The following is a 221,687-nucleotide window of genomic DNA, read 5'->3' as shown; positions in this document are numbered from 1 at the left end:
CCACCGTGGCCGACGCCTTCCATGAACTCTGGTTCCTGGAGCGGGCGTGCCAGATCCAGGTGAACGCGCTCGCGGGTGGCATGCCGATTCGCACACCGCCCGTCGAGGTGCAGGCCTTGACGGCCGAGCAGTTCGAAAGCGGGGAGTCCGCCGAGATCGTGCAGTTGACCTGGCAGGCGGCGCGCCGGCTCATCGAGGCCCAGGCGGGCCAGTACCAGGCCTGAAGAAACGAACCCATCCACAAAAAGGAAATCGCAGCAATGAAGCACTCCTCCCTTGTCCACGCGCTTCGGGCGTGCACGCTATGCGCAGGCATCGGCCTGGCGCTGTCGGGACCGCCGGCCGCCCTGGCGCAGATCGCAGCAACGCCTCTGTCGGAAAAGATCAAGGCCACGCGCACCCTCGTCGTCGGCATCGAGTCGACCTATCCGCCGATGGCTTACAAGGATCCCCAGTCCAACAAGCGCATCGGCGTGAATGTCGAGCTGGTGGAAATCATCGCCAAGGAACTGGGCGTCTCGGTGCAATGGGAGGAGATGAGTTTCGAACAGCTCTCGCCCTCGCTGGCGACCGGCCGCATCCACATGATCGGCACGGCGTTCACGGACCTGCCTTCGCGGCGCGAGAAACTCACATTCGTCGACTACCTCGCCACCGGCGCGCAGCCTTTCACGACCAGCGGCAAGAAGGATTCGCTCAAGGCCGCCGGCGATCTTTGCGGCAAGACCGTGGGCGTGCCGCGGACCACCAGCTACTACCCGGTGACCATCGCCTGGAGCGACAAGAACTGCGTCGGCGCGGGCAAGGCCGCCTCCACGGTCAACGGAACCGCCGGCGCCACGGCGACGCGTCTCGACCTCAAGCAGGGCCGGCTGGACGCGGCGGTTCTCGGCCCGGAGTACGTCTCCTATCTGATGAATGAGGAGCCCGGCGTCTACGCCCTGGTCGGCGAGCCCCTGAACAAGACGCTGTTCGGCTTTGCCTTCGACAAGAACGAGCCTGCCCTGCGGGACGCGGTCGCGACAGCCGTGACTGCTGCCATCAAGAACGGGAGCTACAAGCAGGTGCTGCAGAAGTACGGCATCGGGCGGCAGGCGCTCGCGGAAGTCACGATCGACGCGGGCAATTGATGGTATTGCAGCAGGAGCGGAGATGCGTGCGGTAGTTCTTGATCGCACCGGCGAGCCGGAAGTCCTGTCGCTTGCCGGGCTTGCGGATCCTCGTCCGGGCGCAGGGGAGGTCGTCATCGATGTCCATGCGACGGCGTTGAACTTCGCCGACCTGCTGCAGCGGCGCGGAAGCTACGGCACGCCGACGACCTTGCCGGCAGTTCTGGGCATCGAGTGCTCCGGAACGATTCTCGAGATCGGCCCGGACGTGGCGGATTGGGCGGTCGGAGACCGCGTGTGCGCGCTGGTTGCAGGCGGGGCCTACGCAGAGCGTGTCTGCGCGCCGGCAACCCAGCTGCTGCCCGTCCCGCCGATCGTGGATCTCGTGGATGCGGCGGCATTGCCCGAAGCGGCCTGCACGGTGTGGTCCAACCTGCTCGACATTTCCGGGCTCTGCGCCGCAGAGGTTCTTCTGGTTCATGGCGGGGCGGGAGGCATCGGCACCTTCGCCATTCAAACGGCGCGGGCCTTGAATGCACGCGTGTTCGCCACAGCGGGGAGCGCCGACAAGCTCGAGCGCTGCGTGGCGCTCGGCGCCGAGCGCGCCATCTCGTACCGAACGGAGGACTTCGTCGCCGTGGTGAAGAAGGAAACCGGCGGCCGGGGCGCGGATGTGATCCTCGACAACATGGGCGCCTCGTACCTGCCGAGGAACATAGACGCCCTCGCGCCCGATGGCCGCATCGCCATGATCGGCTTGCAAAGCGGCCGGGATGGACAGATACCGCTCGGCAAGATGATGGGCAAGCGCGGCTCTCTTTTCACCACCTCCTTGCGCGACCGGCCGCTGGCGGCCAAGGCACGGATCGTCTCAGGCGTCCGGCGCGCGCTGTGGCCTCATGTCGCGGCAGGCCGGATCTCTCCCGTCATCGACCGCATGTTTCCCCTGGACCGCATGAGCGATGCCCATCGATACATGGAAGAAGGCCGGCATGTCGGGAAGATCGTCGTGCGCATGAAGGATTGAGCTACTTGTCCAGCCCCGCCAGGCATACATACTTGATCTCGAGGAACTCGTCGAGCCCGTACTTCGAGCCTTCGCGTCCGAGCCCCGACTGCTTGACGCCGCCGAAGGGCGCCTCGGCGGTGGAGATCAGGCCGGTGTTCACGCCCACGATGCCGGCCTCCAGCTGCTCGGCCACGCGCATGATGCGGCCGACGTCGCGGCTGTAGAAGTACGAGGCCAGGCCGAACTCGGTGTCGTTGGCCGCGGCGATCGCATCGGCCTCGGTGTCGAAGGCGAAGATCGGCGCCAGCGGGCCGAAGCTTTCTTCGTGCGCCACCAGCATCCCGGGCGTCGCGCCGCCGATCACGGTGGGCTGGTAGAAGTTGCCGCCGAGTGCGTGGCGTTTTCCGCCGGCCAGGACCTTGCCGCCCTTCTTCACCGCATCGGCCACATGCTCCTCGATCTTGGCCACCGCCTTGTCGTCGATCAGCGGGCCCTGCGTCACGCCGGGCTCGGTGCCGGCGCCGACCTTCAGCGCATGGACCTTGACCACCAGCTTCTCGGTGAAGGCCTCGAGCACGCCGCGCTGCACGTAGATGCGGTTGGCGCAGACGCAGGTCTGGCCGGTGTTGCGGTACTTGGAGACCATCGCGCCTTCGACCGCCGCATCGATGTCGGCATCGTCGAAGACGATGAAGGGCGCGTTGCCGCCGAGCTCGAGCGAGAGCTTCTTGATGGTGTCGGCCGACTGCTTCATCAGCGTGCGGCCGACTTCGGTGGAGCCGGTGAAAGTGAGCTTGCGCACGATAGGGCTTCTCGTCATCTCGCCGCCGATCTGGGAGGCGGAGCCGGTGAGCACCGACAGCAGCCCCTTGGGCAAGCCGGCGCGGTCGGCGAGCTCGGCGAAGGCCAGGGCCGAGAACGGCGTCTGCGTCGCGGGCTTGACCACCATCGAGCAGCCCGCGGCCAGCGCCGGGCCGGCCTTGCGCGTGAGCATGGCGGCCGGGAAGTTCCAGGGCGTGATGGCGGCCGTCACGCCGACCGGCTGCTTCAACGCGAGGATGCGGCGATCGGCCTGCGGGGCGGGGATCGTGTCGCCGTAGACGCGGCGCGCTTCTTCGGCGAACCATTCGATGAAGGAGGCCGCGTAGGCGATCTCGCCCTTGCTCTCGGCCAGCGGCTTGCCCTGCTCGGTGGTCATGATGAGCGCCAGGTCGTCGACGTTGGCCAGCATCAGGTCGTTGAGCTTGCGCAGGATGGCCGAGCGTTCCTTGGCCGGGCGCCGGGCCCAGTTGCGCTGGGCCGTTTCCGCGGCGGCGATCGCGCGCACGGTTTCGGCGGTGCCGCACTTCGGCACGGTGCCGATCTGCTCGCCGTTGGCGGGGTTGGTGACGGGGATGGTTTCGCGGCTGTCCGCGTCCGCCCATTCGCCGGCGACGAAAACCTGCTGGCGCAGCAGGGTCGGATCCTTCAGTTTCAGCATGCCTGTGCTCCTTGTCTCGGGTTCCAGGGACCACGATAACCACGGCGGCTGCCTGTAAACAGGTGGACGGCGGTATCCCTTAAGGGCAATCCGGTATTCGTCCGGCCATCCGCACCCGATAAGATCGCGGCCCTTGAACTCGGATTGAACACGGAATGACCATGAAAAAACTGCTAGCCTTCACGGCCATTGCCGCCGCGGTCGTCGGCGTCAACGCCCAGGATTTCCCGGGCAGCAAGCCCATCAGCATCGTGGTGCCCTTCTCCGCCGGTGGCCCGACCGACCGCGTCGCGCGCGACCTGGCCGAGGCGCTGCGCAAGCCCCTGGGCGGCGTCAGCATCGTGGTCGACAACGTGCCCGGCGCCGGCAGCTCGATCGGTGCCGCCAAGGTGGCGCGCGCCAATCCGGACGGCTACACGCTGCTTTTGAACCACATCGGCATGGCGACCGTCCCGACCCTGGTGCGCAACGTGCCCTTCAAGGTGGAGAGCGACTTCGAATACCTGGGCATCGTCAACGACGTGCCGATGACGCTGATCGCCAAGCCCAGCATGAAGGCGAACAACTACAAGGAGCTCACCGCCTGGATTGCGGAGAACAAGGGCAAGATCAACCTCGGCAACGCGGGCGTGGGCTCGGCGTCGCACCTGTGCGGCCTGCTCTTCCAGAGCGCGACCAAGACCGAAATGACGCCGGTGCCCTACAAGGGCACGGCGCCCGCGATCACCGACCTGATCGGCGGCCAGATCGACCTCTTGTGCGACCAGACCACCAACACCTCGCCGCAGATCGAAGCCAAGAAGGTCAAGGCCTACGCCGTGACCACCTCGAAGCGCCTGACGACGCCGCTGCTCAAGGACCTGCCGACGCTGCAGGAATCGGGGCTGAAGGACTTCCAGATCACGATCTGGCACGGCCTCTACGCGCCCAAGGGCACGCCGGCCGCGGTGACCAAGAAGCTCAACGATGCGCTCAAGGTCGCGCTGAAGGATCCGGACTTCATCAAGAAGCAGGAAGGCCTGGGCGCCGTGGTGACCGCCGACAGCCGCGTCGAGCCGGGCGAGCACAAGAAGTTCGTCGCCGCCGAAATCGCCAAGTGGAGCCCGATCATCAAGGCTGCCGGCGTCTACGCCGACTGAAATTGATTCCCTCGCACGGCGCGCTCGCGCCGTGCCTTCGAATCCGGATGGAGCGGCCGCAGGTACTCGTGCAAGGCGAGTGCTGCCGCTCCAACCGCCGGCGCCCATTCCCCATGGCGCGCCCCGCGCACCACCGGTGGCGGCATGCCGGCACTCTCGGCATAGCGCCGCACCACCTCGATCGCCCCGTCCAGCAGTTGCGGATTCGCCTGGCATGACTGGCCGCCAACCACGATCGCGCGCGGCTCGAAGGTGACCCAGAGGTTCTGGAGCAGCACGCCCAGGAAGGCCGCGCCGCGCCGCGCGGCGTCGGCGCCCCTGCCCAGCACGCGCGAGCCGAGGAAGGCCTCGGCGCAGCCGCGCCGGCCGCAGGAGCACAGCGGCCCCTCCACCTGCAGGATGGTGTGGCCGATCTCGCCCGCCATGCCGTGCGCGCCGGTGAAGAGGCGGTCGTTGAGCACCACGCCGGCGCCCACACCCACATCGCAGCTCACGAAGACCAGCGGGTCCTCGCCCTCGCCGCACGCGAACTCGTACTCGCCCAGCGCCGCCGCGTCGGCATCGTTCTGCAGCTGGACCGGCACATCCGCGATGCCCTCCTGCGCCAGCGCCTCGACCAGGCCCGGCAGCAAGCTGACCTCCCGCCACCCGAGGTTGGGGGCGAAGCGCACCTGGCCGGTCGCGTCGTCCACCGCGCCGGGCACGCCGACGCCGATGCCCGAGGGCTGAAGCCCCGCGGCGCCCAGGTGCCGGTGTGCGGCGGCCACCATGCGCGCGACCTGCCGGCATACCGCGCGCGGCGCATGCTCGTGCAAGGGCCAGGCTTCCGAATGGAGCAGTTCGCCCAGAAGCGAGACGCACACCACACGCAAGGTCTCGACCGCGATCTCGACACCGACCAAAGCCCGCACGCCGGCGTGGATCTGCAGGGGGATCGAGGGCCGCCCCAGTCCGTCGGCGACGGCCGCGCCAGCCTCGCGCAGCCAGCCATCCTCGAGCAGCTCGCGCACGAGCAGGCTCACAGTGGACTTGGTGAGCCCGCTCTCGGCCGCCAGCCGCGCACGCGACAGCCCTGGCTTGGCGCGCAGGAGGCGCAGCAGCACGCTGCGGTTGATGCGCCTGACCAGCTGCTGGTCGACTATCGTGGTCATCAAGTAACCTTCGTGCTTCGCACTGCGGTGCGAGCTTGCTTGGGGCGGCCCGGCGCGGCGCTCATCCGGCGTGTTCGGCCTGCACCTTGCCTTCTGGCCGCTTACCCGCAATGATCATTCCCAGCACCTCGTCCTCGGTCACGTCGGCCGTGCGGTAGGTGCCGACCAGGCGGCCGTTCTTCATCACGGCCAGCCTGTCGCTCAAGCCGAACACATCGGGCATGTCGTGGGTGATCAGGAAGATGCCCACGCCGTCGGCCTTGAGCTGCTTCACCAGCCTGCCGACCATCGCAGTTTCTTCCGGGCCCAGCGCGGCGCAGGGTTCGTCCATGATCAGGATGCGGGCGTTGAAGTACAGGGCCCGCGAGATCGCGACCACCTGCCGCTGGCCGCCCGACAGGCGCCGCACCGGCACGCGGATGTTGGTGAAGTTCTTGTTCAGGCGCTGGAACACCTTGCGCGCCTGGTTCTCCATGAAGTGGTCGTCCAGCGTGCGCCAGGGCGTGAGCTTCTCGCGGCCGAGGAAGAGGTTGGAGACCGAGTCGAGGTTGTCGGCCAGCGCGAGCGTCTGGTAGATGGTCTCGATGCCCTGCGCCTGGGCCTCCGAAGGCGTGCGGATGTGGACCTGCTCGCCTGCGATCAGCGTTTCGCCCGAGTCGACCGGGTAGGCGCCGGCGAGCATCTTCATCAGCGTGGACTTGCCGGCGCCGTTGTGGCCCAGGAGCGCGACCACCTCGCCGGCATAGAGGTTGACGCTGACGCCGTCCACCGCTTTAACGCCGCCGAAGGCCTTGTGGATGTCGCGCAACTCGACCAGGGGTTGTGTCGCGGCGCTCATCAACGCTCTCCAAAGTATTTGCGGTAGAGCACGTCGAAGACGACCGCGACGATCAGCACCTGCCCGATGATCACCATGCGCTTGCCGATCTGCACGTCCAGCAGCAGCATGCCGCTGTCGAGCGACTGCATGATCAGCGCGCCCAGCACCGAGCCGAAGATCGAGCCGCTGCCGCCGGCGAGCGCAGCGCCACCGATGACGGCCGCCGCGATCACGTAGAGCTCCATGCCGCTGCCGAGCGAATTGGTGCCGGCGTTGAGCCGCGCGATGGAGACGATCGCGGCCACCGTCACCAGCACCGCGAGCAGGGCGAACAGCAGCATCGTCACGCGCTTGACCGGGATGCCGACCAGCGCGGCCGCGTCCGGGTTGCCGCCCATCGCGAACACGTAGCGCCCGAAGCGCGTGCGATGCACGATGAAGGACAGCACGACCGCGACCACGGCCCAGATCAGCACCGGGATCGGGATGCCCTGCGGCTCGGTCTTCGACGAGATCTGGTAGCTGTTCATCGTTGCGGCGAAGGCGAACACGACGGCCACCGGCACGGCCGTGAGCAGCAGGTCCAGCCACAGCGGCTCGACGGGCATCTCGTGGCGCTGGCGCGCGCGCCGCTGCTGCAGCTTGCGCGCGAACAGCACCACGCCCACGACCGCAGCCAGCACCCAGGTGGCCGTGGTGCCGATGCCGCCGTCGTAGCCGCCGCCCAGGCGCTGGAAGAACTCGTCGTTGACCGGCTGCGTCTTGCCGTCGGCCACCAGGAAGGCGGCGCCGCGGAAGGACATGAGGCCGCCCAAGGTGACCACGAAGGAAGGCACGCCCAGCATCGCGGTGAGCCCGCCCTGGTAGAGCGAGACCAGGAGCGCGACCGCCAGGCCCGCGAGGCAGGCCGCCGGCCAGGACCAGCCCGACGTGTACTGCAGGTAGGCGACCAGCACGCCGACGAAGCCCATCACCGAGCCGACCGAGAGATCGATGTGGCGCGCGACGATGACCAGCACCATCACGGTCGCGACGATGCCCACCACGGCGGTCTGCTGCGCGATGTTGTAGAGGTTCTCGGGCGACAGGAAGACGCCGCCCGAGAGCACGTGGAAGACGATGGCCATCACCACCAGCAGCACGCTCATCAGGAGCAGGCGCAGGTCGATGCCGCTCCTGCGCCACAGCCCCGGGGACTGACTCATAGCCCTATTTGCAGGCGGCCGGGGCTTTGTCGCCAGACACGCCCTTGCAGAGCTCGGCCTTCTTGATCCAGCCTTCCTTGACCACCACGTCGAGGTTGTCGCGCGTGATCGGCACCGGCGTGAGGAGGCGCGACGAGATCGCGACCTTCTTCTCGCCGCCGCTCCAGTTGGCGGCCTTCTCCGGCGTCTTGCCCTGGGTCAGGGCGATCGCGGCGGAGGCGGCCTCGCGACCGAGCTCGCGCGAGTCCTTCCACACCGTCACGGTCTGGGTGCCGAGCGCGACGCGGTTGAGCGCCGCGAAGTCGGCGTCCTGGCCCGATACCGGAATGCCGCGAATGCCCTTGGCCGTGAGCGCCGCCACCGCGCCGCCGGCGGTGCCGTCGTTGGCCGCCACCACCGCATCGACCTTGTTGCTGACCTTGGTGAGGATCTGCTCCATGTTCTTCTGCGCGACTTCGGGCTTCCAGCCATCGGTGTATTCGTCGCCGACGATCTTGATGTCGCCCTTCTTCACGGCCTCGGCGACGATCTCCTGCTGGCCGGCGCGCAGGAAGTTGGCGTTGGGATCGGTGGGCGAGCCCTTGATGAACACGTAGTTGCCCTTGGGCTGCACCTTGTAGACGGCGCGCGCCTGCATGCGGCCGACCTCGACGTTGTCGAAGGTGATGTAGAAGACGCCGGGCGCTTCGATCAGCCGGTCGTAGGCCACCACCGGCACCTTCTGCCGGGTGGCCTTGTTGACCGCCGGCAGGATGGCGTCCTTGTCCATCGCGAGCACGATCAGCGCCTTGGCGCCCTTGGACATCAGGCCTTCGATGTCGCCGAGCTGCTTCTCGGGCGAACCGCCGGCGTCGGCGCTGATGTACTTGGCGCCCAGCTTCTCCAACTGCGCCTTGATCGCGGCCTCGTCGGTCTTCCAGCGCTCCTCCTGGAAATTGGACCAGCTCACGCCGACCACCGTTTGCGCAGAGGCGCCGAAAGCGGACAGGGCGAGAGCCAGGGCGGTCAGGGTGCGGTCGAGCTTCATGTGCAGGGTCTCCGAATTAGTTCGAGGGACGAACTATGTCCACCGCGCCGGACGGCGGCCATCCGGGGAATCCCTGCGGGCAAATGGACTACCGGCCTTGTCCTACTTGGGCCGGATCGCGTCCGCCGTGCCCTGGATGAAGGCCTTGATCTTCTCCACGTCTTCGGCGCTCAGCTTGCCGCTGAAGTCGGGCATGCCGCGCTCGACGGCCGGGCCCTTGTAGACGAACTTGTCGAGGTTCTCGATGTAGCTCGGGTTCATGTAGCCCAGGTTGGGGATGTTGCCGCCGCGGTCCACGCCCGGCACGCCGTGGCAGAAGACGCAGTTGCTCACGTAGAGCAGCGTGCCGTCGGGCACCTTGGCCGGGTCGTACTTCACGCCCTGCAGCAGCTTGTCCATGCGGTACTGCACGAACTCCGGCTTGGGCGCATTACCGCCGACCACGAAGGTGTAGACCGTGCCCGGCCCCTGGCGCTCGGTGGCGCGCGCGGCCAGGCCGTAGACCCCGCCCCAGCCGACCGCGATCGAGACGTACTGCTTGCCGTCGACCATGTAGGTGGCGGGCGCCGCGACCACGCCGGTGCCGGTGGCGGTCTCCCACAGCTTCTCGCCGGTCTTGGCGTTGTAGGCCGCGAAGCGCCCGTCGGCCGTGCCCTGGAACACCAGGTTGCCGGCCGTGGTCAGCGTGCCGCCGTTCCAGGGCGAGACATGCTCGACGCCCCAGGCTTCCTTCTGCGCCACCGGGTCCCACGCGACGAGGCGGCCCATGGGCTTGCTCTTGGGCGGCTCGGCATTGATGAACATGGCGGTGTTCCAGCCGAGCGCTGCATGCGGCCGGGCCGGCATGTTCTCGTTGAACTTCCAGGCCTTGTCGTCCATCAGGCTCAGCGGGATGTTCTGCGCCGGCAGGTAGACCAGGCCGGTCTGCGGATTGAAGGACATGGAATGCCAGTTGTGCGCGCCGAAGGGGCCGGGGATGCTGTCGCCGGGCTTCTCGTTCTGGCGCGCGGCGGCCACCTCGATCGGCCGGCCTTTCTTGTCGTAGCCGGTGGCCCAGTTCACCTCGACGAAATTCTTGGCCGAGATGAACTTGCCGTTGCTGCGGTCGATGACGAAGAAGAAGCCGTTCTTCGGCGCATGCAGGATCACCTTGCGCGGCTTGCCGTCGATCTTCAGGTCGGCCAGGATCATCGGTTGGGTCGAGGTGTAGTCCCAGTTGTCGCCTGGCGTCTGCTGGTAGTGCCAGACGTATTTGCCGGTGTCGGGGTTGAGCGCGACGATCGAGGCCAGGTAGAGGTTGTCGCCGCCCTTGGGGCTGCGCTTGCTGCGCGCCCATGGCGAGCCGTTGCCGGTGCCCACGTACATGAGGTTGAGCTCGGGGTCGAAGGCGAGCGTGTCCCAGGCGGTGCCGCCGCCGCCCGCCTCCCAGTATTTGGCCGAAGGGTCCCAGGTCTTGGCGGCCTTGGCCATCGAGGCGTCCTCGAAGGGCTTGGACGGGTCGCCCGGCACGGTGAACCAGCGCCACTTCTGCTCGCCGGTGGCCGCGTCGTAGGCCGTGATGTAGCCGCGCACGCCGTACTCGGCGCCGCCGTTGCCGATGACCACCTTGCCCTTGAAGACGCGCGGCGCGCCGGTGATGGTGTAGGACTTCGAACGGTCGACGATGGTGTCCTTCTCCCAGACCGGCTGGCCGGTGGCGGCATCGAGCGCGATCAGGCGCCCGTCGTAGGCCCCCACGAACACCTTGCCCTGGTAGAGCGCGACGCCGCGGTTGACCACGTCGCAGCAGCCCTTGAAGCCCTTGGACTTGTCCACCTTCGGATCGAAGCTCCAGATCTTCTTGCCGGTGCGCACGTCGATGGCGTGCACCACGCTCCAGGAGGCGCTGACGTACATGATGCCGTCGACCACCAGCGGCGTGGCCTCCACGCCGCGCGTGGATTCGAGGTTGTAGGACCAGGCGAGGCCGAGCTCCTTCACGTTGCCGGCGTTGATCTGGTCGAGCTTGCTGAAGCGCGTTTCCGCGTAGTCGAGGCCATGGCTGGGCCAGTCGGCCGTCTTCGCGGCGTTGCTGCGGATGAAGTTGCCGTCCACGCGCTGCGTGACGGCCTTGATGTGCTCGGCGGAGCCCTTGGTCTGGGCCGAGGCGGGTGCTGCGGCCAGGCACAGCAGCGCGCCGAGCGCGAGCGCGGCGTGGGTCTTGTTCATCGTGCGTCTCCGGTCGTTGTGTATCGAAGAATGGTGCGCGCGCACGCTTTGTTCACCCTCGGGATTTCCCTAGACCTCGACTGTTCCATTGCGGAACAAATTCAGCCTCCTCGATCACAGGAGACGGCCATGCCCCTGTCCCCCTTCGCCAATACGCGCGCCGAGCGCGTGGCGCTGGCCCGGCAGCAGTTCTTCGAGGAAGGCGTGCGCCCTTCCGGCCTGGTCGGCGAGGCGGTGCTCCAGTCGTGGATGCGCTGCACGCGCTCCCATGCGAACACGCGCCGCGTCATCGCCTTCGACGCCGTCACGCCGAGCCGCCTGCACGGCACGCTGGGCCGCAACCGCGAGCTGCTCGAGGCCGCGCGCCACGAGCTGGCGAGCATGGAGAGCTCGCTCGCCGGCACCGACTGCCGCGTGCTGCTGACCGATGCGCAGGGCGTGATCATGCACGTCACGCACCATCCGGCCGCGGCGCAGCAGCCGATCCTGCAGAAGACCGCTCGCCTGGGCGTCAACATCGCCGAGAGCGTGGTCGGCACCACGGCGCCGGGCATCGTGGCAACCACCGGCCAGGCCTGCACGGTGCAGGGCGCCGAGCACTACTTCGAGTACCTGCGCGAGATGCAGTGCGCGGCGGCACCGATCCGCGACGTGCACGGCCGGCTGGCCGCGGTGCTCGACATCTCGGTCGAGGCGCGGCGCTTCGGCTTCGATGCCGCGTCGATGGTCGCGCTCTACGCGACGACGATCGAGAACCGCCTGCTGCAGGCGCAGTCGCAGGACCGGCTGGTGCTGCGCTTCCAGGCCAGCCCGGCGCTGCTGGGCACGCCGCTCGAGGCCTTGGCCGGCATCGCGCCCGATGGCACCGTGGCCTGGCTCAACACGGCCGGCATGCGGCTGATCGGCCGGCTGCCAGAGTCTGGGGCCTGCGATGCCGAGCAGCTGTTCGGCCTCGACCTCGAGGGCCTGCTGCACATGACCCGCCACGAGGCCGCGCAGCCGGTGCGGCTCGCAAGCGGGCTCGGCGTCTGGCTGCAGGCCCGGCTGCAGGCGCACGACGGGGTCGATTTCCGGCATGCGGTGAACGTGCCGGCCGAAGCGCCCAACGACTCGACGTCACTCGACGAGGTACAGCCGGTCGCGCCGACCCAGCCGCCCGCCAGCGACGGCACGCTGCGCGGCCACAGCCGCAAGCTGATCGAGGAGACCCTGGCTACGCACTACGGCAACATCTCGCATGCCGCGCGCCAACTGCGGGTGTCGCGCGGCACGCTCTATCGCCGTCTCAAGAGCTGGCAGCAGAACGCGCCTGAATGAAGGTCGGCCTCGCGGCCGGGTTAGCCCGCTCACGCGCATTGGTCACGCCCGATACGATTTTCGGCAAAGCGCAGATGTGTGCTGCGCTGGAGCCGATATGGATTTGTCGATTCCCGAGCCCGCGCGGCGCGCGCTCTACCGCACGATGCTGCGCATCCGCGCCTTCGAGAATGCCGCCGAGGCGGCCAGCCAGGGTGGCGTGAGCGCCTACGGCCAGGAAGCCGCCGGCGTCGCCAAGGTTCGCGGCCCGCTGCATCTGTCGACCGGCCAGGAGGCGGTGCCAGCCGGCGTCTGCGCCCATCTGCTCCCCGCCGACTACCTGACCTCGACTCACCGCGGCCACGGCCACACGCTGGCCAAGGGCGCCGACCTCGTGCGCATGATGTGCGAGCTGTTCGGCAAGGCCAGCGGCTTCAACGGCGGCAAGGGCGGCTCGATGCACATCGCCGACTTCTCGGTCGGCATGCTGGGCGCCAACGGCGTGGTCGCGGCCGGGCTGCCGATCGCGGTCGGCGCGGCGCATGCCCAGAAGCTGCAGAAGAAGGATGCGATCACGGTCTGCTTCTTCGGCGACGGCGCGATCAACCGCGGCCCCTTTCTCGAGTCGCTGAACTGGGCGCGCGTGTACCGGCTGCCGGTGCTCTTCGTCTGCGAGGACAACCGCTGGAGCGCAACCACCGCCAGCGGCCCGATGACCGCCGGCGAAGGCGCCTCCGCGCGCGCCGAGGCGATGGACATCGCCGCCACCCGGGTCGACGGCAACGACGTGTTCGCGGTGCATGCGGCCGCGGGCAGGCTGGTCGCCGAGGTGCGCGCCGGCGGCGGGCCGCGGCTGCTGCACGCGCTCACCTACCGCGTGAAGGGCCATGTGTCGGTCGACCTCGCCGCCTACCGCGACCCGGCCGAGCTGGCTGCGGCGCTGGAGACCGACCCGGTCGCGCGGGCGCGCGGCCGCCTGATCGCCGACGGCATGGACGCCGCTCTGCTCGATGCGATCGAGGACGAGGCGGAGGCAGAAGTCGCCGCCGCACTCGCCGCCGCCGATGCCGCGCCCTGGCCCGAGCCCGGCGCCGCCTTCACCGATGTGCAGACCACCGGAGCGGGCCAATGGACATGACGAGCGACATCGCGGGCGGCCGCGCCGCCGGCAGCACTGTGCACGAACTCAGCTATGCCGAAGCGGCCGCGCTCGCGGTACAGCGCGAAATGGAAGCTGATTCGCGCGTGGTCGTGCTCGGCGAGGACGTCGGCCGCGGCGGCATCTTCGGCCAGTACAAGGGGCTGCAGCAGCGCTTCGGCGCCGAGCGCGTGATCGACACGCCGATCTCCGAGGCCGCGATCATGGGCGCTGGCGTCGGCATGGCGCTGGCAGGACTCAGGCCGGTGGTCGAGATGCGCGTGGTCGACTTCGCGCTGTGCGGCATGGACGAGCTGGTGAACCAGGCCGCCAAGAACCGCTTCATGTTCGGCGGCCAGGGCCGTGTGCCGATGGTCGCGCGCATGCCGGGCGGCATCTGGGATGCCTCGGCGGCGCAGCATTCGCAGTCGCTCGAAGCCTGGTTCGCGCACCTGCCGGGCGTGGTGGTGGTGTGCCCTTCGACGCCGCAGGACAACCATTCGCTGCTGCGCGCCGCGATGCAGTGCGGCGACCCGGTGGTCTACATCGAGCACAAGAACCTGTGGGCCTCGCGCGGCGAGGTCGACGAAACGCGGGTGGTGCCGCTCGGCAAGGCGGCGCAGCTGCGCCGCGGCAACGCGCTCACGCTGGTGAGCTGGAGCCGGCAGATGCAGGCGTGTGGCGCCGCCTGCGACACGCTGGCGGCCGAAGGCATCGAGGTCGATCTGCTCGACCTGCGCACGCTGTGGCCCTGGGACCGCGAGTCGGTGCTCTCCTCCTGCGAACGCACGGGCCGCCTGCTGGTCGTGCACGAGGCGGTGCAGGCCGCCGGCTTCGGCGCCGAGATCGCGGCCAGTGCGGCGGAGGCCACCGGCTGCCGGGTCGCACGCCTGGGCGCGCCGCGCATCCCGGTCGGCTATTCGCCGGTGCTCGAAGCGCAATCGCGCGTCGGCGCCGAGCGGATCGTTCAAACTGCCAGGGCCTTGTGCGGATGAACACCGAGGCTGGCTTCGAGGACTCGGTCTTCTTCAAGCTGGTCCGGGTCGTCAACCTGACGGCGCGGCCTTTCCAGCAGCGGGTCGGGCGCCAGCACGCGCTCACGCTCAACGAGTGGCGCACGATGGCGGTGCTGGGCACGCAGCCCGGCCTGACGGCCACGCAGCTTTGCGAGCTCACCGGCCTCGACAAGATGGCGGTGAGCCGCGCGCTGGCGGGGCTGAAGCGCCACAAGCGCCTGCACCGCCACGAAGACCCGACCGACCTGCGCCGCAGCCGCCTCCACCTGAGCAGCGCCGGCAAGGCGCTGTTCGAGACGGTCCGCGTGCAGGCGTGGGAACGCGAGGCCGAGCTGTTCGCGTGCGTCGGCGCCGAAGATCTGAAGCACCTGAGTGCCACCCTCGACCGGCTGATCGCGTCGGTGGCCGGCCCGGACGCTCAGGCTGCAAACCCACCGTCGATGTTGAGGCCCGCGCCGGTCACGAAGGCCGCTTCCGGGCTCGAGAGGTAGGCCACCATGCCCGCGATCTCTTCGCCGCGGCCGTGCCGCGGAATGGCCATGAAACCATGCATGGCCGAGGCCATCGGGCCGTCCTTGGGGTTCATGTCGGTATCGACCGGGCCGGGCTGCACGTTGTTGATCGTGATGCCGCGCGGGCCGAGGTCGCGCGCGAAGCCTTGCACGAGCCCGGTGAGTGCGGACTTGCTCATCGCATAGACGCCGCCGCCAGGGAAGGGCATGCGCTCGGCGTTGGTGCTGCCGATGTTGATGATGCGGCCGCCCTCGCCCATGTGGCGCAGCGCCGCCTGGATGGCGACGAAGACGGCGCGCACGTTGACGTTCAGCGTGAGGTCGAAGTCTTCCAGCGAGATCTGGTCGGCGGCGCCCAGCTTGAGAACGCCGGCGTTGTTGACCAGGATGTCGAGCCGGCCGAAGGTGCGCGCGCTTTCGTCGATCGCCGTGCGCAGCGCATCGGCATCGGCGCTGTCGACGCGCAGCGCGATCGCGCGCCCGCCCGCGGCTTCGATGCTGCCGGCAAGTTCCTTGGCCGCAGCCTCGTTGCTGGCATAGCTGAAGGCGACGGCGGCGCCGTCCTTGGCGAGACGCCGCACGATGGCGGCGCCGATGCCTCGCGAGCCGCCGGTGACGAAGGCCGTCTTGCCGGCCAGAACGGGCTTGGAAGAAGTGCTTGGGGACATGGTGCGCTTTCGAAGTGGTTGTGGAATGCCTGAGTTTGGGGATTGCATTGCATTGCCGGTAGCCATAAAACTGCCCTAGCAATCTCAACCCGTGGTTGAAAATGCACCCATGCAGCCGCTGAGCCATCTCGAATCCTTCGTCCGCAGCGCCGAGGCCGGCAGCTTCTCCGCCGGCGCCCGACAACTCGGCCTGACGCCTGCCGCGGTGAGCAAGAACGTCGCGCGCCTCGAAGCGGGTCTGGGCGTGCGCCTGTTCCAGCGCAGCACACGCAAGCTGACCCTGACCGAGAGCGGCGAGCGGCTGCTGCTGCAGATCGGCGGTGCGCTCGGCACGCTGGCCGACGCCATGGCAGGCGCCGCCGAAGCCGGGGGCCAGCCGGCCGGCACGCTCAAGGTCAGCATGGGCCAGGCCTTCGGGCGCACGTACGTGGTGCCGCTGGTCGGCGAGTTCCTGGCGCGCTACCCGGCGGTCGTGCCCGACTGGCATTTCGACAACCGGCAGGTCGACCTGGTCGGCGAGGGCTTCGACGCCGCGATCGGCGGCGGCATCGAGCTGACGCCCGGCGTGGTGGCGCGCGAGCTCGCGCGCATCCACATCGTGGCGGTCGCGGCGCCCGCGTACATGGCCGGCAAGCCGGTGCCGGAGCACCCGTCCGACCTGGCCGCCTTCGACGCCATCATGCGGCGCTCCTCACCCACCGGGCGGGTGCGGGCCTGGACGCTGCGCAACGCGGCCGGCGACGAAGGCGCGGCGGATGCAAAGCCGCGCCTGGTCTTCAGCGACCCCGAGGCGATCGCCCACGCCGCGATGATGGGCCTGGGCATCGCGTTGCTGCCGATGGCTTTCGCGCTGCACGGCTTGCAAAGCGGCGAGCTGGTGCGCGTGCTGCCGGGCTGGTATGCCGACTCGGGGCCGATCTCGCTCTACTACCCGAGCAAGAAGCTGCTGCCGGCGAAGACGCGCGTGTTCGTCGACTTCGTGGTCGAGAAGTTTCGCGAGCAGCGCTTCGCGGCCCACATGCAGGGGATCTGAGCACACGGGGTTTCACCCGCGACGAACGAGGCGCTTCGCCTGTCAAACTCGGTGCCATGCATCAACAGGAAACACGCATGACCCTCTCGTTCCAATCCCGCCGCCGCTCTGCACTGGCCCTGGGCGCGATTGCCGCCCTGGTGCTGGCTGCCGGGCCCGCGGCGGCCCAAGGCAGCTGGCCGACCAAGCCGGTGCGCATCGTGGTGCCCTTCGCGCCCGGCGGTACCACCGACCTCCTTGCGCGCGCCGTGGCGCCGGAGCTCTCCAAGGCCTTCGGCCAGCCGTTCATCGTCGACAACCGCGCAGGCGCCGGCGGCAACGTGGGCGCCGAGATCGTGGCCAAGGCGCCGAACGACGGCTACACGCTGCTGATGGGCACGGTGGGCACGCACGGCATCAACCGCGCGCTGTACCCCAAGCTGCCCTACGACCCGATCAAGGACTTCGCGCCGATCACGCTGGTGGCCGCGGTGCCCAACGTGATGGAGATGAATGCCGACAAGGCGCGCGCGCTCAACATCAACAGCGTGGCCGACTTCGTGAAGTACGCGAAGGCGAATCCCGGCAAGCTCAACATGGCTTCGAGCGGCAGCGGCACCTCGATCCACCTGGCGGGCGAGCTCTTCAAGACCATGACCGGCAGCTTCATGACGCACATCCCCTATCGCGGATCGGGCCCGGCGCTGCTGGACCTGGTGGGCGGCAACGCCGACGTGATGTTCGACAACCTGCCCTCGTCGATGCAGCAGATCAAGGGCGGCAAGCTCAAGGCGCTGGCCGTGACCAGCTCGAAGCGCTCGCCGGCCTTGCCCGACGTGCCGACGGTCGAAGAGGCCGGCGGCCCCATGCTCAAGGGCTACGAAGCCAGCTCATGGTTCGGCCTGCTGGCCCCGGCCGGCACCCCGCCCGAGATCGTGAACCGCATTCAGCAGGAAGTGGCCAAGTCGCTCGGCACCGCGGCGATCAAGGAAAAGATGCTGGCCCAGGGCGCGATCCCGAGCGGCAACTCGCCGGCCGAGTTCGCCAAGATGATCGACAGCGAACACGCCAAGTGGGCGAAGGTGGTCAAGGCCTCCGGGGCCAAGGTGGACTAAGCCCCTGGCGTTCCTGATCCATTGGTGCGCGCAGCGCGCCGGACCGTGGGCCGCCGCGGAACCGGCTTCGCCGGGCCGCAGGCGGCGCCCCCGGAGAGGGGGTTGGCCCTTCGACAGGCTCCCTTCGACAGGCTCAGGACAGGCTCTACGCGAAGCGAGCAAGCCTGGGGGGTGATCACACCTCCCACATCACGTCCTTGCGGTCGGCCAGCGACGCCTTGAGCATGTGCAGCAAGGGCACGGCGCGCTGGTGCAGCGTGATGTGCTGCTTCTCGGCCGCCTCGTCATGGCCCTCGACGGCGAAATCGTCGTTGTTGTGGGCGTTGTGGGCTTCACGCGCCATGGCCGCCTCCAGCGCCGCGATGGCGGCCGGCATCTGCTCCACCGTCACGATGCCCTTGCGCTCCGGCGCCTTGCCGATGATGTCGAACAACTGACGCGCGTGGGTTTCGAGCATCACGAAGGGGGGGCTGGCCCGCGATTTGAATCGATACAGCATGGTGCCTCGCTCGGTTATTTGTAGATGTAGTCGCGGACAAAAGGGTACACCGATTGCGCGCCGCGCAGCGCGCCGCCCTCGACCTTTCCGTCGGGCCGGGTGGCGAGCATCTGGTGCAGCGAAATCCAGCCCTGCTCGAAGCACATCGCCGAACCGGCCAGATACAGGCGATAGGCACGCAGGATGCGCTCGGCATTGCCGCCCTGGTGGCCGCCGGCGCGCTGCAGGACCTCGCGCGCCTCGTCGAGCCGGGACTCGAGCGCATCCGACCAGGCCCAGAGCGTGCGCGCATAGTGCGGCCGCAGGTTTTCGGTGTCGACCATCTCCAGGCCCGCGGACACCGTCTCGCGCAGCACGTGCGTGACGTGCAGCAGTTCGCCGCCCGGGAAGATGTATTTCTCGATGAAATCGCCCATGCCGGCTCCGAGCTGCTTGTAGTCGAGCTGGCCCGAAGTGATGCCATGGTTCATGACCAGGCCGCCCGGCTTGAGCAATGAATGGATCTTGCGAAAGTAAGTCGGCATGTTGACGCTGCCGACGTGTTCGAACATGCCGACCGACGAGATCTTGTCGAAGGGCTTGTCGCTGTCGAGTTTTCGGTAGTCAAGCAGTTCGACTCGTACGCGGCCCTGCAGGCCCTTCTCCTCGATCATGCGCGTCACGTGCGCATGCTGGTTCTTCGACAGCGTGATGCCGGTCGCATCGACGCCGTAGTGCTCGGCCGCCCACAGCAGGAGCGCACCCCAGCCCGAGCCGATGTCGAGGAAGCGCTCACCCGGCTGCAGCATGAGCTTGCGGCAGATGTGGTCGAGCTTGGCCTCCTGGGCCTGCGCCAGCGTCATCCCGGCGTCTCGGAAATAGGCGCACGAATAGACGCGCCGCGGGTCGAGCCACAGCGCGTAGAAGTCGTCCGACACGTCGTAGTGGAACTCGATCTGCGCCGCATCCTTGCCCAGCGAGTGCGAGCCGCGCGACTTGGTGCGCCGCTGCAGCCGGCTCCACCAGTTGGTGTTGGTTTCCGCCGGATTGCCGGGCAGCAGGCTGACCGCGACATCGATCAGGTCGCGCATCTTCCCTTCGATCTGGACCCGTCCCTCGACGTAGGCCTCGCCGATGGCACCGATCTGCCGAGCGGTGAGCTTGGCGAGCGCCGACCATTCGGAGAAGGCGAGCGTGACGCGTGAGCCTGGCTTTGCGACCTTCCGCCCATCGGGCAATTGCAGCGTGATGGGAACCGGCAGCGTGGAAAGCTGGGACTCGATCTTCGGCAACAGGCTTGACATGGCTGATTTTTGCCAGCAGCGGCGAACTTCGTCAACCGACCTCGGCGAAAACCCTTGCCGGGTTGACAACAGATTGTTTAGGCCTAAACTATTGATCCATGAATAGCTTCGCAACAGATCTGCAGCACGTGCTGTGCATCGGCGGCGGTCCCGCCGGCCTCTACTTCGCGCTCCTGATGAAGGCCCGGCGGCCGGCGCTCGAGGTCACGGTGATCGAACGCAACCGCCCCTTCGACACCTTCGGCTGGGGCGTGGTGCTGAGCGACCAGACGCTCGCCAACCTCGCGGCCGCCGATCCCGAAACGGCCGCGCTGATCGGCCGTGAGTTCCATCACTGGGACGACATTCAGGTGTTCTTCAAGGGACGCCAGGTGCGCTCGGGCGGCCACGGCTTCTGCGGCATCGGCCGCAAGCGCCTCTTGAACATCCTGCAGGAGCGCTGCCTGGCGCTCGGCGTCAAGCTGGTGTTCGAGACCGACGCCACGGATGACCAGGCCCTGGCCGCGCAGTACGGCGCCGACCTGGTGATCGCCAGCGACGGCCTCAACAGCCGCATTCGCCAGCGCTATGCGGACGTCTTCGAGCCCGACATCGATCTGCGCCAGTGCCGCTTCGTCTGGCTCGGCACGCACCAGACCTTCGATGCCTTCACCTTCGCCTTCGAGAAGACCGAGCACGGCTGGTTCCAGGCCCACGCCTACCAGTTCGACGACAAGACCTCGACCTTCATCGTCGAAACGCCCGAAGCGGTGTGGCAGGCCCATGGCCTCGACAAGATGGAGCAGCCCGAAGCGATCGCCTTCTGCGAAAAGCTCTTCGCCAAATACCTCGGCGGTCACGAGCTGATCAGCAACGCCACACATCTGCGCGGCTCGGCCAACTGGATCCGCTTTCCGCGCGTGGTCTGCAAGCACTGGACGCACCGCGTCGAGGTGAATGGCAAGAGCGTGCCGGTGGTGCTGATGGGCGACGCGGCGCACACGGCGCACTTCTCGATCGGCTCGGGTACCAAGCTCGCTCTCGAGGATGCGATCGACCTCAGCGATGAGTTCGCGCGCGGCGGCAGCGTCGACCATGTGCTCGAAGCCTATGAGGCGCGGCGCAGCGTCGAGGTGCTCAAGATCCAGAACGCGGCGCGCAATTCGACCGAATGGTTCGAGAACGTGCACCGCTACACCGGCATGGAGATCGAGCAGTTCGCCTACTCGCTCATGACGCGCTCGCAGCGCATCAGCCACGAGAACCTGCGCCTGCGCGACACGCAATGGCTGGGCGGCTACGAGGCGTGGCTCGCGGGCGGCAAGCCGCTGCCTCCGATGCTGATGCCGCTCACGGTGCGCGGCCTCACGCTCAAGAACCGCATTCTGGTTTCGCCCATGGCGACCTACAGCGCGGTCGACGGCGTGCCGCAGGATTTCCTGCTCGTGCACCTCGGCGCGCGCGCGCTCGGCGGCGCCGCGATGGTGTTCGTCGAGATGACCAGCCCGACGCCCGAGGGCCGCATCACGCCCGGCTGCACGGGTCTCTACAACGATGCGCAGTCGGCCGCCTTCAAGCGCATCGTCGACTTCGTGCACACGCAGACCACGGCGAAGATCGGCATGCAGCTGGGCCACAGCGGGCCGAAGGGCTCGACCCAGCTGGGCTGGGAAGAGATCGACGAACCGCTGCCGCAAGACAACTGGCCGCTGATCGCCGCCAGCGAGCTGGCCTACGGCGAACAGAACCAATTGCCCGCCGCCATGACGCGAGCAGAGATGAACACTTTGCGCGACCAGTTCGTCGCCTCGACGCGTCGCGCGGCCGAAGCCGGCTTCGACTGGCTCGAGCTGCACTGCGCGCACGGCTACCTGCTGGCTTCCTTCATCAGCCCGCTGACCAACCTGCGCACCGACGAGTACGGCGGCAGCCTCGAGAACCGCTGCCGCTATCCGCTGGAAGTGTTCCGCGCGATGCGCGCGGCCTGGCCCACCGAACGGCCAATGAGCGTGCGCATCTCGGCCCATGACTGGGCGCCCGGCGGCAATACCGATGCCGACGCGGTGGTGGTGGCGCGGCTCTTCAAGGAAGCGGGCTGCGACTTCATCGACGTCTCTTCGGGCCAGACCACGCGCACGGCGAAACCGGTGTACGGACGCATGTACCAGACGCCTTTTGCGGACCGCATCCGCAACGAGGTCGGCATCTCGACCATTGCGGTCGGCGCCATCACCGAAGCCGACCAGGCCAACAGCATCATCGCCGCGGGCCGCGCCGACCTGTGCGCGATCGCACGGCCGCACCTGGCCGACCCGGCGTGGACCCTGCACGAAACGGCCAAGCTGCAAAGCCGCGACGTCGACTGGCCCAAGCAATACCTGAGCGGGCGCGACCAGATGTACCGCGAGATCGCCAAGCAGCAACAGCTGGCCGCCGCGGCGGCTGCGACGGCTGTGCCGCGCAACAGCGAGGAGGATCAATAGCATGGACCTCGAAGCAAGAGCCCACAGCGAGCACCCCGACGAGCTGCGCCTCTGGCTGCGGTTGCTGACATGCACCCAGCTTATCGAGAAGCAGGTGCGCAACGAGCTGCGCGAGCAGTTCGCCACCACCCTGCCCCGCTTCGACCTGATGTCGCAACTCGAACGCTCGCCGGACGGGCTGAAGATGAACGAGCTGTCGCGCCGCATGATGGTGACCGGCGGCAACGTCACCGGCATCACCGACCAGCTGGTGGCCGAGGGGCTGGTCGAGCGCGTCGACGTCGAGGGCGATCGCCGCGCCTGGCGCGTGCGCCTCACCACGCGTGGCCGCAAGCTCTTCAACGAGATGGCGCAACAGCACGAGGCATGGATCGTCGATGCCTTCGCGGGCCTGAACGCGAAGGAGGTCACGCAGCTCCACAAGCTGCTCGGCAAAGTCAAGCAGCATTCACATCAACAATTGGCGGAGGCCCTATGAAGCACTACATCGGCGCAAGCAGTCCCATGCGCGCGCAATTCGAGCCGAAGGCCGACTACGAGGCCGAGCATTTCAGCTGGTCCTTCGAGGACGGCATCGGCACGGTCACGCTGAACCGGCCGGAGCGCAAGAATCCGCTGACTTTCGACTCCTACGCCGAGCTGCGCGACCTGTTTCGCGCGCTGAATTTCGCGACCGACGTCAAGGCAATCGTCGTGACGGGCGCGGGCGGCAACTTCTGTTCAGGCGGCGACGTGCACGAGATCATCGGGCCGCTCACGCAGATGCACATGCCCGAACTGCTCGAGTTCACGCGCATGACGGGCGACCTGGTGAAGGCGATCCGCCATTGCCCGCAACCCATCGTCGGCGCGATCGACGGGGTCTGTGCCGGCGCCGGCGCGATGATCGCGCTGGCCTGCGACCTGCGATACGGCACGCCCGCAGCGCGCACCGCATTCCTCTTCACGCGCGTCGGACTGGCCGGCGCCGACATGGGTGCCTGCGCGCTGCTGCCGCGCGTGATCGGACAGGGCCGCGCCTCGGAGCTGCTCTTCACCGGCCGCGCGATGACGGCGCAGGAAGGCCACGCCTGGGGCTTCTTCAACGCGCTGCACGAGAGCAGCGCGCTGCTCGGCGCCGCCACCGCCGTGGCGCGCGAGCTCGCCGAAGGCCCGAGCTTCGCGCACGGCATGACCAAGACCATGCTGTCGCAGGAATGGGCGATGACCATCGACCAGGCGATCGAGGCCGAGGCGCAGGCGCAGGCGATCTGCATGCAGACCGAGGACTTCAGGCGCGCCTTCGAAGCCTTTGCGGCCAAGCGCAAGCCGGTGTTCGGCGGAGACTGACGCAATGGCTGCTTCGCCCGTACCTCCTTCCACGGCGCACCTGGCGCTGCCCTTCTTCGACGATGCGCATCGGGCGCTGGCGCGCGATCTGCTGCCCTGGGCAGCCGCCCAGTCGGTGGACGAGCGCGACGATCGCGCCGCTTGCCGCGACTGGGTGAAGCGGCTCGGCCAGGGCGGCTGGCTGCGCTATTGCGTGCCGGCTTCTTCGGGCGGCGCGCTGGAACGCCTCGATTCGCGCGCGCTGGTGCTGCTGCGCGAAACGCTGGCCTTCCATTCGCCGCTGGCCGATTTCGCCTTTGCGATGCAGGGCCTCGGCAGCGGCGCCATCACGCTGGCCGGCAGCGCCTCACAGCAGCGCGACTACCTCGGCGCCGTGGCGCGCGGCGACAAGATCGCGGCCTTTGCGCTCAGCGAACCCGAGGCGGGCTCGGACGTCGGCGCGATGGCGATGCAGGCTGTCGCCATCTCGGACGGCTGGCGGCTCACGGGCGAGAAGACCTGGATCAGCAATGGCGGGATCGCGGACTTCTACTGCGTGTTCGCGAAAACCGATCCGGCCGCCGGCTCGCGCGGCATCACGGCCTTCGTCGTCGATGCGAAGACGGCCGGACTCGACACCTCGGCACACATCGAAGTGATGGCGCCGCACCCGCTTGCCACGCTGCGCTTCGACGGCTGCGTCGTGCCGCGCGAGGCCCAGCTCGGCGAGCTGCATGGCGGCTTCAAGCTCGCGATGCGCACGCTCGACATCTTTCGCGCCTCGGTCGCCGGCGCTGCGCTCGGCATGGCGCGGCGCGCGCTGGCCGAAGCGGTCCACCATGCGAGCCGCCGGCGCATGTTCGGCCAGACGCTGGCCGACTTCCAGCTCACGCAGGCCAAGCTCGGCGAGATGGCGGCGCTGATCGACAGCGCGGCGCTGCTCACCTACCGCGCCGCCTGGATGCGAGACGACAGCGAAGCCCGTGGCGGGCCCGCCGTCGGCGACCTCACGGCCGCGGCGGCGATGGCCAAGATGTGCGCGACCGAGAACGCGAGCCGCGTGATCGACATGGCGCTGCAGATGCACGGCGGCCTCGGTGTGAAGGTGGGCACCAAGGTCGAGAGCCTCTACCGCGACATCCGTTCGCTGCGCATCTACGAGGGTGCGACCGAGGTGCAGCAACTGATCATCGGCAAGTCCGTCTTGCGGAGCCAGGCATGAGTGCGCAGACCGATCGCTTCGTTCACGACCGTCTGCCGCCGGCGGAGCAACTGCCCATGTTCCGGTACGACCGGCCCGAATTGCAGTTGCCCGACCAACTCAACCTGGTCGAGGTCCTGTTCGACAAGGCCAGCGCCAATGGCCTGGTGGACAAGCCGATGCTGCGCTCGCCGGCCCGCACGCTGAGCTACGCCGAGGCCGCGACCGAGGTCGACCGCATCGCGCAGGTGCTGGTGGAAGACCTGGGCCTGGTGCCCGGCAACCGCGTGCTGTTGCGCGGAGGCAATTCGATCGCGATGGCGCTGGCCTGGCTGGCCGTGGTCAAGGCCGGCCTGATCGCGGTCGCCACCATGCCGCTGCTGCGCGCGAAAGAGCTGGGCGACATCATCGAGAAATCGCGGCCGGTGGTCGCGCTGTGCGATGGCAAGTTGCTCGACGAGCTGCGGATCGCCCAGCAGGCGCATCCGGTGCTGCAGACCCTCGTGGCCTTCAACCAGCCGGATGCAGCCGATTCGCTGAGCGCGCGCGCTGCCGCCAAGAGCGGCGTGTTCAAGGCCTGCCCTACAGCCGCCGACGACATTGCGCTGCTGGCCTTCACCTCCGGCACCACCGGCAAGCCGAAGGCGCCCGTGACCACCCATCGCGACGTGCTCGCGATGTGCGAGACCTGGCCGCGTCACGTGCTGCAGGCGCGCAGCGACGACATCGTGCTGGGCTCGCCGCCGCTGGCCTTCACCTTCGGCCTGGGCGGCTTGCTGGTCTTCCCGATGTGGGCCGGCGCATCCGTGTATTTCCACGATGGCCCCTACACGCCGGAGACGATGGTCAAGGCGATCCGCGAGGTCGGCGCCACCATCTGCTACACGGCCCCCACCTTCTACAGGCAGATGGCGCCTTTCGCCAAGGCTTCCGGCGTGCCGAGCCTGCGCATCAGCGTGAGCGCGGGCGAGGCCCTGCCCGACGCGACCCGCCAGCTGTGGAAGGACGCCACGGGCATCGAGATGCTGGACGGCATCGGCGGCACCGAGGTGTTCCACATCTACATTTCGGCCGCCGGCGACCAGGTTCGGCGCGGCGCGGTCGGCAAGGTCGTGCCGGGATTCACCGCCAAGGTGGTGGACGACGAGGGCAATGAAGTGCCGCGCGGCACCGTCGGCCGGCTGGCGCTCATCGGGCCGGTAGGATGCCGCTACCTCGACGATCCGCGGCAGGCCGACTATGTGAAGAAGGGCTGGAACTATCCCGGCGACGCCTTCGTGCAGGACGAGGACGGCTACTTCTTCTACCAGTCGCGCGCCGACGACATGATCATCACCGCCGGCTACAACGTCGGCGGGCCGGAGGTCGAAGACGCGCTGCTGAAGCATCCAGCGGTCGCCGAATGCGGCGTGGTCGGCAAGCCCGACGAGGAACGCGGAATGATCGTCAAGGCCTTCTGCGTGCTCAAGCCCGGCCAGACCGGCGATGCTGCCCTGGTCAAGGCGCTGCAGGACCACGTCAAGGCCACCATCGCGCCCTTCAAATACCCACGGGAGATCGAGTTCGTCGCTGCGCTGCCGCGCACCGAGACCGGCAAGCTCCAACGATTCAAACTGAGGCAAATCACACCATGATCAAACTTTTGCAACCGCCCGGCTGGGCACCCCCGAAGGGCTATGCGAACGGCGTTGCCGCGCGCGGCACGATGGTGTTCGTCGGCGGCCAGGTCGGCTGGAATGCGCAGCAGCAGTTCGTGTCGGACGATTTCATCGAGCAGACAGGACAGGCCCTGCGCAACATCGCCGACATCCTGCGCGAAGCCGGCGCCGGCCCCGAGCACATGGTGCGCATGACCTGGTACGTGACCGACCGCGACGAATACAACCGGCGCCTGGGCGAGCTCGGGCCGGTTTATCGCGAAACGATGGGCCGGAACTTCCCGGCGATGACTTGCGTGCAGGTCGCAGCGCTGGTGGAGTCGCGCGCCAAGGTGGAGATCGAGGTCACGGCGGTGCTGCCCGACTGAGCCCAGCGGCTATCGCGCCCGCAGCCTCAGAGTACTTCCTCGTGGGTCGCTGCCTCGGCGCCCGGATCCGAGAGGATGAGCGCCGCGCGATAGGCAGCGCGCCCCGCAATCTTGGTTTCCGCGGCCAGCTTTTTCCACAGCTGTTCGCGCTCGACCGGCGACAGGGCTGCGGGCTGATCGATCAATGAATGCGCAATCGCCAGCAGCGAAATAGCCGAAGTCAGGCAAAAACTGAGCGCCGACGTCGTGGGACGGCTGCGGTAATTCGCCTGTTCGCCGCGACGAATCTGGTCTTCCTCGCTCGGACTGAGAGAAAGAAGATCGGTCGTCGGGTGAAATGGAACGGCAGGCTCGTCATTGAAAATATAGTCGACCGCCTGCTCGACAGCGCCCATTGCGTTTTCAATCAGATTCCGCGAAATCGAAGGGTCGATCATGAAAGTCCCTTATTTGCGCAATTCACAGACTTCTCGTCCTTCAACTGTTCTCGAATCGGCCAGATGTTACACATGTCACGCGCACGCATCCGTGATCTTTGTCACACGGCGTGGGCGTTTTAGACTCGTTTCACGGTGAAAAGAGTAATTTTGTACTAACAGAAAACTGGAAGCGAAACGCCCTTGGGACAGATCCCAAAATCGATGGCGCGCAGTCTTTTCTTTAGCAGCCGGAAAGCAAAACGCCCACTCGAAGTGGGCGTTTTGCTTTTTCAGCAACAACCTTTTGGGTTGCCGGAAATTTGGTTGCGCGAGCAAGATTTGAACTTGCGACCTTTGGGTTATGAGCCCAACGAGCTACCAGGCTGCTCCATCGCGCGGCAAGATGGAATTATAGCTTATTCTTCGCCGGCCTGCTCGTCGGCAGGGGCTTCCGTCACTTCGGGACGATCGACCAGTTCGACCAGCGCCATCGGCGCGTTGTCGCCCACGCGGAAACCCATTTTCAGGATGCGCGTGTAGCCACCCGGACGTGCCTGGTAGCGCGGGCCGAGTTCGCCGAACAGCTTGACCACGCTGTCGCGGTCGCGCAGGCGATCGAAAGCCAGGCGCTTGTTGGCGACCGTCGGCTTCTTGGCCAGGGTGATCATCGGCTCGATGACGCGGCGCAGTTCCTTGGCCTTGGGGACCGTGGTCTTGATGACCTCATGCTCGATGAGCGAGTTCATCATGTTCTGCAGCATCGCGAGGCGGTGCGAGCTGGTGCGGTTGAGTTTGCGGAGTCCGTGTCCGTGACGCATGGTGCTTTTCCTTTACTTTATAAAAACAGGCAGCCGTGTCAGGTACTGCCCGGTGCAACACACAGGTGTGGTGATTCTTAACGCTTATCGAGGCCGGCCGGTGGCCAGCTTTCGAGCTTCATGCCCAAGGTCAGGCCGCGCGAGGCGAGCACTTCCTTGATTTCGTTGAGCGACTTGCGACCCAGGTTCGGGGTCTTGAGCAGCTCGTTCTCGGTGCGCTGGATCAGGTCACCGATGTAGTAGATGTTTTCGGCCTTCAGGCAGTTGGCCGAACGCACCGTGAGTTCGAGCTCGTCGACCGGGCGCAGCAGGATCGGATCGAACTGCTGGGCGCTGCGCGGCGCGGGTGCATCGAACGCAGCGAGTTCGCCGCCTTCGAGCTGCGCGAACACGGCCAGTTGCTCGACCAGGATCTTGGCCGAGGCGCGAACCGCGTCTTCGGCGGTGATCGCGCCGTTGGTCTCGATCTCGACCAGGAGCTTGTCGAGGTCGGTACGCTGCTCGACGCGGGCGCTTTCGACCGTGTAGCTCACGCGCTTGACCGGCGAGAACGAGGCGTCGAGCACGATACGACCGATCGACTTGGTCGGCTCGTCCGCGTAGCGGCGCATCGTGCCGGGCACATAGCCGCGGCCCTTCTCGACCTTGATCTGCATGTCGAGCTTGCCGCCCTGCGACAGGTGGGCGATCACGTGGTCGGGGTTGATGATCTCGACGTCGTGCGGCGTCTGGATATCCGACGCGGTCACCGCGCCTTCGCCGTCCTTGCGCAGGCTCAGCGTGACTTCATCGCGGTTGTGGAGCTTGAACACCACGCCCTTGAGGTTCAGCAGGATGTTGACGACGTCTTCCTGCACGCCGTCGATCGACGAGTACTCATGCAGCACGCCGGCGATCGTCACTTCGGTGGCGGAGTAACCGACCATCGACGACAGCAGCACGCGGCGCAGCGCGTTGCCGAGCGTGTGGCCGTAGCCGCGCTCGAAGGGCTCGAGCGTGACCTTGGCCTTGTTGGCGGCAAGTTGCTCGACCTGGATGGTCTTGGGTTTCAGCAGGGTGGTTTGCATGCAGAACTTCCTCTCAATACCCCCGGCTCGTTACACCGGTAAGGCTGGTGAAGTGCCCGGCCGCGGTGTCCGCGGCAGGGAACAAAAAATCAAAGTCCGGGCCGCCGGATGGCGGCACGTTTTCGCCTGTTACCTCGAATACAGTTCGACGATCAGCGATTCGTTGATGTCGGCCGCGAATTCGTCGCGATCGGGCACCTTCTTGAAGGTGCCTTCGCCCTTGTCGGCATTCACTTCGACCCAGGCCGGAATGCCGACCTGCTGGGCGAGCTGCAGCGCTTCGGCGATGCGGGTCTGCTTCTTCGACTTGTCGCGCACGGCAATCACGTCGCCGGTCTTGACCAGGTACGACGGGATGTTGACCGACTGGCCGTTCACCGTGATCGCCTTGTGCGAGACCAGCTGGCGCGCTTCGGCGCGCGTGGAGCCGAAGCCCATGCGGTAGACCACGTTGTCCAGGCGCGATTCGAGGATGAACAGCAGGTTGGCGCCGGTGTTGCCACGGCGGCGATCGGCTTCCTCGAAGTAGCGGCGGAACTGCTTCTCGAGCACGCCGTACATGCGCTTGACCTTCTGCTTCTCGCGCAGCTGCAGACCGAAGTCGGAGGTGCGCTGACCAGAAGTGCGGCCATGCTGGCCGGGCTTGGAGTCGAACTTGGCCTTGTCCTGGATCGAACGGCGGGCGCTCTTCAGGAACAGGTCGGTGCCTTCGCGGCGGGAAAGTTTGGCCTTGGGGCCGAGGTAGCGTGCCACTTGATCTTCCTTTGTGTCATCTGCCGCAGAGGCTGTCTGCGGGAGCCATCAGCGGCGTGCCGATGGCGGTGGGCTTGTTGAAAAAACAAAACGCGCAGCCGGCTCGAAAGCTGACTGCGCCGGGCGTCCTCGCCTTAGATGCGACGGCGCTTTTGCGGGCGGCAGCCGTTGTGCGGAACCGGCGTCACATCGGCGATCGAGTTGATGCGGATGCCGAGCGCGGCGAGCGCGCGCACCGACGATTCGCGTCCCGGGCCCGGGCCCTTGATCTCGACGTCGAGGTTCTTGATGCCTTGTTCCACCGCAGCGCGACCGGCGACTTCCGAAGCGACCTGCGCAGCGAACGGCGTCGACTTGCGCGAGCCCTTGAAGCCCTGGCCACCCGACGACGCCCACGACAGAGCGTTGCCCTGGCGATCGGTGATCGTGATGATCGTGTTGTTGAACGAGGCGTGCACGTGCGCGACGCCGTCCGCCACGTTCTTGCGGACCTTCTTGCGAACGCGTTGCGCTGCGTTGTTGGCAGGAGCTTTAGCCATGCTGATCTATCCTTATTTCTTCAGGGACTGCGCGGCCTTGCGCGGACCCTTGCGGGTGCGGGCGTTGGTGCGCGTGCGCTGGCCGCGCATCGGCAGGCCGCGACGGTGACGGAAGCCGCGGTAGCAGCCGATGTCCATCAAGCGCTTGATGTTCATCGTCGTTTCGCGACGCAGGTCACCTTCGATGGTGAAGAGCGCGATCTGGTCGCGGATCTTCTCGAGATCGGCGTCGGTCAGATCCTTGATCTTCTTCGAATATTCGATGCCGCTCGCTTCGCAGATCTTGCGGGCGCGGGTGCGACCGATGCCGAAGATGGCGGTCAGGCCGATCTCAGCGTGCTTGTGCGGCGGAATGTTGATGCCAGCAATACGTGCCATGTGCGTCCTCTAATACTCTTTCAATCAACCCTGGCGCTGCTTGTGGCGCGGGTCGGTACAGATCACGCGCACCACACCCTTGCGGCGGATGATCTTGCAATTACGGCAAATGGTTTTGACCGAAGCCGAAACTCTCATTTCATTCTCCTAAAACTCTGTCCAACCCGGCGACTCATTTCGCCCGAAACACAATGCGCGCCCGGCTCAAGTCATAGGGCGTCAACTCGACGGTGACCTTGTCACCTGGAAGGATGCGGATGTAGTGCATCCGCATCCTTCCGGAAATATGCCCCAGCACGATGTGTCCATTTTCCAGCTTCACCCGGAAGGTCGCATTCGGCAGGTTCTCCTGAACCTCGCCTTGCATCTGGATGACATCGTCCTTCGACATCTCAATCGCCTAGGAAGTCTTGAAATTGGCTTTCTTTAGTAGCGATTCGTACTGCTGCGACATCATGTAGTTCTGCACTTGGGCCATGAAGTCCATCGTGACAACCACGATGATCAGCAGAGAGGTGCCGCCAAAATAGAACGGCACGTTGTATTTCAGGATCAGGAACTCGGGCAGCAGGCAGACGAAGGTGATGTACACCGCGCCGGCCAGCGTCAGACGAACCAGGATCTTGTCGATATAGCGCGCGGTCTGGTCACCTGGGCGAATGCCTGGAATGAACGCACCGCTCTTCTTCAGGTTGTCGGCCGTCTCGCGGCTGTTGAACACGAGCGCCGTGTAGAAGAAGCAGAAGAACACGATCGCGGTGGCATAGAGCAGCACGTAGATCGGCTGCCCCGGCGTCAGCGCGCTCGCGATGTCCTTGATCCAGCGCATGCTCTCGCCGGTGCTGAACCAGCCCACGACCGTGGTCGGCAGCAGGATGATCGACGACGCGAAGATCGGCGGGATCACGCCGGCCATGTTCAGCTTCAGCGGCAGGTGCGAGGACTGACCGCCGTAGACCTTGTTGCCGACCTGGCGCCGCGCGTAGTTCACGAGGATCTTGCGCTGACCGCGTTCGACGAACACGACGAAGTAGGTCACCAGGATGACCACCGCGACGATGAACAGCGCGACGATCACGTTCATGGCGCCGGTGCGCACCAGTTCGAGCAATCCGCCGATCGCGCTCGGCAGGCCGGCCGCGATGCCCGCAAAGATCAGGATCGAAATCCCGTTGCCGAGGCCGCGCTCGGTGATCTGCTCGCCGAGCCACATCAGGAACATCGAGCCGGCCGTGAGGCTGACCATCGCCGTGATGCGGAAGCCGAAGCCGGGCGAAATCACGAGGCCTGCCGACGATTCCAGCGCGACCGCGATGCTGAAGGACTGGAACAGCGCCAGGCCCAGCGTACCGTAGCGCGTGTACTGGGTGATCTTGCGCCGGCCGGCTTCGCCTTCCTTCTTCAATTGCTCGAAGGTCGGCACCACGTAGGTCATCAACTGCATGATGATCGACGCGGAGATGTACGGCATGATGCCCAGCGCGAACACGGTGAAGCGCGACAGCGCCCCGCCCGAGAACATGTTGAACAGGCTCAGGATGCCGCCCTGCTGGCCCTGGAACAGCTGCGCGAGTTGGTCCGGGTTGATGCCCGGCACCGGAATGTGAGCTCCGATGCGATAGACCACGAGCGCGAGCAGCAAAAAGACGAGCCGGCGACGCAGGTCGCCGAACTTGCCTGTTTTTGCGAGCGTTGCCGCGTTGGTTGCCACGAAGACTTCTTTCAGTCCGATCAGGCCACGCTGCCGCCGGCTGCTTCGATCGCAGCCTTGGCGCCGGCGCTCGCACCGATGCCGGTCAGCTTGACGGCCTTGGTGAGTTCACCCGACTTGATGACCTTGACGACCTTGGCGATCTGACCGACCAGGCCGGCTTGCTTGAGCGCCAGCACGTCGACTTCGGCCAGGCCGAGCTTCTCGAGCGAGGTCAGCGTTACTTCGGCGTTGTACTTGAGCAGCTGCGACTTGAAGCCGCGCTTGGGCAGGCGACGCTGCAGCGGCATCTGGCCGCCTTCGAAGCCGACCTTGTGGAAACCGCCCGCACGCGACTTCTGACCCTTGTGACCGCGACCCGCGGTCTTGCCCAGGCCGGAGCCGATGCCGCGGCCGACACGGCGCTTGGCGTGCTTGGAGCCGTCAGCCGGCTTGATGCCATTGAGTTCCATATACGTCTCTCTCAGCGACTCTGTTTAGAGCACTTTGACCAGATAACTGATCTTGTTGATCATGCCGCGCACCGCGGGCGTGTCCTGCAGCTCGCTCACGCTGTTGAGCTTGCGCAGGCCGAGGCCACGCACGGTGGCGCGATGCGATTCCTTGGTGCCGATCGGGCTCTTGACCAATTGCACCTTGAGGGTTTGTTGTTGCGTCGTCATGTCGATACTCCCGTTCAGGCGAAGAGTTGTTCGACGGTCAGGCCGCGCTTGGCAGCGACTTCGGACGCCGTCGTCGAATTCTTCAGGCCGTCCAGCGTGGCACGGACCATGTTGTAGGGATTCGAGGAACCATGGCTCTTGGCCACGATGTCGGTGATGCCCATGACTTCGAACACGGCGCGCATCGGGCCGCCGGCGATGATGCCGGTACCCTTCGGGGCCGGGATCATGACCACCGAGGCAGCGCCCCAATGGCCCGTCACGCGGTGATGCAGCGTGCCGTTCTTGATCGAGATCTTCGCGAGGTTGCGACGCGCTTCTTCCATCGCCTTCTGCACGGCGGCCGGCACTTCCTTCGACTTGCCCTTGCCCATGCCGACGCGGCCGTCGCCGTCACCCACCACGGTGAGTGCCGCGAAACCGAGGATACGACCGCCCTTCACCACCTTGGTGACGCGGTTGATCGCGATCATCTTCTCGCGCAGACCGTCTTCGGGGCCTTCGCTCTGCGTTCTTGCCTGAATCTTTGCCATTTTGAATCTCGTGTCCGGTTAGAACTGCAGGCCGGCTTCGCGAGCCGCATCGGCCAGCGCCTTGACGCGGCCGTGGTAGGCGAAACCTGCGCGGTCGAAAGCGACCTTCTCGATGCCGGCGGCCTTCGCCTTTTCAGCGATGCGCTTGCCGACCACGGTGGCCGCAGCGGCGTTGCCGCCCTTGCCGGAACCACCCAGCGAGGTACGCACTTCGGCTTCGGCCGTCGATGCAGTGGCAATCACCTTGGTGCCGTCGTCGGAGATGACGGTGGCGTAGATGTGCAGATTGGTGCGGTTCACCGTCAGGCGCGCCACGCCTTGCGTCGCAATGCGGATGCGGGTCTGGCGCGAACGGCGAAGACGCTGTGCTTTTTTGGTCAACATCATTTTGCTGCCCCTTACTTCTTCTTGGTCTCTTTGATCACGATCTTCTCGTCCGCATAGCGGATGCCCTTGCCCTTGTAAGGCTCGGGCGGACGAATCGCGCGGATCTCAGCGGCCACTTGGCCGACGCGTTGGCGGTCGGCGCCCTTGATCACGATTTCGGTCGGCGTCGCCGTCGCCACCGTGATGCCTTGCGGCATGTCGATGTTGACCGGATGCGAGTAACCGACTTGCAGGTTCAGCTTGGCGCCCTGCGCCTGGGCCTTGTAGCCCACGCCGATCAGGCTCAGCTTCTTCTCGAAGCCCTTGGTCACACCGACCACCATGTTGTTCACCAGCTGGCGAACCGTGCCGCTCATCGCGTTGGCTTCACGCGATTCGTTGGCGGGTTCGAAGCTCAGCTTGCCGTCCTTGCTGACGACATTGACCAGCGCGTTCAACGCCAGGTTGAGCGTGCCGCCCGTGCCCTTGACGCTGATCTGGTCTTCCTTGATCGACACATCCACGCCTGCGGGGATGGCGACCGGCATTTTTCCTACTCGGGACATTTCAGTTTCTCCTCGATGTCTCGTTTAGGCGACGTAGCACAGCACTTCGCCACCGACACCGGTAGCGCGGGCCTTGCGGTCGGTCATCACGCCCTTGGGGGTCGTGACGATGGCAACGCCGAGGCCGTTCTGGACTTGCGGAATCGCGGCGCTGGCCTTGTAGACGCGCAGGCCGGGACGGCTCACGCGCTCGATGCGCTCGATGACCGGGCGGCCAGCGTAGTACTTCAGTGCAATTTCGAGTTCGGTCTTGCCGGCTTCGGTCTTGACCTGGAAGCCGTCGATGTAGCCCTCGTCCTTCAGCACCTGTGCGATCGCGATCTTCACCTTGGAAGACGGGACCGACACGGTGGGCTTCGCCACCATCTGCGCGTTGCGGATACGCGTCAGCAGGTCGGCAATGGGATCACTCATGCTCATATTGTTTGCTCCTGCCTGGCTTACCAGCTGGCCTTGGTGACACCGGGGATGTCACCAGCGAAAGCCAGTTCACGGATCTTGGCGCGGGCCAGACCGAATTGGCGGAAGGTGCCGCGCGGGCGGCCGGTGATTTCGCAGCGGTTGCGCTGGCGCGTCGGGTTGGCGTTGCGCGGGAGCTTCTGCAGGCCCAGGCGGGCGGCTGCGCGCTCTTCGTCGCTCTTCTTCGCGTCGTTGGCGATCGCCTTCAGTTCCGCGTGCTTGGCGGCGTACTTTGCGACCAGTTTGTCGCGCTTGAGTTCGCGCTCGATCAAAGCTACTTTAGCCACAAATCACCTCAGTTCTTGAACGGGAAACGGAAGCCCGCGAGAAGCGCCTTGGCCTCTTCGTCGGTCTTGGCCGTCGTCGTGATGCTGATATTGAGACCGCGCAGGGCATCGACCTTGTCGTATTCGATCTCGGGGAAAATGATCTGCTCTTTCACGCCGATGTTGTAGTTGCCGCGGCCGTCGAACGCACGGCCGGAAATGCCGCGGAAGTCGCGCACGCGCGGCAGGGCCACGGTCACGAAACGGTCCAGGAACTCATACATCTGCACGCCGCGCAGCGTGACCATGCAGCCGATCGGCTGGTTCTCGCGAATCTTGAAGCCGGCGATCGCCTTCTTCGACTTGGTCACGACCGGCTTCTGGCCGGCGATCTTGGTCAGGTCGGCGACGGCGTTGTCGAGGACCTTCTTGTCGGCGACCGCTTCGCCCACACCCATGTTGAGCGTGATCTTGGTCAGACGCGGAACCTGCATCGGCGACTTGTAGCCGAACTTTTCGGTCAGGTCTTTCGCGACTTTTTCGCGATAGTGTTGTTGGAGACGTGCCATGTAAGTACCCCTTAGGCGGTCTTGATTTCGTCGCCGCTGGACTTGAAGACGCGCACGCGCTTGCCGTCCGTGACCTTGATGCCCACGCGATCGGCCTTGCCGGTCGCGGCATTGAAGATCGCCACGTTGGATTGGTGAATCGGCATGGCCTTCTCGACGATGCCACCGGTCGTGCCCTTGAGCGGGTTCGGCTTGGTGTGCTTCTTGACCAGATTGATGCCGTCGACGATCAGGTGCGAGTCGTCCTTGCGCAGCGACACCGTGCCGCGCTTGCCCTTGTCGCGCCCGGCCAACACGATGACCTGGTCGCCTTTGCGAATCTTGTTCATGGCGTTGTTGTCCTTACAGAACTTCGGGGGCCAGCGACACGATCTTCATGAACTTCTCGGTGCGCAGTTCGCGCGTGACCGGTCCGAAGATGCGGGTGCCGATGGGCTCCAGCTTGGCGTTGAGCAGAACGGCGGCATTGCCGTCGAACTTGACGAGCGAACCGTCGCTGCGACGGATGCCCTTGGCGGTACGGACCACCACTGCGCTGTAGATCTCGCCCTTCTTGACGCGACCACGCGGAGCGGCTTCCTTGATGCTGACCTTGATGACGTCGCCCACGCTGGCATAACGCCGCTTGGAGCCGCCGAGCACCTTGATACACAGGACGGATTTCGCGCCCGTGTTGTCGGCCACATCGAGCCGGGATTCAGTTTGGATCATGTCTAGTAGTTCCCAACTTGTACCGCTCATCTCCCCAGGATTTCCCTGCGAAGGCTCTGCGGTCAGTCTTGGGCCCGTCGTCCGCGCATCAAAACCACTTTGATGCGCCTCCGTTGGGCAGAAGCTTCGCCTTTTGAAAAGCGAAGCCCGCGATTGTTGCACGGCCTACGAGTACTGTCAACCGGCCAATCCGTGACGCCGCACAACACTCAGCGATTATTTTTAGATGTGAGCGCGCGCTTTCAAAAACTGCCTGCTTCTGCATTGCCGGGCACTGGCGAGCGGCGACAATTTCGGTCCGGCCGCTGCCGCGAGAGCGCTGGGCCATCGTTGAGTGTCACGGAACAAGTCATGAACATCGCAGTCACCTTCCTGCCCCGCCGGGAACCGACCCCTTTGCCGCCGATCGGATTCATCGGCGGCGGCAACATGGCCAGCGCCATCATCGGCGGGCTCATCAAGCGGGACGTCCCTGCAGAGACCTTCGAAGTGGTCGAACCTTTTGCCGAAGCCCGCGCACGGCTCCTGCACGACTTCGGCATCACCGCCCAACCCGAGGCCGGTGCCGCTCTCGCGCGTTGCGCCGTCGTGGTCTGGGCCGTCAAGCCGCAGAGCTTTGCGGAGGCCGCGCGACCGGTCCGCGCTCTGGCGAGCGAGGCGCTGCATCTCAGCGTCGCGGCGGGCATCCCCTCCGACAGCATCGCGCGCTGGCTGGCCACGGAGCGCGTGGTGCGTGCCATGCCCAATACGCCGGCCCTGGTCGGCCAGGGCATGACCGGCCTGTTCGCGCGCCCGGCGGTCGATGCCGCCGGCCGCAAGCTGGCCGAGCAGGTGCTGGATGCCACCGGCGACCTGCTGTGGGTCGATGCCGAAGGCGCGCTCGATGCCGTGACCGCGGTCTCGGGCTCGGGCCCCGCTTATGTCTTCTATTTCATCGAGGCCATGACCGAGGCCGGCGTCGAGCTGGGCCTCTCGCCCGAGCAGGCGCATCGCCTCGCCGTGGGCACCTTCAGCGGCGCATCGGCCCTGGCCGGCAATGCGAGCGAGCCGCCCGCGGTGCTGCGCGAGCGCGTGACCTCCAAGGGCGGCACCACCTATGCAGCGATCAGCTCGCTCGAGAGCGCGGACGTCAAGGCGAAGTTCAAGGCCGCGATCCGCGCCGCACACCAGCGCGCCGGCGAACTCGCCAAGGAATTCGGCCGCGATTGAGGCAGCGCGGCTTCAGCGCAGCGCGTAGCCGGCCACGACACCGGCAAACACGGTGAAGCCCAGCCAGTGGTTGAGCCGGAAGGCCTTGAAGCAGCCGTCACGCGTGCGGTCGCGAATCAGCCGCCAATGCCACAGCGCCTGCGCCGCCGCGATGCCGATGGCGGCGAAGAAGGCGGGGCCCAGGGCCTCGCTCGCGCCGGCCGCGGCCCACACCGCCAGAAAGATCGCGTAGCTCGCCATCACGGCCGCAACATCGAAGCGGCCGAAGGTGATGGCCGAGGTCTTCATGCCGATCTTCAGGTCGTCGTCGCGATCAACCATCGCGTACTCGGTGTCGTAGGCCAGCACCCAGAACAGGTTGCCCGCCAGCAGCCACCACGCGAAAGCCGGCACGCTGGAATGCACGGCCGCGAAGGCCATCGGGATGCCGAAGCTGAATGCGATGCCCAGCACCGCCTGCGGAATCGACACGAAGCGCTTGGCATACGGATAGATCAGGGTCACAGCCAAGGCCGCGAACGACCACAGCACGGTGACGCGGTTGGTCGTGAGCACCAGCGCAAAGGCGGCCAGCGCGAGCACCGCCCCCACGGCGAGCGCCTCCTTGACCGAGATGGCTCCGCTGGTGACGGGCCGCTGGGCGGTGCGCTTGACATGGCGGTCGAAATCGCGATCGGCCACGTCGTTGACGCAGCAGCCGGCGCTGCGCATGAGGATGGTGCCCAGCACGAACACGGTGAGCAGGTGCCAGCCCGGCCAGCCTCCGGCGGCAAACCACAGGGCGCCGAGCGACGGCCACAGCAGCAGCAGCCAACCGGCGGGACGATTCCAGCGGATCAGGTCCAGGTAGAGCGAGAGGCGGCCGCGCGGCGCGGCAGCAGTGGATGCGGACATGGGCCGATTTTGCGTCACGCCAAATAGACGCCCTCGTTTGCCACACTAGAATCCGGCGGTTCGCGCGACGCGATCACCCTTTGCATCGAGCCCGGCCCAGCGCCAGGACCGCGCAAAAGGCACCCAACCCAGACATTTCCAGGCAGGGCACATCCGGTTTAGTCATCGCTTCGATGGCGAGCCGCGTGGCGCTTCGCGATCCGGTTCTTGCCCTGAAGGAAATCCATGTCTCTACGCCCACGCGCGCTGCGCCCACGCCTGCGCCATCTGCCCCTGACCGCTGCCGCGCTCGCCTTGCTGCATTGCACGGCGCAGGCCCAGAACAACACGCTGAAGGAAATCACGGTCAGCACGGAGCAGGACGCCGGGTACGCCCCGGCCGCCAGCAGCACCGCCACCAAGGGCAGCGCACCGCTGCGCGACATACCGCAAGCCGTCAACGTGCTGCCGGCGCAATTGCTGCGCGATCAAGGCGTCACCTCGATGCAGGATGCGTTGCGCAATGCGCCGGGCGTCTCCTTCAGCAGCGGCGACGGCCAGCGCGACCAGGTGGTCATCCGCGGCTTCACCGCCATCGCCGACTGGTTCGTGGATGGTGTGCGCGACGACGCGCTGTACTTCCGCGACCTGTCGGATACCGAGCGCATCGAGGTGCTCAAGGGGCCGGCCGCAGTGCTCTACGGCCGCGGGTCGTCGGGCGGCCTGATCAACCGCGTCACGAAGAAGCCGGTATTCGGAGAGTCCTTCGGCGAGGTGTCGCTCGGCCTGGGAAGCCACGACTTCAAGCGCGCGACCGCGGACCTCAACACGCCCATCGGCGAGAACATGGCGTTCCGACTCAACGTCGCCCGCGAGAAGTCGGGCAGCTACCGCGACCAGCAATTCATCGACCGCTACAGCATCGCGCCCTCGCTCGCGATGAAGTTCAGCCCGCAGACCGACCTGCTGCTGCAATACACCAACGCCCACGACCAGCGGCTGACGGATTTCGGCATCCCGGCGCTCAACGGCCGGCCGGTCGGCGTGCCGATCGGCACCTACTACGGCTCCGCCCTGGCCAAGCGCGACGACACGAGCACCTCCAAGGTCCAGTCTTTCACCGCCACGCTGAACCATCGTTTCAGCGATGAACTGAACCTGCGCAACACGACGCGCTACTCCAGCTACCACCTGGATCGCTACAACACGCTGCCCAGCGGCACCACCGACCCCGTGCGCCTGACCGTGGGCCGCACCCGCGGCTTCGTCGATCGGGACGAGAGCGGCTGGTTCAACCAGACCGACTTGACGTGGCGCAACGACATCGGCGGCTTCAAGCAGGAATGGCTCGTCGGCACGGAGTTCGGCGTGCAGGACAAGCGCGCCTATTCCGTGTCCTCGGCCGTCGGTTTTCAGCGCGTCAGCATCTTCAATCCTGTCGCTGTTCCGCCACCCATCCCGCTCGCCAATTATCTGGCGACGAGCGCGATTCCCAGCAACTCCACCTTCAAAACCTCTGCGCTGTACGCGCAGAACCAGATCACGCTGGCGCCGCAATGGAAGGCGCTGGTCGGCGGGCGCTACGACGTGTTCGACCAGGAGACCTCGTTCGAGCGCAGTCTCCCGCCCCTGACGCGCACCGACAAGAAGTTCAGCCCGCGCGCCGGCCTGGTGTGGCAGCCCGGCGAGGCGCAGTCCTACTACCTGTCGTACAGCCGCTCCTTCCAGCCCTCGGCGGAAACCTTCGCGCTCTCGGCCAGCAACGCGGACAACGCACCCGAGATCACGGTCAACAAGGAGATCGGCGCCAAGCTGGACTTCCTGGACGGTGCGCTCAGCTTCACGGCCGCGGCCTTCAACCTGGAGCGCTCGGGCATCAAGAACAGCGATCCGGCCAATCCGGCGCGGCAGATCAACGTGGGCACGCAGCGCACCAACGGACTGGAACTCACGCTCGCCGGCAAGCTGCCGGGGCGCTGGGACGTGAGCGCGGGCTATGCCTACCTGGACGGGCGGATGGTCAAGTCGGTGGCCACCGTCAGTTCACTGCAACTGCCGGTCGGTGCACCCATCCCGGTCCAGGGCAAGGTCGCACCGCTCACGCCGCGGCACTCGGCCTTCGTCTGGCTCATGAAGGACCTGGGCCATGGCTTCAGCGCGGGCGGCGGCCTGAACTACGTGGTCGCGCGCTACGCCTCCCTGACCAACCTGGTGACCCTGCCAGGCTACATGACGGCCGACCTGGCGGGCAGCTACAAGACGGATCGCTACGAGTTGGCGCTGAACCTGAAGAACATCTTCGACAAGAAGCACTACATCTCGGCCCACGGCAGCGTCGACAACCTGATCATTCCGGGTCCGCCGCGCGAACTGCAGCTGACCCTGCGCGCCAAGTTCTGATCGGGGCGGATCAGTCCTCGAGCAGCGAACGCAGCATCCAGGCCGTCTGGTCGTGCACCGTGCAGCGCGCGGTGAGCATGTCGGCGGTCGGGTCGTCGCCGGCCTCCTCGGCCACCGGGATGAACTCGCGCGCGATGCGCGAAACGGTCTCGTGGCCCTTGACCAGGATGCGCACCATCTCCATCGCCTTCGGCGGATCTTTCGGCACGTCGGGCACGGTCGCGATCTTGCTGAACTCGGCATACGAGCCCGGCGCGTAATGACCCAGGGCGCGGATGCGCTCGGCAATGACGTCGGTCGAACCCCAGAGCTCCGTGTACTGCGCCATGAACATCGCATGCAGCGAGTTGAAGTGCGGGCCGGTCACGTTCCAGTGGAAATTGTGCGTGGTGAGGTAGAGCGTGTAGGTGTCGGCCAGCACGCGGCTCAGGCCTTCGGCGATGGCGGCGCGGTCCTGACGCTCGATGCCGATGTTGATGATCGGCGCATTGCGGCTGCCCGACTCCAGGGCCACCACGGCGCCGCCCTTCTTGGGCACTTTGCCGGCGGAGGCCGAGGGTGCAGCGGAGATCGGGGACTTGGATTTCTTCACGACTTTGGCCATGGCGCGAGTTCTTTCTTCAAGGTTGGATTGGCGGTCAGAAACTTTAGAAGCCAAGGGCGGGCTTCACAACAGCCAAACTCTATCGCAGCGATTGCCCTCGGCCGGGGTCGAACGCGCAGGCCGATGACGGCAAGTCCTACGAGAGTCGTTTGACGCCCGGCAGCTCGCAGGCGTAGATCGCGTTGCGCAGCGCCGCGATGGCCTCGTAGCGCGTGAAGCTGCGGCGCCAGGCCAGCACCACGCGGCGCGTCGGCTCGCCGCCCTGCTCGTCGCGCACGGGGAGGTAACGCACGATCTGCTCGGGCTCCTTGCCGCGGCCTTTGGCCTTGGACTTGAGCGCACCGTTCGGCACCGACAGGCGCGGCACCAGCGTCACGCCCATGCCGGCCGCCACCATGTGCTTGATGGTTTCGAGCGACGAGCCCTCGAAGCTCTTGCGGATGCCCTCGGCATTGCTTGAGAAGCGCGCGAACTCGGGGCAGACCTCGAGCACGTGGTCGCGAAAACAGTGGCCGGTGCCGAGCAGCAGCATGGTCTCCTTCTTGAGCTCGTCGGAGCTCACGGATTCGCGCTCCGCCAGCGGATGATGGACGGGCACGGCCGCCATGAAGGGCTCGTCGTAGAGCGCTGCCATCGCCAGGCCGGTGTCGGGAAAGGGCTCGGCCATGATCGCGCAGTCGATCTCGCCGGCGCGCAGCATCTCGAGCAGCTTGACGGTGAAGTTCTCCTGCAGCACCAGCGGCATCTGGGGGGTGCGCGCGATGTTCTGGCGCACCAGGTCGGGCAGCAGGTAGGGGCCGATGGTGTAGATCACGCCCAGGTTGAGCGGCCCCGACAGCGGGTCCTTGCCGCGCTTGGCAATCTCCTTGATGCTCGCGGCCTGGTCGAGCACGCTCTGGGCCTGCTGCACGATCTGCTCGCCCAGCGGCGTGACCGTGACCTCGCCCGCGCTGCGCTCGAAAAGCTTGACCTCGAGTTCGTCTTCCAGCTTCTTGATCGCGACCGACAAGGTGGGCTGCGACACGTAGCAGGCCTCGGCCGCCTTGCCGAAATGCCGCTCACGCGCGACTGCAACGATGTATTTGAGTTCGGTGAGAGTCATAGCCTGCGTCAATTATGCGCAGACGCTGCGACCTCTGCCGAATTCAGGCTTTGAGGTACTCCGCCTTGCTGCCGAGCCAGCGGTCGACGTGCTTGATTGCGAGTTCCGGATGGCGGTCGAGCATGCGCGGCGCCAGCGCCCGCGCCCAATCGAGCAGCAACACATCGGTGCTCAGGTCGGCAAAGCGCAGGAGCGGCGCGCCCGACTGCCGCGCGCCGAGGAATTCGCCGGGCCCGCGGATCTCGAGGTCGCGCCGTGCGATCTCGAAGCCGTCGCTGGTTTCGGCCATCGCCTTGAGCCGCGCGCGCGCCGCCTCGCCGACCCGGCCGCCTTCGTTCGGCGCATAGAGCAGCACGCAGGCCGAAGCGGCCGCGCCACGTCCGACACGCCCGCGCAGCTGATGCAGCTGCGAAAGCCCGAAGCGCTCGGCATGCTCGATCACCATCAGCGAGGCATTGGGCACGTCGACGCCGACCTCGATCACCGTGGTGCTGACCAGCACCTGGAGCCGGTTGGCCGTGAAGCTCTCCATCACCGCCTGCTTCTCGGCTGTCGGCATGCGCGAGTGCAGCAGCCCCACGCTGACCTGCGCGCCGAGTGCGGCGGCCAGCTCGTCACGCGTTTCGGTCGCGTTGCGCAAATCGACCGCCTCGCTTTCTTCGATCAGCGGGCAGACCCAGTAGACCTGCCGCCCTTGCGCAAGCTGGGCGCGGATGCGATCGATGACCTCGTCGCGGCGGTGATCGGCCACCAGCTTGGTCACGATCGGCGTGCGGCCCGGCGGCAGCTCGTCGAGCGTGGAGACGTCGAGGTCGGCGTAGTAGCTCATCGCGAGCGTGCGCGGGATTGGGGTGGCACTCATCATCAGCAGGTGTGGTTCGAGGTCGCCGACGGCCTTGCCGCGCAGGGCCAGGCGCTGCGCAACGCCGAAGCGGTGCTGCTCGTCGATGATCGCCAGCGCGAGCTTGTCGAAGCGCACCTTCTCCGAGATCACCGCATGCGTGCCGATCACGAGCGCGGCCTCGCCGTTCTCGACCGCGGCCGACATCGCGTCGCGCTCCTTCTTCTTCTGGCTGCCGGTGAGCCAGGCGACACGCAGGCCGCGCTCGGCCAGCAAGGGGTCGAGCCAGCCGACCAGCTTGCCGAAGTGCTGCGCCGCGAGGATCTCGGTGGGCGCCATCAGTGCGCACTGGTAGCCGGCATCGATGCAGCGCGCGGCGGCCAGCGCCGCCACCACGGTCTTGCCGGAGCCTACGTCGCCCTGCAGCAGGCGGTGCATCGGGACGTCGCGAGCGAGGTCGTGCGTGATCTCCTCGCCGACCCGATGCTGTGCGCCGGTCAATGCAAAGGGCAGCGTGGCCAGCAGTTCCTTGTACAGCGAGTCACCGGAAGCCGCCGCCGAAAGCACCGGCGCGCGCTGCGCCGCGCGGGCCCGGCGCGCCTGCAGTTGCGAGAGCTGCTGCGCCAGCAGTTCGTCGGCCTTGAGCCGCTGCCAGGCGGGGTGGCTGTGGTCTTCCAGCGTGGCCATCGCCACGTCGGGCGCCGGGTAGTGGAGAAAGCTCAACGCCCGGCGCAGTTCCCATGCGCCCGACGGCGCGAGCGCCGGCGGAATGGTCTCGTCGAGCACCGCCCGCGCCAAGCCGGAGCGCACTTCGCGCCGCAGCATCGGCTGGGCCAGCCCCGCGATCGTCGAGTACACCGGCGTCAACGCCTGCGGCAGCTCGGTGCCCGCGGCCTTGACCGTCGGATGCATCATCTGCCGCCCGACGAAACCGCCGCGCACCTCACCGCGCACCCGCACCCGCGCGCCGACCGCGAGCTGCTTCTGCTGCGAGGGATAGAAGTTGAAGAAGCGCAGCTGGCAGGTGTCGCTGCCGTCGTCCACCGTCACGATCAGCTGACGGCGCGGCCTGAACACGACTTCGCAATCCCTCACCACGGCCTCGATCTGGGCCGTGTCGCCGTCGCGCGTGTCGGCCAGCCGCACGATGCGCGTCTCGTCCTCGTAGCGCATCGGCAGGTACAGCGCGAAATCGATGTCGCGCAGGAGCCCGAGCTTGCGCAGCGCGCGCTGCACCGGGCTCAGGCCCGCGCCGGGCGCTGGCGCCGGTGCTGCTGCGGGCTTTTCCGGTGGAGACGACTTGGCGGCGGCGGGCATGGGACAATTCTGCCCGGCTCTTCGCCGCCTCTTCCTCCGCCTCCTTGGCACGGGCCCGTCCGGCCCTCAAGCACCATGCGCGCCTTCACGCTTTCCGATTTCGATTTCGACCTGCCGCCCGAACTGGTGGCCCAGCATCCCGCCGCCGAGCGCAGCGCCTCGAGACTGCTCGACGGCACGGTCGATCCACCCATCGGCCGCATCTTCAAGGACCTGCCCTCGCAGTTGCGCGCCGGCGATCTGCTGGTCTTCAACGACACGCGCGTCGTCAAGGCGCGCCTCTTCGGCGAAAAACCCACCGGCGGCAAGCTCGAGCTGCTGGTGGAGCGCGTGCTGCAAGGCAACGAAGTCGTCGCGCACATGAAGGTCAGCAAGAAGCCGCCGGCCGGCACCGCGCTGGCGATGGCCGGCGAGTTCCGGGCGACGCTGCTCGGCCGCTGGCCCGACGAGAACGGCGCGCTGTTCCGCTTCCGCTTCGACAGCGCCGCCGGTGAAGACCCCTATGCGCTAATGGCCCGCTGCGGCCACGTGCCCTTGCCGCCGTACATCGAACACGCCGACTCGCAGGACGACGAGCGCCGCTACCAGACCGTGTTCGCACGCGTGCCGGGTGCGGTCGCCGCGCCGACCGCGGCGCTGCACTTCGACGAGGCGCTGCTGGCCGAGCTCGAGGCGCGCGGCGTGCAGCGCGCCAACGTCACGCTGCACGTCGGCGCCGGCACCTTTCAGCCGGTGAAGACCGAGAACATCGCCGATCACGCGATGCATGCAGAGCGCTACGAGGTGCCCGAGACGACGCAACGCGCCGTCGCCGAAACCAGGGCGCGCGGCGGCCGCATCGTCGCGGTCGGAACCACCACCGTGCGCACGCTCGAATCGTGGGCCAAGAGCGGCGAAGCGGCGGGCGACACGCGCATCTTCATCACGCCGGGCTTCGCCTTCGAACACGTCGACCTGCTGGTCACCAACTTCCACCTGCCCAAGAGCACGCTCATGATGCTGGTGAGCGCCTTCGCGGGCTACGAGCGCGTGATGGCGCTCTATGCCCACGCGATCCGCGAGCGCTACCGCTTCTTCAGCTACGGCGACGCGATGCTTCTTTCGAGACAACCATGCTGAACTTCGAACTCCTCGCCACCGACCCCGCGAGCCATGCGCGCCGCGGCACGCTCTCGCTGAACCACGGCGTGGTGCAAACGCCGATCTTCATGCCCGTGGGCACCTACGGCACCGTCAAGGGCGTGATGCCGCGCAGCCTCGAGGAGATGGGCGCCCAAATCATCCTCGGCAACACCTTCCATCTCTGGATGCGTCCCGGCCTGGACGTGATGGCGAGCTTCGGCGGCCTCCACCAGTTCGAGAAATGGGACAAGCCCATCCTCACCGACTCGGGCGGCTTCCAGGTCTGGTCGCTGGGTGCGATGCGCAAGATCAGTGAGGAGGGCGTGAAGTTCGCGTCGCCGGTCAACGGCGACAAACTCTTCCTCACGCCGGAGGTCTCGATGCAGATCCAGACCATTCTCAACAGCGACATCGTCATGCAGTTCGACGAGTGCACTCCCTACGACACCCAAGGCCACCTCACGACCGAGGCCGAGGCGCGCAGTTCTATGGAGCTCAGCCTGCGCTGGGCGCGCCGCTGCCAGGCGGAGTTCGCGCGGCTCGAGAACCCCAACGCGCTCTTCGGCATCGTGCAGGGCGGCATGTACGAGAACCTGCGCGAAGAGTCGCTGGCCCAGCTCGTCGAGATGGACTTTCCCGGCTACGCGATCGGCGGCGTGAGCGTCGGCGAACCCAAGGACGAGATGTTGCGCATCATGGCGCACACGCCGCACCGGCTGCCGGCGCACAAGCCGCGCTACCTGATGGGCGTGGGCACGCCGGAGGACCTGGTCGAGGGCGTGGCACAGGGCGTCGACATGTTCGACTGCGTGATGCCGACGCGCAATGCGCGCAACGGCACGCTGTTCACGCGCTTCGGCGACCTCAAGATGCGCAATGCGCGCCACAAGAGCGACCCGCAGCCGATCGATGCGAGCTGCAGCTGCCATGCCTGCGCCGGCGCATCAGGCGTGTCGTGGAACGAAGGCGGCCGCGACGGCTTCAGCCGCGCCTACCTGCACCATCTCGACCGCTGCGGCGAGATGCTGGGCCCGATGCTCACGACCATCCACAACCTGCACTACTACCTAAACCTGATGCGCGAGATCCGCGCGGCGCTCGATGCCGGCGCCTACACGCAGTTCCGCGCGCAGTTCAAGGCCGACCGGGCCCGCGGCGTCTAGGAAGCGCCTACTTGGCGCCAGGCACCTTGATGGGCAGCGGCGTCGTGTAGGGCTCGATGCGCAGCAGCTCGTTCTTGAACAGCGCGACCTGCCGCAGCGGCGCCTGCACCAGCGCGCCGCCCGCATCCTTTTGCGACGCGTACTGCCACACCGTCAAGGGACTCTTGTCCGCCAGCAGCGCCGCGAAGCGCTGCACTTCCGGCGTGCTGCTGGCGCCGAGCTGAGCCGCCTCGATGCCGACCACGATGTCGTCGCGCGGCGAAACCACCTTGAAGAGACGGACGGTCGCCGGCTCCTGCGCATGGGTCACGAGGCTCGCCGCCGACAGCAAGGCAGCAGCGACCGACGCGACGTAAAGACCTGCGGCGGCATGGCGGCGAATGAGGTTCCTGAACATGATCGTGCTCTGAATCAAAGGCGTCGAGCGTAGCCAGAACCCGCTCGCGCGAGAACACGCCGGAAGCCATACGCCGCACGCGGGAGTGCCCGCGTCAGCGCTGCGGCAGCAGCGACCAGCGCCCTGAAAGCGAGGCCCCGGGCGCGAGGACAGTGCCGCCCACTTCGCCGAGCCCATGGCGGTCCCACAGGTTGAAAGCATCGGTGCACTGGCTCACCGGCTCGGCGCAGAAATGATCCGCGCCGCTCGGGCAGTACAGGACGAAGAAGTCGAGCGGCGCCTCGGCCGCCATCGCCAGCGCGCACGAAGCCGTCGGCCATTCGATGCGGGCCTCACGCAGCCATCCTGTGAAGTTGTTGTCCAGATCGAGCTCGGCCAGATCCACGCCTTCGCGCAGCCGGGCCACCTCTTGCGTCGGCTCGAGCGCGACCGGCATCACCTCCGCATCGCCACGCCACATGGCGCCGGTGTTCGCCGACAGGCGTGTGCCCGCGTGATGGATGAAGTAGGGGTGATGGCCGATGCCGGCCGGCATCGGGGCGCTGTCGCGGTTGATCAGCGTGATGGTGCAACGCAGCCCCGTCGCATCGAGTTCGAACAGCTGCGAGGCTTCGAAGCGCCAGGGCCACTGGGCATCGGCCTCGACGCTCAGCACGAGCTCCGCGCGGGTTGGCGAGGCCTCTGCCACCTGCCATGGCCGTTGCCAACCGATGCCGTGAAGCGGATGCCGGCCCGAGGGCCCCGCAGGATGGCCCGGCGCAATGGCGATGTCGCGCCCGCCGACATGCGCGCGGCCGTCGCGAAGGCGATTGCACCAGGGCAGGAGCGGAAAACTCGCCATGGCCAGGAGATGACGTGCGGCCAGCGCATCGGCCGTGGCCGGCCGCAACCAGTCGAAGCGCCGGCCGTCGCGCTCATCGTAGAGGGCTGCGATCGCGCCGCCGACCTCCGGCGCCAGCACCAGATGCAATGCGCCCGCCGCAAGATGCACCAGTTCGTCGTTGTCGTTCATGGGAGTGCGTGCCTTCGATCGTTGATGCGAACGCGGCATTCTCGGCCACCCGGGTGACACGCACCATCGTTGGCGTGGAGAATCGCAACTGGCACTTCGTTCCTGCACGGATCCTCCTCATGACGGCATCGCCCCCCTCCGCCCGCTATCCATCGCTCGCCGGCCGCAGCGTGTTCATCTCCGGCGGCGCCACCGGCATCGGCGAAAGCCTGGTGCGCGCCTTCCATGCGCAGGGCGCGCATGTGGGCTTCTGCGACATCGATGCGGCTGCGGGCTGCGCGCTTGCCGCCCGGTTGCAGGGCGAAAACGAGGTGCTGTTCCACGAGTGCGACGTAACCGACGTCGCAGCGCTTGGCGCAGCCATCGCCGCGGTGCGCGCGCGCTTCGGGCCGATCCGCGTGCTGCTCAACAATGCGGCCAACGACCGCCGCCACGAGATGGCCGACGTCACGAGCGAAGACTTCGATCGGCTGGTTGCGATCAACTTCAAGCACCAGTTCTTCGCCGCGCAGGCCGTGGCCGAGGACATGCGCGCGCAGGGCGGCGGGTCGATCATCAACTTCGGCTCGATCAGCTGGATGATCAAGGGCGCCGGCTACCCGGTCTACCAGGCCTGCAAGGCGGCCGCGCGCGGCCTCACGCGTTCGCTGGCGCGCGACCTCGGCAAGGCCAACATCCGCGTGAACTCGATCGTGCCGGGCTGGGTGATGACCGAGCGCCAGTTGAAGCTCTGGGTCAAGCCCGAATCCGAGGCCCAGATCGATGCCGCCCAGTGCCTGCCGGGCCGCGTGATGGCCGAGGACATCGCCAGCATGGCGCTCTTTCTCGCGGCCGACGATTCGAAGATGTGCACCGCGCAGGACTACGTGGTGGACGCAGGCTGGACCTGAGGCGGAATACCCGGCGCCGCCGCGGCAGCCGCACCGGTCCCGCAGGCGTGGCAGAAGCGCGAGAACGCGCTCTTGCGCGCTTCGCAGACGCCGCAGTGATCGAACAGGCCGATGCCGCAATGCGGGCAGAAATCGATCTCGGTGTTCTTCAGGTCCACCGGCCGTTCGCAGCCCGGGCACACACTCTTGGCGAGCCGCGCCAGCGCGGTGTCGTAGCTCAGCTCGTTGCGGCGCACCGTGTCGGGCTGCGCCTCGGCCAGCTTCTGGCGCGCGAGATAGCGGTTGAGCGCGATGATGGCGTAGCGCCCCACGAGCACGGTCACCACGATGCCGACCACGTAGCGCACATAGCCGCCATAGCTCGGCAGATAGGGCACGAGCTCGACGAAGAAGGCGAAGAGCGCGAAGTAGATGAAGCCCCACACGAAAGGCCAGTAGGTGCTCTTGCGCTTCTTCACGAAGAGCCAGCCGGCGATCAAGAGCAGCGGCAAGGTGAGCGCGAGCCGGTAGCCGAACACGCGCAGTTCGACGCGACGGTTTTCCGCCTCGAGCTTCTTGCGCGCTTCGTCTTCCAGCGGCGCGAGTTTCTGCTGCGCGCTCTGGCGCGCCTGCCGCGCATCGAGCGCGATCTGGCGCTGCGCGCCCACGGCCCTCTGGGCGTCGTCTTCCCTGGCCTTCAGCGTATCGAGCGCCTTGGTGCGCGCGATCAACTCGGTGTCCTGGTCGGGCTGCGCAGTGGCGCGCCGCGTCGCGAGCCAGTTGCCGAAGGTCTCGCGCGCCGCCCGGCTGGTCTGCTGGGCGGTCAGGAGCGCGAGCTCCGCCTGCTCGCGCTCGCGTGTCGACTCCTGCTCGGTGCGCTGCGCGTTGCGGATCGTGGCGCGAAGCGGCTCGGCCGCCGCCTTGTCGATGAAATCGTCGAGGGTCAGCGTGCGCTCGACCTGCGGCAGATCGCCGACGATCGTGCTGCCCAGCCCGACCAGAAAGCTCGCGAACACCAGCGCCACCACCCAGAGGCCGCGGCGAAACCACTTTTCGGACAAACGCAAGGACTTGCTCATCTCAATAGCTCCTGTTTCGATTCAAAGGTATCGCTGCCACAGCGCATTGCTCAGCCGTCCTTGAGGGTCTACCGCGCGCTTCACGGCCCGGAACGCATCAGCCTGAGGATAGGCGGCAGCAAATTGCGCCCGGGTCGCATGCAGCTGATAGGGCAGGTAATAGGTTCCGCCGCACTTCAGCGCAGCGTCGATCATGTCGCGGGTCCAGCGGCCGGCATCTTCCAAGGCTTGGGAGTCGGTGCGCTGCTTGTAGTACACGACGAATGAAAACACTTCCTCGCGTGCCCAAGCCAACATCGACACCTCGTCGGTCGGCGAATGCCGGATCGACACATTGAGCACTTTCGCCTGGTGCTTTCGGATGATCCGTGCCATCTCGGTTGCAAAGACGAGAAAGTGCTGCGTCGGAATGAAGTACTCCTGAAGCACGTAGGTGGATGCTCGCCGGCTGGCTGGCTCCAGCGAACGAAGGTCCAGGCTCGCCTCGTAGTTCAGCCAGACCACCTCCGGTCTATCGAGCAACGCAGGGCGGATGTATTTGCGCTGCAGCGCATCGCCGTTCGGCAGCTCGGTCACTGCCCAGACCATGCCCTGTTCCAGCCGATAGCTCCGATGGCGCGGAACCAGTCGTGCGGCCACCGTCAGTGGCTTGTCCGAGCGACGCCAGCTCACGGCCGATGCCTCGTCGAAAAAGGGCGGGACCAAGTCAGCGTTGTGCAGGAGGAATCCGTTTGCGGCCCGCACTTCCCGCTCGAACCAGGCCGGATAGTCCCGCAGCGCCAGTGCCTCGACCGTGCGTTCGATCCGCACGTTGTCGTCCAGTGCAAGCTCGACCTCCGTGATCACGCCGACGGCGCCGTAGCCGCCGATGGCCGCGCGAAAAAGCTCCGGGTGCTTCTGACGATCGACCTCGACGATCTCGCCATCGGCCAGCACCAGCTGCAGCGCTCGCACAGAGTGCCCGATCGGCCCATGGCCCACATACCGGCCATGAGCGTTCACCGACACGGAGCCGCCGACGGTGAAGTTGGCATAGCTCTGCATGGTCTGCACCGAGAGTTGATGTGCGTCGATGTGATCCTGCAGGTCGCGCCAGCGCATGCCGGCCTCCACACGCACCGTCTTCGTGTCGGGGCGCAGCCAGACCAGCCGATTCATTTCACGCATGTCGATGTGCAGGCCACCTGCGACTGCAACCTGGCCGCCCATGGAATAGCGTCCGCCGCCTACAGCGATCAGGCCGGGCCACTCGAGAAGCGCGTTGCGAACTGCTTCGCGCGAGCGCGGAGTCACCACACGTTCGACTTTCACCGTGTAGAGCCGCGTCACGTTCTCGACGGGGTGCAGCGTTCCGCTATGGACCTCCGTGGGCGAGACCAGCAGCAGGCCGGCCCCCATCAGTGCGGCGGCGAGCAGGGTGCGGCGCGATACTAGGATGCCGCTTGCCGGGCTCATAGGCGCAGCACCACCGGCGCGGCGCCGAGCCCCGCCCGCGGCAGCCAGGCGAACACCGAATCGACCGTCACCGTTTCGATCCGATCGGAGAAGCGCTTCTCGTTGGGATGGTCGTCGAAGGCCACGTTGGCCGAACCCACGCGTCCGCCGAGTCGCGTGAGCGGCCCGAGCTTCAGCACGCCGGGCTCGTAGCCCTTGAACTGCAGCCAGGCCTGCGCCTGCTCGCGGGTGCGGATGGTGCCGGGCTCCATCGCCGCAGCCAGCGTCTCGATCGCCCATTGGTTCGACTGCTGGTACTTGTGACCCCAGGCGTAGCTCACGATGCTGTAGGGCGCGGCGTGCAGCCGCGTGATGCGAGCGGGCGATTCGTTGAGCGCCGCCAGCACCTGCGCCTGCACGGCCGGCGCCGGGATCACCCAGGCGGCTTCATGGCGCCAGAGGTCATCGAGGAAGAATTCGCCCAGCCCTTGGCGATAGATGGCTGCCACCGCCGTGCCGCACTGGTTGAGCTTGTGGACCACGCGCCACGTTCCCGCCTCTGTCTTGTAGGCCAGGCCCAGATGCGAGTAGCGCAGGCCGTACTTGCTCAGGTCTTGCCCCGCACGCGCCAGCAGCACGACCCGCGCACCGCTTGCATCGAGCCTTTGTGCCGTGCGCTCGGCGAGCTGCATACCCTTCATGACCGCCGCCGCGCCGGGCTTCTGCTGTTCACAGGAACGACCGGCGTGCGCGTTGAGCGGAAACAGGAAGAGCCCCGCCAGCACCACGGCCGCCGCCGCCGCAAACACCTGAAGAATGGCCCGGAGCATTCGGCGCGGGCGGGAAACCTGGGCCCGGTACTCGATCTCGTAGGGGCCGAAGTTGGTGGGCGCGCGCCTCATGACAGCCTCTCGTTGTAGAGCAGCGCGCGGCCGACCGCATTGGGCACGAAGGCCAGCACCTCGCCGGCCGCCGACAGCACGATGCCCGAGCCGATCACGCTGACCGTGACCATCGTGCCGACAACGACCGAGGCACCGTGGGCCGCGCGGCCCAGTACCTTGACGCTGGCCCGGGCGCCATCGGAGGCACGTTCGAGCAGGTAGACGGTACCGTCGACCGATGCCTCTACCGCCACCACCGTAAGCACCGAGCCGCCCACCGACAGCGCCGCGGGCAAGGCCACCGCGGCACTCGCCGCGCTGCCGGCCACCGAGGCGACGCCGACGACCGAGGCCAGCGGCAGCATCGAGAGCGCTGCCGAGGCTTCGCTCTGTGCATGAGCGTGAAGCGGGGCGGCAACACCCGCCATCGCGGCGCAAGCCGCCATCAGAACCGTGACGAAGGACTTCTTCATGATGTGCTTTCGAAAGATGAGGTGTATGGAGTGCTTCATTCGCCCTGGCCGGCTTCGGCGCGGGCTTCGCGGCGGCCTTGGAGGCGCGCCTCGGCGAGATCGGTTTCATGGCGGTCGCGCAGGGTCTTGGCGAGCGTGAAGGCCGAGCTGATCAGGAACAGCCAGCTCACGCCGAGAAAGGCCTTGTAGGTCTCGCTGATCTCCATCCGCAGCAGGCCCCAGCCGGTCAGGCCCATCGCGGTGAAGAAGCCGCCCCAGACGACCAGCTTCCACATCGGCGTGTCGCCGGCACCGGGCGTCGTGCCGCGCTGGTTGTCACGCACGAACTTCGCCAGCACGAAGGCGGCCGAGAGGCAGAACACGTAGCCCATCACCATGAACGCGCGGTCCAGCGCCTGCCCCGGCAGCCAGCCGAGCCCGGTCGCGCAGAGGAACACGGCCATCCCGAAGGAGATCCAGACCTGGACTTGCCAGGCACGGGTGTCGCGTTCGATGGAAACGGTGGAAGAGAAGGGTTGCATGAATGCCTCGCGGCGTAGTGAAGGTGCGCGAATGATGGTTCGCACTTCCTCGGCGAGGCGCAAATTACTGCACCAGTGGCGCCTTGCGGCGCCTCCGGTATCTCTAGTCGATACCTTGGCGCACCCGACGGCGCAGCAGGTCGTCGCGCGTGAAGGGCCGCTCGGTACCGGCCAGCCGCACCGCGATCACCCCGAGCGCGTCGTGCGTGGGCGCGGTAGTGCCGGGGCGCAGGAAGAGCATCGGCGAGACCATGCTGATCAGCAGCAGGATCCAATGAAGCCGCGGCGGCGGCCGGTGCTGTTGCTGCCACAGGAAGAACGCGCTGACGGCCGCGCCCAGCGCGAATCCGGCGGCCACCTCCGACTTGGAATGGGCATAGATCGCCAGCCTCGACAGCCCGATGAGCGCAGCGAAGACCCAGCCGAGCGTGGCGGCGGAGACGCGCACGCGCGGTTCCCAATGCGCTGCGGTCAGCCAGAAGGCGACCGGCCAGACGCTGGCCGAGAGCATGGTGTGCCCGCTGATGCCGGTGAAGTTGAGCATGGCGCTGCCGATGCCCCAGCCCATGAAGGCGATCTTCGAAGCGGCCACCATGGCGCCGGCGGAGCCGAACAGCGCGAGCCAGCGCCATGCGATCGGCCGTGTGACCGTCCGCACGCCCAGCCACACGGCAATCCAGGCCGCGACAGGCAGCAGGAAGCCGCTGTCACCGAACCAGGTGATCGAATACCAGAAGCCGTCAGGCAGGAACAGCATCAGCTCGGCTGGCTTTCCAGCAGCCCGCTCACGCGCCGCTGCAAAGCCTCGGGCTGCACCTCGGCGTGCCGCATCGCACTGCCGACATGGAGCCCCACCCGGCTGAAAAAGCCGCGTCGGAACGGACGCACCATGGCCACGTTCTCACCGTCGCGCACCTCGACGCGGCTGAAGTAGGAGCCCCAGAGATTGGTCAGCGCCATCGGGATCACCGGCGGATCGATGCCCTCGGCACGCGCGGCCTCGAGGATCTTCATCACCCCGCCCTTGAAGGGCTGCAGGCTGCCGTCGCGCGTGATCGCGCCCTCGGGGAAGATGGCGAGCAGATCGCCCTCGCGCAGCACCTGTACCGCGCGCGCGAAGGCTTCTTCATAGGCTGCCGGGTCTTCCTTCTGCGGCGCGATCGGAATGGCCTTGGCCAACCGGAACAGCCAGCCGAGCACCGGCACGCGGAAGATGCGGTGGTCCATGATGAAGCGGATCGGCCGCGGGCTCGCGGCCATCAGCAGCACCGCATCGATGAAGCTCACGTGGTTGCAGACCAGCACGGCAGCGCCCTCGGCCGGAATGTGCTCCTCGCCCTTGACGTCGAAGCGGTAGACGATGCGCGACAGCACCCAGGCCACGAAGCGCAGCAGGTACTCCGGCACCAGCATGAAGATGTAGAAGGCCACCACCGCATTGGCGATGCCGGTAAACAAGAAGATCTGCGGGATCGTGAAGCCGGCCTTGAGCAGCGCGCCGGCGATGACCGCGCTGCCGATCATGAACAGGGCATTGAGGATGTTGTTGGCCGCGATGATCCGAGCCCGGTGCGTGGGCTGGCTGCGCAGCTGGATCAGCGCGTACATCGGCACGCTGTAGAGCCCCGCGAAGAGCGACAGCAGGCCGAGGTCGGCCATCACGCGCCAATGGACGGACTGGGCCATGAAGGCACCGAGCCCCATCTCCGCCGCGGGCGGCAGCGCGCGCGAGGCGAAGTAGAGATCGATGGCGAACACGCTCATGCCGATCGCGCCCAGCGGCACCAGGCCGATCTCCACCTGGCGGCGGCTCAGGGTTTCGCACAGCAGCGAGCCGATGCCGATGCCGACCGAGAACACCACCAGCAGCAGGGAGGCGACCTGCTCGTTGCCGTGCAGTACCTCCTTCGCGAAGCTCGGGAACTGGCTCAGGAACACGGCGCCGAAGAACCACATCCACGAGATGCCCAGGAGCGAACGGAACACGACCAGGTTGCCGTGCGCCAGCTTGAGATTGCGCCAGGTTTCGCTGAACGGATTCCAGTTGATCACGAGGCCCGGATCGGTGGCCGGCGCGGGTGGAATCGCCTGCGCCACCGCGCGCCCCGCGAGCGCCAACAGCACGCAAGCCACCGCCACCGTGGTGTGGCCGACCTGCGGCAATGCCACGAGAAGGCCCCCGGCCACCTGTCCCAGCAGGATGGCGACGAAGGTCCCCATCTCGACCATGCCGTTGCCGCCGGTGAGCTCCCGCGCATCAAGCACCTGCGGCAGGTAGGCGAACTTGACCGGACCGAACAGCGTGGAATGCAGCCCCATCAGGAACACGCAGCCCAGCAGGACCACGGCGTCCGCACGCATGAAGCCCCACGCCGCCACCGCCATGATCGCGATCTCGAGATTCTTGACGAAGCGGATCATCTTCGTCTTGTCGTACTTGTCGGTGAGCTGCCCCGCGGTCGCCGAGAACAGCAGGAAGGGCAGGATGAAGAGTGCGCCGATGGCCAATCCCGCCATGGCCGGCGGCATCCAGCCCAGCTGCAGCTGGTAGGTCACCATCACGGTGAATGCGAACTTGAAGAGGTTGTCGTTCGCCGCGCCAGCGAACTGGGTCCAGAAGAACGGGCCGAACCTCCGCTGCCCGAGCAAGGCGAATTGATTGGCGTGCGCATGCGCTTCGGGCGCGATGGCAATGGAGGCGTCGACCGGTGCTGTCATGCGAATTCCCTGGCGGGTTCCTCAGGCCGTCACCGCGGCCGCGCCCGGATTGTGCCGCAGCGTCTGCCGCCCCATGGACTGCAACGCATGCAGCACCGGCAGCGCCGCCAGCGCCGCGACCAGGTGCTTGAGGCTGTGGCCCGACATCAGATGATGCGTCGCTTCGTAAATGGCATGGTCCGACAGCTCGAGCAACTTGGCCAGCGCGTAGAAGAAGATCACCCAGCCGAGCCTGAGGCCGATGGCGCCGTCCAGGGGCTTGGCAAGTGCCAGCGCGAGCACCAGCGCCATGCCGCCGAACTGGACCAGCGCCCACGGCAGCACGTTGCCGCTCACCTGGTGGACGGCCACCGCCAGCAGCCCGCCGGTCAGCGTGAACCAGGCGGCCGGCCAGCCGGCGCGGGCGCTGACTCGCTCGCAGACGGCACAGCCGATCAGGCCGGCGAAGGCCACCGCCATGCCGGCGCGGTCCGCCGCCAGCCGCAGGCCGTCGGGCTGCAGGTGGTAAAAGGCCGAGCCGGCGGCGATGAGGATCAGGCCCGCGAAGAACATCCAGGCGCAGTCGAGCGTGTTGACCGGCGGCTGGGCCGTGGCCTGGGGCAGCGTCGCGGCGTCCTGCGCCTCCTCGTGCGCCCGTTCCAGCCAGCGCAGCCAGCGCAGCCCCCAGACGCCGATCACCGCGAAAGGCAGGTTGCTCAGCACGTCCATCGCATAGGGCACGCCGTGCCAACCGCGGTCGTCGGCGAAAGGCGCGCCGCCCAGGCCGGGCGCCGGCAGGGCCGGGCCGGCGATCGCAAGCAGCAGGAGCAGGACGAAGAGGGACAAGAGGCCAAGTTCGCGGCGGGTCAGAGAAGGCAGAGGCATGGCGGGCTCCGGGTGATGTGTGTGCGGCGGAATGTAGGTTGTCAACCGCTCCGGGAGCATCGAGAATCGATACGGAGTACTTTTTCACGACCTCAGGTATCAAATCCCAATACTCCCGCCATGAGCACCACCGTCGACCTTGTGCAGGCTCTCAAGAACGAGCTCAAAACCGCCCGCATGACCTATGCGGATCTCGCCAAGTCGCTCGACATGGCCGAATCCAGCGTCAAGCGCATGCTCGCCAAGGGCGACATGCCGCTCACGCGGGTCGATGCGATCTGCCGTGCACTCAAGATCGACTTCGCCGAACTCGCCCGCCGCGTGGCCGATGCGCAGCCGCTGCTCAAGGAATTGACGCTCGAGCAGGAAAAGGCCGTGGTCAAGGACAAGAAGCTGCTGCTCCTGGCCATCTGCGTCCTGAGCCAGTGGACGCTGGAGCAGATCGTGACCGCCTACCGGATCAGCGAGGCCGAATGCATCGGTTACCTCGCGCAACTCGACCGCATCGGCATCATCGAGCTCCGGCCGCTGAACCGCTACCGCCTGAAACTCGCCAAGACCTTCCGCTGGCGCCCGCACGGGCCGGTGATGGACTTCTTCCGCGAGAACGTGGTGCTCGACTACTACCGAGGCGGCTTCGACGGGCCGGCCGAAGGCCTGCTGCTGGTTCACGGCTCGATCAGCCGCTCGCTGGCGCCGGCCTTTCTGGACCGGCTGCAGCGCGTGGCCCAGGATTTCGCCCAGCAACACCAGACCGACCAGAAGCTCTCGCCCAAGGAGCGCGAGGGCTACACGCTGCTGCTGGGCATGCGCAATTGGGAGTTCGAGCTGTTCACCCGCCTGCGCCGCGCGTGACGGCCAGGAAACCGGTTTCTAAGCTAAGATTCTTACCGCAGAAAAACGGATGCATCGACATCCCACCGTTGGCGCAAACTCCCATGAACGCTCAGGTGAACCTCGCATCGGTTCGAATCACTGCTCATTTAGTCAATTGCCGTCTGGAGAGTCATCACGCCAGGTGATGCGCCGAAGGAGCAAGTCCGTTGCAGGTCGCAGCGGATGAATCTCTCAGGTACCAAGGACAGGGGGAGCGGCATCTGAACCCCGGGTTACGGCAGCTCCGCACAGTGAGCGCCCAATCCCGCCGTTCATGCCATCCCAAAAGGATCTGGACATGCGCGTGGTTGTACTCGGCGCCGGCTTGCTCGGCGTGACATCGGCCTATTACCTTCAACAGCTGGGCCACGAAGTGACGGTGGTCGACAGGCATGCCACGCCGGCCGCCAAGGCGCGCGGGCGCGTCGACACGGTCGTCACGGCCGCGGCCGCGGCCGCGGCCGACCAGCTTCTTCGGCAATCCGCCGCTCGCCGTGCCGCCCGCGCGAAATGGGTGGGGCTGTACGTGCGCCTGCGGCGACGCTTCGCGAAGCTGCTCGATCGCGCCATCGGCGAGGCGCCGAAATCCAAGCCGATCGAACACCTCGTCCGGCTGGGCGCCTACAGCCGCGACATCGTGCGTTCGTTGCGCGACGAAGCCGGCGTGCCCCCGGGCCAGCGCAACCCGGGCCTGCTGAGCATCTACACTGATGCCGACGCCTTCAACGCCCGGCTGGCGCGCGCCTCTCATTGGAAAGATCTGGGATGCGAGGAGCGCCTGGTCTCGGCCGAAGAGGCGCTGCGCATCGAGCCGGCCCTGCAGGCCCTGCGCGGCGAGCTCGCCGGCGCAGCCTATTCGCTCGACGATCCGGCGGCGCGCGACCCGGCCCAGTTCGCGGCCAGCATGGTGTTCCTGTGCCGCGCGGCCGGCGTGCGCTTCCTGACCCAGCACACGGTGATCTCCCTGGAGGAGCGCGCAGGCCGCATCGACCATGTCGAGCTGCTCGATGCCGACGGCCAGCCCGTCGTCCTGCGCGGCCAGGCCTATGTGCTGGCGCTCGGCATCTCCAGCGCGATGCACGCCGAAAAGCTGAAGATCGCCATGCCTTTTCGCTTCCTGCGCGAATACATCGTCACGATCCCTCTCAAGGACGCGACCCGCGCACCGCGCGTCGCGCTGCGCGACCGGCAGGGCAAGCTGGGCATCCGGCGCATCGAAACGCCGGGCAGCGACTGCCTGCGGGTCTCCGCCACGGTACGCGCCAGCTTCGACGAAGAGAGCGAGCCCGATTCGGACCGCGTCGACGCCATCCTGCGCCGCATCGAAACGCTGCTGCCCGGCGCGGCCGACACGGCGCATGCCTCCCTCGAGACGGTCGTGCATGCCGTCAGCCGGGACGGGCTGCCGATGATCGGCAAGACCCGCCTGTTCAACCTGTTCCTCAATGTCGCGCCGGGCGCGCGCGGCTGGATCAACGCCTGCGGCGCCGGCAAGTCGATTGCCCGGATCGTGAGCGGCCTCAGGCCCGAGCTCGAGTTCGCCTTCAGAAATCCGTAGCCGCGCGCGTCCTCGCCGCCTTACAATTGCTGCACTGCAGGAGAGCGGGCCGCGGGAAGCGGCTCCACCGAAGGCGCAAACTCCCATAAACGCTCAGGTCGGCTCACGCGATGAGCCTGTACTGCATCAACTGTCAAAGCCGTCTGGAGAGCCATCACGCCATGTGATGCACCGAAGGAGCAAACCTGCTGCGGGCGCAGCGGGTGAATCTCTCAGGTACCGAGGACAGGGGGAGCGGCAACTTGGACGCATGGTCCGGTTGCTTTCTTTTTCGAGCTTCCGTTTCCGTTGCGTTCAAGCGCTGCAACCTCAAAGGTTCTCGAAATGCGCGTGATCGTTCTCGGCGCCGGCCTGCTCGGCGTGACCTCGGCTTACTACCTCCAGCAACTCGGCCACGAAGTGACCGTGATCGACCGGCAGGCCACACCGGCTGCCGAAACCAGCTTCGCCAACGGCGGCCAGATCTCGGTCAGCCATGCCGAACCCTGGGCCAACCCGAGCGCGCCGCTCAAGGTGCTGCAATGGCTCGGCAAGGAAGATGCACCGCTCCTCTTTCGCATCCGCGCCGACATGCGCCAGTGGCTCTGGGGCCTGCAGTTCCTGCGCGAATGCACGCCGGCGCGCACGCGCCACAACATCGAGCAGATCGTGCGCCTGGGCACCTACAGCCGCGACACGCTGCAGCAGCTGCGCCGCGACACCGGTCTCAGCTACGACCAGCGCACCCAGGGCATCCTGCACTTCTATACGACACAGAAGGAATTCGACGGCGCACTGAAGCCGGCCGAGCAGATGCGCGCACTGGGCTGCGAGCGCCAGGTGATCTCGGCCGACGAGGCGGTGAAGATCGAGCCCGCGCTAGCTCACATCCGGCCCCAGTTGGCCGGCGCCACCTACACGGCCGAAGACGAATCTGGCGATGCCAACCGCTTCGCGCGCGAACTGGTCGCACTGGCCTCTGCGGCCGGCGTGAACTTCCTCATGAGCCACACCGTGACCGCGCTGCGCGAAGCAGGCGGCAGCATCGACCACGTGGAAGCGACAGACAACGAAGGCCGCTTCCAGCGCATCCGCGGCGACGCCTTCGTGCTGGCGATGGGCTCGCTGAGCCCGCTCTACGCGACGCCGCTGGGCATCCGGCTGCCGATCTACCCGGCCAAGGGCTACTCGGTCACGCTGCCGGTGAAGGATGCCTCGAAGGCGCACCAGGTCTCTTTGACCGACGACGAGTACAAGCTGGTGTTCTCGCGCTACACCTCGGCCACCGGCGACCGCCTGCGCATCGCCGGCACGGCCGAACTCAACGGCTACGACCGCGACCTGAACCGCGTGCGCTGCGAGGCCATCGTGCGGCGCGTCGAAGAGCTGTTCCCTGGCGCCGGCGACAGCACGCAAGCCCAGTTCTGGACCGGACTGCGGCCGGCGACGCCCAGCAACGTGCCGCTGATCGGCAAAACGAAGCTGCCGAACCTGTTCCTCAACACCGGCCACGGCACGCTGGGCTGGACCCACGCCTGCGGCTCGGGCAAATCGATCGCGCGCATCGTGAGCGGCCTCAAGCCCGAGGTCGACTTCGCTTTCGCCACCTCCTAGGTCTCAGTCTCAGTCGCGCAGCAACTCCTGCATCAGCTCGCGCAGGATCGGCAGCGCCGGCGCCTCGGTGCGCCGGCGCAAGGTCACGAGGCCGAAACGCGCGACGCCATTCAGCTCGGGTTTCATCTTCAGCTCGACCAGGTCTGGCGCCGCCGCGCGAATGGCCAGCAGCACGGCGTCGCTCCGGCGCACCACCTCCACCAGGCTCGGGACTTCCTCGCACTGCAGCGTCACGCAGAGTGCCGGGTGCGCCTCGGGTCCATAGGCTTCGACCAAGGTGCGCGCCACCTCGTCGCTCAGCGGCGTGGAGGCTACGGGATAGCGCTGAACCGCCTCGAAGCTCACCGCGCTGCGAAGCCGCGCGAGCGGATGGCCGCGGCGGCACATGAAGACGCCGCGCATTTCGTGCAGTGCGCTCAGCTCCAGGTCGGCCGCGGGCTTCAGCGAACGCGCATCGACAACCAGCGCATCGAGCGTGCGCGCGCGCAGCGCCTGCGCCAGCAGATCGGTGCCGCCGCGCGACACGACCACGCGCATCTTCGGATGGCGGGTCGCCATGCGCATCAGAAAAGGCGTCATCAGCATCGCGCCGGGACCCGAGCCCATGCCGATGCGGATCACGCCGCCCTGCCCCTCGCGCATTAGCCGGCCGCTGTCGCGCAACTCGTCGGCCTCGAACACCAGCTGGCGCGCGCGGTTCAGCACTTCGCGCCCGAAAGCGGTGAGTTCGTTGCGGCGTCCGACCCGGTCGAACAGCGGCATACCCAGTTCGTCCTCGAGCGCGCGGATGCTGCGGCTCAACGCCGGCTGGGTCAGGTGCTGGGCCTGTGCGGCCTTGCTGAAGGAGCCGCTCTTTGCGAGCGAGATCAGATGCCTTAGTTGAACCAGCGTCATCGTGGGTGCCCGACAAAGTAGTGCATCGAAGTCATGCTAATGCAGACAACAATGCATTGGACGTTCGGATTGAAGACTCCTACGATTCGCTCGCATCCACCGGAGCCCCGATGAAACCGTTGTCCCGACCTTCGCGCACCCTACTTCTTGCCGGCCTCATGTTCGCCGCAAGCACGGCCTTCGCGCAGACCTATCCAACGAAGCCCGTCAGCCTGATGGTTCCCTACCCGGCCGGCGGACCCTCCGACGCGGCCGCGCGCATCTTCACCGTGCCGCTGGGCAAGGAACTGGGCCAACAGGTCGTGGTGGAGAACCTCGGTGGCGTCAGCGGCGCGATGGCTGCGCAGAAGGTGCTGGCGGCGCCCGCCGACGGCTACTACATCTTCCAGGGCTCGCCGAACGAGGTGATCCTCTCGCCGCTGGCCAATGCGGCCGTCAAGCTCAAGGCCGAGGACTTCCGCCTCGTGCATCCGGTGACCGACGCCGTGATGGTCTTCGTCGCGCGCAAGGACCTGCCGGCCAACACCGTCGACGAGCTGATCGCGCTGGCGCGCAAGTCCGGCGACGCGCCGCTGAGCTACGGCAGCGTGGGCGTCGGATCGCTCTATCACCTGATCCTCGAGAGCGTGCAGCAGCAGGCCGGCATCAAGCTCATGCATGCGCCGTACAAGGGCAACGCACCGCTCCTGCAGGACATCGGCGGCGGCCAGGTGGACTTCGCGGTGCTGGTCTACAGCGCGGCCATGGGCGCGCTGGCCGAGCAGGGCCGGCTCAAGGTGATCGGCCAGCTCGGCGCGCAGCGCTCCGAGCTGCTCAAGAACGTGCCGGCCGTGAGCGAAGGCAAGGAGCTGAAGAACTTCTCCTACAAGATCTGGAGCGGCTTCATGGTGCCGAAGAACACGCCGGAAGAAGTGGTGCAGCGCCTGCACAAGGCGATCGGCGCGACCCTGAAGGACCCGGCCGTGCGCGCCCAGCTCGCGGCCCAGACGCAGGTGGCTTCGGCGCCGATGTCGCTGGCCGAATCGGCGAAGTTCTTCGAGGCCGAAACGGCGCGCTACCGCAGCATCGCCAAGTCGATCAACCTGCAGCCGCAGTAAGCTGGCCTCATGAGCACACTCCTCGAACAATTGCACGCGCAGGCCGGCGAATTCATCGGCCTCAGGCGCGACATCCACCACCATCCCGAACTGGCCTTCGACGAGCACCGCACCTCGGCGCTGGTCGCCGCGAAGCTGGAGAGCTGGGGCTACGCGGTCGAGCGCGGCCTCGGCGGCACCGGCGTGGTGGGCCGGCTGGTGCGCGGCAAGGGCAAGCGCCGGCTCGGCCTTCGCGCCGACATGGATGCGCTGCCGATCGACGAAGCCACCGGCCTCGCCTACGCGAGCAGCCACGCCGGCGTGATGCATGCCTGCGGCCACGACGGCCACACGGCCATGCTGCTGGCCGCCGCACACCATCTCGCCGAACGCGGCCGCTTCGACGGCACGCTGAACCTGATCTTCCAGCCGGCCGAGGAAGGCGGCGGCGGCGCGTTGCGGATGATGGAGGACGGCCTGTTCGACAAGTACCCGTGCGACGCGATCTTCGCGATGCACAACATGCCGGGCCTGCCGCAAGGCCGGCTGGCGCTGCGCGAAGGCCCGGCGATGGCCTCGTCGGACTACGCCACCGTCACGCTCGCCGGCATCGGCGGCCATGGCGCGATGCCGCACCGCACCGCCGACCCTATCGTCGCCGCGGCCAGCATCGTGATGGCGCTGCAGACCGTGGTGTCGCGCAACATCGACCCGCTGCAGATGGCCGTGGTCACGGTGGGCGCCATCCATGCCGGAAAGGCCAACAACGTGATCCCGCAGAGCGCCGTGCTGGAGATCAGCGTGCGCGCGCTCGACCGCGAGGTGCGCGGCAGGCTCGAAGAGCGCATCAAGGCGCTCGTCGCGGCACAGGCAGAGAGCTTCGGCGTCAAGGCGCAGATCGACTGGCGGCCCGGCTATGCGGTGCTGGTCAACGCGCCCGAGGAAACCGCCTTCGCGCGCGAAGTGGCGCTCGAACTGCTCGGCCCGGAGCGCGTCACGCTGCAGGCGCCGGCGCTGCCCGGCAGCGAGGACTTCGCCTTCATGCTCGAGCGCGTGCCCGGCAGTTATCTGCTGATCGGCAATGGCGAGGGCGACAGCCACGGCGCCTGCATGGTGCACAACCCCGGCTACGACTTCAACGACGACAACGTCGCCATCGGCTCCGCGTACTGGGTGCTTCTGACCGAACGCTTCCTGCGGGATTGAACTCACCCCCAGGCTCCCCCACTTCGTGTGGTCCGCCAACCCCCTCTCCGGGGGCAACACCAGCGGCCCGGCAAAGCCGGTTCCGCGGTGTTCCCCGCCGGACTCTCGCGCTTTCGCGCACGCAGGGCAGTGAGTTTTCAGTCGTCCGCGGTGAACACGGTCAGCACGCCGGTGTAGCCGTAGAGGTGATGGCGTGCGATCTCCCCGGCGGCGAAGAAGCCGACCAGCGGCACGTCGCCGAGCGCATGGCGCACGATCTGCAGCTCGGCCCCGGGCGCACCGAAATGCGGGCCGCCGCGGCCCGAGCAGCTCACGTACACGGCGCCGGCGATGCGGCGCGCCGGATGGGGCGCGGCCTCGGCTTCGCCGGCCGCGACGGCGCGTGCGGTCGCGAGCGTCTGCTCCTGGGGTTCGAGTTCTTCGCGGACCTCGGCGCACACGCGCATCAGGTCGGCGCGCGCGGCCTGCGCATTGCGGCGGCAGAAGGTCATGCGCATGCCGGCTTCGGCCGTGTCGGCGATCGCGACGCCGCGACGCGTGGGGTCGAGGCCGATGATGTGGCGCACCAGCACGTCGGCGCCGAGGTCGCCGGTGCGACGGATGCTGTCGCTGCCGGCATCGACCAGGCCGACCAGCGTGGCGCGCACGGCATCGATCGCCTCCTGCGGCGCCTCCAGCGAAACGCCGAGCTCGGCCAGCAGCACGTCGAGCGCCGGCTCGCCGTCGAGCCGCAGCAGCAGGTTGCCGTCGGCTTCGGTGATCACGCGCTCGCGCGACACAGGCTGGCAGCCCTGGGTAACCCTGGACACCACACGCACGCCCTCGCCGAACACCACGCCCGAAAGCCCGCCCGAGAACACGCCGCCCGCGGCGCCGTGGCCGCGGATATTGCCGTTGCCGCCGATGGCGAACTGCAGCGATCCGGCGCGGCCCGAGGAGAGGCCGCCGAACAGGTAGCCGGTGTCGGTGCGGCCCGCCATCTCGGCGATCAGCTCGGCGAGTTCGGGCGTGGCCGGGTCGGCATGCACGAGCGCCGTGTGCGCCGCGAAGCCGCTCATCTCGGTGCTGGCGAGCGGCGCCACGCCCGAGAACACGCGGTATTGGTCGCTCGGGAGCTGGCACAGCATCACGCTGAGTGCCGGCTCGTCGAAGTACTCGGCGTTGTTGGCCGAGACGCCGATGCCCACGGTGCCCGACCAGTCGGTGATCTCGGGCAACTCGGCGCCGAGGTGGTCGAGGATCTCCTGCGCATCCTCGGCGTAGTGGTCGGTGATGTAGAGCAGGCCCAGCGTGGGCGAACGTGCGTAGTCGGGCAACGCCATCTGCGCCCGCAATTGGGCCAGCACGAGCCCGGCCGCCATGCGCCATTGCGGATGGGTGGCGTGACCGGAGGGAAACAGCTTCATGGACTCGGCTCTCTGGCGTGATTCGGTGTGGGGATCAGCGTCCGCGCGCTCGCTTGCGCGCCGGCGCCGTGGATTTCTTGGCCGCGCCGGGCGCAGCCGGCGCCTTCTTCGTGGCGGCCGCGGCCGTCTTGCGTGCCGGCTTCTTGCCCGATGCGGTGCCCATCGCATTGCCGACCGCATCGGCCAGCGGCTTGGCCATGTCCGGCATTTTCAGCTGGGACGCGTCCTGCAGGGCCGAACTGGCGATCTGCTGGAACTGCTGCGTGAGCGCGCCCCACCATTGCAGCGGGTCGACCACGCCGGCGGATGCGTCCGACGATGCGACGGCAGTCGCCGATGTCTTGCCGCGCCCGTTGCCCCGGGCTGCCGCGACCGGCGTCTCGATGTCTTCGGGTTCGTCTTCCGGCTCGTCCTCCGGTTCCGGCACAGGCGGCGGAGCCGGCGGTGCAGCGCGCGGCGCCGGCGCCGGCGCCGGCGCGGCGACAGGTGCCGTCGCTTGCCGCGTGAACGCGTTGGCCAGATCCTCCATGCGCACATTCATGCCGCGCAGCGTCGAGAGCGTCATCTTCTGCACCTCGAGCGCCTGGATGGTGGCCTTGAGCGCGTGACCGTTCTGCTCCAGCCAGTACTGCACGGTCTTGAGTTCCTGGATGCGCTTGTCGACCTCTTCGACGCTCAAGGTCGGCGCCACCCAGCTCGACAGGCTCGGCATGCCGGGCACCGTGCTCGCGCTCCCCGCAGCACCGCTCGCAAGGCTCTGGAGGAAGTCGAAGCCCGGGACGAACTGGCTGAAGGCGAAAGGCTTGCTCGCGTCGCTCATGGGGAGGTCTCCTGGAGAGTGATTCTTGTCCGGGCAGCTTACTCCAAGGGGATGCGCTTTTGTCGCCGCGGCAGGCGCTAAAGCTAGTGCTTGTGGTTGTGCGCCGGCGCCGCCGCGCCATCGGCCGGCGCGCCCACCAGCAGCTTGAGTTCCAACGTGCTCGTTTTGCCCTTCGCGTCCTCGAAGTGCAGCGTGACCGGCACGCTGGCACCCTTGGCCAGCGGCTGCTTGAGGTCCATCAGCATCAGGTGGTAGCCACCAGGCTTGAGCTCGACGGTCTTGCCGGCCGGCAGATCGAGGCCCGGCACGGCGCGCATGCGCATCGTGTCGCCCTCCATCTTCATTTCGTGTACTTCCGCTACACCGGCCGCGGGCGTCGAGACGCCGACCAGCCGCGCGCCGGCCGGCGCGGTGAGCTTCATGAAAGCGCCGGTCCCGCTCTGGCCGGGCACCGACTGGCGCACCCAGGCGTCGCGCACCTGGACGGCGGCGGGTGTTTGCGAAAAAGCACCGGCGGCACCCGTCAAGGCGGCGCAGAGCGCGAGGGTTCTGATGGCGATCGAGAGGTTCATGGGGACGGTCCTTGGGAGTGTGAGTCAAAGTCAAAGGTCGAACTTGAGTTCGGCCACGAAGGTGCGTTGCGGGTAGGGGTGGAAAGCCCAGTACTTGTTGTTGTTGAGGTTGTCGATGCCGAAGGCTGCGCTCCACTGCCTGTCGATCCGATAGCGCACGCGCACGTCGGCGACGAAGTACTTGCTGAAGCCCATGTAGGCGGAACCGTTCGGATCGCTGTTGTCGAGCGAACCGTACTGCCTGCCGCTGTAGCGCGCGCCGATGGAGTATGACCAGCGGGCGTCGGGCCGGTAGGTGGCGAGCAGCGTGGCGCGGGTGCGCGGCACGCGCGGCTGCGCTTTGCCCACGCTGGCGGGAAAGCCGCGGTTGGCGGTGATCTCGGAATCGGCCAGCGTCAGGCTGGCGGAGAGCTCCAGCCCCTGGATGCCGACGTCGACGCCCTGGAAGGCGAGCTCCAGTCCGCGGGTGCGGATCGCATCGACGTTCTGCACCGTGGTGACGCCCGGGCGCAGCTGCTGGCTGTAGAGCGCGTCCTTCGTCCGTTCGAAAAACAGCGTGGTGCGCAGCAGGCCGTCGATGCCCCAGCGCTTGAGATCGCGTTCCGCGCTCAGCTCGGTCGTGACCGAACGCTCGGGCCGCAGCGTCGGGTCGCTGTTGAGGATGGTGTTGCCCTCGATCGAGCCTTGATAGAGCTCGCTCACCGTGGGCATGCGCACCGCGCGGCCGGTCGATGCCTTGAAGAGCCACTCGGGCGAGGCCTGCCAGGCGATCGCGGCCTTGGGCGAGTTGTAGCTGTCGGTACGGGTCGGAAAGGCTCGCACGGCCGTCGCGTTGGCGAGCGTGCCGCCGTCGGCTTGCCAGCGCTCGTGGCGCAGGCCGAGCGTGGTCTTCCAGTTCCGGGCGAAGCGCCACGTGTCCTGCGCGTAGAGCGACTGCAGCTCGGTGTTGCCGGTGAAGGCCGAGAAGCGGCTCGTGGCCCCGCCCTCGATCCAGTCGGGCGTATTGCTCACCAGCGTGCGCAGCTTGTAGCGCTCCTGCTGGAATCCGAAGTCGAGCACATGGGCGCCGATGCCCTCTGCGGACCCGCTCGGACGCCAGGTGCCGGCGGCCTTGAGGGTGTTCCAGCCGGTGCCGTCCATGTCGGTGATACGCCCCGCGCCGCCGTAGAAGGCAGCGGGCAGCGCCGCAGTCGGCGTGCGCGCGATGTCGCTCGCGTAGTCGAACAGGCTGGCCGCGACCTCCCAGTCGAACTGCCCCAGCGTGTTGCTCTTGACCGAGAGGCCATGCATGGTGTGCCGCAGATCGGTCTGGGTCGGGGCGAAGGCGGCGCTGGGCGTGTCGAGGTTGTAGACGCGGCCGGCGATGTTGACACGGCCCGAATAGACCGGCTGGCCGAAGCGGTCGCGCAACCAACTGTCGACCGTACCGCTCGTGCTGTTGTTCCAGGTGCCCAGCGTGTAGGTGGCGCGCAGCGTGGGCGAGAAATCGTAAGCCAGCTTGATCTTGGCCTGCTCCTGGGTCGTGTCGTAGATCGTCGTGCCGCCGAGCAGCCACCAGGGCTGGTTCAAAGGGTTGAGCCCCGGTACCGCGCCGGTGACCGGCGTGCCGGCACTGCCCACCGTGCCCGCGCTCAGCAGACGGTTGGCGAACACCAGCGCCTGGCCCTTGCTTTGCGTGCGGCTCAGGCCGAGCCACCACGACCAGTCGCCGCTGCGGCTGCCGAGCGAGAGATCGACCTGGTTGCCGGCGGGCGAGGAATGGCTGCCGTAGAGATCGAAGTTCGAGCGGAAACCCGTGAGCTTGGCATGCGCCTCGAACTGCGTCGGCATGCGCGTCACGTAATCGACCACAGCGCCGGCCGAGTTGCCCGAGTAGGCGACCGAGAACGGGCCGTAGAGCACATCGACGCGCTCGATCTCCTCCGGCGAGACCATGCCCCAGCGCGGCGCGAAGGTGGCGCCGTTGCCCAGCAGGTTCGACAAGGGGATGCCGTCGGCAAACACCAGCGAGCGGGCGCTGTTGCCGGTGCCCGAGGCACGCGTCGCGAGCACCGCGTGGTTGAAGTCGCCGATGTAGCGCTTGCGCACCAACAGGCTCGGGAGGTACTTGAGCGCGTCCTCGCTGTCGGTGGCGTTCACCGTCTCGCCGATCTGCTCGCGCGTCACGCCTTCGATGGTGGTGGGAATCTGCGTCGGCAGCGAACTCGGCCGGCCACCGGTCACGGTGACGATGCCGAGGGAACGAATCAGGCCTTCAGGCGGCGATGCCGCGTCTTGCGCCATGGCCGGCGCGGCCCAGGGAACGGCCACGGCGAACGCCAGGGCCAGGGATTTCTCTCTCACGGATTCTCTCCAGAACTTCAGGCCAGGTCGGCCGGCAGCCGGCACCCCGCGGGTGCTGCGCTGCGACGAATGAAAAGTTCAGGAGAAGGAAGGCGGCCCGCGCGCGGGCAGCGGCGCGGCGGTGGCCGCGGCGATGCGTGCGGCCGGAATGGGCTGGACCGCATGGGCCAGCGGGAGAGGACTCGGCAGCGCAACCGCTGCTGCGGGTGGCGGCGCGCCGGTCAACACGCACAGCGGGCAGTCCATGTGGCTCATGCCCAGCTCCTGCGCGCCGTCGTCGGTCTGCACGACCATCTTGACGGCGCCGGCACTGGAACAGACCAGCTCCACCGCCTGCGGATTCACGATCGGCGAGGCGACCGCCACGCCCAGCGACAGCGCGAACCACAGCAGCACGAAGCGGCCGAGGTGGCGGGCGTGGCGCAGGCAGGACATGAGGCGGCGATTATCGGCCAGTCCTGCGCTCAAGGGCCGGGCACTACCGCCGTCACGCGAAAGCCGCGCGCCGCCAGCAGCGCCGGCAGGCCCGTCGGTCCGACCATGTGCAATGCGCCGACCGCGCCGAACACGCGCTGGCCCCGCGCATGCAGGCGCGCGATGCCCTCGGCCAAGCCGGGGTTGCGATCGTCGAGCAGGCGCTTGAGCGCGCGCCGATCGGCGGGCGTGCGCATGCAATCGCACCATTGCGTGTAGCTGTCGAGCCGGGCCCAGTCGTTGCGCGCCCAGGCCTGCGCCAGCTCGCCCGCCAGCGCGCCGGTCCGGCCCGATTCGAGTTCGTCGAGGGCCTGGTCGATCTGCTCGCCCTCCTCCGCCTCGGAATCGCCGCCGAGCATCTTCAACTGGTCCGCTGCGGTCTCGAGCGCGACGATGGGCTTGCCGCGGGCGCGCGCCAGGCCGGCGAGAAAGGCCTCGCTGCCGTAGTCGCCATACAGCCCCTCGGAGCGCGCCGCGAGCATCGACAGCGTCGTGACCTGCAGGATCGGCCGCAGCCGGGCCAGCGCGCCCTGGGGCAGGCAGGCGGCGGCAGCTTGCCGGTCCAGGCGGCGCTGCCGTTCCGGCGTGAGCACGCGCGCGCTGACCGCCTGGTCAGCTGGCGCGCTGAACACGGCCAGCGTCGCCGGATCGAGCAAATCGAGTTCGAGCGCCAGCGTGTCGCTCTGCATCAGCGCGCGCAGCACGTGCGGCCCCGGCACCATCCACTCGGCCTTGCCCAGGTGCATGGTGCCGTAGAGCCAGGAGCTGCGGCCGTCCTTCTCGATGCGCCACAAGAGGCCGCGGTCGATCGCCTGCTGCATCGCGCGCCGCATGGCCTCGGCTGACAGGTCGGGCATGGCGGCCGGCGGCGGGCAGAAGGGCTTGGCGCTGCCTTCGTCGGCCGCAAAGGCGGGCGCGGCGCCGGCGCACAGGAACGCGAAGCCGAGGGCACACAGCGGACGATGCCAGCGCAGGCGGGAAAGCCAGCCGGTCATCAGGCAACCTCCGCGCTGCGCGCTGCGGTATTCGCCTGGGGAGCGGCCCGGCGGCTCATGCCAGCGCCGCCGCGAAATCGGCGACCAGATCGCTCTCGCGCTCGAGCCCGACCGAGACGCGGATCAGCCCCTCCGCAATGCCCATCTCGGCCCGCCTCGCGAGACCGGCCTCCCAGAAGATGGTCGGCGCCACCGGAATGATCAGCGTGCGCGTATCGCCCATGCCGGTCGCCTTGATCGGGATCTGGAGCCGGTTGATGACGGGTATGCAGGCCTGCGGATCCTGCAGCTCGAAGGACAGCAGCCAGGCGCCCGAAGCGAAATGTGCGCGCGCCAATGCATGCTGCGGATGCGATTCGAGCATCGGGTAGTGCACGCGCGCCACCGCCGGATGGCTCTCCAGGAAGCGGGCCAGCGACAGGGCCGTCGCGCTGCTCTGCGCGACGCGCAGGGCCAGGGTTTCGGCGCCGACGGCGATGCGATGGGCATGGTCCGAGCTCAACGAGCCGCCCAGGTCGCGCAGCCCCTTCTTGCGCAATTGCACCAAGCCCCACTGCTTCGCATCGCCCTGGCGATAGCCGGCAAAGATGTTGGGGAAGCCGCTCCAGTCGAAGAGGCCGGTGTCGGTCACCGCACCGCCAAGCGCATTGCCGTGGCCGGCGATGGTCTTGGTCAGCGAGTTGAGCGACAGGCTCGCGCCCACCGTCTTCGGCCGGAACAGGGCCGGCGAGGTGATGGTGTTGTCCACCACGTAGACGAGGCCGCGTTCGGCGCAGAGCCGGCCGATGCCCGCCAGGTCGGGCACCTGCGTGCCGGGGTTGGCGATGGTCTCGACGAACACCATGCGGGTCGCGGGCGTGAGCGCATCGGCCACCGCTGCCGCCGACGACGCGTCGACCAGGCCCACTTGAATGCCCAGCCCCTGGAGCGTGCCCAGCACGCTGTGGGTGTTGCCGAACAGATGACGACTCGCGACCAGGTGGTCGCCTGCGCGCAGCAGCGTCAGGAACACGGCCGAGACCGCGGCCATGCCGGTCGCGAAACAGACGGTGCCCACGCCCTCCTCGAGCGCCGTGAGCTTGGCCTCCAGCGCCGCGGTGGTCGGCGTGCCCTGGCGCGCGTAGTTGAAGCGGTTCTTCAGCGTGCCCTGGAACACGCCGATCAGGTCTTCGACGCGCTCGTAGCCGTACTGCACCGACGGGTGCACCGCCATGTGCACGCCGCCCTGCTCGACGCCGAAATGACGGTCGGCGTGCAGCAGCCGAGTGGTGGGATCAGGGGCGGGAGAGGCGGCGGGCGAGGTCATCGGAGTTGTATCCATGGGTGTCAAAGCGAAGCAGCGCGGCTATGCTTGTTACATGCGCAGCATATTTCACCTTGCCTTCCATGTCCGCGATCTCGATGAGGCGCGGCGCTTCTACGGCGGCCTGCTCGGCTGTGCCGAAGGCCGCAGCACCGACACCTGGGTCGACTTCGACTTCTTCGGCCACCAGATCTCGCTGCACCTCGGCGAGCCCTTCGCCACCTCGCGCACCGGCCACGTCGGCGAGGTGATGGTGCCGATGCCGCACTTCGGCATCGTGCTCGAGCTGCCCGCGTGGCGCGCGCTGGCCGAGCGCCTGCAGGCGGCCGGCACCGACTTCGTGCTGAAACCGCAGGTCCGCTTCGAAGGCCAGCCGGGCGAGCAATGGACGATGTTCTTCTGCGACCCCTTCGGCAACCCGATCGAGGCAAAGGGATTCCGATCGCTGGACACCGTCTACGACGCATGACCTGAACTTCATCCGCTTCGCCATGGTCACTTCTCTGCGCATTGCCGGACTCGTTGCCGTATTCGCCGCCCTCTTCCATCCCGCTGCGCACGCGGTGCAGGACTGCGAGCTCAACGGCCAGAGCGTGAATCCGGCCAACGGCAACACCACCGCAGGCAAGACCGGCCTCATGCGCTGCAAGGACCGCGACAGCGGCGAGCTGATGCGCGAGCAGCAGATCCAGAACGGCGTCTTCATGGGCCTGGTGCGCTACTACGACAAGGGCAAGCTCGTGAAGGAGCACAGCGTCGACGCCAACGGCAACATGCAGGGCCGCGCACGCGAGTTCTCGCCCACAGGCCGCGTGCTGCGCGAGGCGATCTACGAGAACGGCCATGAAACCGGCCTGACGCGCAGCTTCCATCCGGGCGGCCAGGTGCGCCGCATCGCCTTCTATGCCGAGCCGGGCGAACGTGCCTCGGCCGAGTTCACCGAGCGCGGCCAGTTGTCGGCACTGCGCTGCGGCGACAAGCCGATGTTGGCGCCGGCGGTCGACGATGCACGGCTGTGCGGCTTCGTGAACGGGCCCTCGCAGGTGGAGCTGTTCGACAGCAAGGGCACGCTGCGTTCGCGGCTGGCCTATGCGGCCGGCAAGCGGGTGCGCAGCGAGGAGCTCTACGACAACGGCAAGCCTTCGGTGCAGGACGAGATCAGCGGCAACCAGCGCACCGAACGGCGCTGGTCTTCGGATGGCATCAAGCGCCGCGAAGTGGTCTTCCTGCTGGTCGAACGCGGCGCGATCAGGCAGCGCGAGCAGGAGTTCTCGGAAAAGGGCACGCTGGTGCGCGACCAGCGCTGGAACGCGGCCGGCGAGCCGCAAAGCGACGAGAGCTACTACCTCAACGGACAGCCGCGCAGCAAGGCCCGCTACGGCACGGCCGGCGATGCGCGCCAGCTGGAGATCACCGAGTTCCACGACAACGGCCAGCGCGCCGCGCTCGGGCGCTACCTGCTCATCGACCGGTTCCGCCGCATCGCCGTCGGCACGCACCAGCGCTTCAGCGACAAGGGCACGTTGATGGCCGAATCGATCTACGACGACAAGGGCCGCGTCACGCGCGAACGGACCTGGGATGCCGACGGCAAGCCGGAGCGCGACGACGAGGTGTTCGAGGACGGGTCGCGCAAGGCCTTCGCGAAGTAGCGCTCACCCCCCAGGCTCCCCCACTTCGTGTGGTCCGCCAACCCCCTCGCCGGGGGCAACACCAGCGGCCCGGCAAAGCCGGTTCCGCGGTGTTCCCCGAACAGGCCTGGCTTCGCCGGCCGCGAGGGGGTCATCGCTGCAGACCTAGCCACCGAGCTGCTGGTGAAGTCTTCAATCCAGCTTGATCCCCGCCGACTTGATGATCGGCCCCCAGCGCTTCGACTCGGCGCGCGACAGCGCAGCGAATTGCTGAGGCGTCCCCGGCATCGCCTCCATCCCGAAATCGCTGAAGCGCTTCTGCACTGCCGGCACGCCGAAGGCGCGGTTCAAGTCGGCGTTGAGCTTGGCGACCACGGGCGCCGGCAAGCCGGCCGGGCCCAGAATCCCCTGGAACGCGAATACCTCGCTGTTGGGCACGCCCACTTCGGCCAGCGTCGGCACCTCCGGCAGCAGCTTCGAGCGCGCGCCCGAACCGATGGCCAGCACGCGCACCTTGTTGCCCTGCATGATCGGAAGGCCCGAGGCCAGGTCGAGGAACATGCACGGCACCTGGCCGCCCATCACGTCGGCCATCGCCGGCGCCGCGCCGCGGTAGGGAATGTGCGTGATGAAGGTCCCGGTGCGGTTCTTGAACATCTCCATCGCCAGGTGGTGCGGCGAGCCGTTGCCGGGCGAGGCGTAGTTGACCTTGCCGGGGTTGGCCCTCACGTAGGCCAGGAAGGCCTTGAAGTCCTTGGCCGGGAAGTCCGGATGGACCACCAGCGCGAGCGGGAACCTGCCGATGGCGCCGATGTAGCTGAAGTCCTTTTCGGGGCTGAAGGGCAGCTTGCTGAACAGGTATTCGTTGAAGGCCAGCACCGCGTTGTCGGCCGACATGATGGTGTAGCCGTCGGGCTTGGCCTTGGCGACCAGGTCGGCGCCGATGTTGGTCGAGGCGCCGGGGCGGTTGTCGATGACGATCTGCTGGCCCAGCGTCTGCCGCATGGCTTCGGCCAGGGTGCGCGCGATCACGTCGGTGCCGCCGCCGGCCGGATAGGGCACCACCCACTTGACGAGCTGCTCGGGGTAGTTCTGCGCGCGCGCCCACGGTGCGGCAGCGGCAGCCGCGCTGGCGGCAAGGGTGGTGAGCAGGGTTCTGCGATCCATTGGAAAAGTCTCCTGGGTTTTAGTGAGTTGGCGTGAAAGGGTCAGCTCGCGCGCTCGTCGGCCGGCGCGGCAGACAGCGAGGGTGTGGGCAGTCGGTCCAGCGCATGCGCCAGCGCGGCCCGGCAGCGCGCTTCGTCGCCGACCTGCTCGAACAGCAGCAGCGCGAGCCGGGCAAGGAACAGCGATTCTCGTTCCACGCCCGCCTCGCTGATGGCGCGCGCGCAGTCGGCGTAGAGACGGTCGCGCGCTTCGGGGCTCAGTGCAGCAGTCATGCGGCCTCCTTTGTTGCCAATGCGGACGCACGCGCCAGGGCCTGCGAGAGCGCGCCCGGCGGCACGCGGCGCCAGCGCGCGGCGACGTGGCCGTCGGGGCGCAGCAGATAGACGGCGCCGTCCTGCGCGCCCAGGGCCGCGAACACCGCGGCATCGGCGGCGCCCGGCGGCAGCTTGCGCAGCACCGCCTTCAGCGGCCCGGCCTGCGCGGCCGCGAGTTCGGCTTCGAGCGCGGCGTCTTTTTTGCGATCGATGTTGAGCACGAGCACGGTGAACATCGGACCCAGCCAGTCGGTAAGATGCAGCTCGGCCGACAGCTGCTGCTCGGGCATCGCTTCGCCCGGCTTGGGTCCGGCCGAGAGTTCGTCGCTCGCGCTGGACAGCGCCGAGGCCTCGTATTGCACCGCCTGCGTCTGCCGCGGATTGATCAGGTTCGCGATCTCGCGGTGCGCGCCCGAGAGCGAAAGCGCGGCTTCGCGCAGCAGGTCGAAGCCGCGCGACGGCGGCGACATGAATTCGGTGCTGCGCATCGCGCTTTCGGCATTGATGTGGAAGGCCGCGATGCGCTCCTGCGAGTAGCTGTCGAGCAGCGCGGCATCGGACACGCCGCGCGCCACCAGCGCCAGCTTCCATGCGAGGTTGTCGGCATCGTCGAAGCCCGAATTGAGGCCACGCACGCCGAAGATCGGCATTGCGTGCGCGGCATTGCCGGCGAAGAGCACGCGCCCGTGGCGGTAGCTGTCGAGAGTCATCGCGCCGGCGCGGTAGACCGAGGTCCAGACCGTCTTCCAGGGCAGGTGGCCTTCGCCGATGGCTTCCAGATGGCGCTGCACGAATTCCTGCACCGCAGCGGGCTGCAGCGCCTCCTCGGTGCTCTGGCCGGCGCGCAGCTGGTAGTCGATGCGCCAGATGTCGTCGGGCTGGCGATGCATCAGCACGGTCGAACCCGGGTTCCAGGGCGGATCGAACCAGGCGCGGCGCTCGGTGGGGTGCGTGCTGTGCAGCTCGATGTCGATGATCACGTAGCGGCCCTCGTAGGCCGTGCCCTCGAGATTGAGGCCCAGCGACTTGCGCACGAAGCTCTGGCCGCCGTCGCAGCCGACCAGCCACCGGGCCTGCAGCGCGTAGCTGCCGAGCGCGTTGTGCGCCTGCAGCCGCAGACCTTCATCATCCTGCGCGAAGCCGGCGAGCTCGGTGCCCCAGCGGATGTCGATCGTTCCGGGCGATGCTTCGTTGCGGCGATGGATCGCGTCCAGCAGGTACTGCTCGATGTAGTACTGCTCGAGGTTGATCATCGGCGGCAGCTTCTGGCGCTCGTCGTGCGGCATCTCGAAGCGGAACACCTCGTCGGTCTTGTAGAAGCTACGCCCGCCGGTCCAGGGCAGGCCCTTGGCCAGGAAGGCCGGCAGCGCGCCGAGGCGTTCGATGATCTCCAGGCTGCGGCGCGAGACGCAGGCCGCGCGGCTGCCGACGCAGACCGTGTCGTCGGCTTCCAGGATCACGCTCTTCATGCCGTGGTTGGCCAGGCCCAGCGCGAGCGACATGCCGATCGGGCCGCCGCCGGCGATCACGACCGGATGGCGGCCCGGTTCGACGCCGTCCTCGAGCGCCGGCAACCGCGGATCGAAACGCGTGTAGTGGAAGTCGCCGACCGACGGCGGCAACTCGCCGGCCACCGGAGGCAGCGGCCCGGTGGCGGCATCGCCGGCGCGCGCGGCGGGCTTCGGGGCGACAGCGGTGTTCATGCGAAGGGATTGTCCCGATGCCTTCCTTCCACCGATGTCGTAACTTCGTACGAAGTGTTAACCCTGATATCCCCATGAGGCGCTGGCCTCTTCGCGCCGCCGAGCATGCGCTGGCGGCCCCCGTGGTCAGCGGCGTGCTCGCCGGCATCGGCACGCCGCACCTGGCGGCCAGCTACCTCGGCGCCATGCACCGCGTGCTGCCGGTAACCTTCTGCACCGTGTTCGCGGTGAGTGCCACCGGCCGCATCGAAACGGTGTCCGCCGCGAGCACCTACGGCAACACGGCCGAGCGCACTTCGGAGCGCTACGTGGCGCAACGCTTCGACCTGCTCGATCCCAACATGGTCTGGCTGGCGAAGCGCAAGCTGCCCAAGCGCCCGCAGCTGTGGCTCGGCCACCAGCGTGCCGAGGAGGTGGCAGACCCGGCCTATCGCGCCGCCTGCTACGGCGACGTCGGCATCCGCGAGCGCGCCTCGATCCTGCTCTTGTTGCCGACCGGCCAGCGCACGGCGGTGAGCTTCTACCGCAGCCTCGCCCAGCCCGACTTCGGCGACGCCGATTTCGCGCTGCTCGAAACGCATGCCACGCTGCTGGCCGATGCCACGCTCGCGCACGGCCGCAGCGCCATGGCCGCGCGCGAGGCTGCCGAGCCCACGCTGGCCACGCGCCTGCTCGCTCTGAGCCTGCGCGAGCGGGAGGTGATCGGCCACCTGATGGCCGGCAAGACCGCCAAGGAAGCGGCGCGCGAGATCGGCATCGAGCTCACGACGGTGCGGACCCACCAGTACCGCGCGTTTCGGCGGCTGGGGATCGGAAGCCTGAAGGCCTTGCTGCGCGGTGCCTCTCAGCCGATCGTGTCGCCAAAAGCGCAAATTTGTGACACGTTCCAACTTCATGTCGCTGGCAGCGACGCGCAAGGGCCGACATGTTGTCAAAATCAAAAAATGACGACACGTTGAATTGACCTGTCGCCGCATGGCGGTGGGCCACTACCAGTTCGAGCCCATCCACCCCTTCACCGACGGAAACGGCCGCCCCGGCCGGGTGATCAACATCCTGGTGCTGATCCAGGAACAATTGCTCGCGCTGCCGGTGCTCTACCGCTACATCATTGCTCACGAGGCCGACTACTACTGCCTGCTGCAGAAGGTCACGCGCGAACAGGCCTGGGAGGAATGGGTGCTCTACATGCTGCGGGCCGTCGAAGAAACCGCGCGCTGGACCACGAACAAGATTGCAGCCATGCGTGGTCTCGCCGAACACACCGATTACGTGCGCCAGAAGCTGCCCAAGATCTACAGTCGCGAGCTCGTCGAGACGATCTTCGAGCAGCCTTATTGCCGCATCGGCAACCTGGTCGACAGCAGATCGCGCAGCGCCAGGCGGCGTCACGCTACCTGAAGGATCTGGTCAGCGTGGGCGTGCTGGCAGAAGTCCAGGCGGGCAAGGAAAAGCTCTTTACCCATCCCAAGCTCATTCAGCTTCTGAAGCGAGATGGAAACGAATTCGCGCGTTATGGCTGACCGGTGCTGCCCGGCGCCGACACTTCCTGATCGATCGCCCCGAAGATCGACTGCCCGTCCTTGCCCTTCATCTCGATCCGGATCGTGTCGCCGTACGTCATGAACTCGGTCGCCGGCTGGCCGTCCTGGATGGTCTCGATGCAGCGCTTCTCGGCGATGCAGCTGTAGCCCTTCGGCCATTCGGTGCGGCCGTTCTTCTCGACACCCTTGTTGCTCACCGTGCCGCTGCCGACGATGCTGCCGGCGCGCACGTTGCGCGTCTTGGCGATGTGCGCGATCAGCTGGCCGAAGTGGAAGGTCATCTCCTCGCCCGCGTCGCACATGCCGACCTTGCGGCCGTTCCAGGTGCTCTGCAGCGTGAGGTGTACGCGGCCGCCCTGCCAGGCCTCGCCCAGCTCGTCCGGCGTAACGGCCACCGGGCTGAAGGCGGTCGCGGGCTTGCTCTGGAAGAAGCCGAAGCCCTTGGCGAGCTCGGCCGGGATCAGGTTGCGCAGGCTCACGTCGTTGGCGAGCATCACCAGGCGGATGCCGTCGAGCGCTTGCGCGGGGCTCGCGCCCATCTTCACGTCGCCGGTGACGACGGCGATCTCGGCCTCGAAATCGATGCCGAAGGCTTCGCTCGCGACCACGATGCGGTCGCAGGGGCCGATGAAATCGTCGCTGCCGCCCTGGTACATCAGCGGGTCGGTGTAGAAGCTTTCGGGCACCTCGGCGTTGCGCGCCTTGCGCACCAACTCGACGTGGTTGAGATAGGCCGAGCCGTCGGCCCACTGGTAGGCGCGCGGCAGCGGCGCCATGCATTGCGTGGGATCGAAGGGGAAGGCGTTTCGCGCGCGGCCGGTGTTGAGCGAATCCGACAGGTCCTGCAGCTGCGGGCTCATGAAGCCCCAGTCGTCAAGCACCTGCTGCAGGCGGCTGGCGATGCCGGTGGCATAGTGGGCGCTGGCCAGGTCGCGCGAAACGACGACCAGTTGGCCGTCGCGCGAGCCGTCTTTAAGGGTGGCGAGTTTCATGGGTGGCGGCGGATGCCGGCACGGCATCGCTACTAAACTGATTGAACGGGCGGCAGTGTACCGAGCGAACCTTGGCGCCGCGTTCCGATCCACATCCGATGCCCCCGCACGCCCTCCCCGCCCAGCCCCCTGTTCCGCGCCCGCCCTGGCGCGGGCTGGCGCTGCTGGCGGCTGCCGTGCTGCTCGCCCACTTGGCGCTGCTGGGCCTGGCACCCATGGCCGTGGGGCCGCATCCTTCGCCGCTGGCCAACAAGTTCAGCACGCGCACCATCGTCATCGCGCCGCCGGCTGCGGAGCCGGTGGCGCCGCAGCCTGCAGCCACCGCCAAGCCGCCCCCCCCCAAACCCGCGCGCCCGCGCCCTGTGGCCCGTCCGCAGGCGCCCGCCCCTGCGCCCGAGAGTCCGGCGGCGGCCGAGGCGGTCGGACCGGATCTGACGGCCCAGGCGCCGGTCGAAGCCGGCGTTCCCGCGGAGCCCGCGCCGGAGGGGGCGGCCCCGGCACCCACTGAGGGCGCATCCGCTGCGGCCGGCAGCAGCGCCGCAGGCCAGGCCGAAGCACCGGTACCGCAGCGCATCCCGGGCTCGGTGCGGCTCGCCTTCGCGGTCACCGGACAGCAGGGCATGGCGCCGATGCAGGGCGTGTTCGGCAACCTGACCTGGCTGCAGGATGGCCAGCAGTACGACGCCCAGCTGTCGCTCAACTTCCTCTTCCGGACCATCCGCAGCCAGCACAGCAACGGCGTGATCGGCGCCAACGGCATCGAACCGGCACGCTTCTCGGACAAGCGCAGGAACGAGGTGGCCTCGCACTTCATGCGCGATCAGGGCACGGTGGTGTTCAGCAACAATGCGCCGAGCGTGCCGCTGATGCCGGGCGCGCAGGATCGGCTGAGCGTGATCCTGCAACTCGGCGCCTTGATGGCCGGCGATCCGGGGCGCTATCCGCCCGGTGCGGCTTTCGCGATCCAGACGGTGGGCCCGCGGGACGCCGACATCTGGATCTTCAAGGTCGAAGACGATGAAAAACTGAGCCTGCAGGCCGGCGAATTCGCTGCGCGCAAGCTCACCCGCAACCCGCGCAAGCCCTTCGACGACAAGGTCGAGCTCTGGCTGGCGCCTGAACTCGGCTATCTGCCGGTGCGCATCAAGCAGACCCAGAGCAACGGCGATTTCGCCGATCTGCAACTGCGCAGCGTGGAGTCGATGCGTCCCTGAAGCCGAATGAAGCACAAAAAATCACGGCCTGTACCTACAAAACAACAGCCCATATTGAAACTGGCGCGTTGATTGCTATCTAACCAACATGAATGCCATCGACATCCTCACTGGACCCGCCATGCAAATGCTTTACGACTCCGACTCCTTCGTCGTCGTGCACGTGCAGCCGACCGAAGGCGACTCGCCGGTAGCGCCCGACATTCCGGTGCTGGCGCGCCACGGCTTCGAGATTGTGGACAAGCGCTCCGGCAAGGAGGTCTACCTCGACGGTTCCTGGGCCGAACTGTTCCAGCAGCAGATTGCCGCCTGGCAACTCAACACGCCGACGCAGGAAGAAGTCGAAGACACGCTCGAGGGCTACGCCGAACTGGCGCACACGCCCGTCCTCGTTCACTGAGCGCCGCGGCGCTTTCCATAGAGCTCACCGTACATCGGTCCGACGATCAAGAGCACGGCCACCAGCCGGCACACCTGAAACGCCGTCACCACCGGCACCCCCAGCTGCAACACCTTCGCGGTGATCGCCATCTCGGCGATGCCACCGGGCGAGGTGCCCAGGATCATGGTGGCCGGATGCAGCCCCGTGCTCAAGGCCAAGAGCCACGCGAACGCGCCACAAAGCGCGATCATCGCCAGCGTGCCGAGCGCCACCGTGGCCAGCCAGCGCGGCGCCGTGTGCAGGAACTCGCGGCTGAAGCGCACGCCCAGGCTCACCGCGATCACCAGCTGGGCCGCATTCGACAGCCACACCGGCACGGCCGACAGCTGCTGGCCGGCCATGGTGAATCCCATCGACACCACCAGCGGCCCCATGAACCAGGGGTTGGTGCGCCCCGCGATCCGCATGACCAAGCCGCCGATGCCGGTGGCCGACGCGAGCAGCGCCAGCCCGCCCCAGCGCACCTCGCGCACGCTGGCCACATTGATTTCGAGCCCGTGCAGCCCCCTCCATTGCATCGCGAACGGAATCGCGATCGTGACCAGCACCAGCCGCAGGCTGTGCGCGGCAGCGACCAGATCGGTGCGCGCGCCAACGCGTTCGGCCAGCAGCGTCATTTCGGACGCGCCGCCGATCGCACCTGCGAAGTAAGTCGTGGCTCTCATGGAACGTGCAGGCACATGCGGCATCCGATCCGCATGCAAGCGCTGCAAGCTCCAACCGAAGGCCCAGCCCAGCGCCAGCGCCCAGACGATGGCGAGCACGATGGCCCACCACACGCCAGCCACCAGAGCGACCACCTGCGGCGTGAAGTAGAGGCCCAGCGCGACGCCGATCACCCACTGCCCCGCATTGCGCAAGGGCGTGTGGCTGGCGGTCGGCGCGCCGGCGATCGAGGCCAGGGACACCGCCAGCAGCGGCCCGATCATCCAGGGCAGCGGCGTGTGCAGGGCAAGGCAGAGGCCGGCCGCCACGAGTGCAAGCAAGAGCGTGGCGAGGACGCGAACCGAAAAGCGGAGGGACACGGACAGGAAAACGGGGAAATGGACGGCGGCGCGCTGCGGCCGCCGTCGCATAGTATGGCTCGATGCTGTTTCGACGCTCTTTCACACCGTCCTTGATCGTGGCCGCGGCCATCCTCACCGGTTGCACGGTCTTCGCGCCGCGCGCGGATGCACCGGTCGCCCAACGCGCGATGGCGCTGCTGCCGGCCGACGCGCTGCTGCTGGGCGAACAGCACGACGCCGCCGAACACCAGGTGATCGAGCGCGAGACGGTCGAGACACTGGCCGCACGCGGCCGCCTGGCCGCCTTGGCGCTCGAGATGGCGGAAGAAGGCGCGACCACGGCTGGCCTCGCGACCACTGCGACCGAAGCGCAGGTGCAGGCCGCGCTGAACTGGAACGAGAAGGCCTGGCCCTGGAGCGCCTACGGCCCGGCCGTGATGGCCGCGGTGCGCGCGGGCGTGCCCGTCGTCGGCGCCAACCTTCCGCGCGAACGCATGAAGGATGCGATGGCCGACGTGTCGCTCGATGTGCAGCTCGGCAAGGAAGCGCACAAGACGCAGCAGGACGCGGTGCGCAACGGCCACTGCAACCTGCTGCCCGAATCGCAGATCGGCCCGATGACGCGCATCCAGATCGCGCGCGACCGCGCGATGGCGCAGGCGATCGTCAAGGCGCGGGTGCCGGGCAAGACCGTACTGCTGCTGAGCGGCGCCGGCCATACCGCCAAGGCGCTCGGCGTGCCGCAGCACCTGCCGAGCGACCTGGCGGTGAAGACGGTTCAACTGCAGGCCGGCGTACCGATGACAGCGCGCGAGCCCGGCGCCTTCGACGCCGTGTGGCTCACGCCTGCCTTGCCGGAAAAAGACTACTGCGCCGGGGTCAAGCGTTCTTCTTGATGGAGTCGGCCAGCGTGTTGACCAGCGTGTCGATATGCGACTTCTCGACGACGAAGGGCGGTGCGATCACGATCACGTCACCCGCCGGCCGCACCAGCGCCCCCTTGTGATAGCAGTCCAGGAAGATGTCGTAGGCCCGCTTGCCCGGTGAGCCCGCGATCGGCGCGAGTTCGACCGCAGCGGCCAGGCCCAGGCTGCGGATGCCGATCACGTTCGGCAGGCCCTTGAAGGTGCTGTGGAAGGCATCGCCCAGCACCTTGCCCATTTCGCCCGCGCGCGGGAACAGCTGCTCCTTCTGCAGCAGCTCGAGCGTCGCAATCGCTGCCGCGCAAGCCACCGGATGGCCCGAATAGGTGTAGCCGTGGAAGAACTCGACCACATGCTCGGGCGCCGAGGTGTTCATCATCGCGTCGTACAGCTTGTCGCGGCAGATCACGCCGCCCAGCGGGATCACGCCGTTGGTCACGCACTTGGCAAAGTTCAGCATGTCGGGCACCACGCCGTAGTAGTCGGAGGCGAAGTTGGTGCCCATGCGGCCGAAGCCGGTGATGACCTCGTCGAAGATCAGGAGGATGCCGTGCTTGTCGCAGATCTCGCGCAGCTTCTGCAGGTAGCCTTTGGGCGGCAGGTACCAGCCGGCGGAACCCGCCACCGGCTCGACGATGATCGCGGCCACGTTGCTCGGGTCGTGCAGCGGCAGGATGCGCTGCTCCAGGTCGGCCAGCGGATCCTCGGCCCACACCGGCTCCTGGTTGTGGATGTAGGCATGGTTCACCGGATCGTGGATGAAGCGCATGTGGTCCACGCGCGGCAAAAAGGCCGAGCCGAACACCTTGCGGTTGCCCGGAATGCCGCCCACCGACATGCCGCCGAAGCCGACGCCGTGGTAGCCCTTCTCGCGGCCGATGAAGAGATTGCGGTGCCCTTCCCCGCGCGCGCGGTGGTAGGCCAGCGCCACCTTCAGCGAGGTGTCGGCGGCTTCGCTGCCGGAGTTGCAGAACAGCACCTTGTTGAGGTCGCCCGGCGCCATCGCGGCGATCATCTCGGCGGCCTTGAAAGCACGGTCGTTGCTGACCTGGAAGGCGGTCGCGTAGTCGAGCGTGTCGAGCTGCTTCTTGATCGCCTCGTTGATGGGCTTGCGGTTGTGGCCCGCGCCCACGCACCAGAGCGAGGAGATGCCGTCGATCACCTTCTTGCCGTCATGGGTGGTGAACTCCATCCCGTCGGCGGCCACGAAGACCCGCGGGTCCTTCTTGAAGTGGCGGTTGGGGGTGAAGGGCAACCACTGGTTGTCCATGGTGAAGTCGTTGTAGGCCATGGGTCACTCCTGCCGGGGAGGCGCTGAAGGGGAGAAGGGCATTTTGGCACCGGCTGCGTTGCCCGGCAGCCCTGCGACAATCTCCGCCCTTATGACCCCCGCGTATATCCTCACCCTTTCCTGCCCCGACCGCACCGGCATCGTCCATGCCGTCTCAGGCTTTCTGCTCGAGCGCGGCGGCAACATCGAAGAAGCGGCGCAGTACAACGACCACGGCACGGGCCTGTTCTTCATGCGCGTGCGCTTTGCCTGCGACCAGAGCGAAGCCGCCTTGCGCGAGCAGATCGCCGGCCTGGCCCAAAGCTTCGACATGCGCTGGAAGCTGCACGCCGCGGCCGAGCCGATGAAGACCGTGATCCTGGTCAGCAAGGAAGGCCATTGCCTCAACGACCTGCTGTTCCGCTGGAAGAGCGGCCTGCTCGCGATCGACGTGCGCGCCATCATCTCGAACCACCGCGACTTCTACCAGCTGGCCGCCAGCTACAACGTGCCCTTCCACCACATCCCGGTGACGGCCGCGACCAAGGCCCAGGGCGAGGCGAAGCAGCTGGAGATCATCGAAGCCGAAGGCGCCGAGCTGGTGGTGCTGGCGCGCTACATGCAGATCCTCAGCAACGAGCTGTGCACCCAGCTGGCCGGCCGCGCCATCAACATCCACCATTCCTTCCTGCCCAGTTTCAAGGGCGCCAAGCCCTACTACCAGGCGCATGACCGCGGCGTGAAGCTGATCGGCGCCACCGCCCACTACGTGACCGCCGACCTCGACGAGGGTCCGATCATCGAGCAGGACGTGGAACGCGCCGACCACACCGACACCGTCGAAGACCTGACGGCGCGCGGCCGCGACACCGAGAGCCAGGTGCTGGCCCGCGCCGTGAAGTGGCACAGCGAGCACCGCGTGCTGCAGAACGGACACCGGACGGTGGTGTTCAAGTAGTAGAGTCCTTTCCATGAACGCGCTCCACGCCTCCGAACGCCAGTCGCAGGTGGTGCGCGCGCTGCAGGCCCACCTGCCGGCGCATGCGCTGATCTGGAACGCCGAGGACACCACGCCCTACGAGTGCGATGGCCTCACCGCCTACCGCCAGCGGCCGCTGGCCGTGGCCTTGCCGGAGACCGAGGCGCAGGTTGCGGCCGTGCTCAAGACCTGCCACGCGCTCGGCGTGCCCGTCGTGGCGCGCGGCGCGGGCACCGGACTCTCGGGCGGCGCGATGCCCAACGCCGTCGGCGTCACGCTCTCGCTGGCCAAGTTCAACAACATCCTGAAGATCGACCCGGTCAGCCGCACCGCGGTCGTCCAGTGCGGGGTGCGCAACCTCGCGATCAGCGAGGCGGCCGCGCCTTTCAACCTCTACTACGCGCCCGACCCTTCGAGCCAGATCGCCTGCACCATCGGCGGCAACGTGGCAGAGAATTCGGGCGGGGTGCACTGCCTCAAGTACGGCCTCACGCTGCACAACGTGCTGCGCGTGCGCGGCTTCACCGCCGAAGGTGAGGCGATCGAGTTCGGCAGCGAGGCGCTCGATTGCGCGGGCCTGGACCTGCTCGCGCTCGTGATCGGCAGCGAAGGCATGCTGGCCGTGACCACCGAGGTCACCGTCAAGCTGGTGCCCAAGCCGCGGCTCGCGCGCTGCATCATGGCCAGCTTCGACGACGTGCGCAAAGCCGGCGATGCGGTGGCGGCCGTGATCGCGGCCGGCATCATCCCGGCGGGTCTCGAGATGATGGACAAGCCGATGACGGCCGCGGTCGAGGACTTCGTGCGCGCCGGCTACGATCTCGACGCCGAAGCCATCCTGCTGTGCGAATCCGACGGCACGCCCGAGGAGGTCGAAGAAGAGATCGGTCGCATGAGCGCCGTGCTGCGCGATTGCGGCGCCACCGCGCTCTCGGTGAGCCGCGACGAGGACGAGCGCCTGAAGTTCTGGAGCGGCCGCAAGAACGCCTTCCCGGCCTCGGGCCGCATCAGCCCCGACTACATGTGCCTCGACTCGACCATCCCGCGCAAGCGCCTGGCCGACATCCTGCTCGCGATCCAGCAGATGGAGAAGAAGTACAACCTGCGCTGCTGCAACGTGTTCCATGCCGGCGACGGCAACCTGCATCCGCTGGTGCTCTTCGATGCCAACGACCCCGACGAGCTGCACCGCTGCGAGCTCTTCGGCGCCGACATCCTGGAGACCAGCGTCGCGATGGGCGGCACGGTGTCGGGCGAGCACGGCGTGGGCGTAGAGAAGCTCAACAGCATGTGCGTGCAGTTCACGGCCGAGGAGAACGAGCAGATGTTCGGCGTCAAGCGCGCCTTCGATCCGGCAGGTCTGCTGAACCCCGGCAAGGCCATTCCCACACTGCAGCGCTGCGCCGAGTACGGCCGCGAAGTGGTGCGCGGCGGGCGCGTGGCGCATCCGGACCTCCCTCGCTTCTGAATGAGAAGGCACGCACGATGAACGGCTTGCGCGGCCTGGCCTGGCTGCTCGTGTTCCAGTCGATCGGCGAAGTGCTCTCTCGTGGCTTGTCGCTGCCGCTGCCCGGGCCGGTACTCGGCTTGATGTTGCTGCTCGGCGCGCTCTACTTCCCCGCGGTGCGCGAGCCGGTGGCCGAATGCGCGAGCTTCATGCTCGCGCACCTGTCGCTGCTGTTCATTCCGGTCGGCGTCGGTGTGATGACGCATCTCGCGCTCCTCGGCCAGTACGGTGGGCGCATGCTCTTCGTCGTCGTGCTGTCGACCTGGATCGGGCTGGCGGTGACCGTGCTGGTGCTCCACGGATTCAACCGCAAGAAGAACAAGACCTGAGCCGTGCCGCGCTTCGTCGAACTCTGGATCTATCTCTCGGCCACACCGCTCTTCGGCCTCACGGCCACGCTGGTGGTCTACCTGCTGGCAAACGCGGCCTACGCGAAGCTGGGCAGCGCGCCCTGGGCCAACCCAGTGCTGTGGTCGGTGATCGCGCTCGCGGGCGGGCTGCTGGCCACGGGCGTGGACTACCCGAGCTACTTCGCGGGCGCGCAGTTCATCCACTTCCTGCTTGGTCCGGCGGTGGTGGCGCTGGCCTGGCCCTTGTGGCAGCGGCGCGCCGAACTGCGCGCGCGCTTTGGCCGCCTCTTGCTCGCGGCGCTGGCAGGCGGCGTGGCGGCGGGCGGATCGGCCGTCGCGCTGGGCTGGGCGGTGGGCCTGCCGCACGACGTGGTGCTCTCGCTCGCGCCCAAGTCGGTCACGGCGCCGGTGGCCATGGGCATCTCGGAAAAGATCGGCGGCATTCCGGCACTGTCTGCAGTGTTCGCGGTGCTCACCGGCATGATCGGCGCGCTCTCGGGGAAGTACCTCTTCGACGCGCTGCGCATCGGTACCGATGCCACCGGCTATGCGGCGCGCGGCTTTGCGCTCGGCACCACGGCCCATGGCATCGGCGCGGCGCGTGCGTTGCACGTGGATGCCGATGCGGGCGCGTATGCAGGCTTGGCGCTGGGCATGCAGGTGGTGCTGGCTGCGTTGCTGATGCCGATGGTGTTCCGGATGCTCTAGAAAGAAAAACGCCCGGCGAGGCGGGCGTTCTTCCTGGCTACTCAATTTCTGTTCGGATTGTTAGGCCGGCTGTCGTAGCGATTGGGCACGCCGTCGTTGTCGCGGTCGCGGTCGTAGCGGTTCGGCACGCCGTCGCGGTCGCGGTCCCAGCGGCCGCGGTTGTATTCCCAGCGGCCATCGCGTTCACGCCATTCCGGCGCACGGTAGGCATAGCCGGATCGTGCGCGAACCCATCCGCCGCGAACCCAGACATGGCGCCCACCATGCCACTCGTAGTGGCCGGGCGCCCACACATAGCCGCGGCGCGGCGGCGGCATGCGTTCGGAGCGCGGCGGCGGTGGCGGCGTCTGGATGATGACCGCGGGCTGGGCCTGCGCGGTGGTCGGTATCGTCACGGCGGCGCCCACCGAAAGAAGGGACGCGGCGCCCACGGCCAAGGTGACAGCAAGTTTTTTCATGGGGGGGCTCCTCATGAGTTGTTGGAGCCTTCATCGTCCCTGGCCGATGTGAAGCCGGTGTAAGCCTCACGCGAAATCTTGTGTAAAGCTGTGTCGCCTCTTGCTGCCTGCCGAAGGCGCTATTCCCGCAGTTCGCGCACGTCGATGGCATCCGCCATCGCGGCATAGCCGGCGTTGCCGGGATGCAAGTGATCACCCCCGTCGTGGAGCGGATCGAGCGCCGCCGGATCGGCCGGATTGCGCAAGGCCCGATCGAAATCCACCACCGCATCCACGTCCTGGCGGCCGCGGATCCAGCGGTTCACCGCCTGCCGGCGAATCTCCTTTTCCTCGCTCCAGGAGACCGCGCCCTTGAAGGGCGTGATGGTGCCCAGCAGCACCTTCACGCCCTTGGCATGCGCCTCCTCGATCAGCTGCTGCAAAGCGGCCGTGATCTGTTCGGCGCTGGGCGGATGGAACACCGGCGCGAGCCCCTGTACCGCGATGGGCAAGCTGAGGCCGATGTCGTTGATGCCGATCAGGATCACCGCATGCGTGACGCCGCTTTGCGCCAACACGTCGCGCCGGAAGCGCTCGATGCCCCGCGGGCCGACGCCATCGGTGAGCAAGCGGTTGCCGGCGATGCCGGCATTGATCACCGCCACGGACCCGGCACTGCCGGGCTGCTCACGCATGCGCGTCGCGAGCCGGTCCGGATAGCGCGAGGGCAGCGCCTGCCCCTCGCCGGCACCCAGGCCTTGGGTGATGGAGTCGCCGAATGCGACCACCACGCGCGGCGCGGCCGGGCTGGCGACGTCGAGGCCGGTCACGATGTGGTTCCATGACGACGGCGTTGCATTGCGCCACTTCGGCTGCATGAGCGCAGGCCCCGGCACCATCGATGTGCTTCCAAGATGATGCACGGTCGCGAAGGACGTGCGCGCCTCGACCTGAAAGCTCACCGCCACGGCCTGCCCGGGCTCGACACCGAGCCGTGCGCCATCGCTCCAGAGCTCCTCGCCCGGAGCGATCGTCGCGCTCGCCAGGCCACCGAAACGCAGGTCTTGCAGCGTCGCCGGCGACACCGCATCGGGGCCGGTGCTGCGCGCCACGCTGGCGCCGACGATGCGCAAGGGCTCTTTGCCGAACAGGTTGGAAAAGCGAACACGTACACGCTCGCCGCCCAGCGTCGGCAACACGCGCAGGCGCAGGGTCTGGCCGTCGATGACAGGGGGCGGCGCACCCGCCGGCGAAGTCTGGATGCCGGGGAGCGCGGGCGCCTTCAGGTAGTCCTGCGGCGCGGCGGCCCAGCTGGCGACCCAGCGAATGGCGGGCACTGCCCGCGGCTGGGCCGGCAACGCGACGGGCAGAAGGCTCAGCAGCAGCGCGGTGCAGGCGGCGAATCGTGAAACCAGGTTCATGCGCAAAAGCACCCCAGTTTACGGAGCCTTCGCGGCCCCCGTGTAACTCAGGGCCTTGCGCGCCTCACCAGGTATCGACGTAGGGCGCGACCGAGTGCTGTGCAGCAGCGGACGATGCCAGCCCGCGCACCAGCCAGGCGCGCGTGTCGGCGGGGTCGATCACCGCATCGATCTCCAGCGTCTGCGCCATGTGGATCGCTTCGCCGTTCGCATACTGCTGGGCCACCAGCTTCTTGAACAAGGCATCGCGTTCCACGCCCTCGGCCGCGGCCTCGAGTTCCTTGCGGAAACCAAGCCGCACCGCGCCCTCGAGCCCCATGGCGCCGAATTCGCCCGTGGGCCAGGCCACGGTGAAGACCGGCGCATCGAAGCCCCCGGCCGTCATCGCCTGCGCGCCCAATCCATAGCCCTTGCGCAGCACCACGGCGAAATAGGGCACGCGCAGGTGCGAGGCCACCATGAACATCCGGCACACGTGGCGCACTTGCGCCTCGGCTTCGATCTCGGGCCCGACCATGAAGCCCGGCGTGTCGCACAGCGCGACCAGCGGCAAGCCATGCGCGTTGCACAGCTGCATGAAGCGCGCGGCCTTGTCGGCCGCTTCGACGTCGATCGCGCCGCCGAGATGGTGCGGGTTGTTCGCGAGCAGGCCCACGGGCTTGCCCTCGATGCGCGCCAGCGCCGTCACGATGCCGGCGCCGAAACCGGCGCGCAGCTCCAGCAGCGAGCCGCTGTCGGCCACGCCGCGCATCGCGGCGCGCACGTCGTACACGCGCAACCGGTTCTCGGGCACCGCATGGCGCAGCGCACGTGGATCGGCGCACTGCCAGTCGCTCGTCGGACCCTGGAAGTAGGAGATGTATTGCTTCGCCGCGGCGACCGCATGCGCTTCGTCCTTCACCAGGATGTCGATCACGCCGTTGCGCGACTGCACGCTGCTGGGCCCGATCTGTTCGGGCGCGAAGGTGCCGAGGCCACCGCCTTCGATCATCGCGGGTCCGCTCATGCCGATGTTGCTGGCCTCGGTGGCGATGATCACGTCGGCGCAGCCGACCAGCGCCGCGTTGCCCGCGAAGCAGCGGCCGTGCACGATGCCCACCACCGGCACCTTGCCCGACAGCGCCGCGAACTGGCTGAACGTGTGGTTGTTGAGGCCGGCGACGATGGGCATGTCGGTATCGCCCGGCCGCCCGCCGCCGCCTTCGGCGAACAGCACCACCGGCAGCTTCAGCTGGTGCGCAATGCCCAGCATGCGGTCGGTCTTGTGGTGGTTGCGCATGCCCTGCGTGCCGGCCAGCACCGTGTAGTCGTAGGCCATGACCACGCAGCGCGACCTCTCGGGGCCGAACTGCTTCGCGTTGATGCTGCCGATGCCGGTCACCATGCCGTCGGCCGGCGTGTTGGCGATCAGGTCTTCGAGCGTGCGGCGGCGCGTCTGTGCGGCGATGGCGAGCGCGCCGTATTCGGTGAAGTTGCCGGGGTCCTCGGCCAGCTCGCACAGGTCCGCGATGTTGGCGCGCGCGGTGCGGCCGCCCTGCGCGTGGCGCTTCGCGACCGCGACGGCGCGGTTGGCGTCGAGCGTGGGCGCATGGCGGTCGATCACCTTCTGCAGGTCGGGCCGGATGGCATCGAGATCGTGCTCGGCGCGCGCCTCGGCCTCCACGGCCTGCGCATCCACCGCTTCGAGCCGCACCAGCGACTGGCCCTCGACCAGGTAGTCGCCGGGCACGGCCAGCAGCGCAAGCACGCGGCCGGCCGCGGGCGCGTGCAGCAGATGCTCCATCTTCATCGCCTCGAGCACGCCGAGCTGTGCGCCGGCCGGCAGGACGTCGCCGACCTCGACCTCGAACTGCACCAGCCGCGCGGGCATCGGGGCCTTGATCACGAGGTCGTTTTCCTCATCCTCCTTCGGCACGGCCACGTCGTTCGTGCCAGAAACGGGCCCTGCCGACTTCGCCGCATCGATGTGCACGGCCGCGGCGAGCAGATCCGCCAGATGCTCTTCGACGAAGCGCGTGTGCACCTTCTGCGTCGCGAACTCGGGCCGCGCTCCGATCGCGCGCAGCAGCGCCAGGTTGGTCGTCATGCCCTCGATGGCGCATTCCCCGAGCGCGCGCAGCGAGCGCCGCAGCGCGTCGGCGAAGCTCGGCGAGGACGAATGCACGATCAGCTTGGCGAGCAGCGTGTCGTAGTGGGGCGAAGGCGCGAGGCCCGCGTAGCCGTGCGTGTCGACACGCACGCCGGGACCGGCCGGCAGGTCGAAGCGCGACAGGATCCCGCCGGACGGCCTGGCGTTGCTCTCTACGTCGAGCGTTTCGGCATTGATGCGCCATTGCACCGCGAAGCCGCGCTGCGCCGCGCTTCGATTCGCATCGATGCCGAGCGCGGCCAACGGCTGCCCGGACGCGACCGCGATCTGCAACTGAACCAGGTCGAGCCCGGTGACGGCCTCGGTCACCGTGTGCTCGACCTGCAACCTCGGATTGGCTTCGATGAAGACGAAAGGAAGATTCTTCGACTGCTCGTCGACCAGGAATTCGAAGGTGCCCAGCCCCTCGTAGTCCACGGCCTGCGCCATGCGCAGCGCCGCCTGCGTGATGCGCTCGCGCAGCGCGGACGAGAGCGAAGGGCTCGGCGCGATCTCGACCAGCTTCTGGAAGCGCCGCTGCAAGGTGCACTCGCGTTCGCCCAGGCTGGCGACCGCGCTGCCGTCGCCCAATACCTGCACCTCGATGTGGCGCGCATTGCGCATCAGCCGCTCGACATAAACGCCCTCGACGCCGAAGGCCGCCTTCGCTTCGGACACGCAGCGTGCATGCGCTCCCGGCAGATCCGCCGCGTTCAGCACGGCCCGCATGCCGCGACCGCCACCACCGCCGATGGCCTTCACCATGACGCCGGCACCCTCTGCCTGCTGCGCGGCAAAGAAGGCCTGCGCTTCGGCCAGCGTCACCGCGCCGGCGCTGCCCGGCATCACAGGCACATCGCACTGCTCCGCCAAAGCACGCGCACGCGCCTTGTCGCCGAAGAGGGCAAGCTGCTCTGGCGTCGGGCCGATGAAGCGCAGCCCGGCCTTCGCGCAAGCCTGCGCGAAGTCCGAGCGCTCGCTGAGGAAGCCGTAGCCGGGATGGACCGCATCGCAGCCCTGCTCGCGCGCGATTGCGATCAGCGCCGCAATGTCCAGATAGGCCGAGGGGCCCGTGGCGCCGAGCGCGATGGCCGTGTCCGCCAGTTGAACATGCAGCGCATTCGCATCGTCTTTCGCATGGACGGCAACGCTTTCGATACCAAGGTCGCGCAGCGCGCGCACCAGGCGCACCGCGATCTCGCCGCGATTGGCAATCAGAATTCTTCGGAACATCAGGGTTGGTCTTTCAGCAGCCGGCGCAGCACCTTGCCGGCACCCGTGGTGGGCAAGGCATCGATGAAGCGCACGGCGCGCGGCGCCTTGTAGCTGGCCATGTTCTCGCGCGACCAGGCGATCAGCGCATCGGCGTCGAGCGCCAAGCCCGGCTTCTTCACGACGAAGGCCTTGACCACCTCGCCCTTCTCCGCATCGGGTTGCGCGACGACCGCGGCCTGCGCCACCGCCGGATGCTTGATGAGAATGGTCTCGACCTCTTCCGGAAACACGCTGTAGCCCGAGACCTTGATCATCTCCTTGAAGCGGCCGATGAACGTGAGATAGCCGTCGGCATCGAGCTTGCCCATGTCGCCGGTGTGCACCCAACCCTTGCGCAAGGTCGCGGCCGTGGCCTCGGGCTTGTTCCAGTAGCCCTTGAAGGTGCCCGGGCTCGTGAGCACGATCTCGCCGACCTCGCCCACCGCCTTGTCTTCGCCGGTGTCGGCATCGACGATGCGGATCGTGACGCCTGGCACCGCGACGCCCTGCGTGCCCCAGCGCGGCGCGTGGTGCGGCGTGTAGGTGTCGCAGGTGTGGGTTTCGGAGAGGCCGTAGGCGGCTTCGAAGGAGGTGCAATTCTTCGCGAAGCCGCGCCATTGCGCAGCCAGCGGCTCGGTGAAGGTGATGCCGAAGCTCGTGACCGGGTTCATGCGCAGGCTAGCCAGATCGAAGCGCGTGATGCCTTCCACCTGCATGCAGGCCACGTTCATCGGCGCGATGCTGTACCACCAGTTGACCTTGTAGCGTTCGATGGCCTGCAGCACAGCGCGCGGCTCGAAGCGGTGCAGCAGCACCGAGGTGGCGCCGGTGAGCACCGGCACGTCGACCCCCATCAGCATGCCGGCGATGTGATAGAGCGGCGCGATCGACAGCAGCACGTCGCTCGCGGCAACGCCGTTGCAGTCGGCGGCGGCGCGCGTCTTGAAGAGCGCATTGCCGTAGCTCAGCATCGCGCCCTTGGGCAGGCCGGTGGTGCCGGAGGTGTAGGTCATGAGCGCAATGTCGTCCATCGACAGCGCGACCGGCGACGGGCGCGCGCCGCTTTGCATCACGGCGAGGAAATCTTCGCAGCCCGCCGGCACGTTGCGCGGCTCGCGCTGCGTCGCAGCGAGGTCAGCCGGGAGGTCGAGCGTCGGGTCATCCGCCAGCAGATCGGCGTAGTGCACCACGAACACATGTTCCAGCGCACTCGCCGGCTTCACCTTGTCGACCACCGGCAAGAGCGACGAAGCCGCGACGATCACGCGCGCCTTCAGGTCATTGACCTGGTAGGCCAGCTCATGCTCCTTGTTGAGCGGCCCGCTCGGACACACGATGGCGCCGATCTTCTGGATGCCGAAGTGCGCCGCCAGGTACTGCGGGCAGTTGTTGAGGAAGAGCACCACCGGATCGCCTTTCTTCACGCCGATGGCCTGCAGCCGCGCCGCGAAGGCATCGCTCGCGGCATCGAGCTCGGCGTAGCTCATCGTGCGCCCGTACCAGATGCAGGCTGCGTGATTCCCACGCTCGCGCGCATGGTTGCGCAGGTACTCGTGCAGGGGCTGCTGCGGGCGGTCGGGAAGCGCGGTTGTCTCCATGGCGTCAGTCTCACAGGGTTATCGATAGGGCTGGCCGCTTGCCATCGCCGCATGGTGCTCCAACAATCCTACTCATGGGTATAACTTCGGCGACACCGCACAAACCCCACCTGCCGCAGGGCACCGGCCGCCAGCGCGCCGCGACGCAATCGACCGACGCGCAGCGCGAGCGGATCCTCCAGGCCGCGACCGACCTCTTCGCGCGGCAGGGCTACGCGAACACCACGATGGCGCAGATCGTGCGCGCGCTCGGCGTGACCAAGCCCTTCGTCTACTACTACTTCCGCGACAAGCAGGAAATCTTCGAGACGCTCTCGTGGCGCCCCGCGGTCGACTGCTTCATCTCGCTGGACTTCGCCGACGCCGACGAGCGCCCTGCGGTCGAGAAGGTCAAGGAAGGGATCGAGCGGCTGATCCGCGCCACCGTCACGCACCATCCCTGCGCCTTCTTCCCTTATCGCGAGCCGCAGGTCTACCGCCCCGAGTACATCGCCGCGCAGAAGAAGCTCGCGCACCACTTCTACGACCGGCTCTTCCCGCTGCTCGAGGAAGCCCGCAGCGACGGCGACCTGGACTTCCAGGACACCCGGATCACGGCATTCGCCGCGCTCAGCCTGCCGGGCTTTCTCTACAGCTGGTACCGGCCCGACGGCCGTCTTTCCCCCGACGAGGTGATCGCCCAGTTGTCGAAGCTTGCATGGCGCGTGCTGGGCCTGCGCACAACGACCTGATCCTCACCGACGACCCCAAGGAGACAACGCATGATTTCCCTTCGCCTCGCGCCCCTCGCGCTGGCAATGCTGGCCGCATCGGGCCTCGCATCGGCCCAGCAGACCTACAAGATCGCCTACATCGACCCGCTCTCGGGCCCCTTCGCGAACGTCGGCGAGCTGATGCTCACGCACATCCAGTACGCGGTCGAAGACCTCAATGCCAAGGGCGGCGTGCTCGGCGGTACGAAGCTGCAGCTGCTGCAGTTCGACAGCAAGCTTTCCGCGCAGGAGAGCCAGAGCGCGCTACAGGCCGCCATCGACCAGGGTGCGCAGGCCATCATCACGGGCGGCTCGGGCTCTTCGGTGGTGACGGCGCTGGTGCAGTCGGTGAACCGCTGGAACCAGCGCAACCCGGGCAAGGAGCTGCTGGTGCTCAACCACTCCTCGATCGACCCTGAGATGACCGGCAAGGGCTGCAGCTTCTGGCACTTCCAGACCGAGGCCAACACCGCGATGAAGATGAAGGCGCTGGCCAACTACATCAAGAAGACGCCGGACATCAAGAAGGTCTACCTGCTCAACCAGGACTACGCGCACGGCAAGCAATGGGCGAGCTACGGCCGCCAGCTGGTGGGCCTGGCGCGGCCCGACGTCCAGTTCGTCGGCGAGGCGCTGCATCCCATCGGGCGCGTGAAGGACTTCTCGCCCTACCTCGCGAACGTGCGGCAGGCCGGCGCCGACACGGTGATCAGCGGCAACTGGGGCCAGGACATGACGCTCTTGCTCAAGGCCGCGGGCGACGCCGGCTACAACCTGCGCTACTTCAATCACAGCGCCGGCTCCGTGCCGGGCACCGTGCTCGCGGTGTCGCAGGCCAAGCTGGGCCAGCTGACCTGGGTGGCCGAATGGCATCCGGGCGAGGCCGACACGCCCAAGGCCGATGCGCTCGCCAAGGCCTACAGGGCAAAGACAGGCAAGGACTTCCTCGCGCCGCGCATCGAGTTCACGCCGCGCCTGCTGGCGGCCGCGATCAACAAGGCCGGCAGCACCGATACCGTGAAGGTCGCGCGCGCCCTCGAAGACCTGAGCTTCGACTCGGTGGTCGGCCCCGTGCGCATGCGCGCCGAGGACCACCAGTTGCTGCTGCCCCAGGTCGTCAACACCATCGCACCGGTGGACGGCAAGACGGTCAAGGTGGGCTGGGAAGGCACGAACTATGGATTTCGCACCGACGCGGTCTACACCGGCAACGAGCTGGCGCAAGGCACGGAATGCAAGATGGTCCGACCTGCCTCCTGATGCCCTCGCGCTAAGGGATAGCCCTGCCTGCCGCGCGCAGCGGCATCGAGATACTGCGATGTCGCACGCAACGGGCTGACCGGAGGCATCAGAACACCATGGCAGGCAAGAACGCGCTCTACCCGATCCCGCATCCGGCGAAGAAACCCTTCGTCGGCAACATCCTGTCGATCGGCTCCGACTCGCCGGTGCTCGACATGTGGAAGATCGCGCAGGAGCTCGGTGCCATCTACTGGCTCGACATGCCGGGCATGCCGGTGATCGTGGTGTCCTCGGCCGCGCTGGTCGACGAGCTGTGCGACGAGAAGCGCTTCGACAAGAGCACCAAGGGCACGCTGCGCCGCCTGCGCGCGCTCTCGCATGGCCTCTTCACTTCCGACACGCACGAGGCGACCTGGTCGAAGCCGCACAACATCCTGCTAGCCAACTTCAGCCAGCGCGCGATGCAGGCCTACCACCCGATGATGTTGGACATCGCCGAGCAGCTCGTCACCAAGTGGGAGCGGCTCAACTTCGACGAAGAGGTGGACGTGGTGCGCGACATGACCGCGCTCACGCTCGACACCATCGGCCTGTGCGGCTTCGGCTACCGCTTCAATTCCTTCTACCGCGAGGGCTTCCACCCTTTCGTCGACGCGATGGTGCGCACGCTCGAGACGGTGCAGAACCGGCGCGGCATCCCGCTCGAGGAGCTGATGCTCAAGAAGGAGCTGGCGCAGCAGCGCAAGGACATCCGCTTCATGCACAAGATGGTGGAAGACATCATCCAGGAGCGTCGAACGAGCGGCGCCGATATCGCGACCAAGCCCGACCTGCTGAGCTACATGATCGCCGGGGTCGACAAGAAGACCGGTGAGCGGCTGGACGACCGGCAGATCCGCGACGAATGCATCGAGTTCCTGATCGCCGGCCATGAGACCACCAGCGGCCTGCTGTCCTTCGCGATCTACTTCCTGCTGAACAACCCCGAGGCGATGGCCAAGGCCCAGGCCGAGGTCGACAACGTGTTCGGGTCCGACCTCTCGGTGAAGCCCAGCTACGCGCAGGTGAACCGCCTGGTCTACGTGCTGCAGGTGCTCAAGGAATCGCTGCGCATGTTCCCGACCGCGCCGGCGATCGCGATGGCGGCGAAGGAAGACACGACCATCGGCGGCCAGTACACGATCAAGAAGCGCAACATGGTCATCATGCATGCGCTCGCGCTGCACCGCGACAAGACGGTGTGGGGCGAGGATGCGGAACGGTTCAACCCCGACCACTTCAGTCGCGAAGCCGAGCGCGAGCGGCCCGTCAATGCCTTCAAGCCCTTCGGCAACGGGCAGCGCGCATGCATCGGGCGGCAGTTCGCGCTGCAGGAGGCGGTGCTCACGCTGGGCATGATCCTGCAGCGCTTCACGCTGGTCGATCACACGGGCTACAAGCTCAAGATCAAGGAGGCGCTCACGATCAAGCCGGAGGGCTTCAAGATCAAGGCGCTGCTGCGCGATCCGGCCACACGGCCGCGCGGCGAGGCCTCCTCGCAGCCGGTGCAGGCCGCGGTCGAGCGCCCTGCCGCCGCGAAGCCGCAGGCCGCGCGCCACGGCACATCGCTGCTGGTCCTTCAGGGCTCCAACCTCGGCACCGCCGAGGACCTGGCGCGCCAGCTGGCCGAGGCCGGCGAGATGCGCGGCTTCTCGACCCAGCTCGCCTCGCTCGACGACTATGCGGAGCGGCTGCCCGCGAACGGCGCCGTCGCCGTCGTCTGCGCCTCCTACAACGGCGTGGCGCCCGACAACGCGGCCGAGTTCCATCGCTGGCTCGACAAGGCCGACGACTCGCTCAACGGCGTGCGCTTCAGCGTGTTCGGCTGCGGCAACACCGACTGGGCCTCGACCTACCAGGCCGTGCCGCGGCGCATCGACGAACGCCTGGCGGCGCTCGGCGCGACGCGCGTCCACGCACGCGGCGAAGGCGATGCGCGCGAGGACATGGACGGCGCTTTCCAGGACTGGAGCGATGCGCTGTGGCCGCAGCTCGTCGCGGCCTTCGACCTCAAGCAGGGCGACTACACGCCGGCGCAGAGCGAGCCGCTCTACACGCTGGAGGAACTGCCGCCGCCGCAAAAAAACGCGCTGGTCGATGCGCTGGGCGCCGTGGGCATGCGCGTGATCGAAAACCGTGAGTTGCAAAGCGCCGGCAGCAGCGATGTCGAAGGACGCTCGACGCGGCACGTCGAACTGCAGCTGCCCGAGGGCGTGAGCTACCGACCCGGCGACCACCTGAGCGTGGTGCCGCGCAACGGCCCGGCGCAGGTGGAGCGCGCGATGGCGCGCTTCGGCTTCGACCGCAAGGCGCATGTGCGCCTGCAGGCGCAACCCGGGCGAAAGGCCGCGCTGCCGGTGGACCAGGTGATCGCGGTCGACCGCCTGCTGGGCGACTACGTCGAGCTCCAGGACGTAGTCACGCGCAAGCAGATCGCCCAACTCGCGGCGCACACCGAATGCCCCTTCACGAAGCCGAAGCTGGCGGCGCTGTCGGGCGCCGACGAGGCCTCCGCGGCGCTCTACAAGAGCGAGGTGCTGCAAAAGCGCAAGTCGGTGCTCGACCTGCTGGAAGAGTTTCCGGCCTGCCAAGTGCCGTTCGCCGTGTTTCTGGAAATGCTGTCGCCGCTCTCGCTGCGCTACTACTCGATCTCCTCATCGCCCTCGGTCGACAGCGTGCGCTGCAGTGTCACGGTGGGCGTGGTGGCGGGCCCTGCGCGCTCCGGTTTCGGCCAGTTCGAAGGCGTGTGCTCCAACTATCTCTCGCGCACCGAGGCCGGCGAAATGGTGCATGGCGTGGTGCGCGAAACCACGGCCGAGGGCTTCCGCCTGCCCGACGACCCGCAGCGTCCGATGATCATGGTCGGGCCGGGCACCGGCCTCGCGCCCTTTCGCGGCTTCCTGCAGGAACGCGAGGCGCAGATCGCCAAGGGCGCGACGCCAGGCAAGGCCATGCTCTTCTTCGGCTGCCGGCATCCCGATCAGGACTTCATCTATGCCGACGAGCTCGAGAGCTGGGCCGATCGCGGCGTGGTGCAGCTCCACACCGCGTTCTCGCGCGCGGGCGACCGCAAGGTCTATGTGCAGGACCGCATCCGCGAGCAGTCGGCCGAGGTCTGGCGGCTGCTGGAACAGGGCGCGATCGTCTACGTCTGCGGCGACGGCTCGCGCATGGAGCCCGACGTGCGGCGCGCGTTGTCGGACATCGCGCGCGAGCATGGGCAGGACGGCAACGCCTGGCTGGACAGGATGATTGCCGAGAAGCGCTATGTGCTGGATGTGTGGGCGGGGAACTGAAGTCGCGATGATCAGCTTCGCCGCTTCCCCGCCTTCGCGCTTGCCTTGGCCAGGTTCTGCTTGACCCTGAGTTTCACGATCCGCTCGATCAGCCCGTACGGCATCGGCTGGTCGAGCGGGAATCGCAGGTTGCCCTTCTCCCCCGCGTAGACGGACACGGCCTTCTCCAGCCGCGCGTCGCCCCGCACCGGCGGATAGAAGCCGATGTGCTTCTTGAAGGCCGCGAAGTACACCAGAACACCGCCCAGCGTGAAAGCGGGGATCTGGTAGCTGATCGTCTCCTCGGCGTCGGGTGCGGCCTTCCTGATCGTCGTTCGGATCTCTTCGAGGATCGCCTGCACCTCGGGCGAAAAGGCCGCGATGTACGCGTCGATGTTCTTCGGCGTCGTCCGGGTCGTCGCCATGCTGTGCGGAAGCTCAAGCCTCCGGCGCGTGGCACACGGCCTCGACGTTGTGCCCGTCGGGACCGATGACGAAGGCGCCGTAGTAGTTGGCGTGATAGTGCTCGCGCAGCCCTGGCGGGCCGTTGTCCTTGCCCCCTGCGGCGAGCGCTGCGTCGTAGAACCGACGGACCTGCTCGCGGTTCTCGGCCGCGAACGCGATGTGAATGGGACCCGGGCTGCTGCCGAACGAGCCGATCCAGAACTGGGGTCTGCCGGGGCGGCCGAGCATGACCCAGCCTTCACCGTCCATCGCGACACCGATGCCGAGCGGCGCCAGCGCCCGGACATAGAAGGCCTTGCTGGCCTGCAAATCGCTCACATTGAAGCCGATGTGATCGAAGATCATGGCCACCTCCAGAACAGCAGGACTATTCCGGCCGCGCCGGATCAGGAAACACCAGCGGCCCGAGCGCGCCTCGATTGAAAGGCTTCCACGCCCCTTCCGGCTGCGCCAGCCGATCCGCCAGCGCATAGAGCACCGCCGGATGCGCACCCAGCCCCAGGTGGCTGGCCACCACTTCGATGTTCTCCGAGCTCGGCCCGGTCTCTTCCACGCTGCATTGCCACGCGACCACGCCGTCGCTGCGGCTGAAGATCGAGGTGGTGGGCACCTTGGGCGTCGGCCGCACCTGCTTCATGCGCCGCGGGTCTTCCGAGCTCTGGCCGCTCACGCCTTCGTAGACGCGCCATGCGTTCGTTGCGCGTGCGCTGCCCGTGAAGGGGCTGCCCAGCGTGACCACGCTGCGCACGAGATCCGGCCGGGTCGACGCGAGCAGGCGCGCGTAGACACCGCCCAGGCTCCAGCCGATCAGGCTGACCTTGCGGCCGGTTTCGGTGTGCAGCGATTCGAGCTTCTCGATCATGCCGTCCTCGATGCCCTCGCGCGGGCCGAGGTTGCGCCCCAGGCCCCAGCCGTGGGCGTCGTAGCCGCGGCTTCGCAGGTAGTGCCGCAGCAGCTTGGTGGACATGTCGCTCGCCACCAGGCCGGGCAGCACCAGCACCGGATGACCGTCGCCGCGCGGCGTCAGTTGCAGCAGCGGCCAGAGGGCGACGGCAGCGCCGGCCTCCCAGAGCGCGCGCGCCTCTGCAAGAAGCAGCAGGCGCGAGGGCGGCGGGATGGGGTTGTGGGTGGCTGCCATCATGAAGTTCTCCTTTGTCGTTCTGAGTGAATGTGCGGTCGCGCAGGCCGAATACCAGTCGGACGGCAAGCTCATTTATCGGAGGTATTTGCCCCGGAGGTAATCAAGGTAAGCCCTCGATTCGCGGGAAACGTAGGGGGAAACCAACGTCAGCGTGTAGAAGGCCGCCAGCCCCGGATCGGCCTGCTGCAGGGCGTCGCGGCCCGGCACCAGCCGCTCGAAGGAAAGCCAGCAGGTGGTGGTGAACACCATCTGCAGCGCGAGCATCTGCGCCTCCTCGGCTGTCGCATCGATGACACCGGCGGCCACCAGCGTTTCGCACAAGGATTGCGCCGCCAGCAGGTTCTGCGCCGTCAGCCCCTGCGCCCGCTGCCCGAGTTCGGGGTACTCGCCGGAGAGGTAGGCCATGTCGCGGTAGACGAAGCGGTAGGCGTCGATGGCCTCGAAGCGCAGGTGCAGCGCGAGCCAGAGGTCGTCGATCGCGCGCACGGTATCCGACGAGGCGTTGAGCAGTTCGAGCCGGTCCTCGAAGCGCCGGAACAGCCGATCGACGATCAGCTGCTTGGCCTTGAAGTGGTAGTGGAGGTTGCCGGGGCTGATCTCGAGCTCGGCCGCGATCCTGTGCGTCGACACCGCCGCGAGCCCTTGCGCGTTGAACAGCGCCAGGCTGGTCTGCAGGATGCGTTCGCGCGTCGTGTTGGAGCTGGCCACGGGCTGAAGGGCTCGAAGCGTTGAGCCTCAGCGCTTGCGCCGGCCGGATTCGATGCGCTCGAGATGCTCGAGCAAGAGGCGCATCTGCTCGCGCAGTTCTTGGATTTCCTGTGCGCTGGGCATGCCCAGTCGCTGCATCGCCGTGGCGACGCGCTGGTCGAACACGTCTTCGAACTTGCGGATACCGAAGCTGTCGAGCCCCGGAAAGCCGCGCGCCGGGGCATCGGGCTTGGGTTGCCCGATGCCGAGCAGGCTTTCGATGACGTTGGTCTGGCGCTTGACGACGTCGTTGCGCACGTTGCCCAAGGCCTTCAGGCCTGCGCGCAGCAGGCCTTGCGCGCCGGCCTTCTTTGCAGGCGCGGCGGCTGTCGCTTTCTTGGCTGGAGCCGCCTTGCGCGGCGCCGACTTCTTGGCCGGCGCCGCTTTCTTGGCGGCCGCCGCCTTCTTCTTCACGCTGACAGTTTCATCGCGGCGAGTCGCCATCGTTGCTCCGGAGGACGTTGAAAGAAAGGCGGCCGGCCGCCACGGCCATCAGGCCTTGCGCGTGGTGCTGCGCACGGCGCGGCGCACCACCGGCTTGGCCTTGGCCTTCACGGTCTTGACGACCTGGGCGGCGCTCGTGTCGCCGGCCACGCGGCTTTCGATCTGCTTGGCACCGGCGGCGATCTTGTCGGCGATCTGCACCGAAACGTTGGCGATCGGCATGTGGACGCTGCCCAGCGTGTTCAGCACCGAGCTGCCGAGCGGCGACTCGACGCGCGCCGCGACCTTGGCGACCGACTCGATGCCGCTCGTGGTACCGGCGGCGACACGGTCCATCACCGAGACCACGCGGCCGGTGTCGATGTCGAGGCGGTTGGCCAGGAAGCCGTTGATCTTGTCTTGCGCGCCGATCAGGCGGGCCTTGATGTCGTCGTTCAGGAGCGGCAGTTGGCGTTTGCCGAGGAAGGCGCTGTAGCGCGAAGCGGCGCCGTTCAGCAGCCGATGCGCGCCGGTGCGGTAGGCGCTGACCAGCGTCTTGCCGGCCTCGTTGTACTGACCGACGACATGGATGGCGGCCGTGGAGATGTTTTGCGTGGACATGGTGGTTTCCTGGTGAAGTTGATGAGGCTCATCTTCTTCGCAAAGGCCTAGGCCTGAAAAACTAGAACGGTTCGATAGTTAGTCCAACTGCCCCAATTTTCTTCGGCCCCCGCGATGCTACGACGAGACGCCCTCGGGGCTTACCCGCTATCCGGCGCCTCCCACATTGCCGATCATTTTGACGCGCAAGACACAGGACACCCGAATGAAACACCTGAGCGGCCTCGATGCAACCTTCCTCCACACCGAGACGCCGGAGACGCCCATGCACGTCGGCGGCCTGCACCTGCTGGAGCTGCCCGCCGGCTACAAAGGCGATTTCTACGAGGACGTGAAAGCGCACATCGCGAGCCGCATGCACCTCTCGGAGATCTTCACGCGCAAGCTCGCGCTGATGCCCTTCGAGCTCTCCAACCCCGTCTGGGTCGAAGACGACGATGTCGATCTCGACTACCACGTGCGGCGCGTCACGCTGCCGCGACCCGGCACGATGCGGCAGCTGGAGCAGTACGTGGGCCGCCTGCATTCGACGCTGATGGACCGCAGCCGGCCGCTGTGGGAGTTCTTCGTGATCGACGGCCTGCAGGGCGGCGGCATGGCGATGTACTCGAAAGTGCACCATGCCGGCATCGACGGCCAGGCCGGCGCCGCCTTCGCGCAGGCGATCATGGATCTGACGCCCCATCCCGACCCCATCAAAGCGCCGCGGCAGATCGCGCGGCGCAGGAACTACCAGCTCGGCGTGGCCGAACTGGCGGGCGCCGCCTTCACCAACACGCTGCAGCAGTACGTGAAGCTGGTGAAGACGCTGCCCGACATGGCGCGCGCGGTGCGCAGCCTCATCGTCCCGCAGCCGACCAGCGAGGGCAGCAAGGCCTGGGCGCTGCCGAAGAATCTCAACGTGCTCGGCCCGCGCACGCCGCTCAACGTGGCAATCACCAACCAGCGTTCCTATGCGGTGCGCTCGATCCCGCTGGCCGAAGTCAAGCAGGCCGGCAAGAAGCTCGGCGCCAGCCTCAACGACGTGGTGATGGCCATCTGCGCCGGCGCGCTGCGGCGCTACCTGTCGGACCACGGCAAGCTGCCGAAGAAGCCGATGAGCGCAGCCATCCCGGTCACGCTGCGCGCGCCGGGCGACACTTCGTCGAACAACCAGGTCTCGATGACCGTCATGACGCTGGCGACCGACGTCGCCGATCCGATCGAGCGCATCAAGGTCATCTCCGAATCCTCGGCCGCCGCGAAGAACCTGATGGGCAGCATCAAGGCCGCGATCCCGACCGACTTCCCTTCCTTCGGCGCGCCCTGGCTGATGTCGGGCCTGGCCTCGATGTACGGCCGCTCCCGGCTGGCGGACCGGCTGCCGCCGGTGGCCAACGTGGTGATCTCGAACGTGCCGGGCGCGCAGACCGCGCTCTACTTCGCGGGCGCCAAGCTCTTGACCTACTACCCGGTGTCGATCCCGAGCCATGGCATGGCGCTCAACATGACGGTGCAGAGCTACAACGGCATGCTGGACTTCGGCCTGATCGCCTGCCGCCGCGCGGTGCCGGACGTGGAGGACATCGCGGACTACCTGCTGGAAGAGCACCACGCGATCCTGGCGCGCATCAGGTCGCTCGAGGTCGCCGAGGCGACCCCGCATCTGGCGGCCGCCACGGCGGCCAACGCTGCGAAGCCGCTCAAGGTACCTGCCCGCAAGAAAGCCGCGCCCGCCAAGGCCGCGGTCCGCAAGGCGCCGGCGCGCAAGAGGACGGCGACCGCTGCCGCGGCTACGCGCTGACGCGCAGGCCGGCCGGCCCGGCTTCCATGCGGCCGATCACGCGCGCGGCTTCGAAGCCCTGCGCATGGAACAAGGCCAGCACCTCATCGACGGTGTCGGGCGCGCAGCTCACGAGCAGGCCGCCCGAAGTCTGCGGATCGCTCAGCAGGTCCTGCACCACCGGCGGCAGCGCCGCATCGAGCTGCACCTCGGCGCCATAGCCGGCCCAGTTTCGCCCCGAGGCGCCGGTCACGAAGCCCTGCGCCGCCATTTCGGCGACACGCGGCAAGAGCGGCACCTGCGGCCAGTCGATCACCGCCCGGAGCCCGGCGCCGCGCGCCATCTCGAGCGTGTGGCCCGCCAGACCGAAGCCGGTCACGTCGGTCAGCGCATGCACGCCTTCGAGCGCGGCCAGCGCGATGCCGGGCTTGTTGAGCCGCGTGGTGTTGGCGATCAGCTGCGCATAGCCCTCGGCATCGAGCTTCTCTTTCTTCAACGCGGCCGAGAGCACGCCCACACCCAGCGGCTTGCCGAGCACGAGCAGGTCGCCGGCCTTGGCATCGGCGTTGCGCCGGACCTTGTCCGGATGCACCAGGCCCATCACCACCAGGCCGTAGATCGGCTCGACCGAGTCGATGGTGTGGCCGCCCGCGATCGGGATGCCGGCTTCGCGGCAGACCGCCTGGCCGCCGCGCACGATCTCGCCGATCACCTCCACCGGCAGCTGGTTGACCGGCATCGCGACCAGCGCGAGCGCCATGATCGGCGTGCCGCCCATCGCGTACACGTCGCTGATCGCATTGGTCGCCGCGATGCGGCCGAAGTCGAAGGGGTCGTCGACGATCGGCATGAAGAAATCGGTGGTGGCGATCAGCGCCTGCTCGTCGTTGAGCCGGTAGACCGCCGCATCGTCGGCGGTCTCGATGCCGACCATGAGCTCGGGCGGAATCAGGCCCCCGCCGCTGTTGCGCAGGATTTCCGACAACACGCCCGGCGCGATCTTGCAGCCGCAGCCGCCGCCGTGGGAGAAGCTGGTGAGCCGGATGCCTGGAGAGAGGATGCGATCGTTCATGTGGCGCTTTCGTGAGTCGCGACGATTATGGTGGCGCGAGCAGATCGCGCAGCAGGCGCCGCACGCTTTGGCGTTCGGCCTGTGGGGTGAAATCGGGCTCGCGCAGCGCGCACTGCGCTGCCAGGCGAGCCGCGAATGCAGGCTCTGCCGCGAAGCGCTGCATCAGCGCGGCAAGGGCCGCGTCGTCGCCGGCGGCGAAGCAGCCCTCGTAGTCTTCGCCCAGCAGGCCCAGATTGCCGCCGATGCGGCTCGCCAGCACCGGCACGCCCGAACGCACGGCCTCGATCACCACCTGCGCGCCACCCTCCATGCGGCTCATGTGCACCAGTGCGCCGGCGCGCGCGATCCAGCGCCGCGCGGCTTCGCGCGGCAGCCCGCCGAGCCACCGGTAGTGCGGGCACTCGGCCATGGTGCGGCGCGCCGCTTCGCCCAGCTCCGGCGCCAGCGCGTCGCCGATGTGCACGATGCGGATCGGCGTCTCCGGAGGCAGTCGGCGCGTCGCAGCCATCAGGGTGAGCGGGTCTTTCTCGTCGCGCAGATGGCCGACCGCCACCAGGTCGACCCTGCTGCGGGCGCCGTCGCGGCGGCGCATGCGGCTGGCCGATTGCAGGATCACGCGGGTCTTGGCGCGTTCGCCGGCACCAAGGCGATCGAGCGCATCGGGCTGCAACACCACGAGTTGGCTGGCACACTGGAGCGAATGCTGCGCTGCCTTGCTTTCGTCGATATCGCGGTACACGTCGGTGCCGGTCAGGATCAGCGCGATCGGGCATTCCGGTCGCGCTGCGTAGAGGCGCGCGATCGAATCGGCGGAGCGGCGCGCATGCAGCGCGATCATCGCGTCGCAATGGCCACCGTCCCAGGCGCGCGCGATGTCGACCTCGGCCACCCCCGACAGGAACTGCGCCCAGCGCGAGGCGGTGCGCCAGTTGCCGTTGTTGGCATCCGCCAGCGCCGGCGAAACGATCAGGACATGCGGTTTGGCCACCGGCGCATTCTGGCAGGCCCGCGTGTCCTGCGTGATCATGGCTGAGGCGCGAACGCTCGCCGGCGAAGCGCTCGCGGCCGCGCTGCGCGAGTGCCGCGAGCGCACGCGCGCCTGGACCTTCGACCTGAGCGAAGCGCAATGGCGCGTGCCTCAGCAACCCGGCGTGAACCTGGTCGCCTGGGAGCTGGCGCACCTCGCATGGTTCGCCGAATTCTGGGTGCTGCGCGGCCCGCACACGGTCGACACCGACGGCTGGGTTCAGGCCAGCGAGCCCGCACGCCTGGCGGGCCCCGATGCGCTGTTCGATTCGGCGCGTCTCTCCCACATCGCGCGCTGGGCTGCGCCACTGCCTTCTCGTCACGAGCTCGGCGCGCGGCTCGACGCGCAACTCGACGCCTGTCTCGCCGCGCTCGCGAGTCAAGGCGACAGCGACGAGGCCCTGTACTTCCACCGCCTGGCGCTGTTCCACGAGGACATGCATGGCGAGGCCTTCGCCTGGCTGCGCGCGACGCTGGGCTACGGCGTACCCGCGGGCCTGGCCCTGCCGCGCCTCGCCGCGGCGCCCGCGATCAGCGTGCCCGCCGCGCAGGTTCGCATCGGCTGGCCGGCGACCCGCGACGGCTTCGCCTTCGACAACGAGCTGCCGGAGCATCCTGTTCCCCTGGCCGCCTTCGAGATCGATGCCACGCCGGTCACGGCCGGCCAGTACCTGCGCTTCGTCGAGGCCGGCGGCTACGACGATCCGGCCTTCTGGCCCGGCGATGCAGGCCGTTGGCGCGCGGCGCAGTCGCGCAGCCATCCCGCGCGCTGGCGCCGGCAGCCGCAATGGCAGACGCGATGGTTCGACCGCTGGCTGCCGCTAGACCCCGACCAGCCCGTGATCCATCTCAGCGCCTGGGAGGCCGAAGCCTATGCGCGCTGGGCCGGACGCCGCCTGCCCACGGCCGCCGAATGGGAACATGCGGCCGCCTCGCAGCCCGACTTCGCCTGGGGACACAGCGTATGGGAATGGACGGCCAGCACTTTCGAACCCTACGCGGGTTTCGCGGCCGGGCCCTATCGCGACTATTCCGCCCCCTGGTTCGGCGACCATCGCGAATTGCGCGGCGGGGCCTTCGCCACCCATGCGCGGCTGCACGACCTCCGCTACCGCAACTTCTTCCAGCCCGATCGCAACGACGTCTTCGCGGGCTTCCGGACCGCCGCTCCTTAAACTGCAGCCCTCCCTCCAACCGGCAGCGCGCCATGAAACGACAACTCCTCCAGCTCGCCCTCTTCTCCCTGCTCGCATTCGCCGCCGGCACGCCTGTCCATGCGCAGAGCGGCGTACTGCGCGTGTCGGCCATTCCCGACGAGGCGCCCACCGAGCTGCAGCGCAAGTTCAAGCCGCTCGGCGACTACGTGAAGAAGGAAACCGGCCTCGACATCCAGTTCACGCCCGTCACCGACTACGCCGCGGTGGTCGAGGGCCTGGCCACCAACAAGATCGACCTGGCCTGGCTTGGCGGCTTCACCTTCGTGCAGGCCAAGCTGCGCACCAACGGCGCGGCCGTGCCGATCGTGCAGCGCGCCGAGGACGAGAAGTTCACCAGCAAGTTCATCGTGCCGACCGACAGCAAGGCCAAGACGCTGGCCGATCTCCGAGGCGCCACCTTCGCCTTCGGTTCGCCCTCCTCGACCTCGGGCCACCTGATGCCGCGCTATTTCCTGCTGCAGGCCGGCATCAATCCCGACAAGGACTTCAAGACCGTCGCGTTCTCGGGCGCGCACGATGCCACTGTGGCCTTCGTGGCCGCGGGCCGGGCCGAGGCCGGCGTGCTGAACGCCTCGGTGATGGACAAGCTGATCGAATCGGCCAACCCCAACGCCGCCAAGGTGCGCGTGCTGGCGACCACGGCGCCCTACTACGACTACAACTGGACCGTGCGGCCCGGCCTCGATGCCGCGACGACGAAGAAGCTCGCCGATGCCTTCCTCAAGCTCGACGCGGCGAATCCGGAGCACAAGGAGATCCTGGCGCTGCAGCGCGCCTCGAAGTTCATCCCGACCAAGGCCTCGAACTACGCCGGCATCGAAGCCGCTGCCAAGTCCGCCGGCCTCATCAAGTAAGGGCTTGGGGCAGCCGTTGAACGCCGAAGCCGCGCTGGCGCTCGAGGATGTCGGCCTCGTGCATCTCAACGGCCAGCGCGCGCTGCAAGGCGTGACGCTGGCCGTCGAACGCGGCGCACGCGTGGCCGTCATCGGTCCATCGGGCGCGGGCAAGACCAGCTTGCTGCGCATCGCGGCGACCGCGCTGCGCGCGAGCGAGGGCCGCGTCGAGCTCCTGGGCGCGCGGCCATGGCAGCTCGGGGCCCGGCCGCTGAAGGCGCTGCGCGCACGCATCGGCCTCGCCCACCAGGCGCCGCCGATCCCGCCGCGCCTGCGCGTGATCACGGCAGTGCTCGCGGGCCGGCTCGGCGCCTGGTCGAGCGCTCGCGCGCTGGTCTCGCTGCTGGTGCCGAGCGACATCGCCGGCGCGCAGGCCGCGCTCGCGCGGCTGGACCTGGCCGACCGGCTGTTCGATCGCTGCGACCGGCTTTCGGGCGGCCAGCTGCAGCGCGTCGGCATGGCGCGCGTGCTCTACCAGGCGCCCGAACTGATGCTCGCCGACGAGCCGGTCTCCGCGCTCGACCCCGCGCTGGCCGACATGGCGGTCGGCGAACTGATCGCGCAGAGCGAAGCCACCGGCGCGACGCTGGTGGCCTCGCTGCATGCGGTGGACCTGGCCTTGAAATGGTTCGATCGCATCGTCGGCCTGCGCGCCGGCGTGGTGGTGTTCGACGCACCGGCCGCGGCGGTCAGCCGCGCGATGCTGCAGGAGCTCTACGCCACCGAAGGCGGTGTGCTGCCGACCCAGGCACAGGGCGGCTTCAACGACATCGAACGCGGCAGCCGCGAGCCCGTGCTTCCGGCCGCCTGCCGATGAGTGCCGCGAGCCCGCCCGCAATGCGCGATCCGCTCGCACGCCGGCGCCTCGGCGCGCTGCTGCTCGGGTTGCTGGTGTTGTGGCCGATGCTGGTGATCGCAGAGTTCAAGCCGCAGGCGCTGCTGGCCCCCGCCAGCCTGCGCGTGATGGGCGGCTTCCTGGCCGGCTTCCTGCCACCGGCGCTGTCGGCCGACTTCCTCGGCCTGCTGGCGCGCGCGACGCTGGAAACCCTCACCATGGCCACGGCCGGCGTCGCGCTCGCCTTCGTGCTCGCCGTGCCGCTGGCCTTCGCGGTGACGCAGGCGCTGTCGATCTCGCGCATCGGCCCCGGGCCGGGGCGCTGGCGCGGCCAGGCGGTGCGCACGGCAGCGCGCGGCGTGCTCACCCTGCTGCGCGCCATCCCCGAAGTGGTTTGGGCGCTGGTGCTGGTGCGCGCCCTCGGCCTCGGCCCGGCGGCCGGCGTGCTCGCGCTGGCGATCACCTACGGCGGCATGCTCGGCAAGGTCTACGCGGAGATCCTCGAGTCGGGCGACACGCGGCCCGCGCGGGCGCTGCTGGAGGCCGGCAGCGGGCGCGTCGCCGCGCTGTTCTACGCCCTGTTGCCGGGCGCCGCGCAGGAGCTGGTCTCCTACACCATCTACCGCTGGGAATGCGCGGTGCGCGCCTCGGTCGTGATGGGCTTCGTCGGCGCCGGCGGACTCGGCCAGCTGATGGACCAGTCGATGAAGATGCTCAACGGCGGCGAGGCCAGCAGCATCCTGATCGTGTTCCTGCTCTTGGTCCTGTTAGCCGATGCGCTGAGCGCCGTGCTTAGAAAGTGGCTGGCATGAACCCGGTGCAGCCGACGGCTTCCGAGCGCGCGCGGGCCGCCGGGCCCTGCCTCGGCTGCATCGCGGCGACTTCCGCGGTGGCGATCGCGGTGGTCGCGAGCTTCATCTACCTCGGCATCGACTTCCGCGCCCTGTTCGCGCGCGAGTCGATCGCGGCGATGGCGAAGTTCATCGCCGAGTTCTTCCCGCCCGACCTCTCGCCCGCCTTCCTGGCCAAGACGGCCTGGGGCGCGCTGCAGACGCTCGCGATGTCGGCGCTCGGAACGCTGCTCGCGATGCTGGGCGGCGCCGCCTTGGCGTTGCCCGCCTCGGGGCGCTTCGGGCTGGCGCTGCGCCAGGCCTCGCGCTTCGTGCTGAACTTCCTGCGCAGCGTGCCCGAGCTGGTGTGGGCCGCGCTGATGGTGCTCGCGGCCGGGCTCGGCCCCTTCGCGGGCGTGCTGGCGCTCGCTTTGCACATCACCGGCGTGTTCGGCCGGCTCTTCGGCGAAACGCTGGAGAACGTGCCCGAAGCGCCGGAGCGCGCGCTGCTCGATGCCGGCGGCGGCGCGGTCGCGGCCTTCGCCTATGGCAGCCTGCCGCTGGTCTGGCCCCAATGGCTGGCCTATACGCTGTACCGTTGGGAGATGAACATCCGCATGGCGGCGGTGCTCGGCTTCGTCGGCGCCGGCGGGCTCGGGCAGATGCTGTACTTTCATCTTTCGCTGTTCCAGCAGGCACAGGCGTCGACTGTGATCGGCGCCATGTTCGTGCTGGTTTTCATCGTCGACAGCGCGAGCAGCCGACTGCGCCGCGGACTGGCTCCGGCCTACGCCTGATATCCATCGGAGGTTTTTTCCAATGAACACTCCCACCATCCAGCTGATCGGCGCGCCCACCGACATCGGCGCCAGCGTGCGCGGCGCCGGCATGGGGCCCGATGCGCTGCGGGTCGCCGACATCGCCGGCACCCTCGCGCGACTCGGCTTCGCGATCGTCGACCGCGGCAACCTGGCCGGGCCGGCCACGCCCTGGACCGAGCCGGCGAACGGGCTGCGCCATCTCGACGAGGTGGTGACCTGGAATCGATCGGTCTACGCCGCCGTCGACGAGGCGCTGCGTGCCGGCCACCTGCCGCTGCTGATGGGCGGCGACCACTGCCTCGCGATCGGCTCGATCAGCGCCATCGCCTGGCATGCGCGCCAGCGCCGCAAGAAGCTGCGCGTGCTGTGGCTCGACGCGCACTCCGACGTCAACACCGAGCGCACCAGCCCGAGCGGCAACATCCACGGCATGCCGGTCTCCTGCCTGCTCGGCCACGGGCCGGCGGCGCTGACCGGCTGGAGCGGCGAGGCCGCAGCGCTCGAGCACGACGCGATCCGCTTCCTCGGCATCCGCAGCGTCGACGCCGACGAGAAGGCCGCGATCCGCGCGCTCGGGCTGCACGTGTTCGACATGCGCCACATCGACGAGCACGGCATGCGCACGACCATGACCGAGGCGCTGCAGGACATCGACGAAGACACGCACCTGCACGTGAGCTTCGACCTCGACTGCCTGGACCCCGACTACGCGCCGGGCGTCGGCACCGGCGTGCGCGGTGGGCCGACCTGGCGCGAGATGCAGCTGTGCATGGAGATGATCGCCGACACCGGCCGGCTGGGTTCGCTCGACGTGGTCGAACTCAATCCGGCGCTGGACGTGCGCAACCGCACGGCGGAAGTGGCGGTGGAACTGATCGAGAGCCTGTTCGGCAAGTCGACACTGGTGCGCTGAGGGAGCGCAAAAGCCACCGGAGCGTGACTTTTTCACCTCCGCCAAATAGACACATAGTCTTACATTCTTTAGTACTCATTTTGAAAACGGAGTACCGAGATGGACGTGCGAAAGATTGGCTTGCTGGTGGAACAACCCTTTGACGGTTCCTACTACTGGGTGATTCACGAGGACGTGCGCCACGACGGCCATTTCGAGCCGCTGCACCGCGCCGACCGCGCCTTCGCCACCTATTCCGCGGCTCTGGCGCAGGGCTACGGCGTGCTGCAGCGCCTCTGCGGATTGACTGGTCTGCCGGCCTACGCGGCGCGCTCGGTCGCGCTTTGAGTTCTCAACCTCGGGAAGACGACAGGGGCACCGGCCGCAGCGGCGCGTCGGTGCTCGGCTTCGGCGGCTCGGGCGGCGCGACCGGCGTGACCTCGACCGATTCGGGCACGAGAAAGCGGTCGATCAAGGCAAAGAAGCGGTCGTAGAAACGTACGTCGGTCAGCGTCTCGCTGGCCACCTTGACCAGCGCATCGTCGCTGGACGAGAACGGCAGCGACAGGGAACCCAGCGCGCCCACGCCCACGCTCGCCGAGTTGTTGACCTTCTTCAGGCTGTAGCGGTCCTGCAGCGCGCTGGCGAAGGCGACCGTGCTGTTGGCGCTGCCCTCGCGCGCGCAGACCACGCGCAATTCGACCTCGACATGCACCTCGCCGGTCGGCTGGAAGCTCTTGCGGCCGGCCACCAGGTCGGCATTCGCCGCCGTCACCAGATAACCCTGGCTCAAGAGCGCGCGCCGCGCGGCCTCGCAGGTCTGCGCCTGCGTGGCGCGGAAGACGCGCGTGTGCGTGGTGGTCGAATCGAACTCCTCGGGGTCGTAGGAGACGCGCTTGGCAGGCGAGATGCAGCCCGCCAGGAGGAGCGAGAACAGCAGCGCGGCGGCGGTGCATGAAGACGAAAGGCGCATGACAGGCATCGAAGCATCGGAATGGGCGAGCCGCAGATGCTAGCGGCATGCCACCGGCGTAACCGGCTTCTTTTGGACGTCCTGATCCGCGCCGCGTTCCCGCCTCAGGCGTCGCGATGAATCACGCGGTGCGCCCGGCCGCGCGTGGCGGCGATGCGGCGCGCGTTGGGCTCGTCCGTGTCTGCCACCCAGGCCAGCGCGGCTTCGCGGCTGCGGCCGAACTGCTGGTGGCGCTGCACCAGGCGCTCCATGCGCAGGCCGTCGTCGACTTCCACGTACCAGACCTCGTCGAGCAAGGGCGCAACCTCGGCCCACGGGCCTTCCTGCAGCAGCAGGTAGTTGCCTTCGGTGATGAGCAGCTGCGTCTGCGGCAACACCGCGATCGCAGCTGCGATCGGTTCCTCGATCTCGCGCCGGAATTCGGGCGCGTAGACGATCTCGTCCTCGCGCTGCTCGCGCAGGCGCCGCAGCAGCGCGACATAGCCCGCGCTGTCGAAGGTGTCGGGCGCACCCTTGCGATCGGCCCGGCCCAGCCGCTGCAGCTCCGCGTTGGCCAGGTGGAACCCGTCCATCGGCACCACCTGCGCGCGCCCGGGCAGGGCGTGCCGGAGCGCCAGCGCGAGCGTCGACTTGCCCGAGCCGGGCGCCCCGACCAGGCCGAGCAGCTTGCGCCGGCCATCGGCCAACAGGGCATCGATGTGCGCGCTGTAGTCAGGCGTCATGGATAGAGGCCGCGTTCCTGCCGTGCCATCAGGATGCGCTCGCAGGCCACCGCGAAGGTCGCCGTGCGCAGCGTGATCCTGTGCTTGTCGGCCGTGTCCCAGATGTGGTTGAGCGCGTTCATCATGATGCGGTCGAGCCGCACGTTGATCTCGTCCTCGTCCCAGAAGAAGGAGGAGAAGTCCTGCACCCACTCGAAGTAGCTCACCGTCACGCCGCCTGCATTGCAGATCACGTCGGGCACCACGAGCACGCCGCGCTCGGCCAGGATGTCGTCGGCCGTCGGCACGGTCGGGCCGTTGGCGCCTTCGAGCACCAGTTTGGCAGTCGTCTTCTGCGCGCGCTCGGCGGTCAGCTGGCCTTCCAGCGCGGCCGGGATCAGGATGTCGCAGGGGATTTCCCAGAAGGCCTCGTTGTTGATGACGTCGCCGCCCTTGAAGCCCACCACGCCCTCGGTGCGCGAGAGCGGCACCAGTTCTTTCAGATCGAGGCCCTTGCTGTTGACGATGGTGCCGGTGTGGTCCTGCACCGCGACGATCTTGGCGCCGGCCTCGGCGAACAGCTCGGCCGCGACCGAGCCCACGTTGCCGAAGCCCTGCACCGCGATGCGCGCGCCGCGCAGCTCCAACCCGAGGCGCCGCGCCGCCTCGCGGCCGGTGACGAAGACGCCGCGGCCGGTGGCCTTGACGCGGCCCAGCGAGCCGCCCAGGTGCAGCGGCTTGCCGGTGACCACGCCGGTGGCGGTGCCGCCGACGTTCATCGAGTAGGTGTCCATCATCCACGCCATGATCTGGGCGTTGGTGTTGACGTCGGGCGCCGGGATGTCTTGCTGCGGGCCGATGATGATGCCGATCTCGCTGGTGTAGCGACGCGTGACCTTCTCGAGTTCCTGCAGCGAAAGCTTCTTCGGATCGACGCGGATGCCGCCCTTGGCGCCGCCGTAGGGCAGGTTCACCGCGGCGGTCTTCACCGTCATCCAGGCCGACAGGGCCATCACTTCTTCGAGCGTCACGTCGGGGTGGAAGCGCACGCCGCCCTTGCCCGGGCCGCGCGACATGTTGTGCTGCACGCGGTAGCCCTCGAAGTGGGCGATGGTGCCGTCGTCCATCTCGATTGGCACGTCGACGATCAGCGCGCGCTTGGGGCGCTTGAGCGTCTCGACCCAGCGGGCCAGGCCGCCCAGGTAGGGAACGACGCGGTCGACCTGCGAGAGATAGGTGCCCCACGGGCTGTTGGCGGTCGGTTGAACGTAGGACAGATCGGCGCTCATGGCACTCCTGGTTGCTGTTGGGATGCGGCGGACGATAGCTGCGCGGCGCCCGCTGCGCCATGGCCTATGCGCGTTGCGTTGCCCCTTATGCGCTTGCGGCAAGCAGCGCGACATTGCCGCCGGCCGCGGTGGTGTTGATGGTGAGCGTCTGCTCCGCGCAGAAGCGCAGCAGGTAGTACGGCCCGCCCGCCTTCGGGCCGGTGCCGCTCAGGCCCTCGCCGCCGAAGGGCTGCACGCCGACCACCGCGCCGATGATGTTGCGGTTGACGTAGATGTTGCCCACGTGGGCGCGCGCAGCCATGGCCTGGGCACGGCTGTCGATGCGCGTCTGGATGCCGAGCGTGAGGCCGAAGCCGAGCGCGTTGATCTGGTCGATCACGGCCTGCGGCTCGCCCGACCAGCGCACGATGTGCAGTACCGGGCCGAAGATCTCGGTCTTCACGCGCTCGATGGAGGGCAGCAGGTAGGCATGCGGCGCGATCAGGTTGGCCACCGCCGGTGCGGAGGACGCCGGCGCGACCAGCACGCGGGCTTCCGCATTCAGGCGCTGCAGGTGGCGCTGGATGCCCTCGAAGGCTTCGCGGTCGATCACCGGGCCGACGTCGGTCGCGAGCTCGGACGGGTCGCCCGCCGCAAGCTCCTGCGCCGCGCCGCGGATCATCTCGATCACGCCGTCGGCGATGCTCTCGTGCAAGAGCAGCAGGCGCAGCGCCGAGCAGCGCTGGCCGGCCGAGCGGAAGGCGCTCTGCACCACCGCATCGACCACCTGCTCGGGCAGCGCGCTGGAGTCGACGACCATCGCGTTGATGCCGCCGGTCTCGGCGATCAGCGGCACGATCGGGCCGTCTTTGGCGGCCAGCGCGCGGTGGATGATCTTCGCCACCTGGGTCGAGCCGGTGAACACCACGCCGGCCACACCGGGCGCCGCCACCAGCGCGGCGCCGACGGTCTCGCCGGGGCCGTGCAGCAGTTGCGCCGCATCGGCCGGCACGCCCGCCGCATGCAGCAGCCGGACGGCTTCGAGGGCGACGGCCGGCGTCTGCTCGGCCGGCTTGGCCAGCACCGTGTTGCCGGTCGCGAGCGCGGCCGCCACCTGGCCCAGGAAGATCGCGAGCGGGAAATTCCAGGGGCTGATGCAGACCCAGGGCCCGCGGCCCGTCAGCCGCAGTTCGTTGCTCTCGCCGGTGGGGCCGGGCAGCACGACCGGCCGCATGACGCGCTCGGCCTCGTCGGCGTAGTAGCGCAGAAAGTCGACCGCCTCGCGCACCTCGGCGACCGCATCGCCCCAGGTCTTGAAGGCTTCCTTGACCAGCAAGGCGCAGAAGCGCGGCAGCTCGGCATCGAGCGCATCGGCCGCGCGGCGCAGCACCGCGGCGCGTTGCGCGACCGGGGTCTTGCTCCACGTGCGATAGCTGGCCGCCGAAACGGCCACTGCGTGGGCGGCTCGCTGCGCGTCGAACTCGGCCACGGCCGGCACGGTGCATTCATCGTAGGCGGCAAGAAGCGGCGCACGCATCGATTCGACCGCCAGATCCACGCCGTTGCTGTTGCGGCGTGCCGGCGGCGGACCGTAGAGCGTGCTCGGCAGCGGCAGCGAGGCATCGCGCTCCAGCCACAGCGGCGAGACCAGCAGCTCGTCGATCGCGATCGCCTCGTCGCCCAGCTGGTTGACGAAGGAGGAGTTGGCGCCGTTCTCCAGCAGCCGGCGCACCAGGTAGGCCAGCAGGTCCTTGTGCTGGCCTACCGGCGCATAGATGCGCACCGGCGCGGTGGTGCTTTTCATCACCTCGCGATAGACGCCCTCGCCCATGCCGTGCAAGCGTTGCAGTTCGAAAGGGGTGTCTCCGGCCATCTGGAGAATGGCCGCAATGGTCCCCGCGTTGTGCGTCGCGAACTGCGGGTAGACCGCATCGGGCGCGGCCAGCAGCGCGCGCGCGCAGGCCAGGTAGCTGATGTCACTGTGGTGCTTGTGCGTGAACACCGGGTAGTGCGGCAGGCCCAGCTCCTGGGCGCGCTTGATCTCGGCATCCCAGTAGGCGCCCTTGACCAGGCGGCACATCAGGCGCAGCCGATACTTGCGGGCGATCGCGGTGATGTGCTCGACCAGTTCCAGCGCGCGCGTCTGGTAGGCCTGCATCGCAAGGCCGAAGCCGCGCCATTGCGGACGCTCGGCCGCCACCTTGGCGGCCAGCACTTCGAACACCTCGAGCGAGAGCTCGAGCCGGTCGACCTCCTCGGCGTCGACGGTGAGGTTGAGATTCGCATCGGCCGCGAGTTCGCACAGCTGCCACGCGCGCGGCACCAGTTCGCGCATCACGCGTTCGCGCTGCGCATCTTCATAGCGCGGATGCAGCGCGCTGAGCTTGATCGAGATGCCGTCGTTGTGCTCGGGCGTGCCCCCGCTGTCGGCGCCGGCCGCGATGGACCGGATCGCGTTGACGTAGCTGTCGAGGTAGCGAAGCGCATCGACATCGGTGCGCGCGCCCTCGCCCAGCATGTCGTAGCTGAAGCGCAGGGCCTCCTGCTTTCTGTGCGCCGATCGGGCCTCGGCCATCGCCTCTTCGATGGTCTGGCCCAGCACGAACTGGCGGCCCAGCAGTTGCACGGCGCGCAGCGTGGCGGCGACCACGGTGCGCGCGCCGAGGCGGGCCATCAGGCCGGGCTCCGATCCGGGGTGCCCGGGGTCGGGCAGGAACCTCTTCGACAGCGCGATCGCGGAGGAGGACAGGCGCGACAAGGTCGAGTCGGCGGCACCCTCGAAATCGGCGCGGCCCAACTGGTCTGCGGTGAGCGCGATGGCGGTCTCGGCATCGGGCACGCGCAGCAGCGCTTCGGCCAGGCGCATCAGCGCCAGGCCCTCAGCGCTCGAGATCGGGTACTCGCGCAGCAGGCTTTCCATGGCCCAGAAGGGCGGCGGCCGGTCGCGCACGGCACGCACCCAGGGCGCGGCGGCACCGGCCGCCGCGGTCCAGTCGAGCGCACCCTTCAGGGCTGCGAGGCGGTGCGAAACGATGTCGGCTTCCGGCCGATAGGGGGTAGGCAGGCGCATGGGAAAAGCTCCGGTATCGATGCAGCGATGGTCCGCCTTTCGCCGCCGAGTTATTCACCAAATATCGGCCTTTCGCTGGATAATTCTCCAGTCATGAGCACTGAAGCAGCCAGTCTGGATCGGATCGATATGAAACTCCTGAAGATTCTTCAGGAGGATGGACGCATTTCCAACCTCAAGCTGGCCGAGACCGTCTCGCTATCGCCCACCGCCGTGCTGGCGCGCGTGCAGCGGCTCACGCGCGAGGGCTTCATCCAGGGCTACGAGGCCCGGCTCGATCCGCACAAGCTCGGCCGCGGCTTCACCGTCTTCGTCGAGGTGCTGCTCGACCGCACCACCCCCAACGTGTTCGATCAGTTCAAGGCCGCGGTGCAGGTGCGCGACGAGATCATGGAATGCCACATGGTCGCGGGCGGCTTCGACTACCTGCTCAAGACGCGCATGGCCGACATGGCGGCCTACCGCGAGTTCGCGGGCACGGTGCTGTGGCAGCTGCCGGGCGTGCGCGAGACGCGGACCTATGCGGTGATGGAAGAGGTGAAAAGCAGCGCGCGGATTCCACTCTCGATGTGACTTGCGGCCAGCGCGCGCGCACAATCCCCGGCGGCGCAAGCGCCATTGCGCCGCTGTCTTGGGCCAGGAGCAACCAAGAGCGCAAAGCATGAAAGAGATCTTTGAAAGGCTCGTCGGTCTGATCCCGACCTACTTCGAGGCTCTTTTTCCTCTGTTGACCGGGCCGAAACGCTTCATCGCCGAACGTCTTTCCAGCGACGAATCGGCGACGCAGAAAGCACTGATCTTCCTGGCGATTTCCTTTGCGATCGGCTGGATCCTGAAGATCCCCTTGAGTCGGGGCGACCCCTTGCTCGAGCTCGGCACCGACAGCGTGTTTGCCCTGATGAACGTCCTGGCGTATGGAACTGCGCTGTACCTGGCGTGGCGCGTTGCCGGAGGCAGGGCAGGACTTCAGAAATTCCTGACTATCCACTTCTACTACGCCGGCGTTCTCCTGCTCCTCGCGACAGGTCTTTATCTGGGCTTTGCCGGGACGATCAGGGCCTTCGATCCCGCTCTGTTCAAGGAACTGCACGACGCCGCATACGCTGGCAATCTTGCGGCTTTCCTCATCGAGAACAAGGAGCGATTGCTCGCAAGCTCCGCCTACCGGGCGTCGCTGCTGGTGCAATTCGCCGTATTCGGCGCCATGCTCGCGTGGATCTTTGCCGGATGGGGCGCCTATCGAGAGCTGAATCGACTCTCGCGGCTGCGGTCGATGGGCGCCGGCCTCTTGTTCTTCGTCTTTTGTTTCCCTGTGACGGCATTTATCTTTGTGGTGGGGAACGCCCTCGTCAAGTAGACACCCGCCCCCCGAAGATCGCCGTGCCCACCCGCACCATCGTGCTGCCGGCCGCGACCGCCGCTTCGAGGTCGGCCGACATGCCCAGCGAAAGCGTGTCGAGCTCGAGGCCCGCCGTGCGCAATGTCTCGAAAAGCACCGCCGCATGCAGGAACACCGCGCGCTGCGCCTCGAAATCCGGCGCCGGCTCCGGGATCGCCATCAGCCCGCGCAGCCGCAAGCGTGGCAAGGCCGCCACAGCCCGCGCCAATTGCAGGGCCTCCTCGGCCGGCACGCCGGACTTGTTGGCGCCGCCGTCCACGTTGACCTGCAGGCACACCTGAAGCGGCGGCAGATGCGCCGGCCGCTGCTCGGCCAGGCGCTCGGCGATCTTGAGGCGATCGACGCTGTGCACCCAGTCGAAATGCTCGGCCACGGGCCGCGTCTTATTGCTCTGCAGAGGGCCGATGCAGTGCCATTCGAGCTCGCTGCGCAGATCGGCCAGTGCCTGGATCTTGGCCACCCCCTCTTGCACGTAGTTCTCGCCGAAGGCAATCTGTCCGGCGGCGCGGGCCTCGCGCACGGCCTCGGCGGGGAGGGTCTTGGACACCGCAAGCAAGCGCACGCTCGCCGGATTGCGGCCGGCCGCCGTGCATGCCGTCACGATCCGGGCCCGAACTTGCTGGAGCTTGTCACCAATCATCGTCATAATCGTCAAAAGCGTATCAAAACGTCACCGAGGAGCTTCGTGGACATCACCCAACTGTTGGCCTTCAGCGTCAAGAACAAGGCATCGGACCTGCATCTGTCGTCCGGCCTGCCGCCCATGATCCGGGTCCATGGCGACGTGCGGCGCATCAACGTCGACGCGCTCGATCACAAGGCGGTGCACGCCATGGTGTACGACATCATGAGCGACACGCACCGCAAGCACTACGAAGAATTCCTCGAGGTCGACTTCTCGTTCGAGATCGACGGCCTGGCGCGCTTCCGCGTGAACGCCTTCAACCAGGCGCGCGGCGCGGCGGCGGTGTTCCGGACCATTCCTTCGAAGATCCTCACGCTGGAGCAGCTCAACGCGCCGAAGATTTTCGGCGACCTCGCGCTCAAGCCGCGCGGCCTGGTGCTGGTGACCGGGCCCACCGGCTCGGGCAAGTCGACCACGCTGGCGGCGATGGTCAACTACCTGAACGAAACCGAGTACGGCCACATCCTGACGGTGGAAGACCCGATCGAGTTCGTGCACGAGTCGAAGAAGTGCCTGATCAACCAGCGCGAAGTCGGGCCGATGACGCTCTCCTTCGCCAACGCGCTGCGCTCGGCGCTGCGCGAAGACCCGGACGCCATCCTGGTCGGCGAAATGCGCGACCTCGAAACCATTCGCCTCGCGATGACCGCGGCCGAAACCGGCCACCTGGTGTTCGGCACACTCCACACCTCCTCGGCCGCCAAGACCATCGACCGGATCATCGACGTGTTCCCCGGCGAGGAGAAAGAAATGATCCGCGCCATGCTGTCGGAGTCGCTTCAGGCCGTGATTTCGCAGACACTGTGCAAGACCAAGGACGGCCAGGGCCGGGTGGCGGCGCACGAGATCATGCTCGGCACCTCCGCGATCCGGAACCTGATTCGCGAAGGCAAGGTCGCGCAGATGTACTCGACGATCCAGACCAGCAGCGGCCAGGGCATGCAGACCCTCGACCAGAACCTGACCGACCTGGTGCGTCGCAGCGTCATTTCCGCGGCCGAAGCGCGCGGCAAGGCCAAGATTCCCGAGAATTTCCCGGGCTGAAGAACAGCCCCGCCCGCACCGGAGTACCGACATGGAACGCGATCAGGCCAGCCAGTTCATCAACGAACTCCTCAAGCTCATGGTGAGCCGCAACGGCAGCGATCTTTTCATCACGGCCGAGTTTCCGCCCGCGATCAAGGTCGACGGCAAGATCACCAAGGTCTCGCAGCAGGCCCTCGGCGCGCAGCACACGCTGGCGCTCACGCGCTCGATCATGAACGACCGCCAGACGGCCGAGTTCGAGCGCACCAAGGAGTGCAACTTCGCGATCTCGCCTACCGGCATCGGCCGCTTCCGCGTCAATGCCTTCGTGCAGCAGGGCAAGGTGGGCATGGTGCTGCGGACCATTCCGGCCAAGCTGCCGACCATCGATGCGCTCGGCATGCCGCAGGTGCTCAAGGACGTGGCGATGACCAAGCGCGGCCTCACCATCCTGGTGGGCGCTACCGGCTCGGGCAAGCCGACCACGCTGGCCGCGATGATCGACTGGCGCAACGAGAACTCCTACGGCCACATCGTGACGGTGGAAGATCCGGTCGAGTTCGTGCACCCGCACAAGAACTGCGTGGTGACGCAGCGCGAAGTCGGCATCGACACCGACAGCTGGGAAGCCGCGCTCAAGAACACGCTGCGCCAGGCGCCCGACGTGATCCTGATGGGCGAGATCCGCGACCGCGAGACCATGGAGCACGCGGTGGCCTTCGCCGAGACCGGCCACCTGTGCATGGCCACGCTGCACGCCAACAGCGCCAACCAGGCGCTGGACCGGATCATCAACTTCTTCCCCGAGGAGCGCCGCGCCCAGCTCCTGATGGACCTTTCGCTGAACCTGCGCTCGCTGATCTCGCAGCGCCTGGTCCCGACCGAAGACGGCCATGGCCGCATCGCCGCGGTCGAGATCCTGCTCAACACGCCGCTAATTGCCGACATGATCTTCAAGGGCGAAGTGGGCGAGATCAAGGAGATCATGAAGAAGAGCCGCAACCTCGGCATGCAGACCTTCGACCAGGCGCTGTTCGACCTGTTCGAAGGCAATGCGATCTCCTTCGAAGAAGCGATCCGCAACGCCGACTCGGCCAACGACCTGCGCCTGCAGATCAAGCTCAACAGCCAGCGCGCGCGCAGCACCGACTTGTCCGCGGGCACCGAGCACTTCGCGATCGTCTAGCAGCACCGCGGGCCGGTTCGGAGCGCTCAAGCCGGCGCCGGCAGCTGTTCGCGCAGAAAGCCCAGGAAGGTTCGAACCACCTCCGGCAGCGTGCGGCCGGTGAGGGTTTGCAGCTCGATCGCGCGGCCGCGCATGCCGCGCTCGCGGATCTCGGCGGCGTGCAACTCGCCGCGCCGCACCCGATCGCGCACCGTGATCTCGCCGGAGATGGACAGGCCGCCGCCGTACAGCACGAAGTTGGTGAGCGTCTCGAAATGGTTGCTGACCAGCACCGGCTCGAACACCATGCGGCGCTCGCTGCAGCCGATATCGAAGAGCTGGCGCACGGTGTTGTCGCCCTCGGGCAGCGCGATCGGGAAAGCGCGCATCTGGGCCAGCGTCACGCTGCGAAGGCGGGCCAGCGCATGGTCGGGCCGCATGATGGCCAGCACGGAGGCCGGCTGCCGGTGTTCGATCCGGATGCCTTGCTCGGCCGTGCGGCTGTAGGTCAGGCCGATGTCTGCATCACCGTGCAGCACGGCGGTGGTGACGTCCATCGGGCTGGCCACTCTGAGATGAAACTGGATGCCCGGGTAACGCTCGCGGAACTCCGCGATGGCGCGCGGCAGGAACTCAATCGCAAAGCCCGCGGAACTGGCGATGCGCACCCGCCCGCGGCGCAGCCCCTGCAGGCCCTGGATGTCCGAAACCACGCGATCGGCTTCCAGCGCTCCGCGCCGGGCATGCGCGGCCAGCAACTCGCCCGCGGCGCTGGGCACCATGCCGCGCGGCCGGCGGTCGAACAGCGGCACGCCCAGCAGGTCTTCCAGTATCGCGACCTGGCGGCTGATGGCCGAGGCGGTCACGTTCAGGCGAACCGCGGCCTCGGTGAGGGAGCCGCAGCGCACCACTTCGAGAAAGTAGCGCAGCGAGGTTTCCTGCAGGCGATGGGACAGCATGGGCACGGCGGGTCCGGTTTGCGTAAATTGCAAAGATAACTGGAAAAAACAGCGATTGTTCAAAGGCTGGGGCCTGCCCTATCCTGCGCCCGTGCATCCATCCTGCCGCTGCCGAACATGCTGTTGAAACCCGCTTCGCCGACCGGCGCGCGCGCCACTGGCGCGCCCTCCTCCGACATCGTGGCGCTGGAAGCGACCGCGCTGTCTCGCGCCATCCACGCTAGGGAGCTTTCCTGCGCCGAGGTGCTGGACGCCTACCTCGCGCAGATCGACAGGCTCAACCCGAAGGTCAATGCCATCGTCGCGCTGCAGGATCGCGACGCGCTTCGCCGGCTGGCCGCGGAGCGCGACGCGCAGCTCGCGCGCGGCGAGAGCCTGGGCCTGCTGCACGGCTTTCCGCAGGCGCCCAAGGACATCATGCCGGCGGCCGGCATGGTCACGACGCGCGGCTCCCCGATCTTCAGCGGCAAGGTGTCGACAACCGATGCCGTGGTGTTCGAGCGCATGCGCCGCGGGGGTGCGATCTTCATCGGCCGAAGCAACTCGCCCGAATTCGGGCTCGGCGGCCACACCTACAACCCGGTCTACGGCACCACCCGCAATGCCTTCGATCCCTCGCGCTCCGCCGGCGGCAGCAGCGGCGGCGCAGGCGTGGCCGTGGCGCTGCGCCTGCTGCCGCTGGCCGACGGCTCGGACATGATGGGCTCGCTGCGCACGCCCTCGGCCTTCAACAACGTGTACGGCCTGCGCACCTCCGTCGGCTGCGTGCCGCACGGCCCGACCGAGGAGGTCTTCTTTCAGCAGTTCAGTGTCGCCGGCCCGATGGCGCGCAACATTCCCGACCTGGCCCTGCTGCTGTCGGTGCAGGCCGGCTTCGATCCTCGCCTCCCGCTCACCCGCCGGCAGGACGACCCCGCCGCGTTCACCGGCGCCCTGGAACGAGACTTCCGCGGCGCACGCATCGGCTGGCTCGGCGATCTGGGCGGCCACCTGCCGACCGAGCCCGGCCTGCTGGGCACCTGTGCGCAGGCGTTGAGGCATTTCGAGACCATCGGCTGCACGGTCGAACCCGTGCTGCCGGACTTCGACTTCGAACGCCTGTGGCGCGCCTGGATCGACCTGCGCAGCTTTTCCTTCACGGGCGCCAACGCGGCGCTCTATCACGACCCGGCCACGCGCGCGCTGCTCAAGCCCGAAGCGGTATGGGAAATCGAGCGCGGCCTTCGGCTCTCGGGCCAGGAGGTCTACCGCGCCGCCAGCGAGCGCTCGGCCTGGTACCAGGTGTTGCGCGGCCTGTTCGAACAGTTCGACTTCCTCGTGATGCCCGCGGCCCAGGTGTTCCCCTTCGATGCCGGCCTGGACTGGCCGCACGCCATCGACGGACGCGCCATGGACACCTACCACCGCTGGATGCAGGCCGTGGTGCCCGCCACCATGGCCGGACTGCCGGCGCTGGCCGCGCCGGCGGGCTTCGGGCCCGGCGGCCTGCCTGCGGGCATCCAGATCATCGGCCCGGCCCAGGCCGATGCGGCCGTGCTGGAGATCGGCCATGCCTACGACCAGGCCAGCGGCCATGCGCGCGTGCCGAGCCCGCTGCTGGCCTGACTTCTTCCACTTTCCCTCTCCACAGGAGCTCACATGAGCACGCCACCCCTGCGCCGCTTCCTCCAGTTTCTTCTGACCGCCTGCACGCTGGCCGCCGCATGCACCGGCGCCTTCGCCCAGGACGGTTATCCGGCACGGCCGATCAAGCTGCTGGTGCCCTTTGCGCCCGGTGGCGCCACCGATGTGCTGGGCCGCATGCTGGCGATCGGCCTCGGCGAGAAGCTGGGCCAGCCCGTGGTGGTGGAGAACAAGCCCGGCGCCAGCACGGTGATCGCGGCCTCGATCGTCGCGAAGGCGCCACCGGACGGCTACACGCTGCTGCTGGGCGCCAGCACGACGCTCACACTGAACCCGGCGATCCGCCAGTCGCTGCCCTACGACCCCATCCGCAGCTTCACGCCCATCGGCATGGTCGCCGACATGAGCCTGATCCTGGTGGCCGGCGACACCACCGCCGGCAGCACGCTCAAGGACATCGTCGCGCAGGCCAAGGCGGCGCCGGACAAGTTCTCCTATGGCTCCTTCGGCACCGGCTCCTCCGTGCACTTCGGCGGCGAAATGCTCAAGTCGGCGGCCGGCATCCGCATGGTGCATGTTCCCTTCAACGGCAGCGCCCCCAGCCTCACCGCGCTGATGGGCGGCCAGGTGCAGGTGGCGGTCGACACCGTGGTGGCGGCCACTCCGCTGATCAAGGCCGGCAAGATCAAGCCGATCGCGGTGCTCTCGGCGCAGCGCCTGCCCCTGCTGCCCCAGGTGCCGACCGTGGCCGAGAGCGGTTATCCGGGCTTCGCCATGGGCACCTGGTTCGCCCTTGTGGCGCCGGCCGGCCTTCCGCCTGCGGTGCAGCAGAAGCTCGAGAAGGCCCTGGCCGAGGTCGCGAGCACGCCGGAGATGAGGAAGAAACTGGCCGACATCGGCTTAACCTACGCCTACGGCAACGGCGCGGCACTGAAAGCACGGATCGAAGAGGAACTGCCCAGGATGCGTGCCATGGCCGCGCGCTCGGACATCAAGGTGGACTGATCGAGGCCGCAAAAAGCAGAATAAGCTCGAGCGATGACCTCCTCCATTGCCTCCAAGTCCTACGACTCCACGCCCTCACGCAAGCTCGCCTTTCTCGGCCTCGGCGTGATGGGTTACCCCATGGCCGGCCACCTTGCGCTGGCCGGCCACAGTGTCGCGGTCTACAACCGCACGGCCGCGAAGGCCGCCGACTGGTACAAGGAATTCGCGCCCCAGGCCAAGGGGGCGCTGCGCCCTGCGGCCACGCCGCGCGAAGCCGCCGCGGGCGCAACAATCGTCTTCTGCTGCGTCGGCAACGACGACGACCTGCGCTCGGTCGTGCTCGGCGACGACGGCGCCTTCGCGGGCATGGCCCAGGGCTCGGTGTTCGTCGACCACACCACGGCTTCCGCCGATGTCGCGCGCGAGCTCGCGAAGGCGGCGCTGGAACGCGGCCTCCAGTTCATCGACGCTCCAGTCTCCGGCGGCCAGGCCGGAGCGCAGAACGGCGTGCTGACGGTGATGTGCGGCGGCGACAAGGCGGCCTTCGAGCGCGTCAAGCCGGTGATCGCGGCCTTTGCGCGCGCCGTCACCCTGCTCGGCGACAGCGGCGCAGGCCAGCTTGCGAAGATGGTCAACCAGATCGCGATCGCCGGCCTGGTGCAGGGCCTGTCGGAGGCGATCGCCTTCGGCCAGCGCGCCGGCCTGGACATGAACGAAGTGCTGGCCGTGATCGGCAAGGGCGCAGCGCAGAGCTGGCAGATGGACAACCGCGGCAAGACCATGATCGAAGGCAAGTTCGACTACGGCTTCGCAGTCGACTGGATGCGCAAGGATCTCGGCCTGGTGCTCGACGAAGCCAAGCGCAATGGCGCGCGGCTGCCGGTGACCGCGCTGGTCGACCAGTTCTATGCCGACGTGCAGCAGGCCGGCGGAAACAGGTGGGACACCTCGAGCCTGATCACCAGGCTGCGCTGAGCCCACCCCCAGGCTTCGCGCACTTCGTGTCGCTACGCCAACCCCCTTGCAGGGGGCAACACCAGCGGCCCGGCAAAGCCGGTTCCGCGGTGTTCCTGGAATTCCTATCGAACCGGCGTGGCAGTGGCGCCGCCCGCTGGCGGTGAACCCGCCGGCGGCAGCGGCTCCATCGGCGGCAGCGGCACGTTGGAACGCGAGGCCGGCGCCGGACCGGTGCCGCCCTGCTGCGCCTGGTTCGCGAGCTCCGCTTCGCTGACGATCTCGACCACCCGCACCACCTTCTCCACGCCCGAGACGCCGCGCGCGATGTCGGTCGCGCGATCGGTTTCGCGCCGCGTGGCTAGGCCCATCAGGTAGACCGTGCCGCGGTCGGCGACGATCTTGAAGGAATTGGCGAAGACGTCCTTGGCATCGAGCAGCGAGGCCTTGATCTTGCCGACGATGAAGGCGTCGTTGGAACGCTGCTGGAAGGTGCTCGGCGGCCCCACCGTCAGTTCGTTGACCACCGAACGCACGTTGTCGACCCGGCGCACCACCTCCTCGACGCGCCGCCGGTCGGCCTCGCTGCCCACCGCGCCGGTCAACAGCACCTGCCGATTGAAGCTCGTGATGCTGACGTACATCTGGTCGTTGGCGATCTCGCGCACCCGTGCGCCGCCGCGCAGCTCGATGCCCTGGTCGTCGATCTGCGCGCCCGAGCTGCGGCGGTCGGTCGCGACCATCCCCGCACCAACGACCGCGGCCCCTCCGACCACCAGCGGCACGCAAGCGGAAAGGCCGGCAACCAGTGCGGCGCCGGCGGTCAGGGTCAACGCGATGCGCCGGATGGATGTCTTCGTCATATGGAACCTTCCTGTTCTCCGAGTAGCTGGGCGTCCACGCCGTCGCACAGGCAGTGCAGCGCAAGCAGGTGGACTTCGTGGATTCGCGCCGCGCGTTCGTGCGGCACGCAGATCTGGACATCGGTTTCGCGCAATGCACGCCCCACGGCGCCGCCGGGGCTGCTGCTGGCGCCGCTGCCCGCGGCGTTGCCCAGCAGGGCAACCACCGTCATGTCGCGTGCATGCGCTGCCTCGACCGCGGCCAGCACTGCGGCCGACTGGCCGCTGGCGCTCAGCGTCAGCAGCACGTCGCCGGCCTGGCCGAGGGCACGCACCTGGCGCGCGAACCGGTCCGCATCGCTTGCGTCGGCGGTGTCCGCGGCGGGGTCGGTGGTGTCGCCCGGCAGCGCGATCGCGCCCAGCTCGGGCCGTTCGCGCTCGAAGCGGCCGACGAACTGGGCGGCGAACAGCGCGGCGAGAAGCCCCGAGACGCCCGCTCCGCAGGCCAGGATCTTGCCGCCGCTGGTCACGCAGGCGAGCAGGGCCTGCATCGCCTGCCCGATCGGTTTGCTCAGGAGCGGACCTGCCTGGTACTTGAGGTCCGCGCTGTCGATGAAGTGCTGCTGGATCCGTTGCTCGAGCATGGGCCGGGATGATAACTGTGGGTTCTGAAACAAGACGTAGGTGCTGCGCTTGATGCACTTGAGTATGGGGCAACGCATCGGTTCCCTCGGCGGAGGCTCAATCCGCGTCGAAGGCGGCCTGGATCCAGGCGATGCGCTCCTCCACCAGCACGACGTCGAAACGGCAAGGCGGCGGCGTGCGCAGCCGGCTCAGGGTAGTGCCGCGCCGCGAAGACGATGCGCCGCTTCTTCACCGCGGTGATGCTCCCGGCCGCGCCGCCATGCGTGGCGCCGGCGCGCTGGCGCACCTCGACGAACACCAGCGTGCCGTCGCGCGGATCGCGCACGATCAGGTCGATCTCGCCGCCGCCGCGGCCCGGGGTTCGATAATTGCGCGCGACCAGCACCAGGCCGGCCGCTTGGAGATGGGCGAGCGCGGCGTCTTCCGCCGCATCGCCGCGCTGCTTGGTCGTCACTTGAAATGCCTCCCCGCCATCTTGTTCTGGAGAAAACCCATTGAACTCTCTCGCCCCCGCTTCGTTCGGCGCCGCCCTGCAGGCCGCGCGCGATGCTGCGGGTGCGCAGCATTATCCGCAAGCGACGCTCTATGTCGTCGCCACGCCGATCGGCAACCTGGCAGACATCACGCTGCGCGCACTGCAGGTGCTGCAGCTGGTCGATGCCGTCGCCTGCGAGGACACGCGCCACACCCAGAGCCTGCTGCGCGCCTATGGCATCGATCGCCCCTCGGCCCAGCTGCTCGCCCTGCATCAGCACAACGAGGCCGAGGCGGCACAGGCGGTGATCGCGCGGCTCGCGCGCGGTGAACGCATCGCCTATGTCAGCGATGCCGGCACGCCCGGTGTGAGCGACCCGGGCGCGCGCCTGGTCGCGGCCGTGCGCGAGGCAGGCTACCGGGTGCTGCCGCTGCCCGGCGCGAGCAGCGTGACGACGCTGATCGGTGCGGCCGGGCTGGTCGCGGCGGGCGATGCGGGCAGCGCTTTCGTGTTCGCCGGCTTCCTGCCCAGCAAGTCCGGTGAGCGCGATGCCGCCGTGCAGGCACTGGCCGCCGAGCCGCGCAGCGTGGTGCTGCTCGAAGCGCCGCACCGCATCGAAGCGCTGGCACGCGCGCTGGCCATTCTGGGCGAGCGGCGTGTGACGGTGGGCCGCGAACTCACCAAGCAGTTCGAGGAGATCGCCACGGTCGCCGCTGCCGCCCTGCCCGACTGGTTTGCAGCCGGCCGCGACCGCACGCGCGGCGAGTTCGCGCTGGTGCTGCATCCGAAGGCCGTGGCAGAGGACGATGGCAATGGCGAAGCCGAACGCGTGCTGCGGCTGCTGCTTGCCGAGCTGCCGCTCAAGAGCGCGGTGCGGCTTGCGGCCGAGATCAGCGGCGCGCCGCGCAATGCGCTCTACGACACCGCGCTGCGCCTGCGCGACGAGCCCAGCGACTAGATGCTATGAAGGCCTGCCTCAGGCCAGTCCCGTTGAGCTAGAACGGGAACCCCCAGGCAGCGAACCAAAGGAGCACGGCCATGTCTGCACCCAAGACAGTCCTTCAAGGCAAGGATAGGACGAATGCGCACGATCTGTATATGAGTTTGGAGCTGAGTGACAAGCGTTGGAACCTGACCTTCGGCGACGGCATCCGCAACCCCAGTCGCAGCGCTGTGGCCGCTGGCGATTGCGCGGCCGTGCTGGAACGTATTGGCAAGGCCCGAGTGCGCTTTGGGATACCAGCCGAGGCGGCGGTTCACGCGTGCTACGAAGCAGGCCGCGATGGCTGGTGGCTGCACCGCTGGCTGCTCGAGCAAGGCATCGACAACATCGTGGTCGACTCGGCCAGCATCGAGGTCAACCGGCACGCCAAGCGCGCCAAGACCGATCGACTCGATGGTGACAAGCTGTTGGCGATGCTGCAGCGCTACCGCGCAGGCGAGACGCGCGTATGGTCGGTGCTGCGCGAACCCACGCCCCAGCAGGAAGACGAGCGCCGGCTGCACCGCGAGCTGCAGCGACTGTCGCACGAACACACCGCCCACACCAACCGCATCGGCTCGTTGCTGGTGCTGCACAACCTGCGAGTGCATTCCATCGGTGGACGGAACTGGCAGGCGTGGTGGGACAGCCACGGCGCGCAGGTACCGCCGGCGCTGCGCGGCGAGATCGAGCGCGAGTGTGTGCGGCTGATGCTGGTCAAGCAGCAGATGCGCACGCTCCAGGCGACGCAGCGCAAGGAAGTGGACGACCGTGCGCAGCCGCAGGTAGCGCAACTGGCCAAGCTGCGCTCGATCGGGGTCGCCAGCGCCTGGTTGCTGGTCAAGGAGTTGTTCGGCTGGCGACGCTTTGCGAACCGGCGCGAACTGGCAGGCTGTCTGGGGCTCGCACCCACGCCCTATGCCAGCGGCGACAGCCAGATCGAGCAAGGCATCAACAAGGCCGGCAACAAACGAGCGCGCACCTTGCTGGTGGAACTGGCGTGGAGCTGGTTGCGCTATCAGCCCGACAGCGTCTTGAGCCAGTGGTTCGCGCGTCGCTTCGGTGCAGGCGCCAAGCGTATGCGCCGCATCGGCATCGTGGCGCTGGCGCGCCGACTGGCGGTGGCGTTGTGGCGCTACCTCGAGCATGGCGAGATCCCGGCCGGCGCCACTCTCAAGCCGGTCGCGTAGAAACCGTCCGGCCCTGGCTTGGTATGACGAAGGCATCTTCATGATCACAGGTCGACGCGCCCGAAACAGGCCCGGGTCACCGCATAGGGACCGTCCTACTAGATGGGGCGCGCCGGTAACAGGGGTAAGCCCAAGCGCATTGCGCGCATGCTGCATGTGGTGCCGGATGCGCACATTCGGCACGGATAGAAGGTTGTCCGAGCCTTGGCTCGAACGCTTGTCACTCCCCCGACCTCGGATCTCGATGCACCTCCTTCCAGCGGCCACCGCACACAGGCACTTATCGCAATCAACGCCACTGATCGATGTCTGCAGCGAAAAGCCCTTGACAATTCAGTCCTCATAGAAGGGCCTGTCAACGCTATTTGCGGGGTCGCGAAGGCATGCCAGGGCGTGCCAATCAAAGCGCGCGACGCCGTGCGTGCGGTCCCTGCAAATAGCGTTACAGGCCCTAACCGTCGAGTTCCGGATAGCGCCTGAAGATACCGTCTTCGTTGAAGGCGATGCGACGCGGGCTCTGCAGGTAGTCGTGCACGCGCTGGCGGCGGCCCACGTTGGCATGCAGCTTGGCGACCGCGGGCGTCTCGGCCAACACGCGCGCCGTGGCCTTCGAAAAGGCATAGCGCAGACCCGCCACCAGCTGGAACAGCGACAGGTCGGCGTAAGTCAGCGTATCGCCGACCAGGTGGAGGTCGCCCGCGGGATTGCGCTCGAGCACGCGCTCGAACCAGCCGAGGAATTTCGGAATCCGCTCTTCGCGAAAGCACTTGGCGCGCTCCAGCGCGGCCTCGCGCTGGTCTTCGTAGTAGCGGCCGGCCGAGATCGGATGGTGCGTGTCGTGCACCTCGGCCACCATGTCGGCGATGGTGAGCTGCAGCTGGTGCGTCCAGAGCCCGTCGGCCTCGCCGATGCCGGCGAGCCCGAGCCGCGGGCCGAGGTAGAGCAGGATCGCGGCGGTCTGGCCGACCACGATGTCGCCGTCGACGAGGAAGGGCGGCGCGAAGGCCGCGCGCGGATTGTCCGGATCGCTAAGCCGCCGCGCGAGCGCGGCCTCGCCGCCGCCTTTGCCCGGCGGCTCGCGCGCCACGTCGACATACGCGGCGCCAGCTGCCTCGAGCGCGAGGCGCACGAATTCGCCGCGGCCCTGGATGGTGGGCCAGTAGTGGAGTTGGTAGGTCAAGAGGCCCTCCGCGTGCAGATGGGAAGGCCTGAAGGAAATGCCGCGAGGAATCACAACCCCCTTGGCACCCCGCATGAATGCTGAACCTTGGCGACTTCGGCTTCCCGGATACAAAAATACCGACGAAATTCAAGATGTCGCGCTGGCGCAACGCCCCAAGCGAGCGACGATGCGCCACAGCATAGCAACTTCATTAACAGGTGGAGGCCACGGCGCCATGCCGCTAGCGCCCAGACGTGCGGGTGCGCTTCCCCTCTGTTTCCCCTACGTGCCCCGCTGTTTCCCTACGTGCCCCGCTGTTTCCCTACGGCCCCCGCGCGTTCGGGGCAACGCAATCGAAAAAGGCCGCTATCAGCGCTCTGAATGACAAACATCAGGAAGCTGAACTTCCCAGGCATAAGGGAAAACCCTAATATTCCATCTTCGGCCTCGGCCACTCGTTCCCGGGAGGAACACGATGACTTCTTTCGTCGACCTGCGTCCGCAGCGCGCAATGGGAAACACCGCGTTTTCCTTGGTCAACCAGATTTGGGGCCGTGCCGCCGCCGCGGTGCAGGATTTGGCGCGGCGCCGTGCCAGCGCCTTGGCCGACGAGCGCTTCCTGGAGCGCGCCACGCACGATCCGCGCCTGCTCGCAGAACTGCAGGCAGCGATTGCGCGCCATCAATCCAGCTCCTGAAGGTCGGCCGCCGCAGCATCCAGTCGCCGAGGCTGAGGTTGCGGCAGAGCAGGTCCGTGGCGCACGAACCCAGGGAAGACTATCCACCTTTGCTGGACGCTGAGGTCAAGCCAAGGATCGGTCAGTCGGCGAAGTAGCTCGCGGGCGCATATTCGCGCAGCGCCGTGAGGTGTGCGGTGATGTGATTGATGTGGGCGGCGACGCTCGCGCCCAGACCGGCCACGTCGCGCGACGCCATCTGCGCCAGCATCTGCTCGTGTTCCTTCAGCGCGCGCTCGGCATGGCCGGCCACGTGGCCCAGCAGCAGCCAACGCACGCGGTCGAACTGGCGCTTGATAGGTTCCAGCATGGCCCAGACGTGTTCGCGACCTGCAAACTCGAACAGGCGCCGATGCATCAACTCGTCCAGCTCGGAAAAGCGATCGATCTCGCCGCTCGCGACGGCGTCGCGCTGGCGCGCGACGATCTGGCCGAATTCGTTGAGTTGCGCCGGTGTGATGGTCTGGGCGAGTTGCACATGGCTCGCGCATTCCAGCGTGCTGCGCACGAAGCGGCCTTCCTCGAGCAGCGACATGCGCACGGGTGCCACGATCGTGCCGACCTGACGGTAGATCAGCACCATCTGTTCATCAGCCAATTGCGCCAGCGCTTCGCGCACCGGCGTGCGGCTCACATCGATCAGCTTGGAGATCGTCGCTTCCGAAAGCGCCGTGCGCGGGGGCAAGACGCCGCGCACGATGGCTTCTTGCAGCTGGCTGTGCACCTGCGCGGTATAGGAGCGCGCGGGGTCGAGCTTGAAACCGGCCAGCGCCGCAACCAAAGGGTCTTCGGGATGCTGCGCATCGGCGTGGTGGGGGTTGCTGGCAAGGACTCGGGCGGTCATCGGATGGGTGCTTCTCTGGTGGGATGAGTCACTTTACACCATGGTAGTGCACGCCATGATCGCGGCCCTATCCGGGTTTCTACCGGTACTTCACACCCGGATTGATTCGTAGACTCCTCGCATCGTGCCATGCCACCATGGTACTGTGGTGAATGATCGGAGACGCCGAAGTGCCCTTGTCAGCAGATCAGAACTCGCGGCTCTCGCAGCGCGGCCTGCGCGATCTCGGCGACGGCATCGCGCGCCCGCACTACGACCGCGGCGGCCTGGCGCGGGGCATCGTGCATCTCGGACTGGGCGCGTTTCACCGTGCCCATCAGGCGCTCTACACCGAGGCGGTCGTCGCGCGGGGCGACCTTCGCTGGGGCATCGTCGGGGTGAGCCTGCGCGACCCGCGCGTTTCCGAGGCGCTGGCAGCGCAAGACCACCTGTATTCGGTGACCGAGCGCCACGGCGACGATGCACGCACAAGGGTTGTCGGTGCGTTATGCGACGCCCTGTACGCACCCAGGCAACTTGAGCAGGTCATCGCGTCCATCGCCAGTCCGGCGACGGCCATCGTGACCAGCACCGTCACTGAAAAGGGCTACAGCCAGAACCCGGCCAGCGCCGACCTCGACATCGACGACGTCCTTGTGCGCCACGACATCGCGAATCCGCAGACGCCGCGAACGACGCTGGGCGTGCTGGCCGCAGGCATCCGCCGCCGCCCCGCCGGCGCCCCGTTGACGCTGGTGTGCTGCGACAACATGGCCAGCAATGGCGACACCTTGCGCAAGCTGCTGGTGCAGTACGCGGACCTGTTCGATGCGAAGCTTGCACGCCGCATCGAAGCCGAGATCGGCTGCCCCAACAGCATGGTCGACCGCATCGTGCCGGCGGCAACGCCCGTCTCGCTCGAATGGGCCGCCGCTCGGCTCGGCCTTCGTGACGAGGCGGCCATCGTCTGCGAGCCGTTCACCCAGTGGGTGATCGAAGACCGCTTCGCCGGCATTCGACCGGCCTGGGAGGACGCTGGCGCCCTGCTCACCAGCGACGTGCATCCCTATCAGGCGATGAAGCTGCGCCTGCTCAATGGCACGCACTCGGCGCTCGCCTACGCCGGCCAGATGGGCGGACTGGAGACGGTGTCCGACGCCATGGCGCATCCTCTGGTCGGCGGCTTCGCGCGTCGGCTGATGCTGGAGGATCTGCGCGCGAGCGTGGCGGCCCCATCGGGTTATGACGTACTGGCCTATTGCCACGAATTGCTCAGGCGTTTCGAGAATCCGGCGCTGGCCCACCGCACGCAGCAGATCGCCATGGACGGGACCCAGAAGATACCGGTGCGCTGGCTGCCAGCCTTGCGCGAGAGCCTGGCGGCGGATGTGGAGCGCCCGCAACTCGAGCGCGCATTGGCGATCTGGCTGCACTACCTGGCTGCCGGGCACGGCGACAACGGCGCAGCACTGGTCATCAGCGACCCGGGCGCCGAGGCACTCGCTGCGCGCCTGCGGCGGGCCGCCAACGACACCGACGCGGCGAACGCCGCGTTGGCGCACAGCGCCGTCTTCGGCACGGGGCCTTGGCCGCCGGTCTTTGCCGGCCGTCTGGCGCGGCACCTGTCCACGCTGCGCCAAGGCGGCATGACGGCGTTGCTGTCCACCTGAATCGCGCATCCTGCACCACCGACCCAGAAGACCCAACGGAGACCTTGTCATGACCTTCGCGCCCACTCGCCGCCAGTTCGCCACCGCCGTCGCCGTCACCGGCGTGGCCGCCACGCTCCCAGCCCGCTTCGCTTTTGCGCAAAGCGAGATCAAGCTCAAGTACGGCACCGCCTTCCCGGCCGACCATCCCGGCACCTTGCGCATCAAGGAAGCGGCCGAAGCGATACGCAAGGACACCAGCGGCCGGGTCGACTTGCAGGTCTACCCGACCAGTCAGCTCGGCAGCGAGCCGGACATGATTTCGCAGACGCGCGCCGGCGCGATCGACATCATGTCCACCGCCGGCACCAATCTGCAGACGCTGGTGGCAACCGCTGGCATCAACGGCGTGGCCTTCGCGTTCAAGGACTATGACGCGGTGTGGGCCGCGATGGACGGCGATCTGGGCGCCCATGTCCGATCCGCGCTGGCCAAGGCGAACCTGCATGCCTACGAAAAGTGCCTCGACAACGGCTACCGCAATATCACGTCGGCCAGCAAGCCCATCGTCTCGCCGGCCGACCTGAAAGGTTTCAAGATCCGTGTGCCAGGCATCCCGCTGTGGATCTCGATGTTCAAGGCCATGGGCGCATCGCCGACCGCGATTCCGTTCGGCGAGCTCTACTCGTCGCTGCAGACCAAGGTGGTCGACGGCCAGGAGAATCCGCTCGCGCTGATCCAGAGTGCCAAGCTCTACGAAGTTCAGAAGTACTGTTCGCTGACGGCTCATACCTGGGACGGCCACTTCATCTTCGGCAACGCGAAGAAGCTGCAGGCCTTGCCGAAGGAGGTTCAGGAGTCGCTGTCGAAGAATCTCAACGCTGCCGCCCTCAAGCAGCGCGAGGACATCGCGAGGCTGAACGCCGACGCGCAGGCCCAACTGACCAAGCTGGGCGTGACCTTCAACAAACCCGATCCGGGACCGTTCCGCGACATGCTCAAGACCGCGGGCTTCTATACCGAGTGGAAGGGCAAGTACGGCGACGAGGCCTGGGCCAAGCTCGAGAAGTATTCGGGCAAGCTCGTTTGACGCCCGCGCGGCCAACCATCCCGATCAGGAGCGCCCCATGCAGTCCACTGTCGATCCGCTCGCTATTGCCACGCCTTCCACGTCGCGCTGGTTCGACCGGTTGCTGGCTTGGGTGACCGAGATTCCCGCTGCCGCCATCGTGGTGGCCGAAGTTCTGATCCTGGGTGGCGGCGCCTTCGCGCGCTACGCGTTGCATGACCCGATCACCTGGACCGACGAACTCGCCAGCATCCTGTTCCTGTGGCTCGCGGTGCTCGGGTCGTGCATTGCATTGCGGCGCACCGCCCACATGCACCTGACGACCTTCATCAAGGATCTGCCGCCCGCAAGGCGCGCCTGGCTCGATGCGCTCGGCATGTGCCTGGTGGTCGCGTTCCTGGTCATGTTGGTCGGTCCGGCCTGGGAGCATTGGCACGGAGAGATCGAGGTCTCGACGCCGGTGCTCGGGATCAGCGAGGGATGGCGCGCAGGGGCTGTGTTCGCAGGCACGGCGCTGATGCTGGTGACCGCCGTGACGCGGCTCTTCGAGCAGGCGAGCTGGAAGCAGATTGCGCTCACCGGTGGTGCTGTGGCGCTGGGCGGCGCGGCGCTGTGGCTGCTGTCGCCGACGCTGGCCGGTTTGGGAAACATCAACCTGGTGATCTTCTTTCTGGTCATGCTCGTCGGCGCGATCGTGATCGGCGTTCCCATCGCCTTCGCGTTCGGCCTGGCAACGATGTCGTACCTGGCGTTCTCCACCAGCACGCCGATGTCGATCATGCCCAACCGCATGCAGGAAGGCATGTCTCACCTGATCCTTCTGGCCGTGCCGCTCTTCGTCTTCCTGGGCTCGCTGATCGAGATGACCGGCCTGGCCCGCGCGATGATCAATTTCCTCGTGAGCCTGATCGGCCACGTACGCGGCGGCCTGCAGTACGTGCTGCTGGGCGCGATGTACATCGTGTCCGGCATCTCGGGTGCCAAGGCGGCCGACATGGCTGCGGTTGCCCCGGCGCTGTTCCCCGAGATGAAGAAGCGCGGCAGCAAGGATGGCGACCTGATCGGCCTGCTGTCGGCCTCGGGCGCCATGTCGGAAACCATCCCGCCGAGCATCGTGCTCATCACGGTCGGCTCGGTGACCGGCGTGTCGATCACCTCACTGTTCATCGGCGGCCTGATGCCGGCCGTCGTCGGTCTGGTGCTGATGGCATGCGTCGTCTGGTGGCAGACGCGCCGCGAAGACATGTCGGGCGTCACCAAGGCGACGCGCCAGCAGGTCGGCAAACTGCTGCTGGTGGCGCTGCCGGCGCTCGCGCTGCCTGTGATCATCCGCACCGCGGTGGTCGAGGGCGTGGCCACCGCGACCGAGGTGTCGACGATCGGCATCTTCTACACCGTGCTCGCGGGCATCTGCATCTACCGTCAGTTCGACTGGCGCCGAATCTACCCCATGCTGCTCGACACGGCGTGCCTGTCGGGGGCGATCCTGCTGATCGTCGGTTGCGCCACCGCCATGGCGTGGGCGCTGACGCAGTCGGGCTTTGCGCAGGACCTTGTCAAGATCATGACCGCGGTGCCGGGCGGCAAGGTGGGCTTCCTGCTGGTGTCCGCTCTGGCGTTCGTGGTGCTGGGCAGCCTGCTCGAGGGCATCCCCGCGATCGTGCTGTTCGGGCCGCTGCTGTTCCCCATCGCCAAGCTCGTCGGCGTCAACGAGGTGCACTACGCGATGGTCGTGATCTTCGCGATGGGCCTCGGCCTCTTCGCGCCGCCGTTCGGGGTCGGCTTCTATGCGGCCTGTGCGATCGGCCGGGTGCCGCCGGACGTCGCGATGCCGCGTGTCTGGCCCCACATGGCGGCGCTGTTCCTCGCGCTCCTGCTGCTGGTGTTCGTGCCCTGGTTCTCGGTCGGATTCCTCTGAGCATCGTCGTACTTCCTGGAGACTGAATTGAAGATCGAACGCATCCAGACGATCGTTACCTGCCCCGGCCGCAACTTCGTGACGGTGAAGATCGTCACGGACGAGGGCATTCACGGCCTGGGCGACGCAACGCTCAATGGCCGCGAGTTGGCCGTCAAGTCCTACCTGGACGAACACGTGTTTCCCTGCCTGATCGGGCGCGACCCCCGCAACATCGAGGACATCTGGCAGTATCTCTACCGCGGCGCCTACTGGCGGCGCGGGCCGGTCACGATGACGGCGATCGCCGCCATCGACATGGCGCTGTGGGACATCAAGGGCAAGCTCGCGGGTATGCCGGTGTACCAGCTGCTCGGCGGCAAGAGCCGGCACGGCCTGATGGTGTACGGCCACGCCAATGGCCGCGACCACGCCGAAGCGATCGAGGCGGTGCACAAGCACGCGCAAGAGGGCTTCAAGGCGATCCGCGTGCAGTCCGGTGTGCCGGGTCTGGCGAAGACCTATGGCGTTGGCAAGACCAAGGGCTTCTACGAGCCGGCCGAAAAAGGCCTGCCGCCGGAAGAGCCGTGGGACACCTCGCTCTACCTGCGTCACACGCCCGAGCTGTTTCGCAAGGTGCGCGAGGCGGTGGGCTTCGAGACGCATCTGCTGCATGACGCCCACCATCGCCTGACGCCGATCGAGGCCGGCCGGCTCGGCAAGGAACTCGAGCCCTATGGCCTGTTCTGGATCGAGGACGCAACGCCGGCCGAGAACCAGGAGGCCTTCCGCCTGATCCGCCAGCACACCACCACCCCGCTGGCCGTGGGCGAGGTCTTCAACTCGATCTGGGACTGCAAGAACCTGATCAGCGAGCAGCTGATCGACTACATCCGCTCGACCATCACCCATGCCGGTGGCATCACGCATGTGCGCCGCATCGCGGACTATGCGGCGATGTATCAGGTGCGCACCGGGTTTCACGGTGCGACCGACCTGTCGCCGGTGTGCATGGCGGCAGCCGTCAACTTCGGCCTGTGGGTTCCCAATTTCGGCATCCAGGAGTTGATGCCGCACACGGCGCTCACCGACGAAGTCTTTCCGCACAACTATCGCTTCGAGGATGGCTACCTGGTGATGGACGAAGTGCCCGGACTGGGCGTCGACATCGACGAGGCGCTGGCGGCCAGGTATCCCTACGAGCGCGCTTATCTGCCCGTGGCGCGGCTCGCCGATGGCTCGATGTGGAACTGGTGACCACGCCCCACGGCATCTCAAACCAACAGGAAATTTCATCATGCTGAGCGTCGTCGTCGATCAACCCAACAGCATGGCCGTGCGCGAGCGGCCCATTCCCGAGCCCCAGGCCGGCGAGGTGCGCGTGCGCGTGCGCTACGCGGGCATCTGCGGCTCTGACCTGCACATCTTTCACGGCCACAACCCGTTCGTCTCCTACCCGCGCGTCATCGGCCACGAGTTCGTCGGTCGCATCGAATCGGTGGGCGCCGGCGTCAGCGCCGCGCGCATCGGCGAGACGGTGGTCGTGGACCCGGTCATCAGTTGTGGGGAGTGCCATGCCTGCCTGATCGGGCGGCAGAACGTTTGCAGCCGCCTGCAGGTGATCGGCGTGCATCGCGACGGCGGCTTCAGCCAGTACGCCTGCGTGCCGGAGAAGAATGCCTACGTGGTGCCCAAGGGCTTGGCCGATGCCAGCGCATCGGTGATCGAGCCCTTTGCCGTGGCCGCGAACGTCACCCAACGTACTGGCGTCTTTCCCAGCGATGTCGCGCTGATCTACGGTGCCGGGCCGATCGGCCTCAACCTGATGCAGGTGCTCAAGCGCGTCTACGGCATTCGCGCGCTCATCACAGATCACTTCGACGAGCGGCTCGCCTTGGCGCTCGACTGCGGCGCGGCGGAGGACGAGATCATCAATACCGCGCGTGAATCGCTGCCGGAGGCACTGTCCAAACGCGGTGTCGCTGGCGGACCGACCCTCATCTACGATGCTGTATGCCATCCGACGATTGTCGAAGAGGCGGTGCGCATTGCGGCGCCTGCGGGCCGAATCGGTGTGCTGGGCTTCTCCGCCACGCCTTCTGCCATTCCGCAGCAGGAACTGACAAAGAAGGAGCTCTCGCTCTACGCCTCGCGCCTGAACTGCGCGATGTTCCCGACCGTGATCGACTGGATCCAGCGTGGGCTGGTCGACCCCGGACGCATCATCAGTCACAAGGTGGACTTCCGTGACGTGGCCGGAGCGTTCGACATTGCCGAGCGCAATCCACGCTACAGCTGCAAGGTGCTGCTGGACTTTGGCGAGAACGCGTGATCGCCCGCCGGTACTCGGCTTCGACTGACAAAGACACCCCTCAGCTCGCAGCGCGAGCGGCCCAGTCGAGCAGTTGCTGCAGTTCGGCCAATGTTTCTCGTAGCTTGCCAAGCGCCTTGAGCGCCGCCGCGAACTCGCCTACTTCGACGCCTTGGTCGCTCAGGAGCTGAAACACGAAGCGCTCGAAGGCGTCCCCCACTTCTCCTTCGAGCAATTGATGGTCTTCGAGGATGACATTGCCGAGCAGCAGGAGCTCGGGCGAGCGCGCGTAGGCCGACGATGCGATCGTTCGAAGTCAGCCCTCAGGGCGGCGATAGTGGCCGCAGTTCATCGCCTGGGGTCTTGACGTGGCACAGTATTCACGACGACGCAGCTTCCTGGATGTCGTTCTCGTTGGGTACGCTCGACACGCCATTTACCCCATTGAAGCAGCGGCATATTCACATTGCGTCCAAGGCTCCTTGGCACGAAGCTGATGATGTGTTGTCACGGAGAAAATGACCGAGGTCGGCCCATAACCAGACGTTCGACGAGAGCATAGGACAGATGGAAAAACGAACCATACGCGAGCAGCTTGGTGAGCCGACTCACCGCGAATCGACGCCGAAAAGGACCATCGGGGGGCGCATCGCTGCGCTTCTGTCAATACTGCTTGCAGTAGTGGTCGCGGGCTGTCTTGTGTTCATGGGAGTCATATTTGCCCTCTCAGGCATGCGAGACGTCCCTTAAGAGTTCAACCACCTGACCGCCTTTCCGCAGCCTGCCTAGGACAGCCTAGAACATGAGCATCGGGTCAGAATGCGGCCCATCTCCGGACGCTCGGGAGTGGCTTCTTTCAGGCGGTCTATCAGCGGTTGATCAGTTCAAACGACAGTTTTCTCCGCAGCCGGTACCACTTCTCGTCGGGCCTCAGGATCACTTCCAGCAGGTTCGGCAAACTGAAATGCGAAGGCTCCACGTCGGTGATCTCCCAGCCGGGAAACGCGGCTTCGACGTCGCTGCGGTAGGCGCCACGAATCAAGGGCCGAATCCGTCTTGGCCACACGAGCAGCAGCGCCGTTGCGTCAGGTGCGGACACGGCTGTGACTTTCTGCCCCATCGCGATCTGCTCTTCCGGTTGAAGGCCATGGAATGTTCCCGTATCGAGGATCAAACGGAAACCGTCGCCGATGCCTGCGCGGCCCAGCGCAGTCACGTCACCCTGGACGAGCTTCATCTCCACGCTCGCGCTGCGCACTCGATCATGTGCACGACGCAATGCTTTCTCGACGAGATCCACGCCAGTCACCTGCCAGCCACGCTTCGCGAGCTCGATGCCCCAGATGCCGCTCCCGGTGCCGAGATCGAGCGCACGTCCGTAAGGCGGCTGGCGGCCCAGCTCTTCGCGATCGAACATCTGCGCTGCCTTTGCGACGAATGGCGGATCGGCGGCGGCATCCTCCCACGGATGGAAGCCGATGGCGTAAGCCAGCCGGTAGTTCATGAGGCGCCGCCGCCCCGTTGCAGGTTCGACATCACGACCTTGATCGTCTCCTGCAGGACGTCGGTCGGGCTGAATTCCACGATCTCGGTCCCCGTGTAATGCACCGGAATATGACCCGGAGGAACGTAGTACGCGTCCCCGGCCTCGAAGGTTTCCTTGTGGTGGGGAAAGACGAAGCTCACCTTGCCTTTGAGCACGTAGCCCCAGCGCGGCAGTGGGCAGCGGTCGCCGGGCAAGCCGCGGAATAATGCACCGAGCTCCGCATCCGCCGTGTGCTTCTCGAAGCACACCGAATATCCGCCTTCGAGGTGGCCGAGTTGCACATCCAATCCATCGAGTTCCACTGAATGTGAAGCGGTGTTGCGCGATACCTTTGGCATGTCGTGTCTCCGTTGCGAGTCGGGATGGAGGCAAAGGTACCGATGCGGTGCGCTGCCTACATCGCGTGAACCGCCCAGCGTGCTGAGCGAAGCCATGGATGTTTCCACCCATCCCACGTCAGATCAGCCGTTCGCGGTAGGCGAAGGCCGTTGCAGCTGAGCGTGAAGACACGTCGAGTTTGTCGAAGATGTTGCTGAGGTGGCGATCGACCGTTCTGCTGCTCAACGCCAAGTCCCGGGCGATTGCCTTGTTCGATAGGCCCGCGGCGACGTGGCGGAGCACTTCGAGTTCGCGTTTGGTCAGTCCATGCTCCGATCCGGACGTGGTCCCCCGAGCGAGTGCATCCACGCGAGCGATGTCAGGCGCCGCGCGCAATTCGGAAAAGGCACCGCGTGCGGCGTCCAACTCCAGTGCCGCGGTTTCCTCGTCCCCGAGGATGCGGCAAGCCTTTGCGATCAACACGCGCACGCGCGCGGCTTCGTAGGGGACCTCGAGCTGCCGCCATGCCTCGAAGGCGCGCCGCAGAGTACCGAGCGCCGCGTCCGGCTTCGCCTCGGCGAGTTCCAACGCACCGCGGGAGTGGGCGGCCAATGCGTCGAGCAGTTCGCTTCTGCGGCCCTTGGATGATTGTTCGATCTCGACGCACGCCGCCCGGGCCTGATCGGTACTTCCCTCGGTCAGGAAGATCTCCACGCTTGCTGGAAGCAGTTTGGCGCGACGAACCGGATCAGTGGTCTCCGAAAGCGCCCGCCGAATTGCGCTGGCCGCAGCAGTCATTCTGCCCTGGACGAATCGCAACAGCGCGAGGCCGGGCTGCGGCTCGTAACCGTACCGGGCAGCCTCGCGATACGCGGCTTCCGCCTGATCGAAGTGCCCCCGCATCCGGTGCACCTCGCCCTGCCGGTACAGTGCGGGACCGGCGGCGGAAATGTTCATCGCCTTCGCGAATTGTGTCTTCGCCCGCTCCGCTTCCTGCAACGCCAGGCGCCAGTCGCCCCGCAGTTGCGTGACCTCGGCGCGGTGGAGCAGGCATTGCCCCGTGTGCGCCACCATTTCCGGCTGCTGCTCGCACCATTCCGTCAGAGCTTGGGTCCAAGCTTGAGCGCGGCTCAGCTGGAACATATCCTGGCAGTAGGCGATGACGCTGCAGTACACCAGGCCCGTCACGACCGGGGAGAGCTCGCCGGCCGAGACGGATACCATCACTTCGTCCACGAGTCGCAGGCCCTCCTCGACGCGGCCCAGCTGAACCAGCGCATGTCCACGCTCGTGCGCGGCAAGGGCGAAGAGATCCGCATCGCCGTGACGTTCGGCGATGCGTTCCGCTTTCTTCGCAATATCCGCCACGCCTTTCCAGTCCCGTTCCCCCGCACGCTTCAGAAGCGTGGGGACTTTGAGGTAGCCGTGCTCCACGCTATCGCGCGGTCCGCTTTCGGCGAGGCGCTGCGCGCGACCGAACCAGCCAGCCGCGTGGCTGACCCGACCACGCACCGCGAGATTGATGCCGACCCAGAATGCACAGCGCGCGGCACGCGGCAGGTTGCGAGCGTGCTGGTGTGCGCGATGCGCCCGCTTCATGCATTCCAGGTGATCGTCGTTGCGGCCCAGCATGTACGCCGCGACGGCCAGATGCTCCAAATCCTGCGGACCGAGGGGACGCGTCCGGTCAGCCCTCGCGAACGCGCGGTAGGCGCGTGCCCACGCCCGACGCGCCACGGCTTCGCGGCCCTGTTCGATTGCGTTGGGTACGGTCATCACCTTCAGAGAGTGTGATCTCCGGTAAGGATAGCCCCCGGACGCTGCGGCTGTCCCAACTGACGGCTCACACGAGTCTCATTCAGGCCCAATCAGGCAGATCGCTTCTCGGCAGCAGGGGCGGCCCCTGACGGCCATACGCTGTTCTTGCCAATCGATTCAACGCTCGCAATGAATCAGAGCCTCTACTCAAAGCTGCCCTATGACCCAATCAGCAGCTTCGGTGATCCGGGCGTCGGGTGAGTACGCCGATTGACCGGCCAGGACGCGCGCGCCTGGCGAAGTCGTCGAACAGATTTCTCGCACCCAGGACGAGGCAGGAATGAAGAAGGACGAAGCGTTCGATCGCAAGGCGCTGCAGCGCGAGGGCGCGCCATGGCCTTCGCGTCGTACCCGACGCGGCCTTTGGCAATGCGGCGCCCGACATCCTCGTCGTGCCGGGCGGCATAGTGACGACGGTCATGCAACACGCCGGCACCATTCGGTGGATGCGATACACGCTCGAAGGGCCCTGGTCGCCGGCAGAAGCTCGAACGGCAGAGGCCGCCTAAGTTCGGGCGCCCTGCGGCATGTTGGGTATCGGGCCCACATAGCGCCCGCGTGGGCGGATCACTTGCGCCACGCCCAGTTGTTCCAAGCTGTGCGCCAGCAACCCGACACTGCGCGCCGTTGCAAACAGGCCAAAGGCCGCGTCGGCGGGCAGTCGATGGTGCGCAACCAGGGCGGCCAGGGCCACATCGATGTTGGGCTGCAAACCGGTCAGGTTCGTCACCTTCTGGATGAAGCGCGCGATCACCTCCGAGGGCTCGAACAACGCCAGCAAGGCGGCTGCGCGCGGATCGCCATCGGGATAGAGGTGGTGACCAAATCCTGCCAAGGGCAAACCGGTCGACAGGTAGTGGGCCACCACCTGGTCCTCTCCAAGTCGTTCCACTTCGCTGAACAGCGCCTGGACGCGGCCTGAGGCATCACCATGCAACGGGCCCGACAGCGTGGTCAATCCGGCCAGAAGGCATGCCGGCAACGAGGCGCCTGTCGAAGCCGCAATGCGCGCGACAAAGGCTGAACTTGTCAATTCATGGTCGACCAGCAACACCATGGCAGTTCGCAGCAAATCAGCCACCTGGGTCGATTGTTTCCACCCTTGCGCAAAGCGCACGTGCAGCGGCTGGCGCCCCGGCTGGGCACCGAATGCATTGGCCAACTGACCCACCAAACTCTGGCCCTCGTTGTGCAGCACCCGTGTCAGACGTCCACGGGTGGAATGCCCGGCGGCTGCCAGACCGGCCAAGGCAGTGAAAGCAGCGACTCGTCCAGGCTTGCCCGAGCGCATCAGCGCAGCGGACGAAAAGTCGGCGGGTTGCTCCGCGCCCCACAACAGTTGAGCCACATCTTCCAGGGTGGCCGACCGGGCCAGGCTCACGGCATCCTGGCCGCGGTAATACGGGCGCCCGCGAAAGAACGCACACAGGGCCGTCGGGATGCTGGGCTCCGAGCCGAACAGCGTGTTGGCGGCCAGGGTCTCGTGTTTGCGGCCGGCCTGTTTGCGCTTGGCCAAGCTTGCTACGTCCTCGGCGCGGTACAGGCTACGGCGCGTATCGGCCGGATCGGGCATGACTTCGAGCTTGCCGCGGCTCACGTAGGCGTAAACCGTCTGGGGTCGCACCCCGAGGAGGTGGCACACCTCGTCCATCGAAATCCAGGAAACCATGGTCGGGTGCGAGAAAGTTTATATGTTGATTTTATATATCAATATTGACTTATTAATCAATCATTAACAACATGCTCCCCTCCTGAAGAAGCCGTCTTGGACACAGGGGACACGTCTGCCCCGTTGAACGAATTCACATGAAACCCCAGGTCCTCCAACTCAATCCGATTCTGATCCCTGCGATCAACGACAAGCTGGCATCGCTCTACACGGTTCACAAATACTTCGAGGCAACCGGCCGCGAGGCCTGGCTGCGTGAACGTGGCGCATCCGTCGACGCCGTGATCACCGGCGGGCACACCGGCATTTCGCGACCGATGCTGGAGCAGTTGCCTGGCCTCAAGGTCGTGGCCGTCAACGGAGTCGGCACCGACGCTGTGGATCTGGCGTACTGCCGAGGCCGTGGCCTGCCCGTCACCGCAACCCTGGGCGCGCTGACCGAAGACGTGGCCGATCTGGCCATCGGGTTGCTGATCGCTGCTTGCCGAAACCTGTGTGCCGGCGACCGCTTCGTGCGCGGCGGCCAGTGGGAACTTAGCCCCCAACCCAGCGCCATCCCACTCGCGCGCCGGTTCAGCGGCATGCGCGTTGGAATCGTCGGAATGGGAAGGGTGGGCCGCGCCGTCGCGGCTCGGGCGGCGGCCTTTGGCTGCCCGATCAGCTATACCGATCTGCACCCCATGGACGACATCCCCCACCGGTTTGTGCCGTACCTGGTGGACCTCGCGCGTGACTCCGACGCGCTGGTACTGTGCGCGGCGGCGGACACGGCCGAAGGCATCGTCAACGCGGCCGTGCTCGAAGCGCTCGGCCCAAGCGGCTTCCTGGTCAACGTCGCCCGTGGCCGCCTAGTCAATGAGGTTGACCTGACAGAGGCGCTGGCCGCCGGTCGCATTGCCGGTGCGGGCTTGGACGTGTTCGTCGACGAACCCCGCGTTCCCCTGACGCTGCGCCAGTCCGACAGCGTAACCCTCCAGGCCCACCGCGCCAGTGCCACCTGGGAGACCCGAACCGCCATGGGCGAGATGGTGCTTGACAGCCTCGCTCAGGCCCTGGCAGGCGAACGCCCGACGATGAGCCTGACCACCTGAGCCCGCCGGCGCTTCATGACGATTTACCCACCCACAAGAGGAGACTCCTATGCAACTCACAGCCCTGTTCAAGATCCTTGCCGCCTCGGCGTCCCTGGCCGTGGTGCCGACCTTGGCATCGGCCCAGGCCTACCCGACCCGCGCTATCAAGATCATCGTGCCCGCCCCGCCGGGCGGCGCTATCGACACCATTGCGCGCGTCGTCGGAGACAAGCTCGCGGTGTCGATGGGTCAACCGGTGGTCGTCGACAACAGGCCTGGCGCATCCAACAACCTCGGCACGGATGTCCTCGCCAAAGCCGCGCCCGATGGCTACACGATCGGCATCGTGGGCGGCAGCCACAACATCAACAAGTTCCTGTTCAAGAACCTGGGCTGGGATCCGGAGAAAAGCTTCGAGCCCATCGTCTACACCCACGAGGTTCCGCTGGTGTTCGCGATCTACCCGCAGATTCCCGCCAAGACACTGCCCGAGTTCGTGGCCTGGATGAAGGCCAATCCGGACCAGTCCAAGGTCGCCACCTCTGGCCGCGGCAGTGCTCAGGAAATGGCGGCAGAGATGTTCCGCATGGCGAGCGGCGCGCAGGTGCTGCTGGTCCCTTACAAGGGATCTGCCGCTGCCCACCCGGATCTGCTGGCCGGGCGCACTGCGCTCTACATCGACACGATCAGCGCCATCCAGTCGCAGGTGAAGGCCGGCAACGTACGCGCCATTGCGGTGTCGACCCGCAAGCGAACAACGTCTCTGCCGGACGTGCCGACGGCGGACGAACAGGGGCTCAAGGGCTACGACGCCAACACGAATGGCGGGTTCCTGGCGCCTGCCGGCACGCCCAAGGCGATTGTCACCAAGCTCAATGCCGAGATCAACGCGGCGCTGAAGCTGCCTGACGTGCGGGCCAAGCTGGAGGCTGCGGGCATCGAGATCCAGGGCGGAACGCCGCAGGAGTACGCCGCGCTGATCAAGTCCGACCTCGCAAAGTGGGGCAAGGTCGTCAAGGAGGCGGGCATCCCGTCGGAGTGAGTCCGAGGGCTACGTGCTTTGCGAAAGCATGTATGATGCACATCATGCGAAACGCAAAGCACAACGTCAGAACGGCAGCCAAGGAAGCTTCACACGAACGCATCGTGTGCGCAGCTGCACGGGCGATCCGTCGTAGCGGCTATGACGGCACCGGAGTCGCCGACATCATGAAGGAGGCCGGCCTGACCCATGGCGCCTTCTACGCCCATTTCGAGTCGCGCGAGGCCATGTTGGCAGAAGCAGCGAATCGGGCGTGCGCCGAGTCAGCCGCCGTAGCGGCGGACGTTGTCGCCAGCGTGCCCCCCGAGCAGGCTTTGGCATCCATGCTTCGCACCTACCTATCGCGGGAGCACCTGGAGCAGGTTGAAATGGGATGCCCCCTGGCCGCACTGGGCTCGGAGACGCCGCGCCAGGCATCCGAAGTACGCCGAGTGACCACCCGGCACATCAAGGAAATGATCGATCTTGTCGCCCGTCAGTCGCCTGACTGGGGGCAGCCCGGTGCCCACGAACGAGCACTCGTGACCGTCGCCACCATGGTGGGCACGTTGCTGTTGGCTCGTGCGGTCGACGAGCCCGCACTATCGGCCAGCCTGTGCGAGGCCGCACTCAAGCACCTGCCCCCCGCCTGAATCCATCGAGAAACGACGCTTTTCGTTCGACCACAAATATGATGATCATCATGCGACATAAATATAAATCCTCTGGCAACCCTCGCTCTCTTGCCCTCCCGCTCCTGCCCGCGCTCGCGTTCAAAGCCTTCACCGCGGCCGCAGCCCTCACGATGCCGCCAGTCTGGGCAAACGAGGCGTCGCCCATTGGCCTGTGGAAGAACGTCGACGACGTCAGCGGCAAGCCGAGGGCACTGGTCCGAATCACGGAATCGAATGGAGCCCTGCTGGGCAAGATCGAGAAAGTGTTCCCGGCTCCGAATGAAGACCTGAATCCGAGGTGCGACAAGTGCGAAGGCGCAAACAAGAACGCACCAGTCATCGGGCTGGTGATTCTGAATGGCCTGACGAAGGACGGCGACGAATATGTCGGCGGCCAGATTCTCGATCCGGACAACGGCAAGGTCTATCGCAGCAATGTGCGCCTGATCGACAGCGGCAAGAAGCTCAGCGTGCGCGGCTACTTCGGTGTGCCAATGCTGGGCCGTTCGCAAACCTGGTTGCGCCAGGAATAAGGAAGAACCGTGAACGCATTTGTTCTCGAGCGATATGGAAAGAAGCGCGCGTTGCGGTTGGCAGACATGCCGGATCCGGAGCTGCGCGATGACGAGGTCCTGGTCCAGGTCCACGCCGCTGGCGTGAACCTGCTGGATTCCAAGATCAGGGATGGTGAGTTCAAGCTCATCCTGCCCTATCGCCTGCCCCTCGTCCTGGGCCACGACGTAGCTGGGGTGGTCGTCAAGGTCGGCCCGCGCGTGCGGCAGTTCAAGCTGGGCGATGAGGTCTATGCGCGGGCGGATGATTTTCGGATCGGCACGTTCGCTGAATTCGTCCCCGTCAAGGAAGCTTCGCTGGCGCTCAAGCCCAAGGGTCTCACGATGGAAGAAGCCGCTTCCATCCCCCTGGTGGCCCTGACGGTCTGGCAGGCACTGATCGAGAAGGCCGATCTGAAGAGGGGCCAGAAGGTCTTCATTCAGGCGGGCTCCGGCGGCGTAGGCACTTTTGCGATCCAGTTGGCCAAGCATCTGGGCGCAACCGTTGCCACGACGACGAGCACGACCAATGTCGCGCTCGTGAAGAGTCTGGGCGCAGACGTCGTCATCGACTACAAGACGCAGGACTTTGAGGATGTCTTGCGCGACTACGACGTGGTCCTGAACAGCCAGGACGGCAAGGCGCTCGAAAAATCCCTTCGCGTGCTCAAGCGCGGCGCAAAGCTCATCACCATCTCCGGACCGCCTGATCCCGAATTCGGCAAGGAAATCGGGGCACCGGGGTTCGTGAAACTGGTCATGCGGCTGCTGAGCTCTGGAATCAGACGAAAGGCAAAGAGCCGCGGGGTCAGCTTCTCGTTCCTCTTCATGAAGGCGAACGGAAGCCAACTGCGCGAGATCACCCGTCTCTTCGATGCTGGCGTCATCCGCCCCGTGATGGACCGGGTGTTCCCGTTCGAATCAACCAATGAAGCCCTGGCCTACGTCGAAGCCGGCCGCGCAAAGGGCAAGGTCGTCGTCAAGGTGAGATAGAGGCAAGTCCCGCCAAGGGAAATGCCGTCGCCAAGTTCAAGTGCGTTTTGTTCATTTCGGTGTTGCTGGAAGACCTGAAAGCCGGCAGCTGAATCTGTTTGTCCCCCCTCTTTGGAGATTCCCATGAAGATTGAGAATGCAGTTGCCCTCGTCACAGGTGCCAATCGCGGCATCGGCCTGGCGTTCGCGCACGAACTGCTCGCCCGCGGTGCCCGCAAGGTCTATGTGGGAGCACGCGATCCCGCGGCCGTCACCCAATCCGGTGTTCAGGCCCTGCGACTCGACGTCACCAAGTCGGAAGACGTGTCGTCCGCCGCAGCGCTGGCGTCGGATGTGACGCTGGTGATCAACAACGCCGGCATTGCCCAAACGGGAGGCTTTCTCGCAGCCGATAGCGAAGACGCCGCACGGCGCATCTTCGAGACCAATTTCTTCGCCGTGTTGCGCGTGAGCAAGGCCTTCGCGCCGGTTCTCAAAGCCAACGGCGGCGGCGCGTTGCTCAACGTCCTGTCGGTCGCCTCGTGGGTGAACGGCGGCGAGCTGGCGGCCTATTCGGCAAGCAAGTCCGCAGCCTGGTCGCTCACCAATGCCCTTCGCAGCGAACTGGCCACGCAGAAAACTCAAGTGCTGGCACTGCACATGGCCTACGTCGATACCGATCTCACGCGCGGGTTCGATGTCCCGAAGTCCAGTCCTGAGGAGATCGTCAAGCGTGCGCTCGACGGACTCGAGTCGGGCTTCGACGAGGTGCTGGCCGATGAGCTCACGCTGCAGGTCAAGCGCGGGATGACGGCGCCGAGGCCCAGCTACCTCCCGCAGGCGTCCTGAACCCGAAACCTGACTGGATCACCAGCCAACAACAAGGGCTCGAGCGCCCCGCATTCAACCAAGGATCACAATGCTCTTCGAACCTCTCGTCGCACCTTCAATTCAATTCGCCAACCGCGCCGTCATGGCACCAATGACGCGCAGTCGCGCCGTCGATGCGAACACACCCAACGCACTGATCGCCGAGTACTACGGCCAGCGTGCAACGGCCGGCCTGATCATCACCGAGGGTACCTCGCCGTCGCCCAACGGCCTGGGCTACGCACGCATCCCGGGGCTCTTCAATGATGCGCAGGTGCGCGGATGGAAGGCAGTCACAGATGTGGTCCATGCCAAGGGCGGCAAGATCTTCGTGCAACTCATGCACACCGGTCGCGTGACCCATGCGGCCAACCTGCCCGCAGGCGCGGAGGTGGTCGGACCGATGGCCAATGTCTGCCCCGGCGAGATGTACACCGACTCACAGGGCATGCAGCCGCACAGCGCCCCTCGGGCGATGACCGCGACCGACATCGCCCACGCCGTGGAGGAGTACGCCAAGTCGGCGCAGCTCGCCATCGAAGCGGGATTCGACGGCGTTGAGTTGCATGCCGCGAACGGCTATCTGATCGAGCAGTTCCTGAACGCCAATGTGAACCAGCGCACCGACGCCTACGGCGGCAGCATCAATGGCCGCAATCGCTTTGCGCTCGAGGTCGCCCGCGCCACGGCAGCCGCCATCGGTGCCCATCGCGTCGGGATCCGGCTCTCGCCCCAGGGCGTGTTCAATAGCACGGGCGCCTATCCCGACGTCGAGGCTCAGTACCTGGCGCTCACCGAGGAACTCTCGCAGCTGGGCATGCTGTACGTCCACCTGCTCGATCACTCGGCGATGGGCGCGCCGCCGGTGCCTGCCGAGTTGAAGCTTCGGCTTCGCGCTGCGTTCCAGGGCTTGTTCATCCTTGCCGGCGGCTTCGATCGTGCAGCTGCGGAAAGTGCGCTCGAGGCAGGCCAGGCAGACCTCATCGCCTTCGCCCGCCCGTTCCTCGCCAACCCCGACCTGATGGAGCGCATGCGGGCCGAAGCGGCGCTGAATGCCGTGGACATGGCGACCTTCTACACCCCAGGCCCAAGGGGCTACACCGACTACCCGACCCTTGCGCAGCAATCCAGTGTGCCGGCATGAACTGACCGACTGTTTCCAACCCTGGAGATCATGCAATGCGTCGTTTACCCAAAGCAGGCGTCCTGGCTATCGCGCTGGCTGCACCATTTATTTCACCGGCGGCAGGGGCAAGCGATGGTCCGCCCGACGGCGCGAAGACCAGTCCACCGCCAATGGACCAGGCGGTGAGCATCCACTGGACAAACGTTCCAACGAAATCCATCTCCGCAGGCGGAGTCAATTTCGCATACCGCGAGTTGGGAAAGCAAAATGGCGGAACGCCGGTGGTGTTTCTCGTCCATCTGGCCGCCGTGCTGGACAACTGGGACCCCCGGATCATGGACGGCATTGCGGCGAAGCATCACGTGATCGCCTTCGACAACCGCGGCGTCGGGGCATCCAGCGGCTCGCCGTCCAGTTCGATGGAGCAGATGGCCGACGATGCCATCACCTTCATTAAGGCGAAGGGGTTCGAGCAGGTTGACCTCTTCGGCCTCTCGATGGGTGGAATGATCGCCCAGGAAATCGTGCTGAAGGAGCCGCAACTCGTCCGCAAGATGATTCTCGCGGGCACAGGTCCCGCTGGTGGCGAGGGCATCAGCACCGTGGCCAGAGTCGCGAACTACGACCTTCTCCGGGGTTTCTTCACCGGCCAGGATCCGAAGCAATTCCTGTTCTTCACTCGCACGCCCAATGGCATCGAGGCTGGCAAGGCGTTTCTGCAGCGTTTGAAGGAACGCTCGGAGAACCGTGACAAGGAGATCACCATCACCGCGTACGTGGCGCAGTTACGAGCGCTGAGCGCCTGGGGCCAGAAAGAACCTGCCGATCTTTCAGTGGTCAAGCATCCCGTGCTCATCGTCAATGGTGATGATGACCGGATGGTCCCAACGACGAACTCGCGCGACCTGGCGCGGCGGCTTCCGAACAGCACCCTGCTCATCTATCCCGATGCCGGCCATGGCGGAGTATTCCAGTTCCATGCCGACTTTGTGCCCAAGGCGCTCGAATTCCTTGCTCGATAGAAATCTGAGGACAGCTGTTATTCAGGGGCCCGGTCGCCGCAGACAACATTGATGCTTTAGGCTCTCACGAAGGTGAGCCGCGCCTCGTGCGCCAGCCCATCGCGAACGATGTCTCGGGCATCGTCGTCTGCAAACTCGAAGAGTGCATCGGGGATATCGTCCTCCTCGAGCGCGAAGAGGATCTCGATGGCCCCTTGCTGGGCTTCGGAGAAGGTGCCGACCTGGATCAAGCGGTTGAACTTCGCAGCAGTCTCCTTCGGCGCCAGCTGGCGCAACTCGAGCAACTCGAGCACGAGCTCGGTCTGCGATGGGGTGAGGGGCTTCGGGGCAGCGGAAGGTCCCCCTTCTCCTTGTCTAAGTACTGAATCACGCCAAAGATTCCACCAAGGGCGCAGGTTCAGACCCGGGCGCCGGCGGTCGACATTAGGCCGACTCCGGCGCGACTCCACCCGCTGCGCGCGCATCATCCTCGCCGGCATCGAGACCATCCACACGATCCGCAAAGGCCGGCTTGCGACCCGAAGGGCGCGTTACGCCCGCGGCCAGCCAGTTCTACGCACTCGCCCTCTGATTTGCTCCCGGCTTCGCCGCTTCCTTCCCTTGGCCTCCTCCGCATACTGCGACGGAGCAGCCATTGGCACTGCCTGGCCGCCGGATTCGACGATTGGCGTAGTGGCTTCTGGCGTGCTTCCTGCGGCAGGCCATGGCGGGGGCCCAGGTGTGACGACGCGCGGGCGCTGGGCCGCCAACCGCACGCGCGCTCCTGCCGAACGCGCCACCGGGGCAGGCGTTGCGTCGACGAACCGACGGCGGATGGTGATTGCATCGCGGGCGCGCTGCGAGGGCCTCGCTGCACCCAGCAAGACGACGGTCACCGTCCGTCCACCGGCTTCGGCACGCATGGCCAAGCAGCGACCTGCATCGTTGGTAAAGCCCGTCTTCGACAAGAGCACATGCCACCCCGGTGCGCCGACGAGCCGGTTGGTGTTGCGCACGGTCCAGCGCCGACCGCCGACCAGCACGGTATGGCTGCGCTGGCTCGTGATATGCGAGATTACGGGATAACGCGCGGCTGCGCGCAGCACCTTGACCATGTCCTGCGCGCTCGACACGTTGTTCGGCGACAACCCCGTCGGCTCCTCGATCAACGTGCTGGTCAGGCCGAGTGAGTGAATCTTCCGCCGCGTGGCCGCAGCGAACGCCGCCAACCCTCCGGGATAGTGACGAACCAGTGCCGAGGTCGCGCGGTTGTCAGAGGCGAGGAGCGCCAGTTCGAGCAAGTTGCCACGCGACACCACGGATCCGACCGGGATGCCCCCGCGGCTGTGCCTGAAGCGGTCCGTGTCCGCCGCCTCGATCCGCAGACTCTCGTACGGGTCCTGCTGCGCATCGAGCACCACCATCGCCGTGATCAGCTTCGTCAGCGACGCAATCGGCGCGGCGCTCGCGGCGTCCTTGCTCAGCAGCACCTCGCCGCTGGCGTCGTCTACGACCATGACATGCGCCGAGGCAAAATCGGTGCCTGCCCGCCCGGTGGAACAGACCAACAGCAGGCTCCAGGCGAGGGCGTAACGCAGGAGCATGATCGGGTACTCCTCGGCCGGAATAAGGCCGATGTCCTATTAACGCGAGGGTGGCGAATTGGACTACAACGGCGGCGTGGCAGCCATCGCCGATCAGCGCAAATTCCCAGTATGTCCCAGCGAGTATCTGCCAGGCTGCGGCCACACCGTCAGCCCGTGCGGTTCGCGACCGACCTTAATCTTGTCGACGCTGCCCGTCGTGGTGTCAAAGCGGTACACCACATCGTCGTACCGGCCGGAGAGCCACAGGTGTTTTCCGTCGGCGCTGACGTTGCCCATGTCAGGGCTGCCGCCTCCCGGCACGGGCCAGGTCTTGGTGACGGTACGGGTCGCGAAATCAATGACCGAGACGCTGCCCTTGCCGCCCGGCGTGCCGTGGATCTTGTTGGTGCCACGGTTGGCCACGTACAGGCTTGTGCCGTCGCGGCTGGGGTACAGGCCATGCGCGCCGATACCGGTGGCTATGAAGCCGATCTGCTTGAACGATTCGCCATCGACCACATGGACACCGTCGTCCATCATGTCGGCCACGAAAAAAACCTTGCCGTCCGGCGATACCCGTATGTCTTGCGGCATGCCATGGGTAGTACGGATTTCGCCACCAACCTGGCCCGGGTCGGGTATCTTGGCGGGCTTCTTGCCGGGTGTCGCGATCCGCGCGAGGACATCCGGCCGATCGAAGTATTTGCTCAGCTTGAGGGTGCCCACGATGCTTCGATTCACTAGGTCGATCTTGGTGACCGCCCCGTCAAACTCGCAGGTGAACAGCGCGAACCTGCCGTCGATCGAGAAGTCGGCGTGATTGATGCCGTCGCACTTCGGCGTGGCAATCGAATACTGCAACTTCATGCTGCGTGGGTCACGAAAGTCCAGACGCTTGTACGCCTCGGCCACCACGATGGCCGATTGACCGTCTGGAGACCAGTACATGTTGTACGGGTCTTCCACCGGGATCGGTTGACCCGGTTTGCCGGTATTGGGATCGATCGGCGTCAGGCTGCCATCGCGCCGACCTTCTGCATTGTTGGCTACCCACAGCGTGCGCAAATCCCACGCAGGCACCACGTGCTGCGGGTTGACGCCCACCTTGAACGTATCGACCACTTTCAGCGTGGCCGGATCGATCACCGACACGGTATTGGACGTGTGGTTGGGCACATACACCCGCTCCAGGGCCCCAGCGACCGCCGGGCTCATGCGGTTGGCACCCGTCTCGCTGTAAAGATTGCTCCGGTCGGGTACAGCCGGCATGCCCGGCACCGTCGCCACGGGGCTGTTCTGCGTGGAAGCCCCGGATGGCGGCGCGTTCGCCGGGGTCGCGACGGCCTGGTTTGTGACCCACCAAGCGGCCGCCGACACGGCGACCATCCCGGAAACGACGACAACGGGATTCTTGCGCATGCTCAAGCCCTCCACCGGTTCACACATCATGCAATGAAATTGGCGCGCTCAACGCGAAGCACCCCGCGCGGTGCGGATGGCGGCCACCGTTTTCGCCACAATCAAATCGACGCCCAACTGACCCAGCGCCGCGCTGGAGGCGCGCGGATCGCCAGCGACGCCATTGGCCGCACCTTCGAGCGGGTCACGTGCCATTTGATCTGGCCTGACCAACGTGGCGTCGATGGCCATCATGAGCGAAGTATCGGCCGTGCCCGCATGCATGCCGATCTGCGCATCGCTCAATCCTTTGGCTTTGAGTGCCTGTACGTAGTCGGTTTGCGTGATCCGGTAGTAGTCCCCGATGAAGTGGGCACGGGCAGGCGTCGCCGCCCAATCGTGATTCAGGCGCGTCGCCACCGCCTTGAGCTGGGCCTGATAGCCGCCGTGATCACCGATCAGCACCATGTCGACGAAGCCATGCTGCTTGAAGCTGCGCGCGGCGCCATCCAGTACGCTCTTGAAGGCGTCTTCCGGCACCGAAATCGTGCCGGCAAAGCGCATGTGTCCAGCAGGCGGGGATATGCTGCCTTCGGGCACATAGGTCAGCACCGGCGCGACCAAGGTATGACCCAACGATGTGGCAATCCTGCCTGCCAGCACCTTGACCCGCACATTGTGCTTGCCCAGCGCCATGTGCGGTCCGCTCTGCTCGGTGCCGCCGACCGGAATGATGATCGTGGTCGTGCCGGCGTGGATGGCATCGCGGATCTCGGTCGAGGTCAACTCCTCGAGATAGACGCTGCTGGAGGCGGACCACGCAGCGGGGCTGAAAACGGCCACCCAAAGAGTGAGCAAGGCAAACAACGTACGCATCAATAGTTGGTGTCTAGTGGTTGATGAAGGGATCTCCACTCCCACTGTGGCACAAGAGAAGCCTTGTGCTTGCTCGACCGCAACAGGGAAAGTGTGGATAGCTTCCGCGCGAAAAGGCTGTAGCTCAATTAACTGCGTCTGGTCACAGAGTGCCGGAAGGCGGATGCTACGTGTCCATGTAGATCAACGTGGACACATATGTCAGAGGTCGATTCAGAGTTGGTGAGCAGATTGGTCACGCGGCTTCATTAGCGGAGACCCGGAGTGAATCCGTCAGACCTGCAATGCTGATGGACTCACCTCTAACTCACGTCCATCGGATGGTCCATTCCTTGGTGTAAGCGAGCACCGAGTCAGCGTCGAGCATCCAGTTCAGGTGAGTGACGCTTTTCTTCAGCACGTCGATGGTATGGGGTCATGCATCAATACTGTTCGTTTATGGCATGAAGCTCCTAAATCGACGCGGTATGTGGGCATCGGCTGGCTTGGGTCGAGGTCCAGGCGGGTCGATGATCTTGGGAGTGCAATCCGTGGACACGCGCGTCGGTGCGCGGTGGTCGAATGATGCGTAAGGCGAGTGGCGCCGCTTGACCATCCGCGGCGAGCGCTTGTTCAGCGTGCGCGTGGCGCGGATCCGGGCGCAGGCTTCGAGCAGTTCATTGAACCATCGTCGTCGACGCCTCGGGCGCGCTGGGGGGAAATGCCCCGGAGCGGGGCTGTGCGCGGCGAAGCAGCTGTACGTGCCCTGTGAAGGACAGCTCGGCGTGCGGTATTCGGTGCCGCGTGGCGCCCTGATGCAGCAGCCAGCGCACCGAGTAATGCGCCAGCACCCAGCCGTAGAACTCCTGGCGCACGAGCTCCGCAGTTTTGCTGCGCAGCACGCGCCGGCTCTGCCGCAGGTGCGTCTTGAGCTCGTCGAACACGCCCTCGATTTCCCAGCGCTGGTGGTACATCGCTGCCAGTTCCAGCGCCGGGGCGACTTGCGGGTCCAGCAACGTGGTCAACAGACGGTAGCGCGGTTGTGCATCGGCCAGTCCCGGCAAGGCGTATTCGATGACACGCACCACGATGGCTTGGCTCATCGCCTCGCTGCGGCTCACACCGGTGGGGTAGATGGCGCTGAGGTACGAACCATCGTCGAGCATGCGATGCACCGGCAACTGTCGGCTGCGCATGCAGCGCCAGAGCAACTGCGCCCCGGTGGCTTGTGCCTGCTGCCAGTGCTCGAAGCCATTGAACCCCCGGTCCGCTATGCACAGCATGCCCGGCTCCAGCCGGGGCAAGAGCGGTTGGAACAGCTCCCACTCGCCGCTGCGGTAGGGCCCCAGGTTGGCGCCCAGGATCGCGTGCGTGGCGCACTCCACCAAGACCATGCATCGTGCCTGCGGGTAGCCTGCGCGGCCGATCCGGCTGCCCGGGTAGCCGAAATGCGCCGCGTTCTCCGCCTCGTCAGGCAGCTCGAAGGTGCTGCCGTCAATGGCGACCAGCCTCAGGCCGGCATAGAACGCGTGGTGGTGCGCCCGGGCGTCGGCCATGGGCACACAGCAGCGCTCGACCAGGTCACGCATCGGCGCAGCGCCGATCTTGCTGCGCAGGCCGCTGATCGAGGACTTGGTCACCCGAGGCGGCTCGGCGGCGCCGGCGGCCCACGCCAGGCCCTGCGACACGGCGGCGAACACTTCCTCGTAGGCGGCCTCGGGGTAGAGGCTCAGCGCCATGCAGTAGTACGCCCCTGCGACGGCCGGAAAGCTGCGCACGCGCTGCGAGTTGCAGCCGTGGGCGTCCAGCACAGAATTGACCAGCTCGGCCGGCACCACACGCGCCAGCAGGCTGGCGCTCAGAAAGTCAGCCAGCCTTGCTCCGCTGCCCAGGACCGCCTTGGTTCGCGCCATGCTCGACTCCGTCGTTGCGACGGCAGTCATTCTGCATCATATTCCACAATCCGAACAGTATTGGGTCATGCATCGTCCCTCATGAGCAGCCTTGCATCGCCGTCAACACAGATCACGATCATCTGCCTCAGTCATGGCGAATGGCTATCGTCTTCAAGACGGTGAATCCATGCAGCGCCTCGAGACCCTTTTCCCTTCCGTATCCGCTGGACTTCATGCCACCGAATGGAAGCTCCACGCCACCCCCCGCCCCATAGTTGTTGACAAACACTTGTCCACATCGCAGTTTCCGTGCGAGCCGCATCTGCCTGCCTCCGTCTCGCGTCCAAATGCCTGCAACGAGGCCATAGTCGGTCCCGTTGGCAAGCCGGATCGCATCCGCCTCATCGTCGAAGGGCATGGCTGCGAGTACCGGCCCGAAGATCTCCTCCTGCGCGAGACTGTGTTCGTGCGGCACATCTCGCAACAGCACTGCCTCCTGGTAGAAGCCAGCGGCGGCAGCATCCGCGTGCAACTGCCCTTTCGCCATGACCCGTATGCCATCTGCCTCCGCCCTCTGGATGAATCCTTTTACCTGTTCGAACTGCTTGCGGTTGATCAGCGGTCCCATCTCGAGCTCCAGGACCGGGGGCCCCGCTCGCAGCGCGGCGAACCGATCCGCGAGGCGACTGAGGACTTCCTCGTAGATGCTCCGCTGCACAAGCAGGCGACTGCCGGCTGAACATGTCTGTCCGGCGTTCTGTACGATTGCGTCGACGATCACCGGCAGTGCCGTTTCGATGTCGGCGTCCTCGAAGACCAGTTGAGGCGACTTGCCCCCGAGCTCGAGCGTTACAGGGCAATGGCGCTTGGCGGCGGCGGCGGCCACCAGTCGGCCGGTCTGCGCGGACCCCGTAAAGGAGATGTGGTCGATCCCCTCATGAGCCGTCAGGCACGCGCCAACCTCGTGTCCGTAGCCCGTCACTACATTGATGGCGCCTGGAGGGAAGCCGATCTCCGCCGCGATCTCCGCTAGCCTCAGCAGCGAAAGGCTCGCATCTTCAGCAGGTTTGACCACGCATGCATTCCCTGCCGCCAGCGAGGCAACCACCGTTCGACCGAATATCTGCATCGGATAGTTCCACGGGATGATGTGCGCAGTCACCCCGTGAGGTTCCCTGAGTGTCAGTACGGTATAGCCTCGTTCGTACGGCAGCGTTTCACCGTGCAACTTGTCGCAGGCGCCTGCGTAGTATTCGAGATAACGGGCCAAGGCGACGACGTCGGCACGCGCCGTTTTCATGGACTTTCCCGTATCGCGTGCTTCGAGCGAAGCCAGTTCCTCCGCTCGCTCGGATACAGCTGCCGAGAACTTGTAGAGCAGGCGCCCACGCTGCGCCGCGCTCAGGATGCCCCATGGCCCGTCGAACGTTTCCCCGACGGCGGCCCGGGCCGCGGCGATGGCAGCCCCCGCGTCGGGTTCTCCGCCTCGAGCGATCTCGCCCACGGCTTGGCCGTTGGACGGATCGACGACGGGAATGTAATCGCCCGTGCTCGGGACAATCCAGGTGTTGGCAATGTAGTGCCGCATGCGCATGGTTCGACTCCCAGACAGAGGTTTGCGACAAGCAAAACCCCTACTCGACTTTCTGCCCGGCATCCCGCGGTTCAATCCAGGGCGCGGGCCGAGTGCAATGACTACACCGGTCACCCGGCGAGCCCCGACCTTCAAATGGGTTCAACGCGTTCAGTCAGCAGCGATGCCAACTCGGGCACCAGGGCACGCGGGCCCGCTTCCTGGACTCCAAGCCTGAGCGTCGAGGCGACCGAATCCGCGATTTCGTGGAAGGCTCGCTGATCCGAAGCCATCTCGACGTAATACCGCAAGTCTTTCAGCGCGTTGGACATGTAGAACTGGAGTCCCGTCGGATCACGATCGATGATGTAGGGTCTCATGCGGTCAAGCGCCGCTCCGCCACCCCCGCCACCCGAGAGGACCTCAACGAACAGCGAGGGATCGATTCCTACCCGCGCCGCACATGCCGCGGCCTCTGCGATCACTGCGGCCGCGCCGAGCGACACAAAGTTGTGCAGCAACTTCAGCGCGTGCCCGGCGCCCACAGGCCCTGCGTGCACGATGCTCTCCGCGAAGCATTCGAGCACCGGCCTTACCCCAGCGAGCACCTCGGCATCCCCTCCGACCAGAAGATTGAGTCTTCCTTCGTGTGCGTGTTGCGCTGTGCGGGTCATGGGCGCATCAATGAAGCTGGACCCGACAGCCGTCACAGCTTCCGCCATGCGGGCCGTGGAGGCAGGAACAGAGGTTGAACAGTCGATCACGACCGATCCCGCGCGCAATCCCTCCAAGACGCCCCCACCCTGCGTGAGGACCGCTTCGACCTCGGGTGAGCCGGTCACGCAAAGGATCACGATATCGCTTGCTTCGGCGAGGGCCTTGAGGCTCGGGGTCGTCTTGGCACCCTGCCGCGTCAACTCTTCCAAGGGCTGATTGCCTGGACGCTCGAGCGCGGTCAGCGTGTAGCCATGGGCAACCACGTTTCTCGCGATCCCTTGGCCCATCAGGCCGACACCAACGATCCCTACCCGATCCTTCACGGTCGTTCCTTCTGCCGGGCTAGCCAGGATTTCGGGGAGACAGATGTGCAATCGAGGCGATCTCGACCAATGCGTCCGGCTTTACCAAACCGCACTGAATGCAGAATCGAGCGGGCTTTGTCCCGGGAAAGAACTCTGCATAGACGGAGTTCACCGCAGCATAGTTCGCCCAATCGGTTAGGAATACGTAGTTGAAGGCGACGTCATCCATCGACCCGCCAGCGACCCCTATGATGGATCGAATAGTCTCGAGAACGTGGCGTGTTTGCGCTGCCGCATTGCCAACGTGTACGACGTTGTTGTTTGCATCCAGGGGCAACACGCCCGACGTGTAGACGACGCCGTCGGCCAGGGTGCCAGGCGAGAATGGCGCGATAGGGTTCCCGGAGCCGACGGGGACAAGAACTTCTTTTGGCATGGCGATTGTGGTGTAAGCGTGAGATCAGTTAAGCGCCGTCGGCTGATGCCGCTTGCTGAGCCTTGAGCCAGTCGTCCGCGCGGGGTAGTCCTCGCGGATTCGATCGGTGCAGCTCGTAATACGGGACCAGAGGACTGAATATTTCGTAGAGCCGAACCAGTTCGGCTACCGGATCTGCGTTCAGATCGATGCGCAGATCGATCAGCGGCCCCTCTCGATCGCCGAAAACCGCCATGTCCGAGGATCGTTGTCCGCCGTGCTGGCCTCCAGCATCCCGGCCCCCCTCCAGGCTTGCGAGCAGTCGGCGGGCAAATGGCAGGTCTTTGGATGCCTCGTACGCGGCAGCCATTGCCTCTATCGTTGCGGCGCTGGTCAACACATTGCCCAGCACAGCAAAGTTGTCGCCGATGATGTGGCCTGCGTATGGGAAGCAGCTCTCGCCAGTGAACGCAGCTATGCGGCCGTGGTTGTCGATCGCAGCCAGCTGGCGATTCGCAATGAACTCGTCGCTGCCAATCATTGCTTTCATGGCTGCTTGCGCATCCAATCCATTCTGGATCATGACTGCGCCAACTTTCTGGCATCGCCCTACGGTGCTGATGCCCAGGCAGAGTCCCATCATTGGTATGTGGCGGTAAAGGTCGAGTCCGCCCGCTGCGATCGTACGGGTGGTCTTGGCGACGCCGAAGTGACCGGTCTGCGGGTCACGCGCGATGATTGCGAATGTCATGCAGTCTTCCCAAGAAGTTGGATTACTCGCCGAATTTCACCGGCGTTGTTTCGAGCGTTTTCCGGATGGTTTCGGCGTCTCGCGCTGTGATTCGTGCCATCTCTGACGCAGCCAACGGCTGAAGGCCAAGTCCAAAGCCAGACAGCCGCTCCTTCATTCCAGGCTCCGCCAGCACTTGCGCCAGCGCCTCGCTGAACTTGACGACCGCTTCTGCCGGAATGCCCGCTGGCGCGAAGAATCCGAAGTTGATGTCTTGAACGTAGCCCGGGATGAATTTGGCGATCGGGTCGACGCCTGGAACCAAACTGGATGACGATGCTGAGGTCACGGCTATCGCCCTCAGCTTTCCGGCGCTGATGTTCTCGGTGATCACCGGCGACGGGGTGCTGAAGAAAGCCTTGATATCGCCAGCCAGCGCCGCCTGGACCACCGGCGCGGTACCTCGAAATGGCACGTACACCAGCCTGACGTTTGCACTTCGCGCAAGTACAGCTGTTGCGATTTCTACGATTGGGCCACCGCCTCCGATGTCGAGTCCCGCGGGCTGCTTTCGCGCCCATTCGATGAATCCCGGGAAATCCGTGACAGGCGTGCTGGCGTGAACGAATAACCCCATAGGGGTGCTTCCGATCCCCATGACCGGCACGACGGATCTCAATGGATCGAAGTTCTGGTTCTTGCTTACCAGTGGCACCTGGACCACGCCAGTCACCGTCGTGTACAAGAACGTGTATCCGTCGGCCTGGGCATTGGAGGCTGCGAGTATGCCGACTGCGCCAGCTCCTCCACTTCGGTTTTCGACGAAGACTTGCTGCCCGAGGATCGCGCTCATACGCTGCGCGAGATAGCGAGCAATCGCGTCGCCGGGGCCGCCAGCAGGAAAGTTGAGGATGATCCTGACTGGCTTGCGAGGCCAGAGCTCTGCTCGCGCGATGGCGGAGCAGGCGACCCCCATGGTTGCCACCAGGATGCTGCGGCGATTTAGCAACATGATTCCTCCGACAGGCGTGTTGACAAAGTTAAGCTGACGTCGTCCAGCAGATAGCCACAAACTTGCCCACCAGCTTCGATCCGGCAACTGGAGTCATCTCCAACGGGTTCAGAAGCTTGCGGATTCAGAATTAGTATTCTTATTCTGTTATTGGCGGGTGTCAAGCCGTTTCGACCTGACTCAGGCGACCCGGAACACGACCGGCACAAAAGTTCTATACAAAGTGACACGATGCGACCTTCCCAAATCCCGTTAGCTGAGATCGAAGCATGGGCCTCCCAGGGGTGCCTGCCTGAGATGAAGCCCTCACGGCAAAAGCGCAGTGCGAATACAGCTGCCGCGCTGATCGAAGCTGGCCGCAAATTGCTCCACGACCGCTCTCTGGAAGATTTGTCCATCGAGGCCGTTTGCGCGAGCGCGAAGACGACTGTGGGTGCGTTCTATGGTCGATTCGAGGACAAGCAGCACTTCTTCCTGACGTTGCAGCGCGTGCAGACGATGCGAACGGAACAGTCGATCCGGGAATTTGTTGCTCGCCACCCGCCTGGCGCGTCCTCGCTCGACGCCCTTTGCCGTGCCATCGTGGACGAGGCGATTGGAAACTTCCGGTCGAACCTCGGCGTGATGCGTGCCTCTTTGCAGCACAGCAAAGAGGGTATGTGGGAAGTCATCAAAAAGTCGGGAGATCGCTATCGCGTGATCTTGGTCGAGCTACTGAGCCCTTACCTGTCGTCAGTCCCGCCTGGTGAGCGTCGCCTTCGGATCCTGTTTGCTTATCAGGCGCTGGCCGGGGTGCTCGTCCACGCGGTGCTCAACAACCCTGGACCGCTGGGCCTTGATGATGACCAGATCCGTGATGAGCTTTTTCGGCTGGTAAAGGCCTACCTGCTCGCCGAGTAGTCGTTCGGCAGACGAGACCCGGCAAGCGAGCGCTGCGATCGGGGCTGAAATCCCGCGGCGGAGCTACAGTGCCCCTGGCCACTACGCTGCAAGACTACCCTCGCCTTACGGGGCATGAACACCGCTTCTTGCGCACCGCATGACTTTGAGCCACAATCAGAATGATAATTCTCATTCTTTACTGCGACTATGCACCAAGTCAATCAAGGAAGGGGCAAGTGGCCCGCCAGCAGCACCTCCAGGAAGGGGGCGCCAAACGTAATCGTGGTACTGACTGACGACGTTGGATACGGGGCGTGCAGCACCTTCGGCGGCCCAATCGCCACCGAGAACCTTGACGCTCTAGCCTTAGGCGGGCTACGTTTTACTCAGTTCCACACCACTGCCATGTGCTCACCAACGCGCGCGGCGCTCCTGACAGGACGCAATCCGCATCGGGTGAGCATGGGGAGGGTAACCGCACGTCCGTCGTATTACGATGGCTACACCAGCGTCATTCCGAAATCTGCCGGGACCATCGCCGACGTGCTGCGGGCTCATGGCTACAGCACCGCCATGTTTGGGAAAGGCCACATCACACCGGAATGGGAGATGGGTCCGCTCGGGCCTTACGATCGATGGCCCACGGGCATGGGGTTCGACTATTTCTACGGATTCCTTGGCTTTGACACAAACATGTGGTCGCCAGATCTGGTAGAGAACACGTCTCATGTGCAACCCCCTAGGGGTGACACTCGCCACTTCGACGAGATCATGGCGGATCGCGCAATCGATTGGATCGCGCAGCAGAAAGCCGTCGCCCCGGAAAAGCCGTTTTTTGTCTACTACGCCACTGGTACGGCACATTCACCCCATCATGCGCCGCGGAAATGGCTTCAGAAGTACCGTGGGAAATTCGACATCGGGTGGGATGCCGTCCGCTCGGAAACCTTCGAACGCCAGAAAGCCTCGGGAGTTATTCCCGAAAGTGCGCTTCTCACGCCTCGCCCAGACAACCTGCCAGCCTGGGCCTCGCTCTCCGCCCAACAAAAGGCTCTTGCCACGCGACTGATGGAGGCATACGCCGCTGCTCTGGATCACTTTGATTACCAATTTGGCCGCGTGGTGCAGACGTTGAAGGACTGGAAAGAGTTCGACAACACCTTGATTCTGTTCATTCAAGGCGATAACGGCGGCAGCGCGGAAGGAGGGTTCAACGGCTTGCTGTTTGAGCAGTCCTGGGCGAATGGCTTTGAGGAGAAGCTGGAAGACCAGCTAGAGCTGATCGACAAGATCGGTGGACCTGATGCATACAACCATTTCCCCGCCGCTTGGGGATGGGCGATCAACTCCCCGTTCCAGTACTACAAGCAGGTTGCATCCCATTTCGGAGGTACACGAAATGGCCTGGTAGTTTCCTGGCCGAGCCGGTTGAGCGATCGAGGCTCGATTCGGACACAGTTCCATCACGTGGCGGATGTTCACAGCACGGTTCTGGCTGCTGCCGGCATCGAGCCGCCCAAGACCATCAACGGGGTTGTCCAAGACCCCCTGGACGGGGTGAGCATGCTGTATGCGTTCGATAGTCCCGAGGCAACTTCCAGTCGAAAAACCCAGATCTTCGAATCGATGCAGAACTTCGGGATCTATCACGACGGATGGATGGCGTGCACTACTCCCGAGAATGATCCGTGGGAAAGTTTTGCTCTGAGAAGAACCAGAGCACCCGACGACCGACGGTGGGAGCTCTATGATTTGCGTGACGACTATAGCCAGTCGATTGATTTGGCGAACCAAAGCCCGCAGAAACTTCAGGAGCTCAAAGAGCTCTTTTGGATGTTGGCGGCAGAAGGCAAAATTCTTCCCATTCATTCGCCAACAGAAGGCGCCGAGGGACGACCCAGCCATGGAGCATCACGCAACTCATTCAAGTTTCGTCGCCGCTTGCGAAATCTGCACGCCGACGCAGCGCCTCACACAGTAGGCCGTTCGTTTCGCATAAGCTGCGACGTCGTCGTGGGGGCGAATGGTGGGCACGGAGTACTCGCATGTCACGGCAGCTCGATCAACGGCTACGCTTTCTATTTCCTGCACGGCGTCCCGGTTTTCTACTACAACGCGATTTTTCCAATGAGCTGCCGTGTGACTGGCGTGAAGCTTTCACCTGGTCGCCACACATTGATCGCCAAGGTCGATCTAGACGAGAGGAAACCTGGCTCAGCTGCATCAATCTCTATTGAAGTTGATGGGTTCTTAGTGGCAACCGGGCGCATCGATCGGACGTTAAAGACCTTTCTCAATCAGAATGGCTTCAACATCGGAGGCGACAGTGTGAGTCCCGTGTCGCCTGACTACCGGCTGGAAGAGAGCGAATTTGATGGCGAGCTCCCTTACCTGATCGTGGACCTAGACTAGCGAGCCGCCAGGAATCGAACCTGGATCTCAGCCTTCGGAGGGCCGAATTCTATCCGTTGAAATACAGCGAGATGGGGCTCCGGCCAGCGACCGGAGCCGGTCATTATCGCCCATCAGGCGGCGGCCTTGCAGGCTGCGTCGACAACCATCGACGGGCGCTCGAACCCCAGGCCAGCCAGGTAGATGCGGAAGATGTGGCGGCCGGCCGGCACGAGATCGAAGGCCTCGGGCTCCAGCAGCCAGTCCTGGATCAGCCCGCTGATCACTGCATGCAGGCCGTAGGCCGCGGTCTTGACCGGAATCGGCAGCTGAATGTCCGCCTGGCGCGCCGCGTGCTGCAGCGCATTGCCGAAATCGACCACGCATTCGTTGCGCGCGCTGCGATGGCGCTGCAGCACCGCGTCCATGTCGCTGGTGTATTCAACCTTGAGCGTGGCGACCTCGAACACGCGCCGCACCTGCGGATCGCTGACCATCAGGCTCAGGGCCTGGACCATCACCCGCTCGATCGCCGCCAGCGGATCCTCGCCTGTCGTGCTCGCCTCACGCGTCGCCGCCTCCAGCGGCAGCGTGACGCGTTCCATCATCGCGTTGAAGAGGTCCGCCTTGTCCTTGAAGTGCCAGTAGATCGCGCCACGCGTGGCGCCGGCCTGCTGCGCGATCTGCTGCAGCGAGGTCTGCGAAACGCCTTGTCTTTGAAACAGCACTTCGGCAGCATCGAGCAGCCGGTGCCGTGTCGCCTGCGCCTCTTCCTTGGTACGTCGGACCACTATGCCCCCTTATGGATATGAGGTTAATGACTATACATGCATGAATGTATGTAAACTAGAAGGCCTCCCGATGGCCTGACTCGCCGTGATGCTTTAGGCACCCGCGCCGCGACGTACCGTCCCCCTTCTTTGCTCAAAGGAATCGCATGCCTGTACTGCATGTCTCGCGTCATTCGTTGTTTTCGCCGCGCGGCGCGGCCGTCACGGCCGCGGTCGCTGCGGTGCTTGCGCTCGCGGCCTGCGGCAAGAGCGGAGCACCGGCCGCCGCCGCCCAGGGTGGCGGCGGCGCACCGCCGCCGCCCGAAGTCGGCGTGGTGGTCGCCACGCCGACCGATGTCGGACTGGTGACCGAGCTGCCCGGCCGGCTCGAAGCTTCGCGCGTGGCTGAAGTGCGCGCCCGTGCCGCCGGCATCCTGCAGCAGCGGCAGTTCCGCGAAGGCAGCGACGTGAAGGCGGGCCAGCCGCTGTTCCGCATCGACCCCGCGCCCTACGCCGCTGCCGCGCAGAGCGCCGAGGCGAGCCTGGCGCGCGCCGAAGCCAATGCGGTGCAGGCCAAGGCACTGGCCGAGCGCTACAAGCCGCTGGTGGAAGCCAACGCGGTCAGCAAGCAGGAATATCTCAATGCGGTGGCCGCGGCCAAGACCGCCGAAGCGGATGTTGCGGTGGGCCGCGCCTCGGTGCAGACCGCCAGAATCAATCTCGGCTACGCGAGCGTGACGGCGCCGATTTCCGGCCGCATCGGCCGCGCGCTGGTGACCGAAGGCGCACTGGTGGGCCAGGGCGATGCGACCGCGCTGGCCGTGGTCCAGCAGATCGACCCGATGTACGTGAACTTCACCCAATCGGCCAGCGACGTGCTCAGACTGCGCCGCGCGATGGAGGCCGGCCAGTTCAAACGCGCCAGCGGCGCCGACGCGGCCAGCGTGCGCATCCTGCTGGAAGACGGCAGCGAGTACGCGCTGCCGGGCAAGCTGCTGTTCTCCGACCTGACGGTCGATTCCACCACCGGCCAGGTCACGCTGCGCGCCGAAGTCCCGAATCCGAAGGGCGAGCTGCTGCCCGGCCTTTACGTGCGCGTGAAGGTGGAGCAGGCCCAGGTCAGCAACGCGATCACCGTGCCGCAGCAGGCGGTCACGCGCACCCAGCAGGGCGACACGCTGACGGTGGTCGATGCCGAGGGCAAGATGCACAAGCGCACGGTGAAGATCAGCGCGGCCCAGAACAACCAGTGGATCGTGCTCGATGGCCTGAAGGCCGGCGAACAGGTCATGGTCGACGGCTTCCAGAAGCTGATGATGATGCCGCCCGGCGCGCCGGTGAAGGCAGTGCCCTGGAAGGCGCCGACGCCGGCTTCCGCCGGCTCTGCGAACGCTGCTCCTGATGCCGCGGCAGCCGCTTCGGCTCCCGCTGCGAAGCAGTAAGGAGCGTCCCCGCATGGCCAAATTCTTCATCGACCGCCCGATCTTCGCGTGGGTGATCGCGCTGTTCGTCATCGTGGTGGGCGCCGTGTCCATCACGCAGCTGCCGATCGCGCAGTACCCGCCGGTGGCACCGCCGGCCATCGTCGTCAACGTCGCCTATCCCGGCGCCTCGGCCCAGACGCTGGAGGACAGCGTGCTCTCGGTCATCGAGCGCGAGATGAACGGCTCGCCGGGCCTCATCTACATGGAATCGGTGGCACAGGCGGACGGCACCGGCACCATCACCATCACCTTCGAGACCGGCACCAACGCCGATCTCGCCCAGGTGGACGTGCAAAACCGGCTGTCGCGCGCCACGCCGCGGCTGCCGGCGGCCGTGACGCAGCAGGGCGTGCGCGTGGACAAGTCGCGCAACAACTTCCTGCTGTTCACGATGCTGTCCTCCGACAACCCGGCGATCGACACCACGGCGCTGGGCGACTACGCATCGCGCAACGTGGTGCCCGAGCTGCAGCGCGTGGCCGGGGTAGGCCAGGCCCAGCTCTTCGGCACCGAGCGCGCGATGCGCATCTGGATCGACCCGGCCAGGCTGCAGGGCTACAACCTGTCGGCGGCCGAGGTCAACGCGGCGATCCGCGCGCAGAACGCGCAGGTGTCCTCCGGCACCATCGGCGACTTGCCCAACGTGGCGGGCCAGGCGATCGCGGCCACCGTGGTGGTCAACGGCCAGCTCACCACAACCTCGCAGTTCGGCGACATCGTGCTGCGCGCCAACACCGACGGCTCCGCCGTCCGGCTCAAGGACGTGGCGCGCATCGAGCTCGGCGGCCAGGGCTATGCCACCTCAGCACGCCTCAACGGCGAGCAGGCGGTGGGCATCGGCGTGCAGCTCGCTCCCGGCGGCAACGCGCTGCAGTCGGCCAAGGCGATCCGCGCCAAGATGACCGAGCTCGCGCGCTACTTCCCGCAGGGCGTGAAGTGGACCATCCCCTACGACAGCTCTCGCTTCGTGAACATCTCCATCACCGAGGTGGTGAAGACGCTGTTCGAGGCGGTGGCGCTGGTGTTCCTGGTGATGTTCCTGTTCCTGCAGAACTGGCGCTACACGCTCATCCCGACAGTGGTGGTGCCGATCGCGCTGCTGGGCACCTTCGGCATCCTGCTGGCGCTGGGCTTCTCGATCAACGTGCTGACCATGTTCGGCATGGTGCTGGTGATCGGCATCGTAGTGGACGACGCGATCGTGGTGGTGGAGAACGTCGAGCGCATCATGAGCGCGGAAGGCCTCTCGCCGCTGGAAGCCACGCGCAAGGCGATGCGCCAGATCTCCGGCGCCATCATCGGCGTGACGGTGGTGCTGATCTCGGTGTTCGTGCCGCTGGCCTTCTTCGCCGGCTCCACCGGCAACATCTATCGCCAGTTCTCGGCGGTGATGGTGGCCTCGATCGGCTTCTCGGCCTTCATGGCGCTGTCGCTCACGCCGGCCCTGTGCGCCACGCTGCTGAAGCCGGTGGAGGCCGGCCACCACCACGAGAAGCGCGGCTTCTTCGGCTGGTTCAACCGCAGCTTCGCCCGCACCGCCAAGGGCTATGAGAGCCTGGTGGCGCGCATCCTCAAGCGCGCGGCGCGCTACCTGGTGATCTACGTGGCCATCATCGGCGCGGTGGTGCTGGTGTACCGGCAGCTACCCACCTCCTTTCTGCCGCAGGAAGACCAGGGCTACATCATCGTCAACGTGCAGCTGCCGCCGGGTGCGACGAAGGAGCGCATGCTGTCGGTGATGCAGGATGTCGAGAAGTACATCCTGAAGCAGCCCGAGGTGGAGAGCATGGTCGGGGTGCTGGGCTTCAGCTTCTCGGGCCAGGGCCAGAACGCCGGCCTCGCCTTCGTGACCCTGAAGGACTGGGAGCAACGGCACGACCCGAGCCATTCGGCCGAGGCGGTGGCCGGCCGCGCCTTCGGGGCGCTGTCGGGCATCCGCGATGCCTTCATCTACCCGCTGTCGCCGCCGCCCATCCCCGAGCTCGGCAACGCCAGCGGCTTCAGCTTCCGCCTGCAGGACCGTGGCGGCGCGGGCCACGAGGCGCTGGTCAACGCGCGCAACCAGCTGCTCGGCATGGCCGGCAAGAGCCCGATCCTGACGCAGGTGCGCCCGGACGGCCTGGAAGACGCGCCGCAACTGCAGATCGACCTCGACCGCGACAAGGCGAACGCGCTGGGCGTGAGCTTCGACGCCATCAACAGCACGATGTCGACGGCGCTGGGCTCGACCTACGTGAACGACTTCCCGAACCAGGGGCGCCTGCAGCGGGTGGTGGTGCAGGCCGACGCGCAGGCGCGCATGCAACCTGACGACCTGCTCAGGCTCAACGCCAGCAACACCAAGGGCGAGCCGGTGCCGCTGTCGGCCTTCGCGAGCACGCGCTGGATCACCGGCGCGCAGCAGACGGTGCGCTACAACGGCTACCCCGCGGTCCGCATCTCGGGCTCGGCGGCGCCAGGCTACAGCTCGGGCGCCGCGATGGCGGAGATCGAAAAGCTCGCCGCGCAGCTGCCGCCGGGCTTCGGCTACGAATGGACCGGCCAGTCGCGCGAAGAGAAGCTCGCCGGCGCGCAGGCGATCATCCTCTACGCCTTCTCGATCCTGGCCGTGTTCCTGTGCCTGGCCGCGCTCTACGAGAGCTGGACGATTCCGCTGTCCGTGATCATGGTGGTGCCGCTGGGCGTGCTGGGCGTGCTGCTCGCGACCTTGCTGCGCGCCTATTCGAACGACGTGTACTTCCAGGTCGGCCTGATCACCATCATCGGCCTGTCGGCGAAGAACGCGATTCTGATCATCGAATTCGCCAAGGACCTGCAGGCGCAGGGCAAGGGCGTGGTCGAGTCGGCGCTGGCCGCCGCCCATCTGCGGTTCCGCCCGATCATCATGACCTCGCTGGCCTTCGGCCTCGGCGTGCTGCCGCTGGTGCTGGCCACGGGCGCGGGCTCGGCGAGCCAGCGCGCGATCGGCACCGGCGTGATCGGCGGCATGGTGACCGGCACCGCGCTCGCGGTGATTTTCGTGCCGGTGTTCTTCGTGGTGGTGCGCAGCCTGTTCAAGGGCAGCGAGCGCCAGCACGAGGTCGACAAGCGCCACGCGCAAGCCGCAGGCATCGAGGAAGCCCCAGCCCATGACTAAAAAGAAATTCGTCTCCACCGCGCTGACCGGCGCCGCAGCCATGGTGCTGGCCGGCTGCTCGCTCATCCCGGCGTACGAGCGCCCTGCCGCGCCCGTGCCGGCCGTCTACCCGGGCGCGCAGCCCGCCAGCAGCGCGCAATCGCCCGCCTCCACGCTCGCCTGGCAGGACTTCTTCACCGACCCGCGCCTCGCCAGGCTGATCGAGACCGCGCTGGCCAACAACCGCGACCTGCGCGTGTCCGTGCTCAACATCGAGCAGGCGCGCGCGCAGTTCCAGATCCAGCGCGCGGCCCAGTTTCCCGCGCTCGATCTCACGGCCAGCGGCTCGCGTTCGAGCCCGAACGCGCTCCAGGCGATAGGCGTGGGCGGCAGCGTGGCATCGAGCTATTCGGTCAACCTCGGCATCACCGCCTGGGAACTCGACTTCTTCGGCCGCGTCGCCAGCCTCAAGGAGCAGGCGCTGGCGCAGTACCTCGCCACCGAGGAATCGCGCAAGGCGGCGCAGATCAGCCTGATCGGCGCGGTCGCCAGCGGCTGGCTCACGCTGATCGCGGATGACCAGCTGCTCGAGCTCACGCGCCAGACCCTGGTAACGCGCGAGGAGTCGCAGAAGCTCACGCGCATGCGCTTCGACAGCGGCGTGGTCTCGGAGATCGACCTCCGCCTGGCCGACACGCTGGCCGAATCCGCGCGTGCGTCCTACGCCGAGCAGCAGCGCCTGCGCATGCAGGATGAGAACGCACTGGCCCTGCTGCTCGGCGCGCCGGTGCCGGCCGCGGCCACCGAAGGCGGCCGCGGTCTCGATGCGATCGCGCCGATGCCGGACCTGCCGGCCGGCCTGCCCTCCGACCTGCTGGGCGAGCGGCCCGACATCCGCGCCGCCGAACAGCAGCTGATCGCGGCCAATGCCAACATCGGCGCGGCGCGCGCGGCCTTCTTCCCGCGCGTCACGCTGACCTCGTCGATCGGCACCGCGAGCAGCGAGTTCTCGGGCCTCTTCGACAAGGGCTCCAAGGCGTGGTCCTTCGCACCGCAGATCACGTTGCCGATCTTCGATGCGGGCCGCAACCAGGCCGGGCTGGATTCGGCACGGACCGGCCGCGAGATCGCGGTGGCGCAGTACGAGAAGTCGATCCAGACGGCCTTCCGCGAGGTCGCCGACGCGCTCGCCGGCCGCGCCACGCTCGGCGAGCAGCTGCGGGCCCTGCGCGCGCAATCGAACGCCGAGGAGGTCCGCTTCAAGCTCTCCGATTTGCGCTACCGCAACGGCATCGCGAGCGCACTCGACCTGCTCGATTCGCAGCGCTCGCTCTACAGCGTGCAGCAGGCGGCGGTGCAGACCCGGCTGCTGCAGTTGCAGAGCCAGGTTGCGCTCTACAAGACACTGGGCGGCGGCTGGGCTACACGATGAGAGGGTCAGAGAGGCGCCCCCGGGGCGCCTCTCTATAATCTCCGGTTGATTTCGAAAACGCCCCCGAAGAGCCCCCGATATTGAGGACGCCAATGAGCGACGACCCGCACTACCAGGCCACAGAAGACGCCCACACCGGCCCGATCAAGAACCCGAAACAGCTGCTCCTCGCGGTCTTCTTCTCGTTCATCGCTCCCATCCTGATCATCGCGGGCCTCGTCTCCTACGTGGTCTCCGGCACCCATCCCTCGGGCGATGCGCAAGGCGACAACATGTCGCTCTACGGCGTGTCGAAGGAAGCGCGCGATCGCGAGATCGCCGAACGCCTCAAGAAGGTCGGCTCGATCGAGATCCGCGATGCCAACCGGCCGCTCGCCGCCGGCGAAGCCGTGTTCAAGGCGCAATGCGTGGCCTGCCACGGCGCGCCCGGCATCCCGACCGCTCCGCACCTCAACGATGCCGCGGCCTGGGGCCCGCGCATCGGCCAGGGCTACGCCACGCTGCTCGAGCATGCGCTCAAGGGCAAGGGCGCCATGCCCCCGCAGGGCGGCGGCGACTTCGAGGATGTCGAGATCGGCCGTGCGGTGGCCTACCTGGCCAATTCGGGCGGCGCCAAGTTCCCGGTGCCGGACCGTCCCGCGGCAGCGGCACCCGAGGGTGCGGCGTCCAATGCCGCGGCCGCACCGGCGGCTGCAACAGCGGCCAAGTAAGAAAGCCCATCTCCTCGAACAAAGAGCCCGCATACGGGCTCTTTTTCATTGGCGCGCGAGATGGATTCAGTGCGCCGGCTGCTTGACCGGCTGGCCCGCGGCCGGGCTCATGACATGGCCGAAGCGCGCAGGCAGTTCCGCGGCGCGCACGTTCTCCGGCGCCCAGCGCCCCGCTTCGACCGCCTCGGCCGCCACGCCCACGTCCTGCGTATGGACCAGCCCGAGGCCGAGCGGCGCCACCAGGTAGAGCTTGCCCTCCTCGTCGAGCAGGCAGGCCGAGGGCTCTACGCCCAAGCCGCTGTGCGAACGGACCGAGAAGTCCTCGGCCACGCGCCAGATCCACGGCGCAGCTTCGAGCTCGACGTACACGCGCTGCGGGCCGTTCTGGAAGAACCACTGGCCGCGCTCGTCGTGTTCGTAGTTGCGCTGGATGAAATCGATCAGCTTGTCGTGCTTGAGCAGCGAGCCCTTGGCCACCGGAAAAGGCCCCATGGCCTGGGTGCGGTCGTCACGCATGTACCAGTTGCCGCGCGCGTCCAGGCCGAGCCAGCCGTAGCAGTGCGGCACGTTGGGCCACTTGGCGAGCGCCTGTTTGACGATGTCGTCCATGGCGCTCATTCTGGCGCGGATCGGGCCGCGCGGCTGTAGTTCAAGCGCTCAAATGCTGTGCAAGCCAGCCGCCGACGCGCTCCGGCATGCCGCGCACATGGCCGGGCGGCGCGCCCAGCGGAAAACCCACATGGCCGCCATGGGCCGGCTGCCACAACGTGACGTGGCGGCCGACCTCGTCCTGGCGCGGCAGGCTGGCCGCCGGCACGAAGGGGTCGTTGGTGGCATTCACCGCCAGCGCGGGAATGCGGATCGCGTGCAGATGCGGCTTGGCCGAGCCCCGCGTCCAGTAGTCGTCGGTGTCGCGAAAGCCGTGCAGCGGCGCGGTGAACACGTTGTCGAAGGCGTAGAGATCCTGGGCCTCGAGGAGCTTGTCGCGGTCGAACAGGCCCGGATGCTGGGCCAGCTTGGCCAGCGCCTTGGGCTTCATGGTCGACAGGAACATGCGCGTGTAGACCAGCCGGTTGAAGCCGCGGCCGATCGCCATGCCGCCGGCGGCCAGATCGAGCGGCGCCGAGATCGAGGCCACGGCGCTGACCAGCTTCGAGGCCTCGTCACCCGCCTCTTCGGTCCAGCGCAAGAGCGCATTGCCGCCAAGCGAGACACCTGCCGCCAGCATCGGCCCGCCATGCTGCGCGTGCAAGCGCCCGAGGATCCAACCGATCTCCTCATAGTCGCCCGAGTGGTAGGCGCGCGGCGCGAGATTGAGTTCGCCGCTGCAGCCGCGGAAATGCGGCACCGCATAGTCCCATCCGCGGACCATCGCAAAGGCCGCGAAAGCCTCGGCGTAGTGGCTCTTCGACGAGCCCTCGAGGCCGTGGAACAGGATCAGCAGCGGCTTCGGCCCGGAACCGGCCGCATCGAGAAAGTCCACGTCGATGAAGTCGCCGTCCGGCGTGCCCCAGCGCTCGCGCCGATAGGCCGGCAAAGGGGCCTCCACGCGCCGCGCATAGAGCGCGGGCCAGATGGTTTGGAGGTTGCCGCCGGGCAGCCAGAGGGGCGCGACGTATTGCATGTCAGTGAAGCGTCTGCGGGGCAGCGTCGTCCTCGTCTTCGGGCGCGTGCACGCTGCCCGGGCTTGCATGGTGCGCCACCATGCGCCAGCCCTGGGCGGTCTTGTGATAGACGTTGGTGGCCAGCACGAAGGCATGGCGCGGCCCCTCGGCGGTAAGCACCTCGATGCGCTCCAGCACGTTGTGCACCGCGCTCGCGAGCGATTCGACCCGGCGCACGCGTGCCGGCGTGGCGTGGATCGCGCCATTGGCGAACATGTGCTCGAAGGCGGCGCGGATCGCCTCGGTGCCCACCAGCCGCGGGCCGCCGGGATGGACGCAGAACACCTCGTCCTCGTCGGCCCAGCAGACCATCAATGCATCGATATCGCCGCGCTGCAGCGCTTCGTAGAAGGCGGCCTCGACGTCGTCGGCGGTGCCGCCGACGGCAGCGGCGCGGAGTTTGGTCTTGGGCATGGAAGAGGAAACAGGCAACTGACGGTGATTGTGCGGGGTCCTTGCACCAAAGCCGGCCACGACCGCACAGACCAAACGCTCCATTTTGGACCATTTGGTCCAACCTCTACCGACGGAAACCTGCAAGTGGTTGATTTTAAAAGACTTAACCAAATGGCACGGCCTATGCGTAAGACCGTCGGCGCGCGTCCTTCGGCGTTGCGCCCACAGCCCATCCCTCACCTTCGGTCCAGGAGCGCAACGCATGAACGTCGGCATCTTCATCCCCATCGGCAACAACGGCTGGCTGATCTCGGAGAACGCTCCGCAGTACAAGCCGAGCTTCGAACTCAACAAGCAGATCACGCAGAAGGCCGAGCACTACGGCGTGGACTTCGCGCTCTCGATGATCAAGCTGCGCGGCTTCGGTGGCAAGACCGAGTTTTGGGATCACAACCTAGAAAGCTTCACGCTGATGGCCGGGCTGGCCGCCGTCACCTCGAAGATCAAGCTCTTCGCCACGGCGGCCTCGCTGGTCATGCCGCCGGCCATCGTGGCGCGCATGACCTCCACCATCGACTCGATCTCCAACGGCCGCTTCGGGCTCAACCTCATCACCGGCTGGCAGAAGCCCGAGTACTCGCAGATGGGCATGTGGCCCGGCGACGAATTCTTTGCGACCCGCTACCGGTACCTGTCGGAATACGTGCAGGTGCTGCGCGAGCTGTGGACCACCGGGCAGTCCGACTTCAAGGGCGAGCACTTCAAGATGGACGACTGCCGCGTGAGCCCGAAGCCGCAGGCCGACATGAAGGTGATCTGCGCCGGCCAGAGCGACGCCGGCATGGACTTCTCCGCGAAGTACGCCGACTACAACTTCTGCTTCGGCAAGGGCGTCAACACGCCCAAGGCCTTTGCGCCGGCGGCCGAGAAGCTCATCGAGGCGACGAAGAAGACCGGCCGCCACGTGACCTCCTACGTGCTCTTCATGGTGATCGCCGATGCCACCGACGAAGCCGCGCGCGCCAAGTGGGAGCATTACAAGGCCGGCGCCGACCAGGAAGCGCTGGCCTGGCTCACGCAGCAGAGCGCGGCCGACACCAAGTCGGGCGCCGACACCAACGTGCGGCAGATGGCCGACCCGACCTCGGCGGTCAATATCAACATGGGCACCCTCGTCGGCTCCTATGCGACGGTGGCGCGCCTGCTCGACGAAGTCGCCGAGGTGCCCGGCACCGAAGGCGTGCTGCTGACCTTCGACGACTTCGTGCTCGGCGTGGAGGCTTTCGGCGAGCACATCCAGCCGCTGATGAAAAGCCGCACGCACATCGCGAGCCCCGTGCCTTCGCGCGTCGCCGTCGAGCGCCTGGCCGCCTGATTCGAAGTGACCCCGCCATGAAGAACACCACCATCGCCTCCAGCACGCCGGTGGGCGTGCCGAACGCACCGGGCGCGCCCGCGCCGCTGGTGCTGCCCGCCCGGCCCGAACCGCTGGCGCTGCATGCCGCCAACTCGGCGCTGATCGTCGTCGACATGCAGAACGCCTACGCCTCGATCGGCGGCTATGTGGATACCGCCGGCTTCGACATCTCGGGCGCGCAGGGCGTGATCGCCAACATCGCGCGCACCATCGCCGCCGCGCGCGCGGCCGGCATGCTGGTCGTGTTCCTGCAGAACGGCTGGGACGCCGATTACGTGGAAGCCGGCGGCCCCGGCTCGCCCAACTGGTACAAGTCCAACGCGCTCAAGACCATGCGCAAGAAGCCCGAGCTGCAAGGCAAGTTCCTCGCCAAGGGCGGCTGGGACTACGCGCTCGTCGATTCGCTCCGGCCGCAGGCCGGCGACATCGTCATTCCCAAGACCCGCTACAGCGGCTTCTTCAACAGCACGCTCGACAGCAGCTTGCGCGCGCGCGGCATCCGCAACCTGGTCTTCACCGGCATTGCCACCAACGTGTGCGTGGAGTCCACGCTGCGCGACGCCTTCCACCTCGAGTACTTCGCCGTGATGCTCGAAGACGCAACGCACGAGCTCGGCGGGCCCGCTATCCGGCAGGCCGCGGTCTACAACGTCGAGACCTTCTTCGGCTGGGTCTCGAAGGTCGACGATTTCTGCAGCACCTTCGCGCCCGAGGCCGCCACCCAACCCGCAGCGGCCGAAGCGGCCACTGCCTGATTTCACTTTCCCGAAAGGAGCAACGAACCATGCCCAAGCAAGCCATCATCCCGCCCGGCACCGGCGTGCCGCTCGCACCCTACGTTCCCGGCACGCTCGCCGACGGCGTGCTCTACGTGTCGGGCACCCTGCCCTTCGACAAGGACAACGACGTGGTCCATGTCGGCGACGCGAGCGCGCAGGCGCGCCATGTGCTCACCACCATCCAGGGCGTGGTCGAGGCCGCCGGCGGCACCATGGACGACGTGACCTTCAACATGATCATGATCAAGGACTGGGCCGACTACGCGAAGATCAATGCGGTCTACGCCGAGTTCTTCCCCGGCACCAAGCCGGCGCGCTACTGCATCCAGTGCGGGCTGGTGAAGCCCGACGCCTTGATCGAGATCGCCTCGATCGCGCACGTGGGCAAGAAGGCCTGAGCATGCCGCTGCACTACGAGGCGCACGGGCCGGCCGAGGGCGAGGCCGTGCTGCTGTCCTCGGGCCTCGGCGGCTCGGCGGGCTTCTGGCAGCCGCAGCTCGCTGCACTGATCGGGGCCGGCCACCGCGTGATCGCCTACGACCAGCGCGGCACCGGCCGCAGCCCCGCCGACCTGCAGGCCGACTATGCGATCGCCGACATGGCGCGCGACGTGATCGAGATCCTCGACGCCACCTCGACGGCGCGCTGCCACCTGGTGGGCCACGCGCTCGGCGGCCTGGTCGGCCTGCAGCTCGCGCTCGACGCACCCTCGCGCGTGGCCAGCCTCGTGCTCGTCAACGCGTGGTCGAAGCCCAATCCGCATTCGGCCCGCTGCTTCGACGCGCGCCTGGCGCTGCTCGGCGCCTGCGGCCCACGCGCCTATGTCGAGGCGCAGCCCATCTTTCTCTACCCCGCCGCCTGGTGCACCGCCCACGCGCAGCGCGTGGGCGACGAAGTCGAGCATGCGCTCGCGCATTTCCCCGGCGAGGCCAACATGCGCGCGCGCATCGGTGCGCTGCGCGCCTTCGATGTCGACGCGCGGCTGGTCGAGATCGCCGCGCCCGCGCTGGTGGCAGCCGCCACCGACGACGTGCTGGTCCCCTGGACCTGCTCGCAGCGCCTCGCCGAGGGTCTGCCTCACGCGAGCCTCGAGTGCGTGCCCCATGGCGGCCATGCACACAGCGTGACCGAGGCCGAGCTCTTCAACCGCAGCCTGCTCGCCTTCCTGGCGCGCGTGGGCGCACCTGGAGTCCCCGCATGAAACCCTCCCTCGACGACGACGCCCTGGCACTTCTTTTCACCGAGGCCCGCTCGCACAACGGCTGGCGCCCTGAGCCGGTCTCCGACGCCTTGCTCGAACAGGTCTACGCGCTGGCGCGCACCGGGCCGACCTCGGCCAACTGTTCACCGGGCCGCTTCGTCTTCGTGCGCACGCCCGAGGGCAAGGCGCGCCTGGCGCCGGCCTTGTCGAAGGGCAATCTGGCGAAGACGATGAGCGCGCCGGTCACCGTGATCGCGGCCTGGGACAGCGCCTTCTACGACAAGCTGCCCACCCTGTTCCCGCATGCCGACGCCAGAAGCTGGTTCACCGGCAGCGTCGAGGCCGCCCGCGAAACCGCCTTTCGCAATGCCACGCTGCAAGCCGCCTACCTGCTGCTCGCCGCGCGCGCGCTGGGGCTGGATGCGGGGCCGCTGTCCGGCTTCGACAGGGCGAAGATCGACGCCGCCTTCTTCACCGGCACGCCCTGGACCACCAACTTCCTGATCAACCTGGGCCACGGCGACCCCTCGAAGCTGTTCGGCCGCCTGCCGCGCCTGGATTTCGCAGAAGCCTGCGCGCTCGCCTGAGGAAAGCACCGCCGCCATGAACGCCTTGCCCAAGAGCGACTACCGCGATGCGATGGCCCGCCTCGGCGCGGCCGTGCATGTCATCACCACCGACGGCCCCGGCGGCCGCGCCGGCTTCACCGCATCGGCCGTGTGCAGCGTGACCGACGAGCCGCCGACGCTGCTGGTCTGCCTCAATCGCTCGGCCTCGGTCTACCCGGCCTTCCAGGCCAACGGCGTGCTCTGCGTGAACGCGCTGGCCGCGGGGCAGCAGGCGCTGTCGGGCCTGTTCGGCGGCAAGACGCCGATGGACGAGCGCTTCGCCGCGGGCCGCTGGAGCCGCAAGCGCACCGGTGCGCCGGTGCTCGAGGACGCGGCCGTGTCCTTCGACTGCCGCGTGTCGCAGGTGACGCGGGTGGGCACCCACGACGTGCTGTTCTGCGAGGCCGTTGCGATCGCGATCGGCGGCACCGCGCACGGCCTGATCTACTTCGACCGCCGCTACCACGACATCGTCGCCGCGCCGCACTGAGCGCGCGGCGCGCTCAGCGCGTGGTGATGCCGCTCAAGACGATGCGCTGCACGTTGTCCACCGTCTCTTCGAAGAACTCCGGGTCATCCAGCGTACGACCCGTGATGGCCTGCACCTGCACGCCGAAGTCGGCGTAGTGCTGCGTGGTGGCCCACAAGGCGAAGATCAGGTGATGCGGATCGACCGGCGCGAGCTTGCCGGCGGCCACCCAGGCGCGGATCACTTCGGATTTGCGCGTCACCAGGTCGCGCAGCTCGCGATCGAGTTCGTCGCGCAAGAGCGGCGCGCCCTGGATCATCTCGAGGCAGAACAGGCGCGAGGCATCGGGCTGGTCGCGCGAGATCACCAGCTTGCGCCGGATGTAGTCGCCAATCGCCTGCCGCGGGTCCTGCTCGGCGCTGAAGCCGCGCAGCGGCTCCAGCCACACGGCGAGCAACTCGCGCAGCACCGAGACGTAGAGCTCCTCCTTGTTGGCGAAGTAGTAGAGCAGGTTGCTTTTCGAGACATCCGCACGCGCTGCGACCTGGTCGACGCTGGTGCCGTGCAGGCCGAAGCGCGAGAAGAGCCCGAGCGCCGCGCGCAGGATCGCCGCGCGCTTGTCCTCGATCTGGCGCAGCCGCCGGTTCACCGACGTGACGCTGCGCGCCACGGGCGCGCGCTTCGGATGCACGCGCTTGGATGGCGGCGCTTCGACGGCCAGCACGGACGGCGGCTTGATGCTGCTGCTGCGAGTTTTCGGCATGTGTTGCTTTGCTTCTTTCTCCACCCGGGATTCTCGTTGTCTGCGATGCAGCCCGCATGCACGAGCCATACCGCCCATGGTACGCACCATGGCAACACACCCAGCGCACGCATTCGCCGTGCCGCACCGCTGCCCGCGCACCACGCCGATGCAGCAAAGCGCATTTGTCCATTTGGTCCAACTGGCATGGACGTTGCATGTCGAAGCGCCGCCACCGTCACACCGAAGGATTGAAAGCATGACCCTGCTGTCCGTACCGATCATCGATCTGGCGCCCTTCTTTTCCGGAACGCCCGAAGGCAAGGCCGAGGTGGCGCGCAAGGTCGACGAGGCCTGCCGCAGCATCGGCTTCCTGGTCATCACCAACCACGGCATCGCCCCCGAACTCATCGCGCGCGTCTCCGCGGTCTCGCGTGAATTCTTCGCCTTGCCGCTGGCCGACAAGCGCAAGGTCGATCGCCCGCGCGACGACGCGGTGCGCGGCTACAGCGCGGTGGGCGAGGAAGGGTTGTCGTACAGCCTCGAAGAAGCGGCGCCGGGCGACCTGAAGGAGTCCTTCTCCATCGGTCCCTCCAATGTGCCGGCCGACGACTACCACCGGGGCGTTGCGGCCGGCCCGCACTTCGAGCCCAATGTCTGGCCCGATCTGCCGGGCTTCCAGCCGGCCTTCGACGACTACTTCGAGGCGATGAGCGATCTCTCGCGTTCGCTGATGCGCATCTTCGCGCTCGCGCTGGAACTTCCCGAGACCTTCTTCGACGACAAGATCGACAAGCACATCAGCATGTTCCGCGTGCTGAGCTACCCGCCGCAGACCGAGGCTGCATTGCCCGGCCAGCTGCGCGCCGGCGCGCACAGCGACTACGGCAGCCTCACCGTCGTGCTGCCTGACGACAAGGGGCTGCAGGTCTTCAACAAGGCCGGCCAATGGGTCGACGTGCCGATGGTCGAGGGCGGCCTGGTGGTGAACATCGCCGACCTCATGATGCAGTGGACCAACGACCTGTGGGTCTCGACCCTGCACCGCGTGGTCAACCCGCCGCCGGATGCGGCCGCCACCAACCGCCGGCAGTCGCTGGTGTTCTTCCACCAGCCCAACTACGACGCGATGGTCGAGTGCCTGCCGAGCTGCCTCGCGCCGGGCGAGGCGCCGAAGTACGCGCCGATCTCTTCCGGCGACCACTTGAAGTCGAAGTTCCTGAAACAGACGACCTTCGGCGGCACCAAAGTGACAGCCTGAACATGCCTCATCTTTCCTACGTCAACGTCTTCGCGAAAGACGTCGTCGCGCTAAGCGGCTTCTACCAGCGCGTGTTCGGCTTCCCCGAGATCGAGGCCATCCGCTCGCCGATCTTCCGCGGCCTCGACGCGGGCAAGGCCAAGCTGGGCTTCAACGCCTTCGATGCCTACGAGCTCTTGCAGCTGGCCGAGTTCTCCGACACGCGCGGGGTCAAGTTCCTGCTGAACATCGATGTCGATTCGCAAGAAGAAGTCGACCGCATGGTGCCGGTCGCCGTCGCTGCCGGCGCCACGCTCGTCAAGGCGCCCTACGTCACCTACTACCACTGGTACCAGTCGGTGCTGCTCGACCCCGAGGGCAATGTGTTCCGTATCAATTTCATGATGAAAGGTCCGAGTGATGTTGCGTAAATCGATTCCTTGCGCGGTCGCAGCGCTTGTCGCGGGCGCCGCGCTGATCGGCCCGGCGGTGGCCGCCGACGGCTTCACCCTGAAGGGCAAGCCGAAGATCGCGATGCTGTACTTCGGCCCCAAGAACGACGGCGGCTGGACGCAGGCCTTCGACGAGGCGCGCATCAAGGTCGAGAAGGAAACCGGCGAGAAGATCCAGTTCGTCGAGAACGTGCCGGAAGACGCATCCGCCATCAAGCCCGCGGCCGAGAAGTTCATCCAGCGCGGCGCCAACATCATCATCGGCACCGCCTTCGGCTATTCCGACAGCTTCAAGGAGCTCGCGGCCAAATACCCCGAGGTGGCCTTCCTCAACGGCTCGGGCACCAGCAACGGCGCCAACCTCGAATCCTTCTACGGCCGCACCTACGAGAGCCAGTACCTCTGCGGCATGGCTGCAGGCGCAGCCTCGAAGACCGGCAAGCTCGGCTTCGTCGCGGCCAACCCCTTCGGCGTCGTCAACTGGACCATCAACGCCTTCGCGCTCGGCGCGCAGAAGATGAACCCGAATGCCACGGTGAACGTGATCTACACCGGCTCGTGGAACGACCCGGTCAAGGAACGCGCCGCCGCGGCCGCGCTGATCGACCAGGGCGCCGACGTGATCGGCCAGCACGTCGACAGCCCGACGCCGCAGATCGTGGCGCAGGAGCGCGGCGTCTACGGCACCGGCCATCACCGCGACCTGCGGCAGTTCGCGCCCAAGGCCACGCTGTGCTCCTCGGTCTGGGTGTGGGACAAGTTCCTCACGCCGGAGCTGAAGAAGATCATGGCCGGCAACTGGAAGCCGGCGCAATACGGCGCCTTCATTCCGATGAGCGCGGGCGGCACCGACATCGCGGGCTTCGGCCCCGGGGTGCCGAAGGACAAGGCCGCCGCGATCACAGCAGAACGCGACGCACTGCTCAAGGGCAAGCAGATCTATGCCGGCCCGCTGGCCGACCGCGACGGCAAGGAGCGCGTCGCCAAGGGCGCCGTGCTGTCCGATGCCGATCTCTGGAAGATGGACTGGTTCGTCAAGGGCGTCGTCACGCAGAAATGACCACGGCGCTGCAGCTCCATGGCATCCACAAGTCCTTCGACGGATTTGCGGCGCTGACCGACGCGCACTTCTCGGCGCGCTGGGGCGAGGTGCATGCGCTCTTGGGCGAGAACGGCGCGGGCAAGTCCTCGCTGATGAACATCGCGGCCGGCCTTTATGCGGCCGAGGCCGGCACGATGTCGGTCGACGACAACCCGGTGCGCTTCAGCGGGCCGCGCGATGCGGCGAAGGCGCGCATCGGCATGGTCCACCAGCACTTCCGGCTGGTGCAGCCCTTCACGGTGGCGCAGAACATCCTCCTGACCGCGCCGCGGTCCGAGCGCTTCGAAAGCCATGGCAAGCGCCTGCGCCGCGTCGAAGAGGCGATCCGCGACAAGGCGCGAGAACTCGGCTTCGACATCGACCCGGCGCAGCGCGTGGACCGGCTGTCGGTGGCCGAGCAGCAGCGCGTCGAGATCCTCAAGGTGCTCTTGGCCGGCACGCGCATCCTGATCCTCGACGAGCCCACCGCCGTGCTGACCGACCAGGAGGCCGAGCGCCTGCTCTCGACCGTGCATGGGCTCGCGCGCCGCGGCGCGGCGGTGGTGCTGGTCACGCACAAGATGGCCGACGTCAAGCGCCATGCCGACCGCGTGACCGTGATGCGCGGCGGCCGCACGGTCGCGACGGTCGACCCGCAGCAGATGCCGGTGGGCGAGCTGGTCCGGCTCACGGTCGGCGAATCGATCACCGCGCCCGCAGCCGGGTCGACGCGCGCGACGCCGGGCCCGGTGCGGCTCACGGTGCGCGGATTGCGTTCGCCCGAAGTGCAAGGCCGCCGCGTGCTCGACGGCATCGACCTCGACCTGCGCGCGGGCGAGATCTACGGGCTGGCCGGCGTCGGCGGCAACGGCCAGGGGGAACTGGCGGGCGCGATCATGGGCCTGCCGGGCCGGACCGAAGGCGAGATCGCGCTTGATCGCCATGGCGATCTCAAGGCGACGCCGACGACGGCGCGCCGTGCACTGAGGCTGGCGACCATTCCCGCCGACCGCTACGGCCTCGCGCTCGCGGGCGGCCTCTCGGTTTCCGAGAACTACGGCATCGGACAGGTCCACAGCGGGCGCTACGGCTCGGCCTGGCGCCTGAAGCGCCGCGAGATGGACCAGGACGCGCAAGCCGCCGTCGCCGCCTTCGACGTGCAGGGCGTGCGCTCGATCGCGCAGAAGGCTGCGCTGCTGTCGGGCGGCAATGCGCAGAAGCTCGTGCTGGCGCGCGAGTTCGGCAAGTCGCCGCGGCTGGTGCTGGCCCACAGCCCGAGCCGCGGGCTGGACGTGCGCGCCGGCGCCGAAGTGCATGCGCGGCTGCGCGCCGCGCGCGATGCCGGCGCGGCCGTGCTCCTGATCAGCGAAGACCTCGACGAGGTGCTCGCACTGGCCGACCGCGTGGGCGTGATGACGCGCGGCCGCATCGTGGCCGAGTTCGCGCAGCCGGCGGACCGGCAGGCCATCGGCCAGGCGATGGTGGACCATGGCTGAGCCCTCGCTCGCGATGCCCATTACGCACCTCGCGGACACACCGGCGGCGGCATCCGCGCGCCAGCCCTGGGGCGCGCGCCGCTATGCGCTCGAGATCCGCCAGCACATGGCCTGGCATTGGCAGGCGCTGATCCTCGCCGCCGCCATCGGCGTGGGGCTCCTGCTCTCGGCCGCCATCCTGGTGGCCGCGGGCGTGCCGGCCGGCGAGTTGCTCAACGAGTTCATCGTCCAGACTTTCCTCGATGGCCAGAACTTCCGCGCCGTGCTGTTCCAGGCGGCACCGATGATCCTGGTCGGGCTGGCCGGTGCGATGGCCTTTCGCGCACGCTTCTGGAACCTCGGCCTCGAGGGCCAGATGATCTGGGGCGCGATCGGCGCCACGGCCGTTTCCTTCTTCGAGATCGGCCCGCCTGCGCTGCGGCTTCCGCTGATGTTCGTCGCCGCGCTGGCCGCCGGATTGCTGTGGGTGCTGGGCCCGGCGCTGCTCAAGCTCAGGCTGGGCGTCAACGAGATCATCTCGACCTTGATGCTCAACTACATGGCGGCCAACTTCCTGCTGCACCTGGTGTACGGCAGCTGGAAGGACCCGAAGGACAACTTCCCCTATTCGCCGCAGTTCCGCGCCTTCGAGCGCTTGCCCGATCTCTTCTCGGGCGTGAACAGCGCGATTCTGCTGGCCGCCGTCGTCGCACTCCTCGGATGGTGGCTGGTCGGCGTGAGCCGCGCCGGCCTGTACCTGCGCTTCGTCGACGCCAACCCGCGCATGGCGCATGCAGCCGGCGTGCCGGTGGCGCGCGTCATCTACGGCGCGGTGCTGCTCTCCGGCGCGATGGCCGGCCTCGCGGGCTTCGCCGTCGCCGCGGGGCAGGAGGGCCGGCTCACGCAGGCCTTCTACCAGGGCTATGGCTTCTCCGGCATCCTGATCGCCTTCCTCGCGCGCAACAACCCGCTGGCCGCCAGCGTGGTCGCGCTGATGGTCGCGGCGCTGTTCGTGACCGGGCGCAGCCTGCAGGTGTTCTACCAGGTGCCCTTCTCGATGGTGCAGCTGATCCAGGCCGTGATCGTGGTGTGCGTGGCATCGAGCGACTTCTTCATCAGGCATCGCCTGCGCCGCGTGGGCACCGGAGCAGCGTGATGGACATCGTCCTCAACTGGCTCGCCAACACGCCGGATTTCGCAGTGCCCTATGCGCTGGCCGCGCTGGGCCTGATCGTCTGCGAACGCGCGGGCGTGCTCTCGCTAGGCGCCGAAGGGCTGATGCTGGTCGGCGCGCTGGCCGGCATCGGCGCGCAGCTGGCCTTCGGCGAGCCGGCGGTGTCACTGCTGCTGGCCATGCTCGCGGCTGCCGTCGTCTCGCTGCTGTTCGCGGTGATGGTGATCTGGCTGCGCGTCAACCAGGTGATCGCGGGTCTCGCGCTCGTGTTCTTTTGCCAGGGGCTCACGGCACTGGTCGGCACGCTGGCCCAATGGACCAACCAGGCCACGCCCGGCATCGGCACGATGGCGCTGTGGCCCTTCTCCTCGCTGCCCGTCGTCGGGCGCCTGTTCCAGCAGAACGCGATGGTCTGGCTCACGCTGCCGATCTTCGCGGCCGTCACCTGGTTCCTGCTGCGCACCGATGCGGGCCTGCGGTTGCGCGCCGTGGGCGAGAACCCGCAGGCCGCCGATGCGGCCGGCATCTCGGTTTCGGCCTGGCGCTTCGCGGCGGTGCTGGCCGGCTCCGCGCTGGTCGGGCTGGCCGGCGCCTACATCTCGGTGGTCAGCACCAAGCTGTGGATCGCCGGCATGACCGGCGGGCGCGGCTGGATCGCAGTGGGCCTGGTGATCTTCGCGCGCTGGTCGCCGTGGAAGGCGCTGGCCGGCGCGCTGCTCTTCGGCTGCATCGAGGCGCTGATCCCGCAGCTGGCCGCGGCCGGCGTGCAGCTGCCGCAGTACTTCGTGCTGATAACGCCCTATGCAGTGACGCTCGGCGTGATGGTCTGGGTGGCGCTCGCCCGGCGCGGCGGCGACGGCGAACCGGGCGCCCTGGGCGTGCCCTATGTGCGGGAGGAAAGACGATGAAGGCCTACGTCTACGAGCAGCCGCGCGAGCTGGGCGAGGGCTTCGAGGACTATCTCGACCCGGCGGCCACCGCCGTGATCTCGATCGACATGCACCGCGGCCATCTGGATGAAGGGCCCGACTGCCCCTGCCCGGCGCCGCGTGCACGCGAGTTGGTGGCGCCGATCGACGCCTTCCACGACCTAGCCCGCGCGCTGGGCATACCCATCGTGCACGTCAAGTCGGTGCTCCGGCCCGGCGGCGCCGACGACCTGCGCGGCATCCCGGCCGCATGGCGGCGCACGTTCCCGCTGCATGTCGGGGAAATTCCGAATGCCGATGCGCACGCGATCGAGGGCAGCCGGTGGACCGAGTGGGTCACGCGCGTCGAGCCCGGCGACCTGCGGGTGGAGAACAAGCGCCGGCTCTCGGCCTTCTATCCGACCGACCTCGACTTCCTGCTGCGCAACCAGGGCATCCGCACCGTGGTGCTCAACGGCGGCTTCACCGACTGTTGCGTGCTCAACACCGCCTTCGACGCCAACAACCACAACTACCGCGTGATCGTGCTGCGCGACCTGGTGCGCGGCACCGACGCGCACCTGGAGGCCGCGGCGCTCAGCATGGTGTCGCTGCACCTGGGACTGGTGGTGGAGGCGGCGGACCTGCTGGCGCACTGGCAGCAGTACTCCTCGTTCGAAGTTCATCCATGACATCCATTCCCCTCATCGATCTACACGGCAACATCGACTCCGAGGCGCCTCTTGCGCGCGAGACTGCGGCGCGTCTGTACGAGGCGCTCAGCACCATCGGCTTCGCCTACATCGCGGGCCACAACGTCGCGCCCGCCTCGCGCGACGCGGCCTTCGCGGCCTCGCGCGAGTTCCATGCCTCGCCGCTCGAACGCAAGCAGTCGATCGCGATCAACGGTTTCCATCGCGGCTACATGGGCATGGCCACTTCCACCATCGTCACCTCCTCGGTGGCGAAGGTGACGCGGCCGAACATGAGCGAGTCGCTGATGCTCATGCACGAGCTGCCGCCGGACGATCACCGCCTGCTGGCCGGCCTGCCGCTGCAGGGCCCCAACCAGTGGCCCGGCTGGGTGCCGGACTTCCAGGTGCGCATCGAGCGCTACATCGCCGAAGTCGACGCGCTCTCCCGCTACCTCGTGCAGCTGATCGCCATGAGCCTGGGGCTGCCGGCGCATGCGCTGGATCATCACTTCGACCATCCCACCACCTTCCTGCGCCTCTTGCACTACCCGCCGCAGCCGCCGCTGGAAGACGAGCAGATCGGCTCGGCCCCGCACACCGACTACGGCGTCATCACGCTGCTGGCGCAGGACGACGCGGGCGGCCTGCAGGTACGCCCGCGCGGCGTCGACTGGATCGAGGCGCCGCCGATTGCGAACACCTACGTGCTCAACGTCGGCGACATGCTCGCGCGCTGGACCAACATGCGCTTCGTCTCGACGCCGCACCGCGTGATCAACCGCTCCGGCGGCGACCGCTATTCGCTGCCCTACTTCTTCGACCCGGGCATGGACGCGCTGATCGAATGCCTGCCGACCTGCACCGACGAGGCCAACCCGCCGAAGCATGCGCCGGTGCACTACGGCGACTACCTGCTCGACCGCCTGAACCGCAACTACGACTACCGCCGCACATCGGCCGGCGATGCCGTCACCGCCTGATCCTTCCACTGCCGCCCGAAAGTCTTCCCATGCTCGCTCTTCAAAATCGCCGCGACCTCCTCCTGCGCAGCCTCGGCGCCGCCGCCGGCCTCGCGCTGCCCGCCCTGTCCTCCTTCGCCGCCGCGCCGCTGGTGGTCAACACCTACGGCGGCCGCTGGGAGAAGTTCTGGCGCAGCGACCTGCTGCCGATGCTCGACAAGACGAGCGGCGTGCAGCCCACGCTCGACGTCGGCCTGGGCAAGAACTTCATCGCCAACCTGCGCGCCGCCGGCATCGAGAAGCCGCCCTACAGCGTGCTGATGGTCAACGAGAACATCGCGAGCGTGGTGCGCGGCGAGGGCTACTTCGAGCCCATCCCCGCGGCCAAGGTGCCCAACCTTGCGAACGTCTACCCCAACCTGCGCAACCCGGGCGACAACGGCGTGCGCGGCATCGTCTCGACCATCGGCATCGGCTACCGCAAGGACCTGGTGAAGACGCCGCCCAAGTCCTGGACCGACCTCTGGAGCAACCCCGAGTTCAAGGGCAAGATCGGCCTCTACCAGATCGGCAACACGGCCGCGATGCTGTTCCTCCTGATGACCGCCAAGATCTACGGCGGCTCGCAGGACGCGATCGACCGCGCCTTCGTCGAGATCAAGAAGCTGCTGCCCTTTACGCAGGCCGACTGGAGCGGCACGCTCTCGACCATGCTCACGCGCGGCGACGTGACGGTGGCGGTGATCGACTTTCCCGAGATCGTCGCGCTCAAGAAGAAGGGCGTGCCGGTCGAGATGGTGGTGCCGAGCGAGGGCGTGGTGGCCTTCGAGCAGTCCTTCAACATCCTCAAGAACGCGCCCAACAAGGAGGATGCCTACAAGTACCTGAACTTCATCCTGCAGCCCGAGGTGCAGGAGATGATGGCCAAGGAATTCTTCACCTCGCCCACCAACACCAAGGTGCAGCTGGCATCGGCGATGGCGGCCGACGTGCCGGTCAGCGGCCAGGCCATGGCCTCGATCGTCGGTTTCGACTGGAGCAAGGTCAATCCGCAGCTGCCTGCCATCACCGACCGCTGGAACCGGGAGATCAAGTGAGCGCGGTGCTGCCTGCCGGCACGCGGCCGGCGGATTCGGACGCGGCCGCCGCGGTGCGCGCGCGCCGCATGACGCGGCTCACGCTGCAAGGGCTCTGCAAGAGCTTCCAGGCCACGACCGCGCTGCACGCGCTGGAGCTTCACACCGAGCCCGGCGAGTTCATCTCGCTCCTGGGCCCGAGCGGCTGCGGCAAGACCACCACGCTGCGCTGCGTGGCCGGCTTCGAGTACCCCGACGAGGGCGCAGTGCTGCTCGACGGCGAAGACATCACCGGCCTGCCGCCCGAGCGCCGCGACATCGGCATGGTGTTCCAGAACTACGCGCTGTTCCCGCATCTCACGGTGCGGCGCAACCTCGCCTTCGGCCTGGAGATGCGCAACGTGCCCAAGGCCGAGATGGCGCGCCGCATCGACGCGGTGCTGGCGATGGTGCAGCTAACGAGCATGGCCGAGCGCTATCCGCGCCAGCTCTCGGGCGGCCAGCAGCAGCGCGTGGCGCTGGCCCGCGCGCTGGTGATCGAGCCGCGCCTGCTGCTGCTCGACGAACCGCTGGCCAACCTCGACGCGGTGCTGCGCGAGGACATGCGCGTCTTCATCCGCGAGCTGCAGAAGCGCGTCGGCATCACCACGCTCTACGTCACGCACGACCAGGCCGAGGCGATGGTGATGTCCGACCGCGTGGCGGTGATGCTGGGCGGCCGGCTGCAGCAGTTCGACGTGCCCGAGGCGATCTACCTGCGCCCGCGCAGCGTCGATGTCGCGCGCTTCATCGGCCGCTCGAACCTGATCGAAGGCCGCGTCGAGTCGAAGCTGCCCTACGAAGGCGCGTGGCTGCGCTTTCGCATCGAGACTGCGCTCGGCACCGTGGAGGCCGACCATGACCAGCCGCTCGCGCCCGGCCAGGCCGTGCACGTCACGATCCGGCCCGAGGCGATCCACTTCGACGGCAGCGGCCCCTACCAGGGCCTGGTGGCCACCAGCTACTTCCTCGGCAGCAGCGTGGAGCACACGGTGCAATGCGCGGGCGGCCAGACGCTGCTGGTGCAGACCGCGCCGGGCCAGCGCGTCGCGGCCGGCGCCTCGAGTGGCATGCGTTTCGAGCCGGGGCACGCCTGGATCATCGCGGGGCAGGAATGAGCGCCATCGCCTCCGCCGCACCGGTGCCACGCGCGATGCAGGCCGTGCCGCTCGCGCGCCGCGCCTTCTGGCTGATCGCGCCGGCGCTGCTGCTGATCGGCGTCTTCCTGGTTCTGCCCTACCTCAACATCGTGCTGATGAGCCTGCGCCCGCCGGCCGTCGGCGCACCCTACGGCGCGGGCCTCACGCTCGCCAACTACGGCCGCGCGCTCTCCGACGGCTACCTGCTCGGCGTGTTGGGCGACACGCTGCTCCTGGGCCTCACCGTCACGCCGATCTGCCTGCTGCTGGGCTACCCGGTGGCCTACCACCTCGCGCGCACGACTTCGCGCTGGGGCAGCGCGCTCTACGTGCTGGTGCTCTCGCCGCTGCTGGTGGGCGTGGTGGTGCGCAGCTTCGGCTGGCTGATCCTGCTGTCGGGCAACGGCGTGGTCAACCGCGTGCTGCTCGACCTCGGCCTGGTCGAGACCGGCCTGCAGCTGATGAACAACCGGCTCGGCGTGACCATCGCGCTGGTGCACGTGTTCCTGCCCTTCATGATCCTGCCGCTGGTCGGCGTCATTCAAAGCATCGACCCGTCGCTCGAAGCGGCCGCGCGCTCGCTCGGCGCTTCGCGGCTCAAGGTGTTCTGGCGGCTCGTGCTGCCCTTGTCGTGGCCCGGCATTCAGGCCGGCACGATCCTGGTCTTCGTGCTGGCGCTGAGCGCCTACGTGACGCCGGTGATGCTCGGCGGCGCGCAGGTCAAGACCATGTCGGTGCTGGTGGTGCAGAACCTGATCGACAACTTCCAGTGGCCCTCCGGCGCGGCACAGGCGCTGGTGCTCACGGCATGCGGCATGGCGGCGGTGGCGCTCTATGGGAAGCTGACTGGCCGCTTCATGAAGGGCCTGGCATGACGCGCCGCGCACCGCTGTCGCATCGCATCGCCGACGGCTTCGGCCTCTTCTACGTCGGCGCCGTCTACGCCTTTTTGCTGCTGCCGATCGCGATCATCGTACTGATGTCGCTCAACGCCGGCGAGTTCATGACTTTCCCGCCGCAGGGCATCTCGCTGCGCTGGTTCGGCGCGCTGTTCGTCAACGAGGCCTTCATGCGCGCCATCCGCAGCTCGCTGCTGCTGGCGGCGATCGCGACGCTGATCTCCTCGGTCATCGGCATCGCCGGCGCGCTCTACGTGGTGAGGTATGCGCAGCGGCTGCGCGAGCCGCTGCGCATGCTGCTGATGATGCCGCTCATGCTGCCCGAGATCCTGACCGCCATCGCGCTGCTGTTCTTCCTCTATGCGAGCGGCATCGGCACGCGCACGATGTTCGGTCTGGTGGTCGGCCACGTGCTGGTGACCCTGCCCTACGTGTTCACCAACGTCGCGTCGGCGCTCTACAACCAGGACGCCTCGCTCGAGCAGGCGGCGCGCAGCCTCGGCGCCTCGCCCTGGCGTGCCTTCCAACGCGTGACGCTGCCGCTGATCAAGCCCGGCATCATCACCGGCGCGCTGTTCGCCTTCGTGATCTCCTTCGACCTCTTCAACATGTCGCTGCTGTTGAAGGGCATCGGCATGACGACGCTGCCGCTGCAGCTCTTCGACTACCTGCGATGGGACTTCGACCCGACCGCGGCCGCCGTGTCCACGGTCAGCATCGTGCTCACGCTGGCGGTGGTGGTGTGGGTGGACCGGACGGTGGGGCTGCGCTCGCTGCGCTTCGGCTAGCGCGCACGCAGCCAGCCCTCCGCCACCGCGCGCAGCTCGCCCTGCGCCGCCTGCCACACCAGCTCGGGCGCGGCCACGTGCACGCCCGGCGGCGCGACGCGCAGCGCGACGTCGACCAGCTCCGCCACCTTGGTCGCGCGCACCGGCTGCTCGCTGGTCGGCACCATGAAGCGCGCGATGGACAGCATCCAGGCCGCCAGCCGCTCGGCCGGATTCGCGAAGCGGGCCGCGGCGGGCTTCTGCGCCGAGCGCACGATGATCACGCGCTCGAAGCCCAGAGCGACCACCGCCTCTTCGTCGAGGCTGGCGAGGCCGCGCTTCAGCGCCTCCGGCAGCCGGCCCTGGTCGTGCGGCTGCACGATGGCCAGCGTGCGCACGCCGCAGGCCCGCAGCCAACGGGCGAGCGCGGGCAGCTGCGCCGGCTCGGGCGTCCACAGCGCGCGTTCGCGGTCGTAGTAGAGACGCGGCGGCTCGAACAGGACCAGCGCCGTATCGGCCGCGACGAGCGGCCACTGCGCGATCTCCGCAACCGGTGCGAGCAGGGTCTCGACGCCGCGCAGGCCGTCGCGAATGGGTTCGCGTGCGAGCACGCGCGTGTGGTCGAAGCGATGCCGGCCCGCCAGGCGCCGCACCAGTTCCTGCCCCAGCGCGCCGGTGGCGCCGGCGATCAGCAGCGTGCCCTCGCCCGATGCGATGGGCTGCGCTCCACGGCTCGCGGCCTGCAGGGCTTGAAGAGGGTCGGCCGACATGCATCTATGCTAACTTCGCCCACTTCGCACCTCGGAGAGTTCGACATGGTGAAACGCTGGCTCTTGATCATCCTCACGGCGCTGTCGCTCGCCGGCTGCGGCTACAACGACTTCCAGCGCCTCGACGAGGCCAGCAAGTCGGCCTGGAGCGAGGTGCTCAACCAGTACCAGCGCCGCGCGGACCTGGTGCCGAACATCGTGGCCACGGTCAAGGGCGAAGCCAACTTCGAGCAGGAAACGCTGACCAAGGTGATCGAGGCGCGCGCCAAGGCGACCTCGATCCAGGTCACGCCCGAGACTCTCAACAACCCCGAGGCCTTCAACAAGTTCCAGCAGGCACAGGGCGAGCTCTCCAGCGCACTGTCGCGCCTGATGGTGGTGGCCGAGCAATACCCCAACCTCAAGGCCAACCAGGCCTTTCGCGACCTGCGCGTGACGCTGGAAGGCACCGAGAACCGCATCACCGTGGCGCGCAACCGCTACATCCAGACGGTGCAGGAGTACAACGTGCTCGCGCGCAGCTTCCCCACCAACATCACGGCCAAGGTGTTCAGCTACGACGCGAAGCCCAACTTCAGCGTCCAGAACGAAGCCCAGATCTCGACGCCGCCGACGGTGGATTTCGGCGCACCCAAGAAGTAACTTCCTAGATGACGGCCGCCCGCATCCGGCGCGCGCTGACAGCCCTCTTCCTGGTGGCCGTCGCGCTCGCCGGCGCACAGGCCCAGGACCTGTTGCCGGTGCCGGCGCTCAGCGCGCGGGTGATCGACCAGACCGGCACGCTCGATGCCTCGCAGCGCCAGGCGCTCGAAGCCAAGCTCCAGGCCTTCGAGCAGCAGAAGGGTTCGCAGATCGTGATGCTGATGGTCGCGACCACGGCGCCCGAAGACATCGCGAGCTACGCCAACCGCGTCGGCAATGCCTGGAAGATCGGCCGCAAGGAGGTGGGCGACGGCATCCTCGTCATCGTCGCCAAGAACGACCGCAAGATGCGCATCGAGGTCGCGAAGACGCTCGAAGGCGCGGTGCCCGACATCGCGGCGGCGCGCATCATCGACCATGCGATGAAGCCGCGCTTTCGCGAGAACGACTTCGCGGGCGGACTCGACGCGGCGGCCGACCAGCTGATTGCGCGCGTCAAGGGCGAGGCGCTCCCCGAGGTCGACAACAAGAGCGGTGACTTCGGCAACGGCGAACGCGACAGCGACAGCGGCTTCGACTGGCAGGACCTCGCCATCTTCCTGTTCTTCGGCGTGCTGATCGGCGGACCGATCGCGCGCGCCATCCTCGGCAAGGTGCTGGGCCCGCTGGCGCTGGGCGGCGCGACGGGCGTGCTCGTGATGGTCCTGACCTCGAGCCTGGTGGTCGCGGTGCTCGCTGGCCTTGGCGCGCTGCTTTTCACGCTGCTGTCGACGGCCTTCGGTGCCGGCGCCGGCCGGCGCGGCGGTGGCTTGGGCGGAGGCGGCCTCGGCGGCTGGGGCACCGGTGGCGGCGGCTGGAGCGGCGGCTCCTCGGGCGGCGGGGGCTTCAGCTCCGGCGGCGGCGGCGATTTCGGGGGCGGCGGCGCCTCGGGGGACTGGTAGCGATGGCCGGCCCATCCTTCTTCTCGAAGCTCGCGCGCCTCTGGCGCCATCGCTGGATCGACGCGGCCGACGTGCGGCGCGCACTGCCGCCGGAAGCACTCGAGCGCCTGGGCCGACGGGTCGCGGCCAGCGAGCGCCGGCACAGCGGCGAGGTGCGCATCTGCGTCGAGGCAGGCCTGCCGATGTCCTACCTGTGGCGCGGCGCGCCGGCACGCGAGCGCGCGATCATGATGTTCGGCAAGCTGCGCGTGTGGGACACCGCGGACAACAACGGCGTGCTGATCTACCTGCTGATGGCCGAGCACGCGATCGAGATCGTGGCCGACCGCGGCATCGATGCGCTCGTGAGCGCCGAGGAATGGGCTGCGATGGCGCAGCGCATGACAGCCGCTTTTCGCGAGGGCCGTTTCGAGGACGGGCTCACGCAGGCGTTGGAAGAGATGTCGGCGCTCTTGGTCGCGCACTTTCCGCTGGCCGAGGGCCAGGCCGACCGCAACGAGCTGCCCGACGAGCCGGTCATCCTGATCTGAGGCTCAGCGACGGCCCTGCGCATCGAGCAGGCGGCGGTTCACCGCATGCGCTGCATCCAGCTCCGACTGCAGCGCACGCGTGACCCGCGACAGCGTGCGCAGCCGCCGGTTGCCCTCGCGCAGCCGCTCGGCCAGGCCCTTGGCAACGCCCAGCATCAGGCGGGCCGCGGCGCCGGGGTGCGTCTCGATCAGCTCCAGCAGCGAGGTACGCGACAGCACGCCGAGCTTGACGTCGGTCAGCGCCGTGCAGCTCGCGGAGCGCGGCCCGCCGTCGATCACGCCCATTTCGCCGACCAGGCTGCCCGGGGCGATGACCGAGATCACGACCTCGTCGCCGGGGACGCCGTTGCTGCTGACCACACGCAGCTGGCCATCGAGCACCAGGACCATGTAGTCGTTGTCGACCGCATCGCCTTCCTCGAACAGCAGGGTGTCGGCCAGCAGGTGCAGCGGCCGCATGGCATCGACCACGACCCGCGCCTCGTGCAGCCCCATGCCGGCCAGCGGTGCGGCCTGCATCAGCAGATGAACGGCGTGCTCGCGCAGATCGACGCCGGGACGAGGGTTGCGGTGATCGTGCATGGATGGGAGTGCCGAGTTTCTCAGAACTGCGTCATTGGGTCCTGCAGTTTGCCGCGGTGCGCTCAGGTAGCGGCCGAAGCTGAGAACTTCTTCTCTATCTGCGCGATGCGTCTTCATGCGGGCAGCAGCGCCGCCAGCGTCTGCAGGGTATCGGCCTCCTCCACCGGCTTGTCCTCGCGCCAGCGCAGCATGCGCGGAAAGCGCACCGCGATGCCGCTCTTGTGGCGCGTGCTGCGCGCGATGCCTTCGAAGCCGAGCTCGAACACCAGCGTGGGCTCGACGCTGCGCACCGGCCCGAAGCTCTCGATGGTGGTCTTCTTGATGACCGCATCGACGCGCGCCATCTCGGCGTCGGTCAGGCCCGAGTAGGCCTTGGCGAAGGGCACGAGCCTGCGTTCTGGCGCTTCGGGCGGCCCGTCCCAGACGGCGAACGTGTAGTCGCTGTAGAGGCTGGCACGGCGGCCATGGCCGCGCTGCGCGTAGACCAGCACTGCATCGACGGAGAGCGGATCGATCTTCCACTTCCACCACAGCCCCACGTCCTTGGTGCGGCCGACGCCGTAGTGCGCCTCGCGCTGCTTGAGCATCATTCCTTCGACGCCCATCGAGCGCGCGGCTTCGCGCTGGCGCGCCAGGTCCTGCCAGCTCTCGCCGTGCAGCATGGGACTGGCAACGAGCGAAGGGTGCTGCGCGGCGGTCAGCAGATCGTCGAGCAGCACGCGGCGCTCGGCCTGCGGCAACGTGCGCAGGTCGCGGCCCTCCCATTCGAGCAGGTCGTAGGCCAGCAGCACCGCGGGGATCTCGCGCAGCAGCTTCGGGCTGAGCGTCTTGCGGCCGACGCGCTTCTGCAGCTCGGCAAAGGGCTGGACGCGACCCTCGCCAATAGGCGAGGTCGAATCCCTGCGCCAGACCACCACCTCGCCGTCGAGCACCGTGCCGTCGGGCAAGGTCTCGCCCATCTGCGCGAGCTCGGGGAAGCGCTCGGTCACCAGCTCTTCGCCGCGCGACCATAGCCAGACCCGGCCGGCGCGCTTGACCAGCTGGGCGCGAATGCCGTCCCACTTCCACTCGACGAGCCATTGCGAAGGCGGCCCGAGCGCCGCATCGAACTGTTCGAGCGGCAGGTTGAAGGGATGCGCGAGAAAGAAGGGATAGGGCTGTCCGCTCGTCTGCTGGTCGAGCTCGCCGCCGCTCTCGGGCGCGATCAGCGCGGCGTAGTCGGCCGCGGTGGGCTGGCCGGCGATGTGCGTGTAGCCCATCAGCCGCTGCGCGACGCGCTTGGGGTCGAGCGCACCGACCGCCGACAGCGCCTGCGTGACCTGCAGGCGCGAGACGCCGACGCGAAAGCCGCCGGTGATGAGCTTGAAATAGACCAGCCGCTCCTCCGGCGCGAGGCGGCGCCATTGCGCACGCAGCGCGTCGGAGAGCTGCTCGGGCGCCATGCCGCGCAAGGGCAGCAGGTGCTTTTCGACCCAGACCGCGAGCCCCAGGTCGTGCGCATCGGTCGGCGACGGCAGCAGCAGCGAAATGGTTTCGGCCAGGTCGCCGACCGCCTCGTAGCTTTCGACGAACAGCCATTCCGGCAGGCCGGCGGCCTCCTGCGCGAGCAGCCGCAGCAGCTTGGTGGGCACCAGCTGCCGCGGTTTGCCGCCAGCCAGGAAGTACACGGTCCAGGCCGCGTCGGCCGGCGCGGCGCTTAGCAGATAGCGCTGCAGCGCGGCCTGCTTGGCCAGGCTCGAGGTGCTCGCATCGAGCTCGCGATAGAGCGCGGCGAACTGCTTCATGGGAGGGCTGTTTCACCTTCCCCTTCCGGGGGAAGGCCGGGATGGGGGCTCGCGGCCGTCGGAGCACCCTCCATGTCCTCATCTCCGTATTCGGTCTTGAAGCCCTGCGCCTGCAGCCCGTTCTCGCTCAACCAGCGCACCATCACCGCCACGCTGCCGTGCGTGACGAACACGCGCTCGGCCCTGGTGCCGGCGATGGCCTGCTGCAGCCCCGGCCAGTCGGCATGGTCGGACATCACGAAGCCGCGATCGACACCGCGCCGCCGGCGCGTGCCGCGCAGCTGCATCCAGCCGCTCGCGAAGCCATCCGAGTAGTTGCCGAGGCGCCGCATCCACGGCGTGCCATGGGCCGAGGGCGGCGCGAGCACCAGCGCGCGCTGGAGCAGCGCGGCATCGACGCCGGGATCGGTCACGCGCAAAGTCGGCGGCAGCGCCACGCCGGCCGCGCGGTAGACCGCATTCAAAGGTTCGACCGCGCCGTGGACCACGATCGGCCCGATGCCCGCATCCACGCCGTGCAAGATGCGCTGCGCCTTGCCGAAGGCATAGCACAGCAGCACCGAGGCGCGGCCCTGTTCGGCGTTGGCGCGCCACCAGCCGTTGATCTCGGCGAACAGCTCGGCTTGCGACGGCCAGCGGTAGATCGGCAGGCCGAAGGTGGATTCGGTGATGAAGGTGTCGCAGGGCACCGGCTCGAAGGCCGTGCAGGTGCCGTCGGGCTCGGTCTTGTAGTCGCCCGAGGCGACCCAGACGCGGCCGCCGTGCTCGAGCCGCACCTGCGCCGAGCCCAGCACGTGGCCGGCCGGATGCAGCGAAAGCTTCACGCCCTGGTGGGCGATGGCCTCGCCGTAGTCCAGCGTCTGCAGCGTGATCTCGCCCAACCGCGCGCGCAGCGTGCCGGCGCTGTCGCGGTGCGCGAGGTAGTGGCCGTGGCCGGCGCGCGCATGGTCCGAGTGCGCATGCGTGATGACGGCGCGGTCGACCGGCCTCCACGGATCGACGTAGAAATCGCCCGGCGGGCAGTAGAGGCCTTCGGGGCGGGCGATGACCAGGTCGTCGGGCATGGCGCAGATCGTAGGCCGATGCCCCATCCGTCGCGCAGACGGGCCGACGCGAAGCGCTGTCGGCGGCAGCCTACTTCTTCTTTTGAGCGCCCATCATGTCCAGCACGTTCATCTTCATGCCGTTCGACATCACCATGTCACCCGGCTTCTGGCCCGCCTTGCAGGGCCCGACCCACTTGGCCTCGATGATGGCCGTGCCCTCCTTGCGGCCCGCGAGCGGCGGGTTGTAGCTGGAGCGGCTTTCCATGCGGTAGCCGGTGCCCATGTCGCCCGAGACCACCGAATGCGTGGTGGCGGTGGTGGTGCCGATCTTGCACACCGAGTCGACCACCATCTTGCCGCCCTCGGTGCGCATGTCCTGCTTCGAACAGGCTTGCTGGCCTGTGCTGCTGCCCATCTCGCGCATGGCCTTGTCGGTGGCGGCGTCGATGCATTGCTGGGTCTGCATCGGGGGCGCCTTGGAGGCACCGTCGTCCGACTGGATCGTCATTTCCCACAGGCCGGGCTTGCGCGGCGGATAGTCGAGTGCGCTCGCCGCGCCGGCGTACAGAAGGCAGATCGCAGCGGCGACGCTCAAGCGGGTGGGAATTCTCATCGTGTGCTCCAGCAAAGACGGATTGGAAATGAAAGCCAGCCGCTTTCTAACCCACATGCCGGATCGGCGGAATAGAGCAATCGGCCGGCAGCCCCCAGCCTTCAGCGAGGTTGACGCGGCGGGCAGTCCCGTGGCCTGATTTCCTACAAGCGGGAGATGGTGCATCTCCTAGGGTGCGACAACCGACAGGAGCAAACGAGATGAAAAAAGCAGCCATAGCAGGCGGCGGCATTCACTCCGACCGCATCGACATCAGCACCGCCCGCGAGCTCGACAAATGGTCCAGGAAACTGGACGTCACACACGATCGGCTGCGCGAAGCCGTCCGCGCGGTGGGCAGTCGCGCCTCGGACATCGAGTGGCATCTGCGCGGAAGCCGCCAAGCCGGCGCCGGACGGCATTCCAGCGCATCGCACTGACATCCGCCCTCAACCGGACTCGGGAACCCGCCTTAGATCCTCCAACCAGACCTCCGCTTCCGAATCGCTGGGCGCGCGCCAGTCGCCGCGCGGCGAGAGCGATCCGCCCGAACCGACCTTGGGCGCGTTCGGCACGCACGAGCGCTTGAACTGGCTGATCTTGAAGAAGCGGTAGAGGAAGGTGCCGAGGTGGCGCTTGATGTCGGCCAGCGCGTACTCGTTGCGCGCCGGCTGAAGCTCGTCCTCGGGCCAGCGGCCGCGCGTGCGGTCGCCCCAGGCCGCATGCGCGAGGAAAGCGACCTTGGTCGGCCTGAAGCCGTAGCGCAGCGTGTAGTAGAGGTGGAAGTCCTGCAGTTCGTAGGGGCCGATGACGTCCTCGGTCCGCTGGCCGGGCTGCGCCGACGCCTCCGCGCCGTCGGCGGCAGCGGTTGGAATCAGCTCGGGGCTGACCTCGGTCTCGAGGATGTCGCGCAGCACCGCGCTGCCCGCGTCGCCCAGCACCTGGGTTGCAGCAACCCAGTGCACCAGGTGCTTGATCAGCGTCTTGGGCACGCTCGCATTCACGTTGTAGTGCGACATGTGGTCGCCGACGCCGTAGGTGCACCAGCCCAGCGCCAATTCGCTCAGGTCGCCGGTGCCGACGACGATGCCGTTGTGGTGGTTGGCCAGGCGAAACAGGTGGCTGGTGCGTTCACCGGCCTGCACGTTCTCGAAGGTGATGTCGTACTGCGGGACGCCCTGGTCGAAGGGATGGCCCAGGTCTTCCAGCATCTGGCGGCAGCTCGGACGGATGTCGATCTCGCGCGCCGTACAGCCGATGCTGGCCATGAGCCGGTGCGCCTGCGCCAGCGTGCGCCCGCTGGTCGCGAAGCCGGGCATGGTGAAGCCGAGGATGTTGGCGCGCGGCAGGCCGAGCCGGTCCATCGCCTGCGCACAGACCAGCAAGGCATGGGTCGAATCGAGCCCGCCCGAGACGCCGATCACGAGCTTGTCGATGCGGCTGGCCTCCATCCGCTGCACCAGCGACTGCACCTGGATATTGAACACCTCGCTGCAGCGCTCGTCGCGCCGCGCCGGATCGGCGGGCACGTAGGGAAAGCGCTCCACCGTGCGCAGCAGGCTGCGCGGCACTTGAGGCGGCGGCGCGAGGTCGAATTCGACGGTGCGCCAGTTCGCCAGCGCGCTCTTGTGCTTCTGGACCGAGGTGCCGAAGCTGTTCTGCCGCATGCGCTCGCGCGACAGGCGCTCGAGGTCGACGTCGGCCGCGATGAAGTGCGAGCGGTTGCTGAAGCGTTCGCTCTCGGCCAGCATGTCGCCGCTCTCGCAGATCAGCGCCTGCCCGTCCCAGGCCAGGTCGGTGGTCGATTCGCCGATGCCCGCCGACGAATAGAGGTAGGCCGCGAGACAGCGCGCCGACTGCAGGCTGACCAGCCGATGCCGGTAGTCCGACTTGCCGATCGTGATGTTGGAGGCCGAAAGATTGACCAGCACCGTCGCACCGGCCAGCGCCGCGTAGCTCGACGGGGGAATGGGCACCCACACGTCTTCGCAGATCTCCACGTGCAGCTTGAAGAGCGGCATCTGCCGCGACCGGAACAGGAGCTCGGTGCCGAAGGGCACGCGTTCGCCGCCGAGCTCGACCTCGGTGGAGAGCGCGCTGTCGGCGCCGTTGAACTGCCGGCCTTCGTAGAACTCGCCGTAGTTCGGCAGGTAGGTCTTCGGCAGCACGCCCAGCACCCGGCCGCCTGCGACGACGGCGGCACAGTTGAAGAGGCGGTGGTCCACGCGCAGCGGCAGGCCGACGACGGCGACGGCGCCGATGTCGCGCGAGGCCGCGGCGACCTCCAGCAGCGCGCGCTCGCAGGCATCGAGCAGGGCCGCCTGGTGGAACAGGTCGTCGCAGGTATAGGCCGAGAGGCCCAGCTCGGGGAAGGCGACCAGCACCGCGCCGTCGGCCGCCGTCTCGCGGTACATGCGGATGGTCTCGGCCACGTTGAACACCGGATCGGCCACGCGATTGCGCGGCACCGCCACGGCGAGGCGCGCGAAACCGTGGGTGTAGGGATTGAGGAACTCGTGTTCGGTCATGGGCCGGATTGTGGGCCTTGTGCCAGCGCCTGCCCGGCAGGCTCGGCAAAAGCCTTGGCCTTGGCCCGAATGCCGGCGCTCTTGCGACGAGGCCGCCTAGAGCGAGTGCAGGCGCTGCAGGAAGGCGCGATAGCGCCGCAGCGCCATGCGCAGCTGCTCCGTCGACGCCCGCTCCACTTGGTCCGTCTGCCCCTCGAGCGCGCCGCGCTGCTTGGAGAAGGTCTGGCTCAGGTTGTCGAGGACCTGGCGCACCAGCTCGTCGGCCTTGCGCACCGCCTGCTGGGGGTCGTCGACGAAGCCGATCTGGACCGCATCCCAGCTGGCGCGAAAGTCGCGTGCCACGTCGGGAGAGAAAAGCGGATCCAGCGACTCGTCGCTGCTCCCGGCGGGCGCCTGCTTCTCGGCCGCGGGCTGCTGCAGGTCGTCCGTCGCGATGCCTCGCTGCCCGTGCACCAGTTGATCCGCCTGGCCGACCACCCCCGCCGGGTTGTCGACGAACTCGGCCTGCAAGCGCTTCCAGTCCCGGCTGAACCTGGCGGCTTCGCCCGGCGCGAGCGCCACGAGGTCCAGGGCTTCGACGCGCGCTTCGCGCCGCCTGAGCTCGGCCTCGGCCTTGCTGCGGCTGCCGAGCTCCCCGACGGCATGACCGTACTCCGAGCCGAAGCGGTCCGCGAGCCGGCGCGACTGTCGTCTTCGATAGGAAAAATAAGCGGCCAGCGCGGCCAAAACGAGGATCACGACGATCCCGAGGGCCAGCCATGCCTGCGTGTTCGTGGCATCCATACGCATCTCCCTTCGCATCGGGACACTCGCGGTCCACCGCGATCGGCGGTCATCGCGGGCGTCTCCTTGGGGATGCTGTCCGGCGGCCGCGCCAAGTCAGCGGCGCAGCGGACATTCAACTGTGGGAGGGTACCTACAGCGGCAGCGCGGCATGCGGGGCGCGCGCATGCAGGCTCACCAGGCCGTCCACTTCGCCTCGCTCTTCGCGGAAGCCACCGTGCGCTCGATGAAACGCACGCCGCGCGCGCCGTCCTCGACGCGCGGGTAGTCGGCTTCCAGCGGATCGGCCGCAAGGCCCGCGAGCCGCGCGCGGATGTCGCCCACGACGCCGCCGTACACGTTCGCGAAGGCTTCGATGAAGCCCTCGGGGTGGCCGCTGGGCAATCGGCTCGCGCGCTTCGCCGCCTCGCCGAGCCAGGGCGATCCGCGTGTCAGGATGCGGCGCGGTCCGTCGTGCGGCAGGTGCAGCAGTTCGCTCGGCTGCTCCTGCCGCCACACCAGCGTGCCCAGCGTGCCGGAGACGCGCAGGCGCAGGTCGTTCTCCAGGCCGGTGTTGACCTGCGAGGCGATCAGCACGCCGCGCGCGCCGCCCTGGAAGCGCAGCAGCAGGCTGCCGTCGTCGTCGAGCGTACGGCCCGGCACCAGCGCGCTCAGGTCGGCGCAGAGGCTCTCGATCTCGAGGCCGGTCACGGTCGCGACCAGGTTCTCGGCGTGCGAGCCGATGTCGCCGATGGCGCCGGCCGCACCGCTCATGGCCGGGTCGCTGCGCCAGGCGGCCTGCTTGTTGCCTTCGCTCTCGAGCTGGGTCGAAAGCCAGCCCTGGTTGTATTCGACCACCACCTTGCGGATCTCGCCGAGCCGGCCCGAGCGCACGATCTCGCGCGCCTCGCGCACCATCGGGTAGCCGGTGTAGTTGTAGGTGACCGCGAACATCGTGCCCTTGCGCGCCACCGCGGCGACCAGGGCATCGGCCTGCGCGCGCGTGTGGACCAGCGGCTTGTCGCACACCACGTGGAAGCCGGCTTCGACGAAGGCCTGCGCGACCGGGAAGTGCACGTGGTTGGGCGTGACGATCGAGACGAAATCGATGCGCTCGTGTTCCGGGCGCTTCAGTTCGTCGTCGAGCAGGCTTTGCCAGTCGCCATGGTTGCGGTCGTCCGCCAGCAGCAGGTCGCGGCCCGAAGCCCGGGCCTTCTCGGCGCTCGACGACAGCGCACCGGCCACCAGCTCGGCCTGGCCGTCGAGCGCGATCGCCTTGCGGTGCACCGCACCGATGAAGGCGTCGCGCCCGCCGCCGACCATGGCGTAGCGCAGCCTGCGAGAAGGGATCTCGGTCATCGGCCTCAGAACGGTGAATTCGGGTGGTAGAAGTCCTTGGCGTTCTCCTTGGTGATCAGCACCGAGGGAATGATTGTCGTCGCCGGCAGCTTCTCGCCCTTCAGGCGCGCTTCGGCCGTGAGCTTGATCGCGTCGTAGATGAACTTGGGCGAGTAGCTCACGTCGGCGTCGATGCGCTTGTCCTTGCCGTCGAGGATGGTCTTGACCATGCCCTTGGCGCCGGCGCCGCCGAAGATGATCTTGATGTCGTCGCGCTTGGCCTGCTCGATGGCCTTGAGCACGCCCACCGCCATGTCGTCGTCGGCGGCCCAGATGGCATCGAGGTTCTTGAAGCGCGTGAGGTAGTCCTGCGTGACCTTGAAGGCATCGTCGCGATTCCAGTTGGCGTACTTGGCGTCGAGCAGCTTGATGTCGGGGTAGTTCTTCATCACGCCGTTGAAGGCGTCCATGCGCTCGTTGTCCAGCGTGGTCGCGATGCCGCGCAGCGCGACGACGTTGCCCTTGCCATTGAGCTTCTTCGCGATGTACTCGGCCGGAATCTTGCCGAAGGCGGTGTTGTCGCCGGCGACATACGCGTCCTGTGCGCTGGTGTCGGTCAGGCCGCGGTCGACCACGGTGACATAGGTGCCCTTGGCCTTGACCTGGGCCACCGGCTTGGTGAGCGCGGCCGATTCGAAGGGGAAGATCACCAGCGCGTTGATCTTGGTCACAGTCGACAGGTCCTGCAGCTGGTTGGCCTGCTCGGGCGCGTTGGCCGCCGTCTTGATCGTGATCTTGAGGTCCTTGTGCTGCTTCTCGAGATCCTTCTTCGCCTGGTTGGCCCAGTAGTTGATGCCGCCCATGAAGCTGTGCGTGGCGGCGGGGATCGAGACGCCGAGGTTGACCTTCTCGGCGCCGAAGGCCGGGAAGGCCGCAAAGCTCGCGGCTGCGACGGCGGTGAGTGCGATGCGTCGGGTGATGAGAGTCATGCTTGTTGTCTCCGTGGTTGAAAAAGGGAAATGAAAAGCCGGGGGCTCACCTTCTGCCTCGCTGAAGAAAGGCGACGACGATGATCACGATCCCCTGCACCGCGGCGTTGAGGTACACGCTGATGATGCTGGTGAGGTTCAGGATGTTGCTGATGACCGAGAGCAGGATGGCGCCGATCACGGTGCCGGTGATGCTGCCCGCGCCGCCCTTGAGCGCGGTGCCGCCGACGATCACCGCGGCGATGGCTTCGAGCTCCCACAACAGGCCGGTGGTCGGCGACGCAGAGCCGAGGCGCGGCACGTAGAGCAGCGTCGCGATGCCGACGCAGACGCCGAGCAGCACGTAGGTGAGGATCTTCACGCCGTCGACGCCGACCGCCGCATAGCGCGCGACCTGCTCGTTGGAGCCGATGGCCTGCACGTAGCGGCCGTAGGCGGTGCGGTTCAGGATCAGGCCACCGATGACCGCGACGATGAGGAACACCCACACCGGCACCGGAATGCCCAGCAGGCTCGCGTAATAGACCGGCGCGTAGAGGTCCGACAGATCGTTGTCGAGCGTGAGCGCGCCGCCGTCGGCGAAGTAGGTCAGGTAGGCGCGGAAGATGCCGAGCGTGCCCAGCGTCACGATGAAGGGCTCGATGCGCCCCTTGGTGATGAGCAGGCCGTGCGCGAGCCCGAACGCCGCGCCCAGCGCCACGGCGAGCACGGCGCCGAGCACCACCGCGAGGAGCGGCGAGCCGAACATGGGACCCATCGCGTTGATGAACATGATCACGCAACCCGCGATCAGCGCCGCCATCGAGCCCACCGAGAGGTCGATGCCGCCCGAGATGATCACGAAGCACATGCCGACCGCGATGATGCCGATGAAGGCGGTGCGCGTGAGCACGTTCATCGCGTTGTCGAGCGTGGCGAAGTCGCCGTTGAGCAGCGCGCCGGCGATGCACAGCAGCACCAGGCCGATGACCGGGCCGAGGCCGTGCAGGCGCTCGGTCCAGCGCGGCTTGCTTTCGCTGCGGTGCGCTGCGGCGGCAGCCGTAGCGGCTTCAGGCGTGGCTTGTTGCGGTTCCGGTGGCATGAGCGATGAGCTCCTCTTCGGTCAATTGATCGGCATCGAGCGTCGTGACGAGCCGGCCCGCGCGCATCACCGCGACGCGGTGGCACAGGCCGATCAGCTCCATCAGCTCCGACGAGACGACGATCACGGCCAGCCCCTCGCGGGCCAGGCGCTGGATCAGGAAATAGATGTCGCGCTTGGCGCCGACGTCGACGCCGCGCGTGGGCTCGTCGAGCACCACCACCTTGGGCTGCGGCTGAAGCACCTTGGCGAGCGCGAGCTTCTGCTGGTTGCCGCCCGAGAGCGAGGAGGCGCGCGCGTCGAGGTCGCCGGTCCGGATGCCGTAGTCCTTCACGGCCGTGGCCAGCGCGCTGCGCTCGGCCTCGGGGTGCAGCCAGGGCGTGGCATAGCGCTCGAGCGCCATCAGCGTGAGGTTCTGGCGCAGGCCGAGGTGCACGTGCAGGCCCTTGCCCTTGCGGTCTTCGCTCAAGTAGGTGAAGCCGTGCTTGGCGGCATCGCGCGGGTTGCGCAGCTGCACGGGCTTGCCGCCGATCTCGACACTGCCGCTCGCCGGCCGCAGCCCCATCAGGCCTTCGAAGAGCTCGGTGCGGCCGGCGCCGACCAGGCCGGCGAAGCCGAGGATCTCGCCGGGGCGCACCTCGAAGCTCGCATCCTCGGCCCAGCCGGGCACGCTGAAGTGGCGCACCTGCATCGCAGGCGCCGCGTCCGCGACCACGGCATCGCGCGGCGGATACAGGTCGGCGAGTTCGCGGCCTACCATCAGGTTGGCCATCTGGTGGCGCGTGAGTTCGGAGGTCGGCGCGCGCGTCACGAAGCGGCCGTCGCGCATCACGATCACTTCGTCGGTGATGCGCTCGACCTCGTCGAGCTTGTGCGAGATGTAGACGACGGTCACGCCGTCGGCGCGCAGCTGCGCGATCAGCTTGAACAGACGCTCGGTCTCGCCGGGCGTGAGCGTGGCGGTCGGCTCGTCCATGACGAGCAGGCGCGCGTGGCGCGAGACCGCCTTGGCAATCTCGACCAGCTGCTTCTCGGCGACGATCAGGCGGCGCACCTTGGTGCGCGGGTCGACCTGGAGGCCCACTGCGGTGAGCGCAGTCGCCGCTTCGCGCTCCATCGCAACGTCGTCGAGCAACCAACCTTTTCTCTTTTCGTGGCCGAGGAAGATGTTCTGCGCCACGCTCAGGTCTTCGGCCAGGTTGAACTCCTGGTGGATCAGCACGATGCCGAGCGCTTCCGCATCGCGCGAACTGCCGAAGTGCTGCGGCTCGCCGTTCACGCGCACGACGCCACCGGTGATCGATTCGTAGCCGGCGAGGATCTTCATCAGCGTGGACTTGCCCGCACCGTTCTCGCCGAGCAGGCCGTACACGCGGCCCGGTTCGATGGCGAAGCTCACGCCGTGCAGCACCTGCACCGGGCCGAAGGCCTTCACGACCTTGTCGAATTCGACGGCGACGCTGCGCTTGGGCTGCTGCTGCGTCATGGCGCGACCCCGCGAACCTTCAGCGTCTCGTGCATGGCCAGCACGCCGGCGCCGATCAGCCCGGCCTGCGTGCCCAGCGGCGTGTACTGGATCTCGAGATGCCGTGTCGAGAGCGCGAGCGAGCGCTGGTACACGCTCTGGCGCAGGGCCGCGAGGAACAGCGGTCCGATGTGCGTGATGCCGCCGCCGATGAACACGTGCGAGGGATTGAAGAAGTTCACGATCGACGCCAGCATCTGGCCGATCAGGTTGCCGGCGCGCTGCACGATCGCGTTGGCCGCCGCATCGCCGGCACGGCTGGCCTGGCCGACATCGATGGCATCGATGCGGCCCTGCGCGCGCAGCCGCTCGGCCAGCGCGGCGCTCTCGCCGGCTTCCGCAGCCTGTACCGCCATGCGCGTGATGGCCGGGCCGGCCGCCATCGCCTCGACGCAACCGACATTGCCGCAATGGCAGCGCGGGCCTTCCTGGTCGACGCAGATGTGGCCCACGTCGCCGGCTGAGCCCGCGGCACCGCGGTACACCTCGCCGTGGCACACGATGCCGCAGCCGATGCCGGTGCCGATCTTGATGACGAGGAAGTTGGAGAGCGAGCGCTTCAGGCGCCAGAGTTCGCCGAGCGCCATCAGGTTCACGTCGTTGTCGACGAAGACCGGCGCCGCGTAGTCCTCGCGCAGGTAGTCGCGGATCGAGAAGCTGTCCCAGGCCGGCATCAGCGGCGGGTTCACGAGCTGGCCGATCTCGAAGTTGACCGGGCCCGGCACGCCGATGCCGATGCCGATCACCTGCTTCGCGTCGAAGCCGCATCGGCTCAGCAGCTCGCGCATCAGCACGCGCACGCGGGCCAGCACCACGCCGGGGCCTTCGCGCACGTCGGCCGGCTCCGCATGCTGGGCCAGCACCGTGAGGTCGGGCCGCAGCACCGCGACGTCGAGGCTGGTGGCGCCGATGTCCACCCCGACCAGCACGCCGAGGCCCGCATGGAGCTGGAGGTTCTCGGCCCGGCGGCCACCGGAGGAGCGCTGCAGGCCGGCCTCGGCCAAGAGGCCCTGCTCGACTAGGCCGGCGATCAGCGCGTTGGCCTTGCTCTTGGAGAAGCCCAGCTTTTCGGCCATGCCATGGCGCGAGCCGCCGGCCGACCAGAAGGTCGTCTCCAGCAGCCGCATCTCGTCGGCAGTGAGGCCGCTCCAGGTGCCCAAGCTTTGTCTCCAGTGTTCGTTCTTCGTTACCCTGCGGCCTCTACGGACCGGGGCGAAGGCGAATACTAGGCGCTGGGCTTCAGCCGAACAAGATTGAACTTCGACCTGATTAAGACCGAAGGACGTGAAAAAAGCCGCCCGAAGGCGGCTCTTTTGAAGGACAGCACTGCTGCCTTACTTTTTTTGGCGGTATTTGCGGAGTGCGGCGATCTGCGCGGCCATCACGGCCAGTTCCGATTGCGCCATCGCGATGTCGATGTCGCTCCTGGCGTTCTTGAGCGCTTCCTCGGCGGCGGCCTTGGCCACGTTGGCCTTCTCGTCGTCGAGATCCTTGCCGCGGATGGCGGTGTCGGACAGCACGGTCACCGTGCTGGGCTGCACTTCCAGGATGCCGCCGGCCACGAAGACGAATTCCTCGCCGCCGTCGGCCGTCTCGATGCGCACCGCACCCGGACGGATGCGCGTGATCAGCGGCGTGTGGCGCGGATAGATGCCGAGCTCGCCGGCTTCGCCGGGCAGTGCGACGAACTTGGCCTCGCCCGAGAAGATGGACTCCTCGGCACTGACCACGTCGACGTGAATGGTGTTTGCCATCTGGATTCCTATGCCGCCTTAGGCGACCTTCTTGGCCTTTTCGAACGCCTCGTCGATCCCGCCCACCATGTAGAACGCTTGTTCCGGCAGGTGGTCGGCTTCGCCGTTCACGATCATCTTGAAGCCGCGGATGGTTTCGGCCAGCGGCACGTACTTGCCCGGCGAGCCGGTGAACACTTCGGCCACGTGGAAGGGCTGCGACAGGAAACGCTGGATCTTGCGGGCGCGGGCCACGGCCAGCTTGTCGTCCGGAGCCAGTTCGTCCATGCCCAGAATCGCGATGATGTCGCGCAGTTCCTTGTAGCGCTGCAGCGTGCCTTGCACGGCGCGGGCCACGTTGTAGTGCTCTTCGCCGACCACGTGCGGGTCGAGCTGGCGCGAGGTCGAATCGAGCGGGTCCACGGCGGGGTAGATACCGAGCGAAGCGATGTCGCGCGACAGCACCACGGTGGAGTCCAGGTGGGCGAAGGTGGTGGCGGGCGACGGGTCGGTCAAGTCGTCCGCCGGCACGTACACGGCCTGGATGGAAGTGATCGAGCCGACCTTGGTCGAGGTGATGCGTTCCTGCAGGCGGCCCATTTCCTCGGCCAGCGTCGGCTGGTAGCCCACGGCGGAAGGCATGCGGCCCAGCAGAGCCGACACTTCGGTACCGGCCAGCGTGTAGCGGTAGATGTTGTCGACGAAGAAGAGCACGTCGCGGCCCTCGTCGCGGAAGGATTCGGCGATGGTCAGGCCGGTCAGCGCCACGCGCAGACGGTTGCCCGGGGGCTCGTTCATCTGGCCGTAGACCATGGCCACTTTCGACTCGCCGAGGTTCTCGAGGTTCACCACGCCCGAGTCGGACATCTCGTGATAGAAGTCGTTGCCTTCGCGGGTACGCTCACCCACGCCGGCGAACACCGACAGACCCGAGTGGGCCTTGGCGATGTTGTTGATGAGTTCCATCATGTTCACGGTCTTGCCGACGCCGGCGCCGCCGAACAGGCCCACCTTGCCGCCCTTGGCGAAGGGGCAGACCAGGTCGATCACCTTGATGCCGGTTTCCAGCAGGTCAGTCGACGGCGAGAGCTCGTCGTAGGCCGGCGCCTTGCGGTGGATCGAAGCGGTGACTTCCTGGCCGACCGGGCCGCGCTCGTCGATCGGGCGACCGAGCACGTCCATGATGCGGCCGAGCGTCGCCTTGCCGACGGGCACGGTGATCGGCGCGCCGGTGTTGGTCACGACGAGGCCGCGGCGCAGGCCGTCGGACGAGCCGAGCGCAATGGTGCGCACCACGCCGTCGCCGAGCTGCTGCTGCACCTCGAGGGTCAGCGTGCCGCCTTCGTATTGCAGCGCGTCGTACACCTTGGGCATCTGGTCGCGCGGGAATTCCACGTCGACCACGGCCCCGATACATTGAACGATCTTGCCTTGCGCTGTATTTGCTTGAGCCATCATCTGCTCCGGTAAAAATTAAATCTGGTTGAGGTCGAAGGACCGAAGGTCTTCAGACGCCTGCGGCCGCCGCAGCGCCCGAAACGATCTCCGACAGCTCTTTGGTGATGCCGGCCTGGCGGGTCTTGTTGTAGACCAGCTTGAGTTCGTCGATCACGTTGCCGGCGTTGTCGGTGGCGGACTTCATGGCGACCATGCGCGCCGACTGTTCCGACGCCATGTTCTCGGCCACGGCCTGGTACACCAGCGACTCGACGTAGCGCACCAGCAGTTCGTCGATCACGCTCTGGGCATCGGGCTCGTAGATGTAGTCCCACGAGTGCTGGCCCTTTTCCATCTTCATCGACTCGGCGGCCAGCGGCAGCAGCTGCTCGACCACCGACTCCTGGCGCATCGTGTTGATGAACTTGGTGTAGCAGAGGTAGACCGCGCTGAGCTTGCCCTCGGCGTACGCGTCGAGCAGCACCTTGACCGGGCCGATCAGCTTGTCGAGGTGCGGCGTGTCGCCCAGCTGGGTGACATGCGAGACCACGCGGGCGCCGATGCGGTTCAGAAAGCCCAGGCCCTTGTTGCCGATCGCCACCGCCTCGACGGCGACGCCGGCCGACTGCTGCTCGCGCAGCTTGGTCGTCACGACGCGCAGCACGTTGGTGTTCATGCCGCCGCACAGGCCCTTGTCGGTCGTCACGACGATGAAGCCGGCGGCCTTCACGTCGTTGACCTTCATGAAGGCGTGCGTGTACTCCGGGTTCGCCTGGCCGAGGTTGGCCGCGATGCTGCGGATCTTCTCGCTGTAGGGGCGGGCCGCGCGCATGCGTTCCTGCGCCTTGCGCATCTTCGACGCGGCCACCATTTCCATGGCCTTGGTGATCTTCTTGGTGTTCTCCACCGATTTGATCTTGCCGCGGATTTCCTTACCAGCTGCCATTGGGGCTCCTTGCGTGGTCGATCAGGCGAACGACTTCTTGAACGCCGTGACGACGGCCGTCAGCTCGGCCTCGGTGTCCTTGTCGATCGCCTTGGCCTGCTCGATCTTGTCGAGCAAGGGGGCGTGGCTGGACTTGAGGAACTGGTGCAGGCCGTGTTCGAACGACAGCAGCTTCTTCACGTCGATGTCGTCCAGGAAGCCCTTGTTCACCGCGAACAGCGAGGCACCCATCAGCGAGATGGGCAGCGGGCTGTACTGGGCCTGCTTCAGCAGTTCGGTCACGCGGGCGCCGCGGTCGAGCTGCTTGCGGGTGGCTTCGTCGAGGTCGGAAGCAAACTGCGCGAAGGCCGCGAGTTCACGGTACTGCGCGAGGTCGGTACGGATACCACCGGACTGGGCCTTGATGACCTTGGTCTGCGCTGCCGAACCCACGCGCGACACCGAAATACCGGCATTGATGGCGGGACGGATGCCGGCGTTGAACAGGTTGGTTTCCAGGAAGATCTGGCCGTCGGTGATCGAGATCACGTTGGTCGGAACGAAAGCGGACACGTCGCCGGCCTGGGTTTCGATGATCGGCAGCGCGGTCAGCGAACCGGTCTTGCCCTTGACTTCACCTTTGGTGAAATCTTCAACGTACTTTTCGTTCACGCGAGCGGCACGTTCGAGCAGACGGCTGTGGAGATAGAACACGTCGCCGGGGTAGGCTTCGCGGCCCGGCGGGCGGCGCAGCAGCAGCGAGACCTGGCGGTAGGCCACGGCCTGCTTGGACAGGTCGTCATAGACGATCAGCGCGTCCTGGCCGCGGTCGCGGAAGTACTCGCCCATCGTGCAGCCCGAATACGCGCTCACGTACTGCATGGCGGCCGATTCGGAAGCCGAGGCGGCCACGACGATGGTGTAGTCCATCGCACCGGCCTGTTCCAGCGCGCGCACCACGTTCTTGATCGACGAAGCCTTCTGGCCGATCGCGACGTAGACGCAGGTCATGTTCTGACCCTTCTGATTGATGATCGCGTCGATCGCCACCGCGGTCTTGCCGGTCTGGCGGTCGCCGATGATCAGCTCGCGCTGGCCGCGGCCGATCGGCACCATCGAGTCGATGGACTTGAGGCCAGTCTGCATCGGCTGGTCGACCGACTTGCGGGCGATCACGCCCGGGGCGACCTTCTCGATCACGTCGGTCATCTTGGCGTTGATCGGACCCTTGCCGTCGATCGGCTGGCCCAGCGCGTTGACCACGCGGCCGATGAGCTCGGGGCCGACCGGCACTTCCAGGATGCGGCCCGTGCACTTGACGGTGTCGCCTTCCGAGATGTGCTCGTACTCGCCCAGAATCACGGCGCCGACCGAGTCGCGCTCGAGGTTCAGCGCCAGGCCGAAGGACGGCGTGCCGTCCGCCGTGGGCGGGAACTCGAGCATTTCGCCCTGCATCGCGTCCGACAGGCCGTGCACGCGCACGATGCCGTCGGTCACCGACACCACGGTGCCCTCGTTGCGGATGTTCGCGCTGACGCCGAGGCCTTCGATGCGGCTCTTGATCAGTTCGGAAATTTCTGCGGGATTGAGTTGCATGACTCTTTCCTTCTTTCTTTAAGGGGGCTGGCGGCCTCAGGCTGCCAGCGCAACTTTCATTTGTTCAAGGCGCGCTTTGACGGAAGTGTCGAGCACCTCGTCGCCGACCACCACACGAATGCCGCCGATCAGTGCCGGCTCCTGCTGGACCGTGACCTGCAGCTTGCGGCCGAAGCGCTTCTCGAGCGCCGCAGCAACGCCATTCAGCGCCGTGGCATCGATCGGGAAGGCGCTGTACACGACGGCATCGGACGAACCGCTTTGCGCATTCGCCAGGGCCCGGAACTGCTTCGCGATTTCCGGCAGCGCGGAAAAGCGCCCGTTCTCGAGCAGGGCCATCAGGAAGTTGTTGGCGGCGGGCGGCAACTCAGCGCCGTAAGCGCCGGCGATGACGCCGAGCACCTGCTCGGGCGTGACCTTGGGGTTGTCCGCGAACTGCTGGAGTTCGGGGCTGGCGGCGATGGCTGCGACTTTTTCGAGCCAGGCGCCGGCGCCTGCCAGGTCCGACGACGACGCCTTGAAAAGCGCTTCGGCGTAGGGACGTGCAATGGTGGCGAGTTCTGCCATGGCTTTGATCAGAGTTCGGTCTGCAGGCGGGCGAGCAAATCGGCGTGCACGGCCGGATTCACTTCCTTGCGCAGGATCTGCTCGGCGCCCTTGACGGCCAGCGCGGCCACCTGCTCGCGCAGCACCTCGCGCGCCTTCACGGCCTGCTGCTCGGCTTCGGCGCGAGCGGCGACGACGATCTTGTTGCCTTCTTCCGTGGCGCGGGCCTTGGCCTCTTCAACGATGGCCTGCGCACGACGTTCGGCATCGGCAAGACGTTGCGCGGACTCGTTGCGCGCCTTGCCCAGTTCGACTTCCACCCGCTTGTCGGCATCGGACAGCGCGGCCTTGGCCTTGTCGGCAGCAGCCAGGCCATCGGCGATCTTCTGGGCACGCTCATCCAGCGCCTTGGCGATCGGCGGCCACACGAACTTCATCGTGAACCCGACAAGAATCAGGAACACGATCATCTGGACGATCAGGGTACCGGTAATGCTCACTTTTTACCCTCTCTGTGGGATTGAATCCGAAGCCGCTCCCCGAGGAACGACAGGGGTTCGACGAGAAAGCCTGGACCCGATTACTTCGGCAGGTTGGCGATTTGCGAGAGGAACGGGTTGGCCGTTGCGAACCACAGCGCGATACCGGTACCGATAATGAACGCGGCGTCGATCAGACCGGCCAGCAGGAACATCTTGGTTTGGAGTTCGCCCATGAGCTCGGGTTGGCGTGCGGCCGACTCGAGGTACTTGCTGCCCATGATGCCGATGCCGATACATGCGCCCACAGCGCCCAGACCGATGATCAGGCCGGCGGCCAGTGCAACAAAGCTAATAACTTCCATGATGACTCCTAGAGGACTTTGGTTGAAGAGAAAAGAAAAAACGAAAAACTAAAAGAGCGGATCAGTGGTGATCGTGCGCCTGGCCCACGTACACCAGCGCCAGCATCATGAACACGAAGGCCTGCAGCGTGATGATCAGGATGTGGAAGATGGCCCACGCGGTGCCCGCGATGATGTGGCCCAGCGCCAGGAACACGCCCGTGGCCGACAGCGTCCAGGCGCCGCCCATCAGTGCGATGAGCAGGAAGATCAGTTCGCCGGCGTACATGTTGCCGAACAGACGCATGCCGTGCGACACGGTCTTGGCGATGAACTCGATCAGCTGCATCGCGAAATTGAAGGGATAGAGCGCCCAGTGATTGCCGAAGGGCGCGGTGAACAGCTCGTGAATCCAGCCGCCGAGGCCCTTGATCTTGATGTTGTAGAAGAGACAGATCAGCAGCACCGAGACCGACATGCCCATGGCGACCGACAGGTCGGCGGTGGGAACGACGCGCAGGTAGGCATGGTGCGGGTCGCCGCCGGCCACGCCGAAGATCCAGCCCCAGATCGCCGGAAACAGATCGACCGGGAACAGGTCCATCGCATTGAGCATGAAGATCCACACGAAGATGGTCAGCGCCAGCGGCGCGACGAACTTGCGGCTGTTGGCGTTGTGGACGATGCCCTTGGCCTGCTGGTCGACCACTTCGATCAGGATCTCGACCGCGGCCTGGAAGCGACCCGGGACGCCCGAGGTCGCCTTGCGCGCAGCCAACCACAACACCCAGCAGCCCAGCACGCCGAGCAGGATCGAGAAGAACAGGGAGTCGAAGTTGAAAACCGAGAAGTCGGCAACACCTGCCGGCTTGGAGCTCTGAAGATGCGTCAAGTGGTGAACGATGTATTCACCAGCGGTCTGACCATGTTCCGCAGCGTTTTCAGCAGCCATCCGTTACTCGTCTTTAAGTTTCAAGCGCCCGGGAGCCAGCATCACCGCCACCCACGCCGCCTTCATTGTCACCACCAAGCCCACCAGCATCGCCGGCCAGCTCAGCGCCGTTACCAGCCTTGGCGCGGCGATCAACATCGCCACCGTCAAGGCCATCTTGACCATTTCCCACAAAAAGAATCCGAACACCGCAGTGCCCGGATTCAGGGAAGAGAACCTTCCGGTGAGCCCCCGCGCGAACACCGCAGCGGGAATGACCACTGCCAGTGCGCCGTATCCGGCGGACCACCCCAGATTTTGCCTCCCTGTCAGGCCCCAGGCGGCCAACGCCACCAGCAGCCCCGCTCCGACCTGAATCGCGATCACGCGCCAGGGCGAGATCGACGGCTTCTTTTCGCGCAGCCGCTGGGCCTCTTCGGCGGTCAACGGCTTGAAGTCAGCATCCGGGTCTTGAGCGTCCTCTCGGACTTCCCTGTCTCTCACATCGCGGGCGATTGTTTTCATTTCGAATGAAGCCCGGATGACGACCCAGAATTTCTACAAAGCCATTGATTATAAGTAAAAACCCATGGCTCTCCGCCATGTTCCGGGCCGAGCTCGCAAAACATCCTTGCCCCGCGCTGCGGCAAGCGCGAGACGTTGGAAAGCACGGGAGTGCCCCCACCATAATCTCTTATGCACCCGATCACCAACGCCCTCCCCGACTCGCTCTGCTACCTCGACGGCAGCTACGCGCCGCTCTCCGACACCAAGGTCAGCGTGCTCGACCGCGGCTTCATCTTCGGCGACGGCGTCTATGAAGTGGTGCCGGTCTATGGCGGCGTGCCTTTCTGCTTCGAGGAACACATGGCGCGGCTGGACCGCTCGCTGGGCGAGCTGCGCATCGCCAATCCGTTGACGCATGGGCAGTGGCACGCGATTGCGATGCGTCTCGTCGAGGCCAGCCCGCCTTCCGAGCGCGCGGCCGTGCAGGCCATCTACATCCAGGTCACGCGCGGCGTGGCCCCGCGCGAGCATGCGATGGTGCAGGGTCTCGTGCCCACCGTCTTCGTCATGCTGAACCCGATGAAGCCGGTGTCCGATGCGGCGCGCGTCAAGGGCGTCGCTTGCGTGAGCGCGCACGACTTCCGCTGGCAGAAAGCCCACATCAAGAGCACCAGCCTGCTGGGCGCGGTGCTGGCGCGGCAGATCAGCGTCGAGGCCGGCGCGGCCGAGACCATCATGTTCCGCGGCGACTGGCTCAGCGAGGCCTCGTCGAGCAACGTCTGGGTGGTGAAGGACGGCACGGTCTATGGACCGCCCAAGGACGAGCTGGTGCTGGCCGGCATCCGCTACGGGCTGATCGAGCGCATCTGCGCCGAGGCGGACATCCCCTTCTCGCTGCGCCGCATTGCACGCGACGAAGTCTTCGGCGCCGACGAACTGCTGCTGTCCTCGGCCAGCAAGGAAGTGCTGCCGGTGGTCACGCTCGACGGCCAGACGATCGGATCGGGGCGTCCCGGCCCGGTCTTCCAGGCGCTGCATGCGGGCTACCAGAGGGCCATCGAGCGCAGCGCACAAGAGCAAGGAGTTCCTGCATGAGCACAGCCCCCGACACCTCACCGATCGACGCACGCAAGGAGTCGCTGATCGAGTACCCCTCGCAGTTTCCGATCAAGGTCATGGGCGTCAAGGCCGATGGCTTCGTGCATGCGGTCACGCTGATCGCCGAGCAGTTCGATCCGAACTTCGACGCCAGCACCATCGAACTGCGCAACAGCAAGGCCGGCAACTACCTCGGCGTGACCATCACCGTCACTGCCACCAGCCGCGAGCAGCTCGACGCCATCTACATGGCGCTGTCCGCGCATCCGATGGTCAAGGTGGTGCTCTGAGCAAAGCGCTCGAGGCCGTGTGGCTCGGCCGCGTCGCCTACGCGCCGACCTACGCGGCGATGCAGCAGGCGACGCGGGAGCGCACGCCCGACACCGCCGATACGCTCTGGATCTGCGAGCACCCTCCGGTCTACACCCAGGGCCTGGCCGGCAAGGCCGACCATGTGCTGAACCCCGGCGACATCCCCGTCGTGCAGACCGACCGCGGCGGCCAGGTGACCTACCACGGCCCCGGCCAGGTGGTGGCTTATCCGCTGGTCGATCTGCGGCGCGCCGGCTACTACGTGAAGGAATACGTCTTTCGCATCGAGGAGTCAGTGATCCGCACGCTGGCGCACTTCGGCGTCACCGGCCACCGCGTGGGCGGCGCGCCGGGTATCTATGTGCGGCTTGACGACCCGTTTTCGCATGCCGCACTGACCGGCCCGACGCAACCCGCCGACCCCTTCCGCGGCCTGGGCAAGATCGCCGCGCTGGGCATCAAGGTCAGCCGCCATTGCACCTACCACGGCGTCGCGCTCAACGTCGCGATGGACCTGGAACCCTTCTCGCACATCAACCCCTGCGGCTACGCAGGGCTCGAAACCGTCGATCTTTCTACAATCGGCGTTCAAACAACCTGGGACGAAGCCGCGCAGGTGCTGGCCAACAAGCTGGCCGCCTACCTCGCGCCTTGAGCCCCACTCAAGAGAAGCCATGAGCACCCTCGAAGTCGTGCGCGACGCACAAGGCCCCGAAAGCTACAACCCCCTGGCCAAGCAGAAGGCCGCGGCCAAGCTGTCGCGCATCCCGGTCAAGGTGATCCAGCAGGGCGAGGTGCTCAAGAAGCCCGACTGGATCCGCGTCAGGGCCGGCAGCCCGACCACCCGCTTCTACGAGATCAAGCAGATCCTGCGCGAGAGCAACCTGCACACGGTGTGCGAGGAAGCCTCCTGCCCCAACATCGGCGAGTGCTTCGGCAACGGCACCGCGACCTTCATGATCATGGGCGACAAGTGCACGCGGCGCTGCCCCTTCTGCGACGTCGGCCACGGCCGGCCCGATCCGCTGGACAAGGACGAGCCGCTCAACCTCGCGAAGACCATCGCCAAGCTGCGCCTCAAGTACGTGGTGATCACCAGCGTCGACCGCGACGACCTGCGCGACGGCGGCAGCCAGCACTTCGTCGACTGCATCCGCAACATCCGCGAGCTCTCGCCGCAAACGCAGATCGAGATCCTGGTGCCCGACTTCCGCGGCCGCGACGACCGCGCGCTGGAAATCCTCAAGGCCGCGCCGCCCGACGTGATGAACCACAACCTGGAGACCGCGCCGCGCCTCTACAAGGAAGCGCGCCCCGGCAGCGACTACCAGTTCAGCCTCAACCTCTTGAAGAAGTTCAAAGCCCTGCATCCCGAGGTGCCGACCAAGAGCGGCATCATGGTCGGCCTCGGCGAAACCGACGAAGAGATCCTGCAGGTCATGCGCGACATGCGTGCGCACGACATCGACATGCTGACCATCGGCCAGTACCTCGCGCCCAGCAGCAGCCACCTGCCGGTGCGCCGCTACGTGCATCCCGACACATTCAAGATGTTCGAGGAAGAGGCCTACAAGATGGGCTTCAGCCATGCCGCGGTCGGCGCGATGGTGCGCAGCAGCTACCACGCCGACCAGCAGGCGCACGCGGCCGGGGTCTAGGCCTCGAGCGCAAGCCTGCCCGGGGGCTTCAGCGCGCGAGCGCACACACCTCACACGCCAGTGCCAGCAAGTGCCTTGCGCGCTCGGCCTGCTCAACGTAAAAAACCCACTGCGGAATTCTCGAGGCGCAAGCTGATCGCGTGAGCCGCGTCCTGTGCGCGCGCCTCGTTTTTCGTCCATTTGGCAGGCC

The 221,687-nt window shown here is 67.0% G+C and carries 221 protein-coding genes, 1 tRNA gene, 2 pseudogenes and 3 riboswitches (1 of these 227 running past the window's edge); of the genes and pseudogenes, 103 read left to right on the top strand and 121 right to left on the bottom strand.

The window, feature by feature from the left end:
* The 3 genes in view from ACSQ89_RS03435 to ACSQ89_RS03425 are tightly spaced (at most 36 nt apart) and all read left to right on the top strand, a layout consistent with a single transcriptional unit that may run on beyond the window.
* Positions 1-224, top strand: the 3' end of a protein-coding gene (locus ACSQ89_RS03435) for a class II aldolase/adducin family protein (RefSeq protein ID WP_093105369.1). The gene continues 550 nt to the left of window position 1, outside the view; only the last 224 of its 774 coding nucleotides appear in the window; the start codon falls outside the window, past its left edge; it ends in the stop codon at positions 222-224.
* 36 nt (positions 225-260) lie between these two features.
* Entirely contained in the window at positions 261-1,130 is an 870-nt protein-coding gene (locus tag ACSQ89_RS03430; protein WP_093105366.1) for a transporter substrate-binding domain-containing protein, read from the top strand.
* Between the two features lie 22 nt (positions 1,131-1,152).
* Complete coding sequence (locus ACSQ89_RS03425; RefSeq protein ID WP_436294475.1) at positions 1,153-2,136, top strand: NAD(P)H-quinone oxidoreductase; 984 nt, start codon at positions 1,153-1,155, stop codon at positions 2,134-2,136.
* Between the two features lies 1 nt (position 2,137).
* Here ACSQ89_RS03425 and ACSQ89_RS03420 read toward each other — a convergent pair whose 3' ends face one another.
* Positions 2,138-3,598 (bottom strand): NAD-dependent succinate-semialdehyde dehydrogenase, encoded by a 1,461-nt coding sequence (locus tag ACSQ89_RS03420; RefSeq protein WP_436294474.1) that lies wholly within the window; start codon positions 3,596-3,598, stop codon positions 2,138-2,140.
* Between the two features lie 161 nt (positions 3,599-3,759).
* On the opposite strand from ACSQ89_RS03420, the gene ACSQ89_RS03415 reads away from it, so the two are divergent.
* The gene (locus ACSQ89_RS03415; RefSeq protein WP_436294473.1) at positions 3,760-4,737 is read left to right on the top strand and encodes a tripartite tricarboxylate transporter substrate-binding protein; all 978 of its coding nucleotides are present in this window, start codon (positions 3,760-3,762) and stop codon (positions 4,735-4,737) included.
* On the opposite strand, the gene ACSQ89_RS03410 is transcribed toward ACSQ89_RS03415, so the two are convergent.
* From ACSQ89_RS03410 to ACSQ89_RS03390, 5 genes are all read right to left on the bottom strand, one after another.
* Positions 4,725-5,888 carry an ROK family transcriptional regulator gene (locus ACSQ89_RS03410; protein WP_436294472.1) on the bottom strand — a complete coding sequence of 388 codons (1,164 nt, stop codon included), beginning with the start codon at positions 5,886-5,888 and terminating at the stop codon, positions 4,725-4,727. The two genes, ACSQ89_RS03415 and ACSQ89_RS03410, sit on opposite strands and share 13 nt — an antisense overlap.
* Before the next feature lie 61 nt (positions 5,889-5,949).
* Entirely contained in the window at positions 5,950-6,726 is a 777-nt protein-coding gene (locus ACSQ89_RS03405) for an ATP-binding cassette domain-containing protein (protein WP_093105355.1), read from the bottom strand.
* Positions 6,726-7,913 (bottom strand): sugar ABC transporter permease, encoded by a 1,188-nt coding sequence (locus ACSQ89_RS03400; RefSeq protein ID WP_093105352.1) that lies wholly within the window; start codon positions 7,911-7,913, stop codon positions 6,726-6,728. Before ACSQ89_RS03400 ends, ACSQ89_RS03405 begins: the two co-directional genes overlap by 1 nt.
* A gap of 4 nt (positions 7,914-7,917) precedes the next feature.
* On the bottom strand, positions 7,918-8,940 hold the full coding sequence (gene xylF / locus ACSQ89_RS03395; protein ID WP_093105349.1) for a D-xylose ABC transporter substrate-binding protein: 1,023 nt from the start codon (positions 8,938-8,940) through the stop codon (positions 7,918-7,920).
* A 102-nt stretch (positions 8,941-9,042) separates the two neighbouring features.
* A complete protein-coding gene (locus ACSQ89_RS03390) occupies positions 9,043-11,148 on the bottom strand; it encodes a PQQ-dependent dehydrogenase, methanol/ethanol family (protein ID WP_436294471.1) in 2,106 nt (701 codons plus the stop codon).
* Positions 11,149-11,277: 129 nt separating this feature from the next.
* Here ACSQ89_RS03390 and ACSQ89_RS03385 point away from each other — a divergent pair, with 129 nt between their 5' ends.
* From ACSQ89_RS03385 to ACSQ89_RS03370, 4 genes are all read left to right on the top strand, one after another.
* On the top strand, positions 11,278-12,465 hold the full coding sequence (locus tag ACSQ89_RS03385; protein ID WP_436294470.1) for a helix-turn-helix domain-containing protein: 1,188 nt from the start codon (positions 11,278-11,280) through the stop codon (positions 12,463-12,465).
* A gap of 97 nt (positions 12,466-12,562) precedes the next feature.
* Positions 12,563-13,582, top strand: a complete 1,020-nt coding sequence (locus ACSQ89_RS03380; protein ID WP_436294469.1) for a thiamine pyrophosphate-dependent dehydrogenase E1 component subunit alpha — start codon at positions 12,563-12,565, stop codon at positions 13,580-13,582.
* The gene (locus ACSQ89_RS03375) at positions 13,573-14,577 is read left to right on the top strand and encodes an alpha-ketoacid dehydrogenase subunit beta (protein WP_244503823.1); all 1,005 of its coding nucleotides are present in this window, start codon (positions 13,573-13,575) and stop codon (positions 14,575-14,577) included. The genes ACSQ89_RS03380 and ACSQ89_RS03375 overlap by 10 nt, the downstream gene beginning before the upstream one ends.
* On the top strand, positions 14,574-15,089 hold the full coding sequence (locus ACSQ89_RS03370; RefSeq protein ID WP_436294468.1) for a MarR family winged helix-turn-helix transcriptional regulator: 516 nt from the start codon (positions 14,574-14,576) through the stop codon (positions 15,087-15,089). Before ACSQ89_RS03375 ends, ACSQ89_RS03370 begins: the two co-directional genes overlap by 4 nt.
* Here ACSQ89_RS03370 and ACSQ89_RS03365 read toward each other — a convergent pair.
* The gene (locus tag ACSQ89_RS03365) at positions 15,017-15,778 is read right to left on the bottom strand and encodes an SDR family oxidoreductase (RefSeq protein WP_093105334.1); all 762 of its coding nucleotides are present in this window, start codon (positions 15,776-15,778) and stop codon (positions 15,017-15,019) included. The two genes, ACSQ89_RS03370 and ACSQ89_RS03365, sit on opposite strands and share 73 nt — an antisense overlap.
* A gap of 109 nt (positions 15,779-15,887) precedes the next feature.
* On the opposite strand from ACSQ89_RS03365, the gene ACSQ89_RS03360 reads away from it, so the two are divergent.
* Together ACSQ89_RS03360 and ACSQ89_RS03355 are read left to right on the top strand one after the other, a co-directional pair.
* Positions 15,888-16,811 carry a LysR family transcriptional regulator gene (locus ACSQ89_RS03360; RefSeq protein WP_436294467.1) on the top strand — a complete coding sequence of 308 codons (924 nt, stop codon included), beginning with the start codon at positions 15,888-15,890 and terminating at the stop codon, positions 16,809-16,811.
* A gap of 77 nt (positions 16,812-16,888) precedes the next feature.
* Positions 16,889-17,905 carry a Bug family tripartite tricarboxylate transporter substrate binding protein gene (locus tag ACSQ89_RS03355; protein WP_436294466.1) on the top strand — a complete coding sequence of 339 codons (1,017 nt, stop codon included), beginning with the start codon at positions 16,889-16,891 and terminating at the stop codon, positions 17,903-17,905.
* 175 nt (positions 17,906-18,080) lie between these two features.
* On the opposite strand, the gene ACSQ89_RS03350 is transcribed toward ACSQ89_RS03355, so the two are convergent.
* Together ACSQ89_RS03350 and ACSQ89_RS03345 are read right to left on the bottom strand one after the other, a co-directional pair.
* Positions 18,081-18,404, bottom strand: coding sequence for a DUF1840 domain-containing protein (locus ACSQ89_RS03350; RefSeq protein ID WP_093105327.1), 324 nt, complete (start codon positions 18,402-18,404; stop codon positions 18,081-18,083).
* 14 nt (positions 18,405-18,418) lie between these two features.
* The gene (locus ACSQ89_RS03345; RefSeq protein WP_436294465.1) at positions 18,419-19,687 is read right to left on the bottom strand and encodes a class I SAM-dependent methyltransferase; all 1,269 of its coding nucleotides are present in this window, start codon (positions 19,685-19,687) and stop codon (positions 18,419-18,421) included.
* A gap of 98 nt (positions 19,688-19,785) precedes the next feature.
* Between ACSQ89_RS03345 and ACSQ89_RS03340 the strand changes: the two genes are divergently transcribed.
* The 6 genes from ACSQ89_RS03340 to ACSQ89_RS03315 are packed head-to-tail and all read left to right on the top strand — an operon-like array spanning position 19,786 to position 26,684.
* A complete protein-coding gene (locus ACSQ89_RS03340; RefSeq protein WP_436294464.1) occupies positions 19,786-22,149 on the top strand; it encodes a bifunctional salicylyl-CoA 5-hydroxylase/oxidoreductase in 2,364 nt (787 codons plus the stop codon).
* A 1-nt stretch (position 22,150) separates the two neighbouring features.
* Complete coding sequence (locus tag ACSQ89_RS03335; RefSeq protein WP_093105319.1) at positions 22,151-22,627, top strand: MarR family winged helix-turn-helix transcriptional regulator; 477 nt, start codon at positions 22,151-22,153, stop codon at positions 22,625-22,627.
* Positions 22,624-23,478, top strand: a complete 855-nt coding sequence (locus tag ACSQ89_RS03330; RefSeq protein ID WP_093105316.1) for an enoyl-CoA hydratase family protein — start codon at positions 22,624-22,626, stop codon at positions 23,476-23,478. Before ACSQ89_RS03335 ends, ACSQ89_RS03330 begins: the two co-directional genes overlap by 4 nt.
* Positions 23,479-23,482: 4 nt before the next feature.
* Positions 23,483-24,679 (top strand): acyl-CoA dehydrogenase family protein, encoded by a 1,197-nt coding sequence (locus tag ACSQ89_RS03325; protein ID WP_093105313.1) that lies wholly within the window; start codon positions 23,483-23,485, stop codon positions 24,677-24,679.
* Positions 24,676-26,292: an AMP-binding protein gene (locus ACSQ89_RS03320; RefSeq protein ID WP_436294463.1), complete on the top strand. Its 1,617-nt coding sequence runs from the start codon at positions 24,676-24,678 to the stop codon at positions 26,290-26,292. Before ACSQ89_RS03325 ends, ACSQ89_RS03320 begins: the two co-directional genes overlap by 4 nt.
* Positions 26,289-26,684, top strand: a complete 396-nt coding sequence (locus tag ACSQ89_RS03315; protein WP_093105307.1) for a RidA family protein — start codon at positions 26,289-26,291, stop codon at positions 26,682-26,684. Before ACSQ89_RS03320 ends, ACSQ89_RS03315 begins: the two co-directional genes overlap by 4 nt.
* A 26-nt stretch (positions 26,685-26,710) precedes the next feature.
* On the opposite strand, the gene ACSQ89_RS03310 is transcribed toward ACSQ89_RS03315, so the two are convergent.
* The 20 genes from ACSQ89_RS03310 to rplN form a co-directional block, all read right to left on the bottom strand.
* Complete coding sequence (locus tag ACSQ89_RS03310) at positions 26,711-27,121, bottom strand: hypothetical protein (protein WP_139191665.1); 411 nt, start codon at positions 27,119-27,121, stop codon at positions 26,711-26,713.
* A gap of 303 nt (positions 27,122-27,424) precedes the next feature.
* Positions 27,425-27,501: transfer RNA gene (locus ACSQ89_RS03305), tRNA-Met, on the bottom strand.
* Positions 27,502-27,519: 18 nt separating this feature from the next.
* A complete protein-coding gene (gene rplQ / locus ACSQ89_RS03300; protein WP_093105301.1) occupies positions 27,520-27,921 on the bottom strand; it encodes a 50S ribosomal protein L17 in 402 nt (133 codons plus the stop codon).
* Positions 27,922-27,998: 77 nt separating this feature from the next.
* Positions 27,999-28,988 carry a DNA-directed RNA polymerase subunit alpha gene (locus ACSQ89_RS03295; protein ID WP_028250818.1) on the bottom strand — a complete coding sequence of 330 codons (990 nt, stop codon included), beginning with the start codon at positions 28,986-28,988 and terminating at the stop codon, positions 27,999-28,001.
* Positions 28,989-29,117: 129 nt separating this feature from the next.
* Positions 29,118-29,741: a 30S ribosomal protein S4 gene (gene rpsD, locus ACSQ89_RS03290; RefSeq protein WP_093105298.1), complete on the bottom strand. Its 624-nt coding sequence runs from the start codon at positions 29,739-29,741 to the stop codon at positions 29,118-29,120.
* 134 nt (positions 29,742-29,875) lie between these two features.
* Positions 29,876-30,280: a 30S ribosomal protein S11 gene (gene rpsK / locus ACSQ89_RS03285; protein ID WP_068674563.1), complete on the bottom strand. Its 405-nt coding sequence runs from the start codon at positions 30,278-30,280 to the stop codon at positions 29,876-29,878.
* 12 nt (positions 30,281-30,292) lie between these two features.
* On the bottom strand, positions 30,293-30,658 hold the full coding sequence (rpsM, locus tag ACSQ89_RS03280; RefSeq protein WP_019653977.1) for a 30S ribosomal protein S13: 366 nt from the start codon (positions 30,656-30,658) through the stop codon (positions 30,293-30,295).
* 24 nt (positions 30,659-30,682) lie between these two features.
* On the bottom strand, positions 30,683-30,796 hold the full coding sequence (gene rpmJ / locus ACSQ89_RS03275) for a 50S ribosomal protein L36 (protein WP_038201958.1): 114 nt from the start codon (positions 30,794-30,796) through the stop codon (positions 30,683-30,685).
* A 34-nt stretch (positions 30,797-30,830) separates the two neighbouring features.
* Positions 30,831-31,049: a translation initiation factor IF-1 gene (gene infA, locus ACSQ89_RS03270; RefSeq protein WP_436294462.1), complete on the bottom strand. Its 219-nt coding sequence runs from the start codon at positions 31,047-31,049 to the stop codon at positions 30,831-30,833.
* Positions 31,050-31,058: 9 nt separating this feature from the next.
* Positions 31,059-32,369: a preprotein translocase subunit SecY gene (secY, locus tag ACSQ89_RS03265; protein WP_093105292.1), complete on the bottom strand. Its 1,311-nt coding sequence runs from the start codon at positions 32,367-32,369 to the stop codon at positions 31,059-31,061.
* A 20-nt stretch (positions 32,370-32,389) separates the two neighbouring features.
* Positions 32,390-32,821: a 50S ribosomal protein L15 gene (gene rplO, locus ACSQ89_RS03260; RefSeq protein WP_093105289.1), complete on the bottom strand. Its 432-nt coding sequence runs from the start codon at positions 32,819-32,821 to the stop codon at positions 32,390-32,392.
* 24 nt (positions 32,822-32,845) lie between these two features.
* Positions 32,846-33,031, bottom strand: a complete 186-nt coding sequence (gene rpmD / locus ACSQ89_RS03255) for a 50S ribosomal protein L30 (RefSeq protein WP_009124818.1) — start codon at positions 33,029-33,031, stop codon at positions 32,846-32,848.
* Positions 33,032-33,045: 14 nt separating this feature from the next.
* Positions 33,046-33,564, bottom strand: a complete 519-nt coding sequence (rpsE, locus tag ACSQ89_RS03250) for a 30S ribosomal protein S5 (RefSeq protein ID WP_093105288.1) — start codon at positions 33,562-33,564, stop codon at positions 33,046-33,048.
* A gap of 18 nt (positions 33,565-33,582) precedes the next feature.
* On the bottom strand, positions 33,583-33,948 hold the full coding sequence (rplR, locus tag ACSQ89_RS03245; protein WP_093105479.1) for a 50S ribosomal protein L18: 366 nt from the start codon (positions 33,946-33,948) through the stop codon (positions 33,583-33,585).
* 14 nt (positions 33,949-33,962) lie between these two features.
* Positions 33,963-34,496 carry a 50S ribosomal protein L6 gene (rplF, locus tag ACSQ89_RS03240; protein WP_093105285.1) on the bottom strand — a complete coding sequence of 178 codons (534 nt, stop codon included), beginning with the start codon at positions 34,494-34,496 and terminating at the stop codon, positions 33,963-33,965.
* Positions 34,497-34,520: 24 nt separating this feature from the next.
* The gene (gene rpsH / locus ACSQ89_RS03235; RefSeq protein ID WP_093105283.1) at positions 34,521-34,916 is read right to left on the bottom strand and encodes a 30S ribosomal protein S8; all 396 of its coding nucleotides are present in this window, start codon (positions 34,914-34,916) and stop codon (positions 34,521-34,523) included.
* A gap of 20 nt (positions 34,917-34,936) precedes the next feature.
* Positions 34,937-35,242, bottom strand: a complete 306-nt coding sequence (gene rpsN, locus ACSQ89_RS03230; RefSeq protein WP_093105280.1) for a 30S ribosomal protein S14 — start codon at positions 35,240-35,242, stop codon at positions 34,937-34,939.
* A gap of 8 nt (positions 35,243-35,250) precedes the next feature.
* Complete coding sequence (gene rplE / locus ACSQ89_RS03225; RefSeq protein WP_093105278.1) at positions 35,251-35,790, bottom strand: 50S ribosomal protein L5; 540 nt, start codon at positions 35,788-35,790, stop codon at positions 35,251-35,253.
* 11 nt (positions 35,791-35,801) lie between these two features.
* Positions 35,802-36,119 carry a 50S ribosomal protein L24 gene (gene rplX, locus ACSQ89_RS03220; RefSeq protein ID WP_093105275.1) on the bottom strand — a complete coding sequence of 106 codons (318 nt, stop codon included), beginning with the start codon at positions 36,117-36,119 and terminating at the stop codon, positions 35,802-35,804.
* A 13-nt stretch (positions 36,120-36,132) separates the two neighbouring features.
* Complete coding sequence (gene rplN, locus ACSQ89_RS03215) at positions 36,133-36,501, bottom strand: 50S ribosomal protein L14 (RefSeq protein WP_093105273.1); 369 nt, start codon at positions 36,499-36,501, stop codon at positions 36,133-36,135.
* 351 nt (positions 36,502-36,852) lie between these two features.
* On the opposite strand from rplN, the gene proC reads away from it, so the two are divergent.
* Entirely contained in the window at positions 36,853-37,710 is an 858-nt protein-coding gene (proC, locus tag ACSQ89_RS03210; protein ID WP_093105270.1) for a pyrroline-5-carboxylate reductase, read from the top strand.
* A 12-nt stretch (positions 37,711-37,722) separates the two neighbouring features.
* Here proC and ubiA read toward each other — a convergent pair whose 3' ends face one another.
* A complete protein-coding gene (gene ubiA / locus ACSQ89_RS03205; RefSeq protein ID WP_436294461.1) occupies positions 37,723-38,604 on the bottom strand; it encodes a 4-hydroxybenzoate octaprenyltransferase in 882 nt (293 codons plus the stop codon).
* A 225-nt stretch (positions 38,605-38,829) separates the two neighbouring features.
* On the opposite strand from ubiA, the gene ACSQ89_RS03200 reads away from it, so the two are divergent.
* Positions 38,830-40,983 carry a TonB-dependent receptor gene (locus tag ACSQ89_RS03200; RefSeq protein WP_436294460.1) on the top strand — a complete coding sequence of 718 codons (2,154 nt, stop codon included), beginning with the start codon at positions 38,830-38,832 and terminating at the stop codon, positions 40,981-40,983.
* A 10-nt stretch (positions 40,984-40,993) separates the two neighbouring features.
* On the opposite strand, the gene ACSQ89_RS03195 is transcribed toward ACSQ89_RS03200, so the two are convergent.
* From ACSQ89_RS03195 to recG, 3 genes are all read right to left on the bottom strand, one after another.
* On the bottom strand, positions 40,994-41,587 hold the full coding sequence (locus ACSQ89_RS03195) for a Dps family protein (RefSeq protein ID WP_436294459.1): 594 nt from the start codon (positions 41,585-41,587) through the stop codon (positions 40,994-40,996).
* Between the two features lie 136 nt (positions 41,588-41,723).
* Positions 41,724-42,689, bottom strand: a complete 966-nt coding sequence (locus ACSQ89_RS03190; protein WP_093105260.1) for a LysR substrate-binding domain-containing protein — start codon at positions 42,687-42,689, stop codon at positions 41,724-41,726.
* 43 nt (positions 42,690-42,732) lie between these two features.
* Positions 42,733-44,847 carry an ATP-dependent DNA helicase RecG gene (recG, locus tag ACSQ89_RS03185; protein ID WP_436294458.1) on the bottom strand — a complete coding sequence of 705 codons (2,115 nt, stop codon included), beginning with the start codon at positions 44,845-44,847 and terminating at the stop codon, positions 42,733-42,735.
* 75 nt (positions 44,848-44,922) lie between these two features.
* Between recG and queA the strand changes: the two genes are divergently transcribed.
* Together queA and tgt are read left to right on the top strand one after the other, a co-directional pair.
* Entirely contained in the window at positions 44,923-45,966 is a 1,044-nt protein-coding gene (gene queA, locus ACSQ89_RS03180) for a tRNA preQ1(34) S-adenosylmethionine ribosyltransferase-isomerase QueA (protein WP_436294457.1), read from the top strand.
* Positions 45,960-47,132 (top strand): tRNA guanosine(34) transglycosylase Tgt, encoded by a 1,173-nt coding sequence (gene tgt, locus ACSQ89_RS03175; protein ID WP_436294456.1) that lies wholly within the window; start codon positions 45,960-45,962, stop codon positions 47,130-47,132. Before queA ends, tgt begins: the two co-directional genes overlap by 7 nt.
* Before the next feature lie 7 nt (positions 47,133-47,139).
* Here the strand turns inward: tgt and ACSQ89_RS03170 are convergent, their stop codons facing one another.
* Both ACSQ89_RS03170 and ACSQ89_RS03165 read right to left on the bottom strand, forming a co-directional pair.
* Positions 47,140-47,529 (bottom strand): hypothetical protein, encoded by a 390-nt coding sequence (locus ACSQ89_RS03170; RefSeq protein ID WP_093105476.1) that lies wholly within the window; start codon positions 47,527-47,529, stop codon positions 47,140-47,142.
* A gap of 94 nt (positions 47,530-47,623) precedes the next feature.
* On the bottom strand, positions 47,624-48,541 hold the full coding sequence (locus tag ACSQ89_RS03165; protein ID WP_436294455.1) for an aldose 1-epimerase: 918 nt from the start codon (positions 48,539-48,541) through the stop codon (positions 47,624-47,626).
* A gap of 119 nt (positions 48,542-48,660) precedes the next feature.
* Between ACSQ89_RS03165 and ACSQ89_RS03160 the strand changes: the two genes are divergently transcribed.
* Positions 48,661-49,431, top strand: coding sequence for an SDR family NAD(P)-dependent oxidoreductase (locus tag ACSQ89_RS03160; protein WP_093105473.1), 771 nt, complete (start codon positions 48,661-48,663; stop codon positions 49,429-49,431).
* On the opposite strand, the gene ACSQ89_RS03155 is transcribed toward ACSQ89_RS03160, so the two are convergent.
* The 8 genes from ACSQ89_RS03155 to ACSQ89_RS03120 all read right to left on the bottom strand — a co-directional run bounded on the left by ACSQ89_RS03155 (position 49,404) and on the right by ACSQ89_RS03120 (position 57,383).
* Positions 49,404-50,489, bottom strand: a complete 1,086-nt coding sequence (locus tag ACSQ89_RS03155; RefSeq protein ID WP_093105245.1) for a serine endopeptidase — start codon at positions 50,487-50,489, stop codon at positions 49,404-49,406. The two genes, ACSQ89_RS03160 and ACSQ89_RS03155, sit on opposite strands and share 28 nt — an antisense overlap.
* Positions 50,490-50,510: 21 nt before the next feature.
* Entirely contained in the window at positions 50,511-51,944 is a 1,434-nt protein-coding gene (locus ACSQ89_RS03150; protein WP_436294454.1) for an FAD-binding oxidoreductase, read from the bottom strand.
* Positions 51,941-52,753, bottom strand: coding sequence for a DUF2145 domain-containing protein (locus tag ACSQ89_RS03145; RefSeq protein ID WP_436296612.1), 813 nt, complete (start codon positions 52,751-52,753; stop codon positions 51,941-51,943). The genes ACSQ89_RS03150 and ACSQ89_RS03145 overlap by 4 nt, the downstream gene beginning before the upstream one ends.
* Before the next feature lie 68 nt (positions 52,754-52,821).
* On the bottom strand, positions 52,822-53,280 hold the full coding sequence (locus ACSQ89_RS03140) for a hypothetical protein (RefSeq protein ID WP_436294453.1): 459 nt from the start codon (positions 53,278-53,280) through the stop codon (positions 52,822-52,824).
* A gap of 35 nt (positions 53,281-53,315) precedes the next feature.
* On the bottom strand, positions 53,316-53,801 hold the full coding sequence (locus tag ACSQ89_RS03135; protein WP_436294452.1) for a YiaA/YiaB family inner membrane protein: 486 nt from the start codon (positions 53,799-53,801) through the stop codon (positions 53,316-53,318).
* A gap of 103 nt (positions 53,802-53,904) precedes the next feature.
* Positions 53,905-54,558 (bottom strand): phosphatase PAP2 family protein, encoded by a 654-nt coding sequence (locus ACSQ89_RS03130; RefSeq protein WP_093105233.1) that lies wholly within the window; start codon positions 54,556-54,558, stop codon positions 53,905-53,907.
* Positions 54,558-56,519 (bottom strand): MFS transporter, encoded by a 1,962-nt coding sequence (locus ACSQ89_RS03125; RefSeq protein WP_436294451.1) that lies wholly within the window; start codon positions 56,517-56,519, stop codon positions 54,558-54,560. The genes ACSQ89_RS03130 and ACSQ89_RS03125 overlap by 1 nt, the downstream gene beginning before the upstream one ends.
* 21 nt (positions 56,520-56,540) lie before the next feature.
* Positions 56,541-57,383, bottom strand: coding sequence for a hypothetical protein (locus tag ACSQ89_RS03120; RefSeq protein ID WP_436294450.1), 843 nt, complete (start codon positions 57,381-57,383; stop codon positions 56,541-56,543).
* A gap of 120 nt (positions 57,384-57,503) precedes the next feature.
* On the opposite strand from ACSQ89_RS03120, the gene ACSQ89_RS03115 reads away from it, so the two are divergent.
* From ACSQ89_RS03115 to ACSQ89_RS03105, 3 genes are all read left to right on the top strand, one after another.
* Complete coding sequence (locus tag ACSQ89_RS03115) at positions 57,504-58,238, top strand: helix-turn-helix domain-containing protein (protein ID WP_093105224.1); 735 nt, start codon at positions 57,504-57,506, stop codon at positions 58,236-58,238.
* 133 nt (positions 58,239-58,371) lie between these two features.
* Positions 58,372-58,478: riboswitch (glycine riboswitch) on the top strand.
* Positions 58,479-58,557: 79 nt separating this feature from the next.
* Complete coding sequence (locus tag ACSQ89_RS03110) at positions 58,558-59,817, top strand: FAD-dependent oxidoreductase (RefSeq protein WP_436296078.1); 1,260 nt, start codon at positions 58,558-58,560, stop codon at positions 59,815-59,817.
* A 27-nt stretch (positions 59,818-59,844) separates the two neighbouring features.
* A riboswitch (glycine riboswitch) is annotated at positions 59,845-59,935 on the top strand.
* A 15-nt stretch (positions 59,936-59,950) separates the two neighbouring features.
* A riboswitch (glycine riboswitch) is annotated at positions 59,951-60,056 on the top strand.
* 85 nt (positions 60,057-60,141) lie between these two features.
* On the top strand, positions 60,142-61,410 hold the full coding sequence (locus ACSQ89_RS03105; protein ID WP_093105219.1) for a D-amino acid dehydrogenase: 1,269 nt from the start codon (positions 60,142-60,144) through the stop codon (positions 61,408-61,410).
* A gap of 9 nt (positions 61,411-61,419) precedes the next feature.
* Here ACSQ89_RS03105 and ACSQ89_RS03100 read toward each other — a convergent pair whose 3' ends face one another.
* Positions 61,420-62,304, bottom strand: a complete 885-nt coding sequence (locus ACSQ89_RS03100) for a LysR family transcriptional regulator (protein WP_436294448.1) — start codon at positions 62,302-62,304, stop codon at positions 61,420-61,422.
* A 158-nt stretch (positions 62,305-62,462) separates the two neighbouring features.
* Here ACSQ89_RS03100 and ACSQ89_RS03095 point away from each other — a divergent pair, with 158 nt between their 5' ends.
* Positions 62,463-63,401: a tripartite tricarboxylate transporter substrate binding protein gene (locus ACSQ89_RS03095; RefSeq protein WP_436294492.1), complete on the top strand. Its 939-nt coding sequence runs from the start codon at positions 62,463-62,465 to the stop codon at positions 63,399-63,401.
* A gap of 9 nt (positions 63,402-63,410) precedes the next feature.
* On the top strand, positions 63,411-64,586 hold the full coding sequence (locus ACSQ89_RS03090) for a M20 aminoacylase family protein (RefSeq protein WP_436294447.1): 1,176 nt from the start codon (positions 63,411-63,413) through the stop codon (positions 64,584-64,586).
* 137 nt (positions 64,587-64,723) lie between these two features.
* On the opposite strand, the gene ACSQ89_RS03085 is transcribed toward ACSQ89_RS03090, so the two are convergent.
* The 7 genes from ACSQ89_RS03085 to ACSQ89_RS03055 all read right to left on the bottom strand — a co-directional run bounded on the left by ACSQ89_RS03085 (position 64,724) and on the right by ACSQ89_RS03055 (position 72,502).
* Positions 64,724-65,992, bottom strand: coding sequence for an FIST signal transduction protein (locus tag ACSQ89_RS03085; protein WP_093105207.1), 1,269 nt, complete (start codon positions 65,990-65,992; stop codon positions 64,724-64,726).
* A 34-nt stretch (positions 65,993-66,026) separates the two neighbouring features.
* A complete protein-coding gene (locus ACSQ89_RS03080; protein WP_436294446.1) occupies positions 66,027-66,812 on the bottom strand; it encodes a PhaM family polyhydroxyalkanoate granule multifunctional regulatory protein in 786 nt (261 codons plus the stop codon).
* Between the two features lie 83 nt (positions 66,813-66,895).
* On the bottom strand, positions 66,896-67,384 hold the full coding sequence (locus tag ACSQ89_RS03075; protein ID WP_436294445.1) for a copper chaperone PCu(A)C: 489 nt from the start codon (positions 67,382-67,384) through the stop codon (positions 66,896-66,898).
* A gap of 30 nt (positions 67,385-67,414) precedes the next feature.
* The gene (locus ACSQ89_RS03070) at positions 67,415-69,667 is read right to left on the bottom strand and encodes a TonB-dependent receptor (protein WP_436294491.1); all 2,253 of its coding nucleotides are present in this window, start codon (positions 69,665-69,667) and stop codon (positions 67,415-67,417) included.
* 138 nt (positions 69,668-69,805) lie between these two features.
* Entirely contained in the window at positions 69,806-70,162 is a 357-nt protein-coding gene (locus tag ACSQ89_RS03065) for a DUF2946 family protein (RefSeq protein ID WP_093105196.1), read from the bottom strand.
* A gap of 29 nt (positions 70,163-70,191) precedes the next feature.
* Positions 70,192-71,196: a TraB/GumN family protein gene (locus tag ACSQ89_RS03060; RefSeq protein WP_436294444.1), complete on the bottom strand. Its 1,005-nt coding sequence runs from the start codon at positions 71,194-71,196 to the stop codon at positions 70,192-70,194.
* Positions 71,197-71,251: 55 nt separating this feature from the next.
* Complete coding sequence (locus ACSQ89_RS03055) at positions 71,252-72,502, bottom strand: cystathionine gamma-synthase family protein (protein WP_093105191.1); 1,251 nt, start codon at positions 72,500-72,502, stop codon at positions 71,252-71,254.
* A 52-nt stretch (positions 72,503-72,554) separates the two neighbouring features.
* Between ACSQ89_RS03055 and ACSQ89_RS03050 the strand changes: the two genes are divergently transcribed.
* Together ACSQ89_RS03050 and ACSQ89_RS03045 are read left to right on the top strand one after the other, a co-directional pair.
* Positions 72,555-72,968, top strand: coding sequence for a VOC family protein (locus tag ACSQ89_RS03050; RefSeq protein WP_436294442.1), 414 nt, complete (start codon positions 72,555-72,557; stop codon positions 72,966-72,968).
* Positions 72,969-72,990: 22 nt separating this feature from the next.
* Entirely contained in the window at positions 72,991-74,151 is a 1,161-nt protein-coding gene (locus tag ACSQ89_RS03045) for a toxin-antitoxin system YwqK family antitoxin (RefSeq protein WP_436294441.1), read from the top strand.
* A gap of 171 nt (positions 74,152-74,322) precedes the next feature.
* Here ACSQ89_RS03045 and ACSQ89_RS03040 read toward each other — a convergent pair whose 3' ends face one another.
* From ACSQ89_RS03040 to ACSQ89_RS03030, 3 genes are read right to left on the bottom strand one after another with little or no spacing between them, the layout of a single operon-like run.
* A complete protein-coding gene (locus ACSQ89_RS03040; RefSeq protein ID WP_436294440.1) occupies positions 74,323-75,297 on the bottom strand; it encodes a Bug family tripartite tricarboxylate transporter substrate binding protein in 975 nt (324 codons plus the stop codon).
* A gap of 41 nt (positions 75,298-75,338) precedes the next feature.
* Positions 75,339-75,569 (bottom strand): hypothetical protein, encoded by a 231-nt coding sequence (locus ACSQ89_RS03035; protein WP_093105183.1) that lies wholly within the window; start codon positions 75,567-75,569, stop codon positions 75,339-75,341.
* Complete coding sequence (locus tag ACSQ89_RS03030) at positions 75,566-77,314, bottom strand: FAD-dependent monooxygenase (protein ID WP_436294439.1); 1,749 nt, start codon at positions 77,312-77,314, stop codon at positions 75,566-75,568. The genes ACSQ89_RS03035 and ACSQ89_RS03030 overlap by 4 nt, the downstream gene beginning before the upstream one ends.
* Before the next feature lie 74 nt (positions 77,315-77,388).
* On the opposite strand from ACSQ89_RS03030, the gene ACSQ89_RS03025 reads away from it, so the two are divergent.
* Together ACSQ89_RS03025 and ACSQ89_RS03020 are read left to right on the top strand one after the other, a co-directional pair.
* Entirely contained in the window at positions 77,389-78,273 is an 885-nt protein-coding gene (locus tag ACSQ89_RS03025; protein ID WP_436294438.1) for a LuxR C-terminal-related transcriptional regulator, read from the top strand.
* Between the two features lie 16 nt (positions 78,274-78,289).
* Positions 78,290-78,729: pseudogene (locus ACSQ89_RS03020) on the top strand (Fic family protein); the annotation flags it as partial.
* A 98-nt stretch (positions 78,730-78,827) separates the two neighbouring features.
* Here ACSQ89_RS03020 and ACSQ89_RS03015 read toward each other — a convergent pair.
* A complete protein-coding gene (locus ACSQ89_RS03015) occupies positions 78,828-79,850 on the bottom strand; it encodes a fumarylacetoacetate hydrolase family protein (RefSeq protein WP_436294437.1) in 1,023 nt (340 codons plus the stop codon).
* Between the two features lie 98 nt (positions 79,851-79,948).
* Between ACSQ89_RS03015 and ACSQ89_RS03010 the strand changes: the two genes are divergently transcribed.
* Together ACSQ89_RS03010 and ACSQ89_RS03005 are read left to right on the top strand one after the other, a co-directional pair.
* The gene (locus tag ACSQ89_RS03010) at positions 79,949-81,064 is read left to right on the top strand and encodes a DUF3108 domain-containing protein (RefSeq protein ID WP_436294436.1); all 1,116 of its coding nucleotides are present in this window, start codon (positions 79,949-79,951) and stop codon (positions 81,062-81,064) included.
* A 121-nt stretch (positions 81,065-81,185) separates the two neighbouring features.
* Positions 81,186-81,464 (top strand): BTH_I0359 family protein, encoded by a 279-nt coding sequence (locus tag ACSQ89_RS03005; RefSeq protein WP_170855562.1) that lies wholly within the window; start codon positions 81,186-81,188, stop codon positions 81,462-81,464.
* Here ACSQ89_RS03005 and ACSQ89_RS03000 read toward each other — a convergent pair.
* Positions 81,458-82,531 (bottom strand): AbrB family transcriptional regulator, encoded by a 1,074-nt coding sequence (locus ACSQ89_RS03000; protein ID WP_436294435.1) that lies wholly within the window; start codon positions 82,529-82,531, stop codon positions 81,458-81,460. The two genes, ACSQ89_RS03005 and ACSQ89_RS03000, sit on opposite strands and share 7 nt — an antisense overlap.
* A gap of 62 nt (positions 82,532-82,593) precedes the next feature.
* Between ACSQ89_RS03000 and ACSQ89_RS02995 the strand changes: the two genes are divergently transcribed.
* The gene (locus tag ACSQ89_RS02995; protein WP_436294434.1) at positions 82,594-83,409 is read left to right on the top strand and encodes a ChaN family lipoprotein; all 816 of its coding nucleotides are present in this window, start codon (positions 82,594-82,596) and stop codon (positions 83,407-83,409) included.
* On the opposite strand, the gene ACSQ89_RS02990 is transcribed toward ACSQ89_RS02995, so the two are convergent.
* Complete coding sequence (locus ACSQ89_RS02990) at positions 83,393-84,727, bottom strand: aminotransferase class III-fold pyridoxal phosphate-dependent enzyme (RefSeq protein WP_436294433.1); 1,335 nt, start codon at positions 84,725-84,727, stop codon at positions 83,393-83,395. The two genes, ACSQ89_RS02995 and ACSQ89_RS02990, sit on opposite strands and share 17 nt — an antisense overlap.
* Positions 84,728-84,818: 91 nt before the next feature.
* On the opposite strand from ACSQ89_RS02990, the gene purU reads away from it, so the two are divergent.
* The 4 genes from purU to ACSQ89_RS02970 are packed head-to-tail and all read left to right on the top strand — an operon-like array spanning position 84,819 to position 88,250.
* Complete coding sequence (gene purU / locus ACSQ89_RS02985) at positions 84,819-85,664, top strand: formyltetrahydrofolate deformylase (RefSeq protein WP_093105164.1); 846 nt, start codon at positions 84,819-84,821, stop codon at positions 85,662-85,664.
* A 13-nt stretch (positions 85,665-85,677) separates the two neighbouring features.
* Positions 85,678-87,153, top strand: coding sequence for an FAD-linked oxidase C-terminal domain-containing protein (locus ACSQ89_RS02980; protein ID WP_093105161.1), 1,476 nt, complete (start codon positions 85,678-85,680; stop codon positions 87,151-87,153).
* A 17-nt stretch (positions 87,154-87,170) separates the two neighbouring features.
* A complete protein-coding gene (locus ACSQ89_RS02975) occupies positions 87,171-87,521 on the top strand; it encodes a CidA/LrgA family protein (RefSeq protein ID WP_093105159.1) in 351 nt (116 codons plus the stop codon).
* A gap of 3 nt (positions 87,522-87,524) precedes the next feature.
* Positions 87,525-88,250, top strand: coding sequence for an LrgB family protein (locus ACSQ89_RS02970; RefSeq protein ID WP_093105156.1), 726 nt, complete (start codon positions 87,525-87,527; stop codon positions 88,248-88,250).
* A gap of 41 nt (positions 88,251-88,291) precedes the next feature.
* Here the strand turns inward: ACSQ89_RS02970 and ACSQ89_RS02965 are convergent, their stop codons facing one another.
* From ACSQ89_RS02965 to ACSQ89_RS02950, 4 genes are all read right to left on the bottom strand, one after another.
* Complete coding sequence (locus ACSQ89_RS02965; protein WP_093105154.1) at positions 88,292-88,708, bottom strand: YXWGXW repeat-containing protein; 417 nt, start codon at positions 88,706-88,708, stop codon at positions 88,292-88,294.
* Positions 88,709-88,827: 119 nt separating this feature from the next.
* Entirely contained in the window at positions 88,828-90,108 is a 1,281-nt protein-coding gene (locus ACSQ89_RS02960; protein ID WP_093105151.1) for an SGNH/GDSL hydrolase family protein, read from the bottom strand.
* 64 nt (positions 90,109-90,172) lie between these two features.
* Positions 90,173-93,469: a carboxyl transferase domain-containing protein gene (locus ACSQ89_RS02955; protein ID WP_436294432.1), complete on the bottom strand. Its 3,297-nt coding sequence runs from the start codon at positions 93,467-93,469 to the stop codon at positions 90,173-90,175.
* Positions 93,469-95,088 (bottom strand): AMP-binding protein, encoded by a 1,620-nt coding sequence (locus tag ACSQ89_RS02950; protein WP_436294431.1) that lies wholly within the window; start codon positions 95,086-95,088, stop codon positions 93,469-93,471. The genes ACSQ89_RS02955 and ACSQ89_RS02950 overlap by 1 nt, the downstream gene beginning before the upstream one ends.
* 74 nt (positions 95,089-95,162) lie before the next feature.
* Here ACSQ89_RS02950 and ACSQ89_RS02945 point away from each other — a divergent pair, with 74 nt between their 5' ends.
* The 3 genes from ACSQ89_RS02945 to ACSQ89_RS02935 all read left to right on the top strand — a co-directional run bounded on the left by ACSQ89_RS02945 (position 95,163) and on the right by ACSQ89_RS02935 (position 100,417).
* On the top strand, positions 95,163-95,819 hold the full coding sequence (locus ACSQ89_RS02945; RefSeq protein ID WP_093105144.1) for a TetR/AcrR family transcriptional regulator: 657 nt from the start codon (positions 95,163-95,165) through the stop codon (positions 95,817-95,819).
* Between the two features lie 30 nt (positions 95,820-95,849).
* Positions 95,850-97,100 (top strand): branched-chain amino acid ABC transporter substrate-binding protein, encoded by a 1,251-nt coding sequence (locus ACSQ89_RS02940; RefSeq protein ID WP_436294430.1) that lies wholly within the window; start codon positions 95,850-95,852, stop codon positions 97,098-97,100.
* Positions 97,101-97,198: 98 nt separating this feature from the next.
* A complete protein-coding gene (locus tag ACSQ89_RS02935) occupies positions 97,199-100,417 on the top strand; it encodes a bifunctional cytochrome P450/NADPH--P450 reductase (protein WP_436294429.1) in 3,219 nt (1,072 codons plus the stop codon).
* Between the two features lie 11 nt (positions 100,418-100,428).
* Here the strand turns inward: ACSQ89_RS02935 and ACSQ89_RS02930 are convergent, their stop codons facing one another.
* The 6 genes from ACSQ89_RS02930 to ACSQ89_RS02905 form a co-directional block, all read right to left on the bottom strand.
* Positions 100,429-100,821 carry an iron chaperone gene (locus tag ACSQ89_RS02930; protein WP_436294428.1) on the bottom strand — a complete coding sequence of 131 codons (393 nt, stop codon included), beginning with the start codon at positions 100,819-100,821 and terminating at the stop codon, positions 100,429-100,431.
* A gap of 13 nt (positions 100,822-100,834) precedes the next feature.
* Positions 100,835-101,203 carry a VOC family protein gene (locus ACSQ89_RS02925; RefSeq protein WP_093105462.1) on the bottom strand — a complete coding sequence of 123 codons (369 nt, stop codon included), beginning with the start codon at positions 101,201-101,203 and terminating at the stop codon, positions 100,835-100,837.
* Between the two features lie 25 nt (positions 101,204-101,228).
* Positions 101,229-102,002 carry an esterase/lipase family protein gene (locus ACSQ89_RS02920; protein WP_093105134.1) on the bottom strand — a complete coding sequence of 258 codons (774 nt, stop codon included), beginning with the start codon at positions 102,000-102,002 and terminating at the stop codon, positions 101,229-101,231.
* Between the two features lie 72 nt (positions 102,003-102,074).
* Complete coding sequence (locus tag ACSQ89_RS02915) at positions 102,075-102,710, bottom strand: TetR/AcrR family transcriptional regulator (protein WP_093105131.1); 636 nt, start codon at positions 102,708-102,710, stop codon at positions 102,075-102,077.
* A gap of 27 nt (positions 102,711-102,737) precedes the next feature.
* Positions 102,738-103,193, bottom strand: coding sequence for a phasin family protein (locus tag ACSQ89_RS02910; protein WP_436294427.1), 456 nt, complete (start codon positions 103,191-103,193; stop codon positions 102,738-102,740).
* A gap of 48 nt (positions 103,194-103,241) precedes the next feature.
* On the bottom strand, positions 103,242-103,793 hold the full coding sequence (locus tag ACSQ89_RS02905; RefSeq protein ID WP_093105125.1) for a hypothetical protein: 552 nt from the start codon (positions 103,791-103,793) through the stop codon (positions 103,242-103,244).
* Positions 103,794-103,998: 205 nt separating this feature from the next.
* Here ACSQ89_RS02905 and ACSQ89_RS02900 point away from each other — a divergent pair, with 205 nt between their 5' ends.
* Complete coding sequence (locus tag ACSQ89_RS02900) at positions 103,999-105,576, top strand: WS/DGAT/MGAT family O-acyltransferase (protein WP_436294426.1); 1,578 nt, start codon at positions 103,999-104,001, stop codon at positions 105,574-105,576.
* On the opposite strand, the gene selD is transcribed toward ACSQ89_RS02900, so the two are convergent.
* Positions 105,566-106,627, bottom strand: a complete 1,062-nt coding sequence (gene selD / locus ACSQ89_RS02895) for a selenide, water dikinase SelD (RefSeq protein ID WP_436294425.1) — start codon at positions 106,625-106,627, stop codon at positions 105,566-105,568. The genes ACSQ89_RS02900 and selD overlap by 11 nt on opposite strands.
* 25 nt (positions 106,628-106,652) lie before the next feature.
* Positions 106,653-107,654, bottom strand: coding sequence for a selenoneine biosynthesis selenosugar synthase SenB (gene senB, locus ACSQ89_RS02890; RefSeq protein ID WP_436294424.1), 1,002 nt, complete (start codon positions 107,652-107,654; stop codon positions 106,653-106,655).
* On the opposite strand from senB, the gene senA reads away from it, so the two are divergent.
* The 7 genes from senA to ACSQ89_RS02855 all read left to right on the top strand — a co-directional run bounded on the left by senA (position 107,653) and on the right by ACSQ89_RS02855 (position 113,489).
* Complete coding sequence (gene senA, locus ACSQ89_RS02885) at positions 107,653-108,828, top strand: selenoneine synthase SenA (RefSeq protein WP_436294423.1); 1,176 nt, start codon at positions 107,653-107,655, stop codon at positions 108,826-108,828. The genes senB and senA overlap by 2 nt on opposite strands.
* Before the next feature lie 32 nt (positions 108,829-108,860).
* Entirely contained in the window at positions 108,861-109,724 is an 864-nt protein-coding gene (locus ACSQ89_RS02880) for a putative selenate ABC transporter substrate-binding protein (protein WP_436294422.1), read from the top strand.
* Between the two features lie 16 nt (positions 109,725-109,740).
* Entirely contained in the window at positions 109,741-110,580 is an 840-nt protein-coding gene (locus ACSQ89_RS02875; protein ID WP_436294421.1) for a phosphonate ABC transporter ATP-binding protein, read from the top strand.
* Positions 110,577-111,410, top strand: a complete 834-nt coding sequence (locus tag ACSQ89_RS02870) for a PhnE/PtxC family ABC transporter permease (protein ID WP_436296077.1) — start codon at positions 110,577-110,579, stop codon at positions 111,408-111,410. The genes ACSQ89_RS02875 and ACSQ89_RS02870 overlap by 4 nt, the downstream gene beginning before the upstream one ends.
* Positions 111,407-112,225 (top strand): phosphonate ABC transporter, permease protein PhnE, encoded by an 819-nt coding sequence (gene phnE, locus ACSQ89_RS02865; protein WP_436296076.1) that lies wholly within the window; start codon positions 111,407-111,409, stop codon positions 112,223-112,225. Before ACSQ89_RS02870 ends, phnE begins: the two co-directional genes overlap by 4 nt.
* A 22-nt stretch (positions 112,226-112,247) precedes the next feature.
* Positions 112,248-113,162: an arginase gene (rocF, locus tag ACSQ89_RS02860; protein WP_436294418.1), complete on the top strand. Its 915-nt coding sequence runs from the start codon at positions 112,248-112,250 to the stop codon at positions 113,160-113,162.
* Positions 113,163-113,261: 99 nt separating this feature from the next.
* Entirely contained in the window at positions 113,262-113,489 is a 228-nt protein-coding gene (locus ACSQ89_RS02855; RefSeq protein ID WP_093105107.1) for a hypothetical protein, read from the top strand.
* A 4-nt stretch (positions 113,490-113,493) separates the two neighbouring features.
* Here ACSQ89_RS02855 and ACSQ89_RS02850 read toward each other — a convergent pair whose 3' ends face one another.
* From ACSQ89_RS02850 to ACSQ89_RS02835, 4 genes are all read right to left on the bottom strand, one after another.
* Positions 113,494-114,123, bottom strand: a complete 630-nt coding sequence (locus tag ACSQ89_RS02850) for a DUF2242 domain-containing protein (RefSeq protein WP_436294417.1) — start codon at positions 114,121-114,123, stop codon at positions 113,494-113,496.
* Positions 114,124-114,218: 95 nt separating this feature from the next.
* The gene (locus ACSQ89_RS02845) at positions 114,219-114,836 is read right to left on the bottom strand and encodes a nucleoside/nucleotide kinase family protein (RefSeq protein WP_436294416.1); all 618 of its coding nucleotides are present in this window, start codon (positions 114,834-114,836) and stop codon (positions 114,219-114,221) included.
* Complete coding sequence (locus tag ACSQ89_RS02840; protein WP_436294415.1) at positions 114,833-116,104, bottom strand: Glu/Leu/Phe/Val family dehydrogenase; 1,272 nt, start codon at positions 116,102-116,104, stop codon at positions 114,833-114,835. The genes ACSQ89_RS02845 and ACSQ89_RS02840 overlap by 4 nt, the downstream gene beginning before the upstream one ends.
* Before the next feature lie 85 nt (positions 116,105-116,189).
* Positions 116,190-119,153: an L-glutamate gamma-semialdehyde dehydrogenase gene (locus ACSQ89_RS02835; protein WP_436294414.1), complete on the bottom strand. Its 2,964-nt coding sequence runs from the start codon at positions 119,151-119,153 to the stop codon at positions 116,190-116,192.
* Between the two features lie 93 nt (positions 119,154-119,246).
* Here ACSQ89_RS02835 and ACSQ89_RS02830 point away from each other — a divergent pair, with 93 nt between their 5' ends.
* Both ACSQ89_RS02830 and ACSQ89_RS02825 read left to right on the top strand, forming a co-directional pair.
* The gene (locus ACSQ89_RS02830; protein ID WP_093105092.1) at positions 119,247-119,726 is read left to right on the top strand and encodes an Lrp/AsnC ligand binding domain-containing protein; all 480 of its coding nucleotides are present in this window, start codon (positions 119,247-119,249) and stop codon (positions 119,724-119,726) included.
* Between the two features lie 88 nt (positions 119,727-119,814).
* The gene (locus ACSQ89_RS02825; protein WP_436294413.1) at positions 119,815-120,510 is read left to right on the top strand and encodes a hypothetical protein; all 696 of its coding nucleotides are present in this window, start codon (positions 119,815-119,817) and stop codon (positions 120,508-120,510) included.
* On the opposite strand, the gene ACSQ89_RS02820 is transcribed toward ACSQ89_RS02825, so the two are convergent.
* The gene (locus ACSQ89_RS02820; protein ID WP_436294412.1) at positions 120,503-121,198 is read right to left on the bottom strand and encodes a YggS family pyridoxal phosphate-dependent enzyme; all 696 of its coding nucleotides are present in this window, start codon (positions 121,196-121,198) and stop codon (positions 120,503-120,505) included. The two genes, ACSQ89_RS02825 and ACSQ89_RS02820, sit on opposite strands and share 8 nt — an antisense overlap.
* Before the next feature lie 39 nt (positions 121,199-121,237).
* Between ACSQ89_RS02820 and ACSQ89_RS02815 the strand changes: the two genes are divergently transcribed.
* Together ACSQ89_RS02815 and ACSQ89_RS02810 are read left to right on the top strand one after the other, a co-directional pair.
* The gene (locus tag ACSQ89_RS02815; protein ID WP_093105083.1) at positions 121,238-122,281 is read left to right on the top strand and encodes a type IV pilus twitching motility protein PilT; all 1,044 of its coding nucleotides are present in this window, start codon (positions 121,238-121,240) and stop codon (positions 122,279-122,281) included.
* A 31-nt stretch (positions 122,282-122,312) separates the two neighbouring features.
* A complete protein-coding gene (locus ACSQ89_RS02810) occupies positions 122,313-123,449 on the top strand; it encodes a PilT/PilU family type 4a pilus ATPase (RefSeq protein ID WP_436296075.1) in 1,137 nt (378 codons plus the stop codon).
* Between the two features lie 26 nt (positions 123,450-123,475).
* On the opposite strand, the gene ACSQ89_RS02805 is transcribed toward ACSQ89_RS02810, so the two are convergent.
* Positions 123,476-124,387 (bottom strand): LysR family transcriptional regulator, encoded by a 912-nt coding sequence (locus ACSQ89_RS02805; RefSeq protein ID WP_436296611.1) that lies wholly within the window; start codon positions 124,385-124,387, stop codon positions 123,476-123,478.
* A 117-nt stretch (positions 124,388-124,504) separates the two neighbouring features.
* On the opposite strand from ACSQ89_RS02805, the gene ACSQ89_RS02800 reads away from it, so the two are divergent.
* From ACSQ89_RS02800 to ACSQ89_RS02790, 3 genes are read left to right on the top strand one after another with little or no spacing between them, the layout of a single operon-like run.
* Positions 124,505-125,992, top strand: a complete 1,488-nt coding sequence (locus ACSQ89_RS02800) for an amidase (protein WP_436294409.1) — start codon at positions 124,505-124,507, stop codon at positions 125,990-125,992.
* Positions 125,993-126,025: 33 nt separating this feature from the next.
* Positions 126,026-127,015 carry a Bug family tripartite tricarboxylate transporter substrate binding protein gene (locus ACSQ89_RS02795; protein ID WP_436294408.1) on the top strand — a complete coding sequence of 330 codons (990 nt, stop codon included), beginning with the start codon at positions 126,026-126,028 and terminating at the stop codon, positions 127,013-127,015.
* Positions 127,016-127,048: 33 nt separating this feature from the next.
* Positions 127,049-127,972, top strand: a complete 924-nt coding sequence (locus ACSQ89_RS02790; protein ID WP_093105069.1) for an NAD(P)-dependent oxidoreductase — start codon at positions 127,049-127,051, stop codon at positions 127,970-127,972.
* 104 nt (positions 127,973-128,076) lie between these two features.
* On the opposite strand, the gene ACSQ89_RS02785 is transcribed toward ACSQ89_RS02790, so the two are convergent.
* The 3 genes and pseudogenes from ACSQ89_RS02785 to ACSQ89_RS02775 all read right to left on the bottom strand — a co-directional run bounded on the left by ACSQ89_RS02785 (position 128,077) and on the right by ACSQ89_RS02775 (position 129,892).
* Complete coding sequence (locus ACSQ89_RS02785; protein WP_093105066.1) at positions 128,077-128,814, bottom strand: BON domain-containing protein; 738 nt, start codon at positions 128,812-128,814, stop codon at positions 128,077-128,079.
* The gene (locus tag ACSQ89_RS02780; protein ID WP_093105064.1) at positions 128,811-129,437 is read right to left on the bottom strand and encodes an SIS domain-containing protein; all 627 of its coding nucleotides are present in this window, start codon (positions 129,435-129,437) and stop codon (positions 128,811-128,813) included. Before ACSQ89_RS02780 ends, ACSQ89_RS02785 begins: the two co-directional genes overlap by 4 nt.
* Before the next feature lie 97 nt (positions 129,438-129,534).
* Positions 129,535-129,892: pseudogene (locus ACSQ89_RS02775) on the bottom strand (YraN family protein).
* Between the two features lie 40 nt (positions 129,893-129,932).
* Between ACSQ89_RS02775 and rsmI the strand changes: the two are divergent.
* Positions 129,933-130,871, top strand: coding sequence for a 16S rRNA (cytidine(1402)-2'-O)-methyltransferase (rsmI, locus tag ACSQ89_RS02770; RefSeq protein ID WP_093105059.1), 939 nt, complete (start codon positions 129,933-129,935; stop codon positions 130,869-130,871).
* Positions 130,872-130,951: 80 nt separating this feature from the next.
* Entirely contained in the window at positions 130,952-132,085 is a 1,134-nt protein-coding gene (locus tag ACSQ89_RS02765) for an IS110 family transposase (RefSeq protein ID WP_436296016.1), read from the top strand.
* A 451-nt stretch (positions 132,086-132,536) separates the two neighbouring features.
* On the opposite strand, the gene ACSQ89_RS02760 is transcribed toward ACSQ89_RS02765, so the two are convergent.
* Positions 132,537-133,265, bottom strand: a complete 729-nt coding sequence (locus ACSQ89_RS02760; RefSeq protein WP_093105056.1) for a glutathione S-transferase family protein — start codon at positions 133,263-133,265, stop codon at positions 132,537-132,539.
* 457 nt (positions 133,266-133,722) lie between these two features.
* Between ACSQ89_RS02760 and ACSQ89_RS02755 the strand changes: the two genes are divergently transcribed.
* Positions 133,723-133,944, top strand: a complete 222-nt coding sequence (locus ACSQ89_RS02755) for a hypothetical protein (RefSeq protein ID WP_093105053.1) — start codon at positions 133,723-133,725, stop codon at positions 133,942-133,944.
* A gap of 121 nt (positions 133,945-134,065) precedes the next feature.
* On the opposite strand, the gene ACSQ89_RS02750 is transcribed toward ACSQ89_RS02755, so the two are convergent.
* Positions 134,066-134,827, bottom strand: a complete 762-nt coding sequence (locus tag ACSQ89_RS02750; RefSeq protein ID WP_436295739.1) for a GntR family transcriptional regulator — start codon at positions 134,825-134,827, stop codon at positions 134,066-134,068.
* Positions 134,828-134,979: 152 nt separating this feature from the next.
* On the opposite strand from ACSQ89_RS02750, the gene ACSQ89_RS02745 reads away from it, so the two are divergent.
* Genes ACSQ89_RS02745 through ACSQ89_RS02725 form a run of 5 tightly spaced genes read left to right on the top strand, consistent with a single transcriptional unit; the run spans position 134,980 to position 141,753 of the window.
* Positions 134,980-136,476, top strand: coding sequence for a mannitol dehydrogenase family protein (locus ACSQ89_RS02745; RefSeq protein WP_436295738.1), 1,497 nt, complete (start codon positions 134,980-134,982; stop codon positions 136,474-136,476).
* A 49-nt stretch (positions 136,477-136,525) separates the two neighbouring features.
* Positions 136,526-137,545: a TRAP transporter substrate-binding protein gene (locus ACSQ89_RS02740; protein ID WP_436295737.1), complete on the top strand. Its 1,020-nt coding sequence runs from the start codon at positions 136,526-136,528 to the stop codon at positions 137,543-137,545.
* Positions 137,546-137,582: 37 nt separating this feature from the next.
* Complete coding sequence (locus ACSQ89_RS02735; RefSeq protein WP_436295736.1) at positions 137,583-139,442, top strand: TRAP transporter large permease; 1,860 nt, start codon at positions 137,583-137,585, stop codon at positions 139,440-139,442.
* A gap of 27 nt (positions 139,443-139,469) precedes the next feature.
* Positions 139,470-140,678, top strand: a complete 1,209-nt coding sequence (manD, locus tag ACSQ89_RS02730) for a D-mannonate dehydratase ManD (protein ID WP_093105041.1) — start codon at positions 139,470-139,472, stop codon at positions 140,676-140,678.
* 40 nt (positions 140,679-140,718) lie between these two features.
* Entirely contained in the window at positions 140,719-141,753 is a 1,035-nt protein-coding gene (locus tag ACSQ89_RS02725) for a Zn-dependent oxidoreductase (protein WP_436295735.1), read from the top strand.
* Positions 141,754-141,793: 40 nt separating this feature from the next.
* On the opposite strand, the gene ACSQ89_RS02720 is transcribed toward ACSQ89_RS02725, so the two are convergent.
* The 5 genes from ACSQ89_RS02720 to ACSQ89_RS02700 all read right to left on the bottom strand — a co-directional run bounded on the left by ACSQ89_RS02720 (position 141,794) and on the right by ACSQ89_RS02700 (position 147,083).
* Entirely contained in the window at positions 141,794-141,967 is a 174-nt protein-coding gene (locus ACSQ89_RS02720; RefSeq protein WP_436295734.1) for a hypothetical protein, read from the bottom strand.
* Positions 141,968-142,600: 633 nt separating this feature from the next.
* Positions 142,601-143,236, bottom strand: coding sequence for a class I SAM-dependent methyltransferase (locus ACSQ89_RS02715; protein ID WP_436295733.1), 636 nt, complete (start codon positions 143,234-143,236; stop codon positions 142,601-142,603).
* Positions 143,233-143,616: a hypothetical protein gene (locus ACSQ89_RS02710; RefSeq protein WP_436295732.1), complete on the bottom strand. Its 384-nt coding sequence runs from the start codon at positions 143,614-143,616 to the stop codon at positions 143,233-143,235. The genes ACSQ89_RS02715 and ACSQ89_RS02710 overlap by 4 nt, the downstream gene beginning before the upstream one ends.
* Positions 143,617-143,734: 118 nt before the next feature.
* On the bottom strand, positions 143,735-145,372 hold the full coding sequence (locus ACSQ89_RS02705; protein ID WP_436295731.1) for a response regulator transcription factor: 1,638 nt from the start codon (positions 145,370-145,372) through the stop codon (positions 143,735-143,737).
* A 547-nt stretch (positions 145,373-145,919) separates the two neighbouring features.
* Entirely contained in the window at positions 145,920-147,083 is a 1,164-nt protein-coding gene (locus tag ACSQ89_RS02700) for a citrate/2-methylcitrate synthase (RefSeq protein ID WP_436295730.1), read from the bottom strand.
* Between the two features lie 137 nt (positions 147,084-147,220).
* Here ACSQ89_RS02700 and ACSQ89_RS02695 point away from each other — a divergent pair, with 137 nt between their 5' ends.
* The 8 genes from ACSQ89_RS02695 (at position 147,221) to ACSQ89_RS02660 (ending at position 154,392) form a co-directional block, all read left to right on the top strand.
* A complete protein-coding gene (locus tag ACSQ89_RS02695; protein ID WP_436295729.1) occupies positions 147,221-148,174 on the top strand; it encodes a 2-hydroxyacid dehydrogenase in 954 nt (317 codons plus the stop codon).
* A gap of 49 nt (positions 148,175-148,223) precedes the next feature.
* The gene (locus ACSQ89_RS02690) at positions 148,224-149,198 is read left to right on the top strand and encodes a Bug family tripartite tricarboxylate transporter substrate binding protein (protein ID WP_093105024.1); all 975 of its coding nucleotides are present in this window, start codon (positions 148,224-148,226) and stop codon (positions 149,196-149,198) included.
* 32 nt (positions 149,199-149,230) lie between these two features.
* On the top strand, positions 149,231-149,830 hold the full coding sequence (locus ACSQ89_RS02685) for a TetR/AcrR family transcriptional regulator (RefSeq protein WP_093105022.1): 600 nt from the start codon (positions 149,231-149,233) through the stop codon (positions 149,828-149,830).
* Between the two features lie 38 nt (positions 149,831-149,868).
* Positions 149,869-150,384, top strand: a complete 516-nt coding sequence (locus ACSQ89_RS02680; protein WP_436295727.1) for a DUF2147 domain-containing protein — start codon at positions 149,869-149,871, stop codon at positions 150,382-150,384.
* Between the two features lie 9 nt (positions 150,385-150,393).
* A complete protein-coding gene (locus ACSQ89_RS02675) occupies positions 150,394-151,395 on the top strand; it encodes an NADP-dependent oxidoreductase (RefSeq protein WP_436295726.1) in 1,002 nt (333 codons plus the stop codon).
* A 123-nt stretch (positions 151,396-151,518) separates the two neighbouring features.
* Positions 151,519-152,223, top strand: a complete 705-nt coding sequence (locus tag ACSQ89_RS02670; protein ID WP_436295742.1) for an SDR family oxidoreductase — start codon at positions 151,519-151,521, stop codon at positions 152,221-152,223.
* 70 nt (positions 152,224-152,293) lie between these two features.
* Entirely contained in the window at positions 152,294-153,388 is a 1,095-nt protein-coding gene (locus ACSQ89_RS02665; protein WP_436295725.1) for an alkene reductase, read from the top strand.
* 152 nt (positions 153,389-153,540) lie between these two features.
* A complete protein-coding gene (locus tag ACSQ89_RS02660) occupies positions 153,541-154,392 on the top strand; it encodes an alpha/beta fold hydrolase (RefSeq protein ID WP_436295741.1) in 852 nt (283 codons plus the stop codon).
* Between the two features lie 56 nt (positions 154,393-154,448).
* On the opposite strand, the gene ACSQ89_RS02655 is transcribed toward ACSQ89_RS02660, so the two are convergent.
* The 10 genes from ACSQ89_RS02655 to ACSQ89_RS02610 form a co-directional block, all read right to left on the bottom strand.
* Positions 154,449-154,685 (bottom strand): hypothetical protein, encoded by a 237-nt coding sequence (locus ACSQ89_RS02655; RefSeq protein WP_093105009.1) that lies wholly within the window; start codon positions 154,683-154,685, stop codon positions 154,449-154,451.
* 237 nt (positions 154,686-154,922) lie between these two features.
* Positions 154,923-155,975 (bottom strand): serine hydrolase, encoded by a 1,053-nt coding sequence (locus ACSQ89_RS02650; protein ID WP_436295724.1) that lies wholly within the window; start codon positions 155,973-155,975, stop codon positions 154,923-154,925.
* Between the two features lie 93 nt (positions 155,976-156,068).
* Positions 156,069-157,226, bottom strand: coding sequence for a hypothetical protein (locus ACSQ89_RS02645; RefSeq protein WP_436295740.1), 1,158 nt, complete (start codon positions 157,224-157,226; stop codon positions 156,069-156,071).
* A 198-nt stretch (positions 157,227-157,424) separates the two neighbouring features.
* Positions 157,425-158,231 (bottom strand): creatininase family protein, encoded by an 807-nt coding sequence (locus ACSQ89_RS02640; RefSeq protein WP_436295723.1) that lies wholly within the window; start codon positions 158,229-158,231, stop codon positions 157,425-157,427.
* A gap of 656 nt (positions 158,232-158,887) precedes the next feature.
* Positions 158,888-160,123 carry an IS4 family transposase gene (locus tag ACSQ89_RS02635; RefSeq protein WP_436296017.1) on the bottom strand — a complete coding sequence of 412 codons (1,236 nt, stop codon included), beginning with the start codon at positions 160,121-160,123 and terminating at the stop codon, positions 158,888-158,890.
* A gap of 127 nt (positions 160,124-160,250) precedes the next feature.
* Entirely contained in the window at positions 160,251-161,699 is a 1,449-nt protein-coding gene (locus ACSQ89_RS02630; RefSeq protein WP_436295073.1) for an aldehyde dehydrogenase family protein, read from the bottom strand.
* Between the two features lie 131 nt (positions 161,700-161,830).
* Entirely contained in the window at positions 161,831-162,718 is an 888-nt protein-coding gene (locus tag ACSQ89_RS02625) for an NAD(P)-dependent oxidoreductase (protein ID WP_436295072.1), read from the bottom strand.
* A 19-nt stretch (positions 162,719-162,737) separates the two neighbouring features.
* Positions 162,738-163,136 (bottom strand): pyrimidine utilization protein C, encoded by a 399-nt coding sequence (gene rutC / locus ACSQ89_RS02620; protein ID WP_436295071.1) that lies wholly within the window; start codon positions 163,134-163,136, stop codon positions 162,738-162,740.
* 28 nt (positions 163,137-163,164) lie between these two features.
* Complete coding sequence (locus tag ACSQ89_RS02615; RefSeq protein WP_436295070.1) at positions 163,165-163,866, bottom strand: DUF1028 domain-containing protein; 702 nt, start codon at positions 163,864-163,866, stop codon at positions 163,165-163,167.
* Between the two features lie 22 nt (positions 163,867-163,888).
* A complete protein-coding gene (locus ACSQ89_RS02610; protein ID WP_436295069.1) occupies positions 163,889-164,857 on the bottom strand; it encodes a Bug family tripartite tricarboxylate transporter substrate binding protein in 969 nt (322 codons plus the stop codon).
* 231 nt (positions 164,858-165,088) lie between these two features.
* On the opposite strand from ACSQ89_RS02610, the gene ACSQ89_RS02605 reads away from it, so the two are divergent.
* On the top strand, positions 165,089-165,757 hold the full coding sequence (locus ACSQ89_RS02605; RefSeq protein ID WP_093104985.1) for a TetR/AcrR family transcriptional regulator: 669 nt from the start codon (positions 165,089-165,091) through the stop codon (positions 165,755-165,757).
* A gap of 189 nt (positions 165,758-165,946) precedes the next feature.
* Positions 165,947-168,151: an arylsulfatase gene (locus tag ACSQ89_RS02600; RefSeq protein WP_436295068.1), complete on the top strand. Its 2,205-nt coding sequence runs from the start codon at positions 165,947-165,949 to the stop codon at positions 168,149-168,151.
* Positions 168,152-168,264: 113 nt separating this feature from the next.
* On the opposite strand, the gene ACSQ89_RS02595 is transcribed toward ACSQ89_RS02600, so the two are convergent.
* The gene (locus ACSQ89_RS02595) at positions 168,265-168,921 is read right to left on the bottom strand and encodes a TetR family transcriptional regulator (protein ID WP_436295067.1); all 657 of its coding nucleotides are present in this window, start codon (positions 168,919-168,921) and stop codon (positions 168,265-168,267) included.
* Between the two features lie 146 nt (positions 168,922-169,067).
* On the opposite strand from ACSQ89_RS02595, the gene ACSQ89_RS02590 reads away from it, so the two are divergent.
* From ACSQ89_RS02590 to ACSQ89_RS02575, 4 genes are all read left to right on the top strand, one after another.
* On the top strand, positions 169,068-170,342 hold the full coding sequence (locus ACSQ89_RS02590; RefSeq protein WP_436295066.1) for an efflux RND transporter periplasmic adaptor subunit: 1,275 nt from the start codon (positions 169,068-169,070) through the stop codon (positions 170,340-170,342).
* 13 nt (positions 170,343-170,355) lie between these two features.
* Entirely contained in the window at positions 170,356-173,520 is a 3,165-nt protein-coding gene (locus ACSQ89_RS02585; RefSeq protein WP_436296074.1) for an efflux RND transporter permease subunit, read from the top strand.
* On the top strand, positions 173,513-174,931 hold the full coding sequence (locus ACSQ89_RS02580) for an efflux transporter outer membrane subunit (RefSeq protein ID WP_436295064.1): 1,419 nt from the start codon (positions 173,513-173,515) through the stop codon (positions 174,929-174,931). The genes ACSQ89_RS02585 and ACSQ89_RS02580 overlap by 8 nt, the downstream gene beginning before the upstream one ends.
* Positions 174,932-175,023: 92 nt before the next feature.
* Positions 175,024-175,641 (top strand): c-type cytochrome, encoded by a 618-nt coding sequence (locus ACSQ89_RS02575; protein ID WP_436295063.1) that lies wholly within the window; start codon positions 175,024-175,026, stop codon positions 175,639-175,641.
* Between the two features lie 66 nt (positions 175,642-175,707).
* Here ACSQ89_RS02575 and ACSQ89_RS02570 read toward each other — a convergent pair whose 3' ends face one another.
* From ACSQ89_RS02570 to ACSQ89_RS02560, 3 genes are read right to left on the bottom strand one after another with little or no spacing between them, the layout of a single operon-like run.
* Entirely contained in the window at positions 175,708-176,250 is a 543-nt protein-coding gene (locus tag ACSQ89_RS02570; RefSeq protein ID WP_436295062.1) for a DUF2946 family protein, read from the bottom strand.
* Between the two features lie 40 nt (positions 176,251-176,290).
* Entirely contained in the window at positions 176,291-177,265 is a 975-nt protein-coding gene (locus tag ACSQ89_RS02565; protein WP_093104963.1) for a YheT family hydrolase, read from the bottom strand.
* A 1-nt stretch (position 177,266) separates the two neighbouring features.
* Positions 177,267-177,719, bottom strand: coding sequence for a YybH family protein (locus ACSQ89_RS02560; RefSeq protein ID WP_093104961.1), 453 nt, complete (start codon positions 177,717-177,719; stop codon positions 177,267-177,269).
* Between the two features lie 244 nt (positions 177,720-177,963).
* Between ACSQ89_RS02560 and rutA the strand changes: the two genes are divergently transcribed.
* From rutA to rutF, 6 genes are read left to right on the top strand one after another with little or no spacing between them, the layout of a single operon-like run.
* Positions 177,964-179,076, top strand: a complete 1,113-nt coding sequence (gene rutA / locus ACSQ89_RS02555) for a pyrimidine utilization protein A (protein ID WP_436295061.1) — start codon at positions 177,964-177,966, stop codon at positions 179,074-179,076.
* 17 nt (positions 179,077-179,093) lie between these two features.
* Positions 179,094-179,873, top strand: a complete 780-nt coding sequence (rutB, locus tag ACSQ89_RS02550) for a pyrimidine utilization protein B (protein WP_436295060.1) — start codon at positions 179,094-179,096, stop codon at positions 179,871-179,873.
* A 29-nt stretch (positions 179,874-179,902) separates the two neighbouring features.
* The gene (gene rutC, locus ACSQ89_RS02545; protein ID WP_436295059.1) at positions 179,903-180,295 is read left to right on the top strand and encodes a pyrimidine utilization protein C; all 393 of its coding nucleotides are present in this window, start codon (positions 179,903-179,905) and stop codon (positions 180,293-180,295) included.
* Positions 180,296-180,297: 2 nt separating this feature from the next.
* Positions 180,298-181,098, top strand: coding sequence for a pyrimidine utilization protein D (gene rutD / locus ACSQ89_RS02540; protein WP_436295058.1), 801 nt, complete (start codon positions 180,298-180,300; stop codon positions 181,096-181,098).
* Positions 181,095-181,685: a malonic semialdehyde reductase gene (locus ACSQ89_RS02535; protein WP_093104947.1), complete on the top strand. Its 591-nt coding sequence runs from the start codon at positions 181,095-181,097 to the stop codon at positions 181,683-181,685. The genes rutD and ACSQ89_RS02535 overlap by 4 nt, the downstream gene beginning before the upstream one ends.
* Positions 181,686-181,701: 16 nt before the next feature.
* Positions 181,702-182,196 carry an NADH-dependent FMN reductase RutF gene (gene rutF / locus ACSQ89_RS02530; RefSeq protein WP_093104945.1) on the top strand — a complete coding sequence of 165 codons (495 nt, stop codon included), beginning with the start codon at positions 181,702-181,704 and terminating at the stop codon, positions 182,194-182,196.
* Positions 182,197-182,209: 13 nt separating this feature from the next.
* On the opposite strand, the gene rutR is transcribed toward rutF, so the two are convergent.
* The gene (rutR, locus tag ACSQ89_RS02525) at positions 182,210-182,938 is read right to left on the bottom strand and encodes an HTH-type transcriptional regulator RutR (RefSeq protein WP_436295057.1); all 729 of its coding nucleotides are present in this window, start codon (positions 182,936-182,938) and stop codon (positions 182,210-182,212) included.
* A gap of 238 nt (positions 182,939-183,176) precedes the next feature.
* On the opposite strand from rutR, the gene ACSQ89_RS02520 reads away from it, so the two are divergent.
* Genes ACSQ89_RS02520 through ACSQ89_RS02465 form a run of 12 tightly spaced genes read left to right on the top strand, consistent with a single transcriptional unit; the run spans position 183,177 to position 194,842 of the window.
* Entirely contained in the window at positions 183,177-184,178 is a 1,002-nt protein-coding gene (locus ACSQ89_RS02520; protein ID WP_436296073.1) for an isopenicillin N synthase family dioxygenase, read from the top strand.
* A 2-nt stretch (positions 184,179-184,180) separates the two neighbouring features.
* Positions 184,181-184,588, top strand: a complete 408-nt coding sequence (locus ACSQ89_RS02515; protein WP_436295055.1) for a VOC family protein — start codon at positions 184,181-184,183, stop codon at positions 184,586-184,588.
* Complete coding sequence (locus tag ACSQ89_RS02510; protein WP_093104933.1) at positions 184,578-185,669, top strand: BMP family ABC transporter substrate-binding protein; 1,092 nt, start codon at positions 184,578-184,580, stop codon at positions 185,667-185,669. Before ACSQ89_RS02515 ends, ACSQ89_RS02510 begins: the two co-directional genes overlap by 11 nt.
* Complete coding sequence (locus ACSQ89_RS02505; RefSeq protein WP_436295054.1) at positions 185,666-187,186, top strand: ABC transporter ATP-binding protein; 1,521 nt, start codon at positions 185,666-185,668, stop codon at positions 187,184-187,186. Before ACSQ89_RS02510 ends, ACSQ89_RS02505 begins: the two co-directional genes overlap by 4 nt.
* Positions 187,179-188,321: an ABC transporter permease gene (locus ACSQ89_RS02500; protein ID WP_436295053.1), complete on the top strand. Its 1,143-nt coding sequence runs from the start codon at positions 187,179-187,181 to the stop codon at positions 188,319-188,321. Before ACSQ89_RS02505 ends, ACSQ89_RS02500 begins: the two co-directional genes overlap by 8 nt.
* Positions 188,321-189,247 (top strand): ABC transporter permease, encoded by a 927-nt coding sequence (locus ACSQ89_RS02495; protein WP_436295052.1) that lies wholly within the window; start codon positions 188,321-188,323, stop codon positions 189,245-189,247. Before ACSQ89_RS02500 ends, ACSQ89_RS02495 begins: the two co-directional genes overlap by 1 nt.
* Entirely contained in the window at positions 189,244-189,939 is a 696-nt protein-coding gene (locus ACSQ89_RS02490) for a cysteine hydrolase family protein (RefSeq protein ID WP_093104922.1), read from the top strand. Before ACSQ89_RS02495 ends, ACSQ89_RS02490 begins: the two co-directional genes overlap by 4 nt.
* Positions 189,936-190,922, top strand: coding sequence for an isopenicillin N synthase family dioxygenase (locus ACSQ89_RS02485; protein ID WP_436295051.1), 987 nt, complete (start codon positions 189,936-189,938; stop codon positions 190,920-190,922). Before ACSQ89_RS02490 ends, ACSQ89_RS02485 begins: the two co-directional genes overlap by 4 nt.
* 29 nt (positions 190,923-190,951) lie before the next feature.
* On the top strand, positions 190,952-191,998 hold the full coding sequence (locus ACSQ89_RS02480) for an ABC transporter substrate-binding protein (RefSeq protein ID WP_093104916.1): 1,047 nt from the start codon (positions 190,952-190,954) through the stop codon (positions 191,996-191,998).
* A complete protein-coding gene (locus ACSQ89_RS02475; RefSeq protein ID WP_244503817.1) occupies positions 191,995-193,134 on the top strand; it encodes an ABC transporter ATP-binding protein in 1,140 nt (379 codons plus the stop codon). The genes ACSQ89_RS02480 and ACSQ89_RS02475 overlap by 4 nt, the downstream gene beginning before the upstream one ends.
* Complete coding sequence (locus ACSQ89_RS02470; protein ID WP_436295050.1) at positions 193,131-194,030, top strand: ABC transporter permease; 900 nt, start codon at positions 193,131-193,133, stop codon at positions 194,028-194,030. The genes ACSQ89_RS02475 and ACSQ89_RS02470 overlap by 4 nt, the downstream gene beginning before the upstream one ends.
* On the top strand, positions 194,027-194,842 hold the full coding sequence (locus ACSQ89_RS02465) for an ABC transporter permease (protein ID WP_436295049.1): 816 nt from the start codon (positions 194,027-194,029) through the stop codon (positions 194,840-194,842). The genes ACSQ89_RS02470 and ACSQ89_RS02465 overlap by 4 nt, the downstream gene beginning before the upstream one ends.
* On the opposite strand, the gene ACSQ89_RS02460 is transcribed toward ACSQ89_RS02465, so the two are convergent.
* Positions 194,839-195,591, bottom strand: coding sequence for a hypothetical protein (locus ACSQ89_RS02460; protein ID WP_436295048.1), 753 nt, complete (start codon positions 195,589-195,591; stop codon positions 194,839-194,841). The genes ACSQ89_RS02465 and ACSQ89_RS02460 overlap by 4 nt on opposite strands.
* 45 nt (positions 195,592-195,636) lie before the next feature.
* Here ACSQ89_RS02460 and ACSQ89_RS02455 point away from each other — a divergent pair, with 45 nt between their 5' ends.
* From ACSQ89_RS02455 to ACSQ89_RS02445, 3 genes are read left to right on the top strand one after another with little or no spacing between them, the layout of a single operon-like run.
* Positions 195,637-196,233, top strand: a complete 597-nt coding sequence (locus ACSQ89_RS02455) for a LemA family protein (protein WP_244503816.1) — start codon at positions 195,637-195,639, stop codon at positions 196,231-196,233.
* A gap of 8 nt (positions 196,234-196,241) precedes the next feature.
* On the top strand, positions 196,242-197,174 hold the full coding sequence (locus tag ACSQ89_RS02450) for a TPM domain-containing protein (RefSeq protein ID WP_436295047.1): 933 nt from the start codon (positions 196,242-196,244) through the stop codon (positions 197,172-197,174).
* A gap of 2 nt (positions 197,175-197,176) precedes the next feature.
* A complete protein-coding gene (locus ACSQ89_RS02445; RefSeq protein ID WP_436295046.1) occupies positions 197,177-197,704 on the top strand; it encodes a TPM domain-containing protein in 528 nt (175 codons plus the stop codon).
* A gap of 3 nt (positions 197,705-197,707) precedes the next feature.
* Here the strand turns inward: ACSQ89_RS02445 and ACSQ89_RS02440 are convergent, their stop codons facing one another.
* The 4 genes from ACSQ89_RS02440 to ACSQ89_RS02425 form a co-directional block, all read right to left on the bottom strand.
* The gene (locus tag ACSQ89_RS02440) at positions 197,708-198,286 is read right to left on the bottom strand and encodes a cyclic nucleotide-binding domain-containing protein (protein ID WP_170855556.1); all 579 of its coding nucleotides are present in this window, start codon (positions 198,284-198,286) and stop codon (positions 197,708-197,710) included.
* A 113-nt stretch (positions 198,287-198,399) separates the two neighbouring features.
* Positions 198,400-200,070: an ATP-dependent DNA ligase gene (locus tag ACSQ89_RS02435; protein ID WP_436295045.1), complete on the bottom strand. Its 1,671-nt coding sequence runs from the start codon at positions 200,068-200,070 to the stop codon at positions 198,400-198,402.
* Entirely contained in the window at positions 200,067-201,134 is a 1,068-nt protein-coding gene (locus ACSQ89_RS02430) for a ligase-associated DNA damage response exonuclease (RefSeq protein ID WP_436295044.1), read from the bottom strand. The genes ACSQ89_RS02435 and ACSQ89_RS02430 overlap by 4 nt, the downstream gene beginning before the upstream one ends.
* A gap of 70 nt (positions 201,135-201,204) precedes the next feature.
* Positions 201,205-201,729, bottom strand: coding sequence for a DUF3617 domain-containing protein (locus ACSQ89_RS02425; RefSeq protein WP_436295043.1), 525 nt, complete (start codon positions 201,727-201,729; stop codon positions 201,205-201,207).
* Between the two features lie 200 nt (positions 201,730-201,929).
* Here ACSQ89_RS02425 and ACSQ89_RS02420 point away from each other — a divergent pair, with 200 nt between their 5' ends.
* A complete protein-coding gene (locus ACSQ89_RS02420) occupies positions 201,930-202,148 on the top strand; it encodes a DUF3606 domain-containing protein (RefSeq protein ID WP_093104892.1) in 219 nt (72 codons plus the stop codon).
* Positions 202,149-202,157: 9 nt separating this feature from the next.
* Here the strand turns inward: ACSQ89_RS02420 and ACSQ89_RS02415 are convergent, their stop codons facing one another.
* The 16 genes from ACSQ89_RS02415 to ACSQ89_RS02340 all read right to left on the bottom strand — a co-directional run bounded on the left by ACSQ89_RS02415 (position 202,158) and on the right by ACSQ89_RS02340 (position 218,447).
* Positions 202,158-204,236 (bottom strand): NAD(+) synthase, encoded by a 2,079-nt coding sequence (locus tag ACSQ89_RS02415; protein ID WP_436296072.1) that lies wholly within the window; start codon positions 204,234-204,236, stop codon positions 202,158-202,160.
* A 96-nt stretch (positions 204,237-204,332) separates the two neighbouring features.
* Positions 204,333-205,019, bottom strand: a complete 687-nt coding sequence (locus tag ACSQ89_RS02410) for a hypothetical protein (protein WP_436295041.1) — start codon at positions 205,017-205,019, stop codon at positions 204,333-204,335.
* A gap of 174 nt (positions 205,020-205,193) precedes the next feature.
* Entirely contained in the window at positions 205,194-206,357 is a 1,164-nt protein-coding gene (locus tag ACSQ89_RS02405) for a Gfo/Idh/MocA family protein (RefSeq protein ID WP_436295040.1), read from the bottom strand.
* Between the two features lie 5 nt (positions 206,358-206,362).
* Positions 206,363-207,325, bottom strand: coding sequence for a substrate-binding domain-containing protein (locus ACSQ89_RS02400; protein ID WP_093104882.1), 963 nt, complete (start codon positions 207,323-207,325; stop codon positions 206,363-206,365).
* 46 nt (positions 207,326-207,371) lie between these two features.
* Entirely contained in the window at positions 207,372-208,406 is a 1,035-nt protein-coding gene (locus tag ACSQ89_RS02395; RefSeq protein ID WP_436295039.1) for an ABC transporter permease, read from the bottom strand.
* Positions 208,375-209,892: a sugar ABC transporter ATP-binding protein gene (locus ACSQ89_RS02390; protein ID WP_436295038.1), complete on the bottom strand. Its 1,518-nt coding sequence runs from the start codon at positions 209,890-209,892 to the stop codon at positions 208,375-208,377. The genes ACSQ89_RS02395 and ACSQ89_RS02390 overlap by 32 nt, the downstream gene beginning before the upstream one ends.
* Complete coding sequence (locus tag ACSQ89_RS02385) at positions 209,889-211,058, bottom strand: ROK family protein (RefSeq protein WP_093105444.1); 1,170 nt, start codon at positions 211,056-211,058, stop codon at positions 209,889-209,891. The genes ACSQ89_RS02390 and ACSQ89_RS02385 overlap by 4 nt, the downstream gene beginning before the upstream one ends.
* Before the next feature lie 207 nt (positions 211,059-211,265).
* The gene (locus ACSQ89_RS02380) at positions 211,266-211,685 is read right to left on the bottom strand and encodes a F0F1 ATP synthase subunit epsilon (RefSeq protein WP_093104875.1); all 420 of its coding nucleotides are present in this window, start codon (positions 211,683-211,685) and stop codon (positions 211,266-211,268) included.
* An 18-nt stretch (positions 211,686-211,703) separates the two neighbouring features.
* Positions 211,704-213,119, bottom strand: coding sequence for a F0F1 ATP synthase subunit beta (gene atpD, locus ACSQ89_RS02375; protein WP_093105441.1), 1,416 nt, complete (start codon positions 213,117-213,119; stop codon positions 211,704-211,706).
* A 52-nt stretch (positions 213,120-213,171) separates the two neighbouring features.
* Positions 213,172-214,047 carry a F0F1 ATP synthase subunit gamma gene (gene atpG, locus ACSQ89_RS02370; protein ID WP_093104873.1) on the bottom strand — a complete coding sequence of 292 codons (876 nt, stop codon included), beginning with the start codon at positions 214,045-214,047 and terminating at the stop codon, positions 213,172-213,174.
* Between the two features lie 21 nt (positions 214,048-214,068).
* A complete protein-coding gene (gene atpA, locus ACSQ89_RS02365) occupies positions 214,069-215,622 on the bottom strand; it encodes a F0F1 ATP synthase subunit alpha (RefSeq protein ID WP_093104870.1) in 1,554 nt (517 codons plus the stop codon).
* A gap of 36 nt (positions 215,623-215,658) precedes the next feature.
* Entirely contained in the window at positions 215,659-216,189 is a 531-nt protein-coding gene (locus ACSQ89_RS02360; RefSeq protein WP_436295037.1) for a F0F1 ATP synthase subunit delta, read from the bottom strand.
* Between the two features lie 8 nt (positions 216,190-216,197).
* Positions 216,198-216,668: a F0F1 ATP synthase subunit B gene (locus ACSQ89_RS02355; RefSeq protein ID WP_093104866.1), complete on the bottom strand. Its 471-nt coding sequence runs from the start codon at positions 216,666-216,668 to the stop codon at positions 216,198-216,200.
* Positions 216,669-216,748: 80 nt separating this feature from the next.
* Positions 216,749-217,012 (bottom strand): F0F1 ATP synthase subunit C, encoded by a 264-nt coding sequence (gene atpE, locus ACSQ89_RS02350; protein ID WP_019657641.1) that lies wholly within the window; start codon positions 217,010-217,012, stop codon positions 216,749-216,751.
* A gap of 61 nt (positions 217,013-217,073) precedes the next feature.
* Complete coding sequence (gene atpB / locus ACSQ89_RS02345) at positions 217,074-217,943, bottom strand: F0F1 ATP synthase subunit A (RefSeq protein WP_093104864.1); 870 nt, start codon at positions 217,941-217,943, stop codon at positions 217,074-217,076.
* Between the two features lie 3 nt (positions 217,944-217,946).
* Positions 217,947-218,447: an ATP synthase subunit I gene (locus ACSQ89_RS02340; RefSeq protein WP_436296071.1), complete on the bottom strand. Its 501-nt coding sequence runs from the start codon at positions 218,445-218,447 to the stop codon at positions 217,947-217,949.
* Between the two features lie 171 nt (positions 218,448-218,618).
* Here ACSQ89_RS02340 and ACSQ89_RS02335 point away from each other — a divergent pair, with 171 nt between their 5' ends.
* Genes ACSQ89_RS02335 through lipA form a run of 4 tightly spaced genes read left to right on the top strand, consistent with a single transcriptional unit; the run spans position 218,619 to position 221,497 of the window.
* Positions 218,619-219,524: an aminotransferase class IV gene (locus ACSQ89_RS02335; RefSeq protein ID WP_436295035.1), complete on the top strand. Its 906-nt coding sequence runs from the start codon at positions 218,619-218,621 to the stop codon at positions 219,522-219,524.
* On the top strand, positions 219,521-219,817 hold the full coding sequence (locus ACSQ89_RS02330) for a YbeD family protein (RefSeq protein WP_436295034.1): 297 nt from the start codon (positions 219,521-219,523) through the stop codon (positions 219,815-219,817). Before ACSQ89_RS02335 ends, ACSQ89_RS02330 begins: the two co-directional genes overlap by 4 nt.
* A complete protein-coding gene (lipB, locus tag ACSQ89_RS02325; protein WP_436295075.1) occupies positions 219,814-220,494 on the top strand; it encodes a lipoyl(octanoyl) transferase LipB in 681 nt (226 codons plus the stop codon). The genes ACSQ89_RS02330 and lipB overlap by 4 nt, the downstream gene beginning before the upstream one ends.
* A gap of 19 nt (positions 220,495-220,513) precedes the next feature.
* The gene (lipA, locus tag ACSQ89_RS02320) at positions 220,514-221,497 is read left to right on the top strand and encodes a lipoyl synthase (RefSeq protein WP_093104852.1); all 984 of its coding nucleotides are present in this window, start codon (positions 220,514-220,516) and stop codon (positions 221,495-221,497) included.
* The last annotated feature ends 190 nt before the right edge of the window (positions 221,498-221,687 follow it).

It is taken from the genome of Variovorax sp. LjRoot175, assembly GCF_964253805.1.
GTDB lineage: Bacteria > Pseudomonadota > Gammaproteobacteria > Burkholderiales > Burkholderiaceae_C > Variovorax.
The sequence above is the reverse complement of the archived record's forward strand: the minus strand, read 5'-3'. Positions and strand labels throughout refer to the sequence as shown.

Coding starts and splice junctions, on each gene's coding strand:
- ACSQ89_RS02805 (WP_436296611.1), bottom strand. CDS start 124,387: ATGCTGTCCCATCGCCTGCAGGAAACCTCGCTGCGCTACTTTCTCGAA.
- ACSQ89_RS02780 (WP_093105064.1), bottom strand. CDS start 129,437: ATGCTCGAGCAACGGATCCAGCAGCACTTCATCGACAGCGCGGACCTC.
- ACSQ89_RS02470 (WP_436295050.1), top strand. CDS start 193,131: ATGAGCGCCATCGCCTCCGCCGCACCGGTGCCACGCGCGATGCAGGCC.
- ACSQ89_RS03330 (WP_093105316.1), top strand. CDS start 22,624: ATGAAGCACTACATCGGCGCAAGCAGTCCCATGCGCGCGCAATTCGAG.
- ACSQ89_RS03085 (WP_093105207.1), bottom strand. CDS start 65,992: ATGAAGCTGTTTCCCTCCGGTCACGCCACCCATCCGCAATGGCGCATG.
- ACSQ89_RS03065 (WP_093105196.1), bottom strand. CDS start 70,162: ATGTCCTGCCTGCGCCACGCCCGCCACCTCGGCCGCTTCGTGCTGCTG.
- ACSQ89_RS02450 (WP_436295047.1), top strand. CDS start 196,242: ATGACGGCCGCCCGCATCCGGCGCGCGCTGACAGCCCTCTTCCTGGTG.
- rpsK (WP_068674563.1), bottom strand. CDS start 30,280: ATGGCTAAAGCTCCTGCCAACAACGCAGCGCAACGCGTTCGCAAGAAG.
- ACSQ89_RS02955 (WP_436294432.1), bottom strand. CDS start 93,469: ATGTTCCGAAGAATTCTGATTGCCAATCGCGGCGAGATCGCGGTGCGC.
- ACSQ89_RS02935 (WP_436294429.1), top strand. CDS start 97,199: ATGGCAGGCAAGAACGCGCTCTACCCGATCCCGCATCCGGCGAAGAAA.
- ACSQ89_RS03165 (WP_436294455.1), bottom strand. CDS start 48,541: ATGAACGACAACGACGAACTGGTGCATCTTGCGGCGGGCGCATTGCAT.
- ACSQ89_RS02725 (WP_436295735.1), top strand. CDS start 140,719: ATGCTGAGCGTCGTCGTCGATCAACCCAACAGCATGGCCGTGCGCGAG.
- ACSQ89_RS03060 (WP_436294444.1), bottom strand. CDS start 71,196: ATGACCGGCTGGCTTTCCCGCCTGCGCTGGCATCGTCCGCTGTGTGCC.
- rplF (WP_093105285.1), bottom strand. CDS start 34,496: ATGTCCCGAGTAGGAAAAATGCCGGTCGCCATCCCCGCAGGCGTGGAT.
- rutA (WP_436295061.1), top strand. CDS start 177,964: ATGAACGTCGGCATCTTCATCCCCATCGGCAACAACGGCTGGCTGATC.
- ACSQ89_RS02485 (WP_436295051.1), top strand. CDS start 189,936: ATGACATCCATTCCCCTCATCGATCTACACGGCAACATCGACTCCGAG.
- ACSQ89_RS03375 (WP_244503823.1), top strand. CDS start 13,573: ATGGACATGACGAGCGACATCGCGGGCGGCCGCGCCGCCGGCAGCACT.
- ACSQ89_RS02840 (WP_436294415.1), bottom strand. CDS start 116,104: ATGAGCGCCGATCTGTCCTACGTTCAACCGACCGCCAACAGCCCGTGG.
- ACSQ89_RS03390 (WP_436294471.1), bottom strand. CDS start 11,148: ATGAACAAGACCCACGCCGCGCTCGCGCTCGGCGCGCTGCTGTGCCTG.
- rutC (WP_436295071.1), bottom strand. CDS start 163,136: ATGCCAAAAGAAGTTCTTGTCCCCGTCGGCTCCGGGAACCCTATCGCG.
- atpB (WP_093104864.1), bottom strand. CDS start 217,943: ATGGCTGCTGAAAACGCTGCGGAACATGGTCAGACCGCTGGTGAATAC.
- ACSQ89_RS02590 (WP_436295066.1), top strand. CDS start 169,068: ATGCCTGTACTGCATGTCTCGCGTCATTCGTTGTTTTCGCCGCGCGGC.
- atpE (WP_019657641.1), bottom strand. CDS start 217,012: ATGGAAGTTATTAGCTTTGTTGCACTGGCCGCCGGCCTGATCATCGGT.
- rplQ (WP_093105301.1), bottom strand. CDS start 27,921: ATGCGTCACGGACACGGACTCCGCAAACTCAACCGCACCAGCTCGCAC.
- ACSQ89_RS02950 (WP_436294431.1), bottom strand. CDS start 95,088: ATGGAGACAACCGCGCTTCCCGACCGCCCGCAGCAGCCCCTGCACGAG.
- ACSQ89_RS02585 (WP_436296074.1), top strand. CDS start 170,356: ATGGCCAAATTCTTCATCGACCGCCCGATCTTCGCGTGGGTGATCGCG.
- ACSQ89_RS02515 (WP_436295055.1), top strand. CDS start 184,181: ATGCCTCATCTTTCCTACGTCAACGTCTTCGCGAAAGACGTCGTCGCG.
- ACSQ89_RS03150 (WP_436294454.1), bottom strand. CDS start 51,944: ATGAGCCCGGCAAGCGGCATCCTAGTATCGCGCCGCACCCTGCTCGCC.
- ACSQ89_RS03115 (WP_093105224.1), top strand. CDS start 57,504: ATGAGCACCACCGTCGACCTTGTGCAGGCTCTCAAGAACGAGCTCAAA.
- ACSQ89_RS02580 (WP_436295064.1), top strand. CDS start 173,513: ATGACTAAAAAGAAATTCGTCTCCACCGCGCTGACCGGCGCCGCAGCC.
- ACSQ89_RS02850 (WP_436294417.1), bottom strand. CDS start 114,123: ATGCCTGTCATGCGCCTTTCGTCTTCATGCACCGCCGCCGCGCTGCTG.
- ACSQ89_RS03135 (WP_436294452.1), bottom strand. CDS start 53,801: ATGCAACCCTTCTCTTCCACCGTTTCCATCGAACGCGACACCCGTGCC.
- ACSQ89_RS03035 (WP_093105183.1), bottom strand. CDS start 75,569: ATGACTGCTGCACTGAGCCCCGAAGCGCGCGACCGTCTCTACGCCGAC.
- ACSQ89_RS02495 (WP_436295052.1), top strand. CDS start 188,321: ATGGACATCGTCCTCAACTGGCTCGCCAACACGCCGGATTTCGCAGTG.
- ACSQ89_RS02615 (WP_436295070.1), bottom strand. CDS start 163,866: ATGACATTCGCAATCATCGCGCGTGACCCGCAGACCGGTCACTTCGGC.
- ACSQ89_RS03420 (WP_436294474.1), bottom strand. CDS start 3,598: ATGCTGAAACTGAAGGATCCGACCCTGCTGCGCCAGCAGGTTTTCGTC.
- xylF (WP_093105349.1), bottom strand. CDS start 8,940: ATGAAGCTCGACCGCACCCTGACCGCCCTGGCTCTCGCCCTGTCCGCT.
- ACSQ89_RS02630 (WP_436295073.1), bottom strand. CDS start 161,699: ATGCGCATGCGGCACTACATTGCCAACACCTGGATTGTCCCGAGCACG.
- ACSQ89_RS02440 (WP_170855556.1), bottom strand. CDS start 198,286: ATGCACGATCACCGCAACCCTCGTCCCGGCGTCGATCTGCGCGAGCAC.
- ACSQ89_RS03360 (WP_436294467.1), top strand. CDS start 15,888: ATGCAGCCGCTGAGCCATCTCGAATCCTTCGTCCGCAGCGCCGAGGCC.
- ACSQ89_RS02695 (WP_436295729.1), top strand. CDS start 147,221: ATGAAACCCCAGGTCCTCCAACTCAATCCGATTCTGATCCCTGCGATC.
- tgt (WP_436294456.1), top strand. CDS start 45,960: ATGCTGAACTTCGAACTCCTCGCCACCGACCCCGCGAGCCATGCGCGC.
- senA (WP_436294423.1), top strand. CDS start 107,653: ATGGCTGAGGCGCGAACGCTCGCCGGCGAAGCGCTCGCGGCCGCGCTG.
- ACSQ89_RS02520 (WP_436296073.1), top strand. CDS start 183,177: ATGACCCTGCTGTCCGTACCGATCATCGATCTGGCGCCCTTCTTTTCC.
- ACSQ89_RS02460 (WP_436295048.1), bottom strand. CDS start 195,591: ATGTCGGCCGACCCTCTTCAAGCCCTGCAGGCCGCGAGCCGTGGAGCG.
- rplE (WP_093105278.1), bottom strand. CDS start 35,790: ATGGCACGTCTCCAACAACACTATCGCGAAAAAGTCGCGAAAGACCTG.
- ACSQ89_RS03055 (WP_093105191.1), bottom strand. CDS start 72,502: ATGACCTCGCCCGCCGCCTCTCCCGCCCCTGATCCCACCACTCGGCTG.
- ACSQ89_RS02940 (WP_436294430.1), top strand. CDS start 95,850: ATGATTTCCCTTCGCCTCGCGCCCCTCGCGCTGGCAATGCTGGCCGCA.
- ACSQ89_RS03140 (WP_436294453.1), bottom strand. CDS start 53,280: ATGAAGAAGTCCTTCGTCACGGTTCTGATGGCGGCTTGCGCCGCGATG.
- ACSQ89_RS02700 (WP_436295730.1), bottom strand. CDS start 147,083: ATGGTTTCCTGGATTTCGATGGACGAGGTGTGCCACCTCCTCGGGGTG.
- ACSQ89_RS02335 (WP_436295035.1), top strand. CDS start 218,619: ATGCACCCGATCACCAACGCCCTCCCCGACTCGCTCTGCTACCTCGAC.
- ACSQ89_RS02445 (WP_436295046.1), top strand. CDS start 197,177: ATGGCCGGCCCATCCTTCTTCTCGAAGCTCGCGCGCCTCTGGCGCCAT.
- rplO (WP_093105289.1), bottom strand. CDS start 32,821: ATGGAACTCAATGGCATCAAGCCGGCTGACGGCTCCAAGCACGCCAAG.
- atpD (WP_093105441.1), bottom strand. CDS start 213,119: ATGGCTCAAGCAAATACAGCGCAAGGCAAGATCGTTCAATGTATCGGG.
- ACSQ89_RS02680 (WP_436295727.1), top strand. CDS start 149,869: ATGATGATCATCATGCGACATAAATATAAATCCTCTGGCAACCCTCGC.
- rutB (WP_436295060.1), top strand. CDS start 179,094: ATGAAGAACACCACCATCGCCTCCAGCACGCCGGTGGGCGTGCCGAAC.
- ACSQ89_RS03075 (WP_436294445.1), bottom strand. CDS start 67,384: ATGAACCTCTCGATCGCCATCAGAACCCTCGCGCTCTGCGCCGCCTTG.
- ACSQ89_RS03050 (WP_436294442.1), top strand. CDS start 72,555: ATGCGCAGCATATTTCACCTTGCCTTCCATGTCCGCGATCTCGATGAG.
- ACSQ89_RS02650 (WP_436295724.1), bottom strand. CDS start 155,975: ATGCTCCTGCGTTACGCCCTCGCCTGGAGCCTGCTGTTGGTCTGTTCC.
- ACSQ89_RS03405 (WP_093105355.1), bottom strand. CDS start 6,726: ATGAGCGCCGCGACACAACCCCTGGTCGAGTTGCGCGACATCCACAAG.
- ACSQ89_RS03410 (WP_436294472.1), bottom strand. CDS start 5,888: ATGACCACGATAGTCGACCAGCAGCTGGTCAGGCGCATCAACCGCAGC.
- ACSQ89_RS03190 (WP_093105260.1), bottom strand. CDS start 42,689: ATGACTCTCACCGAACTCAAATACATCGTTGCAGTCGCGCGTGAGCGG.
- ACSQ89_RS02570 (WP_436295062.1), bottom strand. CDS start 176,250: ATGGACGACATCGTCAAACAGGCGCTCGCCAAGTGGCCCAACGTGCCG.
- rpmD (WP_009124818.1), bottom strand. CDS start 33,031: ATGACGACGCAACAACAAACCCTCAAGGTGCAATTGGTCAAGAGCCCG.
- ACSQ89_RS03010 (WP_436294436.1), top strand. CDS start 79,949: ATGCCCCCGCACGCCCTCCCCGCCCAGCCCCCTGTTCCGCGCCCGCCC.
- queA (WP_436294457.1), top strand. CDS start 44,923: ATGCGCGCCTTCACGCTTTCCGATTTCGATTTCGACCTGCCGCCCGAA.
- ACSQ89_RS02930 (WP_436294428.1), bottom strand. CDS start 100,821: ATGGCGACGACCCGGACGACGCCGAAGAACATCGACGCGTACATCGCG.
- ACSQ89_RS03130 (WP_093105233.1), bottom strand. CDS start 54,558: ATGCTGTTCCTGCCTGACGGCTTCTGGTATTCGATCACCTGGTTCGGT.
- ACSQ89_RS02490 (WP_093104922.1), top strand. CDS start 189,244: ATGAAGGCCTACGTCTACGAGCAGCCGCGCGAGCTGGGCGAGGGCTTC.
- ACSQ89_RS03070 (WP_436294491.1), bottom strand. CDS start 69,667: ATGGCGCAAGACGCGGCATCGCCGCCTGAAGGCCTGATTCGTTCCCTC.
- ACSQ89_RS02415 (WP_436296072.1), bottom strand. CDS start 204,236: ATGACCGAACACGAGTTCCTCAATCCCTACACCCACGGTTTCGCGCGC.
- ACSQ89_RS02420 (WP_093104892.1), top strand. CDS start 201,930: ATGAAAAAAGCAGCCATAGCAGGCGGCGGCATTCACTCCGACCGCATC.
- ACSQ89_RS02480 (WP_093104916.1), top strand. CDS start 190,952: ATGCTCGCTCTTCAAAATCGCCGCGACCTCCTCCTGCGCAGCCTCGGC.
- ACSQ89_RS02995 (WP_436294434.1), top strand. CDS start 82,594: ATGCTGTTTCGACGCTCTTTCACACCGTCCTTGATCGTGGCCGCGGCC.
- purU (WP_093105164.1), top strand. CDS start 84,819: ATGACCCCCGCGTATATCCTCACCCTTTCCTGCCCCGACCGCACCGGC.
- ACSQ89_RS02965 (WP_093105154.1), bottom strand. CDS start 88,708: ATGAAAAAACTTGCTGTCACCTTGGCCGTGGGCGCCGCGTCCCTTCTT.
- ACSQ89_RS03145 (WP_436296612.1), bottom strand. CDS start 52,753: ATGCTCCGGGCCATTCTTCAGGTGTTTGCGGCGGCGGCGGCCGTGGTG.
- ACSQ89_RS02810 (WP_436296075.1), top strand. CDS start 122,313: ATGGAACGCGATCAGGCCAGCCAGTTCATCAACGAACTCCTCAAGCTC.
- ACSQ89_RS02400 (WP_093104882.1), bottom strand. CDS start 207,325: ATGACTCTCATCACCCGACGCATCGCACTCACCGCCGTCGCAGCCGCG.
- ACSQ89_RS02735 (WP_436295736.1), top strand. CDS start 137,583: ATGCAGTCCACTGTCGATCCGCTCGCTATTGCCACGCCTTCCACGTCG.
- rutD (WP_436295058.1), top strand. CDS start 180,298: ATGCCGCTGCACTACGAGGCGCACGGGCCGGCCGAGGGCGAGGCCGTG.
- ACSQ89_RS02455 (WP_244503816.1), top strand. CDS start 195,637: ATGGTGAAACGCTGGCTCTTGATCATCCTCACGGCGCTGTCGCTCGCC.
- ACSQ89_RS03315 (WP_093105307.1), top strand. CDS start 26,289: ATGATCAAACTTTTGCAACCGCCCGGCTGGGCACCCCCGAAGGGCTAT.
- ACSQ89_RS02960 (WP_093105151.1), bottom strand. CDS start 90,108: ATGAACCTGGTTTCACGATTCGCCGCCTGCACCGCGCTGCTGCTGAGC.
- ACSQ89_RS02750 (WP_436295739.1), bottom strand. CDS start 134,827: ATGACCGCCCGAGTCCTTGCCAGCAACCCCCACCACGCCGATGCGCAG.
- ACSQ89_RS03370 (WP_436294468.1), top strand. CDS start 14,574: ATGAACACCGAGGCTGGCTTCGAGGACTCGGTCTTCTTCAAGCTGGTC.
- ACSQ89_RS02425 (WP_436295043.1), bottom strand. CDS start 201,729: ATGAGAATTCCCACCCGCTTGAGCGTCGCCGCTGCGATCTGCCTTCTG.
- rpsH (WP_093105283.1), bottom strand. CDS start 34,916: ATGAGCATGAGTGATCCCATTGCCGACCTGCTGACGCGTATCCGCAAC.
- ACSQ89_RS02510 (WP_093104933.1), top strand. CDS start 184,578: ATGTTGCGTAAATCGATTCCTTGCGCGGTCGCAGCGCTTGTCGCGGGC.
- ACSQ89_RS02715 (WP_436295733.1), bottom strand. CDS start 143,236: ATGAACTACCGGCTGGCTTACGCCATCGGCTTCCATCCGTGGGAGGAT.
- ACSQ89_RS02665 (WP_436295725.1), top strand. CDS start 152,294: ATGCTCTTCGAACCTCTCGTCGCACCTTCAATTCAATTCGCCAACCGC.
- ACSQ89_RS02410 (WP_436295041.1), bottom strand. CDS start 205,019: ATGGATGCCACGAACACGCAGGCATGGCTGGCCCTCGGGATCGTCGTG.
- ACSQ89_RS03170 (WP_093105476.1), bottom strand. CDS start 47,529: ATGTTCAGGAACCTCATTCGCCGCCATGCCGCCGCAGGTCTTTACGTC.
- ACSQ89_RS02945 (WP_093105144.1), top strand. CDS start 95,163: ATGGGTATAACTTCGGCGACACCGCACAAACCCCACCTGCCGCAGGGC.
- ACSQ89_RS02645 (WP_436295740.1), bottom strand. CDS start 157,226: ATGCCGGCTGTACCCGACCGGAGCAATCTTTACAGCGAGACGGGTGCC.
- ACSQ89_RS03045 (WP_436294441.1), top strand. CDS start 72,991: ATGGTCACTTCTCTGCGCATTGCCGGACTCGTTGCCGTATTCGCCGCC.
- ACSQ89_RS02640 (WP_436295723.1), bottom strand. CDS start 158,231: ATGCGTACGTTGTTTGCCTTGCTCACTCTTTGGGTGGCCGTTTTCAGC.
- ACSQ89_RS03005 (WP_170855562.1), top strand. CDS start 81,186: ATGCAAATGCTTTACGACTCCGACTCCTTCGTCGTCGTGCACGTGCAG.
- ACSQ89_RS02405 (WP_436295040.1), bottom strand. CDS start 206,357: ATGACCGAGATCCCTTCTCGCAGGCTGCGCTACGCCATGGTCGGCGGC.
- ACSQ89_RS03120 (WP_436294450.1), bottom strand. CDS start 57,383: ATGCCTCTGCCTTCTCTGACCCGCCGCGAACTTGGCCTCTTGTCCCTC.
- ACSQ89_RS02575 (WP_436295063.1), top strand. CDS start 175,024: ATGAGCGACGACCCGCACTACCAGGCCACAGAAGACGCCCACACCGGC.
- ACSQ89_RS02990 (WP_436294433.1), bottom strand. CDS start 84,727: ATGGCCTACAACGACTTCACCATGGACAACCAGTGGTTGCCCTTCACC.
- ACSQ89_RS02430 (WP_436295044.1), bottom strand. CDS start 201,134: ATGCCCGACGACCTGGTCATCGCCCGCCCCGAAGGCCTCTACTGCCCG.
- ACSQ89_RS03400 (WP_093105352.1), bottom strand. CDS start 7,913: ATGAGTCAGTCCCCGGGGCTGTGGCGCAGGAGCGGCATCGACCTGCGC.
- ACSQ89_RS02825 (WP_436294413.1), top strand. CDS start 119,815: ATGAAAGAGATCTTTGAAAGGCTCGTCGGTCTGATCCCGACCTACTTC.
- ACSQ89_RS02565 (WP_093104963.1), bottom strand. CDS start 177,265: ATGCAATACGTCGCGCCCCTCTGGCTGCCCGGCGGCAACCTCCAAACC.
- ACSQ89_RS02660 (WP_436295741.1), top strand. CDS start 153,541: ATGGACCAGGCGGTGAGCATCCACTGGACAAACGTTCCAACGAAATCC.
- ACSQ89_RS03110 (WP_436296078.1), top strand. CDS start 58,558: ATGCGCGTGGTTGTACTCGGCGCCGGCTTGCTCGGCGTGACATCGGCC.
- ACSQ89_RS02330 (WP_436295034.1), top strand. CDS start 219,521: ATGAGCACAGCCCCCGACACCTCACCGATCGACGCACGCAAGGAGTCG.
- ACSQ89_RS02600 (WP_436295068.1), top strand. CDS start 165,947: ATGCACCAAGTCAATCAAGGAAGGGGCAAGTGGCCCGCCAGCAGCACC.
- recG (WP_436294458.1), bottom strand. CDS start 44,847: ATGCCCGCCGCCGCCAAGTCGTCTCCACCGGAAAAGCCCGCAGCAGCA.
- ACSQ89_RS03025 (WP_436294438.1), top strand. CDS start 77,389: ATGAGGCGCTGGCCTCTTCGCGCCGCCGAGCATGCGCTGGCGGCCCCC.
- rplX (WP_093105275.1), bottom strand. CDS start 36,119: ATGAACAAGATTCGCAAAGGCGACCAGGTCATCGTGTTGGCCGGGCGC.
- ACSQ89_RS02800 (WP_436294409.1), top strand. CDS start 124,505: ATGCTGTTGAAACCCGCTTCGCCGACCGGCGCGCGCGCCACTGGCGCG.
- proC (WP_093105270.1), top strand. CDS start 36,853: ATGAACATCGCAGTCACCTTCCTGCCCCGCCGGGAACCGACCCCTTTG.
- ACSQ89_RS03030 (WP_436294439.1), bottom strand. CDS start 77,314: ATGAACACCGCTGTCGCCCCGAAGCCCGCCGCGCGCGCCGGCGATGCC.
- ACSQ89_RS03015 (WP_436294437.1), bottom strand. CDS start 79,850: ATGAAACTCGCCACCCTTAAAGACGGCTCGCGCGACGGCCAACTGGTC.
- rutC (WP_436295059.1), top strand. CDS start 179,903: ATGCCCAAGCAAGCCATCATCCCGCCCGGCACCGGCGTGCCGCTCGCA.
- ACSQ89_RS03080 (WP_436294446.1), bottom strand. CDS start 66,812: ATGAGCGACGCGAGCAAGCCTTTCGCCTTCAGCCAGTTCGTCCCGGGC.
- ACSQ89_RS02610 (WP_436295069.1), bottom strand. CDS start 164,857: ATGTTGCTAAATCGCCGCAGCATCCTGGTGGCAACCATGGGGGTCGCC.
- ACSQ89_RS02740 (WP_436295737.1), top strand. CDS start 136,526: ATGACCTTCGCGCCCACTCGCCGCCAGTTCGCCACCGCCGTCGCCGTC.
- ACSQ89_RS02910 (WP_436294427.1), bottom strand. CDS start 103,193: ATGGCGACTCGCCGCGATGAAACTGTCAGCGTGAAGAAGAAGGCGGCG.
- selD (WP_436294425.1), bottom strand. CDS start 106,627: ATGAACGATCGCATCCTCTCTCCAGGCATCCGGCTCACCAGCTTCTCC.
- ACSQ89_RS03295 (WP_028250818.1), bottom strand. CDS start 28,988: ATGCAAACCACCCTGCTGAAACCCAAGACCATCCAGGTCGAGCAACTT.
- ACSQ89_RS02980 (WP_093105161.1), top strand. CDS start 85,678: ATGAACGCGCTCCACGCCTCCGAACGCCAGTCGCAGGTGGTGCGCGCG.
- ACSQ89_RS02380 (WP_093104875.1), bottom strand. CDS start 211,685: ATGGCAAACACCATTCACGTCGACGTGGTCAGTGCCGAGGAGTCCATC.
- ACSQ89_RS02465 (WP_436295049.1), top strand. CDS start 194,027: ATGACGCGCCGCGCACCGCTGTCGCATCGCATCGCCGACGGCTTCGGC.
- ACSQ89_RS03365 (WP_093105334.1), bottom strand. CDS start 15,778: ATGTCCCCAAGCACTTCTTCCAAGCCCGTTCTGGCCGGCAAGACGGCC.
- ACSQ89_RS02835 (WP_436294414.1), bottom strand. CDS start 119,153: ATGCGCCTGCCTACCCCCTATCGGCCGGAAGCCGACATCGTTTCGCAC.
- ACSQ89_RS02790 (WP_093105069.1), top strand. CDS start 127,049: ATGACCTCCTCCATTGCCTCCAAGTCCTACGACTCCACGCCCTCACGC.
- rutR (WP_436295057.1), bottom strand. CDS start 182,938: ATGCCGAAAACTCGCAGCAGCAGCATCAAGCCGCCGTCCGTGCTGGCC.
- senB (WP_436294424.1), bottom strand. CDS start 107,654: ATGATCACGCAGGACACGCGGGCCTGCCAGAATGCGCCGGTGGCCAAA.
- ACSQ89_RS03415 (WP_436294473.1), top strand. CDS start 3,760: ATGAAAAAACTGCTAGCCTTCACGGCCATTGCCGCCGCGGTCGTCGGC.
- ACSQ89_RS03095 (WP_436294492.1), top strand. CDS start 62,463: ATGTTCGCCGCAAGCACGGCCTTCGCGCAGACCTATCCAACGAAGCCC.
- ACSQ89_RS03325 (WP_093105313.1), top strand. CDS start 23,483: ATGGCTGCTTCGCCCGTACCTCCTTCCACGGCGCACCTGGCGCTGCCC.
- ACSQ89_RS03125 (WP_436294451.1), bottom strand. CDS start 56,519: ATGACAGCACCGGTCGACGCCTCCATTGCCATCGCGCCCGAAGCGCAT.
- ACSQ89_RS02385 (WP_093105444.1), bottom strand. CDS start 211,058: ATGCGGCTGCTGGAGACGACCTTCTGGTCGGCCGGCGGCTCGCGCCAT.
- ACSQ89_RS02855 (WP_093105107.1), top strand. CDS start 113,262: ATGGACGTGCGAAAGATTGGCTTGCTGGTGGAACAACCCTTTGACGGT.
- ACSQ89_RS02920 (WP_093105134.1), bottom strand. CDS start 102,002: ATGATGGCAGCCACCCACAACCCCATCCCGCCGCCCTCGCGCCTGCTG.
- rpsE (WP_093105288.1), bottom strand. CDS start 33,564: ATGGCAAAGATTCAGGCAAGAACGCAGAGCGAAGGCCCCGAAGACGGT.
- ACSQ89_RS02690 (WP_093105024.1), top strand. CDS start 148,224: ATGCAACTCACAGCCCTGTTCAAGATCCTTGCCGCCTCGGCGTCCCTG.
- rplR (WP_093105479.1), bottom strand. CDS start 33,948: ATGTTGACCAAAAAAGCACAGCGTCTTCGCCGTTCGCGCCAGACCCGC.
- rocF (WP_436294418.1), top strand. CDS start 112,248: ATGAACACTCCCACCATCCAGCTGATCGGCGCGCCCACCGACATCGGC.
- ACSQ89_RS02845 (WP_436294416.1), bottom strand. CDS start 114,836: ATGACGCCTGACTACAGCGCGCACATCGATGCCCTGTTGGCCGATGGC.
- ACSQ89_RS02560 (WP_093104961.1), bottom strand. CDS start 177,719: ATGCCCAAGACCAAACTCCGCGCCGCTGCCGTCGGCGGCACCGCCGAC.
- ACSQ89_RS03380 (WP_436294469.1), top strand. CDS start 12,563: ATGGATTTGTCGATTCCCGAGCCCGCGCGGCGCGCGCTCTACCGCACG.
- ACSQ89_RS03385 (WP_436294470.1), top strand. CDS start 11,278: ATGCCCCTGTCCCCCTTCGCCAATACGCGCGCCGAGCGCGTGGCGCTG.
- ACSQ89_RS03200 (WP_436294460.1), top strand. CDS start 38,830: ATGTCTCTACGCCCACGCGCGCTGCGCCCACGCCTGCGCCATCTGCCC.
- ACSQ89_RS03155 (WP_093105245.1), bottom strand. CDS start 50,489: ATGAGCAAGTCCTTGCGTTTGTCCGAAAAGTGGTTTCGCCGCGGCCTC.
- ACSQ89_RS02745 (WP_436295738.1), top strand. CDS start 134,980: ATGATCGGAGACGCCGAAGTGCCCTTGTCAGCAGATCAGAACTCGCGG.
- ACSQ89_RS02390 (WP_436295038.1), bottom strand. CDS start 209,892: ATGACGCAGCAGCAGCCCAAGCGCAGCGTCGCCGTCGAATTCGACAAG.
- rpsM (WP_019653977.1), bottom strand. CDS start 30,658: ATGGCACGTATTGCTGGCATCAACATTCCGCCGCACAAGCACGCTGAG.
- ACSQ89_RS03040 (WP_436294440.1), bottom strand. CDS start 75,297: ATGGATCGCAGAACCCTGCTCACCACCCTTGCCGCCAGCGCGGCTGCC.
- ACSQ89_RS02670 (WP_436295742.1), top strand. CDS start 151,519: ATGAAGATTGAGAATGCAGTTGCCCTCGTCACAGGTGCCAATCGCGGC.
- ACSQ89_RS03195 (WP_436294459.1), bottom strand. CDS start 41,587: ATGGCCAAAGTCGTGAAGAAATCCAAGTCCCCGATCTCCGCTGCACCC.
- ACSQ89_RS02500 (WP_436295053.1), top strand. CDS start 187,179: ATGGCTGAGCCCTCGCTCGCGATGCCCATTACGCACCTCGCGGACACA.
- ACSQ89_RS03355 (WP_436294466.1), top strand. CDS start 16,889: ATGACCCTCTCGTTCCAATCCCGCCGCCGCTCTGCACTGGCCCTGGGC.
- ACSQ89_RS03160 (WP_093105473.1), top strand. CDS start 48,661: ATGACGGCATCGCCCCCCTCCGCCCGCTATCCATCGCTCGCCGGCCGC.
- ACSQ89_RS03425 (WP_436294475.1), top strand. CDS start 1,153: ATGCGTGCGGTAGTTCTTGATCGCACCGGCGAGCCGGAAGTCCTGTCG.
- ACSQ89_RS03090 (WP_436294447.1), top strand. CDS start 63,411: ATGAGCACACTCCTCGAACAATTGCACGCGCAGGCCGGCGAATTCATC.
- ACSQ89_RS02755 (WP_093105053.1), top strand. CDS start 133,723: ATGACTTCTTTCGTCGACCTGCGTCCGCAGCGCGCAATGGGAAACACC.
- ACSQ89_RS02870 (WP_436296077.1), top strand. CDS start 110,577: ATGAGTGCCGCGAGCCCGCCCGCAATGCGCGATCCGCTCGCACGCCGG.
- ACSQ89_RS02880 (WP_436294422.1), top strand. CDS start 108,861: ATGAAACGACAACTCCTCCAGCTCGCCCTCTTCTCCCTGCTCGCATTC.
- ACSQ89_RS02830 (WP_093105092.1), top strand. CDS start 119,247: ATGAGCACTGAAGCAGCCAGTCTGGATCGGATCGATATGAAACTCCTG.
- lipA (WP_093104852.1), top strand. CDS start 220,514: ATGAGCACCCTCGAAGTCGTGCGCGACGCACAAGGCCCCGAAAGCTAC.
- ACSQ89_RS02785 (WP_093105066.1), bottom strand. CDS start 128,814: ATGACGAAGACATCCATCCGGCGCATCGCGTTGACCCTGACCGCCGGC.
- ACSQ89_RS02395 (WP_436295039.1), bottom strand. CDS start 208,406: ATGCCACCGGAACCGCAACAAGCCACGCCTGAAGCCGCTACGGCTGCC.
- ACSQ89_RS02765 (WP_436296016.1), top strand. CDS start 130,952: ATGTCTGCACCCAAGACAGTCCTTCAAGGCAAGGATAGGACGAATGCG.
- ACSQ89_RS02705 (WP_436295731.1), bottom strand. CDS start 145,372: ATGACCGTACCCAACGCAATCGAACAGGGCCGCGAAGCCGTGGCGCGT.
- rpmJ (WP_038201958.1), bottom strand. CDS start 30,796: ATGAGAGTTTCGGCTTCGGTCAAAACCATTTGCCGTAATTGCAAGATC.
- ACSQ89_RS03340 (WP_436294464.1), top strand. CDS start 19,786: ATGAATAGCTTCGCAACAGATCTGCAGCACGTGCTGTGCATCGGCGGC.
- ACSQ89_RS03345 (WP_436294465.1), bottom strand. CDS start 19,687: ATGTCAAGCCTGTTGCCGAAGATCGAGTCCCAGCTTTCCACGCTGCCG.
- ACSQ89_RS03350 (WP_093105327.1), bottom strand. CDS start 18,404: ATGCTGTATCGATTCAAATCGCGGGCCAGCCCCCCCTTCGTGATGCTC.
- ACSQ89_RS03100 (WP_436294448.1), bottom strand. CDS start 62,304: ATGACGCTGGTTCAACTAAGGCATCTGATCTCGCTCGCAAAGAGCGGC.
- ACSQ89_RS02435 (WP_436295045.1), bottom strand. CDS start 200,070: ATGAAGCAGTTCGCCGCGCTCTATCGCGAGCTCGATGCGAGCACCTCG.
- ACSQ89_RS02340 (WP_436296071.1), bottom strand. CDS start 218,447: ATGAAAACAATCGCCCGCGATGTGAGAGACAGGGAAGTCCGAGAGGAC.
- ACSQ89_RS03430 (WP_093105366.1), top strand. CDS start 261: ATGAAGCACTCCTCCCTTGTCCACGCGCTTCGGGCGTGCACGCTATGC.
- ACSQ89_RS03105 (WP_093105219.1), top strand. CDS start 60,142: ATGCGCGTGATCGTTCTCGGCGCCGGCCTGCTCGGCGTGACCTCGGCT.
- ubiA (WP_436294461.1), bottom strand. CDS start 38,604: ATGTCCGCATCCACTGCTGCCGCGCCGCGCGGCCGCCTCTCGCTCTAC.
- ACSQ89_RS02685 (WP_093105022.1), top strand. CDS start 149,231: ATGATGCACATCATGCGAAACGCAAAGCACAACGTCAGAACGGCAGCC.
- ACSQ89_RS02635 (WP_436296017.1), bottom strand. CDS start 160,123: ATGGCGCGAACCAAGGCGGTCCTGGGCAGCGGAGCAAGGCTGGCTGAC.
- ACSQ89_RS02820 (WP_436294412.1), bottom strand. CDS start 121,198: ATGACGATGATTGGTGACAAGCTCCAGCAAGTTCGGGCCCGGATCGTG.
- ACSQ89_RS02795 (WP_436294408.1), top strand. CDS start 126,026: ATGAGCACGCCACCCCTGCGCCGCTTCCTCCAGTTTCTTCTGACCGCC.
- atpA (WP_093104870.1), bottom strand. CDS start 215,622: ATGCAACTCAATCCCGCAGAAATTTCCGAACTGATCAAGAGCCGCATC.
- rutF (WP_093104945.1), top strand. CDS start 181,702: ATGAACGCCTTGCCCAAGAGCGACTACCGCGATGCGATGGCCCGCCTC.
- ACSQ89_RS02905 (WP_093105125.1), bottom strand. CDS start 103,793: ATGTCCACGCAAAACATCTCCACGGCCGCCATCCATGTCGTCGGTCAG.
- ACSQ89_RS03310 (WP_139191665.1), bottom strand. CDS start 27,121: ATGATCGACCCTTCGATTTCGCGGAATCTGATTGAAAACGCAATGGGC.
- ACSQ89_RS03320 (WP_436294463.1), top strand. CDS start 24,676: ATGAGTGCGCAGACCGATCGCTTCGTTCACGACCGTCTGCCGCCGGCG.
- ACSQ89_RS02535 (WP_093104947.1), top strand. CDS start 181,095: ATGAAACCCTCCCTCGACGACGACGCCCTGGCACTTCTTTTCACCGAG.
- ACSQ89_RS02900 (WP_436294426.1), top strand. CDS start 103,999: ATGAAACACCTGAGCGGCCTCGATGCAACCTTCCTCCACACCGAGACG.
- ACSQ89_RS02975 (WP_093105159.1), top strand. CDS start 87,171: ATGAACGGCTTGCGCGGCCTGGCCTGGCTGCTCGTGTTCCAGTCGATC.
- ACSQ89_RS02360 (WP_436295037.1), bottom strand. CDS start 216,189: ATGGCAGAACTCGCCACCATTGCACGTCCCTACGCCGAAGCGCTTTTC.
- ACSQ89_RS02605 (WP_093104985.1), top strand. CDS start 165,089: ATGCGACCTTCCCAAATCCCGTTAGCTGAGATCGAAGCATGGGCCTCC.
- ACSQ89_RS02710 (WP_436295732.1), bottom strand. CDS start 143,616: ATGCCAAAGGTATCGCGCAACACCGCTTCACATTCAGTGGAACTCGAT.
- phnE (WP_436296076.1), top strand. CDS start 111,407: ATGAACCCGGTGCAGCCGACGGCTTCCGAGCGCGCGCGGGCCGCCGGG.
- atpG (WP_093104873.1), bottom strand. CDS start 214,047: ATGGCAGCTGGTAAGGAAATCCGCGGCAAGATCAAATCGGTGGAGAAC.
- ACSQ89_RS03335 (WP_093105319.1), top strand. CDS start 22,151: ATGGACCTCGAAGCAAGAGCCCACAGCGAGCACCCCGACGAGCTGCGC.
- ACSQ89_RS02505 (WP_436295054.1), top strand. CDS start 185,666: ATGACCACGGCGCTGCAGCTCCATGGCATCCACAAGTCCTTCGACGGA.
- rplN (WP_093105273.1), bottom strand. CDS start 36,501: ATGATCCAAACTGAATCCCGGCTCGATGTGGCCGACAACACGGGCGCG.
- infA (WP_436294462.1), bottom strand. CDS start 31,049: ATGTCGAAGGACGATGTCATCCAGATGCAAGGCGAGGTTCAGGAGAAC.